Source organism: Streptococcus merionis DSM 19192 (genome assembly GCF_000380085.1).
Taxonomy (GTDB): Bacteria; Bacillota; Bacilli; order Lactobacillales; family Streptococcaceae; genus Streptococcus; species Streptococcus merionis.
This window is the reverse complement of record NZ_KB904538.1, coordinates 115,343-346,028: the sequence shown is the minus strand read 5'-3', so window position 1 is coordinate 346,028 and position 230,686 is coordinate 115,343. Positions and strand designations below refer to the sequence as shown.

The window sequence follows — 230,686 nt, the reverse complement described above, 5'->3', positions numbered from 1 at the left end:
GTCATGTAGATTTTCCATACAAACAATATATTTATTGGTTTCATATGCCGCTCTTTTTTATTCTTAGCGGTATTACTATCAGTTTAAGTAGAGAGCGAGAAGTATTTTACACCAAAAAAGTTCGATCTCTAATATTTCCATTTGTAGTAATGGGTACAATTTTAATTGTTATTTTTTCATATTTTCAACAAATTAATTTTCTCAAAGAGATTACGAAGTTTTTGTTATTTGGGGGAGTGAGAAGTTCTGGATATGTAGGTGCATTTTGGTTTTTACCCTCACTCTTCGTGACTCAAGCAATTTTTTATGAAGGTTACAATTTAAAAAAAATGAGTTATAAAGGCATACTTGCATTGTTGGTTATTTCATGTGGTTTATTAGGAAATTCGAATCTTCCTATGAATTTATCACTTTTTCCAATATTTATGATTTATCTTATTTTTGGGAAGTTCATATTACCGAAGATTATTAAAGAGCATTTTAGTTATAAAACAATCTATATTTTTGCTTTTTCAGGTATTTTATTAGGAAAATATAGTGACTTTCAATTGGATTTAAAATATGGGCTAATCAGTAATTATTTTCTAGCTATTTTTATTCCTATTACTCTAACTAGTTTGTTTGTTGTCTTATTCTACAGGTCAAGATTGAATTTTTCAAAAAAAATACTATCTTATATTGGAGTACGAAGTTTAAAAGTAATGCTTACTCACAATTTCTTTATTTATAACCTTAGTAAGTGTTATGATTTAGTTTGGTGGCAAAATTTTATTTTAAGTGTTATATTGACGATATTAAGTATATTTATTTACGAAAAAGCGATTGAAAATACAGGAAAGAATATTACAGAATGAAAATCTCTATTAATTTAAAGATACTTTTATTAATGATAGGCTTACTAGCCTATTTTCCGCCATATTATTTAGAATATAGACCCTATGGCGCGATTTTAGACGATATTTTTTTGATTATCCGCTTCTTAATATCGATGTTTTATAGTTATAAATATTTTTATATAGAAAAGCATTTTTTGGATCTGTTTATTTTTCTTTTTTTAGTTAGTCAAGCTATTTCTAGTATTGCCACAGAAACAACAACTATCGGATTTATTGGCAGTCAGTTTTTACTTTTTGGATTTTATCTTTTTTTGAAATTTAATTTATTAAAAAATTCAGAGTCCTTCTTAAAGTCTGCTTTTAATCTTTTTATTATATATATTCTTTTCCAAGTAGCAAGCCAACATTTTTATATTCAAGGTTTTGATTTGCAAAATGCTTATGGAGATGCTAGGGCGTATTTCTTAGGACGAAAGAATGCCACGACACCGTATTTAATCTATTTACTTACAACTTATTATTTACTTAATAAGCAAATGACAAAGATTATTTCCATTAAAGAACTTACTTTTCTTACTTTTACATTGTTATTGACTTTGTTTACGAGTTCAAGTACGGCATTAATGTGTTTTATAACTTTTATTTTGATTCGCTTCTTTGGTAGTTCTGAAAGAATTAGTAATAGTTATACTAAAATAGTTGCAACTATCTACCTTATCCTTAGTTCAGCTATACTGTCTTCTGAAAGTTCATTGGTAAGTAAGATTATGGGGATTTTGTTTGGAAAGTCTTCTTTTTCCGGGAGAACAGAAATTTGGAGCTTAGCCATTAGATATTTTAAAGAAAATCTATGGTTTGGCTATGGTTTGAATATTTCCTTTATACCTTGGACAAATGGAGCGATTGTTTATTCTGCACATAATACATTGCTTGATATTTTGGCGAGGTATGGTGTTATTACGGGAGTTATTTTTCTGATAATTTTACTTAGCCAGGTTCTCTTTAAGACAAGTCTTAAATATCGAACCCTATTAGCGCTGTTGATTCCTTTTCTGCTCTATCTACTGATGGAAAATGCTTCGACAGTTATGTTTATATTGGTTATTACAACTACTTATTATCTTAATTTAAAAATGGGAGAGACGGATGCTAAAATATCTTGATAAGTTCTACTATAAATTTTTTAATATCTATCAAAATTTTTATATTAAAAAATTCAAGAAAAAAGGTTATATAATTAGTGATCAAAAAATACCATCTGAAAAAGTAGTTGTATCATTTACAACTATTCCAAGCCGAATTGATATTTTACCTTTAATGTTAGAAAGTATTTTTGAGCAAACGGTAAAAGTCAACAAAGTATTAATGTATGTATATGCAGAAGAATTTTCTCATCTTAATCTTGAAGAAATTTTACAAAAGGAGCTTTTAAGAGGACTGGAAATTGTGTACTTGAGTGAAAATCTTCGCTCACACAAAAAGTATTATTACGCTCTAAATACTTACCGCGATGAACTTGTTATCACGATTGATGATGATATTCTATATAGATCCGATATGATTGAAAAACTTCTTATATCATATCGTAAGCATCCTATGGAAATTTCTGCTTTACGATGTCATAAGATTAGATTAAAAACAGATGGAGAACTTCATGGTTATGAAGATTGGTACTATGAAATGTACAATGATTTAGAACCTTCACATCTCAATTTTTTTACAGGTTGTGGAGGAGTTCTTTATCCAACATCTTTTAGACCTGAAGAACTTTTTGATAAGGACAAAATTAAAAAGCTGAGTTTTCTTGCTGATGATGTATGGCTTAACCTCATAGCCTTTAAGAATCAAGTAAAGATTGTGAAAGCTAATAGAGGAAAAGGGACGCCCCTAACGCTAGATAATAATTTAGAAAATAGTTTAGCATATCAGAATGTAATTGAAGGGAATAATAATGATGATTGCATAAAGAATATGGTTGAATACTATCATTTAGATTTTAAAGGTGTGAAATAATGGATATAAAAAAATCTTTTCGTGATGGTATTCTCTTTACAGCTATTGGTAAATATTCCAATGTCATTATTCAGTTGGTAATCACTACTATATTAAGTCGCCTCATTAGTCCAACTGAGTATGGTATTGTTGCGGTTGTAAACGTATTTTTAGTTTTTTTTCAAATATTAGCTGATTCAGGTATTGGACCGGCAATCATTCAAAATAAGGAATTAACAAGTCGGGATATAAACAATATCTTTTCACTGACTGTTTTTACGGGTGCAATCCTAGGAATTGCTTTTGTAATTTTAGGTCAGCCAATCAGTCTTCTTTATGATAATGTTATTTACACAAAATTATGCCTTTTACTGGGGATTTGTGTTTTCTTTTATACGATTACAATAGTGCCACAGTCTGTTCTCAATAAATCTTTAAAATTCAAGCAAGTAAGTTTACTGACGCTTTGTGCTAATGTTTTGAGTGGTATTCTAGCGATAATATTCGCCTTCTCAGGTTTTGGTGTCTATACTCTTGTACTTTCAAATATCATTAAAGCATTTGTTATTTTCGTACTTCTGTATTCCCAGGTCTCCTTAAAATTCTATTTTCGGTTAGATAAGAGCTCCTTACTTAAAATCTTTGATTTCGCAAAATTTCAATTTTTCAGTAATTTTCTTAATTATTTTGCTCGTAATCTTGATAATTTATTAATTGGATCAGTATTTAGTTCTGCTGCTTTGGGATATTATGATAAATCTTATCAACTATCTCTGTATCCTAATCAAATTTTATCACAAGTTATCACACCAGCCATACACCCAATTATGTCTAATTTTTCTGATGATAGAAAAAAAATGTCAGATGTTTTTTTTAAAATTTCAAGTGTTATGATTATGGTTGGGATTCCAATATCAACATTTCTGATTTTTAATGCCAGAGATATTATATTGATAATGTTTGGTGATAATTGGATTCCTAGTGTTGATTCTTTTAAGATACTTTCAGCCTCAATTTGGTTACAAATGGCTAATAGTTTTTTGAGTAGTTTTTATCAAGCTACTAATAATGCGAAAACGTTATTTAAAGTCGGAGTGGTGACTTCTACTTTAAATGTCGTTGCTATTTTAGTTGGTGTTTTCTTTGGTAGCATTGAAACAGTTGCACTAGCATTACTAGTTTCTTTTACTTTTGTTCTGGTAATAACTATTTATTTTTTGCAAAAGTTAATTAATTTTAGTATTTTTAACTATTTGAAAATAATTTTAGTCAATAGCATCTGCATTTTACCATTTGTTGTTTTCAATGTTTTCTTTATAAATCTAGAATTGAAAGCTTTTTATAACTTTGCAGTTGAAGCAATATTGCTTGTTGGTACGTGGGGAATTATGATGTTAATTACTGGCAACTATAAACAATTATTATTTTTAATAAAAAATAAGAGATAGTTTGGAGCCAAGAAGACGGATAGATATTTAAAAGTTGAGTACCTACTACATGAAGTATTAATTAGGCGAGTTTCACTTATAAGAGAGATAATACAGTCAATCTACAGGAGTAAATATGAAGATTCTTTTAGTAAATATATTTTATAATGAAGAAGGTGGTGCTCAAAAGAGCACGACTTTATTAGCTGAGCAACTGGTAAAAGAAGGACATGAAGTATCAGTATACAGTATTGATACTGATAAACCTGTTAATGAGAAAAAAAATGGAGTACAGATATTTAGAAGAAATACTACTACGTTTGATTTAAACTATATTTTTAAAACTCGAAAAAACAGATTCAAGCATTTATTTTATAAGTTCTTTGAAGTCTTTAATAAGTCAGCTGAGCGCAATTTTGAAGAGATACTTGACGTTGTCCAGCCTGATGTCATTCATTTTAATTGTCTATCAGGAATGTCGTTGGGTATTATTGAAATTGCGAAAAGTCGAGGTATTAAAACAGTACTAACTCTAAGAGACTATTGGCTAGAGACTCCTTGGGGAACGAAAAATAATTTTATTGTCAATGGAATGAACAGACGTTTGGAGCCAAAGGTAAAAAGAGCGCTGTCTTTCGTTGATATTGTAACAGCACCATCTGCTTTTACTTTGAATCACTTTATTGAGAAAGAATATTTCAATTCTTCGCATCAGATTTGCGAAGTAGTTGAAAATGCGGTGACTTTTTCTCAGAAAAACCTAAAAAAAATTATCGATGAGAAACGTAGCATTGTACACAATATGGATACCCGATTCCTATTTGTTGGATCGATCTTGAGGCAAAAAGGAATTTTCAAAATGGTAGAGGCATTTAAAGAGTTATCAGCCTATCCCAATATCACTCTTGATATTGTTGGGAAAGGAGCAGATTTGCAGGAACTTAAAGCGGAGATTGAGTCTGATTCTAGAATTAAATATTTAGGTTTTAAATCTAATCCAGATTTGAACAATATCTATCGTTCTGCTGATGTTTTAGTTGTTCCATCAGATTGGGATGAACCTTTTGGTAGGGTAGCTATTGAGGGTAATTCAAATGGACTTCCAGTAATTGGATCGAATCGCGGTGGGATTCCTGAAATTGTCCATACAACAAAAGGAGGAGAAGTTTTTGATATCTCAAGCATTTCAACTTTTGTTGAGGTAATGAAAAAATTTATCGAAATGCCCAATTATAATATCTATTTTGATTCAATACTTGAAACAATTGATACCTATCAAATTGAAAAGCAGAGTGAAAAATTTGTGAAGCTATATCAAAAATAGTTTGTCAAAAGGAGTTTACTATGAAAATCGCAGTAGCGGGGACTGGCTATGTCGGTCTATCTTTGGCAACTTTGTTGTCGCAGAGTCACGAAGTGGTGGCAGTTGATATTATTCCTGAGAAAGTTGATATGATTAATCGTCGTGTGTCACCTATTCAGGATGGTAAAATCGAAGAATATTTTGCAACTAAGGAATTGAGGCTTGTTGCAACTTTAGATGCAGATTATGCTTATAAGAGTGCAGATTTCGTTATTATAGCCGCACCGACTAATTATGATAGCAAAAAGAATTTCTTTGATACATCTGCTGTTGAAGCGGTTATTGAAAAAGTCATATCAATCAATGATAGTGCTATTATAGTTATTAAATCAACCATTCCAGTTGGTTATACCGAACATGTTCGTCAAAAATATAATACGAATCGTATTATTTTCAGTCCAGAGTTTTTACGTGAGTCTAAAGCCTTGGAGGATAATTTACATCCGTCACGTATTATTGTGGGTACTGATTTTGCAGATGATGCTTTGACGAAAAAAGCAGAGCAATTTGCAACGTTGCTCAAAGAGAAGTCTTTAGATGAAGATACTCCTGTTTTGGTAATGGGATTTACAGAAGCTGAAGCAGTTAAGCTTTTTGCCAACACTTATCTTGCCCTTCGTGTGTCTTATTTTAATGAGTTGGATACCTATGCTGAGTCTAAAGGACTTGATACTCAGCAGATTATTGAAGGTGTCGGTTTAGATCCACGGATAGGTTCACACTATAATAACCCTTCATTTGGGTATGGTGGTTACTGCTTGCCGAAGGATACTAAGCAACTCTTAGCCAACTATGATGATGTACCGCAGAATATGATGTCTGCTATTGTTGATAGTAACCGAACTCGTAAGGACTTTATTGCGGATCGTGTTCTCAGCATTGCAAACTTTGATGAGGAAAATGCCCAGGATACAACAATCGGTATTTACCGCTTGACAATGAAAAGTAATTCAGATAATTTCCGCCAAAGCTCAATTCAAGGTGTAATGAAGCGTATCAAAGCGAAGGGTGTTAAGGTTATCGTTTTTGAGCCTACCCTACCTGATGGTGAACTTTTCTTTGGAAGCGAAGTGATTAATAATATGGAATTATTTAAAAATCAAAGTCATGCTATTATCGCCAATCGCTATGATGCAGTATTAGATGATGTCATTGACAAAGTTTATACTCGTGATATTTTTGGTCGAGATTAAGAAGAGTAAAAAAATTTTTCAGTACCTCTCTAAATCGTGGATTGTGGGGTTAACTAATATAATAACCTTCTGCAACAAATCATATTACAACTTTTTTGAAAAGAATAATTTTACTCAGCACTTTTTGCTGAGTTTTTTCGAATAGAGAGGTGGAGGAGAGTTATGAAAGCATATGATATCTTTAAGTGGAAGCAGGCAGGGCTGACTAATCTGCAAATCAATCGAATTTTGGACTATGAACAGAAAGCGGGTAAAAAGCTGTCAGATCGCGATATAGTCATCGTTTCAGAGGTGAAAAATCCTGCGGTTATTCTGGAGCATTATCGCAATCTCGATGAGGCTCAGTGTAAGGAGAGGTTTGACTGTTTTCCTGCCTTGTCTATCTTGGATGAGGATTATCCTTTAGCTTTGAGAGAAATCTATAATCCGCCAACTTTGCTTTTCTACCAAGGGAATTTGGAGTTGTTACACCAGCCTAAGTTAGCTATCGTTGGGAGTCGTAATGCTAGTAAGACTGGGGCGGGTGCAGTTCAGAAAATCGTCAAAGAGTTGGATAATCATTTTGTCATCGTCAGTGGCTTGGCGCGTGGAATCGATACTGCAGCCCACATGGCTGTGCTTAAAAATGGTGGGCAGACTATTGCGGTTATTGGTACGGGATTGGATGTCTTTTATCCCAAGGAAAATCGGGAACTGCAGGGCTATATGAGCCGAAATCAGCTGGTCTTGACAGAGTATGAACCGAGTCAACAGCCACTCAAGTTCCATTTTCCAGAGCGCAATCGCATTATCGCGGGATTGGCTAGTGGTGTGGTTGTCGTTGAGGCCAAGATGCGTTCAGGTAGTCTCATTACCTGTGAGCGAGCTATAGAAGAAGGACGCGATGTCTTTGCAGTCCCAGGCAGCATCTTAGATGGTCAGTCCGATGGCTGCCATCATCTCATTCGTGAGGGAGCCAAATGTACCAATTCGGGTCAGGATATTTTATCCGAGTATGCTTAATGAGTAGGAAAAGGTTCGTAGAAGCTTTTTTTCTACTCTGATTCGTGTTATAATGAAGGCCATTTGAAAAACGGAGTGTGTTATGACTTGTCAAAAAATGGTGTCAAAGGAGGAGCCTCGTTCGCTGAGAGATGCGAATTGTAATTTGGTTTCGGATCGGGTACTCTCTTCCAATATGGCAACGTTTGTGGTGACAACGAGTTTTAAGATTGATGTTGGAAAGATACAAGAGGCCAAAAATCTTGCCCAAAGATTTGGTGTTCCCTATCTGGAACGCAAGAAATACAGTGTGCGGTATTTGATTGGTGAGACGGCCGGTGCTTTAGTTGTCTACAAAGATAAATTGATTTATGTCAGTCGAGATGAGGAAGAGCTATCCTTTCATCCTGATACGGCTATGTTGCGGATTAAAAATGGTCATGATCCCCTCATTGATTTGCTCGGCTCAGAGCCTTTGAAAATTTTAGACGCTACTATGGGACTTGCTAGCGACAGCATTTTGATGGCCTACCATGGCCATCAGCTGACAGGGGTTGAGGCTAATCCCTTGATACATCTCATTGTCAGTCAGGGGTTGCAGATCTTTGAGACTTCCAATAAGCGATTGGAAAAAGCCATGCGGGGAATTGAGGCGCAGTGTGCGGATCATTTTTCCTTGCTAAAAAGCCTGCCAGACGGGGAATTTGATATAGTGTATTTTGACCCTATGTTTAGTCAGGCGCTGACCAGTTCCCCGTCTTTTCAAGGTTTGCGAGAGCTTGCATGTCAAGCACGGTTAGATGAGCAAGTCCTAGCAGAAGCTAGGCGTGTTGCTAGACAGAAAATTATTCTCAAAGCGCATTTCAGAGATCCTATTTTTGAAAAACTAGGTTTTGCTCGCCAAATTCGACCCAACTCCAAATTTCACTATGGTGTCATTGATTTATGATTGGAAAAGATAGCTGTGATGGCTCTATTATTACCTGAAAAAGCAAGTAAACCTATAATAAATTTTAATACTCAAAAGCGACAGTTAACATTTTAAAGAAGTTAGTTGTCGCTTTTCGATATGTTTATACGCATTTTTATAATGCTTGAGGTCTTCTAATGCTCAATAAAAATCAAACAGCAAACTAGGAAGCTAGCCGAAGGCTACGGCGAGGCGACGCTGACGACGTTTGAATTTGATTTTTGAAGAGTATAACTTAAAAATGCATTGAACGAAGAGATTTCAGATGAATTTTTCTAAAAAGCAGCACCTTATCTGGTATACTTTTCTCAAGCGGATGTTTTATTTTTCAATAAATCCTCTGATTTGCTAAGTGCTAAAATAGATAGCAGTTGTTTTCTCAGCCTGTGTTTATGGCCAGAACAGATCGTCTAGGGTTTTATCAAGTGCTTGGCAGATGGCTATGCAGAGGTTGATAGTGGGGTTGTAGTCCCCTTTTTCAATGGCAGAAATGGTCTGGCGTGAGACACCAACTAAGTCTGCTAAGGCTTGTTGGGATAGATCTTTCCCTGCTCGCGCAGCCTTAAGTCTCAAATTTTTCATACATCAGTCTCCAAAATATTGCCCCGTTTACAGTAGGCCAAACTTCCAAGATATTAGTCTAGTAAAGGATTCGGTCTTCGTGAGTATCGGACAAGCTGGGTGAGGCTGGGTAAAAAGTCCAATCTCACCTCTTATAGTTTGCATAAACATCTCAGCGCAGTGGTTGGGAATAAGACTTGTTGGCTATGCCAACTTAGTCTTACCCCTGCAAAGATCATCAGGTGCTTTAGCGCCAATGAACCACTGCTGATTAGGCTCTAATACGTTGATAAATCAACTTTTAGAACCCTAATCAGCGGTTCGCTGTTTCCAATCGTTTGCTTACTAACTGAACACGGCCTAAAGAGATGTCACAGTATACTGTCTTATTACCTTGTCGTCGTAGACGTCTGGTTTTTCTTCGATTTCATCTGTGAAAAACCTAGTCGTCCTGACGGGGGTGCGTCAACGAAATCAAAGATTTCTGACTTACCGCCATTTTTCTACGCTTTTCNTAANGGCCTTTGTATCTTGTAGTGCGCAACTCTTGGACAGCTATCGCATAGGTGGAACATCTGGGAGTGGGACAAAAATTGGTAAGCCAAAGGCTTCAATTTTGATGTCCCACCCCCGCAAGGCTGATTAGGCTTGTTAAAACCTACGAAGGAGGTGAATGAGAAGCCAATCAGCTACTGCGATTAGAGTTTACTGTTGGAAAGGGCAAGCCGAGGGTTCTTTTCGGTTTGAACCAGTGTTGCCATCGTAACTGCGCGGGGGTGGGAAAACGACCTCTTTTTTTTGATTGCTTGAGTTCTTTCCCACTCCCATAAAAATATCAATCTAGTTCGATATAAGCTAAAGTTTATCATGAAATTTCTTTAGACTGATTTTAGTACAAGCAATCAGTCATCGTTTTTCTTGATGAGATTCCAAAGTAGTCGTCCAATGGTTGAGACGGCCATGCTTGCAAAAGTTATAAAGGTAAGGGTGTTGTATAGATATTCTGGCGTCAGCCATTGCTTTAGAGGGACTGTTCTCAGATTTAACCAGTGTAGCCAAGACAAAAAGAGAAACGAAATAAGGGTAAGATACTGTAGCGCTTTTCCCGGTTTAAAGTAAGCTTCTTGCCAAATACTATAGTTGATATAGACAATAGACCCTAAATAAGTGATAAGAAGCATTCCTGTACCAAGGCTTAGGTATGCTGTTAACGCTTTTTCAAAAAAGAAAATGGTCCCGCAGCCCGCTAACATACTGATAGAGGAGAGTCGGAATGCTTTAAGACGAAAAAGCATTTGGCGTTCATCAAAATTATCCTTGCCCAGAAAGGTTTCACTGACAAAAAGCAGAGTTGCTATTAGGAGAAACACTCCTAAAAGTTGCCATATCATTAGCGGATCTCCTTTTTATCAAGATAAATACGATAAGCATAAGCGAGAGAGACTGACAAACATAAGCCTGCCATTAGAAATCCCTGACCAATACCGCTTGCACTAAAGAAATTAGCGAGGGGAGCTGGCTCCAAACTCATATGGTAAATATTGAGAGCGAGCATCATGAAACCAGTCATTCCTAAAATGAAGAAGAGAATATGGTAGGTTTTTCTGGAAACATTAATTGCAAAAAGTCCTCCTTTAAGGATATTGTGGCAGATCTGGACAGTGATAGGAATGAACATAAAGCTCGTTGCCACAAATTGACCTGAAATCTCAAAGAAATCTAAGCGAAATAAGAGAATGTAGACAAAGGCCAAGAAATAGGTTATCACAAAACCTAGGGTGTTACCCTGGAGGTTGATCGTTTTTTGGCGCTCGTCATACTTGGGATTGATCATGTCCTTTTTGACAAAAAAGATAAAGAGAAGAGTGAGTAAGGCTCCCACAGCTAGGAGTGATAGAAGAGTGATTGAAGCATTGTCCATAAGATTTACCTCATTTTCTAGTTGTTTTCGCTTTCATTATAACTTTAAAATGGCGTTTTGTCAATTATATTTTACAAATTGCTATAAAATTTGAAAAATACAGGATACATTTAAATAACCATTTGAAAACGGTTTATGGTACAATAAAGGTATTGAAAAATTTTACGAGACTTGAGGGTCTTCCTCTTGAGATAGAAAGGAAAGGAAAAGAAATGAAAAAGAAGAAACTTCTTCTTAGTGCATTGTTAGCAGCAGCACTTCTGAATACTGTGCCTGTGGCGCCTATTGACACGAATGTTTGGGCTGCTGAGGTTGAAAACGCAGAAGTCACTCAGACATCTCTCTCTGAAATCAGAGCTTCTGGCGTTCAGGGAAATGTTTACACGGTAACGGGCAAGATTGTCAGTGCGGTCAACGGCTGGGGAGGCCAGGGATTTTATATTCGGGATGATTCTGGCGCTGGCTTATATGTTTATCCCAAAAAAGACTTGGGCTATGCGACAGGAGCAGTGATTCAGCTGACTGGTACTCTGGGTGCATTCAATAATGAACTTCAGTTAGTTGATGTGACAGAGCACAAGTTGTCAGATCAAGTTATAGAGTCTGTTGTTACTGCTAGCGATATTCCTAGCTTAGCGAATGCTCAACAATCTACTCTAGTGACTCTCAATCAGGTGACAGTGGGAGAAATTTCGACTGATAAAAACAGTAACACCCTCTTCTCCGTTACAGATGGTGCTGGACATAGTGTAGCTGTGCGATTTGATAGCCGGACTGGTTTTCAGCATTCGGACGTGACTGCTAAAATCAGTCAGGGAGATGTCATCAATCTGACAGCAATTCTTTCTATCTATCGCGATACAATTCAACTTAAACCCTTTGACCTCAACCAGATTGAAGTTGTTAAGAAGGCTGAACTAGATGCTAAGGCAGAGACTGGATCTGATGTCACTATCGCCCAGATTCAGGGCAAATCCCATGAATCTCCTTTAGTGAAGCAGACTGTAACGGTTAAAAATGTCGTGGTCACTTATGTAGACACCAATAGCCGTTTCTTCGTACAAGATTTAAATCCAGATGATGATCCAGCGACTTCAGATGGACTTAATGTCTACATGTCTAAGCATAATGTAAAAGCAGGAGATGTGCTGACCCTTTCAGGTGTTGTTGAGGAATATCTGAGCAGTGGTTATGATGAAAAGGCGACAACTGATTTGACAGTGACGCAATTAAAAGCTAGCTCTATCGAAAAGACAGGAACTTCTCCTGTGCCAGCTCCAGTTGTTTTAGGTCAGGATCGGGTTGCTCCTCAAAACATTATCGATAGTGATGGCATGTCAGCCTTTAACCCAGAACAGGATGCTCTTGATTTTTGGGAATCGCTTGAGGGGATATTGGTGGCTGTAGATGATGCCAAAGTTTTGGGGCCATCAAAATACAAGGAAATCTACGTTCTACCAGGAAATACGACAGCTTTGTTAAACAAGGTTGGCGGGATTACCCTACGACCAGATGGCAATAACACTGAAATCATTCCTCTATTACTGAAGAAAGATTTTGAAGCTAAAGCTGGTGACTACTTCTCAGGACGTCTTGCTGGTCCTGTTTGGTACAGCTACACGAACTATAAGGTTTTAGTGGACAATGCTACCTTGCCAACCTTTAATGATGGTGGCTTACTTCCAGAGAAGACTGCTATTGTTAAAAATGACCAAAAACTCAGCATCGCTTCTTACAATATCGAGAATTTTTCAGCCGATAAGAAAAGCACCTCAGATGAGAAAGTGTCTCGCATTGCTAATTCCTTTGTCAATGATTTGAACAATCCAGATATTATCGGTCTCATTGAGGTTCAGGATAACAATGGTGCAACAGATGATGGAACAACGGATGCGAGTCTTAGTGCGAAGCGCTTGACAGATGCTATCAAGGCTCTTGGAGGTCCTGATTACACTTACGTTGACATTGCCCCTGAAAATAATGTTGATGGTGGCGCACCGGGAGGGAACATTCGTGTCGGCTTCCTTTATAATCCTAAGCGGGTTCAATTGTCAGAAAAGCCTGTTGGCGGTGTAAATGATGCGGTGTCTTGGACAGCTAATGGCCTTAGCCATAGTGTTGGCCGCATTGATCCAACCAATCCTGCTTGGGCCAGTGTTCGTAAATCCTTGGCGGCGGAATTTGTTTTCCAAGGGGAGAAAGTCGTCGTTGTTGCCAATCACTTAAATTCCAAGCGTGGAGATTTTGGACTTTATGGACGAGTACAACCTCCAACACTTGGCTCGGAGCCTAGACGTCATACCCTAGCTACTCTTTTAAATCAGTTTGCTCAGGATGGGCTAGCACAAAACGACAAGACGAATATTGTCATGCTCGGAGATTTCAACGATTTTGAGTTTACACAGACTATTCGCTTGCTTGAAGGCGATCTCCTGTCCAATCTTGTGAGCAGACACGATGAAAGCGACCGCTTTACTTATTTCTACCAAGGAAATAACCAGTCGCTTGATAATATTTTACTAAGCAATCACCTCTTAGCGAATGCTGAATTTGATATTGTCCATGTCAATTCACCATTTATGGAGGCACATGGCAGAGCTTCTGACCATGATCCGCTCTTGGTACAGCTAGCACTTTCTAAATCTAGTTTATCTGATTCAGATAGCAATACTAAAGTCCCTGATCATTCGCAGTCTAATCCTAACCCGAGCCAAACTGAGAAAGAGGAAAAGGGAACGCAAACACCAGGAACTTCTTCTGAAGGAAAGTCAACTGATACAGGGGAAGGTCATTCACAAACCTCTCAGAACTCATTAGAAGATGACCAAAATGAAGTCAAAGTAGCTGGTAAGCGCCGGATTTTACCACGAGCTGGTGAGCAGTTGTCTTACGGATTAATCGGTCTTGGTGTGATTATTTTGCTGGCTCTAGCAGTCATCCTATTCAAGCGCAATAAGAAAAAATAAGCAATGTCAAGTTTTTTTCTTGACAGCTGAAAATAATCTGCTATACTAGATAGAGTGAGATGGTAGCTCTGCTATTGTCCTAAATATAAATTAACAAAAGAAAAGAGAAAATTTCAAAATGGCAGTAAAAATCCGTTTGACTCGTATGGGTTCTAAAAAGAAACCTTTCTATCGTATTAATGTTGCAGATTCACGTGCACCGCGTGATGGTCGTTTCATCGAAACAGTTGGAACTTACAACCCGTTGGTAGCTGAAAACCAAGTAACTCTTAAAGAGGAGCGTGTGCTTGATTGGCTGGCTAAAGGTGCGCAACCATCTGACACTGTACGTAACATCCTTTCTAAAGCTGGTGTGATGGAGAAATTCCACAACGCTAAGTACGCTAAAAAATAAGAAAAGTAGTGTAAGCCTATGGACATGATTGAAAATCTGATTATTGCGATTGTGAAACCTTTGATTTCACAACCCGACAGCCTCACTTTGAAAATTGAGGACACACCGGAGTTTTTGGAATACCATCTGGATCTCGATCAGAGTGATATTGGTCGCGTGATTGGTCGCAAAGGTCGCACGATCTCTGCAATCAGAACGATTGTTTATTCTGTCCCAACAGATGGCAAAAAAGTTCGTCTCGTCATTGATGAGAAATAAGTAGAGCAGCGGGAGACCGTTGCTTTTTTGGGTTCATTGTCAAGCGTAGTTTAGCTTCTAAAGAGTTCGAGATTGACGCAGTAGTTGTTTGGAATCTGAAATCAAAGCTTGCGGAAGTGAGACAATAAAGTCGATTTCATTGAAATCACGACTTCTTATATGTAATCTTCAACGATGATAAGCTTTTGGAGATGGGTGATGGTATCAGAGCAGTCTGTCTCACTCCCTTTTTTGCCATTTGAGAAAGTGGTTTGAAAATGATAAAATAAGAATTATGAAAGTAGAAAGTAATCCTAGGGTGACTATCTGTGAGTCCTCAGATGTTGAACTAGAGCAATTGATGCAGCTTTATGATGAGGCTTGCCCTTATTTTCAGGAAGTTGAAGGTCGCAATCCTCTAAAACCAATAACGGGTATTGACGAAACTTTACCTTGGATTTCAAGAGATGCGTGCCACTGTTGGTCGATTTATGCTGCCGATAGCTTGGTTGGTTATGCTTGGACATTGGATGAGTCTGCTAACTCCTTTTACCTTCTGCATTTTTATATCAGCGAAACCTACCAGAGGCGGGGAATTGCGCGCCAAGCTATCCTTGCACTTGATGATTATTATTTGCAAAGAGGGTACCAGACTTCAGAACTGCTGGTTTCTGCCCTAAATGGTAAGGGCTTGAAATTTTGGATTGCAGTTGGCTATACCCAGATTAGTCTTGTTGAGTCCGCAGATGAAGGATTGACTACAAAATCTGTTGAAATTGGTCTACGAAAAAACTTACGCAAATGGAGAAAAAATGAATTATTTTAACGTTGGAAAGATTGTTAACACGCAAGGTTTGCAGGGAGAACTGCGTGTCATGGCTGTAACGGACTTTGTAGAAGAGCGTTTTAAAAAAGGGAGTGTTTTGTGTCTTTTTGATGACAAGGATCAGCTGGTCAAGGAAGTGACCGTTGCGAGTCATCGCAAACAGAAGAACTTTGATATTATCAAGTTTAAGGACCATTACCACATTAACGACATAGAGAAATACAAGGGTTTCAGTCTCAAGGTAGCTGAGGAAAATTTGTCAGACCTTGATGATGGTGAGTTCTATTACCATGAGATTATTGGTCTTGATGTTTATGAAAAGGACCAGCTAATCGGGCAAATCACTGAAATCCTCCAGCCTGGTGCGAATGATGTTTGGGTCGTAAAACGTCAAAGCAAAGGAGACTTGCTCCTGCCGTACATTCCTTCGGTTGTCCTTGGCGTTGATATTTCCAATAATCGAGTAGATGTTGAGGTCATGGAAGGGCTAGATGATGAAGATTGATATTTTGAGTCTTTTTCCAGAAATGTTTGCCCCTCTAGAGCACTCCATTGTTGGCAAGGCTAAGGAAAAAGGACTGCTTGAAATCAACTACCATAATTTTCGAGAGTATGCGGAGAAGGCTCGCCATGTCGATGACGAGCCTTACGGTGGTGGTCAGGGAATGCTCTTGCGAGCCCAACCTATTTTTGATGCTTATGAAGCTTTGGAAAAAAAGGGCCAGCCGCGAGTGATTCTGCTAGATCCTGCAGGTAAGGTCTTTAATCAGGCCTATGCGGAAGATTTGGCGCAGTCTGACCATCTCGTCTTTATCTGCGGCCACTATGAGGGCTACGATGAGCGGATTAAGACTTTGGTGACTGATGAAATTTCTCTAGGAGACTTTGTCCTAACAGGTGGTGAGCTGGCTGCCATGACCATTGTGGATGCGACAGTTCGTCTGATTCCTGAGGTGATTGGCAAGGAAGCTAGCCATCAAGATGACAGTTTTTCATCAGGTCTTTTAGAGTACCCTCAGTACACGAGGCCCTATGATTTTAGGGGGATGACAGTGCCTGAGGTTCTTATGTCAGGTCACCATGAAAATATTCGCTTATGGCGTATGGAGCAGAGTTTACGCAAAACCTTAGAAAGACGTCCAGACTTGCTGGACTCCTATGACTTTACTCCCGAAGAAGTTAAACTTCTCGAAAGCATCAAATCAGATAAAGCGATTGAGTAAGTCTTAGAAGTGTAGAAACAAGACAATGAGCGAGCTAGCTATGAGATTTCATTCTCACCAAAAAGTGATGTTTCCTTGAAAAACCTGACTAAAAAACCTTTTGACAAACAAACTGACAAGATGAGAACAAGTTCATTCAGTGTCACCGTATGGAGATGGAATGGCAAAATCGAATGTCTCTGAAATGACTGATGTTGTCAAGCTCGCTGAAAAATGAATGAATTAAGCAGTGTATGAACAAAAAAGCAACCGATAAGTTCAGTTAGAAGAGTCTGCGGCTGATTAGCTTATACCTAAATACTGTTGGCATATTTAAGACCAATGAAGACACTCTTTATCAACGAAAATGCTGTCGCTTTCCTTTGGATCTAAAAGGAAGTTAGTTGTTTATTTTTAAGGTTCGAAATTTTGCTAGAATTCCTTTTTCAGCAGCTCATCTTGCCAATCTTTTTTCTTATCCTAGAAAGTCTATTTCGTGATATAATGGGTAAGGATTGTAGGCTTATAACGAAGAGGGAGTTTTGCCCATAGGTCATGAAAGTAGAGAAATAGAAATGATTAAGACCAAATACGATTGGAAATTGTCTCCAGCTGTTGTGGAGACCTCTTTTTTGAAACTGGCCAAAAAGCAGGGATTGGATGAATTATCTGCCCAGCTTTTGTATGCTCGCGGTATCAAGGATGAGGAGCAATTGCAGGCCTTTTTGAATCCGTCCTTAGACGATTTGCACGACCCTTATTTGCTCCACGACATGGACAAAGCGGTTGCTCGTATTCGTCAGGCGATTGAAAACGGCGAATTTATCTTGATCTATGGTGATTATGATGCGGACGGCATGACCAGTGCCAGTATTGTCAAGGAAACCTTGGACGAGATGGGCGCCGAGGCTCAGGTTTATCTGCCCAACCGTTTTACTGACGGATATGGGCCAAACCTTAGTGTTTACAAGTATTTTATCGAGCAGCAGGGAGTTAGCCTGATCCTTACGGTGGATAATGGCATAGCTGGTCACGAAGCGATCGCTTATGCACAAAGTCAGGGTGTTGATGTTATTGTGACGGATCACCATAGTTTGCCTGCAGAGCTACCAGAAGCTTTTGCTCTAGTGCATCCTGAGCATCCTCAGGCAGATTATCCTTTCAAGCACTTGGCAGGGTGTGGAGTAGCTTTTAAACTGGCTACGGCTTTATTAGAAGATGTCAATACGGAGCTTTTAGACTTAGTTGCTATTGGAACCATTGCAGACATGGTTAGCCTGACTGGTGAGAATCGTGTCTTGGTCAAGTATGGTCTTGAAGTGCTTAAACATACTCAGCGATTGGGATTGCAGGAATTAGCCCAGCTGGCTGGAATTGATTTGGCTAGTTTGACCGAGGAGACGGTTGGTTTTCAAATTGCTCCTCGGCTCAATGCCTTAGGGCGCTTGGACGATCCCAATCCAGCTGTTGAGCTGTTGACAGGCTTTGATGAGGGAGAAGCGCAAGTCATTGCCCAGCTGGTCGAAGATAAAAATAGCGAGCGCAAAGCTGTGGTTCAGCAGATATACGATGAGGCGCGAGCCATGGTAGATCTTGACAAGCCCGTCCAGATTCTAGCTAAGGAAGGCTGGAACCCAGGTATTCTGGGAATTGTGGCAGGGCGGCTTTTGGAAGAGCTTAGTCAACCAGTCATTGTCCTTAATATTACTGATGGTCTTGCTAAGGGGTCTGCTAGGTCGATTGAGACTGTCAATATTTTTGACGCGCTCAGTCCACATCCAGATCTCTTTGTGGCTTTTGGTGGCCATGCAGGTGCGGCAGGTATGACCCTTGAGGTAGATAAGCTGGGGCCACTTTCTGACACCTTGGTAGCCTTTGTTCAAAATCAGGCGATTGATATGAGCAAAAGACCAAGTTTGACACTGGATGAGGAGTTGGATACGAGCAAATTGACCCTAGAAACTGTCAAGGCTTTGGACAAACTGGCACCTTTTGGTATGGATCATAAGCACCCCGTCTTTTATCTGAAGGACTTCAATGTGGTTTCTGCTCGGACGATGGGGCAGGACAATAGCCACCTCAAGTTTCGTATCAATCAATCTGGTATCGAGCTGGATGTCTTAGCTTTTGGGTATGGTGCTCAAGTGAATGAGATTCAACAGCTAAAGGCTTTAGAGCTGGCTGTGACCTTGTCGATCAACCAATGGAATGGCAATACGAGTCTCCAGCTGATGCTGGTTGATGTTCGTGTTGATGGTGTGCAGCTCTTTGATATTCGTGCCAAAAATGCACCACTTCCAGCTGGTGTGCCTGTCTTGACAGAAGACATTCAATCCAATGTGGTTTTGGTTGACGAAATTTCTGACAATCCGGAGGAACTATCGGTCTTATTGGCAGGGAAAAATCTATCTGCTATTTACTTTAAAAACATCATCAAAAGGCCTTATTATCTGACAGGTTATGGCACGCGCTCTCAGTATGCCAAACTCTATAAGGCTCTCTACCAGTTCAAGAAATTTGACGTCCGCTTCAAGCTCAAGGAATTGTCAAATTACCTCAAGATTGAACAAATTTTGCTGATTAAGATGATTCAGATTTTTGAAGAACTTGGTTTTGTGACCATCACAGATGGAGTGATGACGGTGGTGGAAAAAGCAGAGAAGCGTGAGATTGCATCCAGCCAGATTTACCAAAACCTAGTCAAAACGGTTAAGTATCAGGAATTGATGGCTTTAGGCACTGTTCAGGAAATCTATGATTATCATGTTCAGGAGGCGACAAACGATGCACTGTCAGTCTGAGATTTTAGAAACCACGGAGACATTCGTCAAAGACATGTTTGAAAAGGAGCCTAGCGGTCACGACTGGTGGCATCTTGTGCGTGTGAGGGATATGGCTGTAAGGCTTGCGGAAGCTGAAGGAGGAGATGTCTTCATTTGCCAAATGGCTGCGCTTTTGCATGATGTCGCAGATGATAAGCTCGGTGATGGTGCAGAGGCAGGTTTAGCCAAAGTCCAGACCTTTCTGGATAGTCAAGCCATTGCTACAGATCTTCAGCAGAAAATCCTGACCATCATATCTGATATGTCTTACAAAGCTGGACAGAATGATCATAAAACCTTATCCTTAGAAGGACAAATCGTCCAAGACGCCGACCGTCTGGATGCGCTTGGTGCGATCGGAATCGCTCGAACCATGGTCTATTCAGGTCATACTGGTAGACTGATTCATGATCCTAACCTAGTGCCCAGAGAGCAGATGACGCTTGACGCCTATCGTTCTAATGACGGCACGGCTATTATGCACTTTTATGAAAAGCTGCTTAAGCTCAAAGATTTGATGAACACAGAGACTGCTAAAGTCATAGCTGAGGGTCGTCACGCCTTTCTTGAAACCTATCTTGAACAATTTTACGCCGAATGGCGGGCTAGTCGCTAAATCTCAAAATCTCCCATTTTCTAACGTGGAAAATAGGAGGAAAAGGGAAAATATGCTATAATAGTGTGTAAAAACCTTTTTATAGAATTGACCTTGGACTAAAAGCAGAGGAAAACGAGGTGTGGCTATCTGGTCTTGGGAGTGGGAAAGAACTCGAACAAGCAAAAAAGAGTTCGTTTTCCCACCCCCGCACAGTTGATTAGGTCGGATTTGGAGTGTAAAACACGAACAAATCTACCAATCAACCACTGCGCTGAGATGTTTACGCAAACTATGAGAGGTGTGATTGGACTTGAGCCCAGCGCCTTGTGTAAAAACCGTTTTAGTGACGCTTCGTCAGACTTCTTGTTGTTTTGACGGCCGTTTACGAACTCAGAGATTTCGGACTTACCGTCTATGTTTCAGTTGCTTTTAATGTCCTTGTATCTTAGAAAGTAAAGTCGGGCTAACTGCCTAGATTAAATGAAAAAGTAGTTTCAACCTTTGAGGCTTTTCATTTTTCTATGGATTGATAATGGCCCACCTAACTTATGAAAGTGAGAAAAAATGAACTTAAAAGACTATATCGCTCGTATTGACAACTACCCTGAAGAGGGCGTTATTTTTCGTGACATCAGCCCCTTAATGGCAGATGGCAATGCATATAGCTATGCGATTCGTGAGATTGTCCAATACGCGACAGATAAGAAAATTGATATGATTGTAGGACCCGAAGCGCGTGGGTTTATCGTGGGATGTCCAGTTGCTTTTGAGCTTGGCATTGGTTTTGCACCGGTTCGTAAGCCGGGTAAACTGCCACGTGAAGTGATTTCAGCGACTTATGAAAAAGAGTACGGCACAGATACCCTGACGATGCATGCAGATGCAATCAAGCCAGGCCAGCGCGTCTTGATCGTGGATGATCTCTTAGCAACGGGCGGAACAGTTAAGGCAACGATTGAGATGATTGAAAAACTTGGTGGAATTGTGGCTGGTTGTGCTTTTCTGATTGAGCTTGATGCTCTTAAGGGGAGAGAAGCCATTGGCGACTATGATTACAAGGTTTTGATGCACTATTAAACGAAACTGAAAAAGGGTAAAGCGATGTCAGAAGAAGTAAAATCTGTCAAGGCACCCAAGGTCATGTCCGACCTGCGCCAAGATATTGTTAAAATGCCTAAGGCTATTTGGGATTGTTCAGGGATTATGATCTATGGGCGTTTGATTCGAGCGGTGATTTTTACGACTGATGTGGCGATTATCGCGAATACAAACGCCGATGCCGTTCTGGCTGTCTATCCTTTTACACCTAGCCCAGCTATTGCAAAGAGCATCATGAGTGTGGCCACTATCCCCGTATTTGCAGGGGTTGGTGGAGGCCTAACGACAGGGTATCGCTCAGCCAATATGAGCCTTTTTTCGGAATCAGAAGGGGCTATGGCAGTTGTGACGAATGGCCCAACTAATGTCGAGACGATTGAACAGATGAATGCCATGATTGATGTGCCGATTATATATACAGTCGTTTCTGAGCATTCAGATATTGCTTCGCGTCTGGAAGCTGGAGTTGATATTCTGAACGTTTCTGGTGGTTCTCGTACGGTTGATATGGTTAAGCAGATTCGCAAGGCATTTCCTGATGTGCCGATCATGGCCACTGGAGGACCAACGGAGGAGACGATTCGGGCGGTGATTGCTGCTGGTGCTAATGCTGTGACCTATACGCCACCGAGCAATGGTGAGCTGTTCAAGCATAAGATGGAAAAATACCGTCATCAAGAAGACAATACTCAGTAAGAACAGTGTTCACAGCTCAATACTCTGATTTAAGACAGCCACCCACCGTTTGTCATACAGCCTGCCGTTCTTCGGAAAAAGAATGTTCCCATTTTGGTATTGGATAAAAAGTATTACTTGTAAATAAGAGACTCCCGTATAGGCTAAAGTTATAAGCTCTTCTAAAAAATACCTGTTTGAATTGACGGTTCATTTACCGTATACTAAAACTAGTGATTTAAGAGGAGAGAAGTGTTATGCCAATTAAGATTGATCAAGGGTTACCAGCTGTTGAAGTGCTTAAATCGGAGAATATCTTCGTCATGGATGATCAGCGTGCAAGTCATCAGGATATTCGTCCTTTGGATGTCTTGATTGTCAATCTGATGCCGACCAAGATTGTGACAGAAACCCAACTTTTGCGACTTCTGGCCAATACCCCCTTACAGCTGAATGTTGAATTCCTACAGATGGTGAGCCATAAATCTAAGAATACGGGCGCAGAGCACTTATCAACTTTTTACAAAACTTTTGAACAGGTCAAAAGCCATTACTACGATGGGCTGATTATCACAGGAGCTCCTGTTGAAAACCTACCTTTCGAAGAGGTCAACTACTGGGAGGAGCTAGGCCAGATTATCGAGTGGTCCAAAACTCACGTGCACTCGACCCTGCATATTTGCTGGGGCGCTCAGGCTGGGCTCTATGCCCGCTATGGCGTTGATAAGTTGCGTTTGGACACAAAACTGTCTGGGATTTTTAAACAGCGCGTTGTCGTACCGACTTGTCCGCTTTTGCGTGGCTTTGACGACGAGTTTTTAGCACCGCATTCCCGCCATACGACAATTGCATCTGAAGCGATTGCTCACATGGATCATTTGCAGGTCTTAGCAGAGGGTGATGAGGTAGGCTTGTCCATACTGGCAACTAAGGACCTGCGTGAGGTGTACAGTTTTGGTCATCTTGAGTATGATCGTGACACCTTAGCTAAGGAATACCAGCGTGATGTGGCCGCAGGCCTTAATCCGCAAGTGCCTGTTCATTATTTTGAAAATGACAACCCTGAACTGAAACCGCGTCTACGTTGGAATTTAGCGGCTGCTTTGTTCTTTAGCAACTGGATCAACTATGCGGTTTATCAGGAAACGCCCTTTGACTGGCAACTGGTTCAGTCTGATCCCCTGTCTTTTTCAGGTTTATAAAGAGGTTTTATGAGTTATTTACAGCAATTTAAGTCTGGCAATGTGGTTTTACCTGCTGCTCTGCTTTTTCATTTGAAGGAAGTCTTTTCATCAATGGATGATTTTTTAGTCTGGCAGTTTTTCTTTTACCAAAACACATCACAGCTAGAAGAGCTAGCTCCCAGCACTATTGCTGAGGCTATTGGAAAAACAGTCGCTGAGGTCAATCAGTCTATCTCAAGCTTACAAGAAGCTGGACTTTTAGAGTTTAAGACGATCGAGCTCGCTGGTGAGATTGAAATGATTTTTGATGCCCTGCCAGCCTTGGCTAAGTTAGATGATATTTTGACCCCTAAAAAAGACCAGCAACCACAACCCAAAACAAATGATTTTAAGGCAGTAGTTGGTGATTTTGAGCGTGAACTCGGCCGTCTTCTCAGTCCATTTGAAATTGAGGATCTGGAGAAAACCTTGCAAGAAGGCGTTTCTGTGGAGCTTATGCGAGCCGCCCTCAAAGAAGCCGTTTTTAACGGCAAGTCAAACTGGAAGTACATTCAGGCTATTTTACGTAACTGGCGACGCGAAGGGATTACCACCGTCGGCCAAGTCGAAGCCAAGCAGGCTGAGCGCGAGGCCGGTTTACAACCGCAACCAGCGGCTAATTTGGCTGACTTTAGAGCAGCCCTTGATGTATTCAAGGATTAAGTGTTAAGGAGCGAGATGGAAGAATTATCACGCCGTTTAAAAACAGTTGCTAGCTTTGTTCCTCAGGGAGCAAGGCTTTTAGATGTGGGGAGCGATCATGCCTATTTGCCTCTCTATCTCATGGCCAAAGGGCAGATCAGTTTTGCCATTGCAGGTGAAGTGGTTGCGGGGCCTTATCAGTCTGCGCTTGCCCATGTCAGTAGCTCTGCCTTTGCCAAAAGCATAGAAGTCCGTCTAGCAGATGGCCTGTCAGCGATGACCCCAGCAGATGAGATAGATACGATCGTTATTGCAGGTATGGGAGGGCGTCTGATTTCTCGTATTTTGGGTAATGGCTGCGCCGGACTAGAGCAAGTGCAGCGCCTTATTTTACAGCCCAATAACAGCGAGGACGAAGTCCGCAGCTGGCTTCAGCAAAATGGCTATGTTCTGATTGCAGAAGCTATTTTAGAAGAATCTGGCAAGTTCTACGAAATTTTAGTAGCAGAAGCAGGCCAGCATGGATTATCAGACAAGGAATTGCGCTTTGGTCCATTTCTAAGTCAGGAAAAATCGGATGTATTTCAAGCCCGCTGGCTCAAAGAAAAAGCAAAATTAGAACAGGCGCTGAGTCAAATTCCTGACTCCAAAATAAAGGAACGTCAGGTTTTAGAAGAACGTATTTTAGCTATCAAGGAGGTTTTAGATGAAAGCGAGTGAAGTTATTGCCCGTTACGAAGCTTTTTGCCCGCAAGAACTTAGCTTGCCAGGGGATATTTCTGGTCTACAAATCGGAACCTTGGACAAGGATATCCAGACGGTCATGGTGGCGCTTGATGTTCGCGAGGCTACGGTGGCTGAGGCTATTGCCAAACATGTTGATCTCATTATCGTCAAACATGCACCTATCTTTAAGCCGCTAAAGAATCTGGTGACTGACACAGCACAAACCAAGATTTATCTGGACTTAATCAAGCACGATATTGCAGTCTATGTCAGCCATACCAATATTGACATAGTGGACGGTGGGCTTAATGATTGGTTCTGTGACTTGCTGGACATAAGGGAGACGACTTATCTGTCTGAGGTTCATGAAGGCCAGGGCATTGGTCGGGTTGGCAACATCAGCCCTCAACCCTTATCGGACTTTGTAGCTAAGGTCAAGGCAAGCTTTAACCTTGCTGGCCTGCGTCTGATTTCTTACGACCAAGACCACAGTCACCTTATTTCTCGAGTAGCGATTTGTGGAGGATCTGGTGATGATTTCTATGCTGATGCGATCAAGGCAGGAGCTGACCTTTATATCACAGGAGATATCTATTACCATACCGCTCAGGAAATGCTGACGCAAGGGCTCCTAGCTCTAGACCCTGGTCATCACATTGAGGTACTTTTCGTATCAAAAATAGCAGAGCTCCTCAGAAAGTGGCAGATAGAAGAAGGTTGGGTGCTACAAGTGTTGGAAAGCCAAGCCAATACCAACCCGTTTCAATTTGTTTACTGATTGTGGCTTCAGACCATCATAAAAAACCTTCCAGAGTTAAAGCAGGATTCTGGAAGGTTTTAATATACCCCGTTATCGGGCGCTTGCACTACTTCGAATGACATACGTTAAAAGTTGTATGCTAGAGAGGCGCATATGGTGGTGTGAGAAGGACCAGAGATTAGTCTCTAAAATTGCTTTTAAGTCACAATCTTTGCTTTGAAGATTTTAGGGAGATTGGTGGCAAACTAGCGATTGCTTGCGCAAGAGTTGGTATTAGCAAATACACATAGATATAGACATACTGACTCTTAGTTTCCCAGAAGAGATGAAAAAGAAATCCACCGATAAGAAAAATGTAAGGATACAGAGCAAAAGATGGAAACTTTTCACATTTTACTAGTCCCTTATACAGTAGATAAAGACTAGACAGTAGATAAATAATCATGAGATAAATGAAGAGAAAAATGTTAATGAGTCGGTAGGCTAACCCTTGCTGATAAATTGATTTTAGCAGATGCGTTCGAACTTCTTGATTTCGATTTTTTTGAGGGCCGGACCAGATTGATTGGAAAGTAGGTTCCGCCCAAGTTCCTGTGACTTTTTCAGTAAAAAATTCGAGCGCATAAGTTGGGTCATTCCGGAAAGTTTTCAAACGCACCTTTAAATCAGAGATGGCTTGTTTTTTAGCTTTATCTTGGTTGTTTTGATTGTCATCGAGAAGCTTGGTGTTGTAAGCATCCCAATGACCTCGGGTCGGTGAGACATCGCGTAATCCCATGGTAACATAGGCAATCATGGGGGTTCCTTTGGGGATTGCTTGCCCAGAAGCAAGTTGATAATAGGTGTGCAAGCCGGTTTTTCCCATAAAAAGGCTAAGGCAGATGAGCCCTATTGTGCCGAGACGCTTAATCTTATGGTCTTGCCAAAAAAGTAAGAGATAAATAGCAATGAGGGCCAAGACAAAGATGATATAATTGGTCCTAATCAAATAGCCAATTGTCAGAGCAGGTAAGGCGACAGTCAATTGTGATTTCTTGTGAGTGTTCTCATATTTTAGCAAAAAATAGAGACCCATAAGCATACAGAGTAAACCAGGATGGCTACCATAGACAAAAAGTATGAAGAAAAAGAGTGGTAAAAATAGAAAAGAAAGAAAAAGAGTTAGCTTATTGATGAGCGTATTATGAAACAGAAGTGCTGTGATTTTCCATTGAAAATAATTTATACCTATTGTTATCAGTAAATAGAGAATAAAGAAAACTTCTGTCCGACCAAGCCCTACCCAGCTGATGACACGGTCAAAGGTTACTAGTCCTAGCTGGTGTGGGTTTTTATATAGATAACTGCCAACTACTGTCAAGCTGCTATAGTCACCTAAGTTCATAGCCTTAGCAGCAGTTAGGACGTGCTTAGCATCTGAACGAATGACCGAGCTGACATTGAAAATGAGATAGAAACCTGCTACTACATAAAGAATCGTCCACATGATAAAAATGTGTTTCTCACTGAGCCGAGGCAAAAAAAGGCGTAGCAGGTACAAAAAGATAATAAAAAGCAGTAGCCCAATCCAAACAACTGATGTAATAGGAAAATAAAGCGTGTTTTCAACCAAATTCATCTTCATGAGAGCGCGAACATTGACAACTATCCAGGAAAAGCCCAAGAGGATAAACAAGGTTAATCCAAAAACAAGATGATAGGATAGGCTATAAAATCCATCAAATATTTTCTTAAGCATATTCATATTATAGCATAAAAGGCTACAGTGAGTGGTTGAAAAACTGGAACAGATATTCTGAACGATTACGAGTATAAAACGGCTCTATATTGATGTGGTGTACACTGATTCTGACCTTAGAATTTGTTATAAAAGAAGCTCAGGTTTCCATCTTAAAGGAGAGTGACGCATCTAAGTCTCTTCCATTAAAGAGGTAAAAAGGGGCTCTATAATCCCTACCAGAGATTATAGAGCCTTTTTAGCTCTTAGCTAGCTCATTAAGCAGAGTAACTCCAAAATGGGGAATAGCGCTGATACGTACGGCATACCCCGTCGTTTCCGAACCAATTTATCAACGTCCTAGGACTTTTTTGATTAAGGAAATCACTTTAAATTTTAGAGGAGATGGGTAATAGCGGAAGGTACCCATTTTTCGAGTAATGTAGCCGTTAAAGTTTTGCTTAAAACGAAGAACGCTATCAGAACCGTCAAAAAGTCCTGTGATACCAAGGAAATTATAGGTAGGGATTTGATGCTTGAGCGTTTCTTTCATAGCTTCTAATTGTAAAATAGCTGGCGCGTAAAAGCGATTAAATTCGGGGTAAGAACCTGAGAACAAATAAGCCGTCTCGTGACGATCATAGATAAAGAGTGCCCCTGCTAGAATGACCTCATCATCTCCAAAACGATCCACAAAGGATTGCGCTTCTTCAATACGTGTATCAAATGTTGCGACTTGGCTAGACAGTTCCTTGGCCAGATTTTTTTGTTTGGCAGATCCTGTTGCTAAGATAGCTTCCTCAGTAGTCTTTAATCTTGCGAGGAGTTGTTCGCGATCACTTTTTAGATGCGTTAAGTAGTCGGTGAAATGAAGCGTTGCTACGCGAAACTCAGCCTTGTCACCAAAGCTATCATAAAAATCTTGATAGTAGTCGAGGGATTTATCTTCGTAATCACGACGCTCTGAAGTAGCAGCAGTAATATCTTTAAAGAGTGGGAGTTCGTGACGCTCTAATGTTCGAGTTTTAATGCCAAAGCTGAGAGCTTTCTTAACCAGAGGGCGTCCTTTTTTACTAAAGGATGCCAAGAGGCTATCTTCTGTCAGTCCCGATAAGTCTTTGACGTAGTGCCAGTCAGGTTCGCCACCAGGATAACCTGTCGTCAAACCATCATGGATATAGCCCAAGTTGGTTAAATCGGTAATAAAGTGTTCTTGTTCAGTTCCTGTGGCTTGACCATTGCTGTCAAAGGTTTGATAAGTCTCGTAAGGTTTGACCAAGAGTTGCAAGGCGCCTGCTTTTTTAGCATAAGTTTGTAAGGCTTGGTAGAACTCTTTGAGATACTGTGTATCAAGGCTAAGTGGACCAGAATTGATTTCCATGTGCAATCCACCAGTCATTGGCATGGTATAGACCAGACCAGCAACTTGCAATTGACCGTCTTTTTCCAGACCCAGAAAAGTTGTTTCAAAGCCGCGTTTGGGCAGAAGTTTTGCCATTTCAGGACTTTGCATGAAAGAGCCAGATGGGCAATGTTGGGCAAAGGCTCCAAAGGTTTTTGCGTCGATTTCTTTTAAAGGCATTAGTGTTTATTCCTTAATCGTTTACGGGTTTCAAAGGCGAATTGCGAGAGCTTATAGAGCAGACGGTTGACAGGAATGTCAAATTCACCGATGTATTCTTCAAAAGTTGGGGCAAAGTTGGCCTTAAATTTGGTGAGACCATCATCAAGACTTCCTTCTACCCCGCCCATATTGGCCCAGATGATGCTGTCTTGGTAGGCATCATCAAAGACTTGAGGGTAGAGAGAATACTGCGGGTAGAACTTCTTGAAGTCATCGTTCATGCCTGCATAGAGCATTTCCATGACATTGCCAAAACGCACAGAGAGAATCCCTGCAATCACGAGCTCTTCATCATATTTTTGGACAAAGTCGCTAAACTCGCTGATATATTTTTCAACTGAAGCTTTTTGCTGATTGAGCTTGGTCAAGCGTTTCTTTTGATGGTCAGCGGTCTCAAGTAAATCCTTTTCAATTTGAGCTAGTTGCTCTTGATATTCAGCCAAACGCTTGGGAAGATTGACTTTAGCGAGATGGAGGTAAGCATCATCTCCATAGATGGTCATCATTTTCCTGAAATAATCCTCATTGCGAAGGGCAACACCCTTGCGCCCTTCCGTCAGCTCAACGACTTTGGCAAATTCTGTCACATCTGTGAGATCGCCACGTGTCGTGATAACTCCACGATTGATGGCATCTTTCATAAGACGCTTAGTGTGTTTGGGGAAGGTTTCGGCTAGATTTGGAGCTGTGTAGACATTCGCTTGAAAGCGTGGCTGAATGGTTTCTGCAATATCGGACGTTCGGCCGGCCCAGTTAGCTCCAGCCTTTTCAAGGTTTTTGACATAGGATAAAACGTGTTCATTTTCAGGTGCAGACTCCGCATCTGAGAGGGCATACTGGCGGAGTAACAAAGCTGGGTCAAACTTGATAAAGAGCGTCCGCTTTGTTTTACCATAGGCTTTGAGCGACTTAATGACAAAGGAAACCAAGTCTTGATCTCCGTAGTCCATAACAGGCCCACGCGGAATGTAGAGCATCGTAAAACCGAGCGGTAAGGGTTTAATCAGGATACTCGCTGATGCTACAAGTTGGCCATTCTTGTAAAACCCGATGCGCTCGTTTCCCCAGTTGTCCTTAATTTTAGCCCAATTGGAGGATTGGAGCAGATTGGCTTGATTAGACGCCTTGACAAAAGTGTCGTGCTCCTCAGCTGAGATACCGATCTTGTAAGTGTACATTACTCTAAAACCCACTCTCTAAGGGCGTGCGCGACGCCGCTGTCATTGTTTGATTTGGTGATGTATTTGGCAATTTTCTTGAGTTCTGGGTTGCCATTTTCCATGACAACTGGAGTGCCAGCGATTTCAAGCATGGCACGGTCATTTTCTTCATCGCCGATAGCCATTGTTTGGTCCATGCTCAAGCCCAGTGTTTCTGCTAAGTGCTTGATGGCCTCGCCCTTACTAACAGTTTTGTTGAGAATTTCCAGATAAAAAGGTGTAGACTTCACAACATTGTATTTCTCGTAAAATTCAGCGGGCAATTGCGCAATCGCCGCATCTAAAATGTCTGGTTCGTCAATGAACATCATCTTAACGATGTCTTTGTCAGCCATTTCTTCAGGTGTTCGGTAGAAAATCGGCATACTGACCAAGGTTGCTTCGTGGACGGTGTATTTGCCGATATTACGGTTTGCCGTGTAAATACCATCTTTGGTAATGGCGTGCATGTGAACACCAAGCTTACGGCTGAGGAGTTCAATGTCCATATAGTCATCATAAGACATGGTTTCAGAAATGATATCAACACCAGTAGCGGTATCTTGCACAAGTCCGCCGTTAAAAGTAATGACATAATTGTCAGGCTCATCCAGCTTTAGCTCGCTGAGGAGTTGCTTAACTCCAGCAATAGGGCGGCCAGTGGCAATGACAACCTTAACCCCTTGAGCTTTAGCAGCTTGCACCGCATTAAAAACTTCAGGTGTAATCTGGCGTTGATCAGTAATGAGAGTGCCGTCAATATCGACAGCAACAAGTTTAATAGACATAAAATTTCCTTTTTTAATGAGGATTGACCTGCTCTAGTAAGACAGGTCATCAAGAATGTTTGAAAAAGCTTCGTGATCTTCTGCAAAAATGGACTCTTCGATCATTTCCCTTGGGAAATAGAAGCGCTGATCACCGTGAATCGTACCAGATAGGGTACTAACCAAAGGTGAGCGTTGAGATAATTCCACTAGTCGGCCATCTTTTTGGTACAGTTCGATTTGGGTACGTGGCTGCTCCGCTTCTGGATGGTAAATATCGTAGGGAAGATCGAAATTACGGTGAATAGCTGTGTAGTATTCAGGGTCAAAACCAATTTGAGCAACTAGAAGACGTAGGTCGTCAAGCCTATCGGTATCTTCTTCTCGAAACGTCACAGATTTAAAGACCTTGCGGTTAACAAAGCGACTAGCCAAGTCAGCTAAGATCTCGTCTGAGGACTGCATCCAAGCTTGAAAGTAGGTATTCATGACCCCATCATCAATCGCTAGATAGTCAAAAAGATCAAAGTTTTGCTTAAAAAATGGAATCAAAAGTGGCGACGTTTGTTGAAAAAAGACAGGCTCGACAGGATAAAGGACACGAGCTCGCTTGAGCAAGTTTTGCAAAAGGACTTCCATAGCTCGTGTTGCAGGGTGGAAATAGACCTGCATGTACATTTGGTAGCGACTGACGATATAGTCTTCAACAGCATGCATACCTTGAATATCAAAGACGATGCCATCTTCAGTTGGACGAATGACACGCAGAATTCGTGTCAAATCAAACTCGCCATAGCTAACCCCGGAAAAATAGGAGTCCCGCAGGAGATAATCCATCCGATCCACATCAATCTGGCTTGAAATCAGCTGCTCAATCTTTTTATTAGGATGATTATGGCTGATGATAGAAGCGATTTGATAAGGGAAGTCAGGTGCTACTGTCTGTAAAATCTGGCAAATTTCCGTCTCAGGGTCTGTGATGACTAGCTGAGACATAAGCTCATGATCTGTATCAAAGAGGCGCTCAAAACTATGAGAATAAGCCCCGTGACCGATATCATGCAAAAGAGCCGCTACTTTGGTCAGAAGGCTTTCTTCCTTAGACCAAAGACCGGGGTATTTCTTCTCAAATTTTGCTGTGACCTGACGAGCAATTTCATAAGCCCCGAGACTATGAGAAAATCGGCTATGCTCTCCACCATGGAAAGTAAAACCAGAAGTTCCTAACTGTTTGATTCGGCGGAGGCGCTGAAATTCCTTGCTGTTAATCAAAGCATAAATGACTGGGTGATCCACATTGACATAGTTATGTACAGGATCTCGAAAAACTTTTTCATTCATGGTTTCATTATAGCAAAATGGTCTTTTTTTCGCCATTAAAAGGCCAGTTGAGCGAGGAGAGACTGTGAGTGATTTTTTAAAAGAAATTTAGCAAAACTTTTGTTATAATGTAGTCATGAGAATCTATTTACCGATGTACCAATTTATTTTGTTGGCCCTATCAACAGCTTTTGCGACTTATTTTTTCAACGAGTCAATCATGGCAGGACAGTATTTCTTTGTTGTTATTTGGGGGAGCATTCTGCTCCGCAATCTGCGTAGTAGTTACCAACTAAGCAAATTTATTCGTATGGTTGAAAAGCAAGTTGATAAGATTACGAAGAAAAAAGACTGAGTCTCCTCGTGTGAGAATCTCAGTCTTTTTGTCATGTCCAGCTAGTCAAGCTGATTTCACCGCTATTGAGCCACGTCACTGCTCCGTCTGTTAGTTCAACTAATAATCGACCTTCGCGGTCAATAGCTTTGGCAAATCCAGTGTATTCTTGGCCATTTTGCTTAAAACTAACCATGCGCCCTAGGACTAGAGAGTGCGTGCGGTAAAGGGCAATCAAGTCTTCTTCAGGCGTTTCCAGATAGACTTTCCAGATTTCAGCGATCAGTTGGTTTCGCGTGATAGAAGGTTTTTCATCAAAAAGACTACCAGCCTTGTCCTGCAAATCGTGCGGAAAATCTTCAATGTGAAAATTGAGACCAATACCAATAATCACGTCAGTTATGAGCCCGCTTTCGACAGAAGAGATTGCTTCGGTCAAGATGCCCGCTATTTTTTTTGACCCTAGATAGATATCATTGACCCATTTAATTTGAGCTTTTTTTTCGGTTAACGTTTGAATTGCTTGCACGATAGATGCAGCTACCAAGATAGTATAGGGTGGCATTTGGTCAAAGGGAACCATGGGCTTGAGGTGAAGGGACATATAGATGCCGCCTTGCTTAGGTGCAAAAAATGCCCGTCCGAATCTCCCTCTGGCACCGTCTTGAAATGGGGCAAGGTAGAGGCAATCTCCAACATTCCCAGCTTCTAGACCTTGTCTCGCGTCTTGCTGGGTTGACTGACTTTTTGCTTGGTAGGAAATTTTAAAGGGTAATTGTTCTGCCAACCAAATTGGATCCAGTAAATCGCCTTTTTGCAGCAGGTAGCCGCGGTTTTGCACAGAATCAATGACCAGTCCCTGCTTTTCTAAGTGTTGAATAGCTTTCCAAATACTGGTGCGAGAGAGCTGTAACTGCTTTGCCAGATATTCCCCGCTGACATAATCAGTTGCTTTCTCTAAAATAGAATAGACCTTTTGATAGGTTTTTAAAGAAGTCATCGTTATTACCTTTGCTTTCTGACTTTCATTGTATCACAAAAAATATTCTTTTACAGGAAAAGGAAAAAAGATGTCTCTACCACTAAAGCAACTGTTTGAAAACCTTTTTTTAAGAGTCTTTAGGAAAATTTTCGATAAGTGTTTTTAAATCTTCAATTTTCTTAATAGCTCCGTCCTCAAGCAAAAACACCTCATCACAGACCTTACAAATCTCAGACAAATTATGAGAGGTGAAGATAATTATCTTGTCTAAACTATGGTCTTTTAAAAGCTTATAGGCTTTAGAGCGCTTATTCTCATCAAGTCCATCTATCAGTTCATCCAGAATAACAATATCACTTTTAATAGATAAAATGTAGAGAAATGCAAAATATTCTTTCATGCCTAATGAATACTTTGCTAATTTTTTATTGAAAAAATCAGCTCCTCCCATTCTTTCCAAATTATACTGGAAGGATTTGTATTCTTCAGTGGACAATAACCTTAAATAGTCATTTGCCGTAAGATGTTTGTCAAATATTTCAATGCTAGGGATAAAAGCCACTTTGCCTAATGCTAATTTACCATTTTTTACTTTAATTTCTTTATTTAGAATGCTAAAAAAAGTGCTTTTTCCAACCCCGTTACGTCCTATAATCCCATAGAAACCTGGTTTGTTGATTTCAAAATCTAGCTGATTAAAGATTGATGCAGATAATTGTTTTACTTGTAATATCATGATCCCTCTACCCCTTTCTATAGAAAAAATTTTGATACAAATAACTTGAAATAAGGAAAAGTACAAAACTCAAAGATAGGAGATAAAGTATAGCAATTGTAAATGAATTATTCGGAAGAATATCAATATCATTTACTAATTGACCATACCCCAAATATTCAAATGGCAAGAATTTTTTAATAGGCTGAAACCATTCTTCTTGAGAAAAGGTTGCAAAGCCTGTTAAGAATACAACAATAAGTCCAATGACAACTAAGCTTTTTTTAAAAATTAGAGACAGGAATTGGCCTAGGCTCGATAGAAAGAGCAATGCTATAAAATAGAGGATGAGGCTTTTTAAAGCTATGCTACCAACTGTCTCTAGCGTACCATCAGGTAACAAGTAGGGGTATTTCCATGCTCCAAAATTTGTTCTAAACCCTTGAAAGAGGTAGAGGAGTGAAAATAGACCAGCAGTTAATAAAAAACATACCATAGCTGGGACAAGTAGTTTTAAAAAAAGATATCTCAATTTTCGGCCCCCAATTAAAGGGTAAAATCTTATTTGAGAGGATTCGATTTCACTACTAACAGAATCAGATATTAGAACTGTTAACAACACTAAAATAGTAGTAGAGGCTAGCCACCCCATCATGGACTTACTTGCAACAAAAGATGCAGATTTTGAATTGTTTATTGAAGCACTATGCTCTGCACCAATTGACTCGATTTTTTCATAGTAATCTATTTTGGCCTTAATGCTTTTATATTCAGATGAATTTTGATCAGAAATTGATTTCAACTTTAAATAGTTTAGGTTATTTTCTAATTGAGCGAATCTTTCGTAGTCTTTTTTCTCCAAAGATAAAAGCTGCTCTTCCAAAATTTTTTGCTCTATTTTAGCTTGTTCTAGAGCTATGGTATCTTTTTCATTATTTTGGTCAACTGAAACTTTTTGCTCTAAGGTACTAACCATCTGTGTTGATTGTTGTAGATTTTGTCTGGCGATATCTAACTCAATATTTGAAAATGACCTTGCAAAGAGTATTTCATTTAATATGAATAACCCTAAAAAAATAACGATTAGAATTCCTAAGCAAATTTTATTTTTAGGATTTTTTAAAAACCGTTTTAATTCAAATTTAAAAAAAACCATTAAACAATCTCCTTAATTTAACAAGTGCGGGAGTGGGACGGACAGCCATGATGGTTTCGCCTTCATCCCCAAATCATGTAATCGGTGAAGATTACGTATAATACAGTTTGGTTTTTAGACTTGGAGCAATTTTTTATATGTAAGAAAGATTTTTTAAAGTTTACCATTTTCTGACTATTTTGTCAATTGTTTTTATGGAAATTTCCTTAGCCTCCGTTATTTTTGTTATTCTAACATTCTGAAAATAACTCATTTTCTCTTTCATACTTTTATCAATTGCTTTATTTTTCACAGTCTTTATGCTAAAATGGTACTATCAATAAATAAAGAAGAGGTAAGTGAAATGTCACGTAAACCCATTATTGCTGGAAACTGGAAAATGAACAAAACCGCTAAAGAAGCACGTGAGTTTATCGGTGCTGTTGCGAACGCTATTCCATCAAATGACCTTGTAGATACAGTTATCGGCTCACCAGCTATCTTCCTTGAAGGTATGAAAAAAGGTGTGAAAGATACTGATTTGAAAGTGGCTGCGCAAAACTGTTATTTCGAAGATTTTGGTGCTTTTACTGGGGAAAATAGCCCTGCAACTATTGCAGCTCTCGGTGTTGATTATGTGATTATCGGCCATTCTGAGCGTCGTGACTACTTTGGCGAAACCGATGAAGATATCAACAAAAAAGCCCATGCCATCTTCAAAAATGGTATGACGCCAATTATCTGTTGCGGCGAATCTCTTGAAACTTACGAAGCTGGTAAGGCGGAAGAGTTTGTCGGTGCGCAAGTGTCAGCAGCTCTTAAAGGGTTGAGCGCTGAGCAAGTGGCGTCATCAGTTCTTGCCTACGAGCCAATCTGGGCAATCGGTACTGGTAAGTCAGCAACTCAAGATGATGCACAAAAAATGTGTAAAGCTGTTCGTGATGTGGTTGCTGCTGACTTCGGTCAAGACGTGGCAGACAAGGTTCGTGTGCAATACGGTGGTTCTGTAAAACCTGACAACATCGCTGACTATATGGCATGTCCAGATGTTGATGGTGCCCTTGTCGGTGGTGCGTCGCTGGAAGTTGATAGCTTCTTGGCATTGCTTGATTTCGTTAACTAAATTTAGAAAAATCGCTACTCAGTTGGGTAGTGATTTTCTAATAGTTTTAACTAAAAGGATTTGAAATGCTTGTTTTTCATGCTGTTGCAAAAGAAGTCAAGCAAGTATAGGACATCTGATGAATACAGATTCTTGGATTGTTTTACTGGAGATTTATCATCTTAACATCATATTCACAGAAGTTGGGCTTTGCCTAATTTTGAGCAGAGACGGGGGAAAAAGTCCTCAGTCTTATTTTTTATAGTTGAAATAGTTTGACGTAGGAATTGTCTGGTTTCTAAAATGCTGTTTAATCACCATTCTACAAGCCTAGTCAATCTTGCGGGAGTAAGATGGAGAAGTCGATTTCAATGGAATCACGACTTCTATCTCATTCCTCACTATTCAAAAATAGTATAGTGGTTTGCAAAAATAGCATTGTACAATGGTTGAAGAAAGGATTATACTGACATTAAATAAATCAAGGAGGAAGTGCTTATGATGACTATTCAAGAAACATCACAAGCGATCAAAGAAGCTATTTTGGCTAATGATATGACGGCTGTTGATTATTTGGTTGCGGATAATGCTCGTTTTGTTCACATGGGGATTACCTTTGACAAGGCTAGTGAATTTGAGGTCTTTAACACCAAGAAGTTCATCTACAAATCTATTGAAGTGGCTAAGGAGTCGGTGGAAGACTATGGCAATACAGCCATTATCTACCGTAAACTTAAACTGACTGCAGTGGTCAATGGCAATGAGGTGACTAATCCCTTTGTTGTTTCAGAAGTCTTCACGCGTCAATCGGGTGATTCTTGGCAAATGGTGGCTTCCACTTACACACGGATTGCTGCTGATTTTGATGATTATCAACTTTTATAAACGATAGAAAGTAGGCTTTTATGGAGTACACGAAACTTGGAAATACAGGATTAGAAGTGTCAAAGCTCTGTCTAGGTTGCATGAGCTTTGGCGATGATACAGTTGGCTTTCAATCAGGCTGGCTCCTGAATGAAGAAGATAGCCGTGTGATTATCAAGAAAGCTCTAGATTTGGGCATTAACTTTTTTGACACGGCTAACACTTATGCAGCTGGGACGAGTGAGGAGTATCTGGGGCGTGCCCTGCGTGATTTTGCTAAGTGTGAAGATGTGGTGATTGCGACCAAGTGTTTCTTCAGCGATTTGCCACATGGCAAGCAAAAGCCTAACAATCACGGTCTTTCGCGCAAAGCCATTTTTCATCAGGTGGAGCGCAGCCTCAAGCGTTTAGGTACTGATTATATCGATATTCTCTACATTCATCGGTGGGATTATGATACACCGATTGAGGAGACTATGTCTGCTCTGCACGAACTTGTTGTCTCAGGAAAGGTTCGCTACCTTGGTGCATCAGCTATGTACACATGGCAATTTCAAAAAGCCCAGTATGTGGCTGAGAAAAATGGCTGGACTAAGTTTTCGGTCATGCAAAATCACTACAATCTCCTCTATCGTGAGGAAGAGCGGGAGATGATTCCTTTCTGTCAGGAGACTGGTGTCGGCTTAGCGCCGTACAGCCCATTGGCAGCAGGGCGCGTGGTCCGCGATTGGTCCGCAGACACTGCTCGCAGCAAGACAGATGCAACTGCCAAAGCTAAGTACGATTCGACCGAAGAGCAAGATCGTGTGATTGTCGAGCGTGTGGCAGAAATCGCTGAGAAATATGGAGTGACTCGTGCGCAAGTAGCCATAGCTTGGCTTTGGAAGAAAGGCGTTCATTCTCCAATTCTAGGTGTGACCAAGGAAAAATACCTAGATGATTACATGGGCGCTTTCAAGGTTAATTTGACTGATGAAGACATTGCCTACCTTGATGAAAAATATCTACCTCACAAGGTTATGGGCGCTTTACCAATCAAAAAATAATTGAACACGCCCTAAAATTCTAGAGACAACTCAAAGACTTCCTCAAGCCTTTGGAGTTGTTGTCTGTCTTCTCATTTTTCAACGGATATCTAAACGGGCTTTGCATCTTAGAACTGAACACGGGCTAAAATGCTAAATTTAGTCATATCTGACTAAGACCGTAGCCGTCTGGATTTTCTTCGATTTCATCTGTGAAAATCCTAGTCGTCTTGGTCGGGGTGCGTCGACGCCATCAAAGATGGCTGACTTACCGCCATTTTCCAACGCATTTCTAAACGCCCTTTGTATCTTAGAACTGAACACGGCCTAAAATCCTCGATAAAATTCAAAAACTTCCTCAAGTCCAGAGACTTGTCGTCTGTTTTCTCATTTTTCATCGGATTTTTCAACGGCCTCAAATCTTAAAATAAGGAGAAACAAAAATGGAATATGTCACTTTAAATAATGGTGTGAAAATGCCAGCAGTCGGCTTTGGTGTCTTTCAAATCCCAGATCCAGTAGTCTGCCAAGAAGTAGTGGAAACAGCCATCAAGACAGGCTATCGCCTGATTGATACAGCAGAAGCTTACGGTAATGAAGAAGCGGTGGGTCGAGCCATCAAGGCAGCAAGTGTGCCTCGCGAGGAACTCTTTATCACGACTAAGGTTTTCATTCAACATATGAGCTATGAAGGCGCGAAGACAGCTTTTGCAGCTTCCCTTGCCAAGCTTGACTTAGACTACATTGACCTTTATCTACTACATCAACCAGTGGGTGATACCTTTGGGGCTTGGCGTGCTTTAGAAGAACTCTACAAGGAAGGAAAAATCAAGGCTATCGGTGTCTCCAACTTCAAATCTGACCATCTGGCCAACCTTTCCCTCTTTAACGAGATTATTCCAGCGGTCAACCAGATTGAAGTTCATGTCTTTAACCAAAAAGAGGACGAGCAAGCCTATATGGTTGAAAAAGGCATTCAAATTGAGAGCTGGGGTGCTTTTGCGGAAGGGCAATTTGACGTCTTCAACAATCCTGTTCTCAAGGAGATTGCAGCCAAGTATGACAAAACTACTGCTCAGGTTATGCTGCGCTGGCAGTTGCAACGCGGCATCGTTTCACTTTCCAAATCTGCCAATTCAGACCGTGTCCGCCAAAACTTTGACATCTTTGATTTTGCTTTGACAGAAGCTGACATGTCTAAGATAGCAGAGCTCAATACCGACACAACTGTCTTTGCAGACCATAGTCAGGCTAAGACTGTAGAGCTTCTTGCTAGCTTTGTCGGTAAGACATTTTAAAAATGATAGACTAGGGATTTCTCCGGTTTTCCCTTGTCTTTTATATAAGAGCATAAATACATAAGGTATGTAATAAAAATAACAGAAAGAAGGTTACACATGGAAGACAAGATGTTTGAACAAGAAGTGAAAAATGATATTTTTGGTTTTGGAAACTTGAACACGACCTACGCTGAGTATTTTTCTGGCGATAGTTTTTTGAAGTCTCTTGTTCAGCCTGAGGGTTCTGTTGATGTGGCAGTAGCTAACGTTAGTTTTGCACCGGGGACAAAAAATAATTGGCATGTTCATACAGATGGATTTCAGATTATCCTTGCTACCAGCGGCAAAGGCTGGGCTCAGATAGATGGGCAACCTAAGCAGACTCTCAATCCCGGTGATGTAGTCGTTTTTCCAGCTGGTGTCAAGCATTGGCATGGCGCGACAGATGATACATGGTTTAGCCATTTGGCCATTACAAAAGGAGCAACAAAGTGGTTAGCTCCTGTTAAAGATACAGAGATTTAAGGAGATTCAAATGTCAAAAAAACAAACAGCAGGACGTGATCGTCTAGGAGAATTAGCACCAACTTTTGCAGCTTTTAATGATGATGTTCTTTTTGGGCAAGTGTGGTCACGAGAAGAAGAATTATCACCAAGAGACCGTAGCTTGATTACTATTTCAGCTTTGATGTCTGCTGGAAACTTTGAGCAATTGCCAGCACATCTCAAACTGGGGCAAGAAAATGGCTTGACCCAAGCAGAAATCGTTGAAGTTATCACTCATTTGGCCTTTTATTGCGGTTGGCCTAAAGCCTGGTCAGCCTTTGGTCTTGTTCAAGAGATTTTTGGCAAGAAGGAGTAGCGTTTCAAAATGATGAACAAAGAACGTTTAACAGCTTTTACAGACGCTGTTCTAGCTATTATCATGACCATACTGGTTCTTGAATTGGAGCGTCCTCAGGTCATTTCTTGGTCTGCTCTATGGGATTTACGGATGAACTTTTTTGCTTACACCATTTCTTTTTTCTGGTTGGGCACTATGTGGGTCAATCTCCATAATACTTGGGACGAGGTAGAGACTATTAACCGTAAGATTGTTTGGATTTCTCTGCTGTTACTCTTTTTCTCATCCTTTTTTCCTTATGTGACGAGTCTGGTTTCCATGACTTTTCACAGCAGTGTGGCGCAGAGCTTTTATGGTATAGTTGTCCTCTTGGTCACTGCAACCAATCTCTGGCTCTATCATGAGGTGGCACAATTGCACGACGGTGCTGTGTCTGCCGATTTAGCAAGAGCTCATAATCGCTGGATTCGCTGGGATATTGTACTCAAACTGGCAGGATTAGTTCTGACTTTGACCATTTGGCCAGAAGCTATGATGTGGGCTGTCTTATTAACGGCTCTCATCCTTGTTTTACCCAACTCGATTTAAAAGATAAGGAGATTTTTATGACAAAAACAATCACATTAAACGATGGCAATATTATTCCTGCTGTCGGATTTGGTGTCTTTCAAATTCCAGCGGACGGATCGACCTATGAAGCCGTCAGTCAAGCTCTTAAGGCTGGTTACCGCCATATTGATACAGCAGCAGCTTATTTCAATGAAGCAGAAGTCGGCAAGGCAGTGCGAGATAGTGGCATAGCTCGTGAAGAGATTTTTGTGACGAGTAAATTATGGTTGCAAGATTATGGCTATGACAATGCCAAGAAAGGTATCCAAAGCTCTTTAGAGAAATTAGGTCTAGATTATATTGATTTATACCTACTTCATCAGCCCTATGGTGATGTCGTCGGAGCTTGGCAGGCTTTAGAAGAAGCTAAGGAAGCTGGGCTTTTAAAATCCATCGGTGTGAGCAATATGACACCAAAACTTTACCAAGCATTCGTTTCACAATTCAAATCTAAACCTGCTGTCAATCAGGTCGAATGCAATCCGTATTTCCAACAAAAGGAACTGCGTCAGGTCATGTCAGCTGATGGTGTGAAAATCGAGTGCTGGGCACCGCTTGGACAAGGCAATTCAGACTTGCTTTCTGAACCAGTCATTGTCCAGCTTGCTGAAAAATATGGTAAAAATCCTGGACAGATTATTCTTGCCTTTGAAGTAGCAGAAGGCTTTATTACCTTACCCAAATCCGTTACCCCAAGTCGTATCGTCAGCAACTTAGATATCTTCGATATTGCCTTTACGCCAGAGGAGTTAGACCAGCTCCGCGCGCTTGATAAGGGTATCGGCAATCACAATCCAGAAGCCCCAGGCATTGGTGAGCATCTGCTAGCTAACTATAAGATTCATGACTGATTGACGGTTATTTTCTGTTATCATGACTAAAAACGATGGTAAAAATCAACTAAGAAATATTGGCTTTTAATCATATTTTCTTGTAAAATAAGGAAAGTACAAAGATTAAGCAAAGTGAATGGAGGAACTTTATGAAAACAGCTATTTTTGAAAAAGCAGGTCTCATGACTGTGGAAGATGTTGAAAAACCAAAATTGCAAGACGCTGATGATGTCATCATTAAGATTGTTCGTTCCTGTGTTTGCGGGTCTGATCTCTGGTCTTATTCGCATGGTGATGACAAGGAGGCGCATTCTGGAAATAGTGGTCACGAGGCACTCGGCATTATTGAAGAGGTCGGATCTGCTATCACCACCTTTAAACCAGGCGATTTTGTCATTGTGCCTTTTACTCATGGCTGTGGTCATTGCGATGCCTGTCGAGCTGGTTTTGACGGGACTTGCGATAATCATCCGGGAATGAGTAACTGGTCGCATGGCTTCCAAGCTCAGTATATCCGTTTTCACCATGCTAACTGGGCTCTTGTTAAGGTGCCGGGTCAGCCATCTGACTACTCCGAAGGCATGCTCAAGTCTCTTTTGACACTAGCTGATGTCATGCCGACAGGTTATCATGCAGCACGTGTAGCTGATGTCAAACCTGGTGATAAGGTCGTTGTTATCGGTGATGGTGCTGTTGGACAATGCGCGGTTATCGCTGCTAAAATGCGTGGCGCTTCACAGATTGTGCTCATGAGTCGACACAAAGATCGTCAGGATATGGCCTTAGAATCTGGCGCAACAGCAGTTGTTGCTGAGCGTGGTGAGGAGGGCATTGCCAAAGTTCGCGAAATCCTTGGCGGTGGTGCAGATGCAGCCCTAGAATGTGTTGGAACTGAAGCCGCTATGGATCAAGCCTTAGGTGTTCTCCACAATGGCGGACGGGTTGGCTTTGTCGGTGTTCCTCACTACAACAACCGCCCTCTGGGATCTACTTTTGCTCAAAATATCATCGTCGGTGGTGGCTCAGCATCAGTGACAACCTACAACAAGCAAATTTTACTTAAAGCGGTTCTTGACGGGGATATTAATCCTGGTAAAGTCTTTACCCAAACCTACCATCTGGACGATGTCAATCAAGCCTATCAAGATATGGCTGATCGCAAGACCATTAAGGCTATGCTTTTGGTGGATTAATACTTCTAGAAATCAAAAGTTACGTTGTTAACTTGTCCTGAAGCCCTGCGATGGTTTTGCTAGTCGCTGTTAAGCAGTCTTTTAGGAAATGGAAAACAACTTAAATCAATCAGAAAACGATGAGAAAAGCTAGCTCATCGTTTTTTTGCTTTTATAACATTGATTGAATCAAGAGCGATCCAACTTTATTTCAGAAAGGTATGCTAGATGATGCCTGTATTTAGAGATAAGTTTGTCCTAATCTTGTTTCAATCTACTCTAAAATTAGTTCTAGTAATCTCTGATTCTCTTTCAAGACATTAAGATAAAAAGTCACAGTTGCTTGAGAATCCGTAATCGGAATATGAATGCGATTTTCAGGTAATTTTCCGTAGAGCTGAGTGATATTGGTCGTAAAATGTGGGAGGTTAGAAGCCTGAACTAGGCTGTCAAATGTTTCACTATCAGACTGACGGATAAAAGTGGTCTGTCTGAGGGAGTCAACTAAACGGTCCCAAATGCCCAAATCCGCTCTCAAAAGCATAGTCAAATGATTGAGTTCGCGCAGAGCAATACTTTTTCTGTCAGCCAATGGATGATTCGTTGGAATGGAGAGATGGAGCTGCTCTTTGAAAAAAATCTGACTGATGACATCACTTTTTTCGATAACTTGGTCTGTCACGATAATCTGATAGGTCTTATCCAGCAAGCCTTTCACCAAGCTGTCTTGTTCACGAATCTCTGTCTCAAATTCTTGAGGCAATTTTTTCTGCTCCCAAATATCTCTCAATTCATAGATGGGACCTGGTGCGCAGACTCCGATATACAGCTTGGTTCGATGATTTTCAAAATTTTGGAGCTGTGCTTGATAGGCTTGAATGTGTTCAAGAAGCATTTGTCCTTGCTTGACAGCCAACTGCCCTGTCTCAGTCAGGCTCAACTTGTTCTTTTTGCGGTGAAAGAGAGTGACGCCCAAATCCGCTTCTAAGCGCTGCATGTTGCGGGTCAGTGCGGGTTGGGAAAGTAATAATTTTTCAGCAGTGCGTGAGAGTGTTCCGTATTCTGCAAAGGCGATGAGCTGTCGGAGGTGTTCTAAATCCATGGTTAGAAGTCCTTTCAGTATTCACTATTAGTATAGCATAGTCTTGGCCAAACAAGCTGAAAGCTCTGCCATTTTTTAAAAAAAGAACCGCTAAAAATCCAAGACCTGTCTTAGAATCTGAAATAATCCTCAAAAAATGATAAAATGGGTCTAAATAATTCTTAAGAAGGAAGGCCTATGAAATTTTTAGAGCTTAACAAGAAGCGTCATGCTTATAAAATCTTTAATGACAAGCCGGTGGATGTTAAGGATGTTCGAACGGCGATTGAGGTTGCGACCTTAGCACCGAGTGCCAACAACATTCAGTCCTGGAAATTTGTCATTGTCAAAGAGCGCAAGGATCAGCTTGTTCCCTTGGCTTTTGGTGGGAATGCGGGTCAAGTGGCTAATGCCCAGCTGGTGGTTGCGCTTTTTTCAGACACAGCCTTGGAAAGGCGCTCGCGCAAGATTGCCCGTATTGGCGTCAAGGACTTGTCCGAGGAATTTTTAGAATACTTCATCAAGGTTTTGCCAACGCGTTTTTCGGCCTTTGATGAGAAGACTAAGGGAGAGTACTTGGCTATCAATGCAGGTTTTGTGGCTATGAACTTTGTGCTGGCTTTAACTGACCAGAAAATCGCTAGTAACATCTTGCTAGGATTTGACAAGTCTAAGCTGAATGAGGTTTTGGACATTGATACGCGTTTTCGTCCAGAACTCTTGTTCACGATTGGCTATAGTGATGACCAGCCAGAACCAAGCTATCGTTTGCCAGTAGATGAGATTATTGAGATAAGGTAAGGAGAAAAGATGACAATTGATTTTAAAGCAGAAGTAGAGAAACGTCGTGAAGCCATGATGGCGGATTTGTTCACGCTTTTGAAGATTAATTCAGAGCGTGATGACAACAAAGCTGATGCCCAGCATCCCTTTGGGCCTGGTCCTGTTAAAGCTTTGGAGAAATTCCTAGAAATCGCGGAGCGCGATGGTTACGAGACGAAAAATGTAGACAACTATGCTGGTCATTTCACCTTTGGTGAGGGTGAGGAAGAGCTAGGCATTTTTGCTCACTTGGATGTGGTGCCAGCTGGATCTGGCTGGGATACGGATCCTTACAGCCCTGTTATCAAGGACGGTAAGCTCTATGCGCGCGGCTCATCTGATGACAAGGGGCCAACCGTTGCCTGTTACTATGGTCTCAAGATTATCAAGGATTTAGGTTTGCCAGTGTCGAAAAAGGTCCGTTTCGTTGTCGGTACGGATGAAGAATCAGGCTGGGCAGATATGGATTATTACTTTGAGCATGTTGGTCTGCCTGAGCCAGATTTTGGTTTCTCACCAGATGCAGAATTTCCGATTATCAATGGAGAGAAGGGAAATATTACGGCCTATCTCCATTTTGCAGGACAAAATGAAGGCGATGTCGTTTTGCATAGCTTTAAAGGGGGCTTGCGCGAAAACATGGTACCTGAATCAGCGACAGCTGTGATTTCAGGTGCTGTGACTAGTGATGACTTACAAGGCAAGCTGGACGCTTTTGTGGCAGAACAGCCGGTGACTTCTGCTCAGGTAGAGCGTTTGACAAATGGTCAGCTTCAAGTGACCATTGTTGGTAAATCTGCTCACGGTGCTCACCCTGAAGCAGGGATCAATGGCGCAACTTACCTAGCAGCATTTCTTTCCGATTTTGCTTTTGCAGGTCCAGCAGCAGACTACCTGAAACTGGCTGGTCAGCTTCTTTTGGAAGACCATTATGCTGAGAAAATAGGTGTGGCCTATACAGACGAGCGTATGGGGCAATTGACCATGAACGCAGGCGTCTTTAAGTACGATGTGACTGCTGATGACAACACCATTGCCCTCAACTTCCGTTACCCGCAAGGAACAAGTCCTGAAATCATTCAGGCTCAGCTAGAGAAGCTTGATGGTGTCGCTAGCGTAACCCTATCAAGTACGGGGCATACTCCGCATTATGTGCCGATGGAAGATCCATTGGTGTCAACCCTTCTAGATGTTTATGAACGACACACCGGTCTTAGGGGCTATGAGCAAATCATTGGCGGGGGAACTTTTGGCCGTCTCCTCAAACGCGGCGTTGCTTACGGTGCAATGTTCCCAGGTTACACAGATACCATGCACCAGGCCAATGAATTTGTGGAAGTGGAAGACCTCTACCGAGCAGCTGCGATTTATGCAGAGGCTATTTACGAATTGATTAAGTAAGCTATAAAGAGTGAGTGGTTTTATAAAAAAGGAGAGCAAAAAGAGAGTGGGACAGATAGCTTCGCCCACACCCCAAAAGCATGTAATCTTTGAAGGATACAAATAAAAATCTGTAATTTCGTAGAAATGCGATTTTGTCGTCTCACTCTCTTTATTTTTCAGGGATATTTTTAAGAATATACTTACTAACAAGATAACCTATTGTGCAAAAGATAAGGCCAAAGGCTATAAAAGAAAGAAGTGCCATTAGATATCCCCAAGCGCTTGTTGTGTCATACCAGCCGCTATAAATCAAACTAGGATAAACGGTCAGTAGCATACAAATAGTGTGAACCACAATTTTCTTTTTAACTGACCAAACATCATAGTCATAAATGGCGCTAGCTCCAGCAACTGAACTTGATATGACAGTTACAGCAAGCATTTGGTGATATTGTTTGGTATCACCGCTTTGATAGGTAAAGTAAGTTCCCACTCCCATAATGAGGAGAACGATACCACTACGCAGCAAACCTGCTAAAACAACCTTTTTTCTTAAATCTTTCATTTTAATTCACTCCTTAATGAATTTATCACTAATAGTATAGTTCACAAATTGGGTTTTATCTAGTTACTTTAGTCATTAAAGGTTAAGAGACATTCGTTTTGTTAGATAGGGAAAGCTATCAGTATACCTATCTCAGTATAGGAAAGGTTTCGCATGACACCACAAGAACAAATCAAGCAGGCTATCATGGCAGATCCTGCCAATCGCTTTTTCACAGAAGCAGGAATTGCTCCTCTTTTTGCAGCACCTGAAACGGCGAGGATTGTCATTATCGGGCAAGCGCCGGGCTTGAAAACTCAGGAGGCGGGGCTTTATTTTAAGGATAAATCGGGCGATCGTCTGCGCGATTGGCTGGGTGTTGATGAGGAAACTTTTTATCGATCAGGCTTGTTTGGTGTGCTAGCTATGGATTTTTACTTTCCAGGTTCAGGAAAATCTGGTGACTTGCCACCGCGTCCGGATTTTGCACCCAAATGGCATCCTCAGCTGTTAGCGCTTATGCCAAATGTGGACCTGATTTGCCTTGTTGGGAGCTATGCTCAGCAGTATTACCTGAATCAGAAAAAGACTGTCACCTTAACAGAGACAGTTAAAAACTACCAATCCTACTTGCCTAAGTATTTTCCACTGGTTCACCCGTCTCCTAGAAACCAGCTTTGGATGGCTAAGAATCCTTGGTTTACCGATGAGGTTTTACCTGACCTAAAACAGCGTGTTCGGACCATTTTACAAAGGAAATAAATGCTTGATGCACGGCATTAAAATACTAAAAAGAGTCTGGGACATCATGATGCTCTGTCTCAGACTCTATGTGTTAAAAGGCTTTAATATGAGTTGTGAACAATTAAGAATTAATGCTCTCTTAAATAAGCTTTTACTTCGCCGATGGTGGCAGCAACCTTAGGATCATCAAACGACTGCACTATGTCACGACCAGTCCAATCCTGTCTTTTAGACACTGTATAATTATCGTCAATTGAGGTTAGAAAACCTCCTGATGGATCAGCGATAATTTTTTTATCATCACTAAACGGTTGAAAGTAAGCATTAACTTCTTCTTCGCTAGCGTTTCTCCATTTTTCATACATAATTCGGATAGTTTGATTTTCGGGGAGAGAATCACCTACAGTTGTACTAGTAGAGCTTTGGACTTTTGATTGAAAGAAGATCAAACCTAAAAGAGTGACGCCGATAAGAGAGGCGGCCGATATCAGTAGATTTTTTTTCATGTTAGCCCTCCGTTTTATTTTACATTATTTTGCAGTAGAGTTAAACGGGATTAGAAACAATATTTTATAAGTGTAGAATAAGTGTAAAGCCTCTTAACTTCATATTAATTATAGCATATATTTTTATTTATTTAAATAACTAAAAATGTAAATCTGCAAAAAACACATAAAAAACACGAAAAAGATATATATAAAACACATAAAAAATTAAAAATTTCTTTAAAATTTGGTTTCACACTAATCTTCAATTTCAAGACATGGGAGAAGCTATCATGACTGTCTGTCTCACTCTCGTTTTTAACATTTTTACATCATTCCTCTTGCGCAACGGTCTATCTTAGGGTATAATAGGGCAATAGTAATCGAAAAGAGGAGTCTCTCATGGTAGCATGTTTTAATGTTGCACTTGTGGTCATTATGGATTAAGGACTGGTACTATTTTGTATCTAGTCCTGTTCGTGATGACCACAGAATGGGAGCTACTAACCACCTGTTCTGTATGGAGCGGGTGGTTTTGTTTTACTATACTATAAACATGTCATAAAGGAGATTATATGACCAAAACACTCACTAAAAAAGATTATTTCACCATTGGGTCAATGCTTTTTGGCATCCTGTTTGGGGCAGGAAATCTGATTTTTCCAGTTCATATGGGTCAAGAAGCAGGAGCTAATGTCTGGCAAGCAGTTCTGGGGTTTCTGGTATCTGCTATTGGGTTGCCGTTTTTAGCTATTGTCGGCATGGCTTTTACGCGTAGCAGGAGTGTCTACGAACTCGCTTCTCGTGTTGGTCATCGATTCGGTGTCTTCTTTACCGTCTTGCTATATTTGGTGATCGGTCCTTTCTTTGCAATTCCTCGTCTGGCTAGTACATCCTTCCAGATTGGTCTCGTTCCCTTTGTTGGCGAGGGAAATGCAGTTGCTCTGGCAGTATACTCCGTATTTTTCTTTGCTTTGGCTTGGATAATGTCGCGTAGAGCAACCAAACTCTTAGATTATGTTGGAAAGTACCTTAATCCTGCCTTTTTAGTTGTGCTGGGAATTTTGTTAATCATGGTTGTTGTGAATCCCATGGGAGCTAGTTCGCAAGCTATGGTGCAGGAAGCCTACCAGTCAAATGCCTTTGCGACGGGTATTTTAGAAGGCTATAATACGCTTGATGTGTTAGCGGCTCTTGCTTTTGCTATCTTGGTTATTTCTGCTCTTAAGAACCTTGGCGTGAAAGAGCCGAGCCAAATTGCGACTGACATGGTGAAGTCAGGTGTTATCAGCATGGTCTTGATGGGCTTGATTTATGGTCTTCTTGCCTATGCTGGTGCGACAAGCCTTGGTCAATTTGCGCTTTCTGAGAATGGTGGCATTGCCCTAGCGCAAATTGCGGGACATTATCTTGGAACAGCAGGCTCTATTCTTTTAGCCTTGATTGTTTTTCTTGGTTGCTTGAAGACCGCTGTTGGGCTCTTGACAGCTTTTTCTGAGACTTTTGCGGAGATGTTCCCGTCAGTATCTTATAGTACTTTCCTTGCTCTGACGACGATTTTTCCGATGATTTTTGCCAATGTCGGTTTGACGAACATCATTGCCTACTCGATTCCAGTGCTGATGTTTATTTACCCTCTGGCCATCGCCTTAGTGCTTTTAGCGCTTTTGGAAAAATGGGTCAAAGGCAACGCAGCGGTTTATCGCTGGACGGTTTATCTGACCTTGTTACCAGCTATTGTAGACGGTTTGGCGAGTTCGCCTTGGAGTACCAATCCAGTAGTGTCGTCCATCGTTTCTTTAGCGCACAGCATCTTGCCATTCTCAGCGATTGGTATGGGATGGATCGTGCCTACCCTTGTGGGGCTTGTGATTGGCTTTTTGTGGCCGGTCAGTGTAGCCCCCTTACCAAATAAGAAGTCTTAAAAATACCACTAACATTTCTGTCTTTAATGTGATGGAGACATGACGATATCAGCAGTTCAATTGTTTAGAAATATGCAGATAACCAGTAGCCCATCAAAGCAACAAAAATCTAAGCAACTTGCTTGCGAACATATAGCCTTAGTCCTGCTGTCCTATGATAGCAGGATTTTTACTCAAGCATTCCTGAAAATTTCAGAAACCTTGTTTTGATGGTCTATTTTTGCTATAATATAGCCTAGAAAATGAAAGTGAGAATACAAAAATGGAAACTTTACCAAACTGCCCGCAATGCCAGTCGCCTTATACTTATGAAGATGGCCTGATGCTTGTCTGCCCAGAGTGTGCCCACGAGTGGAATCCAGCTGATAAAGCTGAAGTGGAAGCAGGTCTAGTTGTGAAAGACAGTAACGGTGCGCTATTGCAGGACGGTGACACTGTTACAGTTATTAAGGATCTTAAAGTTAAGGGAGCACCTAAAGACATCAAACAAGGCACTCGTGTCAAAAATATTCGTCTAGTTGAAGGCGATCACAATATTGACTGTAAAATTGACGGCTTTGGCGCTATGAAGCTCAAGTCAGAGTTTGTTAAAAAGGTGTAAAATGAAGGATCAAAACATTCTTTACTATCGTCTGCAACTTGTATTGCTGTCTTTGATTGGTATAGTCTTAGAAGTGGTCAAGTACGGTGGCTACATGTTCATGTACTATACTATTTTGTCAAACGCGATGGTCTTTTTGTTTATGACTTATCAAGTACGCCTCATGATGACGCAACCTAAGTCAGTTTGGTCTGCACCAAAAGTGTTGCGACTTAAGGCCGCTGTGACCATGGCTATCATGATTACCATGGTGGTTTATCATTTTATGTTGGCTCCGATTGCAGATGATTTTTGGCGGGTAGAGAACATTATTTGTCATTATTTAGTACCAGCCTTGATGTTTCTGGACACCTTGATTTTTGATCAACAGGGACAGTATAAAATTTTCGATCCGATCCTTTGGGCGCTGACACCGTTAGTTTACTGCATTTTTGCCCTCTTTAATGGCTTGGTAACGAAGATTCCTATTCCAGATGCTAAAGATAGTCCCTTTCCTTACTTTTTCATTAATGTAACGAAATATGGCTGGGGCTATGTGCTACGTTGGGTAGTTGTTATCTGTGTGGCCTACATTATCGGAGGCTATCTTTTATACGGCCTTAAGAGTATTCGCCGAAAAGTAAGACCTTAAAATATCATAACAGTCAAACCGATTTGTCAAAAAACGATCGGTTTTTGACTATCTGCTAGATTTTTTTCTTGTAATTATAAAGAAGTCTGGTATAATGGAGTTCATAAAATTCCTTTAAGGCTGTCCAGAGAGGCAGTTAAGGAGACGGATAAACTTAGGGATGGCTGTTGTGTCATGCCTGAATTTTGAGCATCTCCTTGAAGGGGATGCTCTTTCTTTTGAGCAAAAAGGATAAAGGAGATTGTCGTGAAAACAAAAGAAATCGTGGATGGTATGACTATGAAACGTGCCATCACTCGGATCACTTATGAAATTATCGAGCGCAATAAGAGCTTGGATAATATCGTTCTAGCTGGGATTCAGACGCGGGGCTTACCACTCGCCAAACGGATTCAGGAGCGTCTTTTGCAATTAGAAGGTGTTGAAGTACCTGTTGGCTCTCTTGATACCAAGCCGTTTCGAGATGACATCAAGGTTGAAGAAGACAAGACAGAGATGACAGCTGATGTCACAGATCGAGACGTCATCTTGGTAGATGATGTGCTCTATACTGGGCGAACAATCCGCGCAGCTATCGATAACTTGGTCAGCCTAGGACGGCCTGCTCGCGTTAGTCTAGCGGTACTCGTTGACCGTGGGCACCGCGAACTGCCAATCCGTGCGGACTATGTCGGAAAAAATATTCCGACCAGCCGTGTGGAGGAGATTGTTGTCAAAGTTGAAGAAGTTGATGGTGAAGATGCTGTTTACTTGCTAACGGTGGATTAGTAGTCGTTATTGGCAAAGATACATTTTAAAAGTTTCGTCTTGCCACTTTTCAGGCTGTTAGCAGAGAGTGAACTCGCTATTTTGCTCAGTGAAAACAGCTTAACGTAGCAGCTTGGAGAAGTGGTAATGATACTAAAATCATATCAATCCTGCAATTTGCAATCTTAAAACCCTAGTCGAAAGTGTACGTTTTTTACAGTCGTTGTTAGCCTTTGATGGGGAACCTCTACCTCATCAAAAACTGTTTGGATAATCAAAAAATATTGCCTTTCTCAAGTATCTTGCTTGTGAACACAAATTCTTACCTTAAACTTGGTCGGATAGCGTCTGCATGCTGGGATTTCTAGCTCATCATGAAAAAATTATGGTAGTTTTCCGAACAAGTCTATTAACTCACTCACATAAACGAAAAGGAGTTCTCATGTCAATTTTAAATGGTCAAGTTTCCCTACAAAATCTGGTTAGTATGGAATGGCTAACAAATGAAGAAGTGCTGGGATTGATTACCAGAGGTTCGGATTTTAAGAATAATCGCGCAACGTTTACACCGCAACGTCAATATTTTGCGGCAAACCTTTTCTTTGAATCTTCAACACGGACACATAAATCCTTTGAAGTAGCTGAGATGAAGTTAGGGCTTGATTTGGTAGATTTTGATGCCAAGACCAGCTCAGTGAATAAGGGAGAGACGCTTTATGATACAGTGTTAACCATGTCAGCGCTGGGGACAGATGTCTGTGTGATTCGCCACCCTGATGTGGATTACTATAAGGAATTGGTTGAGAGCGATAGTATCCGCTGTGCCATTGTTAATGGTGGTGACGGATCTGGTCAACATCCGAGCCAGTCGCTTCTTGATTTGATGACGATTTATGAAGAGTTTGGTTATTTTGAAGGGCTGAAAATAGCCATTTGTGGCGACTTGACCCACTCTCGTGTTGCCAAATCAAATATGGAAATCCTGAAACGTTTGGGGGCAACCCTTTATTTTACAGGTCCAGCTGAATGGTACTCCTCAGAGTTTGATGTTTATGGTCGTCATGTAGCAATTGATGACGTCATCACAGAACTTGATGTGGTCATGCTTTTGCGTGTGCAACACGAGCGTCACGATGGAGAAACGAGTTTTTCTAAAGAAGCCTATAATAGTCAATTCGGTTTGACACAGGCGCGTTATGATTTATTGAAAGATAATGCCATTGTCATGCACCCTGCACCGGTCAATCGGGATGTAGAGATTGACGATCACTTGGTTGAAGCACCAAAATCACGGATTGTTGCGCAGATGACAAATGGTGTGTTTGTGCGGATGGCTATCATTGAAGCTGTGCTACAAGGTCGGGCTTAGTTTAGCGATAAAGGGAGCGATAATGGCAAGAAGACGTTTAATCTTAGAAGATGGTACGGTGTTTGAAGGGGAAGCTTTCGGTGCGAACTGTGATGCAACCGGTGAATTGGTCTTTAGTACGGGGATGACGGGCTATCAAGAATCGATTACAGACCAGTCTTACAATGGGCAGATTTTAACCTTTACTTATCCGATGATTGGAAATTACGGTATCAACCGTGATGATTATGAGTCGATTCAGCCGACCTGCCGTGGAGTTGTTGTGTATGAATGGGCGCGTAAAGGCAGTAATTGGCGTCATCAGATGACCTTAGATCAGTTTTTAAAGGCCAAAAACATTCCGGGAATTGCTGGGATTGACACCCGTGCCTTAACTCGAATTATCCGAAAACACGGGACGATGAAGGCGACCTTGTCAAATATTGGAGATAATTTGGAACATCAATTGGATCAATTGCGAGCGACAGTTTTGCCGACCGATAATATCGCTCAGGTTTCAACAAAGACAGCCTATCCTGCACCAGGTGTCGGGCGCAATGTGGTTCTTGTTGATTTCGGCTTGAAGCATTCTATTTTGCGGGAATTGGCCAAGCGTGAGTGCAATGTAACGGTTGTGCCGCATGACACAACTGCGGAAACGATTTTGGCTCTTGATCCAGATGGTGTCATGTTGTCAAATGGTCCTGGCAATCCAGACGATGTGCCATGGGCGCTTGACATGATTCGAGGCATTCAAGGTAAAATTCCACTATTTGGAATCTGTATGGGCCATCAGCTTTTTAGCAAGGCCAATGGGGCTTCAACTTACAAAATGACCTTCGGTCACCGTGGCTTTAACCATGCGGTTCGCGAGATCGCAACAGGACGTGTTGATTTTACCAGTCAAAACCATGGGTTTGCGGTGTCACGTGAACACTTGCCAGACAGTCTTATCATCACTCATGAAGAGATTAACGACAGGTCTGTCGAAGGTGTTCGTCACCGCGATTTTCCAGCTTTTTCGGTCCAATTTCATCCGGATGCTGCACCTGGTCCACATGACGCTAGCTATCTCTTTGATGATTTTATGGAGCTGATGGATCATTTTAAGGGAGCAGAGCAGAAAGCGTAATCTCAAAGAAGTTAACTTTGTAACGTTCGCCCTGTTGGGCCGACTGTACCTATAATGTTATAGCTATTAAAAGGATTCTGGATTGTGCAAGGAGAGTAAGACCTAGTAAACCTTGCTTTCTTATGCTCAATCTCTTGAGACCAGTTTAGCTATGAATTTTTGCTACTGTTTAAAAAAAGTCAATTCCCGTCCCAACGCCTGATAAAGCGAGTTTAAAGCTATCCTGTGAGGTAGCAAATGAAGAAAGGAAAACAAAGGTTTCAGTCTTGTGTTCTAAAATGAACGGACTGCGGCATGTGGCAAAAAACTGATGTAAACGTTTTTGTCACCATTTTCATCACCTAGAGGTTGATTATGAGTTCTGCTTGTTTAGGCAATTGTGAACTATCACAACCGCGCGGGGTGAAGTGACAAAGTTGGTTTAGTTTATGTTTTAGTCTGCCTATGTCCGCTGAATATCTTTATATCTCAATTATGCCAAAACGTACTGATATTAAAAAAATTATGGTAATTGGCTCAGGGCCAATTGTGATTGGTCAAGCAGCCGAATTTGACTACGCTGGGACTCAGGCCTGCTTAGCTCTTAAAGAAGAAGGCTATCAGGTTGTTCTGGTCAATTCAAACCCTGCCACTATCATGACTGATAAGGAGATTGCTGATAGGGTCTACATCGAGCCAATTACTCTGGAATTTGTAAGCCGTATCCTGCGTAAAGAGCGTCCTGATGCACTCTTACCAACTCTCGGTGGTCAAACTGGTCTTAATATGGCGATGCTTTTGTCAAAAGCAGGTGTCCTAGATGAACTTGGTGTGGAACTTTTGGGGACAAAGCTTTCTGCCATTGATCAGGCCGAGGATCGTGACCTTTTCAAGCAACTCATGGAAGAGCTGGATCAGCCGATTCCAGAGTCTGAGATTGTCAACACCGTTGAAGAAGCAGTTGATTTTGCAGCTCGTATTGGCTACCCTGTCATTGTCCGTCCTGCCTTTACCCTTGGTGGTACTGGTGGCGGTATGTGCGCCAATGAAGAAGACTTGCGTGAGATTGCGGAAAACGGTTTGAAATTATCTCCAGTAACCCAGTGCTTGATTGAGCGCTCTATCGCTGGCTTTAAGGAAATTGAGTACGAGGTCATGCGCGATTCTGCTGATAATGCTCTTGTTGTCTGCAATATGGAAAACTTTGACCCTGTTGGCATTCACACAGGTGATTCGATCGTCTTTGCGCCGACCCAAACCTTGTCTGATATTGAAAATCAACTGTTGCGCGATGCTAGTCTCAAGATTATTCGTGCTCTGAAGATTGAGGGTGGTTGTAATGTTCAGTTGGCCCTTGATCCGCACAGCTTCAAATACTATGTCATCGAGGTTAATCCCCGCGTGTCACGCTCCTCTGCCTTAGCTTCTAAAGCAACTGGTTACCCCATTGCTAAGTTGGCTGCTAAGATTGCAGTTGGCTTGACTCTGGATGAGATGATTAATCCCGTGACAGGCTCGACCTATGCCATGTTTGAGCCTGCCTTAGACTATGTTGTGGCCAAGATTCCTCGTTTCCCATTTGACAAGTTTGAACATGGGGAACGCCGTCTCGGAACTCAGATGAAAGCGACTGGCGAAGTGATGGCCATCGGTCGTAACATTGAGGAAAGTCTCCTCAAGGCCTGTCGTTCTCTTGAAATCGGTGTTTCTCACAATGAAATGCCTGAGTTGGCGTCTGTTTCAGATGAGCTTTTGGTTGAAAAACTGCTCAAGGCTCAGGATGACCGTCTTTTTTACCTATCAGAGGCTATACGCCGTGGCTACGCGGTTGAGGAGCTGGCAGAGCTGACCAAAATAGATGCTTTCTTCTTAGACAAGTTGTTCCATATTTTTGAAATCGAACAAGCTCTCAGCCGAGCGCCGCAAGACTTGACTGTTCTGAAATTAGCCAAGCAAAACGGTTTTGCCGATCGTAAAATTGCTGATCTTTGGAATAGCAGTCCAGCTGAAGTTCGTCAATTGCGTCTAGAGAATCACATTTTGCCAGTCTACAAAATGGTTGACACCTGTGCAGCCGAGTTTGCCTCTGAGACGCCTTATTTCTACTCAACCTACGCTTTTGAAAATGAATCCATTCGCTCTGAAAAACCATCTGTTCTCGTATTGGGATCAGGTCCGATTCGGATTGGGCAAGGAGTGGAGTTTGACTATGCGACTGTTCATTCTGTTAAGGCTATTCAAGCAGCAGGTTATGAAGCCATTATCATGAATTCAAATCCAGAGACGGTATCAACAGACTTCTCAATTTCTGATAAACTTTACTTCGAGCCATTAACATTTGAAGATGTCATGAATGTCATTGACCTCGAACAGCCTCTTGGGGTTGTGCTGCAGTTTGGTGGGCAAACGGCGATTAATCTGGCTGGACCGTTGGCAGAAGCAGGTGTCAAGATCCTCGGTACTCAGGTAAGGGACTTGGATCGTGCAGAAGATCGTGATTTGTTTGAAAAAGCCTTGAAAGATTTGAGCATTCCACAGCCACCAGGACAAACTGCAACTAATGAGGAAGAAGCGGTTGAAGCAGCCCGCAAGATTGGTTTTCCTGTCCTCGTGCGGCCGTCCTATGTGCTCGGCGGCCGAGCTATGGAAATCGTTGAGAACGAAGCAGATCTTCGGACTTATATGCGGACAGCGGTCAAGGCCAGTCCTGACCATCCAGTCCTCGTTGATTCTTATATCGTTGGGCAGGAATGTGAGGTGGATGCCATCTCAGATGGGACCCATGTCCTTATTCCTGGCATTATGGAACACATCGAGCGAGCAGGGGTTCACTCAGGAGACTCCATGGCAGTTTACCCACCGCAAACACTATCTAAGCAGGTTCAAGATACCATTGTAGACTATACTAAACGTTTAGCTGTCGGTCTTAATTGTGTTGGCATGATGAACATTCAGTTTGTCATCAAAGACGAGCAAGTCTTTGTCATTGAAGTCAATCCACGTGCTAGTCGCACGGTACCATTTTTGTCCAAGGTGACGGGGATTCCGATGGCTCAAGTAGCTACTCAGTTGATTTTAGGGAAAACCTTAGCTGCTCTTGGTTATTCAGATGGTCTTTACCCAGAGAGCCAACAGGTGCATGTCAAAGCACCAGTCTTCTCTTTCACTAAATTGGCCAAGGTCGATAGTCTCTTAGGACCTGAGATGAAATCGACCGGTGAGGTTATGGGTTCTGATGCTACGCTTGAAAAAGCCCTTTACAAGGCCTTTGAAGCGAGCTATCTGCACCTGCCAACCTTCGGCAACGTCATTTTTACCATTGCAGATGACAGTAAAAATGAGATTGTCGAGATGGCGCGCCGTTTCCAAAATATCGGCTACGGTATCTTAGCAACCGCAGGAACAGCTCAATTCTTGACAAGTCAAGGCGTTCTCGCTCGAAGCGTCGCTAAAATTGGCGAAAATGATGAAGATATTCTCAGTCTTATTCGTCAGGGCAAGGTTCAAGCCATCATCAACACGGTTGGTACCAAGCGTACTGCAGGTCAACACGGTGCGATGATTCGCCAAGCAGCTGTCGAAAGCGGTGTTCCTCTCTTCACCGCCCTGGATACAGCTAACGCTATGCTTAAAGTTTTGGAAAGCAGAAGCTTCCTGACACAACCGATTTAATTAAGAAAATGACTCCTCAGTTCAGAGACCAACTGAGGAGTTTTAAGCATTTTATGAATTTGCAGAGGATTAGCAAATCAGAGAGAACTGGTTAGGTCTACGAACTTTCTCGCTCTACAAGTTTTGATGAGAAAATAAGGTTTTTCTGAACGACATGTTTATCCTTACTTTTGATGTCCTCAATAGTCATCATAGCAGCCTGTCTTCCGATGTCAACAGCTGGTATTTCCATGGCAGTCATTGTGGTTTGTAGGACGGAGCCAATTTCTTGGCCAGTGAGGCTGATTAATTTTATACTGTCTGGCACGGCAATAGCTTCTTCTTTTAATACTCTAAGGGCTCCAATACCTTGAGCATCAACCGCTGCAATAATAGCATCAAGGTTAGGATTTTTGTTTAAGAGCTCTTTAGTGCAATGATAGCCATATTCTAGAGTGTTTACCGCACCATTTGATTCAGCAAGGGTTTCAGTTAATCCTAGCTCTTTTATTGCCTTTTTATACCCTTCGTACCGTTCTTGATAAGGAGGAATTTTCATGCTTCCATTTATTAGTCCAATGTTGTGACATCCTTTTTTAGCAAAATATTGAGTTGCTTCATAAGCACTTTTTTTATAGTCAACAGAGACGCAGCTAATGTCTGAATTTTGACGTCTCATGATTTGAGTAATTGCTATTCCACTAACTTGAATGTCCTTCAATAATTTTTTATTATGTCCTGTCCCGGCTATGATGATACCATCTACAAAACCATTACGAAGCCTATTTAAGCATTCTTTTTCGATTGAGGGATCATCATTGGTATTGCAGATGAGGGTGGCATAACCTGCTTTAGTAGCTGCTTCTTCAATGCCTTGTGTAATCTCAGCAAATACTGTCAAATGAAGGTGAGGGACAACGACACCTATTGTATTTCGTTTCCCTTCTCTGAGTCCTTTAGCAAGGACATTTGGTTGATAACTTAATTCTTTTACCGCTGCCATAATTCGTGCTTTGGTATCTGGATGGACATAGGCTGAATTATTGAGCGCTCTTGAAACGGTGCTGACATCAACACAAGCTAGTTTAGCAACGTCTTTTAATGTTGTCATCAGAACATCTCCTTGCAATCGTTTGTATATTTTTATTATAAAACAATTAACTTTTGAAATCAATTTTTTCGCAATAATTTGCTTGAAAATGGCTTTTTGAAGCTATTTATGCAATTTGTTGCAGAAACTTCACAGAATGTTGACAACGCTTTCTTTGAGTGTTAGAATGCACTTGTAAGCAAACGTTTGTTCGAAATTATAAATCAAAGGAGTCAAGCAATGACTAAACAAGTGAACTTTAAGACAATCTTTCCTGCTGTTTCAGTACCACTAAATGATGATTATACCATTAATGAGCCTGATTTTAGAGCGTATCTTCGCTGGATTAAAACATTTTACGGAAAAGGTATGGATGGCTTAGTGTGTAATGGACACACTGGTGAAATAACAGGGTTAAGCCGTGAAGAGCGTCGACGGGTTGTGGAAATTTGTGCAGAGGAATGCGGAGATGTGATGACAATCGTTTCAGGAATCAACTGTGAAAACACTGTTGAGAGTATTGAAATGGCGAAAGAGGCTAAGGAAGCAGGAGCTGATGCCATTCTTTTAATGCCTCCTCACATGTGGTTACGTTTTGGAATGCACAAGGATGCACCATTTGAATATGTGAAAGATGTGGCAGATGGTGCTGATATTGACATTATTATCCACCTTTACCCTGCAATCAGTAAAGCCTTTTATCCTGTTGAAACACTCATCAAAATGTGTAAGGAAATTGAACATGTTAAGTCAATCAAAATGGGAACACGTGTCACATCCATTTATGAGCATGATGTGCGTTTGCTTCGCGAAGAATGTCCAGATATTTCCTTGATCACCTGTCATGACGAAACACTTTGTGTTAGCTGGTTCCCAGGTATGGATGGCGCACTTATCGGTTTTGCGGGTTGTGTACCAGAAATTATTTGCCCAGCTCGTGAAGTTTTTGCTAATCCAGATAAACATACTTTAGCAGAAGCACAAGCTTGGTCAGATCGTATTTATCACATTTCACAGGCCATTTATGGCGGCGGACAACCTTCTGGTGAAGCGCATGCACGATTGAAAGAGGCATTGGTTCAGCGTGGCATTTTCAAATCAGGATTGATGAGAAAACCAGTTTTACCGCTTAATCAGGAAGAGAAGGATTGGATTGCTTTAGGATTAGAGCGCAGTGATTTACCTGAGGTTGACATGACTCAATTTGCTGACTAATTATGTGAAGGGAGTCAGTTGTTATGACGAACTTATCTCATCAAAAAGAGGCCCGGTCTAATTTAGAAAGAATTGAAAAATTGGGTTTCAAACAGATTCTTAAGCGGATAGGGCCAGGCCTCATTCTGACAGGTGTTGTTATTGGTCCTGGGAACATTACGACATCTGCTATGATTGGTGCTAACTACGGCTATTCTATGTTATGGCTAATGCTCCCGATTATTTTTATGAGAGTGACATTCATGTTGACGTCTTATCGTATTGCGATGTTGTCTGGAATGCCTATCTTACACGCCATTAGACACTATTATGGAAAAACTGTTTCAGCTTTTGTGGGCATTGCGCTGTTTCTTTCATGTCTCTTCTTTACCTTAGGAAATGTATCTGGAACTGGTGCGGGGATGCATTTGATTTTCGGGATTGATTGGAAATTAGGAGCTCTCATTATGCTGGTCATATTGATGTATTGCTATTTTTCAAAAGGGGTTTACTCTAAAATTGAAAAAGCTATACTTATATGTATCTTAGGAATGATACTTTCTTTTTATGCAACTTTAGTCGCCTCGGGTGGTCCAGAGTGGAGTGAATTTGGCAAAGGCTTACTCAATTGGAAACTTCCTGAGGGAAGTTTGACAACAGCGTTGGCCTATATTAGCACTAATGCGGCGGTGACAGCTGGTATTTACGGAACCTATCTTGGCGTTGAGAAAAAATGGAAGAAAGAAGACTTGTTCAACGGCGCTATGCTTTGGGATGCCATTGCTCATGTTGTTTCTGTGATCCTTATTTCTGGTGCTATCATTTTGGTCGGAGCTATTGTTTTACATCCACAAAATATTACCATTCAAAATCCAAGTCAATTGGCGGATTTACTGGTTCCATTTTTAGGATCAGCAGCTAGAATCGTTATGGGAATAGCACTTTTAGGGGCGGGTTTCTCTTCCTTATTGGGGAATACACAACGTGGGATGGTTTTGTTGGGGGCTGGCTTTGACAAAGAGGTATCCTTGGAGTCAAAGTTTATTAGATGGGGATGTGTTGCTTGCTTAGTATTTGCGTGTCTCATCTGTTTTAGCTACAATGGCTCGCCAACTCAACTTATCTTCTTAGCCAATGTTGCAACTGCCATAGCAACGCCTGTAGCGGGACTATTTATTGTATTGATTCTTTGGAAAAAAGAAATCCACGCTGGTTACAAAGTCCCGCTTGTCCTGCAGTTATCAATGACAATAAGTTATCTCTTTGTCCTTGTCATGACAGCATCAGCACTACAAGTCTACATCCCTAAGTTGGTAGAATCGCTTTCGCATTAATGCGGTCGCATTGCTAAGCCTGAGAAGTTTCTTCTCGGGTTTTAGCTTTTTAGGATCAATTGGAAATATAGACACGACATCATGATTGAGTCCTAGGGTTATTGGCAAGGAAGGCAGCTTTTCGTCAATGCTCCAGTATATACGTCCTTATGATTGTCAGAAGAGGTAGTGCCTGGTGTTCTCATGAAACCATCTGCCTTTGGTGGTTAAAGCAGGGTCTGCGTAAAACTTTGAAACAATGCCCAGATTTACGGGAAACTTATGACTTATCTGCCAAAAAAGCTAAGTTTTTGGAGAAAGTCAAAGCTGAGCCTACTCATTTAGATAACGACTTAAATTGGGTGGGGAATCTGCTTTTCTATCCTTAATTTTTTGGAAAAACAGTAAAAAAACAATTCTTTAGAACCTTGGATTTTTGAAAAATGATATACTATTATTAAAAAGCATACGGTTTCAAAAAAGTAAAGGACGATGAGATGGTGACAGTGATACTAACTTTTTGGGTTGGATTTGCTGGTGGATGGCTAGCCAAAAAGATAAAATTTCCCGCACCTTATATGGTTGGAAGTATGATAGCTGTTGGTCTAGTTTCAGCACTAACAAGCCAAATGGAGATGTATCGTCCCATAAAGATTGTTGCGCAAATCATCAGCGGTGTTTATATTGGCCAACAGGTGACCAAAAAAGATCTGCTAAACTTACCAAAATTAGGATCAACGATCATGGCCCTGATGGCTTTGTTTACTCTAAATATGCTCATCACTGGGGGTCTTTTTATCTATGTATTTAAAATGGATCCCGTAACGGCCTTTTTAAGCTGTCTACCTGGTGGCATCATGGATGTGTCCCTCCTGAGTATCGATATGGGAGCGCAAGCAGATGTGGTAGCAACCTTGCAGACAGCTCGTCTGGTCGGGATTCTCTTGATTTTGCCAAATTGGGTTGGCTTTATTTTACGTCATTTTTCACCTAGAACTGTCAATAAAACTGCTGAAAAGGTTCAAGTTGAAGTCACGCCAGTTAAACTAAGTCAGAATGATCGCCTTTGCAACGATATGTCCATTCTTGCTGTAGCTACGGTGGCCGGCCTGATCGGAATGTGGAGTGGGCTACCAGTGGGAGCTCTCATCTTCTCCCTGTTGGCTTCTGCAATCCTAAAAATGCGTCAAAATACCATTCAATTACAGCCTAAAATACGTTATTTGGCGCAGATTTTGGCTGGATCAATCATCGGAACGAATTTTACCTGTGATAGCCTGTCACAGATGGTTCGTCTCATTGTTCCCGTCCTTATTTTGCTTGTAAGCTATCTGGTGATTAATGCCTTTTTCGGGTATGTCATATATAGGCGAGGCGTACTTGATTTGCAGTCAGCCCTCTTTGCATCTTCACCTGCCGGTGCGACAGATATTTCTTTGATTGCGGGCGAATTGGGTGGCGATATGGCCAAGATTGCAGGTATTCAAATCAGTCGCACACTATACACAGTGATTGTCATGCCACTGTTGATCAAGCTGATTTTAGCTATCTGGTTTTAAAGGAGCTGTCTGACTTGCAAAGGTCAGAGGGCTTTTTTTGATGTTGCTGATGCTGCTATGGTATAATAAAACTATGGAAAATAAGACGAACAAATTATTATTGATTGACGGATCATCGGTGGCTTTCAGGGCTTTCTTTGCGCTCTACAACCAGATTGACCGCTTTAAGAGTCCGACAGGACTTCACACCAATGCTATCTATGGTTTTCATCTCATGTTGGACCACATCATTAAGCGGATTCAGCCAACTCATATTTTGGTGGCTTTTGATGCTGGCAAAACGACTTTCCGAACAGCCATGTATGCTGATTACAAGGGTGGTCGCGCCAAGACGCCTGATGAATTCCGTGAGCAGTTTCCCTTTATTCGCCAGATGCTGGAAGTGCTCAGTATTCAGCATTACGAGCTGGACCAGTACGAGGCGGATGATATTATTGGGACTTTGGCCAAAAAAGCAGAGCTGACAGATCAGGACTTTGAGATTACTATTGTTTCTGGTGATAAAGACTTGATTCAGCTGACAGATAGCCACACCACGGTTGAGATTTCTAAGAAAGGCGTAGCTGAGTTTGAATCCTTTACGCCCGTCTACCTGATGGAGAAAATGGGCATCACACCGAACCAGTTTATCGACCTCAAGGCCTTGATGGGAGATAGTTCGGATAATATTCCTGGTGTGACTAAAATTGGTGAAAAAACAGGCCTCAAGCTCCTCCATGAATACGGTAGTCTTGAGGGCGTTTACGCTAATATCGATGGTATGAAAAAGTCTAAGATGAAGGAAAATCTGATCAATGACAAAGAGGTGGCTTTCCTGTCTAAGACGCTCGTGACCATTGATACAGACTCGCCACTGACCATCGGACTTGAGGACATTACCTATGCTGGTCCAAAGGATTATCCTGCTTTGTCACGTTTTTACGATGAAATGGGCTTTAAGCAATTCAAGGCTCAGCTGGAAGTATCAGCTGATACTGAGGAGACGATTCAGCCAGAAATCAGTTATCAGGAAGTTGCTGAAGCTGCTAAGCTGACCGAGGACATGCTCCATGAAAATCAATTTTTCTACGTTGAAGTCCTCAATGAAAATTATCACACTGAACCCATCATCGGTCTGGCTTGGGGTGATGCGGATAAGATTTACGCTTCGACTGGGTCGGATTTGCTTGCCTCTGAAGTGTTAAAGGATTTCCTAGAGAAGACAGCTCTTAAGACTTATGATTTTAAACGAACCAAGGTTTTGCTCAGCCATTACGGCATTGATCTGCCAGCGCCAGCCTTTGATAGTCGACTGGCCAAGTATCTGCTGTCAACCATTGAGGATAATACGGTGGCAACTATCGCTTCGCTTTATGGTCAGCGCCAGCTGGCGTCAGATGAGACTGTCTACGGTAAGGGGGTCAAGCGTGCAGTACCTGAAAAGGATGTGCTGCTCAGCCATTTAGCCCAAAAAGTTGCCGTCCTCATTGAGACAGAAAATGTCATGCGAGAACGCCTAGTCGAGCACCAGCAACTGGATTTATTGCTTGAGATGGAGCAGCCCTTAGCTAATGTCTTGGCTAAGATGGAGATCGCAGGGATCAAGGTGAATCGGGAGACCTTGACTGCCATGCAGGCAGAAAATGAAGTTGTCCTTGAAAAGCTGACGCAGGAGATCTATGAGCTGGCTGGTGAGGAGTTCAACATCAACTCTCCCAAGCAATTGGGAGTCATCCTCTTTGAAAAACTGGGTCTACCAGTTGAGATGACTAAAAAAACCAAGACGGGCTACTCGACAGCAGTCGATGTGCTGGAGCGCTTAGCGCCCCTATCGCCCATCGTGGCTAAGATTTTGGACTACCGCCAGATTGCTAAGCTCCAGTCGACTTACGTGATTGGCCTACAAGATTTTATCACAGCTGAGGGCAAGATTCACACTCGCTATGTGCAGGACTTAACCCAGACGGGGCGGTTATCCAGCACGGATCCTAACTTGCAAAATATCCCTATTCGACTTGAGCAGGGGCGCCTCATTCGTAAGGCCTTTGTGCCATCTTGGGAAAATAGTGTTCTCATGAGTTCGGACTATTCTCAGATTGAATTACGCGTTCTGGCTCATATTTCTAAAGATCCTCATCTTATTCAGGCCTTTCAAGATAGCTTTGACATTCATACGTCAACAGCCATGCGTGTCTTTGGCATCGCAAAAGCAGAAGACGTTACGGCTAATGATCGTCGTAACGCTAAGGCTGTTAACTTTGGAATTGTTTATGGCATCTCAGACTTTGGCCTGTCTCATAATCTGGGAATTCCTCGCAAGCTAGCTAAGGAATACATTGATACTTACTTTGAGCGCTATCCTGGCATTAAAGCTTATATGGAAACAATCGTCCGCGAGGCCAAGGATAAGGGGTATGTGGAAACGCTGTTCAACCGTCGCCGCGAGTTGCCAGATATCAATTCCCGTAACTTCAATATTCGCCAGTTTGCTGAGCGCACAGCCATTAATTCTCCTATCCAAGGTTCGGCAGCTGACATTCTCAAGGTTGCTATGATTCGGCTGGATCAGGCCTTGCTTGCTGGCGGCTATCAGGCGCGTATGTTACTCCAAGTGCATGATGAGATCGTCTTGGAAGTCCCAGAAGGCGAAGTAGAGGCAGTTGGGGCTCTGGTCAAGCAGACCATGGAAGAAGCTATTGAGCTTTTGGTACCATTAGTGGCAGATGAAAGTACCGGCGAAACTTGGTATGAGGCGAAGTGAGTTAAGCGCGTCTGTTATGCAAACTTTTACACAAGGCCTTAGCAGACAATTTCAGAATTTGTGCCGCTGAACAACCTACCTGGATTAAGGGGATTACTAGAGTAGCAAGAAAGAACCCTTTAGACAAGCCTTGTTGCTGTGAATCCAGACACTCAACAGTCAATTATTTTTAAGGAGATCTTATGACCTATCATTTTGAAAATCCTAGTCAGGAGACGCTTTTTGACTATTTACGTCAAGCCAAGACCATTGCAGTAGTTGGCTTATCATCTCGCACCGAGACAGTTGCCTATCAAGTCAGTCACATCATGCAGGAGGCAGGCTACAAGATTATTCCTGTTAATCCTAAGCTGGCTGGTGAGACGATTTTAGGTGAGACTGTCTATGCTAGTCTGCTAGACATCACAGAACCGATCGATATTGTCAATGTGTTTCGTCGCAGTGAATTTTTACCAGAAGTGGCCAGGGACTTTGTCAAGACAGAAGCTAAGGTTTTTTGGGCACAATTAGGTCTGGAAAATGAAGATGCTGAGCAAATTCTGCGAGAAGCTGGTCGTGAGCATATTGTCATGAATCGCTGTATCAAAGTGGAATATCAAGCCATGAAAGCCCTATCCTAAAAGTGTACCCTCTCTGGAGATTTTCTCCAGGGAGTTTTCTTAATTTAACTATACCAATTTTGAAGTTGACAAAATAAATTTCCTTGTATATACTAGATAATGTGATTTGTTTCAACAAATTAGACTATACCAATTTATAGAATTAAGGAAGAATAACATGTGTGGAATTGTTGGTGTTGTAGGCAATCGTAATGCAACAGATATCTTGATGCAGGGACTTGAAAAGTTGGAGTATCGTGGTTATGACTCAGCTGGCGTCTACGTTGCTAACGGTGATAAGTTCAGTTTAGTCAAGTCCGTTGGTCGTATTGCAGATCTTCGTAGTAAACTTGGCATTGATGTAGCTGGGACAGCTGGGATTGGTCATACGCGTTGGGCAACTCATGGCAAACCTGCTGAAGTTAACGCTCACCCCCATCAGTCTGCAACCAAGCGCTTTACCCTAGTTCACAATGGTGTGATTGAAAATTTTGCGGAAATCAAGGAAGAGTACCTTGCTGATCATAGCTTGCTTGGTCAAACAGATACAGAAATTGCGGTGCATCTCATTGGTAAATTGGTGGACGAAGAAGGCCTTTCTGTCCTTGAAGCTTTCCGCAAAGCTCTCTTGATCATTGAAGGATCTTATGCCTTTGCTCTTATGGACGCTCAGGACAGCGAGACGATCTATGTCGCTAAAAATAAATCACCGCTCCTCATCGGGCTCGGTGATGGTTACAATATGGTCTGCTCAGATGCTATGGCCATGATTCGTGAAACGAACGAATACATGGAAATCCATGATAAGGAACTGGTTATTGTGACAAAAGACAGCGTATCTGTGCAGGACTATGTGGGTAATACTATTGAGCGAGACTCTTATATCGCTGAACTGGATTTGTCTGACATCGGTAAAGGAACTTACCCGTACTATATGCTCAAGGAAATTGACGAGCAGCCAACAGTGATGCGTAAGCTGATTTCGGCATACTCAGAAGATAGTCAAGTCATTGTTGAGCCAGATATCGTCAAGGCTGTTCAGGAAGCAGATCGTCTCTATATCATCGCAGCTGGAACGTCATATCATGCAGGTTTTGCAGCTAAGAACATGCTTGAGGCTTTGACCAATACCCCTGTTGAACTTGGGATTGCCTCAGAGTGGGGCTACAGTCAGCCTCTTCTCAGTCAAAAGCCGCTCTTTATCTTTATCAGCCAATCTGGAGAAACCGCAGATAGCCGCCAAGTACTGGTTCGTGCTAATCAGATGGGGATTCCAAGCCTTACCATAACTAATGTTCCCGGCTCCACCCTATCACGCGAGGCAACACACACCATGCTCTTGCACGCTGGACCTGAGATTGCCGTAGCGTCAACCAAGGCCTACACAGCCCAAATTGCAACTCTAGCTTTCTTGGCAAAAGCAGTAGGAGATGCAGATGGTAATGAAAAGGCCAAAGATTTTGATCTCTTGCACGAACTCTCCATCGTGGCTCAGTCCATTGAAGCCAGCCTTGCGGAGAAAGATGTCATCGCTAAAAAAGTGGAAGGACTTCTGGCGTCAACGCGCACAGCTTTCTATATTGGTCGCGGAAATGACTACTATGTGGCTATGGAAGCTAGCCTTAAGCTTAAGGAAATTTCCTATATTCAGTGCGAAGGCTTCGCAGCTGGCGAGCTTAAGCACGGGACGATTTCCCTTATCGAAGATGGTGTGCCAGTCATTGCACTCATTTCTTCAGATCAAGCTATTGCTGCCCATACTCGTGGGAATATCCAAGAAGTCGCTGCCCGTGGAGCAAATGTCTTAGTCATTGTAGAAGAAGGGCTGGCGCGTGAGACAGACGACATCAAGGTCGTCCCTGTTCACCCATACTTGTCAGCTATCTCAATGGTTGTGCCGACTCAACTCGTGGCCTACTATGCGACTTTACAGCGCGGCCTTGATGTGGATAAACCGCGTAACCTTGCTAAGTCAGTGACCGTAGAATAGTAGGATAACCGTTAAACAGCCCGTTGAACAAGGGCTGTTTTCTTATGGCTTCAAGCCAGTTTTTCTCAAAGAGAAACGTAAGAAAAACCACCAGCTATGCTGGTGGCTGACAAAGCCTCTCGCGTCCATTTTTATCGTGTTGGTTTGTAGGTGAGACTTTCACCATGCTCAGCCAGAAAGGCAGTCAAATCTGAATCTGGAATCTGGCGGAGGTAGAGATTGCTTCGAATGGTTTCATCTTCTTCACGACAGGTTGACAGAACAATGTATTTATCATCTGGGTTGATAATGATATTTTGAGCTTTGGTTCGAGCATCTTTACTGACAGTGGATAATTGCTCTGCGAAAACTTCTTTGCTCTCAAAGGATGTCCGATAAAATCCCGTTGTCTCAGGAACAATAATGAAAAATGCAGCTTCGTAGTAGTATTTACGTTCGGGGGTTTCGATGACTACATAGCGGTGCTGGTCAAAGTAGGTTTGATCTTCATAGAAGTTGACGTCGTTAAACATGCGGTGATCAGGGACGGTGTTTCCCCTAGCATGGCCAAAGAGCCAAGTCAAACTATCATCAAAATTTTTAGAATTTTCATAGTCCATAAAGACGGTGCCCAGATATGGTGAATACTGACCATCAATTGTATACTGAAGAAAATGGCTGTTATCTGTCCCTTGTACAACAGGCTCATCTAGCATGGTTCCAGGGGCATAAACATAGGCAATAGTACTGGCATTTAGGGCCATCAAGGGCTCAAAACGTGATTTGAGATAAGCTTTTTCTTCCTCTGAAACAATATAGTCCTTAGGCTTTTCTGAAGAAGATGGTATCGTTGAAGAGCTGGACGTTGTTGTTAAAGAAGTTGAGGGTGCAGTAGCTTGCTTAGTTTGCAAGTAATGTGTGGTCAATAAACCCGCTCCTGCGATAGCCATTAGAGCTATGAACAGAGCCAACCACGACTTTTTCTTTTTGAGATGTCTTTTAGACTGTTTCATAAAATCTCCTCAGTTTTATTTCTTTAAGTATTATAGCAGAAATTAAGAAGGAAGGGGTACTTTGAGAAAGAAATTGGGTTCAGGTTCTTGACGAGCAATCGCAGTCATTTAGAGAGGGGAACCTTTTCTGTCTAAGCTGGAAGATCCCCTCTCCTAATAATAAGAGGGCTGAACTCGACTTTAATACTGGTATTCTTGAACAATAAAAATGAGGAATAGCAGGTGTTAATCTAGCCCTCTTTCTCTATCTGCCAAATAATTTTGACCAGAAAGTCTTTTGTGACGCTTTTGGACTTGGAGAGGGCTTCTGAATAATGTTTGGAAATTGTTCTTTAATATCTAGCTTTTCCTGATTAATCGCGTGATTCGTGTGGAGCACGAGACCTAGTGGTGAGGAATTGTCTACCTCGTCAATAATGCTTGAAGCAATTCCTGATTCTTGAGCCAGTTTTAGATAGAAAAGCTGGAGACTGTCGTCCAACTTCCCTGAAATCTTAAGTGTAAGGGAAGTTTCCTTGGCTTGAAAGTCAGAAAGTAGGTGTGAAAAATGATTCTTGATGGGATCGGAGCTGACATCTGTGAGTTTCACTGTCAGAAGGACACGTTCTTTATAGGTTCCTAGATAATAGCGCTGTTCATCAGGTTTTAAGCGATTTTCTCCGCTAGCCTTTTTTAAAATAGTTTGATTAATATCTGTCATAATGGTATTATACCACGAGATTATGAAAGCCCGTTACTGCAAAAAAATGAAAAACATGTTTTCAATCATTTTTTCAAAAATTGTGCTTTTTCTTGAAGTTATCTTTTTTTTGCGGTATAATGAAAGGGTAAAAATTTAAACTCATAAGGAGAGTACAACATGTCAATTATTACTGACGTTTACGCTCGCGAAGTCCTTGACTCACGCGGTAACCCAACACTTGAAGTAGAAGTCTACACTGAATCAGGTGCATTCGGTCGCGGTATGGTTCCTTCAGGTGCCTCTACTGGTGAACACGAAGCTGTTGAACTTCGTGATGGTGACAAGTCTCGCTACCTTGGTCTTGGTACAACTAAAGCTGTTGATAATGTAAACAATATCATCGCAGAAGCGATTATCGGTTTTGACGTTCGTGACCAACAAGGTATTGACCGTGCAATGATCGAACTTGACGGTACTCCTAACAAAGGTAAATTGGGTGCTAACGCTATTCTTGCAGTATCAATCGCTGCTGCGCGTGCGGCTGCTGACTATCTTGAAGTGCCACTTTACACTTACCTTGGCGGCTTCAACACTAAAGTATTGCCAACTCCGATGATGAACATCGTTAACGGTGGCTCTCACTCAGATGCGCCAATCGCTTTCCAAGAATTCATGATTATGCCAGTTGGTGCGCCTACTTTCAAAGAAGCGCTTCGTTGGGGGGCTGAAATCTTCCACACATTGAAGAAAATCTTGAAGTCTCGTGGTTTGGTTACAGCTGTTGGTGACGAAGGTGGTTTCGCTCCTAAGTTCGAAGGAACTGAAGACGGTGTTGAAACAATCCTTGAAGCTATCGAAGCAGCTGGTTATGTACCAGGTAAGGATGTCTTTATCGCCTTTGACTGTGCAGCTTCTGAATTCTACGACAAAGAGCGTGGCGTTTACGACTATACTAAATTTGAAGGTGAAGGCGCTGCTGTTCGTACTTCTGAGCAACAAATTGACTTCCTTGAAGAATTGGTTAACAAATACCCAATTATCTCTATCGAAGATGGTATGGACGAAAACGACTGGGACGGTTGGAAAGCTCTTACAGCTCGTCTTGGTGACAAGGTTCAATTGGTTGGTGATGATTTCTTCGTAACTAACACTGAGTATCTTTCACGTGGTATCCAAGAAGGCGCTGCTAACTCAATCCTTATCAAAGTAAACCAAATCGGTACTTTGACTGAGACTTTCGATGCTATCGAAATGGCTAAAGAAGCTGGTTACACTGCTGTTGTCTCTCATCGTTCAGGTGAAACAGAAGATTCTACAATTGCTGACATCGCAGTTGCAACTAACGCTGGCCAAATCAAGACAGGTTCATTGTCTCGTACAGACCGTATCGCTAAGTACAACCAATTGCTTCGCATCGAAGACCAATTGGACACTGTCGCCGAATATCGCGGTTTGAAATCATTCTATAACCTTAAAAAATAATCTCTTTATGAGATTAGGGGCGGAAAGCCTTGCTAAATCAGCACTCTAGGGCCTTGTCCTAGGGTGTTTTTTGGATTATGGGAATTTGAATATATAGCTTATTTGCTATGCATTACTATAACCTATGAATGAGCAAAACGTCCGTAGAGGCGATTTTAGGTGCTATTAGATAGATTGACATTTATCGTATTGATGTCGTGAGAGCCATAGCTATTTTATATGAGTTAATCAATTCGGTATTGAAGGAGGAGAAGATGCTTAAGTGGATCTTTTTTGACATTGGGTCAACCCTAGTTGATGAGAAAAAAAGTTATTGGGCTTTTGCAGAGAGGTGCTCTAGCTGTCTGAAAACAGTTGGAGTGACTATTACAGCTCAAAATTTTTTCGATAAGATGTCTGAGATTTCAGCAAGAGGCGGTGAACCTGTTAAAGAAGCTTGGGAGGAATGGGCACCAGCAACCCTGTCTAGGCCCCTTTGGTCTCACCTGCTAGATGAATCTTACCCAGAAACTCTAGAAACATTAGCTTATTTATCAAAAAGCTACCATCTTGGTATTATTGCCAATCAAGGGAAAGGGCTGGAAGAGCGGTTAGGGCAACTCGGAATAAGGCCTTATTTTGAAATCATAGTGAGCTCTAGTGATTTTGGGGTCAAAAAACCTGATCTTGCCATTTTTCAGTTGACCCTTGAACAAGCAGATTGTCACCCAGAAGAGTCTCTCTACATCGGAGATAGGGTTGATAACGATATTGTTCCTGCTAAGACGATTGGAATGCGTACTATTCGGATATTGCAGGGATTGGGAGCTTTAAATCCAGAAAGTTCACAATACCCTAGTGATATAGTTATGACCAATTTGTCAGAACTTAAAAATATATTATAGGAAGAAGTTATGAATATTATCCCATATAGCCCAGAATATGAGAAATCATGGGTTTATACCAAAGCTTTGAGCCACTTATTTTCACCTTTTTTTGATGATATGCCGCGTGAAAAGGAGCAGATGAATACTGATATCTACCAAGATCAGATTGATCTAATTGCTGTAGAGTGTGACCAAGTTGTGGGGCTATTGACAATCAATATTTTCCATAAGACCATCAGCCAATCTTATCGATATTATCCTGCTGACAAAGTAGCCTATTTTGAGAATCTCGCTGTTCACCCTGACTATCAAAATCAAGGGATTGCCTCTCAACTCTTTGAAGAAGCTGAACGTCAGCTTAAAGCTAAAGAAGTGGATGCGTTAGCTATTTTCACTAGAGATGGAGCTTCGGCTAATCATCTATACCAAAAATGGGGAGGGCAGCTGATCGCACAGGATTATTTGGTTGTTGGAAACTTGAAAACAGAAGAACCTTTTACTTTTGAAGTTCTAAGTGATGAAGGGCGCTTGCGGTTTTCTCGAAACGGACAGGAAATTCCTTACTACCAGCGGGAAGGTATTTATGTAGTTTCTAAAGAAGAAGACATAGACCTCTTTGATATTGAAGCGGTCTATCATGAAAAGACCTATATCAAGACATACGAAAACTCTGAGGTCGAATGAAACCTCAGAGCTATCTTTTTATTTTCCAAAAATTCCTTTGACTTTGTCAAGAACACCGTCAAGCCCCTCTGAGTTTGCTAAGAGTTGTTTTGCTTGCTCGAAGTATTCGCCTAAGTTGTCTTTGTTTTCTTCTAAGAGTTTTTTAGCTTGTTCGAAATCCCCTTTAGTGATGATGTCTTTGAGTTGTTCAAAAAGTTCTTTAGCGTCCATGAAGTTGCTCCTTTTTAATATATTGATACAAATTAGTATAAATTAATTGTTTTTAAATGTCACGCAAACCGCTTCGGGAACGACAAAATCGTGGGAAATTTCGGTGAGTTCTCCTGTTTGTTCGTTACGAGAGAAAATCGTTGCGTTGTCAGAGTCTTGGTGAACAGCGATTAGATGTTTATTGTCTGGTGTCAGATTGAAATCACGTGGGTTTTTACCGTTGGTTGGCGCGTATTGCACCCACTCAAGCGTCGCATCACCCAGAATCTTGTAAACCACAATCGAATCGTGTCCACGGTTTGAACCGTAAAGGAAGTTGCCATCGTTTGAAATACGAATAGCAGCTGTACCATTAAAGGCAGTATGATCAGCAGGTAAGGTCGAAATGGTCTGCAGGTGTTCAAATCGACCGACACCATCGTAAATGAGGACTTCTATGGTTGAATTCAGTTCGCACATGAGGTAGGCGATTTTTTGTGTAGGATGAAAGACAAGGTGACGTGCCCCGGCACCAGGATTAGCCTTGTATGTTGCCAATCTGGTCAATTTGCCCTGATCAGAAACATCGTAGGTCACGACTTCATCGGTTCCTAAATCGCAGGTGACTAAATAGTTATCGGGTGTCAAATCAGCATAGTGCACATGAGGTGAGGCCTGATTTTCGTGTGGACCGTTTCCTTCATGATGAGCGACATCAGCCAGCATTAAACTGCCGTCTTCTTGGCGTTTATAAACCAAGACTTGCCCTTTGTGGTAATTAGCACCGTAAACTAGGCCACGTGCTTCATCAACAGCAACATAGCATAGAGGCGCGCCTTCTTCAACCACGTGATTGAGAGGTGTGAAATCGGCATCAAAAGCAGCCACACCGCCCTTGTCGTCTTCGGCACCAACGGTATACAGTTGACCATTTTCTGCAAAGGCTAGGTAGGTTGGGCTTGGTTCTTTAGCGACAAGTTCCAGTTGGCTCAATTGTCCAGTCTCTGTGTCAAAGTCTGCGCGGTAAACACCTTCAGAGACACGACGGGTATAGGTTCCAAAATAAACGTTTTCTGTCATGATAACACCTCTTTTTAATTTCCCTGTGTTCATAAAGCAAGATACTTTGATTCAGAAGACCGTTTTTCGATCACCAAGGCAATTTAAAAAAACTAGCGATGAGGAGCAAAAAAGTAGCAGTGATTAAAAGTGTTGAGCTGTGAATACAGGTTCTTAAAGTCATTATAACATAAACGAAAAAGCTTCCTGAATTTGAAACTGTATTTCCGAAAAAAGATTCTGAAATATAGAGCTGAGGAGGGCAATTTTTTAAGAAAATGGTAAAATAAATAAAAGAGAAAGTGAGGTTTATCGATGGAGGAAGAAATAAAATACAAACGTTCCTGGTTTTACCGGTGGTTTATCAACAATCAGACAGTAACTGTTTTATTGGTGACATTGCTCATCTTAATCAATATTTTTATGCTTAATAAGATTGCTTTCTTGTTTAAGCCTGTTTTAGACTTTTTAAATGTCATCATGCTGCCGCTACTCCTGTCAGGCTTACTATACTATTTAATGAAGCCTAGTGTTGATTGGTTAGAGAAGCAGAAGCTGCCTCGAATTTGGGCTATCAGTATTGTTTTTGTGTTGGTTTCACTGTTGCTTGTTTGGGGGTTAGCTGTTTTTATCCCGAATGTGCAAGAGCAAGTCGTGCGTTTTGCGGATAATGTACCGACTTATGTCAATCAGATAGACCGAGTTGTTACAGACTTACTAAAGGATGATAACTTTGCTCAGTTTGCTCCTCAAATCAATGATATTTTAGATCAGGTCACTGGGCAAATTACAGATATTGCACGGTCATTTTCATCAAGCGCGGTCAATTGGGTGAGTAATGTTGTTTCAGCGACCTCACAGATTGTCGTAGCTATTATTATCATGCCCTTTATTCTTTTTTACATGTTGCGTGACGGGCATCGGTTAAATCCAACCATTACCAGTGTTTTACCGACCAAGTGGCGTTATCCAACTAGCAGTGTTTTGCATGATGTGAATAATCAAATTTCAAATTATGTGCGTGGTCAGGTGACTGTTGCCACTATTGTAGCGATCATCTTCTGGATTCTTTATGCTGTTATTGGTTTGGATTATGCTGCTACACTGGCTGTTGCAGCTGGCATTCTCAATCTTATTCCTTATCTAGGAAGTTTTATTGCGATTGTTATTGCTCTCTTGGTCGCATTGGTGGATGGGCCAGCGATGTTCTTAAAGGTTCTCGTCGTTTTTGTCATCGAGCAGACGATTGAAGGCCGATTCGTTTCTCCATTGATTATTGGGTCAAGCCTTAAAATCCACCCGATTACTATCATGTTCATTCTCTTGACAGCAGGACGAATGTTCGGCGTTTGGGGAGTATTGTTGGGGATACCAATTTATGCTTCTGCGAAGGTTATTTTTGAAGCTATTTTTAAATGGTACAAGTCCTATAGTGGTCTTTATGAATAAGAAAGTCGTGAATGATGTTATCAAACAGTGAGTTAGTGTTAGAAGCGCTTGAGGCGCAGGATTTGGAAATGGCAGAGCAGCGGTTCAGGTTAGCCCTGTCTGAAGACGACGAGGAGAGCTTGCTGGATCTTGCGACCTATATGGAGGGTATCGGTTTTCTGCCTCAGGCTCAAGAAATTTATGAGAAACTCTTATTGCACTATCCTGAGGTCGCGCTCAATCTGGCTAATATTGCCATGGAAGATGGTGATGTAGAGCAGGCTTTTGCCTACCTTGATCAGATTGATGAGACTAGCCCTTCTTATCTGCAAGCTTTAGTCACAAAGGCAGACTTTTACCAGTTGGAGGGTTTGGCTGATGTTGCTAAGGAAAAATTATTAGAAGCTAGCCAGTTGACTGATGATGAATTAGTTCGCTTTGGCCTCGCTGAAATCGAGCTCGAACTGGAAAATTACCAATCAGCTATTCGCTACTATGCCAGTCTGGATAATCGCGCGATTTATGAGCAGACAGGAGTGTCGACCTACCAGCGTATCGGCTATGCTTATGCCAATCTGGGGAAATTTGAAGCGGCGATTGAATTTTTAGAGAAGGCTGTGGAGTTGGAGTATGACGATCAGACCCTCTATGAGCTGGCTACGCTGCTCTATGAAAGCGAGAATTATCAGCGGGCTAATCTTTACTTCAAGCAATTAGAAGCGCTGAATCCCGATTTTAATGGTTATCATTATCCTTACGCGCAGTCCTTACACGCTGAACATCAGCTGGAAGAAGCGCTTCGTCTCCTTCAAGATTACCTATCTAAAGATGAGACTGCTGTGCCAATATTGCTCTTGGCTTCGCAGTATGCTTATGAATTTAAGAACAGTGAACTGGCAGAAAGCTATCTGATTAAAGCTAGGGAATGGGCTGACGATTTAGAAGAAATTGATTTGCGCTTATCAAGTATGTACTTGGAGCAGGAGCGCTTTGAAGATGTCTTAGATTTGGTGCGTGAGGATATGGACCATGTCTTGACACGCTGGAACATTGCCAAGGCTTATCGCGCTTTAGAAAGAGAAGAAGCAGACCTGGCTTATCGTGATTTAGTGGCTGATTTGCAGGACAATCCTGAATTTCTTAAAGAATATATCTTTGTCTTGAGGGAAGCTGGTGACTTTGTAGAGGCAAAACAGCAGTTACAGCGCTATCTGACTCTTGTTCCAGATGATTTGGACATGGCTGCGCTGGCTATGGATTAAGGGGCCATTGACACAGTTCAAGTCTTCAACGTATTTTAAATGCTCTTTATATCTTGGAATTGAACGCGCCCACAAAGCTAAATTTGGTCTCATCCGATTAGAGCTGTAGATGTGTTTCGAATTCATTTGTGAAAATCCTGGTTTTCTAGTCGGGATGCGTTAAGGAAATCAAAGATTTTTGGCTTACCGCAAGTCCAGAGACTTATCGTCTGTTTTTTCATTTTTATCAGATTTTTAACAGTCTTATATCTTATTATGAAATCAGAATCGTTTGCTGAAGCATTTTCAAAAGAAAGTGAGAAAAACTCTTTTCAAAACGGTCAACGTTTATCATGATCCCAACTTCTTTAGGTATAAGGCGTGATAAATATTTGACCTTTGCTGACTATTAGAGTATAATGATGTTATCACTTAGAAAACAGCATGTAGCTGTTATGATAAAGGAGACATTATGATACCAGTAGTTATTGAACAAACTAGCCGTGGCGAACGTTCTTATGATATTTACTCCCGCCTGCTCAAAGATCGCATTATTATGCTGACAGGTCCAGTTGAAGACAATATGGCAAACTCTATTATTGCCCAATTGCTTTTCCTTGATGCTCAGGATAATACGAAAGATATCTACCTTTACATCAACTCACCAGGTGGCTCTGTATCAGCTGGCCTTGCTATCGTCGATACTATGAATTTCATCAAATCTGACGTGCAAACCATTGTTATGGGGGTAGCTGCTTCTATGGGAACAATCATCGCATCATCAGGCGCCAAGGGCAAGCGTTTCATGTTACCAAACGCTGAATACCTCATTCATCAGCCAATGGGCGGAACAGCAGCAGGAACACAGCAGACGGATATGGCTATTGTAGCGGAACGCCTACTAAAAACCCGTAACCGCTTGGAGAAGATTTTGTCTGAGAACTCTGGCAAGTCTGTTAAGCAAATCCATAAAGATGCTGAGCGCGATTTCTGGATGGATGCTAAAGAAACGTTGGCATACGGCTTTATTGATGCCATCATGGAAACCTCAGATCTTAAGTAAGGAAGTAGAAAGGAGGCTGGAACAGACAGCCATGATGGCTTCGCCCACACCTCCAAAACATGTAATCATTGATTACGTACTAAAAAGTCCTCAGTTCCCGACTAATTAAGAAAGAGATCCCTCACTTTGCTGTTTTCTGCCTGAGTCTGAAAACGCTAAAGCGAATGGGAACTCTTTTTTAGTTGCTCTTGCTCTCTTTTTTTTGTTATAATAAAAAATAATTAAAAGGTGTATATGGCTTTCGCCGTTAAAGTGAACTAGAGAAGAAAGTTAAAACGTGATTTCTGGTTGAGTCGGATTACTCTGACCGCAATATCTCGATAATCGGACAAACGATTGACAAAGCAGTCAGTAGTTGTTTGCGGTGACGCTGTGAAATCATCAATTTTCAACAGCCATACGCCTGATAAGTAGGAGTTTTAGATGTTTCAAAAGAATGAGAGACTGAGTATTGTTGTCTACCTCAATTATTATCGTGATGTTCGAAAAGTAAAGCACTTGGGTGATGTCGTCTATGTCTCTAGACGCGGTCGTTATGCTGTGATTTACGTTGATCAGGAACAGGTTGAAGACTTAGTAGAGCGCCTGTCTGCTGAAAAATACGTGAAGCGCGTTGTGCCATCTTATATTAAGGATTTGGATCAAAACTTTGTTGGGAATCTCTGGCGCGATCAAGAAAAATCAGTTGTTGAGCAATTCTAGGCAAAAAAATTAGGATAAAAACGTTTACAAAGAATCTTTTTATTGACAATTTTCAGACAATTGTGTATATTGGATATACTTAAAAAAAGATATAGGAGTACACAATGAAATCAAGAAAATTTGCAATGACTTTGTTAACATTTGCTAGTGCTGCCTTTTTGGCAGCCTGCGGTGAAGTAGGTGGAACAAACACAGGTGGCGGTTCTGCTAGCAGTTCATCACAAGCATCGGGTAACGCTATCGGAGAAACGATCAAAATCGGTTATAACTTTGAGTTGAGCGGTGCGGTCGCTTCTTATGGCAATACTGAGAAAAATGGTGCAGACCTTGCTGTTGAGGAAATCAATGCGGCAGGAGGCGTTGACGGTAAGAAATTAGAAGTCATTTCTAAAGATAATAAGTCTGAGACAGCAGAAGCTGCCACTGTAGCCACTAGCTTGGTTACTGAAGGGGCAAATGTTATCGTTGGACCAGCAACTTCAGGAGCATCGGCTGCAGCGACGGCCAATGTGACTCGTGGAGCAGTTCCGATGATCACGCCATCAGGTACTCAGGATAATCTCGTTTTCGCTGCTGATGGTAAAACTGTTAATGATTATTTCTTCCGTGCAACCTTTGTTGATAGTTACCAAGGCCAGCTTCTATCAACTTATGCTACTGATACTTTGAAAGCTAAAAAAGTTGTTCTCTACTATGACAATTCAAGTGATTACGCTAAAGGAATTGCAGACGCTTTTAAAGAATCTTATTCTGGTGAGATTGTTGAAACCCTGACCTTTGCTTCTGGCGACAAAGATTACCAAGCAGCTTTGACTAAGATTAAAGGCCTTGATTTTGATGCGATTATCATGCCTGGTTACTATGAAGAGACAGGGGCGATTGTGAAGCAGGCGCGTGATTTGGGCATTACAGCTCCAATTGCTGGTCCTGACGGCTTTGATAGCCCAGTCTTTCTCGAAAAAGCAGGAGCTGCAGCGACAGATGTTCATTACTTGTCAGCCTTTTCTACAGAAGGTTCTGAAAAAGCCAAGAAATTCTATGATGCCTATGTGGCTAAATACGGTGAGGAGCCGTCTATGTTCTCTGCACTGGCTTATGATTCTGTCTATATGGCCGCAGAAGCTGCTAAGGGGGCATCAACGTCTGTTGACATCAAGGATAATTTGGCAAAATTAAGCGATTTTGAAGGTGTAACTGGTACTATGTCTGTGGATAAGAACCATAACGTTGTCAAATCAGCTTATGTCATCAGCTTTTCAGATGGTAAAGTCTCTGGTGTTGAAGTTCTTGAGGCTAAATAGGAATAGTATCGGTCTCGTTTCATTTATAGTTTGACCAGTTTGATGCAGTAGTTGTCTAGTTTGTAAAATGTTGATAAATCACCATTCTACAAACCTAGTCAGTAGTGGTTCATTGGTGCTAAAGCACCTAATGACCTGTGCAGCGGTAAATTGAGTTGGCATGGGCAACAAGCCTTACTACCAACCTTGCGGGAGTGAGACAACGAAGTCGATTTCAATGAAATCACGATATCTGTCTCACTCCCATCTTTGTGTTATTTTATTTCAAATAGATGATTAGAAAGTGCGGTGTCACAATGATCCAACAGCTTGTGAATGGGCTTATCTTAGGAAGCGTTTACGCTCTTTTAGCCCTCGGTTATACCATGGTTTACGGTATTATCAAGCTTATTAACTTCGCTCATGGCGATATTTACATGATGGGGGCCTTTATGGGCTATTTCCTTATCAATACTTTTCAGATGAACTTCTTTTTAGCTTTAATTTTGGCGATGGCAGGTTCAGCGGTTCTTGGGGTCACAATTGAATTTTTGGCCTATCGTCCTTTACGGCAATCGACTCGAATTGCAGCCTTGATTACAGCGATTGGGGTGTCTTTTTTCCTAGAATACACGATGGTTTATTTCTTTGGTGCTAATACTCGTGCATTCCCTCAAGCCATTAGCACAGTAACTTATGATTTGGGACCAATCTCTGTAACGAATGTCCAGCTAATCATTCTGGGAATCTCCTTGGTATTGATGGTCGCTCTCCAGTTTATTGTCAAGAAAACCAAGATGGGGAAAGCTATGCGGGCGGTGTCTGTTGATAGCGATGCGGCTCAGTTGATGGGAATTAATGTTAACCAAACTATCAGCTTTACGTTTGTACTTGGTTCAGCGCTGGCGGGGGCTGCTGGTGTGCTTATTGGACTTTACTATAACTCTGTAGAGCCTCTCATGGGAATGACGCCAGGACTCAAAGCTTTTGTGGCTGCTGTTCTAGGTGGTATCGGAATTATACCAGGTGCCGCTCTTGGTGGGGTTGTTATCGGGATTTTGGAGACTATGGCCATTGCGGTTGGTCTATCAGATTTTCGTGACGGCGTTGTTTACGCGGTGCTTATTTTGATTCTTTTGGTGCGTCCAGCGGGAATTTTAGGCAAAAATGTGAAGGAGAAGGTCTAGCATGAAACAGAACTTAAAAACAAATCTGGCTTGGCTTGGTCTTGTGATTGCCATTTATGCCGTTTTAACCCTCTTGATTAATACGGGAACGCTGAATTTTTACTACGTCCAAGTCTTGCAACAGATTGGAATTAATATTATTCTCGCCGTTGGTCTGAACCTCATTGTGGGCTTCTCTGGCCAGTTTTCTCTTGGACATGCTGGATTTATGGCTATTGGTGCCTATACGACAGCTATTCTTGGCAAACAAATGCCAACCTATGGTGGCTTTGTTTTGACCATTGTAGTTGGGATGGTGATTGCTGGTGCGGTTGCCACCCTGGTAGGAATTCCTACTCTTCGTCTAAAGGGAGACTATTTGGCTATTGCAACTCTTGGTGTTGCTGAGATCATTCGCATCTTAATTATCAATGGTGGTAGTTTGACGAATGGTGCTGCAGGTATCATGGGAATTCCACCATTTACAACTTGGCAGTGGGTGTTTGGCCTTGCTGTCCTTGTGATTGTCCTTGTTATGAATTTCTTGCGCAGTCCGATGGGACGTGCAACCATTGCGGTTCGTGAAGATGAGATTGCAGCGGAGTCTATGGGAGTCAACACGACCAAGGTCAAAGTAACTGCTTTTGTGATTGGTGCTATGACAGCAGCTATCGCGGGTAGCCTGCAGGCTGGCTATATTGGTACCGTTGTGCCAAAGGATTTTGCTTTCATGACCTCTGTCAATGTCCTGATTATCATTGTTTTGGGTGGCCTTGGTTCAATGACAGGCTCTATCATTGCTGCGGTGCTTTTGGGAGTGATCAATGTTCTCTTGCAAAGCGTTTCAGACATTCGCATGATTATCTACGCACTTGCCCTAGTGCTTCTGATGATCTTCCGTCCAGGTGGTCTTTTGGGCAGTAAAGAATTGACCTTATCAACGCTATTTCAAAAAAAGGGGGACAAGTAGATGGCTTTACTTGAAGTTAAAAATTTAACCAAGCACTTCGGTGGCCTGACGGCAGTCGGTGATGTCACGCTTGAACTCCAAGCTGGAGAGTTAGTTGGGTTGATTGGTCCAAATGGTGCTGGTAAGACGACACTTTTCAACCTTTTGACGGGCGTTTATGAGCCAAGTGAAGGCAGTGTGACTCTAGATGGTAAGTTGCTTAATGGCAAAGCTCCTTATAAGATTGCTGCAGCTGGACTAGGTAGAACGTTTCAAAACATTCGTCTCTTTAAGAATATGACTGTTCTTGAAAATGTTCTGGTTGGTATGGGAAATCAGCGTTCGCCGCATCTACTCGCATCTTTCTTACGCCTGCCTAAATTTTACCAGTCAGAGAGCGCGCTGAATGAAAAAGCTATGGAGCTTTTGGCTATTTTTGGCCTTGATAAGGAGGCTGAAACCTTGGCAAAGAACTTACCTTACGGTCAACAGCGCCGCTTAGAAATCGTACGCGCACTGGCTACAGAGCCTAAAATCCTCTTTTTAGATGAGCCAGCAGCAGGTATGAATCCTCAAGAAACAGCTGAATTGACAGCTCTGATTCGTCAGCTCAAGGATCAGTTTGATTTGACGATTATGCTGATTGAACACGATATGAGCTTGGTCATGGAAGTGACGGAGCGGATTTATGTGCTGGAGTATGGCAGATTGATTGCCCATGGTACTCCTGAAGAAATTAGGAGCAATAAACGGGTTATCGAAGCGTATCTTGGAGGTGAAGCCTAATGTCTATGTTAAAAGTTGATCATCTTTCAGTGCATTATGGTGTTATCCAAGCTGTTAAAGATGTGTCGTTTGAAGTTAACGAGGGTGAAGTTGTCTCCCTCATCGGAGCCAATGGTGCTGGTAAGACCTCCATTCTCAGAACCATTTCTGGTTTGGTTCGGCCCTCTGCTGGAGCAATTTCTTTCCTAGGAAATGAGATTCAAAAAGTGCCAGCTCAGAAAATTGTTGCCTCCGGCCTGTCTCAAGTTCCAGAAGGCCGCCATGTCTTTTCTGGTTTGAGCGTTATAGAAAATTTGGAGATGGGCGCTTTTCTTAAGAAAGACCGTGAAGAAAATCAGGCTAATCTTAAGAAAGTGTTTGACCGTTTTCCGCGTTTGGAAGAACGTAAGAATCAAGATGCCGCAACCTTATCGGGTGGTGAGCAACAGATGCTTGCTATGGGGCGTGCTCTTATGTCCACTCCAAAACTCTTGCTCCTTGATGAACCTTCTATGGGGCTCGCCCCCATTTTCATACAGGAAATTTTTGACATCATTCAAGATATTCAAAAGCAAGGCACAACGGTTCTCCTTATTGAGCAAAATGCTAATATGGCCCTTTCTATCTCTAACCGTGGCTATGTACTGGAGACGGGTTCTATTGTTTTATCAGGAACTGGTCACGAACTTTTAACTTCAGATGAAGTTCGTAAGGCTTATCTGGGTGGCTAAAAGCGAGGGAAGTAGGATCAACTTCGAACAGCAAAAAGGGTCTTGTTTTCAGATTCGGATTGGGCTCAAGTCTTTTACTAATTAGCCTTGAGCCAGCCCACCTGCTGGAAATAAAGGTGTCACACGGTCTGTAAAAAGACTTTGAAGCATCGCATTTCTCTGAGATGAGCGCATGATGTCTACTCTTTCTTTATTTTCTAAGGGAAATTTGCTATACTAAGATAAAGGAGGAGCTGCCATGAAAGAGATAGAGAAGCAAAAATTTTGGTTGTATTTTATGAGGGACACTTTGCTTTACATAACGCTTTCATTAGCGGTGAATGCCCTGATCAGCTTTTTCATCCGTGAAACTTCTGTCTTGGAGTTGCGCGGCTTGGGCCCTGGCTTTGGAGCTCTTGTTGGTGGTTACATGATACGGATGATAGAGCGTTATGGAGCTGTTAAGGGGTGTTTGACATCGTTTGTGATGTTTTTTGTGTCAATCACGCTCGGTGTGTTTCTGGAACCATTCCAACTTCCATGGGCTTACTTCCCACTTGTCTTTCTGTTAGCAATCCTAGCAACTTTTGTTTTTCACTGTTATTTCATAAGAGGTTCTTTCCGCTTTTCCAAGTCGGATTTGGGATTGAAAAAGGGGCAGCATCAGAGGGACTAGAATCTGTGTTGGCAACTTTGGTATTCGTATACGCATCTCAACACTTAATAAGCTCAGTATTTCTTAAAAAATGTCATGATTATGAAAAAGAATCTTCTGAAGTAAGAATAGAACAAGTTTATTTTGACAAATAAGGTCAAATGTTACTTCGTTTTTGAGAAACTATTGTTATGAATACAGGTCTGACTTGCGTGATTAGAAATACTGGACAAGGCATCTTTTTCCTGTGAAAAGGATGTTTTTTTAGGGAAATTTTGGTATGATAGAGTCATTGTATGCAAGGAGAGAATTGTGAATCAAAAGAAGAGGACTTTACAAGAATTACGGCGTGAGCGTGCAAGGCGACGAGATAAACGTGTCTTGATAGCCTTGTCAAGCTTATTAGCCTTGCTTTTGGCTGCCTACCTAGTTAGTCACTCTCCAGAATTACGCCTTCCTAGACTTTCCTTTAGTCTGCCAAAATGGTCTTCTAACCTTTTTCAATCAACAAAAGGGGCAGAGCAGTCGCAGAAGAAAACTATTCAAGGGAAATTTGCTAAAGGGCAGCAGGTCATTATCACTCCAGAAGGAATTGAGAGTAACGATACCCTAAGCCCATATCGCAATCGCTTGGCACGGATTGAAAGCTTTTCGTCTCAAAAATCAGGTGAGAAAGAAAGCATCGCCTACACTCTAAACTTTGGTCATGGTGATATTGTCGATGGGATTTCTGAAGAAGTTCTGTCAGAGATGGCAACAAGCTTTGCCTTGAATCAGGAAGTGGAGTTGCTGGATCGAACGGGTGCAGCAAGGGTAGAGACAATTTTTAAAGAGGGTGATCACGAAATATACTCAGTCAAACTGGAAGATGGGAGTGTTGTAGACCAGCTAAGTTTCCAGCAGTTGGCCTATGTGTATGACCTTCCACTCAAAGCTGCAAATCTGCCTCAGGACAATAACCGTCTCATTCAGGAAGCAATGGATTTATCTAGCCATTACAGCTTTGTGGTCATTCGTTTTCCTAAAGGTCGCTATCGAATTGGTTCACAGATACCTGAATCCGAATATATCCTGCTGCGCTCCAATGTTGAGTTACGCGGTCAGGAGACAGAGTTAGTGGTTGAAGGAGCAGCGCGCTGGTTTGGTTTAGCAACGGGGCCAACAGGTTATGATGGCGTGTCTCATTTCCTCATGAATGGGCTTCATTTTACAGCTAGCGATCTTGTTAATGGGAATCAATTTATCATTATGACTAATCATGGTTATGGTTGGCAGATTGAAAATAACCGCTTTACCATGGTTCATAAAATGTCCAGTCATATTTTTGATTTGGGTGGTTTGCAGGAATCAACCTTTACTAATAATACCTTTGAGGGGTATGCCCCAAATTTGACCAACGAAACGGAAATAGGGGAACGCGATCTGCACAACTTCTATTCGGAAGCCATTCAGCTTGATTCTTCGAGTAATCAGACGGGCTGGGACGGTGGTATGATGCGGGCGATTGATCCTAATTATGATTGGACCTCTAGTATTCCTATTATGACGAATCATATTACGATCAGCCATAATCAATTTCTGCCGTATTACAATGCAGAAGGCAAGGTAGTAGCTTATGGTGCGACAGTGGGGCAACATTCTTCTAAGGTTGGAATGGTCAGTATCTATGGCAATACTTTTAAGGAGACACTGGCAACGCGCTTTAAAGATAAGAGTCCAGAGAATTGGTTTTTAGAGCCGATTCATCTTCAGTCGGAAATGCTTGTTGATATTAGAGACAATACCTATCAGTAACAGTTAAGCTCAAGCGTGATGCGAGTTTAGAGGAGTAACAAATGAAGGGGCTTTCAATCTGCTATTTTTCGCTGTAGTGGCAGGTTTATCAATGGCTTAGTATGAGTTTTTAGAGGTGCCCTAAGTACAAGAAAAAGGTCAAAGGGAGGAGTTAAATGGACTATCAAGAAAAACTTCAAGCGATAAGGGATTTTATTCCCTACCAAGGTGATAAATACATCAGCCCAGGAAAAGCAGGTGTGCTAGCTTCACAGATGGAAGCTGTGAAAACTCAGGCTCAACAAGCTAGAATGGCTTTTACAGACTTGGCTAAATCCTTTGAAAAACAGGTTTTTGATTTTCAGCTCCAACGCACTAGTCAATGGATGAATCAAGCACAGATTTTGCGCCCGCATTTTTGGGTTTACCTAATTGAAAAATCTCAGTCTGTGCAGTCGCCAGCTCTAGCTTTGCGATTATTAAACGATGTCTCAGGCTTAGGAATTTCTCTTGAGGTCAGCCTGATTGAACGACAAAAGAATGAGACCACCTTATATCAGCAAAATCAGGTTTTAACGGTTGCAACCCATTCAGAACTTTATTACTTTGCCCAGATTGAGGGAACAAGCCGGCGATTTCCAATGACTGAAGCTAATCGCTTAGAGTTGACGCAGGGAATAGAAGCAGGTCAGGTTCGCAAGGTGCAGGTCAAATTTGATATCCCTGATTTGACCGTCTTTCCAGATGAATCGAGCCTTTTGGCGGAGCTCAAGCGTGGGTGGCTCTTACTGCAGCCTTATTATCAGGCTACGAAGATTCCTCTATGAATTGGTGTGATAAATGCATGAAAATGTCATTTTCAGAAATAATAGTTTCAAGTTGTAGTGTGACTGTTTCAAGAAAATTGTGGGCATCTATTGATGAGATAAGATTCAATATTGCTTTCAAAAAGCTATGAAATTGTTTTAAAAAATTGCATCTATCAAAAACTGGGACAGCTGTCATTTTTCACATGTTTGTTGTGGAAATTGATATGAAAACTAGCAAAACGCTTCCAATCGTGCTATAATAGACCTAGATAGTACGAAGGAGGCGTTTTTATGGCTGTCAAAGATTTTATGACGAAAAAGGTGATTTACGTTAGTCCTGATACGACGGTTTCAGCAGCAGCGGATTTGATGAGGGAGCATCACATTCACCGTCTGCCAGTGATTGAAAGTGACAAGTTAGTTGGTCTCGTCACAGAAGGCACGATTGCAGAAGCCAGTCCATCAAAGGCAACCAGCCTGTCCATCTATGAAATGAACTACCTGCTGAATAAGACAAAAGTTGGGCAAATCATGATTAAGCAGGTGATTACAGTATCCAAGTTAGCTAGTTTGGAAGATGCGGTTGATCTCATGCTTCGCCATAGTATTGGTGTTCTTCCTGTCGTGGATAATGATGTCATCAGTGGAATTATCACAGATAAAGATGTTTTCAAGGCTTTCCTAGCAGTTTCTGGCTATGGAGAAGATGGTGTACGTGTCCGCTTGATTACAGACGATACTGTTGGTGTTCTAGAAAAGATTGTTCATTTAATTTCAGAGGAGAATCTCAATATTTCTAACACTGTCAATATCCCAAGACAAGATGGCAAGGTCATCATTGAAGTCCAAATTGATGGCGAGTTCGACATAGACCAGCTTAAGCAGAAATTTGTTCAAAACGGTTTTAATGTTGATGGCATTACGCGAACATCGTCGAAAAATTAAAAATCAGGGACCTTTTCTTTTAGTCTAAGAAAAGGTCCCTGATTTTTTGTCAATGTTTATGATAAATGCGTTGATGATTTTCAATTTTAGTCAGGACAAAGGGGCTATTATCCTCAGGAAGTTCTGGACTATTACCCATTTCGTCAATAGGGATAGTTTCAAAGAACAGTTCTTCATACTGCTCCATTGAGAGACGTTGGCGCTTGCTCATCTGCTCGAATCGATCTGTCATGAGCTGGTCACGGTAACCAGAAACAAGACGAGCTGAGAAGAGTTCACAAACTGCGCCTGAACCATAGCTGTAAAGAAGAATGTCGTCACCAGCTTTTAACGCTTTGCTTTGCTCCAAGAGTGAAAGAAGCGAAAGAAATAGTGATCCAGTATAGATATTTCCAACTTGTTGGTTGTACCGAATAGCTTCGAAGAAGCGTTCTTCATGCTTGGGTGATGGCTGGAGAGCACGCAGGCCTTTGAGTCCTTGCTTTGCAAAAGGGATATGCAGACAAACGGCTGCAAAATCGTCCAGCTCTTTACCTGACTGTAGGCGGTAGTGTTCAAAAGTTGTCTGGAGACAATCGGTATACTGCTCTGTTGAAAATCGACCATCAACTTTAGGATAGGGGCTGTAATTAGGCCGCCAGAAATCCATGACATCACGTGTCTGGTAAACATTGTCCCAATTGAGCTCAAGGATACGAGGGTTGGCAGAGACTAGCATGGCGACTGCACCAGCGCCCTGAGTTGGCTCTCCGCCTGAGTTCAGTCCGTATTTTGCAATGTCGCTAGCGATGACCAAGACTTTAGCCTCAGGACGGTTAGCGATATGGTTACGGGCGAATTCTAAGCCAGCAGCAGCAGAGTAGCAGGCTTCTTTTAGCTCGATAGCACGAGCAAAAGGCTGAATGCCCAGAAGGCCATGAATATAGACAGCTGTGGCTTTTGACTGATCGATACCAGTCTCGGTGCCTACGATCACCATATCAATAGTTGCTTTGTCTTCTTCGGTTAGTATTTGAGCTGCGGCCTGAGCACCCAATGTCACGATGTCCTGTGTCACAGGGGTGATGGCCATGGCTTCTTGCATCAAACCGATTGTGTATTTATTGGGATCAATCCCGCGTGCTGCAGCTAGATCTTTCAAGTCCAGTACGTAATTTGGTAGGGCAAGACCAATCTTATCAATACCAATTTTTGTCATTATCTTATAACCTCTTCTTTTAGGGAAGCGAAACCGCTAGGCTAATACCTTGACCGCCTCCAATGCAGAGACTAGCCATACCGAGAGCTCCCTTTCTTTTTTGGAGCTCGTGGATAAGCGTTACAAGGATGCGCGCACCACTAGCTCCGATTGGATGTCCTAGGGCAATAGCTCCGCCGTTGACGTTGATTTTCTCAGGGGAGATGCCTAATTCCTGCTGGACAGCTAGAGCCTGAGCAGCAAAAGCCTCATTTAGTTCAAATAGGTCAATATCCTTTATATCCTTGTTTAATTTGTCAAGGAGTTTTCGGGTGGCAGGAACAGGGCCAAGTCCCATAAAGTTGGGATCCACTCCAGCAGTTGCCCAACCTTTGATATAAGCCAAGGGTCTGAGACCAAGTTCTTCAACCTTTTTCTGACTAGCCAAAATGATAATAGCTGCGCCATCATTGATACCGGAACTATTACCAGCAGTTACAAGGCCATCTGTTTTGAAAGCTGGGCGCAATTGGCCTAACTTGTCAAGACTTGTTTGGCGAGGATGTTCGTCTTGATTAAATATGATCTGCTCACGACCTTTGCGTACGTTTAGTGGTACAATTTCATCTTCGAACCGATTGGTTTCAAGGGCATGGAGAGCCTTTTCTTGACTTGCAAAGGCCAATTGGTCCAACTGCTCTCGCGTCAATTGGAATTTTTCTGCAATATTTTCGGCGGTGATTCCCATATGGATGCCTTCAAAGGCGTCTGTCAGTCCATCTGTCAGGATACTATCCTCGAGACTTTGATGCCCTAATTTTGCTCCAAAGCGCGTTTTTTTATCAAGATAAGGCGCTTGACTCATCAGTTCGATCCCGCCTGCAACGACCAAATCGTTGTCTCCTATCAGGATAGACTGGGCTGCTAATTGCACACTCTTTAGGCCGGAACCGCAGACTTTATTAACGACGAACGCAGATGTTGCTTGGCTTAAACCTGCTTTAATCGCAACCTGTCGTGCAACATTTTGCCCGTGTCCAGCTGAGAGCACATTGCCCAAAATAACTTCGTCAACAGCATCAAGTGGAATGCTGGCTTGCTTCAAGGCTTGTGTCAACACTTGAGCTCCAAGGTCAGCTATTTCAATCTGCTGGAGAGCACCTCCGAAACTTCCAATAGCTGAACGTTTTGCTGCTACGATAGCAACTTTTTTCATCATGTGATAAGACCTTTCATTGAGGACTTGTATTTAAAGTCAAAGCATCCGTCTTAAACTCTCTTTTCGCTAGTCATCCTTAGCTTTTTTAGAGCGCAGCAAAGCTAACTTGGCGATCGAAAATATCAGTTTAACGTCGAGCATTTTGCTTGCAGATACAAGTTCTGAGAAAATATTTCTAATAGTTCACGATTTCAGATTCTCTAGCTGCTACATTATACCATTTTTCTGACAAATGGTTAAGCGAAAGCGATGGATTATAAAAAATCAGACCAAGGCCCTAGATTTGAAAACTTTTTTGAAAAATAATAGCTTTTTCTTGGCTTTTTTTGTAAAATAGAAGAGTAAAACATAGTTTTCACAAAAGTAAAAAGGAGAACCCTTAAACATGGTAAAATTAGTTTTTGCTCGCCATGGCGAGTCTGAGTGGAACAAAGCTAACCTTTTCACAGGTTGGGCAGATGTTGACTTGTCTGAAAAAGGAACGCAACAAGCCATCGATGCTGGTAAATTGATCAAAGAAGCTGGTATCGAATTTGACCAAGCCTACACTTCAGTTTTGAAACGTGCGATTAAAACAACAAACCTTGCTCTTGAAGCAGCAGACCAATTGTGGGTTCCAGTTGAAAAATCTTGGCGTTTGAATGAGCGTCACTACGGTGGTTTGACTGGTAAAAACAAGGCAGAAGCAGCTGAACAATTTGGTGATGAGCAAGTACATATTTGGCGTCGTTCTTATGATGTATTGCCTCCAGCGATGGCCAAGGACGATGAGTATTCAGCACACACTGACCGTCGTTACGCGTTGCTTGATGACTCTATTGTTCCAGATGCTGAAAACTTGAAAGTAACGCTTGAGCGTGCTCTTCCATTCTGGGAAGATAAGATTGCTCCAGCGCTGAAATCAGGTCAAAATGTCTTTGTAGGAGCACACGGTAACTCAATCCGCGCTCTTGTGAAACACATCAAGGGCTTGTCAGATGATGAAATCATGGGTGTGGAAATTCCAAACTTCCCACCACTTGTATTTGAATTTGACGAAAAATTAAACGTAGTAGCTGAATACTACCTCGGTAATAAATAAGAGTTAAAACAAGAATCGACTGATAGCAGATCAGCCGATTTTTGTTTATGCTTCTTTATTTACCCAAGCAGAGATAGATCCGCCATTGACTGGGAAGGTGCCCCAGCCTTCGTCATCTATCGTAACTTCCAAGTCGTGATTACCAGTGTAGTCAATGAAGGTTTTTCCAGCATTGCATTTTCCCATATTCATCCGTTTTTCATTAACATCGCTGTTACTGATGACGACTGCAAGGCCGTTAGGATATTCATCGGTACCAAGACGGGTCCATCCGATACAGTTGGCATCATCAAAGTAATCGTTTTGCTCTCCGTAAGCATGATTCTGACGCACATAAAGCAGCTTGTCAATGATATCTTGAAAACTTGGCTGTCCAAACTCTCCTTCAATCCCATAATAATCGCCGTAAAAGACACAGGGCAAACCTTGCTCACGAAGCAAGATGGCGCCGTAAGCAATCGGTTTAAACCAGTCTTCAACAGTTGACTCTAATGCTTGGCCGCGTTGGGTATCATGGTTTTCGACAAAAGTTACCGCAGAAGTCGGGATATGTTCGGCTAAGGTTCCTTGGAAAAGATTGCGAAGGTCGTAGTAGCCACCAGCTAAGCTCGCTTGGTAAAAGTTCATATGGAGTGCGACGTCGACCAAATCAAAAGCAAACTCCGTATCTTTCAGGTACTCATCTTTTGCATCGAAATCGCTCTTCCAGTATTCGCCAAAGACGTAAAATTCGTCACCATAGGCTTTCTGGGCATGCTGGATTAACTCCTTCATCACATTAAGGTCGATATGCTTGATGGCATCTAGTCTAAAACCTGATATGCCTGTCGTAGTGACAAGCCATTCCATCCATTCTTTGGTGTGTTTTCTAACCTCTGGATGGCTGTAGTCAATATCTGTGAACATGAGGTAATCGTAATTGCCGTTTTCGTTATCCACAGTATCATTGTCAGCCCAGCCCTTATTATCCCCGAGGATCATGTAAACACCAGTTTCTTGATGACGGGCATCGTAGTCCGTCCCTGAAAAGTGATACCAGTGCCATTTGAAATCACTGTAAGTATTGCCACGGCCTGGAAAGTTAAAATTGGTCCAGCCTTCAATTTCAAAGGGTTCAGAAATAGGTGTTTGGCGATCAGTCGGATCCATTCGGAGAACCGTGAAGGTTTCTAAAGCATCTCCATTGGCCTTGTGGTTGAGTACAATATCTGCTATTGGGGCAATACCAGCGTCTTTTAGAGCCTTGATAGCTGCCAGATACTCATCCTTGGTGCCATACTTGGTTGGTACAGTGCCCTTTTGGTCAAATTCCCCAAGATCGAAAAGGTCGTAGACACCGTAGCCAACATCATCCTTTCCAGTTGCTTTGAAAGCTGGAGGCATCCAAATCTTGGTAATACCAATTTCTGAGAGATGCTTGCTATCGTCTGCTAGACGTTTCCAGTGCTGGTGGTCGCTCGGTAAGTACCACTCGAAGTATTGCATGATTGTTTGATTTTTCATTGAAGTCCCCCTCGCTATGATTTCCTCTTCATTAGATTTGTTCGGAAACTCGTTAAAAAGCTATTTTTCTTTAATAGATTATCGTTCTCAGTTTTCAAATTGCTGCTGCAACCAGCTCCCTCAGGCGATAGAAAAGCCTGAACTCTGAAATCTTTTTTCGTTTCCGAACAAGTCTATTATAGCATTTTAGCAAGAATCAACGAAAAGTTAAGTCTTTTGCGACAAGACAAACCTTAAAAAACGTGGGGAAAATATAGTTATGATTGTATTTACTGTTTCAACAAAACAAAAAATTGGAGAAGATTTCTTCATGTATTTGGTTTGGAAATGCGCGCCTGTATTCCTTTGATTCAGAGGTCGTTTTTTACAGTTTTTGAAGGCATACGGATGGTATTTTGAAAAGGCTAGCGATGAGGAGAGGAAATCGAACCGTGAACAAAATTGTTGAGTGATGAATGCAGATTTCTAATTTTTGGTGTCTAACTCATTGTCATCTTTATGCCCATTTTTTGGAAAAATTATGATAGAATAGGGGTTAGATTGTTAGGAAAGAGAGTGTTCGTGTTTGTCGTTTAAAAACTGGCTAAAGAGCAGGAAAGAGTCTTTTGAAAAGCCTCGCGAGAAAGGTTATCAAGAGGTAACAACAAGGCGTTTGTACATTATTTTTGCGGGTGTTGTTATCCTCTTTCTAGGGCTGATTGGTCGTCTGGGTCAGATGCAGTTGCTCAACAAGGATTTTTACCAGCAAAAATTGGCGACCGCTAGTCAAAAAACAGTGACTAGTGGTGGTGTACGTGGAGAGATCTATGATGCTAAAGGGACTCCCTTAGTAAAAAATACAAGATTTAAGGCCCTCTTTTTTACGCGTTCCAATCGCATGACCAGTGATGAGATGCGTCAGCTAGCTCAAGATATCCATCAGCAGGTCAAGCCAAAAGCGGTCACAGTTAGTGAGCGGGATAAAAAAGATTATTATCTAGCAAACTCTGAAACTTATCGCCAAGTGGTCAATGCTTTGCCAGATAGTAAACGGTTTGATAGGGTGGGAAATTTCTTGCCTGAGGCAACTATCTATGCCAATGCGATTGCCAGTCTTAAATCAGCAGACTTAACGTTCTCTGCAGAGGAAGAAGAAGTGATTGAGTTTTATTCTCAACTAAATGCAGCAGCTTATTTTGAAACGGTTCAATTGGATACAGAACCTTTGACTGCTGACCAAGCTGATCAATTTTCCAAGGATGATCGCTTGAAAGCGATAGGATTAGCAGTAGATGACGCTTGGAGGCGAGATGTTTTGCCCACATCATTGGCCAGTCTTATCGGTCGTGTGTCTACTCAAGAAGCGGGTTTGCCAGAAGAAGAGGCGCAGGATTATCTTGACAAAGGCTACTCGCTCAATGATCGTGTGGGAACATCTTATCTGGAAAAGCAGTATGAGAGTGTTCTTCAAGGCCAGCGTGAGGTCAAAAAAGTTCATTTGGATAAAAATGGTAACGTAGAATCTGAAGAAATTGTGACGGAAAGCCAAAAAGGTCAAAACTTGAAATTAACCATTGACTTGGCATTTCAAGATGGCGTTAACCAGATCTTGCAGAATTATTTTAAGGAAGAATTAGCGAAAGGCACAACAACCTACTCAGAAGGCATTTATGCTGTAGCTCTCAATCCTAATACTGGGGCTATTTTAGCCATGTCTGGCTTCAATCATGAAAATGGAAGCGACAACCTTCAAGAAAATGCTCTCGGAGCTGTTAACAATGTGTTTGTGCCAGGATCCATCGTCAAGGCTGCGACCTTAACTGCTGGATGGGAAACTGGTGCTATTGCTGGAAATCAGATTCTGACGGACCAGCCGATTGTCTTTGCACAGTCTGCTCCCATCACGTCGTGGTTTACACGATTTGGCAACCTCAATATCAATGCTGTTCAGGCTTTGCAATACTCGTCCAACACCTACATGGTTCAAGTTGCGCTCAAGATGATGGGACAGGATTATCACCCTAATATGCTGGTTCAAACAGGCCAATTAGAGACTGCTATGACTAGTCTTAGAAACAGTTTTGCCCAGTATGGGCTCGGTGTGGCTACGGGGATTGATTTACCAGTAGAGTCTCTTGGCTTCACTCCCAAAGACTATACTTTGGGACATTATTTGACCAATAGTTTTGGACAGTTTGACAATTACACGCCGATGCAGATGGCTCAGTATGCCGCTACGATTGCTAATGGGGGTCAGCGTATTGCTCCGCATTTGGTTGATGGCATCTATGCTAATGATGCTCAAGGAAATTTAGGTGATCTTGTTGAATCTAAGCAGACGCAGGTGCTGAATCAAGTTGGAATCTCGCCTGACAACATGGCCCTTTTACAGAATGGTTTTTACCAAGTTGTTAATAACCCATCTGGTTATTCGACAGGAAGATCAATCGCTCAAGGAGCAGCAGTGGCAATCTCTGCAAAGACAGGGACAGCAGAAACCTTTGTCACTGATAGCCAAGGTCAGCAAAGAGAGGCTATCAATACGAATGTTGTTGCCTACGCACCGAGTCAGAATCCTCAAATTGCTGTAGCAGTTGTTCTGCCTCATGTTACAGATTTGGATTCTAAAACCAGTCATTTTATTACCCGAGATATTATCAATCTCTATCATCAATTGCACCCTATGAATTAAAGGAAATCTATGTTATACCCTACCCCGATTGCCAAATTAATCGACTCTTACTCTAAACTACCAGGAATCGGTATTAAGACAGCGACGCGTTTAGCCTTTTACACCATTGGTATGTCTGATGAGGATGTCAATACCTTTGCGAAAAATCTTTTGTCTGCCAAGCGTGAGTTGACCTACTGCAGTAAATGTGGTAATCTGACGGATGAAGATCCATGTGCTATTTGCGAGGACGAGACTAGAGATCGCTCGACTATCCTAGTTGTTGAAGACAGTCGTGATGTCTCGGCTATGGAGAATATCCAGGAATACCGCGGCCTTTACCATGTTTTGCAGGGGTTGATTTCGCCAATGAACGGGATTGGACCTGATGACATCAATCTAAAAAGTCTGATTAGTCGTCTTATGGACTCAGAAGTCACTGAGGTTATTGTCGCGACAAATGCTACTGCAGATGGTGAAGCGACTGCTATGTATATCTCGCGAGTGCTTAAACCTGCTGGTATCAAAGTGACGCGTCTAGCACGTGGCCTTGCAGTTGGAGCGGATATTGAATATGCGGATGAATTGACCCTTTTAAGAGCGATTCAAAATCGAACTGAATTATAAGGTGTAGCTGTTCAGGCTATTCTCCGAAGCGAGCTCAATAAAGAGTTACAGCCCAGTTCTCGCATTTCAGTCTGGTTTTCTCACTATTACCATCCGTTTTTTTGAGTTAGCTTCATTCTAGTTTCACTATTTTTAATCACAAAAAGATCATTTCGCAGTTATTTGGAAATGGGAATGAAAAAGGATAAGCGAGGAACTCTTTTAGCTTGATGAGGTTTTTAACCACTGCTAAAAGTTAGCTCGATATTCAAAAGGAACGTATCTCACTTGCGAAGCACAGCTTCTAATGTCGTTGCTATTTATAAATGACACATGACTATAACTAATGAGAAAAGGATAACAATATGTCTAAAGAAATCTTAATTTTGCTTTATGGCGGTCGCTCAGCGGAGCGTGAAGTCTCTGTCTTATCAGCTGAAAGCGTCATGCATGCAGTGGATTACGATCGCTTTGTGGTCAAGACTTACTTTATCACACAGTCAGGTGACTTTATCCAGACCCAGGTCTTTAAAAGCAGACCTGCAGACGACGAGCGTCTCATGACGAACAGTACGATCGATTGGGAAGCTAAAATACCAGCGTCAGCTATTTACGAAGAGGGCGCCGTGGTCTTTCCTCTACTACACGGCCCCATGGGTGAGGACGGCTCTATGCAAGGTTTCCTAGAGGTTTTGAAACTTCCTTATGTGGGAACAAATGTCTTGGCATCGAGTTTGGCCATGGACAAGATTGCGACCAAGCAGGTTTTGGCCTCCTACGGTATTCCACAAGTGGCTTATGTCGCCATCTCAGCCAGTCATGACCGTCAGGCTAAAATGGCTGAGATCAATGGCCAGCTGACCTACCCAGTCTTTGTGAAGCCATCGAATATGGGATCAAGCGTTGGCATTTCCAAGGTGGATACACCAGACGAGCTGGAAGCAGCTCTTGATGTGGCTTTCCGGTATGATAGTCGAGTACTCGTTGAGCAAGGCGTTGTGGCGCGTGAAATCGAGATCGGACTTTTGGGAAATCATGAGATTAAGACAACAGAACCAGGAGAAGTCGTTAAGGATGTAGCCTTTTACGACTATGATGCTAAGTACATTGATAACCGAATTACTATGGCTATTCCAGCCGAGATTTCAGAGGAAGTTGCTCTGAAAATGCGTGGCTATGCCAAAGTTGCTTTCGCAGCTATTGGCGGCACAGGTTTGTCACGGTGCGATTTCTTCTATACAGAAGATGGCGACGTCTTTCTCAATGAGCTCAATACAATGCCAGGCTTTACTCAATGGTCTATGTATCCTTTACTTTGGGATAATATGGGTGTGGCCTATCCTGACTTGATTGCGGAGTTAGTTCGTCTAGCCAAGCAAGCTTTCCTTGAACGAGAAAGTCATTTGTAAACAAGATTATCGGATTTTTAAACGGGCTTGTATCTTGGAATTGAATTTGGGCTAAAATGCTCGGTAAAATGCGTGACTTCCCTTGAGTCTTTAGACTCATCGGTCACTCCCTTGTTTTCCATCGCATTTCTACACGCCCTTTGTATCTTAAAACTGAACACGCCCTAAAAAGCTAAATGGCATTTGGTATGGTTAGGGCCGTAGCCGTCTGGATTTCCTTCGATTTCATCTGTGGAAATCCTAGTCGTCTTGGCCGGGGTGCGTCAACGTCATCGAAGATGACTGACTTACCGCCATTTTCCACGCTTTTCTTAACGGGCTTTGTATCTTAATATAAGGAGATGGTAATGGAATATGCTGTTTTGATAGTCGTCTTATTGGGGATTGGTGCTCTGTCAATTCCGGCTCTGAAAAATGCTGAGCGTAAGAGAACGCAGGCAAAACTCAGTTTTTTGACAACTAGGCTATCTTCAAATGCTAAGCAGCTGGCTATGACGACAGCTACTAAGTTTCCAACAGATTATCAGCGCTTGCAACAGCAAGTAGCAACAGATATGACAGAGTTATCCAAGTTATTAAAGGCGAAAGAAGGAGCTATCTCCTTTGATTTAAGTCAATCTGCTTGGGATTTAATCGAAGAGTCATCAGCACTTTTACCGACACAGGGAGTGATCAAGCGTCCACAAAGGACACTCAATCAGGACGAGAAACTTCTATTAACTTCAGGTCATCTTAAAAAAGCCGTGCCAGAACTTTGGCCGACTTTAGAAAATATTCAACAAGATGATGCGGAAATCCGTCAAAAAATCCAAGAAAAGAATTTGCCAAATCAACAGGAGTTGTTAGCTGTCCATGAAGCTAATATGGCTAGATATCAGGACATTTTGGATGGCTATTTGAAAATCAAGGCAGAACCTAAAGCCTACTATCAAGCCGAGGAGCGTTTGTTGAAAAGCCAGCGAGCGCTTGCCAAGTTTGATGAAGATCTGGATGAAACCTTGCGGCAGATCAATGAAGATGATATGATGAACTTTGAGATTAGTCTTCGCATGATGAATCAAGAGTGATTACTTATTTTTTTCTTTCAATAGACTTGTTCGGAAATCGAAAATGTTTTAAAAAACAGACTTCTCCATCGTTTAAGCGAGATGACTGTCATAACAATTTAAAAATCTAGAACAATAATTATGAAAAGAGAACAACTTTTCAATGAGTTTCTGAACAAGCCTAATAATGCAAAAGCTAGGAATCGGGTGTCCTAGCTTTTAACTTTTATTTTGTTTTTGTTTTGAAAAAGTGAGCTGACTCTTTGCTCGAAAAATCACTGATCTTGTACAAAATACCCAACTCCTATTAGTGAACTGATAAGAAGTATCCCGATAACTACCATACCTGGCTGGATAAGAGCCAGTGGTAGCAGGGTCAAGACCAATAAAGTAATGAATCCAGAGATGCTCAGCCATCTCTTGTCATGAAGCAACTGTCTGTGCATGCAGAACTCCTTTCCCAAAAGGGTTAATAGATTGAGATAACTTATTTACAGCTCTATTGTAACGCTAAAAGAAAGCCTTTTCAAGAAAAAAGAGGTAAATTCACAAAGTCTTTATATTGCGAAAATTAGAGCTTTTCTGCTATTATTAGACATAGAGTGACTAAGGGAAAAGACAGACTGTTTTAGCAAATTAAAGATAGGCTGCAATGCTTTTTCCTATGGCAAAAGAATTCTATTTGTTTCGATTTCTAAGTGTTTTGATGGTTGAAAAAATATCCCTTTAACTCAGGGATTTTGCTTATGAATACAGATTCTAAGGAGATTAACATGATAACGATAGAAGAATTAGTGTCTGGGCAAGTGGATGGGCTGACATCCGCTTCTCAAAGTTGGAACGATGCCACTTTAGCTATTGTTCGTGAGGCGCCTGAGGGAGTAACAGCTTATGACATTATATTAGCAAGTTTTGACGAAAATTAAAGGAATGTTAAAGGACTGTAACAGCTGTTAGAAATCAACCTTTTAGATAAAAATTTGGTATAATGGTTAAATAGAATCATAGATTGAGGAAATTCGGATGAAAAAAATCTTAGTCGTTGACGATGAAAAACCAATTTCAGATATTATAAAATTTAACATGACTCGCGAGGGTTATGAAGTCGTGACGGCCTTTGATGGTCGCGAAGCTTTGGCGCAGTTTGAAGCTGAAAAGCCTGATATTCTTATTTTAGATTTGATGCTGCCAGAGTTGGATGGCCTTGAGGTGGCTCGCACGATTCGAAAGACGAGCAATGTGCCTATCATTGTGCTATCTGCTAAAGACAGTGAGTTTGATAAGGTCATCGGTCTTGAAATCGGCGCAGATGACTATGTTACCAAACCATTTTCAAATAGGGAGTTACAAGCACGTGTGAAAGCGTTGTTGCGCCGTAGCGAACTCTCTGAGCAGGTGCCAGAAGCAGATAGCAAGCAGATCTCTGAAATCATAGTGGGAGAATTGCAAATCTTGCCAGATGCCTTTTTGGTCCGTAAAAATGGGAGAGATTTAGAATTAACGCACCGTGAGTTTGAATTGGTGCATCACTTAGCGACTCACATGGGACAAGTTATGACTAGAGAACATTTGCTTGAGACCGTTTGGGGGTATGATTATTTTGGTGATGTCCGCACAGTTGATGTGACGGTTCGTCGTCTCCGCGAGAAAATTGAAGATGTACCAAGCCGCCCTGAGTATATCCTAACACGACGTGGCGTTGGTTATTACATAAGAACGAATGATTGAAAAACTGAAACTTTTTATTTTTTCTCAGGGCTTTGTCTTTACCATCATCGTGATTGGATTTGTTGCTATCATTGTGTTTCTACTGCTAGAAAACTATAAAGATAACAAGCAAATCAAACTCTTGAATAAAAAGGTTCAAGAACTTATTCACGGGGATTATTCTGAAGTTTTAGATGTCCTAGGTAGTCCTGAAATCACAGATATGACCAATAACCTCAACGATTTGTCTGAGGTTATTCGTCTTACGCAGGATTCGTTAGAACAGGAGAAAAATCGCCTATCGTCTATCCTGACTTATATGAGTGATGGGGTTGTCGCGACAGATCGGCTGGGACGTATCATTTTGATTAATGAAGCTGCCAAGCGCCAACTAGATTTACTGGATCAAACGTCAACTGGAGATATTATGCTGATGGACGTTCTTGATTTTCCAGAAGAATATGGCTTTAACGATTTGCTCAAGAAGACACCAGAACTCCTTATTGATCACATGAGTCAAAGTGGGGAATTTTTAACCTTGAGAGCCAGTCTGGCGCCGATTAGGCGTGAGTCAGGCTTTACAGCAGGGCTTGTTGTTGTTCTGAGGGACATGACAGAGCAAATCAAGGAAGAACGAGAGCGCCGGCTTTTCGTTTCAAACGTTAGTCATGAGCTGCGAACACCTTTGACATCGGTGAAGTCTTATCTGGAAGCTTTGCACGACGGTGCCTTGAATGATGCTGTAGCACCGAGCTTTGTCAAGGTCTCACTCGATGAAACTAACCGCATGATGCGGATGGTGACGGATTTGCTGAAGTTATCGCGTTTTGACAATAAAAACATCCAGCTAGAACTGGAATTGGTTAATTTTACAGCTTTTATCACCTTTATACTCAACCGCTTTGACCAGATGAAGCAGCAAGAGGATAAGAAGAATTATACTATTATCAGAGATTATCCGCTAAAACCAATTTGGATTGAGATTGATACGGATAAGATTTCTCAGGTGATTGACAATATTGTGAACAACGCGATAAAATACTCACCAGATGGCGGTAACATTACCATCGGTATGAAAACAACAGAGACACAGTTGATTATTTCGGTTGCAGACAAGGGACTTGGGATTCCTAAGGCAGACTTGCCTAAGATTTTTGACCGTTTTTACCGGGTGGACAAGGCACGCAGTCGCGCTCAAGGAGGAACAGGGCTTGGGCTTGCGATTTCAAAGGAAATTATTAAAGCACATCAAGGTTTTATCTGGGCTAAGAGTGACTATGGTAAGGGGTCAACCTTCACTATGGTGCTACCGTATGACAAGTCTATTTCAGGGGATTGGGAAGATACGGAAGTTTTAGATAAATTAGAAATGACGGAAACAATTAATGGAAGGATTTAAGTATAGTATTTTAGCTTCTGGCTCGACAGGCAATGCGTTCTACCTAGAATCAGATCAGAAAAAAATCCTTGTGGATGCGGGTTTGACTGGCAAAAAAGTAGAGCAGCTGCTCAATGAGATTGGTCGGAGTGCAGCAGATTTGGATGCTATCTTTATCACACATGAGCATAGTGACCATGTCAAAGGCGTTGGGATTTTGGCTCGGAAACATGGACTGGATCTTTACGCCAACGAGCAGACTTGGAAGATTATTGATGAGAAGAATCTCATTGGCGCGGTGCCTAATGAACAAAAGCATATCTTTCAGAGAGATAGCATGCGTGTTTTCGGGGATCTTGATATTGCCTCTTTTGCAGTTAGCCATGATGCAGTGGCACCTCAATTCTACCGTTTTATGAAAGACGGTAAGAGCTTTGTTATGTTGACCGATACGGGTTACGTTAGCGATCGTATGGTCGGCATGATTGAGAATGCGGATGGTTATCTGATTGAGGCCAATCATGACATCGAAATTTTGCGGGCGGGAAGTTACCCGTGGAAGACCAAGCAACGGATTCTTTCGGATGTTGGTCACTTGTGCAATGAGGATGGCGCAGAAGCCATGATTCGTAGTTTGGGAAATAAGACGAAGAAAATTTACCTCGGTCATTTATCTAAGGAAAACAATATTAAAGAATTGGCTCACATGACTGTCTTTAATCAACTGGCTCAGGCAGATATGCGTGTCGGTACGGATTTCCATCTCTATGACACATCACCAGATACTGCCACAGCGTTGACAGACATATAATAAATGATAGAAAATAGCTTAGCACTTTGCACGCTATTGAAAACCTAAGCGAGAGTGGACGAGGCTGGGCTCAAGGCCAACCTCACCTCTCATCGTTTGCGTAAACATCTCAGCGCAGTGGTTGGGAGTAAAATAATCCAGTGGATTATTTTAGCCCGAACCTAGAAATAAAAGAGTGAGGATAGTCGATTTCATTGAAATCACGACTTCTGTCTCACTCCCTGACTTACCGCCATTTTTCTACGCTTTTCTTAACGGCCTCATATCTTAAATAACTGAACACGGGCTAAAATGCTCGGTAAAATGCGTGAGTTCCCTTGAGTCTTCGGACTCATCGGTCACTCCCTTATTTTCCATCGCATTTTTGAACGCCCTTTGTATCTTAATAAAAGGATTATAATGATGAAAACCTTAACTGACTTAAATAAAAAGCTCCAAGTTGAATTTGGAATTGGTTTTGATGACTTGTCTCTGCTTGAGACAGCCTTCACCCACACTTCCTATGCCAATGAGCATCGCCTCTTAAAAATTTCACACAATGAACGCTTGGAATTTTTAGGAGACGCTGTTCTGCAGCTGATTATCTCCCAGTACCTTTATCAAAAATATCCCGACAAGCCTGAGGGTGACATGTCTAAACTCCGTTCGACTTTCGTACGGGAGGAGAGCTTGGCGGGCTTTTCGCGTGCCTGTGGCTTCGCTCCGTATCTCAAACTTGGTAAGGGCGAGGAGAAATCAGGTGGACGAGATCGCGACACGATTCTGGGAGATGCCTTTGAAGCATTTTTGGGCGCTTTACTTTTAGACAAGGGCATTGAGAGTGTTGAAGCATTCCTCTATAAGGTCATGATTCCACATTTGGAGCAGGGGACCTTTGCTAAGGTTGAGGATTATAAGACTAAGCTTCAGGAGATTCTTCAGGTCAATGGTGAGATAGACATTGATTATGTGGTAGTAGATGAGACAGGACCGGCCCATGACAAGGTCTTCCAAGTTGAAGTTCGTGTTAATGGACGTGTGGTCGGACATGGTCAGGGACGATCTAAGAAAATAGCGGAACAACAGGCTGCGCAGCATGCTGTGGAGCAGGGGAATTAAGCATGTACTTAAAAGAAATTCAAATGCAGGGCTTCAAGTCCTTTGCAGACAAGACCAAGGTGGTCTTTGATCAGGGTGTGACAGCGGTAGTCGGGCCTAATGGCTCAGGCAAGTCCAATATTACAGAAAGCTTGCGGTGGGCTTTGGGAGAATCTTCAGCTAAAAGCCTTCGCGGTGGTAAAATGCCCGATGTCATCTTTGCAGGGACAGAAAATCGCAAACCCTTAAACTTTGCCTCAGTCACTGTTGTCTTGGATAACAAGGATCATTTTATCAAGGATCAAGCTTCTGAAATAAAGGTAGAACGCCAGATCTACCGTAACGGTGATAGTGAATACCTGATTAATGGCAAAAAGGTTCGGCTGCGTGATGTTCATGACCTCTTTATGGATACGGGTCTAGGACGCGATTCTTTCTCTATTATCTCCCAAGGACGGGTTGAGGCTATTTTTAACTCGAAACCAGAAGAACGTCGTGCCATCTTTGAAGAAGCAGCCGGTGTCCTCAAGTATAAAACGCGTAAGAAAGAAACTCAAAGTAAGCTTAATCAAACTCAGGACAATCTGGATCGTTTAGAAGATATTATTTATGAGCTGGATGGGCAAGTCGCTCCGCTGGCTAGACAAGCCGAGACGGCTAAGCAATTTTTAACTTTAGATGAGGAGCGCCAGAAGCTCTATCTCAATGTTTTGGTCGCTCAAATCAAGGCCGGAAAAGGTCAATTGACCCAGCAAGAAGAAGCCTTGATGGCTGTTCAAGCAGACCTTCAGGCTTATTATGGTCAGCGAGATCAGATGGAAGCTGAAAACCAAGCCCTCAAACAGAAACGTCATCAGTTGCAGACCAAGGGGGAAACGCTACAGGCAGACATGGTTCAACTGACAGGCTTGATTGCTGACTTGGAAGGTAAGATTGCCCTTTACGATTTGGAAGCCAACCAAAATGCTGCTAGTAAGGCAGAGGCTCAGGAACGTTTGGCAGGTTTGAAAGAACGCCAAGAAGCTGTGCAGTCAGAATGGGTCGAAAAGAGTGAACTTGTTACTGCGACAGCTCAGCAACTAGCTGAACTAGAAAACCAAATTGTTCGATTGACCGAGGAAATTCAGAATTTTGCAGAGGATCCTGATACGGTCATCGAGGCACTCAGGGAAAAATTTGTCCTTCTGATGCAGGAGGAAGCGGACAAGTCCAATCAGTTGACAGCTTTGGATAAGCAAGCAGATTACCTCCGTCAGGCCTCTGAAAGCCAGTCAGCAGAGTTGGTCAAGCTCCAGACAGATTTAGAAGCGGCTCGTCAGGAATTATCAACTCAGCAGGCTCAGGCGGATCAAGCCAAGACGCAAGTTCAAGATTTGCTGGCTAGCTACCAAGCTGAAACGCAGAAACAAGCAACACTCCGTCAAGCTTATCAGCAGGCTCAGGCGACGATGTTTGATCTTATGGATCAGGTCAAATCCAAGCAAGCGCGTGAGCAGAGCCTCCAGCATATCCTCAAAAGTCATAGTCATTTTTACGCTGGGGTTCGTAGTGTTTTGCAAGAAGCTGAACGCCTCGGCGGTATTGTGGGTGCGGTTAGTGAGCACCTAACCTTTGATACTAAATATCAGACTGCGCTTGAGATTGCGCTTAGTGGGGCTGCCCAAAACATCATCGTGGCAGATGAGTCAGCGGCTACTCGTGCCATTGCTTTTCTCAAGAAAAACCGTCAGGGGCGTGCGACCTTCTTACCCTTGACCACCATAAAACCTCGTCATTTGGCTGATCATCACATGACTAGTATCAGTCAGCAGCCCGGCTTTTTAGGTTTGGCTGTTGATCTTGTTCAATATGACCCCTCTCATGCTAATATCTTCCAAAATTTACTAGGGCTCACAGCTATTTTTGAAACTCTGGAGCAGGCTAATCAAGCTGCGCGTTCTAGTCGTTTTCAGGTGCGTATTGTGACCCTAGATGGTTCTGAGATTCGCCCTGGCGGTGCCTACGCAGGTGGTGCTAACCGCCAAAACAACAGTAGCTTTATTAAACCTGAGTTAGATCAACTACAAGTTGCTATTGCTGATTTGCAAGGTCATCTGAAAGACTTGGAAAATCAAGTAGCTGAGCATCAAACGAATCTTCAAGCTCAGGAGGAAGTGCTGACTGAGTTGAAATCTCAAGGTGAAACCGCTCGTTTGGCTGAACAAAAGGCAGTCCTTGCCTTGGAAGCTAAGATCACGCAAGTATCGGATTTAGAAACTCAGCTAGCCTTGCAAGCTCAGGAAACTGGTCTTGAAGGTCTGGCTGACTTGGATAAGGAGCGTCTATCGCTCAAGCAAATCTTGGCAGAAATTGCTGAGAGCAAGGAAGCCATTACCCAGCAAATTGATCAGGTAAAAGGTGATAAGGATGCGGTGGAAGCTCGCTTGAACGAGCTCAACACGTCTCTCTCTCAAAAGCGTGTAGAAGAAAGTCAAGTTCAGGGAGAGGCTCGCTTTGCTCAGACCGAGCAAAACCGTCTTAAGCAAGAATTAGGCCGTCTATCAGATGAGATTTCTGCCTTGGAAAGTGTCATTGCTAGTAAGACCAGTCAGTTAACTTCTGAGGATAAGGAGCGCTTCAGCAACCAGTTGGCAGAGAGTCAAAAGCGTAGGGAAATTCTGCAACAAGAGCAAATTCGTCATCGCTTTGAACTGGAAGATATTGATGGTCAGTCTGAAGATTTGGCGACTCGTATGGCAGAAGCCAGAAGTAAGAATGAGGATATGATCCGCCGTCAGACCAAGCTAGAAACAGACATTGAGCATCTGTCAGACCATCTGAAAGGCCTCTTAGGAAATCTGACAGAGCAATTTCAACTCAGTTTTGAGGCAGCAGAAAGTCAGGCCGAAACTTTGGAAAATCTTGTTGAGGCCGAGCAAGCTCTCAAGCAGTTGGAAGGCAAGATTCGTCGATTAGGTCCTATCAATTTGGAGGCTATTGCTCAGTTTGAAGAAGTGAGTGAGCGTTTGACTTTCCTCAATGGCCAGAGAGACGATCTTCTTTCGGCTAAAAATCTCTTGCTGGAGACCATTCAGGAGATGGATCAGGAGGTCAAGGAGCGCTTCCAAGAAACCTTTGAGGCGATTCGCGTTTCCTTCCAACAAACCTTCCAACAGATGTTTGGCGGTGGTTCTGCGGATCTAATTTTGACGGCATCGGACTTGCTTTCTGCAGGGATTGAGATTTCCGTGCAACCTCCTGGTAAGAAGATTCAGTCCCTCAACCTCATGTCTGGTGGTGAGAAAGCCCTATCGGCTCTCGCTCTGCTATTTGCCATTATCCGTGTTAAGACCATTCCTTTCGTCATTCTGGACGAGGTGGAAGCAGCGCTTGATGAGGCCAATGTCAAGCGATTTGGAGACTATCTCAACCGCTTTGATAAGTCTAGCCAGTTTATCGTCGTGACCCACCGAAAAGGAACCATGGCTGCGGCTGATGCTATGTATGGGGTAACCATGCAAGAATCTGGTGTGTCTAAAATCGTCTCAGTCAAGCTAAAGGATTTGGAGCAGGAATAAGAATCTCATAAGTGATGTGTTTTGAATTTTTTGGGGGGCTTGACCAAGTTCAGCCCCCGCAAAAAACGCAAATAGTAGCAGAAAAAGCCATCTTGCAGGACAGCAATTGAGCTGTGAAAACAGGTTCTGACATTCTCCGTAAAAACGTCCAGTCTTGGGCGTTTTTTTGTCTTTCGTGGTATAATAAAAGTAATATTTCCTTGTTGAGAGTGTGGTGTTGATATGATAAAACTAATCGCAACAGAAATCAGAATAAGGTAATTGATACAATAGAATACAAAGAAAGCCTTGGAATTAGTTGTTTCCAAGGCTTTTTAACTGTCTGTAGATACGGACTCAAGGTCAAGAGGGAAGCCACATTTTCGTTGAGACACCTTTGATTTGTAAATAGTTAAAAGGTAGAGAATAGTTTCATTTATTATTTGTTTACCAGTTTATCAAAATGGTTAGTATAGTGTAATTTTAACTTGTCTTCTCTTAAAATATCAAGTACTTGTATGGCCTGTTTCATTTTTTCAATTCCACTAGTTGATTGGCGACGCTTAAATTCAAAGTAACCAGTTGCATAGAGAAAAACTGTCTGTTCATAAAAGTTTAATTCATTATCTAACAACGCTTTTATCTCATCAATTAAATAGGAGCAATTAGTAAATTCTTTCATATCTATGCTAAGGATTAAACAATTGATAGCAAGCTGAGTGACAATTCGTTTATTAGTTTTATTTAATGAAGAGTAGATGTAATTATTTAACATTTCCTTTGTCAATAGGAAGTAGGAATTGTAGTTAATTGTTCGTACACAGTTACCTAATAAAATGATCTCATAGTAACCCCATTTTTCAACTTTGAAGAGATAATCTGTCAATTGAAGTAATTCTTCATCTGATGGAAAAATAGTTGAATCCATTGTATATAGAATTGATTTTACCATTGTTTTTTCAAAAGAATTTAAAGTGAAATTTGAGGGGGCAGAAAGTAGTGATTTTATATTATTGATATTTTGTAACGAATACTGTTTACGAATGTACTGTACCAAGTTAGTAAATGACTCAGTTTGGGTATAGTCTCGATCATGTAGAATTAGAAACTCATCCAAAGTAATGTGCAACTTGTCTAGAATATTGATAAGCCTAATACATGATATTTCTGATTCTCCACGTTCAAATCGTGATATTTGAGATTTAGAAAGGTACTCATCTGCAACAGAGCAGAGACTGACCTGCTTTCCTTTGCGGACTTTTCTAAGTATGATGCCAAGTTTTGATTTCATGATTTTTCCCATTTTCCCAACAAATAAAAGAATTAATTTTATTTATTGTACAATAAATAAAAACTAAAAGGAAGTCTGAGCATGAAGAAAATTTATAGTATTAATCAAATATGTAATGTTAGAAAGTTGAAATACTGTTTAATTTTTCGTATCTTATCAGTTTTACCATTTAGTGAATTAGATGAGTCTGATAAGAAGTTAATTACTGATTTTGTTGAACAAATTGATAGCTGGGATTGGAAAAGTATCGAAAATATTTGGGAGAATATATTAAGTTGGGTTTTAGGTGAATTAGTATGAAAGGATTATTGAATAATAAAAAAGTTATTATATTTGATTTCGATGGATTACTAGTGAATACTGAGAAAATTTACTTACAGGGCTGGGTAATAGCATTCAAAACATACTCTGTAAAAGTATCTGAAGAGTTGTTACGTAGCTTTTCGGGTAAGTCTATTGAGGAAGTTGATAGCATACTACAAAGTCAGGGAATTAGCTTTAAATTATTAAAACAAGTGAGAAAATATAGGGAAAGGTATATTCAGGATATGATCGAATCCTCTACCATAACCCTTCTCCCAGGAGTAAAAGAGTTTTTAGAATATACTTTTCCGAAATATAAGTTAGCTATATGTTCATCATCACCGCGAAATCGAATTGAAGCAATACTTAATTATTTAGATATTATTCATTATTTTGATAAGATAGTTGCTTATGAAGATACAATAGAGCATAAACCGAGTTCAGAGCCTTATAAAAAAATAATTGAATATTATGGTATACAGCAATCTAATATTATTGCTTTTGAAGACTCTTATGCAGGAATTAGTTCGGCTAAAGTGAATCATATTGAAACTCACTGCATTAGTGAATTTCTATTCTCAGATTATCTGAAGATAGGTACTATAAAATTTTTTCACAAGAATTTTTATGAAGTGATGCGAGCATTGTAGGGGAAAATTATGTTAATACAAGACTTAAAAGTAAACCATCATTTTTGGTCATGGATACTTTTGATTATATTCAGATATGGACAATTTATTGATAGATTGCCGTTATTTTCAATAATAAAATTTCTATTATTAATTCCATATTTTTTAGGAGATTTAATAGTTATAGAAGGATTATTACACTGCCATTTTCCCCGAACTATAAAAATTGAACCAGGTATTTCTTTATTTCATCCTTACGGAATTATGATTAATAGAAATACTATTATTGGTTCCGGTGTAATTATTAGAAATGATGTAACAATAGGGGTAAAACATCAAGGTGAACCAACATTTGCAATAATTGAGTCAGGTGTAGATATTGGGGCTGGTGCAAAAATATTAGGGAGTGTAAGAATTGGCCATTCTTGTAAAATTGGTGCTAATGCAGTTGTATTAAAAAGTTTTGAAGAGGGAAGTGTAATAGCGGGTGTTCCAGCACAAAAAATTAGAAGCTATAGTTAAGAAAGGAAAAAATTATAATGAAGATTTTTTTAAACAAGTACTCAACTAGAATTTTTAGATTAGACTATATTTATGATGAAGATTTTATTATTTTAGCACCAAAAGAACGGGAAAATAAATATGAAAAATCAATTAAAGAAGGTTTAAAAAAAGCAAAAGTATTATTTTTAGAAGATTATACTTTACCAAATTTAGTATCAAGAATTAGAATTCTAAGTAAGAAATTTCCGATTGAGAGTGTTATTACATTGAGTGAGGAGTATATTGATTGGGCGGGTTTTTTAAATGACCATTTTGTAGAAAAAAATACAAAATCGGTTTCAAATTTAATGTTTAAAGATAAATTTTATATGCGATCATTTTTAATGGATATTGTTGCTCAACCATATTTTAGATTGTTAGAATCAGAAAATGATATAAAAATGTTCTGGGAAAATAGTTGTACTAATACGGCAATTATAAAGCCAAGAAGAGGTGCAGCATGTATAGGTGTTAGAAAAATTGACAAAGAAACTGTGTTAGATGATAGTTATTTTGGAGATCATTTTATGATTGAAGAATTTGTGGAATTAAAAAGCATGATTACCTGCGATGGATATGCAATTGGAAATTCAATAAAACGATTTTTTGTTCATGATAATGTTAAACTGCTTTTGGAATCCTTGAACTCTACTAATGGATATTATTTGTTAAGAACAAGCAGATTTTACTCAGACACTGATCTTATTAGGTTGATTTTTTTGGAGTGTGAAAAAATAATTAAAGAATTTTCTGTAAGCGGTGAGCTGACTCCTTTTCACTTTGAGTGGTTTGTTGATCCTTATAAAGGACAAGTGGTACTTTGTGAAGTTGGAAAACGATTTGGTGGAGGAGATATTCCAGACCTAATTAATGATGTTTACGATGTCAATATTTTAAAAGAGTACTGGCAAATAATGTCTTCTTCAAATAGTATTGAAAATATTGACTATGGTAAAACTGTTAAGATACCTGAAAAAATTGCTGCAACTTTTGCTTTATATAAACAAACTGGATACGTCCAAATACTTCCAGATGCAAATGAATTGCCGTGGGCAGAAAGTGTATACTTTACAATCAATATTGGAGACTATGTTAAAGCATCGGAAAATATTGTAGAAAATTCATTACTCGTTCGATTTATTTGTAATAATGAAAAGGAATTTCAAGAGAAAACCGAACAACTAGAAATGTTTTCAGAAAAGATTGTATACTCTAGAACTCAGGTTAAATAACTAAAAAATGAATTATGACTATAGAAAGAAATTTGAGGTTGTAGCGTATTATTTTTTGTTTGCTGAATTAGAAATTATCGTCTTCTATATTTTTACATGGATTTATCAAACAAATTTCTGAGAGATTATGGTTTGAGAACGTAGATAAAAATGATGCAAGGCTTTAAATAACATTGTGGTAATAGAATCTTATTCCGTTTTATAAAGTTCTCTTAACGTGTAAGAATGTTTTGAAAAATATTGGAGGATCTTTTGAAAAGATACAAAATACAAAATATATATTTTCTTATTTCAAGCAGAGCAATATCTAGGATTGGGGATATTATGTTTGACTTCGCTAATAATACATTTCTTGCAGGGCTTAATCCAACCTCCCTGTCGCTGGTTGCGGTATATCAGTCATTAGAAAGCATAATAGGCGTTCTATTCAATTTATTCGGTGGAGTCATTGCAGATAGTTTCAAGCGGAAAAAAATTATTATTGCCACAAATATCTTATGTGGCTTTGTGTGTATAATTCTTTCATTTATTTCTCAAGAACACTGGTTAGTCTATGCAATTGTAATAACGAATGTTATCTTGGCATTTATGAGTGATTTTTCAGGGCCATCCTATAAGGCTTTTACTAAGGAAATCGTAAAGAAAGATTATATTACTAGGCTAAATTCCTCTTTGGAAACAACCAGTACGATTATTAAAGTAACAATCCCAATGGTAGCAATTTTCTTATATAATATACTTGGGATACATGGTGTGTTATTATTGGATGGATTATCATTTTTAATTGCTGCCTCACTGATTTTCTTTGTTGTACCTGTTAATGAAGAAGTGATATCAAAGAAAAAGGTGACTATAAAAGGAATACTTATTGATTTAAAGATGGGCTTCAAGTATGTATATAGTCATAAATCAATTTTTATCATCATTATTCTTTCAGCAGTTGTTAACTTTTTTCTAGCTGCATATAATTTATTGTTACCATATAGTAATCAAATGTTTGGAAATATTTCAAGTGGACTTTATGGAATATTTTTAACAGCAGAGGCAATTGGTGGCTTTATTGGTGCGGTATTGAGTGGTTTTGTGAATAAAGAGTTATCAAGTAAGCGATTAATGATGTTTTTAACTTTGTCTGGACTGATGTTAATGTTAGCTACCCCACTCTATACTATATTCCATAATTTAATTATTTTATCTTTCTCACCAGCATTATTTAGTTTATTTCTTTCTATTTTTAATATTCAATTTTTCTCAATCGTACAGCGAGATGTGGATAATGAGTTTCTTGGAAGAGTATTTGGGATAATATTTACTATAGCTATTCTTTTCATGCCAATTGGAACAGGAATTTTTTCAATAATATTGGATCCTCGAAACGTCTTTAATTTCTTAATTATTGGAGTATCTATTACTTTGTTATCGTTGATATTTGGTACACTATTTAAAAAGTATAATGTGCATTAATAATTTAAATTTCTTTCTAATGTAGATATACTTTAGAAAATTTGATTATGAAATTTGAAAAAAATCAAGCAAAAAAAGATAAAGCACTCTGTCTCCTATGTGGTTTGTGCCTAATAGGTGCAGAGTGTTTTACGTCCAGTCTTGGGCGTTTTTTCGTCTTTCGTGGTATAATAAAAGTAATATTTCCTTGTTGAGAGAGTGGAGTTGGTATGATAAAACTAATTGCAACAGATATGGATGGGACATTTTTGGATCATAACGGTGCTTATGATAAGGTGCGGCTTCGACGTATCTTGGACCATCTTGCTGGTAAGAATATTCGTTTTGCGGTAGCTAGCGGTCGGTCTTATCTGACTTTAGAGCGCTTGTTTGCAGATTTTAAGAAGGACATCATCTTCATTGCAGAAAATGGTGGTTTGGTTGTTGAAAATGACCAGGTTCATTTTGAGGCGGCCATGTCTTCCGACTTGTATTTGACGATTTTGGAGCGTCTGAATGACAGCCCGTTTCCTGCTAAGGAGGTCCTCTTGTCTGGACGAAAAGCGGGTTATGTGCTGGAAACAGCTGATCCTGACTATGTGACTTTTATCAAACGCTATTATGAAAATGTCGTTGAAGTGCCTGATTTTACTAGCATTGATGATGATATTTTCAAAATCACAGCCAATCTTTCTGAGGATCATGTTCTAGAAGGTGCTGCTTGGCTGACTCAGCATATTCCTGGTGTAACAGCTGTGACCACTGGTTTTGTTTCCATTGATATCATTCGTGAGGATATTGATAAGGAAGTGGGGCTGGCTAGACTTTGTGAGGATTTGCAAATTCTGCCAGAGGATGTGCTAGCTTTTGGAGATAATCTCAACGATTATCGGATGTTGCAATTTGCAGGCACAGCTATTGCCACGGAAAATGCGCGTGAGGAAATCAAGGCGATTGCTGATTGTGTGATTGGCTCTTGCGAAACAGGAGCTGTTCAGACTTATATTGAGGAGAATGTATGACAGAGATAAAATTATTAGCTTTGGATTTGGACGGAACCCTGCTTAATTCTGACAAGCAGATTTCCCTTGAAAATCAGAAGGCGCTCAGAGCTGCGCGTGATAGAGGAGTTAAGGTCGTCCTGACAACGGGGCGCCCTCTGGCAGCCATCGGTGATTTTTTAGCAGAATTAGACCTCATTCACGAGGATGAGTTTGCCATTACTTTTAATGGCGGCTTGATTCAGCGTAATACCGGGGAAATCTTGGATAAGGTGACTTTTGGTTACGAGGAGGTTAAAGCCATTCGTCAGTTGACCGATCAATTAGGGCTGTCTCTGGATCTTTTGGATGACGGTGATGTTTACGCCTTGCATTCAGCTGTGCCAACGCTTTATCCGACTTGTAATGCGAGTTTGAATCACATACCGACACATTTTGAGGATTTAACATTGGATCAGACCTTTAATAAAGCGGTGACCTGTTGTGAGGCGGATTTGATTGATCGTCAGTTGCCCAATATTCCTCAGGAATTTCACGATCGTTTTGAGATTTTCAAATCGAGAAACATTATTTTAGAATGGAGCCCTAAAGGCGTTCACAAGGCTAATGGCCTAGCCAGTTTGACGCAGATTTTAGGTTTGAAAAAAGAAGCAGTCATGGCGTGTGGTGACGAAGCTAATGACCTCAGTATGGTCAAGTGGGCAGGCTATGGTGTTGCCATGGGCAATGCGACCGAGGAGCTTAAAGCTGTGGCCGACATTATTGCACCGATGTCCAATGATGAAAACGCAGTGGCTTGGGCTGTTCAGACGTATATTTTGAAAGAGGATTAAGATGGGATTATTTGATCGCTTATTTGGAAAAAAGAAACAAGAAGAGATACTAGAGGAAAAACTGTTAGAGGAGGAAAGCACATCTGCACCTGAGATGTCAGATTGGGAGGGGATTTCTGATGTGGCTGAGGAAAGCTTTGCTGAAGAAGTGGCACAGACTTCGAACGAGACTACTTTAGAAGAAAACTTTGAAGACGAATCTTTTTCAGACCAAGCAGAATCAGCAGAAGCCTTTTTTGAGAGAGAGGTTGTCGAAAACGATCAGCAGATTCCTTTTTCGCAAGATGAAAAAGAGATTATTGCTGAGCAAGTACCATCAGCAGAAGTTGCAACTATTGAATCAGCTCAACAAGAGATTCTCTCAGAAGAGCATGCTGGCGAAAGCGAAAATTCACTTGGTGATGCGGAAAACAAGCAACCGACAGCTGAAACGGTAGCTCATGTGCCATCAAGTCTTGAGCGAGCCATGGAAATCTTGCGCGATAAGGAAAAGCGAGCAGCAGCCGTTGAAGAAGCTGAAGCTCGTAATGCCGAAAATGAGCGTCTGCTACAAGAAAGAGCAGAGGAAGAAGCCCGTCTTGCTGAGCATGCTCGGCAAGAAGAAACAACGGAGTCAACTCAAGAAAAATACGACCGTAGTCTCAAAAAAACCCGAACAGGGTTCGGTGCTAAACTCAATGCCTTCTTCGCCAATTTCCGTACGGTTGATGAGGAATTCTTTGAAGATTTGGAAGAACTACTCATCACCAGCGATGTAGGCGTACAGGTAGCAACGACCTTGACTGAGGAATTACGCCAAGAAGCTAAGCTTGAAAACGCTAAGAAGCCAGAAGATCTGCGCCGAGTGATTATTGAAAAACTAGTGGATATTTACGAGCAAGATGGCAACTTTGATACGGAGAAAATTAATTTCCAAGATGGCCTAACGGTTATGCTCTTTGTCGGGGTTAATGGGGTTGGTAAAACGACTTCTATTGGGAAATTGGCTCATCAATACAAAGCTCAAGGTAAAAAAGTCATGCTGGTTGCCGCAGATACTTTTCGTGCTGGCGCTGTAGCGCAATTGGTTGAATGGGCCCGCCGTGTTGAGGTTGATGTGGTCACAGGTCCTGAAAAATCAGACCCTGCTAGCGTGGTTTTTGATGGGATGGAGCGTGCCGTTGCAGAAGGTGTTGATGTTCTTATGATCGATACCGCAGGTCGTTTGCAAAACAAGGATAACCTCATGGCAGAGTTGGAGAAAATTGGCCGCATTATCAAGCGTGTCCTTCCTGAGGCACCGCATGAAACCTTGCTGGCTCTGGATGCCTCTACTGGTCAGAACGCTCTCGTTCAGGCCAAGGAATTTTCAAAAATCACACCGCTGACAGGCTTAGTTTTGACCAAGATTGACGGGACAGCCCGCGGTGGGGTCGTTTTGGCTATTCGCCAAGAATTAGATATTCCTGTGAAGCTGATTGGTTTTGGTGAAAAGATAGATGATATTGGCCAGTTTAACTCAGAGGACTTTATGCGCGGTCTTTTAGAAGGTCTGGTTTAGGGGGATAGAGGACTATGCACGTAGAACACTATAAGGATAATATCCACGCTCCTTGGGGGCAGATTTTCTACACGATTTTGTTTGCTCACCTCATGGGCATCAAGGATAAGCGTGTGCTGGATTTTGGGTCAGGCTTTGGTCTGACAGCAGATTTTCTATCGGCTAATAACGACGTCCTCGCCATTGAGCCCAATGTTGATATGGTTGCAGGGCGTTTTGGGAAGGATAACTATCGCCAGTTGACAGGTAGTTTAGAGTTGCTCAGCCAATTTCCCAATGACTACTTTGATGTTATCATTTGTCACAATGTTTTGGAGTACGTGTCATCTGATTCCAGAGCTATTTACCTAAGAGAATTAGGCCGTGTTTTGAAAAGAGGAGGGCAACTGTCCCTTGTGAAACACAATGCCGCTGGCAAGGCTATGCAAAAAGCTATCTTTGAAAACGAGAGCATTCAAGCTTTACGCTTGATTTCAGGGGATATTTCATACGAGTCAACGGCCTTGGGGCATGGACAAATCTACGATTTGGAAGCTCTCTTGCCTGATACAGGCCTTACGATTTCAGACTACCGAGGTATCCGAACTTTTTATGGCCTTCAGGATAATAAATTTAAAAGAGAGAGCGACTGGATTCGCCGCATGACAAAACTAGAACTTGCAGTCGCCAGACAATCTCCTTACAGGGATATTGCCTATTTCCATCACTACACTTTGGTAAAATAAAAAGGGAGTGGGAAAGAACTCAAGCAATCAAAAAAGAGTTCGTTTCCCCCCCGCAAGGTTGGGAGTAAGACTTGTTGGCCGTGCCAACTTAGTCTTACCCCTGCACAGGTCATTAGGTGCTTTAGCACCAATGAAGCACTGCTGACTAGGATTGTAAAATGAGCCTAGGACAGACTGCCAAAGTCTAACTGGACGACTGTTGGAACCCATTCCCATCACAGTTACAGTGGTAGCGCTGCTAAAAAATCTGACATAACATCAAAAAACGAACAAAGACTGGATATCTGTTTCTGATAATCAATCTTTGGTCGTTTTTCTATGTGTAAATGACATAAGCTCATTGTGGCTAGTCAAGCAATCCATGCTCACGGTACCATTCATCTGGATGCCAGTGCCATTGGGTGTCAAATTTAGCTAACATATCAAAGGAAGCCTGTGGCCCCATGCTGCCAGCAGGATAGGTGTGGAGTGGAACTTCACCATTTTGCCAGAGTTGGACAATGCGATCAATCAAGGACCAACTTGCACTAACTTCTCGCCAGTGACTGAAATTGGTCGAATCGCCATTTAAGGCATCAAACATCAGTTTTTCGTAGGCTTCAGGTGAGTTAGCAGACGCCTGAGCACTGTGGCGGAACTTAAGGTCAACAGGTGTGACAGTAAAATCGGTCCCGACCTGTTTACCATTGATATGCAGTGAGAAGCCCTCGGTCGGTTGGATATAGATGGTCAAAACATTTTGATCAAAATCTTGACCAAAGATATTCTTAGTTGGCTTAAAGATAATATTGACACGTGTGCCTTTTTCCGTCATGCGCTTCCCAGTTCGGAAGAAGAAAGGCACATCTTTGAAGCGTTCTGTGTCGACAAAGAAGGTTCCGGCTGCAAAGGTTTCAGTTTGTGAGTTTTCAGCCACATTTGGCTCGTCAAGGTAGCCGACATAATCCTTGCGGTTGATACGACCAGCGCTGTACTGACCACGGACAAAATTTTGCTTGAGTTCATCATCTGACTGATGACGCAGGCTTTCAAAGACCTTGATTTTTTCCTTACGAATAGCATGTTCGTTAAAATCTTCTGGTTTGTCCATGGCGAGAATAGAGAGAAGTTGCAGAGCATGGTTTTGAACCATGTCCTTTAGGGCACCAGAAGTATCATAATACCCAGCCCTCTCTTCAACACCGATGCTCTCGGCAAATGTAATCTGGACATTATCGATATATTGGTTACTCCACATTTGCTCGAAAATAGGATTGGCAAAGCGAACAGCAAAGATATTTTGTACCATTTCCTTGCCCAAGTAATGGTCAATACGGTAAATCTGATCCTCGTCAAAGGCCTCTGCCAAGTCTTGATTGAGCTGTTCAGCCGTTGCTAAATCCGTACCGAACGGTTTTTCGATAATCAGACGTTCAAACCCTTGACCATCAATAATCTGCTCAGACTTGAGGTGTTTGGCAATAATACCAAAGAATTTGGGAGCCATAGAAAGAAAGAAAATCTTATTATTTTCTGTGTAATATTTGGCAGCAAGTTCGTCTTGAAGTTTTTTCAGTGCCTGATAATGCTCCGTGTCATTGACATCGTGGCTCTGATAGTAGAAGTGGCTGGCAAATTCAGCGGCCTGACGTGGATTGTCAGGTAAATCACCGAGGGAGTCAATCACAACTTCTTCAAAATACTCCTTGGTCCAAGGACGGCGCGCTGTACCGATAACGGCAAAGTTTTCTGCCAAATGACCAGACTTGTAGAGCCTGAAAAGGGCAGGATAGAGTTTGCGTTTAGCCAGATCACCGCTGGCTCCAAAAAAGGTAAAAAGAACTTTTGCTGGCATAATTCATTTCCATTCTACTGCGTCTTGTTAGTAAATCTAAAAATACAGGAGGTTGGAACTACTTTTGCCCCAGCCTCATTTTTATCACTCTTTATTGTATCACAAATTGTCAGAATTTAGTAATTTGAAAAAAGCTTCATTAGTCTAGACTTTATTAAAGGGTTTTAAAATCCTCAGAAAAATAAAATCACAATCAGTCTCTAATACTCTTCGAAAAAGTGATTGTTATCCTAATCTCTACCACTCTAAATAAAACCTTATTTTCCAAACTTAAAGAAAGCTTACTTTAAGATTCGTGAAAGAAAAAATTAAGAAACTTTCAAGAAAAGAAATGTAAACTGCGGAAGTAGGAACAAGTCCAAATGATTGAGAAAGAATTCTTCGCTTAAAATTAACCACGTTTTTCAGGCTGCTGTGAATTTCTTTTTTTACTCATCAAAAATAAGGCTTGGTGTTTTTCCCGCTCCTCAGAATTTTGAAGAAAGAGGTAAGTTTATGGCAAAAGATTTTTTCAAACGTAAGGAAAAGAAATATGTGTTAACGCAGCAACAATTTGAGGACTTTAAGTCCCTTTTGGAAGAGAAGATGGCGCGTGATCCTTACTTTGTTACCCAAAATAATACCATTTATTTTGATAATGACAACGACGAGATGATCGTCAACTCCATCCATGGAACGGATTACAAGTGTAAGGTGCGTGCCCGCCACTACGCTGGAACTGCTCAAACGTTTCTGGAAATTAAATCAAAAATTTATGGAACAGTCTTCAAGCGTCGGATTATCTTAAGTATTGACCAATACAGGCATTTTCTCGATACAGGAGAATTGCCAGACAGTCAAATTGCTCGCGAACTTGCTTACATTTTTGAAAGCAAGGCCCTTTATCCTAAGATTTTTATCATTTACAATCGGACTTCCTACAAGTCAAAAGATGACCTGTCGGATCTGCGGATTACCTTTGATGAGAGGCTACGGTCTTCTACGTCAAATCTGGACATCACTCTAGATGAGGAAATGACTCCCTTTTTTGAAGACCCTCGTATCATCATGGAAATCAAGACCAAGGAGGGTATGCCACCTTGGCTGGTTAATTATATTTCTAGTCAGCAGATTTACCCTCAATCCTTTTCTAAGTATGGTAAAATCTTTACCAAAGCTCGAAAGGCTATCTTAGAATTCGTTTAATTTTATTTAAGAAAGGAACTCATGTTATGTTTAATTCTATCCTTACTGGTGGGCTGACCGCCCAAGCGCTTGCCGTCACATCACTTGCTTCAATTGTCTTTGGGCTTGTCATTGCGTGGGTTCACAGTAAGACTAGCTCTTACTCCAAAAACTTTGCGACCACTCTAGTTACTTTGCCAGTTTTGGTTCAATTTGTTATCATGATGACTTCTGGTAGCTTGGGGACTGGTGTTGCTATCATGGGAACTTTTAGTTTGGTTCGTTTTCGGTCTATGCCAGGGACATCGCGTGAGCTGGTCAGTGTTTTTGCAGCTATGGCTGTGGGATTAGTCACTGGGACAGGCTATGTCGGCTTTGCAGCAGTAGCAACCGTTATTATCTCCCTTTTGCTTTTGGGTCTGCATGTCACTAACCTTTTTGATCCTAGTGAAACAACCCAATATTTGACCATTTCCATGCCTGAGGATGTGGAGCACGAGCAAGTTCTTCGCCCAGTCTTTGAAGAATATAGCGTCAAAGCAACTTTAGATAATATCCGTCTGAAAAATATGGGATCCATTTTTGAACTCAGCTATGATCTGGAATTGCCTAAAAATATGGATCGCAAAGCCTTTATCAATGACCTTCGTATTCGCAATCGCAATCTTTCCATCATCTTAGGAAAGAATCCACTTAAAGGTGGTTTGTAAAGGAGAAAATTTTATGAAACAGATTTACAGAAGTCAGAACAGCAGTTTTCGTTGCAAGATTTTCAATAGTATTGTAGCTAAACTGGATACAAAAGAGTGATAGAAAGCAGGAATTGTATGACATTTTCAAAAACACTAAAAAAACTAAGTTACAGCCTAGTATGCGGGTTAACCTTGCTAGTGACAGCAGCTTGTGCGACTCAAACAACAAGCAGTAGCAGCTCTACGGCTACTTCAAACACTACAAGTACATCAACCAAAGATACCAATTCTTCGATAGCAAATTCTGCTGACATCGACTGGTCCAGTTTGCCGACGACGGAAGTTTCCTTGTCAGATAACGGTTTGACCATCACTGAGGCGGGAACTTATGTCCTCTCTGGAAAGACGACAGGTGGTGTCAGGGTAAAGGCGACAGGCAATGTTAGGATTATTTTAGCTGGTGCAACGATTTCTAGCGCGGATAACGCCGCACTTTATGTGGAGTCTGCGGAAAACACCGTTATTGAACTGCAAGATGGCACGACAAATACGGTGTCGGACGCGACCGTTCATAGAGACACCACAATAGAGGGAGCGATTTACTCAAAAGATGACCTCTTCATTACAGGAAACGGTAGCTTGAGCGTTGATGGGAATTATCAAGATGGTATTGTGTCCAATGATAATCTGACGATCGAGGGTGGAAATATCAAACTAACAGCAACAGATGATGGGATTCGAGGGAAAGATGCCATGATTGTCACTGGTGGTACAATCTCTATTTTAGCAGGTGGCGATGGACTTAAGGCAACCAATAGTGAAGACACAGCTAAGGGTTACACACATATTACTGGAGGGACTATTACAGTTGAGGCTGGCGATGATGCGATCAAAGCTGAATCGAGCCTAACCATTGACGGTGGTGAAATTAAGGTGACTAGTAGTGTTGAGGCACTGGAAGGAGCCAATGTGACTATTAATGGCGGAACAATTGATGTCTATGCTTCGGATGACGCTATCAACGCTTCTAGCTCGGTTAGCTCAAATATCTTTATCAAGATCACCGGTGGTCATTTAAAGATTGAAGTGGGTCAAGGTGATACAGATGCAATTGATTCCAACGGAGATCTCTTCATCTCAGGTGGTACGGTAGATATTACAGCCCAGTCTGCCTTTGACTACGATGGTGTAGCAGAATTTACTGGAGGAACTCTCATTGTCAATGGTCAGACCCAGACACAAATCACTGCAACTGGCCCTGGTGGTATGGGTGGTGGACCAGCAGGTGGCGGAGGAAGACCTAGCTGGTAAAATGAGTTTGAAACGGAAGTTGGGTTAAAAGTACCCAGCTTCTTTAAATTTTATCGATTTATAAGCAAAGCGTTAATGGCTGGTAAATCGGAATTGTCGTAATATAGCGTATTTAGGAGCTGTACAATTAGAAGTGAGCAAGAGCCTTGACTAAAAGAGGCTGAGCAAGAAGTCCAATCTCACCACTCATCGTTTGCGTAGACATCTCAGCGCAGTGGTTGGGAGTAAGACTTGTTGGCTATGCCAACTTAGTCTTACCCCTGCACAGTTCATTAGGCGCTTTAGCGCCAATGAACTACTGCTGATTGGCAGATTTGTTCGTGTTTTACACTCCAAATCCGGCCTAATCAACTGTGCGGGGGTGGGAAAACGAACTCTTTTTTTGATTATTCGAGTTCTTTCCCACTCCCTTTGTAGTTTTCTTTTTTAAATTTCAAGGTGGCAGACTTTGGCTGTCTGAGGAGATACTGTTGAAGCATCGTATTTTCTGAGATGAGAAATTTTGGTGAGGTGCAACCGAGTCTGTTTGTTTAGCCTTGATAAGCAGTAAGAGTTTTTCAATCTGTGGTATAATAAAAACAAAGAATAGATGAGGATGAGAGTGTCGAGATGAAGTTAACTTTACATGAAATAGGCCGTATCGTTTCAGCTAAAAATGATTATAGTCAATATGAGGATACGTGCATTTCAGCTATTGAATTTGATAGTCGTAAGATTAAAACAGGGGACCTTTTTTTGCCCCTTAAGGGTGCGCGCGATGGTCATGATTTTATTGAGATTGCCTTTGAAAACGGAGCTATTGCAACTTTTTCAGAACGACCAATAGAGAAACCTCATCTTTTAGTTGAGGATTGCTTAGCGGCCTTTCAGGCTTTAGCACAGTATTACATTGAGAAGACAGGGGTAGATGTGATTGCGGTCACTGGATCAAATGGGAAGACAACGACCAAAGACATGCTTCATGATATTCTGACAACGACCTATCAGACTTACAAGACCCAAGGCAATTACAATAATGAAATTGGACTGCCCTACACTGTTCTTCACATGCCTGATGAGACGGAGAAGTTGGTCTTAGAGATGGGGCAAGATCATCTAGGGGATATCAAACTGCTCTCTGAAATCGCCAAGCCAGCTATGGCTATTGTGACCCTAGTTGGCGAAGCCCATTTAGAGTTTTTCGGCAATCGTGAAAAAATTGCTGAGGGCAAGCTTCAAATTGCTGAGGGGATGCCAGATAACGGCCTGCTCTTGGTGCCTAATGATCCCATCATTGAGCCTTATTTGCCTACCAAGCAAGAAATTCTGACTTTCGGTGAAAATGGTGATCTCTTCTTGACTGATTTGGTGGAAGAAAAGCAGAGCTTAACCTTTAGAACTAACTTTTTAGAAAGTGACGTTAGACTGCCCGTTCCCGGCAAGTATAACGCGATAAATGCTATGGTCGCGAGTTATGTAGCCATGCGAAGTGGTGTAAAGGAAGCAGATATTCTGGCTGCGCTAGCTAAACTCAATTTGACTCGTAACCGCACCGAGTGGAAGACTGCGCAAAATGGCGCTGAAATCCTTTCAGATGTTTACAATGCCAACCCAACAGCCATGCGACTGATTTTGGAAACTTTTTCAGCTATTGCTAAGAATCCTAGCGGACGGAAAATCGTTGTTCTGGCAGATATGAAAGAATTGGGCCCGACCTCGGCGCAGCTCCATGCGCAAATGAAAGAGAGCATCAGTGAAAAGATTGATTTGATTTATCTCTATGGTCCAGAAATGAAGGCATTAGCGATAGCTATGGCAGGCGATACGCGTGTGCGATACTATGCTGACTATTCAGAATTCGAAGCGCTCAAACAACAGTTGCTAGACGAAGTCCAGCCAGCTGATCAGGTCTTGCTCAAGGGGTCAAATTCCATGAATCTGGGTCAACTTGTGGCTGCGCTGACAGAAGAATAATCAATTTGTTTTCAATAGATTTTCTACGAAGCTTAACTATTATGAAACGAGTAGATTCTTATCTGCAGTTTGCAGATAGAATGAGGTACAGCATGTCAAACGCATAAAGAAAATTAATCAGCGAAAAACGATAGTATGCCCTGTTTCGAGCGACAATTAGCACCAAATGGCTGGAAAACGAGAAGTTTTCTTTCAAAATTACCGTTTTTTGGTTTTTTATGACCAGTTTTGTGATTTCAGTAGAATCAGGAAAAGTTTTCTTCATACGCCTAGTGTGTTAGGGACAGTTTTCCAACTGACAGCCTTTTCAGCTTGTGGTATAATGAAAATAACTATGTTTAAAGGAGAAGCTTTTATGAAAGGCATTATTTTAGCAGGCGGTTCTGGAACGCGCCTGTACCCGCTCACTCGCGCTGCATCCAAACAACTCATGCCCATCTATGACAAACCTATGATTTATTATCCCTTGTCTACTCTGATGTTGGCAGGTATTAAAGATATTTTGATTATCTCAACTCCGCAAGATTTACCTCGTTTTGAGGAGATGCTTGGCGATGGATCTGAGTTTGGGATTACGCTTTCTTATGCAGAGCAACCAAGTCCAGATGGCTTGGCGCAAGCCTTTATCATTGGAGAAGCCTTCATCGGTGATGACAGCGTTTGTTTGATTTTGGGCGATAATATCTACCATGGTCCAGGCCTGAGTAAAATGTTGCAACGCGCAGCCAGCAAGGAAAAAGGTGCGACGGTCTTTGGTTATCATGTGAAAGATCCAGAACGCTTCGGGGTGGTGGAATTTGATCAAGACATGAATGCCATCTCAATCGAAGAAAAGCCAGAAGTGCCCAAGTCTAACTATGCAGTGACGGGTCTTTATTTCTACGACAATGATGTGGTTGAGATTGCCAAAAACATCAAACCGAGTGCTCGCGGTGAGCTGGAAATCACAGATGTTAACAAGGCCTACTTAGACCGTGGAGATCTAGCGGTTGAAATCATGGAGCGGGGCTTTGCTTGGCTCGATACAGGAACGCATGAAAGTCTCCTTGAAGCTGCCCAGTATATCGAAACCGTCCAACGCATGCAAAACATGCAGGTTGCTAACCTTGAGGAAATTGCCTATCGCATGGGGTATATCAGCAAGGAGCAAGTCCATGAATTAGCGCAACCACTCAAGAAAAATGAATACGGGCAGTACTTGCTTCGTTTGATTGGAGAAGCTTAATGACGGAACAATTTTTTGATAAAGACTTATCTTGTCGTGCGATAAAGGAAATCCCAGGTCTCTTAGAATTTGATATCCCAGTCCGTGGTGACAATCGTGGTTGGTTCAAGGAAAATTTCCAAAAGGAAAAAATGGTGCCGATCGGTTTTCCAGAGAGCTTCTTTGCTGAGGGCAAGTTGCAAAATAATGTCTCTTTCAATCACAAGCATTCTTTGCGTGGCCTACATGCTGAGCCTTGGGATAAGTATGTTTCTATTTTAGACGAAGGAAAGGTACTTGGTACTTGGGTTGATCTTCGTGAGGGAGACACCTTTGGAAATAGTTACCAAACGATTATTGATGCCTCTAAAGGAATCTATGTTCCTCGTGGTGTTGCCAATGGTTTCCAAGTTTTGACGGATCAAGCTGTATACAGTTACCTTGTCAATGACTACTGGGCCTTGGAACTCAAACCCAAATACGCTTTTGTTAATTATGCTGATCCAGCCCTTGATATTGAATGGGAAAATCTGGAAGAAGCCCAAGTTTCAGAAGCAGATAAAAACCATCCATTGCTAAAAGATGTCAAGCCTTTGCGGAAAGAAGATTTATAAGATGTATCAACTGTTCCTAGAAATTGCTAGAGAGCTAAATGAAATTGGGATAACTCCCCTGTTGATGGGGTCGGTTGGGTTAGAAAGAGTAACCAATCGCTCATGGGAGGCACGGGATTTGGACATCCATGTTCCGAGTGACCCTCGTGGTTGGGAAGCGCCTGACGAAGGGCGTATTTACCAATTTTCAGAAATTAACGCTCTTATGGAGAAGTTAGGCTTCCAGCTGGTTGATCGCCATGAACATGAGTTTCAAAAGAGTGGTCTTTCGGTGGAATTTGGTGGGATAAATTCCCTGCCATCTTTTGCAGGGATTCCCTTAGAGGAACTTGAAGAGCATGCGGATCAAGAGGTTCGGTATTTCTTGCCTACTGCCGAACAGTATCTAAAAATCTATCGTTCTTCTTCCAAAGACAGCTACCGAGCAGATAAAAATAACCAGAAAGACTTCGCCAAAATTGCTTATCTTGAAAACATCTTAAACACCTAAATGAACGAAATACCGATAATGCCTATCGTAGTGAGAGTTTGGGGCTTATTATTCTCTTGTTCAGCACGCGGTAGCTTATTAAGGAGTGAAGCCGTTCTTCATAGATGGAAACTATGACTTAGTAAGTAGGGTCATCCACCTTAAAATAGTCTATCAAACCTTTTTGATGCTCAATGGGAGTGGGAAAGAACTCGAGCAATCAAAAAAGAGTTCGTTTTCCCACCCCGTCAGGACGACTAGGTTTTTCACAGATGAAATCGAAGAAAAACCAGACGTCTACGACGACAAGGTAATAAGACAGTATCCCGTGACATCAAGCTTTTTAGGGCGTGTTCGGTTTTAAGATACAAAGGCCGTTTAAAAATGCGATGGAAAATAAGGGAGTGACTGATGAGTCTGAAGACTCAAGGAAACTCACGCATTTTACCGAGCATTTTAGGCCGTGTTCAGTTAGTAAGCAAATGATTGGAGACAGCGAACCACTGATTAGGGATCTAAAATTGATTATCCATGTATTAGAGCCCACTCAGCAGTGGTTCATTGGCGCTAAAGCACCTAATGATCTTTGCAGGGGTAAGAAGACTAAGTTGGTATAGCTAACAAGTCTTACTTCCAACCACTGCGCTGAGATGTTTACGCAAACGATGAGAGGTGAGGTTGGCCTTGAGCCCAGCCTCTGTGTAAAAATCCTATCAGAAAACACTCATTCCTTGAGGCTATTATCAAAAAAGAAAATATTTAAAGGAAACAAAATGACAAACTTTAAACACATCATTGTCACTGGTGGTGCCGGATTCATCGGCTCAAACTTCGTGCACTATGTTTACAATAACCATCCGGACGTTCATGTGACCGTTTTGGACAAGCTGACCTATGCTGGTAACCGAGCTAACTTGGAAGAAATCCTTGGCGACCGTGTGGAATTAGTGGTTGGTGACATCGCTGATGCAGACTTGGTGGATCAGTTGGCTGCTAAGGCTGATGCCATCGTTCACTATGCAGCTGAAAGTCACAACGACAACTCTCTCAATGATCCAAGTCCTTTCATTTACACCAACTTTATCGGGACGTACACCCTCTTAGAAGCAGCTCGTAAGTATGATATTCGATTCCATCATGTATCTACAGATGAAGTTTACGGAGACCTTCCTCTTCGTGAAGATTTGCCGGGGCATGGTGAAGGTCCAGGTGAGAAATTTACAGCTGAAACTAACTACAACCCATCTTCCCCTTATTCTTCAACCAAGGCCGCTTCTGACTTGATTGTCAAAGCTTGGGTACGTTCTTTTGGTGTCAAAGCGACTATTTCCAATTGTTCAAACAACTACGGTCCTTACCAACATATTGAGAAATTCATACCACGCCAAATCACCAACATCTTGTCTGGTATCAAGCCAAAACTCTACGGAGAAGGCAAGAATGTCCGTGACTGGATCCACACCAACGACCACTCAACTGGTGTCTGGGCGATTTTAACCAAGGGACAAATCGGAGAAACCTACTTGATTGGTGCTGATGGTGAAAAAAGCAACAAAGAAGTTCTTGAGCTCATCCTTGAGAAAATGGGTCAGCCAAAAGGTGCTTATGACCACGTGACAGATCGTGCAGGTCATGATTTGCGCTATGCGATTGATTCGACAAAACTTCGTGAAGAACTCGGTTGGGAACCACAATTCACCAACTTCTCAGAAGGTCTAGAAGACACCATCAAGTGGTATACAGACAATCAAGACTGGTGGAGAGCCGAAAAAGAAGCAGTTGAAGCTAATTATGCTAAGACTCAGGAAGTTCTAAAATAAGATGGAAAGGACAGTTTTTTGACTGTTCTTTTTATTTTGTAAATCGGAGTATGTTCAGACATTGTAAAAAATGTGAAAAATTTTTCAAATTTTACAGAAAAGAAAGATAATATGTTAACTTTATGTTATACTAGCAGTATAAGAAACTTAGGAGGATGTTTTTATGACTAAAACGAAAAAGGGAACTGTCAGTACCTTTATCAACAATGTATTGGGAGGAACAGCAATCGCTATTGTTGTGGCGCTGATTCCAAATGCTATTCTGGCAACATTCTTAAAACCCTTGTTGCCAAATGTGTTTGCAGCTGAATTTCTTCACATTGTTCAAGTGTTCCAATTCTTTACGCCGATTATGGCGGGGATTTTGATTGCGCAAAAATTTGAGCTTAATCCGATGCAACAGCTCGCAGTTGGTGGTGCAGCATATATTGGTTCAGGTGCATGGGCATTTACAGAAATCACGCAAGAAGGTGTAGCGACTGGTATCTTCCAACTCAAGGGAATTGGAGATCTTATCAACATGATGATTACAGCCGCTTTGGCTGTATTAGCTGTTCAACTGTTTGGGGATAAATTTGGTTCACTCAATATTATCTGTTTACCAATCATTATCGGCACCGGTGTAGGTTATATCGGCTGGAAAATCTTGCCTTACGTGTCTTATGTAACGACTTTGATTGGTCAAGGGATTAACAGCTTTACTGTTTTACAGCCTGTTCTGATGAGTATCTTGATTGCTATTTCATTTGCTATTTTGATTGTTAGTCCTATCTCAACAGTGGCTATCGGTTTAGCCATCGGCTTAAATGGCTTGTCAGCTGGTGCAGCGTCTATGGGTGTAGCAGCTACGACAGCAGTACTTGTCTGGGGAACTCTGAAGAAAAACAAGGCTGGAGTTCCGCTCGCAATCGCCTTGGGAGCCATGAAGATGATGATGCCAAACTTCTTGAAGCACCCACAAATCGCTGTGCCAATGATGATCAATGCGGCAGTCAGCGCTCTTACTGTACCAATGTTCAACCTTATCGGTACACCAGCGACATCTGGTTTTGGTTTGGTTGGATTGGTTGGACCTATCGCCTCTCTAGCCGGTGGTTGTGGGGTTGTCATGATGCTTGTTGCATGGATTGTTGTGCCTTTTGCAACAGGTTATCTAGCGCATCGTCTCTGCCGCGATGTCTTTAAACTTTATACAGATGACACATTCATTTTTGAAGGTTAAAATTTTATTTCATGCTTAGTGAAAGGAGCATATGATGAAAATTTATATTGCAGGCGCAGGTGCCATGGGATGCCGTTTTGGTGTTCAATTATCCGAGGCCGGAAATGATGTGACCCTCTTAGACAATTGGGAGGCTCATATTGACGCCATCAAAAAAGATGGACTGAAAGTGGTAGGGGACGAAGAAAAAACGGTTCACCTTCCCATTATGAAGCCGACAGAGGCTGAAGGCGAGGGAGACTTGATCATTCTTTTTACCAAAGCCATGCAGCTGAGACAAATGTTGCAAGATATTAAGCCAATCGTTGGCTCAAAAACACGCGTGTTCTGTCTTTTAAATGGCTTGGGTCACGAGGATGTGATGAAAGAGTATATTCCTGCGACCAATATCCTCATGGGGGTAACTGTTTGGACTGCAAGCCTCAAGGAACCAGGGGTGGTCTTGATGCAAGGAAAAGGTGCGATTAACCTACAAGCCATTGATGCTAGTCAAGAAGCTTCTGGTCGTGAAGTAACAGATATCTTAAACGGTGCGGGTCTCAATGCGACCTATGACATGGATGTGATTCCATCTATCTGGCGTAAGGCTTGTGTCAACGGTACGATGAACTCAGGCTGCGCCCTTCTCGATTGTACGATTGGTGAACTTTTTGCCAGTGAATCAGGCTTGAAAGTTGTCCGTGAGATTATTCATGAATTTGTCAGCGTAGGGCTTGCAGAGGGCGTAACCTTGGATGAAGATGACATTACCAACTATGTTATGGAGATTTCTGTTAAGGCGGCTCCTCATTATCCTTCTATGCATCAGGATTTGGTGAAAAATCATCGTCTCACTGAAATTGACTACCTCAATGGAGCAGTCAGTGAAAAAGCAAAACGTCTTGGAATTTCAACTCCATACTGTCAAATGATGACTCAACTCATTCACACCAAAGAAGACATCTTCGGTATCAAATAATCTCGAAACTCTCCAAATGCTTTGGAGAGTTTTTGTGTTATAATATTCGAGTAAGAAAGTTGAATAAAGGAGTCCATCATGATTTTAATTACAGGTGCCAATGGCCAATTAGGAACAGAATTGCGCCATCTTTTGGATGAGCGTGGTATAGCTTATGTCGCAGCCGATGTGGCTGAAATGGATATTACTGACGCAGAGAAGGTAACTGCCTTTTTTGCAGAGGTCAAGCCGACCGTCGTTTACCACTGTGCTGCCTATACTGCGGTTGACGCTGCTGAAGACGAAGGCAAAGAGCTTAATGAAAAGATCAACGTTTTAGGAACAGAGAATGTCGCTAAAGCTGCTGCAGTCCACAATGCAATTTTGGTCTATATTTCGACAGACTATGTTTTTGAAGGGCAAAAGCCAGCTGGTTTGGAGCTTGAGGTTGATGAGCCTGCCAACCCACAAACGGAATATGGCCGTGCCAAGCGTTTGGGTGAAGAAGCAGTTGAGCGCTTGACAAATAAATTTTATACTGTACGTACAGCATGGGTCTTTGGGAATTATGGTAAAAATTTTGTTTTCACCATGCAAAATTTGGCTGAAACCAGAGACACCTTAGGCGTTGTGAATGACCAATTTGGACGGCCAACTTGGACACGGACTTTGGCAGAATTTATGGTTTATTTGGTAGATACTAAGCAGGACTATGGCTACTACCATTTATCCAATGACTCTGAAAAAGGGATTACCTGGTATGATTTTGCCAAGGAAATTCTCAAGGATAAGAATGTTACGGTCAATCCAGTGACGTCAGATCAATTTCCAGCTAAGGCAAAACGCCCGCTGAACTCAACGATGAGCTTGGCTAAAGCTAAGGCCACGGGCTTTGTTATCCCAACTTGGCAAGAAGCGCTGGCAGCCTTTTATCAACAAGAAGTTAAAAAATAATAGATTTATTTGTTCGTTTTTGCTCTGCAACTCTTATTTATCGTTATTGAGTGGTCTAGCCTCTTTTAGGGAATTTTTGCCAAAAAGGATATGATGTTTTCGTCAAGCTGTAAAAAGGAATGTGCTATAATAGTCTCAAGGAGCTATTATGTACGAAACGAAAACACTTGAAGAGAAAATGCGTCTGTTTATTGTGATTTTCTTCCCGATTTTGATTTACCAATTGGCCAGCTATTCAGCATCCTTTATTGACACTATGATGACAGGACGCTATAGTACAGTGGATTTGGCTGGGGTATCCATGGCAACTAGTCTGTGGAATCCGTTCTTTACTTTTCTGACAGGTATCGTGTCAGCCTTAGTGCCTATAGTTGGGCAGCATTTAGGCCGAAAGGAGAGGGCTAAAATTCCACGAGACTTTCACCAGTTTACCTATATGAGCATTGTGTTAACCGTGTTTTTCTGGCTTTTAGTCCAGTTTGGTGGAGATGCTGCGCTGGGGCTTCTAGGACTGGAAGATGAGGTCTTTCAAGTAGCAAGTAGCTACCTGTCTTGGCTATCTCTTGGGATTTTTCCGCTCTTTTTATTCAGTGTCTGCCGTAGTTTCTTTGACGCTCTAGGCCTGACGCGTTTATCCATGTTTCTCATGTTGCTTTTGCTGCCCTTTAACTCCTTTTTTAACTATCTCTTGATTTTTGGGAAATGGGGTTTTCCGCAGATGGGCGGAGCGGGTGCAGGGCTGGGGACAGCCCTAGCTTACTGGTTGGTGCTCATCATTGTCCTAGCTGTCATGGTTGTTCATCCGAAAATTAAGATATTTAAACTCTGGAAATTTTCACCGCTCAATTGGCGAGAGATGGGAGCGGGCTTTCGACTAGGTTTGCCGATTGGTGGTGCTATTTTTGTGGAAGTAGCTATCTTTGCAGTGGTTGGTCTTTTAATGGCCAAATACTCGACAGCTATGATCGCGTCGCACCAAGCAGCTATGAACTTTTCGAGTCTTATGTATGCTTTTCCTGTCTCAATAGCAACAGCTCTGCCGATCACCGTTTCTTATGAAATCGGTGCTGAGCGCTTGGAGGATGCTAAGGCCTACGCTAAGATTGGTCGGCGATTAGCCTTTGGATTTGCCGTGATGACGTTGGTCTTTCTTTTCATTTTTCGTGAAAAGGTGGCTAGTCTTTACGGGACAGATCCAGCCTTTATCCAGACGACTAGTGTCTTTTTGACTTACAGTTTATGTTTTCAGATGGCCGACGCCTATACGGCACCGATTCAAGGGATCCTCAGGGGCTACAAGGACACACGGCGTCCCTTTATGATTGGTGTGATGGCCTATTGGGGGATTTCTCTGCCAAGCGCTTTTCTGATTGAACATGTGACTAACCTAGGACCATACAGCTACTGGATCGGCTTGATTTTAGGGATTGCTAGCAGTGGTTTACTGCTTTCTTTCAGACTTAAAAAGGTCGAAGCAGACCTTGCCTATCATCAGGCTTCAGCTCACTTTGTCTCTTAGAACCAGTGTTTATCATTAAGAATCTTTGATTTTGAAGCTAGACTAACTGTATTTTGAAAAAAGCTAACAATAAGCAACTTTGAATGAACATGTTGAGCAGGTTCTTAATTTTTCAATCAACCAATTAATAAGGAGGAATTTACATGCCACAAACGATTTTAGTCACGGGTGCTTCAGCTGGATTTGGCCAAGCTATCTGTCAGAGCTTGGTTGAGAAAGGCTATCGTGTTATTGGTGTTGCCCGCCGTTTTGAAAAGTTACAGAGCTTAAAGGGTGTCTTGGGTGAGCAATTTTTCCCTCTTCAGATGGACGTGTCAAAGTCTGAGCAGGTGGATCAAGCTTTAGCTAGTTTGCCAGTCGAGTGGCAGCAGATTGATGCCTTGGTCAATAACGCAGGACTCGCCCTAGGGCTCGATCCTGCCTATCAGGCAGATTTTGCAGATTGGCAAACGATGATTGAAACTAATATTATTGGTTTGACTTATCTGACCCGCATAGTCTTGCCAGACATGGTCAAGCGCAATCAGGGACATGTCGTTAATATTGGCTCAACTGCTGGTACTATTCCCTATCCAGGCGGGAATGTCTATGGTGCTACCAAGGCTTATGTCAAACAGTTCAGTCAAAATCTCCGTGCGGATCTTGCAGGAACTCGCTTGCGCGTAACCAATATCGAACCAGGTCTGTGCGGGGGAACAGAGTTTTCTAATGTCCGCTTTAAAGGCGATGATGAGCGAGCGGCTAAGCTATATGACGGAGCAGGTAGCATTCAGCCAGAAGATATTGCAAGCACAGTTTTGTGGGCCTTAGAACAACCAGCCCATGTCAATATCAGCCGCATCGAAATTGTCCCAGTCTCCCAAACCTTCGGTCCGCAGCCGATTGATCGAACCTTGTGGGAGGAGTAGGAGTTAAGAATCTGAGCAATCAGGTTCTTTTATAGTCAGTTGAATCAAGAACGGTATAACTGTGGTTCAGAAAGATATGCTAGATGACAACCTGATTTTGAGATAACTTTGTTCTAATCTTGTTTCAATCAACTATATTTCAGTGGTCTAAGTGTTGACCACTATTTTTTTACAGGATTTTGAACGTTTTTGATAGAAAATGATTGACTTTGAACGAATTTGTGCTACAATAGTATCTGTAATCGATTTCAGGAGGTGGTTTTATTCTTAAGTCAGAACGTAAACAGTTGATTTTGGAGAAAATTGCTGCCGATCAGATTGTGACACTGGAGGCTTTGGTATCATTGCTTGAAACGTCAGAATCCACTGTTCGTAGGGACTTGGATGAGTTGGAGCAAGAGCGCAAGCTGAGGCGTGTTCATGGTGGAGCAGAAGCCCTACCACCGATTGGAGCAGAACCTAGCAATCAAGAGAAATCTGTCAAAAACATTCATGAAAAAAGATTGCTAGCAGATAAAGCACTGACAGTTATCAGTGAGGGTGATGTGATTTTCATCGATGCAGGGACGACAACAGCTCTATTGGTTCAAGCGCTTGCACAGCAGGCTATCATGCAAGCAAAAAGCTTGACAGTGGTGACGAATTCTATTCATCATGCAGCGACGTTAGTGGAGCAGGGTATCAAGACTATCATTGTCGGTGGCTTGGTCAAGGAAAACACGGATGCTAGTGTTGGCAGCTTTGCCTTGAAGCAAATTCAGAGTCTCAATTTTGATAAGGCTTTTGTGGGAATGAATGGCGTTGACAAGGAGCATTTGACAACACCAGATCCAGAGGAAGCTCTTATCAAGCAGGCCATTATTGCTAATGCTAAGGAGACCTATGTCTTAGCAGACGAGTCCAAGCTAGGACAGTTTGCTTTTGTTAAAGTCGCCACTTTAGATCAGGTGACCTTGCTGACCAATCGTTCTAGCAAGGCTATTCTCCAAGAAATCAAAAAGAAAACGAGGGTAATAGAAGTATGATTTATACCGTCACGCTCAATCCGTCGATTGACTTCATCGTTCGTCTCGCTCATGTCGAGTACGGTGCGGTTAATCGGATGACCAGCGATGATAAATACGCTGGCGGAAAAGGGATCAATGTCAGTCGTATCTTGCAGCGATTAGAGATTGCTAATACAGCGACAGGTTATATCGGTGGTTTCACGGGCGATTTTATTGAAAATGCGCTCAAAGCTGAGAGGATCAATACAGCTTTTGTCCGAGTTGATGAGGATACTCGGATTAACGTCAAGATTAAGGCTGATGAAGAAACAGAAATCAATGGAACAGGGCCGTTTATCTCAAGGGAAAAATTAGCAGAGTTGGAGGCTATTTTGAGCCATCTGACTGCTGACGATGTTGTGGTCTTTGCAGGATCTGCACCAGCTAATCTGGGCAATGGTGTCTACAAGCAGATGATTGCTAAGACTCGCGCAACAGGAGCGCAGGTGATTTGTGACTTTGAAGGGCAGACGCTGATTGACTCTCTTGAGTTCTCACCACTCTTGGTCAAACCAAATAACCATGAGCTAGGAGCTATCTTTGGTGTAGAATTAACCGATCTTGGTGAGATTGAATCTTACGCTAAGCAGGTCTTGGACAGAGGTGCTCAGCATGTCATCATCTCTATGGCGGGTGACGGAGCTCTTTTAGTCACTTCTGACGGGGCGTACTTTGCTAAGCCAATCAAGGGTGAAATCAAGAATTCTGTCGGAGCAGGTGATTCTATGGTGGCTGGCTTTACGGGTAAACTGGTCGAGACTGGTGATGCTCTGGAAGCTTTCAAATGGGGTGTTGCCTGTGGGACAGCGACAACTTTCTCAGACGATTTAGCGTCTGCAGCATTTATCAAAGAAATATATCAAAAAGTTGAGGTAGAAAAACGATGAACATCCAAGATGTATTACGTCAAGACGTCATGTTGCTGGATTTACAAGCAACTGAAAAAGAAGCAGTGATCGATGAGATGATTGCTAAGTTAGTAGAAGTAGGCGTCGTAACTGACTTTGATGCTTTCAAGGCTGGTATTATGGCGCGTGAGGCGCAAACGTCAACTGGTCTTGGTGATGGGATTGCCATGCCCCATAGCAAGAACGCTGCGGTTAAGGAAGCGACAGTCCTTTTTGCCAAATCAGCGACTGGTGTAGACTATGCTAGTTTAGACGGTCAGCCAACGGATCTTTTCTTTATGATTGCTGCACCGGAAGGGGCTAACGATACCCATTTAGCAGCCTTGGCTCAATTGTCTCAGTACCTGATGAAAGATGGATTTGCAGCCAAGTTGCGTGCTGCTCAGTCAGCAGCAGAAGTGACAGCCCTCTTTGCTCCTGAAGCCGAAGAAGTTGTATCAGAAACTGCTCTACCAACTGATTCTGACGATTTCATCGTTGCTGTAACCGCATGTACGACTGGTATTGCCCATACTTTCATGGCGGAAGAAGCTCTTAAGAAGCAAGCTGCTGAAATGGGTGTAGCTATCAAGGTTGAGACAAACGGTGCCTCAGGTGTCGGTAATGCCCTCACCGCAGCTGACATTGCCAAAGCGAAGGCAGTTATCGTTGCAGCTGATAAAGCTGTTGAGATGGATCGCTTTGACGGTAAACCTTTAGTCAATCGTCCAGTGGCAGATGGCATTCGCAAGACAGAAGAATTGATTACTTTAGCCCTCTCTGGCGATGCCCCAATTTATAAAGCAGTAGCTGGTAGCAAGAAGGTTGAAACCGAAGAGAAAAAATCGCTCGGTGGGCAATTCTACAAACACCTGATGAGCGGTGTGTCTCAAATGTTACCCTTTGTTATCGGTGGTGGAATCATGATTGCGATTGCTTTCTTGCTCGATAACCTTCTAGGTGTACCAGAAGCTAACCTTGGAAACCTTGGTTCCTACAATCAGATTGCAGCCATGTTCAATAGCATCGGTGGAGCAGCTTTTGGATTTATGTTGCCAGTTCTTGCGGGATACATTGCCTACTCTATCGCTGAAAAACCAGGTTTGGTATCAGGTTTTGTAGCAGGTGCGATTGCATCAAGCGGTTTGGCCTTTGGAAAAATTCCTTATGCAGGCGCAACAGCAGAAATACCAGCAGCTGTACCGTCGGGCTTCCTCGGCGCTCTTGTTGGTGGATTTTTGGCTGGTTATGTGGTTCTAGCTATCAAGAAATACGTGAAAGTCCCCCGGTCACTTGAGGGCACTAAGTCAATCCTTATCTTACCACTTTTGGGTGTCTTGGCGACTGGCTTCCTCATGTTCTTGGTAAATATTCCAATGGCAGCTATCAACACAGCGCTTAACAACTTCTTGACCAGTCTTTCTGGTAGCTCTGCCGTTCTTCTAGGCCTCTTGGTTGGCGGAATGATGGCTGTGGATATGGGTGGGCCTGTTAATAAAGCAGCCTATGTCTTTGGTACAGGGACTCTTGCAGCAACTGTCGCTTCAGGCGGTTCAGTTGTTATGGCAGCTGTTATGGCTGGTGGTATGGTACCACCGTTAGCAGTCTTTGTCGCAACTCTTCTCTTTAAAGACAAGTTTACGAAAGAAGAACGCGATTCTGGTTTGACTAATATCATCATGGGGCTGTCTTTCATCACTGAAGGTGCTATTCCATTTGGCGCAGCTGACCCAGCCCGTGCGATTCCAAGTTTCATTGTAGGGTCTGCCCTTGCAGGTGGTTTGGTTGGCCTTTCAGGTATCAAACTCATGGCTCCTCACGGTGGTATCTTTGTCATCGCTCTAACTAGCAATCCGGTGCTTTACATCCTCTATGTTTTGATCGGTGCCCTTGTTTCTGGTTTCCTCTTTGGTTACTTGCGCAAGGCTAAGTAATCTCAAATAGATGCGTAACCTCGCTTTTCACAGTGAGGTTTTTCTGCATTTGAGAGGAACAATTGTCTGAAAATATGGTATAATGAAAAGAGTGTAAAGACAAAGAGGTAGACTATGCAAATCAATCGTAAACAAGAAATTGTCAATCAGTATCATTTTGATGCTCGCAATGAAGAATGGGAAAAGAAGAATGGTGTTCCTAAGACAAAGGTGGAAGTTAATTTTCACTTAGTCAAGCAGGATTACGAAGCAGGGGCAACCCATCTGATGGCTGTTGTACGCTTTATGGTGGTCTTTAAGGACTTTGTGGTTTCAGGTGGCATTTCTCAGGAAAATGAAATCGTTGGCCGTCTGGTGGAGCAACCAAGTGAGTTTAGTCAAGAAGAAATCCAAGAAATCTCAGCACCTGTTTTGGATATGTTGCGTCGCTTGACCTACGAAGTCACTGAGATTGCTTTTGATGCACCTGGTATTAAGTTAGAATTTTAGGAAGTGTTATGAAATTAGCTATTGTAACGGACAACTCAGCCTTTTTATCTGAAAAAGTCCTACATGATGCAGATGTCTATGTGTTGACGATTCCAGTGACCATTGACGGTACCTCCTATGTAGAGGGGGAAAATCTGACTGTCTCTGAGTTTTATGAAAAGATGGCACAATCTCAGGAACTGCCCAAGACCAGCCAACCAAGCGTGGCCGAGCTGGATCAGCTCTTGCAGGAGTTTCCTAAAGATGGCTACACCCACGTTTTAGGGCTTTTTCTCTCCAGCGGGATTTCAGGGTTTTGGCAAAATATTCAGTATTTGCCGGAAGAGTATCCAAACCTTACGATCGCTTTTCCAGATACTAAGATTACATCTGCTCCTTTGGGAATGATGGTCGAGCAAGTTCTCAATCAGAGTAAAGCAGGTCAATCATTTGACGAGATTATGGCTAACTTGAGACCACTTATCGAAAAAACGCATGCCTTTATCATGGTGGATGATCTTGACCATCTGGTTAAGGGTGGGCGTTTGTCAAATGGATCAGCTCTGCTTGGAAATCTCTTGAAAATTAAACCGATTTTGTACTTTAACGACGGCTTCATTGAGGTTTACGAAAAGGTTCGTACGGAGAAAAAGGCTATTAAGCGCTTGATTGAGATTTTAGAAGAGCAGACTGCTGATGGCGATTATCAGGTGGCGATTATCCATGCCAATTGTCCTGATAAGGCTGAGGACTTTAAAAATCTTTTGGTGGCGAGTGGCCTTAGCAGCAATTTAGCTATTGTGCCTTTCGGAGCTGTTATCGGGACGCACTTGGGCGAAGGAGCCATTGCTTTTGGGATTTCACCAAAAATTTCTTAAAATCTCTGTTCATGCTCAAAATGCTAAGAACCTGTGTCGCAGCTTAGCATTTTCATTCAAGGCTAGCTTCTCATTCCTTATCGTTAGTTTTTTGAGTTGGAGTTAAGTTTAGACTTATTGATTAGTAAAAAAGAGCTATTTGTAGTGGTGTTGGATTGATCTATCCATTTACTGCTGAAGAAAGTATTGATGACATGGGGTGCACTTCGTTTTGGTTGCTAGGCTTTGTTGCTCATCAAGAGACTATCTTCGGTGCGCAGGGAGAGGGATTGACAGCACTACGATGGCATGTTCTGGAGTGAATCTAGGAAGAAAAGAAATAGTTGAGCGCCAAGAATTGGTTTATGGATTGGAACAGTTATGATGAGATTAACAACTCTGCCTTCTGAGTTTCAGGAGGCTTTGCCCATTTTAGAAAAAATAAAAAAAGCCGGTTTTGAAGCTTATTTTGTTGGTGGATCGGTTCGTGATGCCATTCTGGGTCGGCCGATTCATGATGTTGACATTGCGACTTCCAGTTATCCAGAGGAAACCAAGACGATTTTCCCAAAGACCATTGATGTAGGAATTGAACACGGAACGGTCTTGGTTTTGACCGGTGGTCGTGAGTATGAAATCACGACTTTTCGGACGGAAGATGTCTATGTCGATTTTCGCAGACCATCCGCGGTGCATTTTGTTCGGTCGCTAGAAGAAGATTTGAAGCGACGAGATTTCACCGTCAATGCCTTTGCACTTGATGAGGAGGCCAATGTCATCGATCTTTTTGATGGCTTGACTGACCTTGAAGAAAAGCGTTTGCGAGCTGTTGGACAGGCTTCGGAGCGCTTCAATGAAGATGCTCTGCGCATCATGCGAGGCTTTCGCTTTGTGGCTAGCTTGGGTTTTGACATTGAAGAGCAGACCTTTGCGGCTATGGCTGACTATGCCCATCTGCTGGAAGAAATCTCTGTTGAACGCTCCTTTATTGAGTTTGATAAGCTCTTGATGGCTTTTTTTTGGCAAAAGGGATTGGAGCTTTTGGTTGATAGCGGAGCGCAACATTATTTACCCGGTTTAAAAGATAAAGCTCTGGCTATTCAGTCTTTCTGCCAGAGTTTGGCTTCAGATTTTCAGTTTGGTTCTTCCGAGCAAGCTTGGGCGGGGTTATTATACGCTCTTAGCATTACAGATATCAAAGGTTTTCTAAAGGCTTGGAAGACATCTAGTCAGTTCCAAAAAGATGTTGACAAATTAGTCCAGATTCTCAGGATTCGTGAGCAGCGAGAATTAACCAAGCGGGATTGCTATCGTTTTGGGGCTGATTTTCTCAAGGCAGTTGAAGAATTACGAGCAGGTCAGGGGCTTTCGGTTGATTTTAACCATATAGACCAGTTAGATCAGACGTTGACCATTCATAGCAAGCAGGAGATGGCTGTCACAGGACGGACACTGATGGTGGAGCTTGGTCTTAAAGCAGGCCCGCATTTGGGAGATTTACTACATACGATTGAGATGGCTATCGTTGATGGTCAGCTGGACAATAATCAGGAAGCCATCTTTGAGTTTATTGCAGAAAGAGTAGTTGATGAGTGATTTTATCGCAGAAAAATTGACCAAATCGGTCGGTGACAAGACGGTTTTTCAGGACATTTCCTTTATCATTCACAAGGAAGACCGCATTGGAATTATTGGGGTCAATGGGACAGGAAAAACGACCCTTTTAGATGTCATTTCAGGGAGCTTGGGTTTTGATGGCGATGTCAACCCTTTTTCCAAGAAAAATGACTATAGCATTGCCTATTTGACGCAGAATCCAGTTTTTGATGATTCCAAGACTATTTTAGATACAGTGCTGTCGGATGACTTGTCAGAAATGCGTTTGATCAAGAGCTATGAGCAATTGTTGGCTAACTATGACGAGAGTCAGCAGGACAAGCTCAATCATCTCATGGCACAAATGGACGCCAGCAATGCTTGGGAAATTGAAAGTCAGGTCAAAACAGTGCTGAACAAGCTCGGCCTGACTGAACTCCATCGTCTGGTCGGTGATTTGTCAGGCGGTCTGCGCCGTCGAGTGCAGTTAGCCCAAGTTTTGCTGGGACGAGAAGATTTACTTCTTCTGGATGAGCCGACCAACCATCTGGACATTGCAACTATTGAGTGGTTGACCAATTACCTCAAGACAGAGAAGCGAACGGTGCTTTTCATCACCCACGACCGCTATTTTTTGGATAATCTTGCGACACGGATTTTTGAGTTGGATCGAGCACGCTTGATTGAATATCAGGGTAATTATCAGGATTATGTCCGACTCAAGGCAGAGCAGGACGAGCGAGATATGGCCCTGCGTCACAAGCAGGGGCAACTCTACAAGCAAGAGTTGGAGTGGATGCGTCGGCAACCGCAGGCGCGGGCGACCAAGCAGCAGGCTAGGATCAATCGTTTTCACGATTTGAAAGAGCAAGTCTCTAATAAGACAGACCAAGCGACATTGGAGATGAATTTTCAGACCAGTCGTATCGGTAAAAAGGTCGTCAAGTTTGAAGGAGTTGACTTTGCTTATCCAAATTTGCCGATTTTGAAAGATTTTAATCTACTGATTCAAAATAAGGATCGCATCGGGATTGTCGGTGAAAATGGCCGTGGCAAGTCAACCTTGCTCAATCTGATCGCAGGAGAGCTCAAACCTGATGCTGGTCTGGTTGAAATTGGTGAGACAGTTAGAATCGGTTACTTTTCCCAGCAAATTAAGGGGCTTGACACCAGTAAGCGTGTCATCAATTTCCTTCAGGAAGTGGCAGAAGAAGCTCAGACCAACGCTGGTCAGGTCTCTATTGCTGAGCTTTTGGAGCAATTTCTCTTTCCGCGTAACACGCATGGAACTCTGATTGAGAAGCTTTCAGGCGGTGAACAAAAGCGACTTTTCCTCCTAAAGATCCTTCTGCAGCAACCCAATGTCCTTCTTTTGGACGAGCCGACTAACGACTTGGACATTGCCACTTTGACAGTGCTAGAGCAGTTTTTGGCGCAGTTTGCAGGCCCAGTCATCACAGTCAGTCACGACCGCTATTTCTTAGATAAGGTTGCCAGTAAAATTCTAGCTTTTGAGCCGCATGGTGTAGAGACGTTTTACGGGAACTACACGGATTATTTGGATGAAAAGAAATTCCTAGCGGAAGAAAGCCTGAAAGCAGAGCAGTCTGCGACTAAGGAAAAGGTAGGAAAGGATAAAACAACCGTTGTCAAACGGATGTCTTATACGGAAAAGCAAGAGTGGGAAAAAATCGAGACGGATATTGAAAATCTTGAAAATCAGATTAGCGAGATCGAAGCGGCCATGCAGGAAAATGCTAGCAATTATAGTCGTCTGGCAGAGCTGCAAAGGGAGTTGGATGTGGCAAACGAGACCTTACTTGAAAAGTACGACCGCTATGAATACCTGAGTGAGTTGCAATAAGATGATGAAAAATATATTAGTGATAACGCTAACGATTTATCTCTTGTTCACGCTTGGAGAAGCCGTCTGGCGTTGGCGTAAAGGAAAGTTTAATCTTTTGCTTGTACTAGTGAGTGCAGGGAGCAGCTTGCTTCTTTTAGCTGTAACTTGGTCATACGCTCAAGCCTACGCAGACTGGCAGATTTCTCTTTTTGCCCTTGAGTTCATGGTGCTTGGCAGTTTACCGCAGATTTATGAATATCGTCAGAAGTATTCCTTATCTGCTCGGCGGCATTTTATTCAATTTGGTTGGCATATCCTCCTTATTTTTCTTCTTTATTTTTTAGGGCAAAATTTTTAAAAATTCCTTAGAAAAATCATGCAAGCCCTTGCATAAAGTGGTATAATGAAATGGAAAACGAATATAGATAATAGGTCAAAGGAGTGTAAGATGACTCAGAAAATTATCGGGATTGATTTAGGTGGCACATCTGTTAAGTTTGCCATTTTGACAAAAGATGGTGATGTGCAGGACAAATGGTCCATTGCAACCAATATTTTGGACGAGGGCAGTCATATTGTACCAGACATTATCGCATCGCTTAAGGATCGTCTGAACGATCTGGGGCTGACTAAAGATGACATTCTTGGCATCGGGATGGGTTCTCCGGGAGCCATTAATCGTGACAAGGGTACTGTAGTCGGCGCTTACAACCTTAACTGGAAGACTGTTCAGCCTGTTAAGGAGCAGATTGAGTCTGCCCTTGGCATTCCCTTCTTTATCGACAATGATGCTAATGTAGCAGCGCTTGGTGAGAAGTGGAAAGGTGCTGGCGAGAACGATCCTGATGTTGTCTTTGTGACGTTGGGAACAGGTGTCGGTGGTGGCGTTGTTGCCGGCGGCAACCTTATCCACGGTGCTGGTGGTGCTGGTGGTGAAATCGGTCACATGGTCGTTGACTTTGACGCCCCAATCATGTGTACCTGCGGTAAGCTAGGGTGCTTGGAAACAGTGACATCTGCGACTGGTATTGTCAATCTTGGCCGTCGTTACGCCCAGACCTACGCTGGTGATTCAGAGCTTAAACGCTTGATTGATAGTGGGGAAGATGTGACCGCCAAAGTGATTTTTGACCTAGCTAAGAAAGGCGACGTTTTAGGCAAGATCGTCTATGAAAACTTTTCCCGTTATCTGGGTATTGCCTGCGCCAATATTGCTTGCCTCTTAAATCCGTCTGCCATCGTCATTGGCGGCGGGGTGTCTGCTGCAGGTGATTTCTTACTTGACGGGTTAGATGAAGTCTTCAAGGCCAATGTCTTCCCACAAATCATTGGCTCAACTAAGATTAAGTTGGCTCAACTTGGTAACGACGCAGGCATTATCGGTGCAGCGTCACTGGTATTATAGTTAACTGTTGAGCAGACTTCGGTCTGCTTTTTAGAAAGGAAGACTTACTATGTCAGAGTCAGAAATGGAAGTCCTGAAACATTTGCAAAAAATACTAGCCCTGACCAATACAGGACTAGCTTACGCTAAAGATCCCTTTGACCAAGAACGTTACAGCTTGATTCGTCAAGAAGCTGCTAATCTTATTGGGCAAATTTCTGACTTGTTGTCTTCTGAGATGACCGAATTGCTTCGCCCTACCAATTCCTATGAGACACCCTTGGTTGATGTCCGAGCGTTTATCCTTAAGGAGGGCAAAATCTGTCTCATCCAAGATGAACTAGCTGAAGGCCATTGGGCGCTGCCAGGTGGTTTTGCAGAAGTTGGCTTAACACCTAAGGAAAATACTGCCAAGGAAGTTCTAGAAGAAACTGGCTTCACAGTCAAAATTGGTAAACTTTTAGCTATCTTTGATACCAATCAAGATCCCAACCAGATCCAAGCTAAGCAATATTACAAACTCGTTTTTGCTTGCGAAATAGAAAGTGGTCATTTTGAACCCAATACTGAAGTCAGTGACCTACACTTTTTTGACTTGCATCACCTGCCAAAGCTATCAACAAAACGCATCACTGAAAATCAAATCAGAGAGTGTTGGCGTCTAGTGCAATCTTCTGATTAGCTCAGTTTGTCTATAAAAGATTGCTCCTCAAAGAAGAACAGAATATGATTTTTAAGCTCTTACAAGATTTGAGTAGCCAGACGCAAAACACTCTATGAGAGGCTGAGGCGAGCGTCTGTTCCTATAATAGTTAAAACCACTCGTTATCTGAGAACGAGTGGTTTTAACTTGACTGTACCGTAAGGGTATGGTTTATACTATAGGAGTGAGAAAGAAGTGAGGAGCTCTATAGTGTTAAAAATTTCTGAATTTGCTAGGCTGGCTAAGACAACAAGACGAACCTTGATTTTTTATGATGAAAAAGGACTGTTTTCACCGGCTAAAATAGCTGAAAATGGCTACCGTTTTTATGAACCCGACCAGCTTTATCAGTTTGAGATGATTTCAGGTCTACGCCAATTAGGACTTTCGCTTGAGGAGATCAAGTCCATTTTGGATTCAAATGGAGATCAGCTGGCGGAGTACTTGACTCAGTATCAGGAAAAAATTCAAGAAAATATCAGGCAGTTGCAACTTTTGGATCGTTTACTTGACATGCATAAACAACAGACATTTCCCTATAAGGATATGGTGGAAAATGAGGTGCAGATCTTGTCTAGTGTTGAGCAGGCATTTTGGTGTACTGACTTGGAGGTGGACTGTACACCGGAAGATGTTGCACGGCTTTATGCAGCTTTTCTATCAGATTTGGGTGATATAAACAGCAAGTTACCTGGTCAACTTGGTTTTTTGACAGAATTAGCACTTGATAATGGACAAGAGTATATGACTGCGGCTTTTCGCTTTATCAAGGAAGTTTCGATGACTAGAAGTCGCCATACGATACCAATCATTACCAAATCAGCAGGACGTTACCTTTCTATCAAAGTTCAGACAAGTTTAGAGGGAATTCTAAATGGTTTAACGCAGCTGCGGGAGTATGCCGACAAACACCAGCTAGAGCTAGAAGATTTTCTCTGGCAAATAAACACCGATCAGCAGCTTATCAAAAACGGCTCTTCTGCCGAGCAAGTCTTGCAATATCGCATTTTACAGGAGGGGAAATGACATCTTTATTTGACACGATTTCAGATTATAATCAACCCTTAGCGGCGCGTGTCCGTCCGAGAAATTTAGATGATTATTTTGGACAAGAGCAGTTGATTGGTAGGGGAAAAGTCCTGCGCAAGATGCTGGAACAAGGACAGCTATCATCTATGATTTTTTGGGGACCGCCAGGTGTTGGCAAAACAACATTGGCTAATATCATTGCGAATCAAACCCAAGCTAAGTTTATCACTTTTTCTGCGGTGACTTCTGGGATTAAGGAAATTCGCAATATTATGCATGAAGCTGAAGAAAACCGCCAGTACGGAGAGCGGACACTTGTTTTTATTGACGAAATTCATCGTTTTAACAAGGCTCAGCAGGACGCTTTCTTGCCCTTTGTCGAGAAAGGTTCGATTGTTTTAATTGGTGCAACGACTGAAAATCCTTCCTTTGAGGTCAATGGAGCTTTGCTCTCACGATGCAAGGTGTTTGTCCTCAAGCAGTTATCCGTAAGCGAAATGGTCAGTATGCTCAGTCATGTGCTCAAAGATGAACGCGCTTTTCCAAACAAAGAAATAATTATCAGTCAAGACAATTTAAAAAGAATTGCTCATTATGCTGATGGAGATGCCCGTACAGCGCTCAATGTGCTGGAAATGGCGGTTTTAAATAGTGAAGAAGTAGATCGCAAAGTTGTAGTGGCTGATGACATGATGGAAGAGTTGCTAGAGAAGAAAATGCTCTTTTATGATAAGACGGGCGAAGAACACTACAATATCATCTCAGCTTTACATAAATCAATGCGCAATAGCGATCCAGATGCGGCCATTTATTGGATGACTAGAATGTTAGATGGCGGTGAGGATCCGCTTTATATCGCACGGCGCTTAATTCGTTTTGCATCAGAAGACATTGGTTTAGCCGATACACGCGCCTTGTCATTAACGGTTGAGACCTTTCAAGCCTGCCAATTTTTAGGATTACCAGAGTGCGATGTGCATTTGACACAAGCGGTTATTTATCTGTCCCTAGCTCCAAAATCGAATGCCGTTTATAAAGCGAGACTCCGTGCTGCTAAAGACGTCAAGGAAACAATGAATGAACCGATTCCGCTTCATCTCCGCAATGCTACAACAAAATTGATGAAGGAAGTAGGTTATGGCAAGGGGTATCAGTTGGCACATTTTTATGAGGATAAGTTGACGGACATGCAAACCATGCCAGATAATTTGGTAGGACACAGCTATTATCAGCCGACTGAGGAGGGAAATGAGCGACGGTTTAAGGAGCGCTTGAATTACATTAAAGAGTGGAAAGAAAAGCATCATACACTTTCAGATGATTACAAAACTCAAAAGAAGTAGAGGTATCGATATGACAAAGACAATCGTTATCATTGCACATTCAAAGATAGAAGGGTTCAATGAGTACTAATCAAAGACCCTTCAAGGGGCAGAGTTTAGTGGCTAAACTGGGGAATTACACGGTTGTGGATATTGAAACAACAGGCATGGATGGAAAACAAGCCAAGATCATTGAAATTTCAGCGATACGTGTGCGAGACAGTCAAATCGTAGCTGACTTTTCCATGCTTATCAATCCCCATCAGAGGTTAACCCCTTTTATCAAAAATCTGACAGGCATTACAGACCAGATGCTGGCTAGTGCACCAGAACTTCCTCAAGTTTTGTTGGACTTTTATGCTTTTCTAGGTGATGATGTCATCATTGGACACAATGTGCATTTTGATGTGAACGCTCTCTATGACAATTTGCTAGAGGTGCATGGTCTTCAATTAACCAATGATATGGTGGATACTCTTCGTTTGTCCAGACGATTTCTGGACTTACCTCATCACAGGTTAGATGACTTAACGGCCTGCTTTAACCTTATTGGCCGTCATAAACATCGAGCACTCAACGATTGTCGATTGACACATGCAGTCTATCAAAAACTATGTCAATTTTTGTGAAACCTCTTGACTGTAACGTAAGAGGATAGTGTATACTTAGGTTAATTTTAAAGAAAAAGGAGTAAGATATGTCGAAATTAAACGCAACCTTTCCAAATGTAGAGGAGTGGCTAGGGATTCCTTACGCCAAAGCAGAGCGATTTCAAAAGCCAACTCTTTTGAATTTTGATCCTAGCAAGAAATATGATAAAAAGGGGTTTGCGCCGCTACAAGCAGGAGATACTAGTTGGTTGGAAGCGGATACTGGCTTTAGTGAAGATTGCTTAAATTTGAATGTCTGGGCACCGGTTGATCGTGGGGATGAGCTGTTGCCTGTCGTTATTTATATTTATGGTGGCGGTTGGGTACTTGGTTCAAATGGCCAAACCACTTCAAATGCTGCTGGTTTAGCGGCGACTGGTAGAGTTATAGGTGTATCAATCAATTACCGCTTAGGTCCCTTTGGTTGGCTGTCCTTGGCACAGTTTGGTGGTAAGTTAAAAGACGCTACTAATCTAGGACTGCAAGATATGATTACTGCTCTAAAATGGGTGAAAGAAAATATCGCAACATTTGGTGGGGATCCTAATAATGTCACTCTAACTGGGCATAGTGCAGGCGCTTATTCCTGTCTGCATCTATTAGCAGCACCTGAAGCAGATGGGCTTTTCCATCACATCGCAGCTTTCTCAGGTATGCCAGCGCGCTTGGTTCCAGCTTGGGCTTCGGAAGAAAGAGCACTAGAAGTGCTTAAAGCCTTTGATTGCGTGGATAATCCTGAAAAACTCTTAGAAGTAGATGCTTATGAATTGGCTGAGGCGATGTCTGCTACTCAGGCTAAAGATCCAGGTGTTCAGCATGGTATAGACAATATTGTTATTGCTGTAACAGACGATAGACACTTAGAAAGTGGTGTGATTGCTGAACACGTCATGGATCTTTTGAAATCAGGTCAGAAAAAAGACATTGATATACTGTTTAGTAGCACATCAGAAGAGAATTTTTACTGGGTACTATATCGCACAGAAGATTATGACCCCATTACCATTAATAATCTAGTTGAAGAATATGCACATGCTAATCGCATGACACTTACGAAAGCAAGAGAAATTATTGATACATTCGATATTAATAATAGAAAGCCGGTTGAAGTCAGGGGATATCTCTTGACAGACTTTTCTTTCACACTTCCACAAACACGTGGTGCGATTGCGCATGCTAATGCGGGTGGAAAGGCCTACTTGATGGCAATTGGTCCTGTAGAAGGAGCAGAATACGCTGTACATGGCACGGAAATGTACGGTATTGTTGGTCAAACCAGTCCAAATGCTAGTGAGGAACAAAAGATACGAGATACGCAGGTTCGAGATGCTATTCTTGATCTGGCAGAAGGAAAAGACCTGCCTTGGCCAACAGTGACAAAAGAAAAACTATACGTAAATGGTGTTGGAAACCTTCCTTATGATGCCACAGAACATGCAAAGTTGGTCTTAGAAACTTTTGATGGCGTGGAGCGTCCGTAGTCTTATGTCAATCTGAAATAGAAATGGTGGGAACTATGAAAGCTATAAAATTAGATAACCCCTGTCGAGTCGAAGAGTTGCGACCAATCGAAGTTCCAGTCCCTCAAATAAAGCAGGGTTATGCGCTAGTGAAAGTGAAAGCTTTTGGTGTGAACGAGTCAGAAGTGACCAGCCGAAAAGGTGAATCAGATAGTGACTTCTCATTTCCGCGCATTTTAGGGATTGAGGGGGTCGGAGTTATCGAAGAGGTTGCTCAAGATAGTCAATTAGCAGTTGGTCAGCAAGTTGCAACCATGATGGGAGGATTAGGTCGTTCTACAGACGGCTCCTATGCTGAATATATGCTGGTCAAGGAAGAGCATTTGATTCCTTTTGAGAGTAGCTTAGACTGGGGAATTTTAGGAGCTATTCCTGAAATGTTGCAGACAGCGTATGGCTCACTGACACAGGGCCTTCAATTAGGAAAAGGAGAAAGTCTTTTGGTTCGTGGTGGCTCATCAACCGTTGGTCTGATGGCTATCGCTTTGGGAAAAGACCTAGGAGCGACTGTTTTTGCAACTAGCCGACAAGAAAATAAATTAGAAACCCTAACGCATTTTGGCTGTGATTCCCCTCTTTTAGACGATGAGAATTTAGAACAAGAACTGTTAAAAATCGCACCTCAAGGTGTTGATAAGGTCTTGGAATTAGTCGGTATGACAACGCTCTTCCAAGATATGGCCTTTTTGAAAAAAGGTGGGTATTTGTGCTTTACCGGCGCACTTAGTGGTCGTTGGATAGCAGAGCAGTTTTCGCCATTTTCCATTCCAAAGGGTAAATATCTGACAAGCTATGCAGGAGATATCCACGATTTATCAGCTCAAGTTCTCAATACCATGTTAGCGGCTGTTGCAAAAGGTGACATCAAAATTCCGATTGCTCAGATTTACCATGGGTTAGAGAGCGTAGCACAAGCACATAAAAATCTTGAATCAGGACAATTCATTGGCAAGCATGTGGTGATTATCTGATCCTTTATAGAAAAAGAAAAATCGAGTAACTAGAACACTAAAGAGTACCGATAGATAAACTTTTGAAAACCAAAAATGAATGACTTCCTTTAAATTCAAAGAGGAAGTCATTCGTTTTTTGCTAACAATTATTCATAGCTGCTGCTAAATTCACTGGTTTTTAGTATTTTAATTTGTCAGTCAGAGCGGTAACAGGAGACTAAGTATTCTACACATTCTTCATAGTGTTTACTATTAATAATTTTTTCGAAATTTTGAGGTTCAATAAGAATATTGGTCAGTGGCTCAAATATCTGATGGAAAGTCGTACGGTTACTAGACGAAAAGCAAAGCATGATAACGAGTTGTATTTTTTTAGAACTCCAAACAATTCCCTTACGATTAATGAGGAAAAAGATCCCTGTTTTCTTGGCTTCCATAGTCATAGTATGTGGAATCGCAAATCGATCAAAAGCAGTTGAAGAAAGCTTTTCGCGCTCAATAATTTTCTGTTCAAAATCAGACTGAGTATAACCTCTATCATAAAGTATTTTGCACATATGAGAAATGGCTTTTTCTTTATCAGATATTTCGGTTGTAATTTCAAATAAATCAGCAGAAAATAAGTCTCTCAAATTAGTTTCAAATTCTTTTCGTTTACGCTGAAAAATAAGGTTATCCAGTTTTTTAGATAATTTTTCTTTATCTCTATGATGGAAGAATGGAGTAATTAGGAGGATAGGGATAGATATTTCCTTGTTGACAGGAACGGTCGCAATGATTAGATCACTACTGTCATCATTGAGAATTTGTTCTTCATCGTTAACGATATTTTTAATAAAGAGTCGATTGCCAAAATGTTCGGATAGCTGGGTAGCTAGAGTCCGAGCGCTTTGATAGTAATCAGGTGAGTATAAAATGACAGTTGTTGTTTCTACCAGTTCTTGTTGACTCTCAATCAAGCTCCCAAGATGAAAAGCAATATAGGCTATTTCATCATCATTTATAGATAAACCTGCCTGATTCTTTATGATAGAAGCAATAGTCACCGAAATATCATATATCAGAGGACTTTGGAGTTTGATGTTGTCAACCAGTGGATTTTTATTGAGATAGTTATTTCTAGCGCGGGTTAGCAAATTTTTGATGTGGATAGAAAAACGAAGGATAAACTCACTATTATCATTGAGTTGAATGAGATATAGTGTATCTAATTGTTGTAAAATAATGTCAACTAAGCCCCTTGCTTCATCACCGATGTATTTTTCAATATCTTGACTATTTGAATTTCGGTAATCAACTCTTGTCGTACGAGAAAGAAGTAAGATGGCCAATTCAGCCTGATCGGCATCGGAAAGCAAAATACCAAATCGTGATTCTATTTTTTCTGAAAGGGATTGACAGATATGAGAGACAGTCTCTGGTAACTGAAACGTTTGATGATGGAGTAGACTGATATTATGGTTCATAATGCGATTAATCATAATACTTAGGTGCATGATGAAATTAATGAGAGAATAATCATTAATAAAATAATGGTATTTCTCCAAGATTTCTAATGTAACGGTTTTAAGAAAAGCAATATCAATGTCAGGAAACAGGCTTTGAATGGTGCTATAATTCATAAAGTGAATATGTGATTGATTATAAAGCAGATTACTGATAAGTTTACGCTTATCTTTTTCACTACCACCTACTGTTAACTGATTATTTTTTAGGATGAGTGAGAGATTAAATTTGGTTAATTGTTTTCTAATTTTGCGTAAGTCAGTTTGAAGGGTAGAATAACTGACGAATAAATCATCTGCTAAGTCAAAAGCATCAACTGGCCTCTCCGCACTTAAAATTTTGATGAGAATATGACTGTGACGTTCTTCCACAGTCTGATTACTCGTTTGTTCTTGAAAAATGTAGCGTGGAAGACAGTTCGCTATAGAGTAACCAGAATGAGAAGAAATAACAGTATTTGGAAATTCTTCGTTAATTTCCTTGACATAATTTTTTACAGTTCGAACAGAAACTGATAAATAATGTGCGAGCGCACTTGCTGTTAGCGTAGTATGTTCAGATAACAGTTGAAGCAATTGTTCTTGTTTTTTGTTCATCATCTCTCCTTTCTACTATTCCCTATCTATTGATACCTACTATTATAGGAAATGTTGTTGATTTTTTCTATTAATCAATTGCACTCTGAAGGTGCAAAAGTTTAGTAGATATTAAAAGAGAAAAAGGAGATAATAAACGCAACAAACGAAAAAGGAGAAATACTATGTCTACTACAAATGTATTACTGGTTTGTGGATCAGGAGCCAGCTCAGGTTTCATGGCAGCCAATATGCGTAAAGCAGCGAAAGAGCAAGGACTTGATATGGATATAAAAGCTCGTAGCGAATCTGAAATTGAGAATTATATAGATGAAATTGATGCCTTGATGGTTGGTCCTCATTTAGCTTACATTATTGATGAAGTAGAAGATTACACCGCGGGAACAGATGTTAAGGTTATCTTGATGAAAGGGGAATACTATGCAACTTTAGATGGTTCACAAGCAATCGCGCATTTACAAGAGGAGCTGGAAAGATAGGAGTAAAAATGGATACATTAATTAATTGGTTACAAACAAGTTTTGCACCAAAAATAAATAAAATCAATCACAATACATGGGTTGTTACGATTAAAGACTCTATTATGCAGGTTTTACCGTTTATCTTATTGGGGTCTTTATTTTGTGTAGGAGCAGTAGTTGAAAACTATGTTAAACTGCCATTTTCATTTTGGACACCATTTGGATGGACGATGGGAATGATTTCAGTATTGGTTGCTTTTTTGATCCCTTTTAACTTTTGTGAAAAGAAACGGATGAGAAAAAATCGTCTCATTGCTGGAGCGACAGGACTAATTTTATTTTTTATTACTATTACTCCAGAATTAGTTGCAGAAGAAACGGTTGGCTTTGGTTCGAGTGCCTTTGGTGCAGGAGGAATGTTCTGCGCAATGTTTACAGGTATCATTGTCAGTATAGTTTTTAATTTATTTGGTAAATTTACGTTCTTCAAGGAAGATAGTGCCATTCCAGATTTTGTTCGACAGTGGTTTGATGCCTTGCTTCCAATTGGATTGATTGTTTTTACAGGTTTTATTGTTATACAAGTATTAAATGTTAATATTTACGCGATTATTTCAGGTATCTTCATGCCGCTGGCAGGTATCCTAAATACTTGGTATGGATTTATTTTGATGAGTGCGATTTATTGTTTCATTTATTCAATGGGAATTTCAACATGGGTATTAACACCAGTTTCGCAACCCGTAAAATTAACATCTATCGCGACTAACTTGTCTTTAGTTGCAGCTGGAACAGCTACGGTTGCAAATTTGAACATGTATACTGAAACTCTAATGTTTGGCACATACATGTGGATTGGTGGTGTAGGATGTACATTGCCATTAGTAATAATGTTAGCCACTTCTAAATCGAAAAAGTTAAAGGCACTAGGACGTGCTTGTTTGGGACCTGCAATTTTTAATATCAATGAACCTGTTGTTTTTGGCTGTATCGCATTTAACCCTATTATGATGATTCCAATGTGGATTTCAGGAGTTGTAATTCCAGCTTTGACATGGGTTTTCTGTAAAGTAATTCCACTTGCTCCTATTCCAGAAATTCAATTTGAAATGTGGTATTGCCCATATCCAATCTCTACTTGGATTTCAACACAAGGCTCTTTACAAGGAGTGTTGTTTGCTATCGTTACTGTTGTTGTATCTAGTCTTATTTGGTATCCGTTTTTTAAAACATATGAAAAACAAAGTATCGAAGAAGAAGTACTGGCAGGATAAGGTGAAAGGGTGTTTAAAGTAATGAACGAGGAAGTGGTTCAAAACTCGATGCAGATCATTCTTCATGCTGGTGATGCACGTGTTGAATGTCAAAAAGCATTAAAGTGTTTAGCAAATTTTGAGCTAGAAGAAGCAAAGTCACATTTAAAAGTTGCTAATAAAAAGATTGTGGAAGCTCATAAGGTACAGACAGATGCTATTTCTACTGAAACAAATGGTGAAAAACGAGAATATTCAGTTTTATTTGCTCATGCACAGGATACCCTGATGACCATTTATTCAGAAATAAATATTGCTAAGCAATTAGTAAGGTTAACAGAGGTTATAGATATGCGATTTAAAACATTGGAAGAAAAGATAGGAGACGAAAATGACTAGAGTTCCAAATGGATTTCCAAAAGATTTTTTATGGGGTGGAGCAGTTGCTGCTAATCAGATAGAAGGTGCCTATGATATAGATGGTAAAGGATTGTGCGTAGCTGATATTAACGAATTTCGAGATGATATAGCGATTGATAAAAAGTATAATGTCGAATTAGATTCAAGCTATGTGCGCGAAGCAATGGCTGCTGGACACGGTGACGGTCACATCTTTCCAAAACGTTGGGGAATTGATTTTTACCATACTTATAAAGAAGATCTTGCCTTACTTGCTGAGTTAGGATTAAAAACTTTCCGAACAAGTATAAATTGGGCACGTATTTTTCCAAATGGTGATGACAAGGAACCAAATGAGGCAGGATTAAGATTTTATGATGATCTCGTTGATGAGATTATTAAACTCGGCATGGAACCAATGATTACCATCTCACATTATGAAATTCCTCTTAATCTTACTTTAAAATATAAGGGCTGGTATTCACGAGAAGTCATAGGTTTCTTTGAGCGCTATTGTCAAGTTCTTTTTGACCGCTATTCTGACCGTGTTAAGTTATGGATAATTGTAAATCAGATAAATTTAATCGGACACGAATCATTCAATCACTTAGGTGTTGCAGAAGATGTTGTGGATGATTTGCAAAGTGCTAAATATCAAGCTGTACACAATGAAATGGTTTCATGTGCGCGGGCAACGCGTTATGCACATGAAAACTATCCAAATCTTCAAATTGGTATGATGCTTTGCGGGGGGCCTTCCTATGCTGCAACTGCAAAACCAGAAGACCAACTGGCAACTCTACGCCATAATCAGATGGAGTATTTTTTCTCGGATGTCCTTTTAAGAGGTTACTACCCAGGATATGCCTTCCGCTTCTTTGATGAAAGAGGAATCCAGATTGAGTTTGGACCAAATGATGAAAAAGATTTACAAAATACATGTGATTTCTTTTCATTCTCCTATTACTATACACGTATGGTTACAAAAGAAAGTTTTGAAAATGGTAATGAAGCCATACGAAACATGGAGTTACCAGCTAACCCTTGGGGCTGGACAATAGACCCAATTGGCTTTAGAATACTTCTCAATGAATTTTGGGATCGTTATCAAAAACCGATCTATGTTACTGAAAATGGGGTTGGCTACTATGATGAGTTGGTTAATGGTCAAGTTCATGACGACTACCGTGTAGATTATTACCGAGACCATATTGCTCAGATGAAAGAGGCTATCAAAGATGGAGTAGATGTCCGTGGATATTATGCTTGGGGACCAATTGATATTGTATCTTGCTCATCAAGTGAAATGTCCAAGCGATATGGGTTTATTTATGTTGATTTGGATGATTATGGTAACGGTAGTGGTAGACGTCTGAAAAAGGATAGTTTTGCTTGGTATCAAAAGGTTATAAAGACTAATGGAGAAGACCTCTCTTGAAATTATTGACTAATCTGGAGGCTACTGAAAAAGTAAAAATCGTTAAAATCTAACAAAGAAAAAGCGAATGATAACAACAAAGGTTGCATATCATTCGTCTTTTTTAGCTAATTTTTAAACAATACCGTTCACATTATTTTTAGCAGATAGATTTTTTCAGTGGAGTGGGCTTCCTAATCCAATAAGATTTTTTCGTCTTTAGAATGTTTCAAATGTGGTATAATAACATCATGCAGACTAAACCGACTTCAGCCTACATTCATATCCCTTTTTGCACACAGATTTGTTTTTACTGTGATTTTTCAAAGGTTTTTATCAAAAATCAGCCAGTGGATCAGTATCTGAAAAGCTTAATAGAGGAAGTGAAAGCAGCTGACATGCCAGCGCTCAGAACGCTTTACATCGGTGGTGGAACGCCAACAGCTATTTCTGCTAAGCAATTAGAGTATTTACTGACAAATCTGAATAACTATATTGACCTTAGTCGAGTAGAAGAGTTTACCATTGAGGCTAATCCAGGAGATTTGGACAAAGATAAGATTGAGGTGCTCAAGCGTTCTAAGGTCAATCGTGTGTCGCTCGGTGTTCAGACTTTTGACGATCGTATGCTCAAGCAAATCGGACGCAGTCATAATCAAGAACAGATCTACGACAGTATCCATCGTCTCAAAGCCGCAGGATTTCACAACATCTCTATTGACCTGATTTACGCTCTGCCTAATCAGACTATGGATCAGGTCAAGGACAATGTCAAAAAAGCCTTGAAGCTAGATATTCCTCATCTCAGTCTTTACAGCTTGATCTTGGAAAACCATACGGTTTTTATGAACCGTCAGCGTCGAGGGCACCTACATCTGCCAAATGAAGATTTAGAGTCGGATATGTTCGAATATATTCTCAATGAACTTGAGGCAAATGGTTTTGAGCATTATGAGATTTCGAATTTCACTAAGCCAGGCTTTGAAAGTCGGCATAACCTCATGTACTGGGATAATAGTGAGTATTATGGTTGCGGTGCTGGTGCTTCTGGTTATATTGACGGTGTGCGTTACCGCAACCGTGGGCCGATTCAGCATTATTTAAAAGCCATTGCTGAGGACAAGCATGCGCGTTTAGGGCAGGAGGTTTTGACCAAGCAGGAGATGATGGAAGAAGAGCTCTTCCTAGGCTTGCGCAAAAAATCAGGGGTTTCTGTTGCCAAGTTTGAAGCTAAATTTAACACGAGCTTTGAAAAACTTTACGGTAGCGTTGTTGACGACCTCATCGCTGAAGGCTTGCTCAAATCTGACCGCCAGCAGATTCAGATGACTAAGAAAGGTCTCTTTTTAGGAGATACAGTCGCGGAACGTTTTATATTGGAGGACTAAGATGGGACATACTTATCAGGAAGATTACACCATTTCTTTTGAACTTTCAGATACCAATGGCAATCTCAAGCTTCCACCCTTTTTATCGGTTTTGTTGGAGGTTTCGGGTCATCATTCAGCTCAGTTAGGTCGCAGCGATGTTTACGTTTTGGAAAATTACGGTTATGTCTGGATTGTGACAGATTATGAATTTGATATTGTCAGATTGCCTAAATTTTCAGAAAAAGTGGTTATCCGTACGGAGGCCATTTCCTACAATAAATTGATTTGCCATCGTCGTTTTGAAGTGTTAGATGATAAGGAAGACTTGCTGATTCGAGTAGAGTCTTACTTTGCGCTCATGGATTTGGAAAATCGTAAGATTGTAGTCGTGCCAGATGATTTGCTGGAGCCTTATCAGTCGGAGAAAGTCAAAAAAATCGCGCGTGGTGCGAAGTATCCCAGCTTAGAAGAGCCTGAACGTTCTAGCTACCACGTGCGCTATCTCGATATTGATATGAACGGTCATGTCAACAACAGTAAATATCTGGACTGGATGTATGATGTCTTGGGCTATGCGTTTTTGAAGCAACATGTGCCAAGTCACATCCATCTCAAATATAGCCGTGAGGTGTCACCAGGTGGAGACATTTCGTCGGAATTTGTACGAGACGGCTTGGTTAGTCATCACCAGATTTGTTCAGACGGCCAGATCAACGCCCAAGCAATTATCACATGGAGAAAACAATGAGTTATAAAGGTTATTTGATTGATTTAGATGGGACGATTTACCGCGGGAAATCTCGTATTCCTGCTGGAGAGAAGTTTGTTCATGATTTACAAAAAAGAGGCATTCCCTATCTGTTTGTGACCAATAACACCACCAAAACGCCTGAAATGGTACAAGCTAATTTAGCAAGCAATTTTAATATTGAAACACCTCTGGAAACCATTTATACAGCTAGCCTAGCTACAGTTGACTACATGAATGACATGGGGTTAGAAAAAACAGCCTATGTCATTGGCGAAGTTGGGCTAAAAGAAGCAGTCGCTCAGGCTGGCTATGTAGAGGATGCGGAAAATCCAGCTTATGTCGTGGTTGGTCTGGATAGTCATTTGACCTATGAGCAGCTGTCTATCGCTTGTTTGGCTATTCAAAAGGGGGCACATTTTATCGGAACCAATCCTGACTTGCGGATTCCAACCGAGTTGGGTGAGCTACCAGGTGCTGGTGCTATCAATAGCCTCTTGGCAGCAGCGACTGGTGTTGAACCAGTTTATATTGGTAAACCGATGGCTATCATCATGGAAAAAGCCCTGATACAGCTCCGTTTATCAAAATCAGAAACCATCATGGTTGGTGATAATTATTTGACAGATATTAGAGCAGGGATTGATAATGGCATCGATACCTTGCTGGTCTTGACAGGTTTTACCAAGGCAGATGAGGTGGTAAATTTGCCGATTGCCCCGACTTACGTCCTAGATAGCCTTGCGGAGTGGTCTTTTGATGGTGAACACTAAAATGTCTGTGAAAACGAGAGCCTGCTTTGCCATCACCTTGCTTTGTTTTTTAGCACTTGCTATCGTTTTGACCATTGCTATTGCTTGGTTAATCTATCCCTTGGAAATCAGATGGCTAAACCTTGATTCAGTAGTGAAGATGGCACCAGATACGATTTGGCACAATTTTAATATCTTGCTGAATTACCTGACAAATCCTTTTCATTGGACCTTGAATATGCCAGATTTTCAATCTTCAGCGGATGGGCTTCATCATTTTGAAGCGGTGAAAAAGCTCTTTCATCTAGCTCAAGGAGTTTTTTTGGTGACCTTACCAATAGCCTGGGTATTTCTTAAAACTATTCTTCAGACAAGAACGAAGTCCCTGTTAAGTAGAGGATTTGCCTCAATGGCTCTAACACCAGTTATCGTTGCTGGATTTGCCGGAATTATCGGATTTTCACAGTTTTTTGTTCTGTTTCATCAGATACTCTTTCCTGGTGATTCAACTTGGCTCTTTCATCCAGCGCGGGATCCGATTATCATGATTTTACCAGAGCGCTACTTTCTGCATTGCTTCATCCTCTTTTTCATCATTTATGAAACTCTAGCAATCGGCGGCTATATTTGGACACGAAAAAATCAGCTTATTTAAGGCGGTTGCTAAAAAACGATAGATCAATTTCTGAATTCTAAAAAGAAAAGCGAACGGATAACCTCCTTTAAAAATTTAAAGGGAATCATCGTTTGCTTTTTTTGAATAGCATTTTTCAGCCTGTTCTTTAAGCGTTGCTTTTTCGTTGAGACTGAGCCATCAGGGGTGTCTACCTCACTCTTTCTATCGAGCGGATAAAATTATAAAAAATTGATAGACTTTATCCGCACTGGAACCATTTTTATGATAAAATAGAAATAGTGGAGGGAATATATGATTAAAGTATTCGGCAAGTTGCGTTACCACTGGCAACCAGAACTATCATGGTCGATTATTTATTGGTCGTTGGCTCTAACGCCGTTTTTTCTCTACCTTATTCTACTCTATGAGAGAGCAAAAATTGACCTGCCCTATTTCGTTTTGTTAGGGGCTTGTGTCATTCTCATTTTTTTAGGGCTACAAAGGTATTTTATTATTGAGCCTGATGGAAAATTAAAGATTATTTCAGCAAATCCATGGAAAACATGTACAATCCCTATTTCAAGTATTGAAAAAATTGAGGTCACTTATAGCTCTATTACAATTTTTTCAGAAAAATACCCTCAGGGGCGTGATTTTCACATGCGAAAGTGGCCAAAAAAATATTTTGTCAATGCTATTGCACTAGAATCTACTTTCCGTGGAGAGGTAGAATTAACGGACCATTTGATTAAGTTAGATTACTTTGAAACTTACTATAGTGACAAGGTTAGAAATTAGTCCAGTAAAAGAGCTTTGGTTGGGCATTCTTTGACAGCCTGTAAAATATTAGGGTCATCTGAAAATGTTTTTTGAAGATTTTCACTTGAGTCAAACTTGATAATGCCGTCATCGTCGTAGTCAAAAACAGGAGAATAGGTCTGGCATAAGCCGCATGCAATGCAACGTTCAGGAATAATAGAGACTTTCATAAGTCTATTTTAATACGATATTTAAGAGAATTCAAGGAGAAGAGATGGCAAGTAAGAAACCTTGGGAAGGAAAACTATTTGATAATAAGGGAAAAAGAAAAAACAGAGGAAAACAGGAGGATCGCGCAGCCCTGTTTTTCACTTGGTTGATGGTTGCTTTTGTGGTGATTGTTACTCTGGTTGTAGGTTTTTCCATCTATCTTTCTATCGGCGGTAGTAAAACAGGAGCTGCTACAGATGTTTTTTTTAATCCTGGTGTTGATGCTGTATCAGGTGAAGCCCCTGCTCAGGAGCCTGTTGCTGAGGAAGAAACTACGGAGGCAGAGACTAATGAGTCTTCTCTGATCTGGTCAGGGAACACAACTGCTGTTCAAGCTGGAGAAGGAGCTGGGGCTATTGCCGCTCGATCAGGAATTACGATTGAACGACTTTACGAGCTTAATCCAGAATTCCTCCAAACAGGAGCTTGGTATGCTAATCCGGGTGATATTGTAAAGGTGGACTAAAATTAAAGTATGATAAAACAAATTAAAATTGCCATTGACGGTCCTGCTTCAAGTGGAAAATCGACCGTAGCCAAGATCATTGCCAAAGAATTGGGCTACACTTACCTTGATACAGGGGCTATGTATCGCTGTGCGACCCTAATGGCTCTTGACAATGGCTGGCAGGAATCGGACTTAGATTTGATTTTAGCAGGATTGGATCGGTATCCTATTCGGTTTGAACGCGCTAATGATGACACGCAACTGGTCTTTTTAGATGATGTTGATGTAACACATCGTATCCGTGAAAATGACGTGACCAATAACGTGTCATGGATATCAGCTTTTCCAGAAGTTCGTGCGAAATTAGTTGAGCAGCAGCAGACCATTGCTAGTCAAGGCGGTATCATTATGGACGGCCGTGATATTGGTACAGTTGTTTTACCTGATGCTGAGTTGAAAATTTTCTTGATTGCCTCAGTTGACGAGCGTGCTGAACGCCGTTACAAGGAAAATGTGGCTAAAGGAATTCCAACTGACCTAGAAACCTTAAAAGCAGAGATTGCAGCGCGTGATTACAAGGATAGCAACCGCAAGGCTTCTCCTCTTAAAAAAGCAGAAGATGCGATCGAATTCGATACAACTGGCATCTCCATCTCAGAAGTCGTCAAATTTATTTTAGAAAAAGTAGCTGAAATCCTTGACAAGGAAGTTGAAAGCTGATAGACTATTAAGCAATGAGAAAAGCAGAAGTGAGAACTTCTCGCCTTGCGACTAACGTTGTCTGGCTCTACATGCTAAGTTTCCTTTGGAAATTATTGACTGTAGGACGGGCTTGTGTTAGCAAGTTCGTTTTTGATTTTCTCAAAATAAAAAAGAGGTGACAACCATAGCAAAGCAAGACTTATTCATCAATGATGAAATCCGTGTCCGTGAAGTTCGTCTCATCGGCCTTGAGGGTGAGCAGTTAGGTATTAAACCACGTAGCGAAGCACAGGCCATCGCTGATGAAGCTAACGTTGATTTGGTGCTGATTCAGCCCCAAGCTACACCGCCTGTTGCGAAGATTATGGACTATGGCAAGTTCAAATTTGAGTATCAGAAAAAGCAAAAAGAGCAACGCAAAAAACAAAGCGTTGTCACAGTTAAGGAAGTTCGTCTCAGTCCAACTATTGATAAGGGAGACTTTGATACAAAACTTCGTAACGCTGTAAAATTCCTTGAAAAAGGCAATAAAGTGAAGGTATCTATTCGCTTCAAGGGTCGAATGATCACTCACAAGGAAGTTGGAGTCAAGGTATTAGCGGAATTTGCTGAAGCGACACAAGATGTAGCTATTATTGAGCAAAGACCAAAAATGGATGGACGTCAAATGTTCATGCAACTAGCTCCAGCTGAGAAAAAATAAACGTCAATTGACAGAAAAAGGAGATAACCATGCCAAAACAAAAAACTCACCGCGCATCTGCAAAACGTTTTAAACGTACAGGTTCAGGCGGTCTTAAACGCTTCCGTGCTTATACATCTCACCGTTTCCACGGCAAGACTAAAAAACAACGTCGTCACCTTCGCAAAGCTTCTATGGTACATTCTGGTGACTTCGCACGTATCAAAGCAATGTTGACTGGTTTGAAATAAACCCAGCGTGCTTGACTAAATTAAGAATTATTCGGAGGAATTATAAATGGCTCGTGTAAAAGGTGGCGTTGTATCACGCAAACGTCGTAAACGTATTTTAAAACTCGCTAAAGGTTACTATGGCGCTAAACATATCTTGTTCCGTACTGCTAAAGAACAAGTCATGAACTCTTACTACTATGCGTACCGTGATCGCCGTCAAAAGAAACGCGATTTCCGCAAATTGTGGATCACTCGTATCAACGCGGCAGCTCGTATGAACGGTTTGTCATACTCTAAATTGATGAACGGTCTTAAATTGGCTGGTATCGAAGTAAACCGTAAGATGTTAGCTGACTTGGCTGTTAATGATGCAGCAGCATTCACTGCACTTGCAGATGCAGCTAAAGAAAAATTGGCTAAGTAAATACTATTGAGCTGGGAGACATTCCAGCTTTTTCTGTACTATTTCGGAGGAAAAATGATCGGCCTTGTATATGCTCTCATCATCATCTTAGCTAATAGTATCGGTGCGGTGTCGGGCATGGGTGGTGGCGTGCTGATTAAGCCGATATTTGACTTGCTTGGTTACCATTCTGTGGCCAGTATCAGCTTTTATTCTGCGGTCGCTGTCTTTACCATGTCTATCGTTTCGACCTATCGTCAGGTGAAAAATGGGATTGTGATTAGTTGGCCTAAGGTTTTCTGGATTGCGCTAGGCTCTCTATTGGGTGGCTACGCTGGAAATGCTGTTTTTGGTTACTTGCTAGCTGTTTTTGGTGCCAATGTAACACAATTGGTTCAAATCATCTTGACTGTGCTAACTTTAATATTTGCTTTAATCTACTCACTCTTTCAACTTAAACAATTCCAGTTAAAGCAGTGGTATTGGTTTGTAGTATGTGGCACAGTTCTTGGCTTTTTGGCGAGCCTTCTGGGAATTGGTGGAGGTCCAATCAATGTCTCTCTTTTGATGCTCATGTTTTCTCTACCAATCAAAGAAGCTACTGTCTATTCTATTTGTACGATTTTCTTTTCACAATTATCCAAATTAGCGACAATCGCAATAACTGGAGGGCTCGTCCACTACGATCTAACGGTACTGATTTATGTGATTCCAGCGGCCATTATTGGAGGTTTTCTTGGAGCTCAACTGAGTAAGCTGCTGCCAGCCCAGAAGATAACACAAATTTTTAGGGCGGTCATTGTACTTGTTATTCTACTCAATCTTTATAATGGATTCGGACTACTTTAAAGAATAATTAATCTCGCTCATTTTCGGAAGCCAAAAATATCCCCTGTAACGTTTTAATCTACAGGGGATATTTATGTCATGTTGTTGTTTAAAGTGTTGATTTTTTCAGCGGTTGCACAATGCTAAGCCTTCATAAACGCCTTGATTTCAGCTTCTGTCATGCTTGAATCGCATTTGACAGAGACTTGACCGTCGGTGATTTGGACAAAGCCAGGGACTGTTGGAATGCCGTACTGGCTTCTGAAATCTGCCAGTTGCGCTAATTGGTCTGCTTGCTCAGAGTTTACAAAGTAAACGGTCGCTCCAGTTTCAGACACAACATTTCTTAATTTTGCTGCAAACTTACGACAGTAGGGGCAGGTACTACGCCCGATAAAATAGGTAGCCGTTTGGCCGTCAGAAATGGTCTTCTTAGCATGATCAATAGTGACTGGATGGAGTTCTCGAATATCTTGTTCAAATGTCGCCATAATAAACCTCTTTTCTTTGTTTTTTAATTATAGTATGCCATAAATTAGGATAAAAATCCAGAAATTGACTATCTAATGTTCGAACTGAGTGGTCAGGTGGTGGAGCAACAGATTCGCTACCTTCTTTTTTCTTTTATCCGTGAACCAAAAAATAAAGAGGGCTGGGAATTTTTTCCTAGCCTCCTTATTCCTTATAATGAAAATTATTTTTAGTTGCGAGACGCTGAAGCAAATTCTTCTTTAGCAAAAGCTTCATCAATAATGTCTTTTAATTGCTTAGCAGAAGCCTGCATTTTTTGCAACTCAGCATCGTTTAATGGAATGTTAACTGGACGAACAATACCGTGTGCCCCTACGATAGCTGGCTGACCTATAAAGACGTCTTCAACATCTTGATACTGACCAGATTGGAAGACCGACAGCGGTAGAACAGCATTTTCATCATCTAAGATAGCCTTAGTAATGCGAGCAAGTGCCACGGCGATACCGTAGTAGGTCGCTCCTTTTTTGTTGATAATAGAGTAAGCCGCATCACGAACGGAGATGAAGAGGTCTACTAAACCTTGCGCATCAACATCGCGATTGTCTTGCAACCATTGTTCCAATTTGACGCCGGCAACGTTAGCGTGTGACCAAACTGCAAACTCAGAGTCACCGTGCTCACCCATGATGTAGGCATGGACAGAGCGAGCATCGATTCCGATTTTTTCAGCCAAGGCTTGGCGGAAGCGTGCTGAGTCAAGCGAAGTTCCTGAACCGATAACACGCTCTTTAGGGAATCCAGAGAATTTCCAAGTTGAGTAGGTGAGGACATCAACAGGGTTCGCAGCAACAAGGAAGATACCGTTAAAGCCAGATGCTACAATAGATTCGACGATAGTTTTATTGATACGGAGATTTTTTTCGACAAGGTCAAGACGAGTTTCACCAGGTTTTTGTGGCGCACCAGCTGTCAAGACAACCAAGTCAGCATCGTGAGCATCAGAGTAGTCTGCTGCGTAGATTTTCTTTGGTGATGTGAAGGCTAAAGCGTGGCTCAGGTCTTCTGCGTCTCCTTGTGTCTTATCTTTAGCAATATCAACGATACCGAGTTCTTGAGCAATGTTTTGAGTTACCAAAGCAAAAGCGTATGAAGAACCAACGGCGCCGTCACCGACAAGGATAACTTTTTTATGCTGTTTAACAGTTGTCATGTTTAAAACATCTCCTTATTTTTGATAGGGAAGCCCCTTATGCTTACTATTCTAGCATTTTTCAAGCGTATTGTCATCTTTTGAAAGCGAATGAAAACGTTTAAACAACAATGAAGAGAGCTGAATTTTCAGCAAAATTATGGTATAATAAAGGCAATTGTGAACTAGAAACGAGGCATTTTTTAATGCAGGATAAAAATTTAGTTGATGTAAATCTGACCAGCGAAATGAAGACCAGCTTTATTGACTACGCCATGTCCGTTATTGTGGCTCGTGCTCTTCCTGATGTGCGTGATGGTCTTAAACCGGTTCATCGCCGAATTCTTTATGGAATGAATGAATTGGGAGTGACCCCAGATAAACCACATAAGAAGTCAGCTCGTATTACGGGTGATGTTATGGGGAAATACCATCCTCACGGGGATAGCTCGATTTACGAGGCTATGGTCCGTATGGCTCAGTGGTGGAGTTACCGCCACATGTTAGTGGATGGTCATGGCAACTTTGGTTCCATGGACGGAGACGGAGCCGCTGCCCAGCGTTATACCGAAGCACGCATGAGTAAAATCGCTTTGGAGATGCTTCGTGACATCAACAAAAATACTGTTGATTTCCAAGATAACTACGACGCCAGTGAGCGCGAGCCTCTCGTCTTGCCTGCCCGTTTTCCAAACCTTTTGGTTAATGGAGCGACAGGGATTGCTGTCGGTATGGCGACGAACATCCCGCCTCATAATTTAGGAGAGACTATTGACGCTGTCAAGCTTCTTATGGACAATCCTGAAGCGACGACTCGTGATATTATGGAAGTCCTGCCTGGTCCAGACTTTCCGACAGGTGCTCTGGTTATGGGGAAATCAGGCATTCACCGTGCTTATGAGACAGGCAAGGGCTCAATCGTCTTACGTGCTCGTACTGAGATTGAAGAGCTAAAAAATGGCCGTGAGCGCATTATTGTCACAGAATTCCCTTACATGGTCAACAAAACCAAGGTCCACGAGCACATCGTTCGTTTGGCGCAAGAAAAGCGCATTGAAGGCATTACAGCTGTTCGTGATGAGTCTAACCGTGAAGGGGTGCGCTTTGTTGTTGAAGTTCGCCGTGATGCGTCTGCCAATGTTATCTTGAACAATCTCTTCAAGATGACCAGTTTGCAGACTAACTTTGGTTTTAATATGCTGGCCATCGAAAACGGTGTGCCTAAGATTCTCTCTATTCGCCAAATTCTGCATGCTTACATAGAGCACCAGAAGGAAGTTGTGGAGCGTCGAACCCGTTTTGATAAGGAAAAAGCTGAAGCACGTGCTCATATCTTAGAAGGCTTACTGATAGCACTTGATCATATTGACGAGGTTATCCGTGTCATTCGTCATTCGGAAACGGATGCGGAAGCACAAGCTGAGTTGATGAGTCGCTTTGAGCTGTCAGAACGTCAGAGTCAAGCTATCCTTGACATGCGTCTGCGTCGTTTGACTGGTTTGGAACGCGATAAGATCCAGTCAGAGTATGATGAACTGCTTGCTCTCATTGCTGATTTGACTGATATTTTGGCTAAGCCAGAGCGTATTGTCGCTATTATCAAGGAAGAGTTAGATGAGACCAAGCGCAAGTACAGTGACAAACGTCGCACCGAACTTATGGTTGGCGAAGTCCTCTCGCTTGAAGACGAAGACTTGATTGAAGAGACTGATGTGTTGATCACCCTGTCAAATCGTGGTTATATCAAGCGCTTGGCGCAAGATGAGTTTACCGCTCAAAAACGTGGTGGTCGAGGCGTTCAAGGGACAGGAGTCAAAGATGATGACTTTGTCCGTGAAATGGTTTCAACCAGCACGCATGATCATCTTTTCTTCTTTACCAATAAAGGACGAGTCTACCGTCTCAAAGGATATGAAATTCCAGAGTATGGGCGTACTGCTAAGGGACTTCCTGTGGTTAACCTCTTGAAACTGGACGAAGGCGAGAGTATTCAGACCATGATTAACGTTAAGGAAGACGAAGTAGAAGGAGCCTATCTCTTCTTCACAACGCGTCAAGGTGTGGTCAAACGTACTGACGTTTCAGAATTTGGACATATCCGTCAAAATGGTCTCAAGGCCCTTAATCTCAAAGATGAAGACGAGTTGATTAATGTCTTCTTGACGAATGATGACAGTGATGTTATTATTGGAACCAAGTATGGTTATTCCGTCCGCTTTAAGGCCTCAAGTGTCCGTAATATGGGCCGAACAGCAACTGGGGTGCGCGGGGTCAATCTTCGTGATGGTGACCGAGTTGTAGGGGCAACCACTATCACAGACCAGCAAGAAGTCCTTATCTTAACGGACAAGGGCTACGGTAAGCGAACCTCAGCATCTGAGTACCCTACAAAAGGTCGTGGTGGTAAAGGGATTAAGACAGCAAATATTACTGAGAAAAACGGTGGTATGGCGGGTCTTTTGACTATTGATGGACACGAGGATATCATGGTTATCACAGACACAGGTGTCATCATTCGTACCAATGTGAGCAATATCTCTCAAACCGGTCGTGCGACTCAGGGGGTGAAAGTCATGAGACTAGATGCTGATGCGAAGATTATGACTTTTGCTTTGGTTGATGTAGCAGAAGATACTGACACTGATGACCAGCAGAGTGAAGAATAAAGAGGGTTAATACTTGGCTAATTCAAGATTACGTAAAAAGAAGAAAAAAACGCTTAAGAGTAAGTTCATAAATGTATTCACGATTCTTTTATTGATCATTTCTCTCTTGTTAATTTTTAATACACCTATCCGTAATTCTATTATTGCTTGGAGAACCAATCAATATCAGGTGGAAAAAGTAACGGCTGAAGAAATTGAGAATAACAAGCAAGCTAAGACCAGTTTTGCTTTTGATGAAGTCGAATCTCTTTCGACAGAATCAGTACTGGCTAATCAATGGGCAGCTCAGCAATTACCCGTTATAGGGGGGATCGCTATTCCTGACCTTGGCTTGAACTTGCCAATTTTTAAGGGATTGGATAATACAGTTCTGCACTATGGTGCGGGTACCATGAAAGAAAACCAAGTCATGGGTCAGGGAAATTACGCTCTAGCCAGTCACCATGTTTTTGGGATTACTGGCGGAAGTAGCATGCTCTTTTCGCCTCTTGAAAAGAGTAAACCAGGAATGAAAATCTATATCACTGACAAGACCACGGTCCATACCTATGTTTTGACAACGGTAGAGACCGTAACACCTGATCGTGTTGATGTGATTGACGATGTTCCAGGAGTGACTGAAATTACCTTGGTGACCTGTGAGGATGCAGGAGCTGAATTTAGAACGATTGTCAAAGGCACTTTAGAATCATCGGTTTCTTATGCAGAAGCAGATGAATCTATTCGTAAAGCCTTTACAACGTCTTATAATCAGATTCAATTGTAATAGATATGAAAAGGGGTCTGGGACAAAAGCAATCCCAGACTCGTTTATTTTTCTAATTTCCTTGCAAGACGCAGTGGTTGGGAGTAAGATTTGTTGGCCATGCCAACTTAGTCTTACGCCTGCACAGGTCATTAGGCGCTTTAGCGCCAATGAGCCACTGCTGATTAGGCTCTAATACATTGATAATCAACTTTTAGAACCCTAATCAGCGGTTCGCTGTCTCCAATCGTTTGCTTACTAACGGAACACGGCCTAAAATGCGTGAGTTTCCTTGAGTCTTCAGACTCATCAGTCACTCCCTTATTTTCCATCGCATTTTTAAACGGCCTTTGTATCTTAAAGCTGAACACGGCCTAAAAAGCTAGATGTCACGGGATACTGTCTTATTACCTTGTCGTCGTAGACGTCTGGTTTTTCTTCGATTTCATCTGTGAAAAACCTAGTCAACCTTGCGGGGGTGGGAAAACGAACTCACTTTTGATTGCTCGAGTTCTTTCCACTCCCTTTTTCATTTTAATGTGATACTAATTATCGGTGAAAATATCCAACATAAGGAGTATCAGCACTATAGTCAATTGAATTAAGAACAGTACAGCTGTGGTTTAGAAAAGCAGGCAAGGTGATGCTCTGATTTTGAGACAACTCTGTCCTAATCGTGTTTCAATCAACTATACTTTTGATTTTTTGGCTAATTGGCAGACTTAGTGTATTATTCCTGATTCAAGCAGGCTAATTCTTAGCCTTGTAATATTTTTGTAACAAAAGAGTTGCTTTTGCTTCTTCATTTTTTATAATGGTTAAGAGAATGAATTGAAATGAAAAAATATGACATTAACGTTATTTTAACGATTTTTTCCCTCTTAGCCTTAACAACTCTAGCTGTGATTGGACTTAAGGATGGGATGGGAAATACAGTACCCAAGTCTGAGGTCCGAGATACAAAAGAGGAAAGTCCGGCAAAAGAGGAGCCAGCTCTGAGTGATACGGTCTTTTTAAAGTCTCCAGAAGCAAAGCAGGCTGCAATGGAAGCAGAGCAAGACCAAATGGTGGCTTACGACCTTTATTTTGATTATGCCAATATGACGCTACCGCAAGTGGTTCAAGCGTATCTGGATGAAATCGGAATGCCTTATACTAGTGTGGCCTTCAGCTATAAAAACACAGTGACTGGTGAAGTCATTTCCATGAATGAAACTCAACTAATGACCGCTGGCTCGACCTACAAACTACCACTCAACATGCTGATTGTCGATGGGGTTGAGACAGGTGAGTTCTCCATGGATCAGGCTTATGATATTGCAGATTTGGAGTTTGAGAATGAGTCTGAGTATCTGGCTTATCGTTCCCAGTTTGGTGATGACATGACGATCTCAGAGATGCAGGAGTATTCTCTTGTATATTCTGAAAATACGCCCGCCTATGGTATGGTCAAAATGCTGGGTGGTTTTGAGCAGACTTACAGCATGTTTGAGCGTTACGGTAAATCACGCTCTGATGTGGCCACCATTGATTTCAAGAGTGGCAATAAGACGACCAGTGATTACTATATTCAGGTTCTTGATTATCTTTGGCACCATCAAGAAAAGTATAAGGATGTCCTTTATTTTATCGGGGAATCTTTCCCTGGCCAGTATTTTAAGACTTACCTACCTTATTTGACAATTTATCAAAAACCGGGCTATTATGCCGAAGCCTTGAATGTTGATGCGATTGTCTATGAAGAAACACCCTATCTGATTGCTCTTTATACCGCAGGGCTAGGTGGAGCCGATGCTCAAACGACTGAAATAAATGGTCTTGGTTATGTGCAATTAACAGAGCTCACTTATGTGATCAACCAATGGCATCGGGTAAATCAAAATCCTTGAAAACGTTATTTGAGGATTGACTATCGATGTAGAAATGTGAACGGATATTATTTAAAAAATACGAATGATATGCAATCCTTGTGTTTCAGAGGATTGTTGTCATTCGTTTTTTGTTAGGACTTTGACGATTTTTATTTTTCGGTGTCATCAAGCTAAGAGTTCTTATTTTTTACGAATAAAAGAAGAGGAGGAACATTATGTACAGTATTTCATTTGAACCAGAATCACTTTTGCCACGTGAGCGTCTTTTAGAAGAGGGAGCCGAAAAATTAAGTAATCAAGAACTGTTAGCCATTTTGCTTCGAACAGGGACAAAAGGCAATTCGGTGTTTTCATTAGCCAATCGTCTGCTCAGTAGCTTAGAGAGCCTTAGTGAATTAAAGCAATTAACCGTACAAGAATTGCAGACTTTATCTGGCGTTGGCAAGGTAAAGGCGATTGAAATCAAAGCTATGATAGAACTAGGAAAGCGCATCAATCAGTCAGAATACCGTAACATGGAACAAATTTTAAGCAGCGAAAAACTGGCTAAGCGACTTATGCAGGACTTGGCCGACAAAAAGCAAGAGCACCTGATCGCCATCTATCTTGATACTCAAAACCAGATCATTAAGCAGGAAACGATATTTATTGGGACAGTGATGAAGTCAATTGCAGAGCCACGGGAGATTTTGCACTATGCGATCAAGTATATGGCAACTTCTGTGATTATCGTTCATAATCATCCTTCTGGCAAGCCACGTCCAAGTCGAAATGACGATCAGTTCACAGAAGCAATCAAAAAAGCCAGCGATTTGCTGGGCTTGGTTTTACTAGATCATCTTATCATAGGTGGTAATCAATATTATTCTTACAGAGAAGAAACAGATTTACTTTAGAGTTGATTGACGATGTAATCAAATAATTTTAAATCTTCTTCTCGGTGGTCAATCATAAACTCAGGGTGCCACTGAACTCCTAAATAAGGGTAGCCATCGTTTGTTTTGACCGCTTCAATAATATTATCTTCAGCAGAAGAGCCGATGACTTCTAAGTTAGAAGCGAGCTTCTTGATGGCTTGACGGTGGAAGGAATTGATAGATGGGTGCTCGCTGAAGATGTCAGAGAGAGGAGTTCCCGGAATGAGGTTGACTTTGTGCGTAGGATGCATAGCAGAAAGATCTTGCCAGTGCGATTGAATCTCTTGATGCAGGGTTCCGCCCATAGCAACGTTAAAGAGTTGGGTTCCTCGGCAGATAGAAAAAATGGGTTTATTCCGTTTAAGCATCTCACGAATGAGAGCTAGTTCAAACTCATCTCGGTCACGGCTGTAATCATCACTGCTAATCGTTTTTTCCTCCCCGTAGTATTCTGGGAGAACATTTTGCCCACCAGTCAAAATCAACTTATCCATCATCTCAGCATATTGGACTGCAAGTTCTGGGGCACCAATTGGAAGAACCAGCGGAAGACCGCCAGCTTTTTGAACGCCGTCAACATAGCCTTTGGCACAATACACTTGAAAAAAATTGCGGTCTTCTGGATTGTATTCGATATTACTTGAAATGCCAATAATCGGATGCGTCATAGAATCTCCCTTAATCTTTTTGTCTCATGAAATAGAGAAGAGTTTGTAGCTCGCTTGTCAGGTCAACATATTGCACGACAACGTCTTTGGGGACGGTCAAGTTCACTGGTGAAAAGGATAAGATTCCCTTAATACCTGCTTCAACCAGCTGATCTGTGACTTCTTGAGCTTTTACGCTGGGGACAGAGAGGATAGCTGTTTGTGCTTTGACTTCAGCTATTTTTTCTTTTAATTGAGAGATAGATACAATAGGTATGCCATCTGCAGAGCTTGTTCCAACGAGTTTGTGCTCATCCACATCAAAGGCTGTCACGATTTTCATTTTGTTGCGTTCGTGAAAACGATAGTTAAGAAGGGCAAGCCCCATATTGCCGACACCGACCAAAACCACATTGGTGATTGAATTGTCATTGAGAATATCTGCAAAGAAGTTCATTAACTTTTTGACATCGTAGCCAAAACCGCGTCGACCGAGTTCTCCAAAGTAAGAGAAGTCACGGCGGACAGTAGCAGAGTCAATGCCAATAGCATCTGCAATTTGTTTAGAAGATGCTTTTTCGATGTTTTCGCGGTTAAAACGTTTGAAAATACGGTAGTAAAGTGAGAGACGTTTAGCTGTGGCGCGCGGAATAGATTGCCCTTTTTCATTCTTCATCATTTGTTTAACACCCTTCTTTTTCGATAGTCCTATTTTAAAAGAAGTTTGTGAAAAATGCAATTTAAAGAGCTTAGAAATAAGATGAGGAGAGGGAAAGGCGAATAAGCCAACAAAAAACCGGCTCTATAATTTCTGTAGTGGGTAACTCCCCAATCAGAGATTATGGAGCCTCTTTGTGTATGAAAAAAGTCCCATAAGACTTATAATGAAAAGCGACCAAACCATCATTAGAAAGAATCATATGGAACTCCTTAATAATACCACAGATCTCATCGGATTGGAAGACCCAAATCTCAAAATCACTTTTGTCTTAAAGCACAACACACACATCGAGATTAAGGCTAAGCTGGACTACAAGCCTGGTTTGTGTCCACGTTGTCAGGGACAGATGGCCAAGTATGACTTCCAAAAAGCCTCTAAAATTCCACTGTTGGATATCCAAGGTATGCCTACGCTGCTCAGACTCAAGAAACGTCGCTTTCGCTGTAGAGACTGTGGGAAAATGGCGGTCTCTGAAACACCTCTTGTGGACAAAAACTGCCAAATTTCTCTTCCTGTCAGACAAAAGATTGCCCAACGTCTCATTGAGAACACCGCCATGAAAGACATCGCAAGAGACCTTTCTGTCTCAACCTCAACCGTTATTCGAAAGCTCAAGGAGTTCACTTTCAAGCCTGATTTTTCTTCCCTGCCTGAGGTACTATCTTGGGATGAATTTAGCTTCAAGAAGGGTAGAATGAGCTTCGTAGCTCAGGATTATCACACGAGACAGCTTATCACAATTCTGGACGGTAGAACTCAGGCAATCATCCGAAACTACTTCCTCCGATACCCTAGAAAGGTTCGGGCTAGCGTAAAATGGATTACTATGGACATGTTTGCGCCTTACTCTGACCTAGCCAGAAAACTATTTCCTAATGCTCAGATCGTTCTGGACCGCTTCCACATCGTGCAGCACTTCAGCCGTGCCATGAACAGAACCCGCATTCAAATCATGAATGAGATGGACCGTAAGCAGCTACCTTACAAGGCCATCAAGCGTTACTGGAAACTGATTCAACAGGATAGCCGTAAGCTCAACCACAAGCGGTTTTACAGACCAACCTTTCGTGCTCACTTGACCAATCAGGAAATCATTGAGAAACTCCTGAGTTACTCCGATGAACTGAAGGAGTACTACAACCTTTACCAGCTCTTGCTTTTTCACTTCCAGGAGAAACGCTCTGACCTCTTCTTTGACCTCATTAACGAGACCCTTGAGGCCGTCAATCCCATATTCCAGTCAGTTTTCAAGACATTTATAAAAGTGAAAACTAAGATAATCAATGCCTTTGAACAGCCTTATTCCAACGCCAAACTGGAAGCCACCAACGACCTTATCAAGGTTATCAAGCGAAATGCCTTTGGTTTTAGGAACTTTGAGCACTTCAAAACACGCATTTGTATCGCCCTGAACATCAAAATAGAGAGAACCAATCTGATTCTCTCTAGAAGCTAACTTTATAGCTGCTTTTCTTCAACCCACTACAATTGACAAGGAGCCAAAAAACCTCTAGGAAGTAGCCTGTGCAGCGCCTAGAGGTTAAAGGATACTCTTCAAAAATCAAATTTAAACATCGTCAGTTTCGCCTTGAGGCTGGGCTAAAAGTCCAATCTCACCTCTCATCGTTTGCGTAAACATCTCAGCGCAGCGGTTGTTGGCTATGCCAACTTAGTCTTACCCCTGCACAGGTCATTAGGCGCTTTAGCGCCAATGAACTACTGCTGATTGGCGGATTTGTTCGTGTTTGACACTCCAAATCTGGCCTAATCAACTGTTGTGCGGGGGTGGGAAAACGAACTCTTTTTGATTGCTCGCTCGAATTCTTTCTCACTCCTCTTCGGCCAGTTTCCTAGTTTGTTTTTTGATTTTTATGGAGTACGAGTTAAAGATAAGCACTTAAGTCTCGGGTCTGCATGTCACGATAAAGATCACCAATCTGACCAGAATAGTGAATGTCTTGCTCGTTAATAGTGACTTTGTTGACTTTAAGATAATCTGGAACGGTTAAGCAGCCAGCAAAAGCTCGGAAAAAATCTTCTAAAGAGTCATAGTTCAGGACACGCTCTTGCTTGTAACTATCGATATAAGTGATTTCTACCATAAAAAGACCTCATTTCTCAATTTTGTTAAAGATGTCGCGCTCCACAAGACTATCCATGAGGAAGAAGAATTTTTGTTGGATAACAGAATTCGCATCTGGCTTAAAAATGTCAACTAAGCGTAAGCCAGACTTATCAGTGATATTAAGTTTAAAGCCGGTCAGATCTTTATTGATAACGATTTTTAAAAGGAAGCCTTCGCCAGAGTTAGGAATTTCTTCCAAAAGACGTGTCAATTCGTAGTTTCCTAACTTATTTTGAAGGAAAGTATTGTCAACAAGGGTATATTTTTTGATTTTGGGATCGATTTCGTAACTAAAAGGGCAATTTTTTAAATCTATTTTGCTTGTAAAAGCCATGGTTATTCTCCTAAAAGTGTGATTAAGGTGGTTGCGAGTGTATCAATATCGTCTATCGTGTTGTACTTAGAAAAGCTGATGCGGACACTTTCTTTGAGTAGCGAAGATTGTGTACCGTACAAGGCTTCTAAAACATGGCTTGGCTCGATATTGCCAGCAGTACAAGCAGAACCGCTTGAGATGGAAATGCCAGTCAAATCCAAACGCATGAGTAGTTGCTCATTGAGCTGGCCTGGAAAAGCAATATTAAGAACATAAGGAAGGTTATCCTGTTCTTGATTAATGAACAGATCCACAGAAGCTAACTTTTCAAGTAGTCTTTGCCGCAGGTGCTGAACATGGTTTAAGTTGCTTTCCCAGTAGGCTAGGCTTTCTTCAAGGGCAGTGGCCATGGCCGCGATACTAGCCAGATTCTCAGTACTGGCCCGACGTTTGTCTTCTTGATTGCCACCTAGCAGAAGTCGGTGGAGACGATTGGTATTGGTGTAAAGAAAGCCAACGCCTTTGGGACCGTGAAACTTGTGGCCAGAGGCACTGAGCAAATCAATTCCAAGTTCCTCAGGATGAATAGGGAATTTTCCTACGGTCTGCACGGCATCAACATGGAAAACAGCCTGATGTTGCGAAAGAGCCTGTCCAATGTCAGCAATCGGTAACAGATAGCCAGTTTCATTATTGGCATACATCGCTGAGACTAGAATAGTATCTGGCCGTAGGGCGTCTCTAAACTGCTGCGCTGTATAACGGCTGGAAACAGGTTTTAAATAAGTTACTTCAAAACCGTGTTCTCTCTCTAACATTTCTAGCGGATGAAGCACAGAGTGGTGCTCAATAGCGGTTGTCACGATGTGCTTACCCTTGTCTTGGTTTGCAAGAGCGTAGCCTATCAGGGCGAGATTATTGGCTTCTGTACCACCGGATGTCAAAATAATCCGATTGGGTGATGTTAAAAGGGCTGTAGCAACAGTCTGGCGTGCTTGTCTCAAGACTTGACTGGCCTTGCGCCCATGACTATGGAGACTAGAGGGATTTCCATAAGTAGTCTGTGAAACAGACAGGAGTGTTTGGAGGGCTGCATCGGACATTGGTGTCGTCGCAGCATTATCGAGATAAATCATTCAGATTCCTTAGTGTTGGCCTTTTTAGCTTTCTGGTAGGCAAAAAGTGGGCTTACTGGTTTGCGTTCGTGAATACGGATTAAAGCATCCGCAATCAACTCACTTGCTGAGAGGTACTTAATGTTGATAGGAGTCTCTTCTTTAGTAGCTACCGAGTCTGTAACAACGATTTCTTTGATTGGAGAAGCGTTGAGTTTTTCGGCAGCTTCATTGGCAAAGAGGCCATGGCTAGCAAAGGCATAGATGTCAGTAGCCCCTTCTTTTTGAAGAGTTTTGGATGCTTCGCTGAAGGTAACGCCTGTGTTGAGAATATCGTCAATGAGTAGAGCTGTTTTGCCCTCAACTTCACCGATAATATAACCTTTCTGACGACCGGCATCATCTTCTTCGTGGTCGATAATAGCGATTGGAGAGTCGAGATACTCTGCTAAAGAACGTGCGCGTTTAATACCAGAGTTTTTAGGACTAACGACCACGACATCAGAACCCTTGAGACCAAGGCTGACGCAGTACTCTGCAAAAAGGGGAATCGTATAGAGGTTATCAACTGGAATGTCAAAGAAACCTTGAATCTGAGCCGCGTGCAAGTCAAGGGTCAGGACACGGTTAACACCAGCCTTTACCAGCATGTTGGCAACTAACTTAGCTGTAATTGGCTCACGGGAACGTGCCACGCGATCTTGGCGTGCGTAACCAAAATAAGGCATAACAATGTTAATGGAGTTAGCTGAAGCACGCCGACAAGCGTCAATCATAATCAAGAGCTCCATCAAGTGGTTGTTAACAGGAAAGCTGGTGGATTGGATAATATAAACATCAATCCCACGAACAGTTTCCTCGATGTTAATCTGAATTTCACCATCAGAAAACTGGCGCGATGACATTTTTCCAAGAGGAATTCCAGTCTCTTCTGAGATTTTCTCGGCTAGTCCTCGGTTTGAATTGAGAGCAAACAGCTTGATTTGCTTGTCATGATAGCTCTTTGACATTAGAATTAGACTCCTTTAGACTTGGTTACTATCATTTTATCAAAAAAAGCCGAAAAATTCAGCTTTCAATCCTGTTTTTAGAAGTCTTTGATACAGGGGAGTGTTTTTCGTAATCATGATAGCTTTTGGAGAGCTGAGCGCAGGCTCATTGCTACTAGTTTGGAGAAGTAAGACTGGGATAAAAAGCAATTTGACGCAATGGCGATTTTGTCTTTCTCTCTGAGTCTAAGAATAGGGAGGGATGTTAGAGCTGATTCCTAACAATAAAGAATGGAAAATTAGCCTTGAATGAACATATGAATCTTGATGCTAAGAAAGCATCAAGGAAGTTCGTTTTTTAGGGTTGATACGAAGCGTGCGACCTTTGATTTGGCATATTTAAAGCGGATATTTTCCTGTGCTAAAAAGTGATCAAAATCCTTTTGCCCTTGTTTTGAATCAGTCACCTCAAGCTCTAATTCGTAGTCAACGATTCCTGAGTAATGGTTTTCATCAAGAGCCATCAGCCCAATCGGGAGACGCGCCTCTCTTCGATGCGTTGTTAAATCGCCGACTTTTTGAATATTATCCAGACGAAATCCATCTTGTTGAAGCAATTGGGTAACTTTATTTTCCTCCAGTCGGTTAGTGGCAATCATACGCTTAGCGTCTTCTAAAGTCAGGTCTAAATTGTGTTCAATATTACCCACTGTCTGAGGGATTTTGAGGGTTAATTCAGCTCGGTTTGAAAGGGTTCGGATGCGAAGCGAGAGCTTAGCCTTTCGGAGAGCAAAATCTGCTGTATCAAAATAATGATTGGTTTGACTAACCACAGGGATATCGGAAAATTTAGCAGTTAGTTGGTCAAATTCCTCTCTGCTGAGTAGGGTCTTATATTCGATTTCAATTTGTTGCATGGCCTTTTCCCCTTTTTATGGTATAATATCTAGAGGATATTTTATCTCAAAATGTGGAAAATAACAAGGCAGGAGACTAGCATGAACTGGGAAGAATTTTTAGATCCTTATATTCAGGCAGTTGGTGAATTAAAGATTAAACTGCGGGGTATTCGCAAGCAGTATCGCAAGCAAAATCGCCATTCTCCTATCGAATTTGTCACAGGTCGAGTGAAATCAGTCGAGAGCATTCAGGAGAAGATGGCTCTTCGTGGTATTAAACTTGAAAATATCGCTCAAGAAGTGCAAGACATTGCTGGAGTGCGTGTCATGGTTCAGTTTGTTGATGATGTGGCTGAGGTTTTGGAATTGATTCACCAGCGCAAGGACATGCGTGTGGTTCACGAGCGAGATTATATTAACTACAAAAAAGCGAGTGGCTACCGCAGTTACCATGTGATCGTGGAGTACCCTGTGGAGACTATTGATGGCACCCAAAATATCTTGGCGGAGATTCAAATCAGAACCTTGGCTATGAACTTCTGGGCAACGATTGAGCATTCTTTGAATTACAAGTATAAGGGAGAATTTCCAGATGAAATTAAGCAACGCTTAGAAATCACTGCTCGGATTTCAAATCAGTTGGATGAGGAGATGGGCAAGATTAGAGATGACATTCAAGAAGCCCAGTTGCTTTTTGATCCAGTTCATCGAAAGTTGAGCGATGGCGTAGGAAATAGTGACGATACAGATGAAGATTATAAATAAAAAGCGGATTGCCCTTATGGCAAGCCGAAATCCTAAGAGCGAAGCGGTCTATAGCCAGCTTTTTAATGCCCTGCGTGATGCGGGCTTTATCCTTAGCAGTAAACAACCTGACATTGTCATCTCCATCGGGGGAGATGGCATGCTTTTGTCTGCTTTTCACAAGTACGAGCACCTGCTAGATACGGTGCGATTTGTCGGCGTTCACACGGGACATTTGGGGTTTTATACTGATTATCGTGATTTTGAGATTGATAAGCTAGTTGAAAATCTCAAGATGGACAGGGGAGCGAAAATTTCTTACCCTGTCCTTCGAATCGTTTTGCAGCTTAAAAATGGTGACAAATTCACCTATCGTGCGCTCAATGAAGCTACAGTTAAACGCCTGTCTAAAACCATGGTGGCAGACGTTATGATTAATCAAGTGCATTTTGAGCAGTTCAGGGGAGATGGTTTGTCAGTGTCTACGCCGACGGGTTCCACTGCCTATAATAAATCTCTGGGTGGAGCGGTTTTACATCCGACGATTGAAGCCTTGCAGTTGGCCGAAATTGCCAGTCTAAACAACCGTGTCTACCGAACATTGGGGTCATCTGTCGTTGTTCCTAAAAAGGATAAGATTGCAATTATTCCTATGCACAATGACCGTTACAGTTTATCTGTGGACAACAAAACCTATGTTTACGACAGTATTGAAGCTGTAGGGTTTTATCTGGATAATACGAAGATTAATTTTGTAGCGACTCCGAGCCATACCAGCTTTTGGGAGCGGGTTAAGGATGCCTTTATCGGGGACGTAGACGTATGAGGTTTGAATTTATCGCAGACGACCATGTCAAGGTCAAAACCTTTCTCAAAAAGCACGATGTGTCAAAGGCGCTTTTAGCCAAGATCAAATTTTCTGGGGGAAATATTTTGGTCAACGACCAGCCCCAGAATGCTATTTACCTTCTAGATATTGGGGATAAAGTCACCATTGATATTCCAGCTGAGCCAGCGTTTGAAAACCTGCAGGCGGTCTCAAGACCACTGCAGATTCTTTATGAAGACCAACATTTCCTAGTCATCGAAAAGCCAGCAGGTGTTGCTTCAATTCCAAGCGTCTTGCATTCTAATACCATGGCAAACTTTGTCAAGGCCTATTATGTGGAGAACAATTACGAAAACCAGCAGGTGCATATCGTAACCAGATTAGATAAGGATACGAGCGGTCTCATGCTTTTTGCCAAACACGGTTACGCGCATGCGAGATTGGACAAGCAACTGCAACAAAAGACGATTAAGAAAAAATATTTTGCCTTGGTTAAGGGAGAGTCTCTCTTACCCGATCAGGGGGATATTATCGCGCCTATTGCTCGGCCAGATGATTCTATTATTACGCGCCATGTCCACAAGTCAGGCAAGTATGCGCACACCTCATATGAGACAGTGGCTAGCTATGGAGACGGTATTCATCTAGTCGATATTCACCTCTTGACAGGTAGAACGCACCAGATTCGGGTGCATTTTAGCCATATTGGATTTCCGCTTTTAGGGGACGACTTGTACGGTGGCAGTCTTGGTGATGGCATTGATCGTCAGGCGCTTCATTGTCATCGATTAGAATTTTTCCATCCATTTAAGGAAGAAATGATTGTCCTAGAAAGTGAGTTACCACAAGATTTTCAGGCTGTGGTAACACATTTGGAGAAAAAAAGAGTATAATAAAGTATCAGTAATTTTTAAAAGGAGTTTCTCATGCAAATTTTTAATAACATGAAGTCACGTTTGATCAATCAAGATGTGAAAATTGTTTTTCCTGAAGGGGAAGAACCACGCATTCTCCAAGCTGTTAAAAACTTGGTCAAGGAAAAATTGGTTGTTCCAGTTATCCTTGGAAATGAAAACAAGATCTCAGCTTATCTTGAAATCGAAGGTGTGACCTCAGGTTTTGAAATCATTGACCCAACAACTTATAATATTGACGAAATGGTAGCGGCCTTGGTAGCTCGTCGTCAAGGTAAGGTTGATGAAGCGCAGGCGCGTGAGTTACTGAAAGATGTGAACTATTTTGGTGTGATGTTGGTCTATATGGGCTACGCTAAGGGAATGGTTTCTGGTGCGATTCACTCAACCGCAGATACTGTGCGCCCAGCCCTTCAAATCATCAAAACTAAACCAGGCGTTTCTCGGACATCTGGTGCTTTCTTGATGGTGCGTGAGTCAGATCATACCCGTTATATGTTTGGGGATTGTGCCATTAACATTCATCCAGATGCTCAAACTCTGGCAGAAATCGCTGTTGAAACAGCCAACACTGCAAATCTTTTTGGCATTGACCCACGTGTGGCTATGCTGAGCTTCTCGACTAAAGGGAGTGGGGCTAGTCCAGACGTTGACCGTGTTGCAGAAGCGACTAACATCGCTAAAACCTTGCGTCCTGACTTAGCTTTGGACGGTGAGTTGCAGTTTGATTCTGCTATTGATATGGCTGTAGCTGATATTAAGGCACCAAACAGCCCAGTTGCTGGTAAAGCGACTGTCTTTATCTTCCCAGAAATTCAATCTGGTAACATTGGATACAAGATTGCGGAACGTTTAGGTGGCTTCTCAGCTGTTGGACCGATCCTTCAAGGTCTTAACAGCCCAGTAAATGACCTGTCTCGCGGCTGTAACGCAGATGATGTGTATAAATTGACCATTATCACAGCAACCCAAGCATTGGATACTGTCAACTAATGAAAGCATTGTTGGTCTATTTCAAGGATTATGTCAAGGAAGCTTTTTTAGGTCCCTTGTTCAAACTCCTCGAAGCTTTGTTCGAGCTTTTAGTTCCCTTGTTGATCGCAAGAATTGTAGACCAGATTATCCCTAGCAAGAACCAAGGCGACTTGGTTTTTGTTATAGTCTGGCTCTTTATTCTAGCTTGTTTGGGTGTTTTAGTGGCGATTACGGCCCAATATTTCTCGGCTAAGGCAGCGGTTCGCTACACACAAGGTTTGACAGATGATCTTTTTGCCAAAGTCATGCGTCTGCCGCAAGACGAACGGGATCGTCTGGGGCATTCGTCGCTTGTTACTCGTCTTTCTTCAGATACCTTTCAAATTCAAACAGGTATCAATATGTTTTTGCGCCTCTTTTTACGGGCACCGATTATTATTGTTGGGGTCATTGTCATGGCCTATGTGCTGAACCCACAAGTCAGTTTGATTTTCGTCATTATGGTAGGGATCTTATTTGCGCTAGTCTTTGGAGTTGCTAGAATCACTGCACCAGCTTATCAGGGCTTACGTCAGCAATTGGATCGAATCGTCGCCCTAACTCAGGAGCAGTTATCGGGCATGCGCGTTGTCAGAGCGTTTTCCCAAACAGAGCGTGAAGCGTCAGCTTTTGCTGCGGAAAACAAAAGGTATCAGAAAAAACAAATCACCGTTGGCCACTGGGCTGCCTTTCTGACACCTTTGACCTATCTGGTCGTTAATCTCAGCCTTCTTGTTCTTTTGTGGCGTGGAAATCAGCTCGTCTCAATGAGCCTGCTCAGTCAAGGATCGCTCATCGCTTTGGTCAATTACCTTTTGCAAATCTTGACGGAGCTACTAAAAGTGGCTATGTTAACGACTAATCTCAACCAATCGTTTATCTCAGCTCAGCGCGTTCTAGCTGTTTTTGAAGCACCGGAAGAAGACATTTTGGCATCATTGCCACAAGTGACAGCTGCTGCTAATAAGGCTATTTTGCTAGACCATGCTACCTTTCAATACCCAAGCGCTAGCGAGCCAGCCCTTTCAGATGTGACGCTTTCTCTGGAAAGCGGACAAATTTTGGGTGTGATTGGTGGAACTGGCTCTGGGAAATCCACTCTAGTTCAGCTCTTATCTGGATTACGTCAAATTTCTGCTGGAAGGATAGCGCTCTTTTGTGAGGGGCGAAGTCCAGAAAATCTAACTACTTGGCGAGAATGGACGGCCGTTGTGCCCCAAAAGGCTCAACTTTTCAGAGGGACTGTGCGCGAGAATTTATTATTAGGCATGACTAGAGAGGTCTCGGATGACGAACTTTGGCTTGCGTTAGAACATGCTCAAGCAGCAGATTTTGTCCATGCTAAGGAAGGGGGGCTGAATGCGGCAGTTGATAGTTTTGGGCGTAACTTCTCAGGTGGTCAACGGCAACGCTTAACCATGGCTAGAGCGCTTCTTAAACAATCTCCGTTTCTGATTTTAGATGATGCAACCTCAGCCCTGGATTATTTGACAGAGGCCAAGTTGTTTAAGACTATTACTGAGGAATATCAGGATGTTACTTTAGTATTAGTGTCGCAACGGACACGCAGTTTGGCTATTGCAGACAAGATTTTGGTGCTTGATAAGGGAAGACAGGTCGGACTGGGCAGACATGACGAACTTTTAGACAACTGTCCGATTTATCGAGATATTCATCTTTCTCAGAATCAGGAGGAGGTTAGCGATGAAAACTAAAACCCCCTCTTCTAGTCTTGCAAGGTTAAGTCAGCGTTTTCGAGGCCAAGGTGCTTTGCTGATGTTGGCGTTGATAGGCACAGTCGTTCAAGTTTCCTTAACCGTCTATCTTCCAGTCCTGATTGGCCAAGCAATCGATACTGTTGTTAGGCCAAATAGCAATCAACTCTTAAGCTCAATCCTTGTGCGCATGGTTTTGGTCATTGGACTCAATACAGCTATCCAATGGCTTAATCCTATCCTTTTTAACCGTCTTATCTATCAAGTAGTGGCCAAGCTGCGAGAAGACGTCCTCTTTAAACTGCACCATTTACCCCTTTCTTATATCGATAGACAGTCAATTGGTGACTTGGTCAGTCGCGTCACAACTGATAGTGAGCAATTGACAAACGGCCTTCTGATGATTTTTAATCAATTTTTCTTAGGTATTTTAACGATTCTTTTAACCATCTTTAGTATGGGACGTCTGGATATGCTGATGTTGCTGTTGGTGATTGGATTGACGCCTTTGTCCTTGTTGATCGCTCGCTTTATTTCCCAAAAAAGCTATCGCCTCTATCAGGAGCAAACGAGAGCACGTGGTCAGCAGACAGAGCTGTTAGAAGAAGTGATTGGCCAGCAGGCCTTGGTGCAGCAGTTTAATGCCCAAGCTCAGAAGATTGACATTTTCCGAAATAGGAATGCTCAGTACAGCGATGCGACTCAAGATGCTATTTTTTACTCATCGACCATTTTCCCAACGACTCGCTTTGTCAATGCCTTGATTTACGCTCTTTTAGCAGGTGTTGGAGCGCTTCGTATCATGAAAGGACAGTTTACTGTTGGCCAGCTAACAACGTTTTTGAACTATGCGACACAGTACACCAAGCCATTTAACGATATTTCGTCCGTTTTTGCTGAATTGCAGAGCGCTTTAGCTTGCGCGGAGCGGTTATTTGCTGTCTTAGATGAGCAGGCTTTATCAGAAGATCACTCCCAGATACTCGACAGCCATGCTGTTCAGGGAGCGATTGACTTTGAAAATGTTCAATTTGGCTATGTTCCAAATCGCATCTTGATTAAGAACCTCAACTTGTCCATTCCAGCAGGAAGCAAAGTGGGTATTGTAGGACCGACAGGTGCTGGAAAATCGACCATGATTAATTTGCTCATGCGATTTTACGAGGTCAATCAGGGACAAATCTTGCTCGATGGTATTCCGATAACGCAATATAGCCGTGAAGATTTCCGCCAGCAAATCGGGATGGTTCTTCAAGAAACGTGGCTGAAGGCAGCAACCATTCATGATAACATTGCCTATGGCCTTCCAAATGCGTCAAGAAAAGCAGTGATTGAAGCTGCCAAAGCTGCTAATGCGGACTTCTTTATTCGTCAATTGCCACAAGGCTACGACACTTATCTAGAAGACGCAGGAGCTAGCCTCTCTCAAGGGCAGGCGCAGCTTCTATCAATAGCACGAGTTTTTCTAAAACAGCCTAAAATTCTGATTTTAGATGAGGCGACCTCCTCAATTGACACACGGACAGAGATGTTGATTCAAAAAGCCTTTCAGAAATTAATGACAGGTAGAACTAGCTTTGTTATTGCCCACCGCTTATCGACGATTGAAGATGCAGATATGATCTTGGTCATGGTGGATGGCGATATTGTAGAATCTGGAAATCATGCCCAATTGATGGCACTTAAAGGTGTTTATCATCAAATGCAAACAGCGCAGGAAACACTGGCCTGATTAAAATACAATGAAAGGAAAGCATGCTAACCATGAAATCTATTTCTATGAGAGATTTTCAAGAGCAGTTTGACAATCTTGAAACCACCATTATTGATGTGCGTGGCGCAGATCTCTATGCTCAGGGACACTTACCGGGAGCTGTTAATATTCCCTTGGATGAATTGGACAAGCGCCTTGAAGAGCTTAGTCGTGAAAACGCCTATCATATCATTTGCCAACGAGGGATAAAATCAGTCCAAGCCACAGCATTTCTTAGCTCAAAGGGATTTGACGTCACAAACATTGACGGCGGTACCATTAAGTGGAATGGCAAGCTTGAGCAGTCTCATAATTTGTCATAGTCGCAAAATAGAAACGAATGATATCCTCTTTTGATTTAAGACGATCCATTCGTTTTTTCTATTTCCGATGAAACTCAGAGTAGACATCCAACTGGGAAGAGTCGCTAAAAATCAGTTCTTTCAAGGTTTTCTTCACAAAATCCTACTGTTGTTTTGCTGGAAAGACCTTAAATTTAGTTGAGTGATCAAAAAAACAGATAAAAAGTAGATGGATAGTACGATTTTGTTACACGTGTTTGGTAAGATAAAGAAGTGGGGATTCCCGAAGAGGTAACGAAGGAGTTTATGATGATTATTGCTATTGTTCTACTTGTTTTTGGTTTGCGCTTATTTTTCTTAAAGCGGTCCATTCGGAATGAAAAAAGGATATTGCAAAATGGCGGACGAGAATACGGTGCGCAGAATACGAAGTATATTACTATTTTGCACATTCTATTTTATTTGGGGTGTTTTAGTGAAGCTCTTGTTCATCAGACATCAATGGATTTCTTGAGTATGTTTGGTTTAGCGCTCTTAGTGGCTTCTATGGTCGCACTATGTACGGTCATCCACCTGCTGGGAGATATTTGGACAGTCAAGCTCATGATTTTAAAAGATCACAAGTTTGTGGACCATTGGCTATTTCGGACGATCAAGCACCCGAATTATTATCTGAATGTCATTCCAGAGCTGCTTGGCCTAGCCTTGCTTTGTCATGCTAAATGGACCTTTTTAGCACTTTGTCCTTTCTATCTCGTAGTGTTGTACCGCCGTATCAAAGAAGAAGAACGCCTGATCAGAGACATTATTATTCCAAATGGGATAAAATCTTAGGAGAACATTTGAGAAATCAGACCTATCAATTCATCATTGTCTTCCGATTTTGATAAAACTATTGTTAGAGGCTGGCAACAATTCAAAATTGATCTGACTTAACAAAAGAAAACGCATGAAATCCTTATTAATACTGGTTTCATGCGTTTTTTGCTGTTTGGCAAGATCAAGGGATCTGTAGTCACAAGTTGATTCAGAAGATTGTTTTTTTATAATTGAAGCAGGTGTTTTAGGAGTAGAGCAAAATCAATTTGACGAAGTCTTACTCTCTTTTCTGTCTGAATGAGTAGGGAAACGTAGTCTAGAATGACAGTTTGGAACGATGAACTATGGCTTTTAACGCCATGTTATTGAGCTAAAGTAATGTTATTTTAAGGTCTTTTTCATCTTTACAAACTCATAAACACCACCGTTGGTTTTTTGTTGGTAGTTCTCTCCAAAGATGAACCCTTGGTTTTGGTAGAGAGTTTGAGCACGTTTGTTAAAACAGGCAACGCTAAGTGTGATGGTTTGACATTCGTAATGCTCACGGATATAGGTTTCAATCGCGCAGTAGAAACTCTCACCCAGCCCTTGACCGGTATAATTGGGATTCATGCCTAGACCAAGTTCGATGGTATGTCCTTGTGGAAAGAAGCCGCAAAATCCTAGAAAGGCTCCGTTACGCAGAACTTGAAAATAGTGCCCCTCACGTTTTGAGGGATTGAGCAGTTCCTCATAATCCTCTGGGTCATTGGTTAGATTGTAAAAATCGTAAGGAGGCTCGTAAAGCCAGTCGTTGGCGATTTCTTCGGCCTCTGTTTGTCCTAGAGGAAGAATGTAAAAAGACGGTTCTCTTAGTAATTTTTGAAAGGATTTTTCCAAATTTTTCAGACGCCGTTGCTGAACATCTGGCTTGTCGGTTTGAAAGACATAGTCGGCGTAACCCTGCTGGTAGGCAGGAATCATCTGGCTATATAAATCTCTGGTTTCAGGTGTAAAATAGTCTTTGAGAAATTGTATGGACATGGACTCTCCTTAACTTAGTTTATAGGGCACCGTTTTTAGACTGACTGAGTGAGCGGCACCGATGAGCTTGGAAACGGGGCAGCGGGCATGAGCTTCTTGGACTAGGGCATTGGCTGCGTCTAGCGACATATTGTCGATAGCAGCCTGCCCCCTTAACAGCGAAATAATAGCCTGGTATTTCCGGCTCTTTGTGAAGGTCAACTGTGACATCAATGTAGGACAAATGATTCAAGCCCTTCTCTTTCAAAATGGTATCAAGTGTCGCTTTGAAACAAGTGGACCAAGCAAGAGCAATCATCTCTTCGGGATTAAAGCCTGACTGGTTGTTGAGGGGATGGCTGGTGGTGACCTGCTTGCCATTAGAGAGCTGGACGGTGCCGTCAATCCCTTGAGTATTATGAGCTGTTACAGAATAGAGCATATTTCTTTCCTTAAAATGTTGTGTTCACCTTATTTTATCAGAAAGGGCAGTGTTAGTGAAACTTAAAGCTGTCAAATGTGCTATAATATGAACAAACAGTGATTGAAAAGGAGTTTTTATGACAACCATTAGCACAGATAAAGCACCAAGCGCAATCGGCCCTTATGTCCAAGGAAAAGTGGTGGGAAATCTCTTGTTTATGAGCGGTCAAGTGCCGCTTTGTCCTGAGACAGGGGAAGTTGTAGGTGAAACTATTGAGGAGCAGACGGAACAAGTCTTGAAGAATATTGCTGCGATTTTGGAAGCTGCTGGAACAGATTTTGATCATGTGGTCAAAACAACTTGCTTCCTTAAAGATATGAATGATTTTGCCACTTTCAATGATGTCTATGCAACAGCCTTTAAAGTTGATTTTCCTGCTCGTTCAGCCGTTGAGGTGGCGCGTTTGCCACGCGATGTTAAGGTTGAGATTGAAGTCATTGCTGAGATTGTCTAAATTGGGGTAAAGTTGATGACTAAACATATTGTGCTTATTCACGGAACTTGGTGTCACGGTAAGGTCTGGGGTGATTTTGCGACCAAGTTGGCTGCTATGGGTTTAACGGTACACGCGCCAAGCCTGCGTTACCACGACTTGCCTTATGAGGAAGTGGCAGCCAAGGTCGGAGAGGTTAGCTTGACGGACTATGCAGATGACTTGGTAGCTTTAGTTGAAAGTTTACCTGAGAAACCCTTACTTTTGGGGCATTCACTGGGCTGTCTCTTGGCGCAGATGGTGGCAGAGCGGACAGAAGTTAAAGGGATGATTCTTATGGGACCAGCTCCAACGGCAGATATCTTTGCTCTTTATCCGAGCATGATTCGCAGTTTTATCCGGCATTTTTTGCGCTGGGGTTTCTGGCAAAAGCCGATGCCACCTTATAAAGAGGAATTTTTCAAATACTGTATGAACGTTCAAGACTCGGCGCTTAAGGAGGAGATTTTCAAAGACCTAGTTCCTGAGTCGGGCAAGGTTTACACCCAGCTAGCCTTTCCTTTTGCAGACAAAAGCAGAGCAGGCTATGTCGATTTTTCTAAAATCGCAGGTCCCGTCTTGGTGATCACAGGGAGCGAGGACAAGATGACAGTGTCACCTATCGCTAGAAAAACAGCTAAAAATTACCCAGGTTCGCTACTTGTCTCCATCACAGGTGCGGATCACATGTATGAATCAGGGAAATTTCAAAATCAGACTTTAGCTGTTATTAGGGATTGGCTTTACCAGAAAGAATTTATTTAAGTTTCTACATTCACCAGTAAAATGCTTGCATTGTGAGATATAGTTTTCAAACATCATGACCGTCTTTTGAGAGAAACGACTGATGGAGCGAAAAATAGGCATTAAGAGAGTAGTCTTTTGCTGTGAAATGAGATTTTAAAGAATAGTTTAAGAAAGAGAGGACTAAAAGATGGCAGATAAACCGTTACAGCTCGTGGTCATCACAGGGATGAGTGGTGCGGGGAAAACCGTAGCCATACAGTCTTTTGAGGATATGGGCTATTTTACCATTGATAATATGCCGCCAACGCTTCTACCTAAGTTCATTGAGCTGCTTAAAGCCAGTCAGGACAATGATAAGGTAGCTGTTGTGGTTGATATGCGCAGTCGCTCCTTTTTTGCGGACGGTGACTCCATCATTGACCAACTAGATAGCGATCAATCTGTTGATGTTAAGGTCCTTTTTCTAGATGCGACAGATAATGAATTGGTGGCCCGTTACAAGGAAACACGTCGTAGCCATCCCATGGCGACAGATGGTCGTGTTTTAGATGGCATTATTAAGGAGAGAGAGCTTCTAGCTCCTCTCAAGAGCACCAGTCAGCATGTGATTGACACCACAGAGCTCACTCCGCGTAAGCTTCGACAGGCTATCATTGATTCCTTTTCAGATGAGAGGGTGCAGGCTGCCTTTCGGATTGAGGTGGTCAGCTTTGGCTTTAAGTATGGTTTACCATTAGATGCCGATCTTGTTTTTGATGTGCGTTTTTTACCAAATCCTCACTATGTGCCAGAATTGCGACCGCAGACAGGCCTTGATCAACCCGTTTACGATTATGTCATGGGGCATGGCGCATCTGAAGAATTTTACGCGCATTTGTCAGGACTAATCAAACCAATCTTGCCAGGCTACCAAAAGGAAGGCAAGTCTGTTTTGACCATTGCTATTGGCTGTACTGGTGGTCAGCATCGTTCTGTTGCTTTTGCCAAACGTTTAGCAGAGGATTTGACACGTGATTGGTCGGTGAATTTAAGCCATCGTGATAAAGATCGACGGAAAGAGACGGTGAACCGTTCATGAGAAAACCAAGAATAGTGGTTATTGGTGGAGGAACAGGCATTCCCGTCATTCTCAATAGCCTACGTAAGTATCCGGTCAATATCACAGCGATTGTAACGGTCGCAGATGATGGAGGATCGTCTGGCAAGCTACGTGAAACCATGAAGATGGCACCTCCAGGTGATCTGCGCAATGTCTTGGTTGCCATGTCAGATATGCCCAAGATCTATGAGGAGATTTTTCAATATCGCTTCCACGAGGACGATGGGGCTTGGGCCGGACATCCGCTAGGAAATCTTATCATTGCAGGTATTTCTGAGATGAAAGGTTCTCTCTACAATGCCATGCAGCTATTGACCAAATTTTTCCATGTGACTGGCAAAATTTATCCTTCAAGCGACAACGCTCTTACCCTGCACGCTGTCTTTCAAGATGGGACTGAAGTTGTGGGTGAAAGCCAATTGGCCAAGCACGAAGGCTTGATTGACCGCGTTTATGTGACAAACACCTATAATGATGAAGCGCCAACAGCTAGTCGCAAGGTTGTATCAGCTATCATGGAGGCAGATATGATTGTCCTTGGACCGGGCTCGCTTTTCACATCGATTTTGCCCAACCTTGTCATTCCAGAAATTGCTCAAGCCTTGCTTGAAACCTCAGCAGAAGTCGTCTATGTCTGCAACATCATGACCCAGCGCGGCGAGACCGAGCATTTTACGGATGCCGATCATGTCGCTGTCTTGAATCGTCATCTGGGCGAGCCTTTTATTGATACTGTTTTGGTCAATATTGATGAGGTCCCTCAGGATTATATGGATCTCCACAAATTTGATGAGTATTTGGTGCAGGTGTCGCATGATTTTCGAGGTTTACAGGCCCAGACTCCACGCGTGATTTCTTCGCATTTTGTCGAACTAAAAAATGGCGGAGCGTTCCACGATGGGGATTTGGTCGTGGCTGAACTGATGAATATCATACGGGTGAAGCCATGAGTTTTACGGTCAATGTTAAAGAAGAGCTGATTGCTTTATCTACCCACGACAAGGCGGAGTTATCTGCTATGATTAAGCTATCTGGGAATTTAGGCATAGGCCATCAGGGATTGACCCTATCCCTGTCCACAGAAAATGCCAAGGTAGCTCGCCATGTATATGAGCTGGTATTGACCAACTATGCTGTTAAAGCTGATATCCGCTATCACCAGAAGACTAATCTCAAGAAAAATCGTGTTTATCAGGTTTTTTTAGAGAGAGATGTCGAAGTGATTCTGAATGACCTTCATCTGGCGGATAGCTTTTTTGGTCTGGAAACAGGAATCAATCCTGAGATTCTCTCTCAGGAAGAAGCGAGTCGGGCTTACCTCCGAGGAGCATTTCTAGCCAGCGGAACGGTTAAAGATCCTGAGAAAGGCAAGTATCAGCTGGAAATTGCCTCTATTTACAGCGATCATGCTCAGGACTTAGCCCAGCTTATGCAGGGCTTCTTGCTAGATGCTAAGGTTATTGAGCGTAAAAAGGGGACCATTACCTATCTGCAACGGGCCGAGGATATTATGGATTTTTTTATCGTGATTGGAGCTATGGGGGCGCGTGATGGTTTTGAAGAGGTCAAAATGCTTCGCGAAACACGAAACGACCTTAATCGTGCCAATAATGTCGAGATGGCCAATATTGCCAGAACTGTATCTGCTAGCGTTCGCACGATCAATAATCTGGTCAAGCTAGACGGTGTCATTGGACTGGATAACTTGCCTGCTGATCTGCAAGAGGTCGCAGTTCTGCGTTTGGCGCACCCAGACTATTCTATCCAGCAACTGGCAGATAGTCTCACAACGCCCATCACCAAAAGCGGTGTCAATCATCGTCTGCGTAAACTAAATAAGATGGCCGATGACTTATAATTTGACTGGATGAAGCTGGGAAAAGTATAGTCGATCGAATCAAGAACGCTACAACTGTGGTTCTCAGAAAAACATACTAGGTAATACTCTGATTTTGAGATCGCTTTTGTTTCAATCAACTATAAAAGTTAACAAACCAAAAACGAATGATGACAACTCTCTAAAACACAGAGATTGCCGATCATTCGTCTTTTTATAGCTAATTCTCGTTTTAAAACAATATTCGAAAAACCCCAAAATATTTCAGAAAGTCAGACTTCTTTATCACCTAAGTGAGTTGTAACCATTTGAAAATTGAGAACGACAAAGGAATGGCTTCTCAATGAGTTTCCGAACCAGTCTATTATTTTTGGAAGGTTGACTTTTCCAGTGTTCATTTGAGTTCAGCTTTTTTGAAAAAGTTATCCTAGACTTGAAGCTCTTAGAGTGAGCTTGGTTGCGAGAGTAATCTGCTGAATAGGTGGGGTGACATCATGAGTGAGTTGGCTGTGCAACAAGTGAAATGCGGTAGCGCCCATCTCCTTAGTAAAAACAGTTACACTGGACAGTGTTGGGTAAACATAGCTAGTCACAGTCGTGTCATTAAACGAAATGAGGCTAACGCGTTCAGGTACAGCGATTTGCGCTTCTTGCAGAGCCTTGAGAGCACCGATAGCTAAGCTATCATTGGCAATAAAGAAAGCCTGCGGTAAGTTGTCTTCAAATTGATTGATGAGCTGGGTCATCATCTGATAGCCACTGTCTGCTGAAAATTCGCCTACTTTGAGCCACTTAGGATTGAAAGCTTGCCGTTTTTCCAAGTATTGCTGGAAAATGATCAAACGCTGATCAGCAATCGTTTCTTTGTTATCGCTCGTTTTTTCTTGACCTGTCAGCATGCCAATCTGCCATTGCTCATTTTGCCAGAAGTGATCAAGAGCAGCTGTTACTCCAAAGGTAAAATCAGTGGTCACACATGAAAAACCATGTGGTAGAGTGTTGCTATCCACAAAGACGAGAGGTTTTCCAAAACTAGCTAGCTCAGCGATCTGATCACGGCTGAATTTACCAATGGCAATCAGTCCGTCAGCTTGCTCAGCAGGTGTCAGCTCTTCCTGATTAAAAATCCTGATAATCTCATAGCCTTTTTCTTGCGCTTCTTTTTCAAGACCTGTCCGAATGGAGTAGTAGTAAAGATCATCGAGTTCTTCATGCTGGCTATACCATTGTACGACAGCGATTTTGGGCTGATTTTGCCTAAAGCTATTTTTCTGAATGTGTTTAGTATAATTGAGCTCGTCTGCAGTGTCAAAAATCTTTTTACGAGTTTCATCGCTGACAGAGAGTTTTGGATCGTAATTGAGTACCCGAGATACCGTAGCGCTTGATACACCAGCTTTTTTAGCAATGTCCTTGATTGTAGCCATATGTCCCTCTAGTTCCTATAAGTATTTGTTTCATTATACCATTAAATGGCTTATTAGGTAAATAAAACATAAAATTTAGTAAAACAATTGATTTATTTACTAAATGTGTTATACTAAGACTAGAAAAAACGGTTTCAAAGGAGAAAACTCATGAACACAGCAGAATTACAACAAGCTTTTTTAGATATTTTTAATCAAGAAGCAGATGCAACCTTCTTTTCACCTGGTCGAATTAATCTGATCGGAGAACACACTGATTATAATGGTGGTTATGTTTTCCCATGTGCGATTACCTTGGGAACATTCGGTGCCGCTCGTAAGCGTGACGACCAACTTTTGCGTTTTTACTCAGCTAACTTTGAAGACAAGGGTATCATCGAGGCGAATTTGGATGAATTAGTCAACGATCCTGCTCATGACTGGGCTAATTATCCTAAAGGAGTTCTTAAGTTTTTGAAGGAAGCGGGTTATACGATTGACACTGGGATGGATCTTTATGTTTATGGTAATATTCCTAATGGATCTGGTCTATCGTCTTCAGCGTCACTGGAATTGTTAACGGGGATTGTTGCTGAAGAGCTTTATGGACTTATCCTAGAACGCCTTGATTTGGTCAAAATTGGCAAGCAGACTGAAAATGACTTTATCGGGGTCAATTCAGGCATTATGGATCAGTTTGCGGTCGGTATGGGAGCAGAAAATCAAGCGATATTGCTAGATACTAATACACTTGACTACGAATTAGCTCCGCTTGATTTAGGTGACAATGTGGTCGTTATCATGAATACCAAGAAACGCCGGGAATTAGTTGATTCTAAGTACAATGAGCGCAGGGCAGAATGTGAAGAGGCTGTGCGAGAATTGCAGGTAGGAGGGGTGGCGATCGAAACCCTCGGAGAACTGGACAGCCAATCCTTTGATCAATATACCTACTTGATTAAGGATGCTAACCGCATCAAGCGTGCTCGCCATGCCGTTTTGGAAAATGGGCGTACCATGCAGGCTTACGAAGCCCTTCAGGCTGAAAACATTCCAGAGTTTGGTCGCCTTATGAACGCTTCCCATGTCTCTTTGGAGCATGATTACGAAGTCACAGGCCTAGAGTTGGATACGCTTGTTCATACAGCTTGGGAACAAGATGGTGTTGTCGGTGCTCGTATGACAGGTGCTGGTTTTGGTGGCTGCGCTATCGCTATCGTCAATAAGGACAAGGTTGAGGACTTCATCACCAATGTCGGCCAACATTATCGTGACGTAGTTGGTTATGATGCTGAATTCTATGTAGCCGAAATCGCAGATGGTGCCAAGGTCTTATCCCGCAAGGATTAAGGAAGGGGAGTAAATGGTAAACTTAGTCCAACAATTTGTCCAAAAAGTGATTGAAGAAGGTGCTTATGAAGAACAGGATTATCATTATCTGGTCAATCGCGTCTTCGCGCTAGTTGGTGAGACACAAGCAACTGCCAAGCTAGATTTGACGCAAATCATTGATATGAAAGATGAGCTAGTATCTCTAGCGATTGCTAATGGAAAAATTTCAGATTTAGCAGATGATCAGGATATTTTAGGAGCTCAGCTCATGGATTTGATGACGCCTCCTCCTAGTCAGGTCAATCAGGTCTTCTGGAAGACCTATAAGGATTCTCCTGAACGGGCTATTGCTGATTTTTACCAACTCAGCAAGGCGAATGATTATATCAAGACAAGGGCTATCGCTCAAAACATCGGCTTTGAAACTGTAACGGACTACGGTAATCTAGAAATTACCATCAACCTGTCCAAGCCAGAAAAAGACCCCAAGGCGATTGCGGCTGCAAAGGCGATGCCTGCTTCCAGTTATCCAAAATGTATGCTTTGTCCTGAAAACGAAGGTTATCTAGGGCGTATTGGTTATCCTGCCAGAACAAATCATCGTATCATTCAATTCGACTTGCAGGGTACAACTTGGGGCTTTCAGTACTCGCCCTATGCTTATTTTAATGAGCACTGTATCTTTCTACATGGTCAGCATGTTCCCATGAGCATCACACCTGAGACCTTCGGGCGTTTGTTGGACATCGTTGAGCAATTTCCAGGTTATTTTGCTGGGTCAAATGCTGATTTACCGATTGTTGGTGGTTCTATCCTAACACATGACCATTACCAAGGTGGTCGCCATACTTTTGCCATGGAAAAGGCACCGATTGAGACAGCTTTGAGATTTGAGGGATTTGAGACTGTTGAAGCTGGGATTGTTAAGTGGCCCATGTCTGTCATTCGCTTGCGTTCTAAAAACAAGCATAATCTGATTCAACTTGCTGAGAAAATCTTGACCACATGGCGGAGTTATTCAGATTTAGACTTGCAAATTAAGGCGGAAACAGATGGGACACCGCACCATACCATCACACCGATTGCTCGCAGGGTAGAAGGGATCTTTGAGCTGGATTTAGTCCTTCGTGATAACCAAACTTCTGACGAATTTCCAGATGGCATTTACCATCCGCACCCAGATGTGCAGCACATTAAAAAGGAAAATATTGGCCTGATTGAGGTTATGGGACTAGCGATTTTGCCACCGCGTCTCAAGACAGAAATGGAAGTGGTAGCAGACTATCTGCTCGGAAAGAGTGATAAGGTTGCTGCTTATCACCAAGATTGGGCTGATCAAATCAAAGCTAACTATCAGGAATTGACAGAAGCTAATATTACCGATATTATCAATCTAGAGATCGGTCTCGTCTTTAGTCGTGTTTTGGAAGATGCGGGTGTCTATAAACGAACAGAAGAAGGACAGGCAGGCTTTATTCGGTTTGCTGAGGCAGTAGGGCTAGTCTAGGAAAACAAAGGAAGCTATATATCTAAGCCTGCTGCATACAGTATGGTGAGAAATGATTCATGACGAATCATAAAAGATTCTAGTTTATGACTGGTAAAACTGTATAAAGTTCCCTAAACAGACAATCTGACTTCATTAATTGAGGTCAGATTAGTTTTTATTAAAATTATCAGATAATTTTAATAAAAAACTTGAGATACAGATTAATCTTTGCTATAATAGACCTGTTCGGAAAGACGAGTTGATGATTCTCATGAGTAAGTCCTCGTTTAGAGAGACACATTTTAGTAAAGGGGTTGATGGTTTATAAAAATTAATAATCTGATATGGCTAGGCTTGATCGGCTTGATTTTGATATCCCTTTCGATTGGTGCAAGTGATTTTTCTTGGAGCGCCTTTTTTCAGGGAGATGAGTCAGCGCAGTTAGTTTTTATGGCGTCACGCTTTCCAAGGACTATCAGTATTCTATTAGCAGGTTCAAGTATGGCTGTGGCTGGCTTGCTCATGCAGACCATGACCCAGAATCATTTTGCAGCACCGTCCACGGTTGGGACGGTAGAAGCTGCCCAACTTGGCCTCCTGCTCAGTCTCTTTCTATTTCCCAATCCCAGCTTATTTCAAAAAATGATCAGTGCTTTTGTGACATCAATGATCTTCACAGTGCTTTTTTTGAGAGTCTTTAGGAGTTTGAAGGTGACTGAGAACTGGTACTTGCCTTTGATAGGAATTGTTTACAGTGGTATTATTGGTTCATTGGCTCAAATCCTAGCTTATCGCTTCAATCTTGTTCAATCACTATCGTCGTGGTTACAAGGGTCTTTTGCCATGATACAGACACATCAGTATGAGTGGCTCCTTCTCAACCTGCTTATTTTGCTGGTAGCTTGGAGATTGTCATCAAGTTTTACTCTGCTGTCTCTAGGGCGTGATACCAGTCAAACCTTGGGGCTTGATTACCAAGCTATTGAAAAGCTAGCACTCATCCTGATTTCACTGACGACCAGTGTCACTGTTATTACTGTAGGTGCTCTCCCATTTATTGGGGTCATTGTTCCAAATGTGGTGCGTCTGTACTCTGGAGATCACTTATCGCGAAACATCGGGAAAGTTGCTACAGTTGGAGCTGTATTGGTTTTAGCTTGCGATATGATAGCCCGTCTGGTTATCAGGCCTTACGAAGTTTCGGTGAGTTTAATTCTTGGTATTTTGGGTAGCGCTAGTTTTATCTACTTGCTATGGAAAGGGCGTGTGCATGCGTAAACGAAAAACGTCCATTCAACAGATAATACTTGGGCTCAGTTTTCTATCCATAGTAGCAATAATTCTCTATTTTTGGCCGATTGGTCGTCCACTGACTGCCTATGCCCTAAAAGCACGCTCTCAGAAATTATTAGCCTATCTTTTAGTTGCTATTGGTACTAGCTTGTCATCGATTAGTTTTCAAACTCTATCGGGCAGTCGCTTTTTAACACCGAACATACTGGGACTTGAGAATCTTTACGTTTTAATTCAGACGATATTCTACTGGTTTTCTTGGAAATTAGTTGGAGACCTAGCTTTTGATCCTGTCGTAGAATGTTTAGTCTTGATAGGAATCCAAGCCTTATTTTTCATGGTCTTACAGCCGATGATTCAGATCTTGCTCAAGCAGGGCTTAATGTTGATTTTGCTGATTTGTATGGCTTTGGGGACTTTGTTTCGAAGTCTTTCGACCTTTATTCAGGTGAGCATGGACCCGAATGAGTATGACCAGCTGCAGGCTAGGCTCTTTCCAAGTTTTCAACGCATGAATCTGGAAATTCTAGGATTGCTTTTGATGTTTAGTGTCGGGCTGGTTATCTTTTATTGGCGTAAAACTGCCATTTTAGATGTTTTGCATCTAGGGCGAGATACCGCGACGGTTCTTGGTGTTCAGGTTGAGCGTGAAAAAAGGCATATTCTTTGGCTAATCGTGCTTACCGTATCGGCTATTACGGCTCTCATTGGACCTTTAGCCTATCTGGGATTTCTTGTCTCCAACTTGACCTATGAGCTGACCAAGACTTATCGTCATCGGGAATTATTTACAGTGGGGAGTTTGATGGGCTTGCTTATCCTAGTTAGTGGGTAATTTATCATTGAGCGCCTGCTAGGTTATAATCTCAATATCAGCATGATCATTGAGCTGATTGGTGGCAGTCTCTTTTTCTACCTCATCTATCGGGAGCGTAAAAAGGCATGAAACTTGAACACATTCATAAAAAATACGCGGATAACTTTAATCTGCAGGGTATTGATCTTGAGATTGAACGAGGGGCTTTTACAGCTTTTATTGGGCCAAACGGTGCAGGAAAGTCAACTCTGATCAGCATTATGAGTCGCCTGTTGCCAAAGGATGAGGGGTGTCTCTACATCAAAGGTCAGGAAATTGAGGCATGGGACAATCGCGAGCTTGCCAAGGAACTTTCCTTGCTCAAGCAAACCCAGCAATATCAGGTCAAGTTGACTGTGGCTGAGTTAGTCGCCTTTGGCCGCTTTCCCTATAGTGGCAATCGCTTGACGCCAGATGATCAGGTCAAAATTGATGAAGCCATTGCTTACATGGAGCTGGAGAGTTTCCGAGAGCGCTACATTGACACCTTGTCAGGTGGCCAGCTTCAGCGTGTCTACATTGCGATGGTGCTAGTGCAGGACACCGATCTTATTCTTTTAGATGAGCCGCTTAATAATTTGGATATCAAGCAGAGCATTGCCATGATGAAAATCTTGCGTAATCTTGTAGATGAGTTGGGCAAGACAGTTATCATTGTCATTCATGACATCAATATTGCCAGCCAGTTTGTTGACAATATGGTCGCCTTTAAAGAGGGCAAAGTCTTTCATAGTGGGAAAGTGAAAGATGTGATGACCAAGGAGATCCTGGATGCGCTCTATGACATGTCAGTCACGCTTATTGATGTGGCTGGAAATCCTATTTGTATTTATCATTAGTCATTAAATTTTTAAAAAGGAGTTTTTTATGAAAACAGTTCTTAAACGCTCAGGCCTAGCTTTGCTTGCCTTTGTTGCCACCTTTTTGTTGATTGCCTGCTCAAGTCAATCCTCTAATACATCAAGCGATAGCTCTTCTTCAACGTCAAAGGCTTCGCAAGCAGCAGAAGTGTCTATCAAAGGTGTGACAGTACCTGTCAATCCTAAAAAAGTGGTGACGTTTGACCTCGGTGTAGCTGATACCATTCGTGCCCTTGGATTTGAAGATAGCATTGTTGGGTTACCAACTAAAAATTTGCCGGACTATCTTTCTGGACTTTCAGATCGCAAAAGCGTTGGGAGTATGAAGGAGCCTGATTTGGAGGCTATTGATGCGCTGCAACCCGACTTGATTATTGCATCAGGGCGTACAGCAGATTACATCGAGCAATTCCAGAAAATCGCGCCTACCATCCTTTTTGAGACAGACCATGCGGATTATTGGAATTCTGTGAAATCAAATATTACGACGCTAGCAAGCATTTACGGAGAAGATGCAGTTGTAGATGCGAAGAAGCAATTAGCAACCCTTGACAGCCAAATTGCTGATATTGCAGCTGCCAATAAAAAATCAGATAAAAAAGCGCTTGCTATGATTCTTAATGAAGGGAATATGGCCATCAATGGTCCAAAATCACGCTTTGCTTTCCTATACAGCACACTTGGTTTCCATCCGACAGACGCTAAGATAGAAGAGTCACGTCACGGACAAGACATCAGTTTTGAAGGGGTTCGTGAAATCAATCCTGACCTGATCTTTGTCCTTAATCGTACACTGGCTATCGGTGGCGATACTTCACGTGACAAGTCCCTTTTAGAAAATGAATTGGTAAAAGGCACAAACGCTGGTCAAAACAACGGTATTGTGAATTTGACCTCTGATCTCTGGTACCTCAGCGGTGGTGGTCTTGAATCGACACAATTGATGATTGATGATGTTAAAGACTATGCGAAATAAGTGTGAGAAAATCAGGAAAATAGCAGGTTTAGGAGTTGTCATTTTGGTATAAGTATGGTATGATAGTATTCGTGTGTAATGGACGCACAAAAATACAGTTTATCCGCTGGGTTTAAAAGCACCTATGATTGACAAAGATAGGAGAAAAAAATGAATCCATTAATCCAAAGCTTGACTGAAGGTCAACTTCGTACTGATATCCCTGAGTTCCGTCCTGGTGACACTGTTCGCGTTCATGCGAAAGTTGTCGAAGGTTCACGTGAACGTATTCAGGTCTTTGAAGGTGTGGTTATTTCCCGCAAAGGCCAAGGAATTTCAGAAATGTACACTGTTCGCAAAATCTCAAGTGGTATCGGTGTTGAGCGTACTTTCCCAATCCACACACCACGTGTAGATAAGATTGAAGTTGTTCGTTACGGTAAAGTACGTCGTGCGAAGCTTTACTACTTGCGTGCATTGCAAGGTAAAGCAGCGCGTATCAAAGAAATCCGTCGTTAATCATGATGTGAAGGCGTTAAAAAACTCCAGTAAAAATAGGAAAAGCGACGAAGGAGCCGTGCTCCTAGGAGATTTTATCTTTTTTACTAGAGTTTTAGCCTGAACTCAAATCTTCGGATAAAGAAGACTCGGAAGAGTCTCTTTTTTGTTCTTGAAATCATAAATTCAAAGCGAACTATCTTTTTTGCCAGACCTTTAGCTCGAACTCAGTTAAGATAGGATAAGAACCTACTCGAGATTCTGATTTCGAGGTAGGTTTTCTTTCTTACCAAACTTTTAGCCTGAACTCAAATCTTCGGACGGGAGTAGGAAGGAACTCTATCAATCAAAAAAGAGTTCGTTCTCCCACCCGAAAATGTCTGTAGAAAATAGTACAACATACTTAAAGACTATTAAAAAACTGCACAAAATCAACGTTTGCTAACGAAGACTTCGTGCAGTTTTGTTTTAATGTTTTAGAGTTTTTACTTGATTCGTCTGACTATTCGAGGTTCAATTTATTTTTGATGAGGTAATGACTACCAAAATAGCTAGAAATCATAAGAATAAAGTCAAAAGCTGTGTTCAGTAGATCATAGATGAGTCTACCCTGCTTATCGTAAGCGTAGTAGTCTGTGTAGGCTGGCAGGAGTACTTCATGCAGAACTGTGACCAAGACCATCAATCCAAAGAAAGCTAGAAAAGAAGTGATGATGCGATGATTTTCAAAGCTGTGCCCGATAGCAATAGAGAGAAAAATGAGGGTAATATAGGATGCGATTTGAACCGTTGTTGTCATAAACTGGAAGAGATGAAAAAGGGGATCGCTGAGCCATGTTTGAAAAATTTCAGCTAGGCCATGGAAGATGGCCGCAAGATTTTCAGTAGTTATAACCATCCCCATGACTGCGACACTGACAATCAAGGCCAGAAGAGATAGTCCTACCCAAACTAAGCTTACCAGTAGCTTGCTTACCAATAATTGGTGAACAGAAACGGGGAGTGTCATGGTGAGATAGCCTTGTTTGCCGTATATATTGTCCTTAAAGCGTTTAATGATCAGCGATAAGGTCGAAATTGCTATTGCTGAGACAACGATAGCAAAACTCATGAGGACTAGTAGCAGTAAAATCCCTGAAAAGCCTGATGAAAAGTTTTCTCGGAAAGTTAGTCCTAAGTGATAGCTCATGCCATAGCTTGAGTTTGCTACAGAATAGTGTTCACGAAGGAAAGCACCTAAGCTAATAGCAAGAAATAAGCACATTAAGTACAGGGTGAGGTACCATTTGCTGACGGATTTGAGTTCGTGTTTGACTAATTTGAAAAACATAGGAATACCTCTTACTGAATATTAAGTTTATGCTTAATGAGGTAATGAGTGGAGAAGTACATGAGCAGACTCAATACAAGATCGAAACCAGCAGTGAACCAGTAGTAATGCGAACTGATACCGGTATTATTAAGGACAATCATAATGACAACCATTAAGAACATGTCAAGGACAAAGAACGCTACAAAAGAAAGAAGTATCCGATGGCTTTCGGCCAGATGTCCCAGAGCAATAGCCAAATAGAGCATAATGATATTGTTGATAGTGCCAATCGTAGCGCTCACGCAGTAAGCAACAATGTTCAAACCTCCAAGTTGTCCCCAAATTTGCTTCATAACGTCAATAAATGTCTGATCTGTCAACAGTTGTCTAAAGCCTTCTCGGAGTTCAGCGTATCCAATGGTGATTAGAATAATCGTGAAGATAGCAAGGATCACAGTGAGAAAGGATAGCACGTACCAAATCACAGCTGCAACTAATTTGCTTAATAGTATCTGATGAGTTGTGGCGGGCAAGGTCATGGTCAAGTATCCTTGGCGTCCATAGATATTGTTTTTAAAACGGCGAATGATGAGAACCAGTGTTGATAGAGCAAGTGCGGCAATGATGGCACCGAACCCTAAAAAAATAATCATTGTCAACATCATTGGCCAGAGAGAATTGCTTTCATCAATATTAGCTTGATTCATGTGTTTTAACCAAAAGCCAAGAATGACCGCAAAGGACATGGTCATGGCATAAAGGCTTAGATACCATTTGCCGACAGATTTAAATTCCTGTTTTAGAAGTTTTCCAAACATCTTTGTCTCCCTTCTAACTAAGCTCTAAAATCGTCACGGAAAAGCTCGTCAATAGACTCACCGTGCTCAACGCGAAGATCATCGACATTGCCCTGACGCACAACATGCCCACGATTGATAAAGATAACCTGATCTAAAATGCTTTCAATGTCAGAAATCAAATGAGTTGAGATCAAAACCGAAGCATCAGGTGAGTAGTTATTAATAATCGTTCTCAGGATATAGTCTCTAGCCGCGGGGTCAACGCCACCGATAGGCTCATCTAGGATATAAAGCTTAGCTTGTCGGCTCATCACAAGAATTAATTGGACCTTTTCCTTATTCCCTTTTGATAATTTTTTGAGCTGAATATCCAAATTAATATTGAGATCCTTGAGCAAATTCATTGCAGTTTCGGTATCAAAATCATCGTAAAATGTTTTGAAGAAATCAAGAGCATCAACCACCTTCATGTTATCATCTAAATAAGTAGTATCTGGTAGGTAGGAAACGATTTTCTTGGTTTCTGGTGATGGATGCATGCCCTTGATGAGAATTTCTCCTTCATTGGGTTGCAAAAGGCCATTAAGCAACTTGATGAGGGTTGTTTTTCCTGAGCCATTTGGGCCTAAAAGACCGATAATACTACCTGGCATGAGTGTTAGGCTGACATTGTCTAAGGCGAGATTGTTGCTGTAACGTTTAGTGACGTTTTTAATCTCAACGAGTGGCTGAGTCATTCGAATTTCCTCCTAAAAAAATCTCTAATTCTGGAACAATTTCGTCATTTTTGAAACCAAGGTTCTGCATATTAGTGACAAAGTTTTGCAATTCTTGATGGGCTAGGGTGTGCCGCGTGACAGTGATAAGCTCTTGATTATCTGTCACAAAGCGACCAGATGTCCTCTTTGAGTAGACAAATCCCTGGTTTTCCAAATCAGACAAGGCCCGCTGAATGGTATTGGGGTTTACTCCAGCAATTTCGGCTAAATCACGAACGGATGGGAGACGTTCACCGATTTTAAGCTGGCCAGTCACGATCTGTAGCTTGATGATATTACATATCTGAAGATAGATGGGCTGATTGTTATCAAATTTCCAAGACATGGCAATTCCTTTCTGTTTATTTGTTCTAATTTTATAATACAATTTAAAATCAAATTATGCAAGCATTTATACATAAAAAATGGAAAAAACTTTAGGAAGCAGGCAGAATTTTTGATATAATAGTTAGGATTACAGTTAAAGGAAGACGCATGAATTTAGAAGAACTCAAACACCGTCAGGAAAAAATTCGAAATTTCTCCATTATTGCCCACATTGACCATGGAAAGTCAACCTTGGCAGACCGCATTTTGGAAAAGACAGAGACCGTTTCAAGCCGTGAAATGCAGGCCCAGCTCTTGGACTCTATGGATTTGGAGCGCGAGCGTGGGATTACCATTAAGCTAAATGCCATTGAATTGAATTATAAGGCGAAAGACGGAGAAACCTATATTTTCCACTTGATCGACACGCCTGGACACGTCGATTTTACCTATGAGGTATCGCGCTCGCTTGCTGCCTGCGAGGGAGCGATTTTGGTCGTAGATGCTGCGCAGGGAATCGAAGCCCAGACCCTTGCCAATGTCTATCTTGCCCTCGATAATGACCTAGAAATCTTACCTATTATCAATAAGATTGACCTACCTGCGGCAGATCCAGAGCGGGTGCGCCAAGAAATCGAAGATGTGATTGGGCTTGACGCGAGCGAGGCCGTGCCAACTTCTGCCAAAGCTGGCATTGGAATTGAAGAAATTCTAGAGCAAATCGTTGAGAAGGTGCCTGCTCCAGCAGGAGATGTGACCGCACCGCTCAAAGCTCTGATTTTTGATTCCGTTTATGATGCTTACCGCGGTGTGATTTTGCAAGTGCGTGTCATGGACGGTGTGGTTAAGTCTGGCGACACTATTCAGATGATGAGCAATGGCAAGACCTTTGATGTGACAGAAGTCGGGATTTTCACTCCAAAAGCTGTCGGTCGTGATTATCTTGCGACAGGTGATGTTGGCTACATTGCGGCGTCCATTAAGACCGTTGCAGATACCCGTGTCGGTGATACTGTAACCTTGGCTGAGAATCCAGCAGATGCTCCGCTTGAGGGCTACAAGCAGATGAACCCAATGGTCTTTGCAGGGATTTATCCGATTGATTCCAACAAGTACAATGACCTGCGTGAAGCGCTTGAGAAATTGCAGCTTAACGACGCTAGCTTGCAATTCGAGCCAGAAACTTCTCAGGCACTTGGCTTTGGTTTCCGTTGTGGATTTTTAGGTTTGCTTCATATGGATGTCATCCAGGAGCGGATTGAACGGGAGTTTAATATTGACTTGATCATGACAGCGCCGTCGGTAGTCTACCATGTCAATATGACAGATGGTGAGATGATTGAAGTGTCCAACCCATCTGAATTTCCAGATCCAACCAAAATCGATAATATCGAAGAGCCCTATGTCAAGGCCCAAATCATGGTACCGCAGGAATACGTCGGAGCTGTCATGGAATTGGCCCAGCGCAAACGTGGCGATTTTGTGACCATGGATTATATCGATGACAATCGTGTCAATGTCATTTATCAAATTCCGCTAGCTGAAATTGTTTTTGATTTCTTTGACAAATTGAAATCCTCCACCCGTGGTTATGCAAGTTTTGACTATGAAATTTCAGAATACCGTCCGTCGAAATTGGTGAAAATGGATATTCTCTTGAATGGCGACAAGGTTGATGCTCTCAGTTTTATCGTCCACAAAGAATTTGCCTATGAACGTGGAAAATTGATAGTGGACAAGCTCAAGAAAATCATTCCACGTCAGCAATTTGAAGTGCCAATCCAAGCGGCAATCGGCCAAAAAATCGTGGCGCGCTCTGACATCAAGGCTCTCCGTAAAAACGTCTTGGCTAAATGTTATGGGGGAGATGTTTCTCGGAAGCGCAAACTCCTCGAAAAACAAAAAGCTGGTAAAAAACGTATGAAAGCCATCGGAAGTGTCGAAGTTCCTCAAGAGGCCTTTCTCAGCGTGCTAAGTATGGACGAGGACTAGGTTTGATTAGCGAAACGTTATGTCGGTCATAATTTGATTGAACATCAACACCGATTGCCCATCACCAGCAAAGATCATTTTGCCAAACAGACAAGCCAGCTATCCGTTTTCCTACGGTTCGGTCAGTTTGGAGTTGGTGGTCATGCTTGCAGAGCGGCTTGCTAGGAAGAATAGATGATAAAATAGAGTAGGCTCAGCTAGTCATGATGGCTGTCTGCTCTATTTTTACATGCTTTTTTGATGAACAAACGAGTAAAGGAGTTAGAAAATCAACTAGAGTGACACTTTTTGCAAATCAAAAGCATCGCTCATCAATTCGCTTTTGACTTTACAACTCTGTTTGAACTGTCGAAAATGAGGGTACAGCTTGTAGGCTATAGTCGTTCGAGTTCCTTTCGAGGGTTACGGATTTTCCAATTTGTATTAAGAAATTTTCAAGGGATTCTTTTAACGGTTAGCGCTACCAAAATGATAAGAAACTTGATATAATGAAAGAAAGATGTTATTTAGGAAGAAGGTTAGTCAAAAACATGAGTCAGTTAAAAGAATTGGTTGGAAGAGAAGCCGCCAAGTATGTCACGGATGGTATGACAGTCGGATTGGGAACGGGTTCGACAGCCTATTATTTTGTGGCTGAAATTGGGCGCCGTATCAAAGAAGAAGGCTTGCAAATCACGGCGGTGACAACCTCAAGCGTGACAAGTAAGCAGGCCATTAGTCTTGGTATTCCGCTCAAAAATATTGATGATGTGACCAGCGTTGATCTAACGGTTGACGGGGCTGACGAAGTTGATCCAGCCTTCAATGGGATCAAGGGTGGTGGTGGTGCGCTTCTCATGGAGAAGGTTGTGGCAACTTACACCAAACAGTATATCTGGATTGTTGACGAGAGCAAGATGGTTGCTCATCTAGGAGCTTTTAAACTTCCTGTTGAGGTCGTTCAGTACGGTGCAGAAAGCCTTTTCCGTCATTTTGAAGCCAAAGGTTACTCTCCGTCTTTTCGTGAAAAGGATGGCCAGCGTTTTACGACGGACATGCAGAATTTCATCATTGATTTAGATTTGAAAAAGATTGATGATCCAGATCGTCTAGCGCAAGAGTTAGATACCACAGTTGGTGTGGTTGAACATGGTTTATTTAACCATATGGTTGACAAAGTCATCGTTGGCGGTGCTAACGGTGTCACCGTTTTAGATAAAAAATAGATTGGAGTTATCATGCCAAAGTTTGATCGTATTCACCTCGTTGTTTTAGATTCAGTCGGTATTGGTGCTGCACCCGATGCCAATAATTTTGTCAATGCTGGCGTGCCAGATGGTGCGTCAGATACGCTAGGTCATATTTCCAAGACAGTTGGTCTTAATGTGCCCAATATGGCTAAAATTGGTCTGGGAAATATTCCTCGTCCACAAGCCCTCAAAACGGTACCTGCTGCGAGCAACCCAACAGGTTATGTGACCAAGCTAGAAGAGGTTTCTCTTGGGAAAGATACCATGACTGGCCACTGGGAAATCATGGGATTGAACATTACAGAACCATTTGATACTTTCTGGAATGGCTTCCCTGAAGAAATTCTGACGAAGATTGAAGAATTTTCAGGTCGCAAGGTCATTCGCGAAGCCAACAAGCCGTACTCAGGTACAGCTGTTATTGATGATTTTGGACCACGCCAAATGGAAACGGGCGAGTTGATTATCTACACATCAGCTGACCCAGTCTTGCAAATTGCAGCGCACGAAGACATTATTCCACTGGATGAACTTTATCGTATCTGTGAATACGCACGTTCGATTACCTTGGAACGACCAGCTTTGCTCGGTCGGATTATTGCTCGTCCTTACGTGGGTACACCAGGCAACTTCACTCGAACAGCCAACCGTCATGACTATGCTGTATCACCATTCCAAGATACCGTCATGAACAAACTAGATCAAGCGGGCATTGATGTCTACTCAGTCGGAAAAATCAGTGACATCTTTAACGGTTCTGGCGTTAATCATGATATGGGCCACAATAAATCAAACAGCCACGGTATGGATACCTTGATTAAAACCATGGGCTTGCCTGAATTTGAAAAAGGGTTCTCATTCACTAACTTGGTGGACTTCGACGCTCTCTACGGTCACCGCCGAAATGCCCATGGTTATCGCGATTGCCTACATGAATTTGATAGCCAATTGCCAGAAATTATTGCTGCCATGCGTGAGAATGATTTACTCTTGATTACTGCCGACCACGGAAATGACCCAACCTATGCAGGTACCGACCATACGCGTGAATATATCCCTCTTCTAGCTTACAGCCCAGCCTTCAAGGGTCACGGTGTCCTTCCAGTTGGACACTTCGCAGACATCTCAGCAACCGTTGCTGAAAACTTCGGTGTTGATACAGCTATGATTGGCGAAAGCTTCTTGGATCAGTTGGTGTGAGGGGTAACTGATATTATTAAGAAATAATAGACTTGTTTGGAAACGAAAAAAGGTTTCAGAGGCCAGGCTTTTCTATTGCCTGAGGGAGCTGGTTGCAGCAGCAATTTGAAAACTGAGAACGATAATCTATTAAAGGAAAATAGCTTTTCAATGAGTTTCCGAACAAGTCTAAATATTAGATTTACCAAAATGAGGGGAGGTTGATAAAATGTCAAAAGCAATAGAAAAAGTAGAGCGATTGATTGACCAAATCAACAAATTGCATCTAGCTTATTCAAAAGATTACTTTGAAACTGGAAAAGTTGAGAAAGTCAACCTCTCTCATACCCTTTCAAAAGTTCCAACCGAGCATATCCTGTCTTATCGTTTAAATTTGCATGAGTCCATCAATGATTATCTCTATCGGGCAGATGTCAAGGATATTCACTTTTACTATCGTGTGAAAACAGCGGAATCAATCTTGGATAAAATTGATCGTTATCAAAAACGAGACACCAAGTACCCTGTCAATAATATCTTAAATGATATTTTTGGTGCTCGTATGATTTTAAGTTCTGACCAAGTGGTAGAAGTGATGAACGCTTTAGACGAATGGAAAGAGAAGTTTGGCTTAAAAAACTGGTACTTGCGGGATGTTGACGGTTATGTCGGTGTTCATATCTACTTCAAAAATGCCAGCAATTTCTACTATCCTTGGGAGTTGCAAATTTGGGATGAAAAAGATGCCGAGGCCAATATTAAAAGCCACCAAAATTTTAAACGCTCTTTTGTAAAATAAAAAGATTAAAGAAGGTACATTTTTTATGACACTACTAGAAAAAATTTATGAAACACGTGATTTCTTGCAAGATAAGGGGATTGCAGCTCCTGAATTTGGCTTGATTTTAGGGTCAGGTTTGGGAGAGTTAGCTGAAGAAGTCGAAAATGCCATTGTCTTGGACTATGCGGATATTCCAAACTGGGGACAATCAACAGTTGTTGGCCATGCTGGAAAACTCATCTATGGAGACCTATCTGGCCGCAAGGTATTGGCGCTTCAAGGGCGTTTCCATTTTTATGAAGGTAATCCGATGGAAGTCGTGACTTTTCCAGTGCGTGTTATGAAAGCTTTGGGATGTCACAGTGTGGTGGTTACCAATGCCGCAGGTGGTATCGGTTTTGGACCGGGGACACTGATGCTGATCAATGACCACATTAACATGACTGGAGCAAATCCATTGATTGGTGAAAACTTAGACGAATTTGGCCCACGTTTCCCAGATATGTCAAAAGCCTATACGCCAGAATATCGTCAGGTCGCCTATCAAGTCGCTGATAAACTTGGTATTACATTGAGTGAAGGTGTCTATCTTGGCTGTTCAGGTCCAACTTATGAAACACCAGCTGAAATCCGTGCCTTTAAAACCTTAGGTGCTGATGCTGTTGGGATGTCAACCGTGCCAGAAGTCATCGTTGCAGCTCACTCAGGCATGAAAGTGTTGGGGATCTCAGCTATCACTAACCATGCGGCGGGCTTCCAAGAAGAACTCAATCACGAGGAAGTCGTAGAAGTAACAACCCGTATTAAAGAGGACTTCAAGGGCTTGATAAAGGCGATTTTAGCGGAGTTGTAAAGCGAATGAATAAAGAACAGATTAGTTATCTTATTATTGCTTTGATGATGTTTCTGGTTGGTATTACATATTTACTAAGTGCCGATAAAACCCTTGGTATTGTTTTCGTATGTTCAGGAACAACCTTTTTGGCACTCTCTAGCATGGATAAGAAAAAATAAGAAAGGAACGAGCGTTGATTTTTCTCAACGCTCAAAAATAAGCAAATGAGTATTCATATTTCAGCAAAACAAGGCGAAATCGCCGATAAAATTTTACTTCCAGGAGATCCTTTGCGTGCGAAATTTATCGCAGAAAATTTCCTAGAAGACGCAGTCTGCTTCAACGAAGTTCGTAATATGTTCGGCTACACTGGAACCTATAAGGGACACCGCGTTTCCGTTATGGGAACAGGAATGGGGATGCCATCTATCTCTATCTATGCCCGTGAACTTATTGTAGACTATGGCGTGAAAAAGCTGATCCGTGTCGGAACAGCGGGTTCGATTGACCCAGATGTGCATGTTCGTGAATTGGTCTTAGCACAAGCTGCTGCAACAAACTCTAACATCATTCGCAATGATTTCCCAGAGTTCGATTTCCCGCAAATCGCAGATTTTGATTTGTTGGACAAGGCTTATCACATCGCCAAAGATTTGGGTATGACAACTCATGTCGGCTCTGTATTATCATCAGATGTCTTCTATTCAAATATGCCAGAGCGCAATATGAAGTTAGGCACACTCGGTGTCAAAGCCATTGAGATGGAAGCAGCTGCTTTGTACTATCTGGCAGCCCAACACAAGGTGCAGGCGCTGGGAATTATGACCATTTCTGATAGTTTGGTCAATCCAGAAGAAGATACCACCGCTGAAGAACGTCAAAATACGTTCACTGACATGATGAAGGTGGGACTAGAAACCCTAATTTCTTAATGAATACTATCGAAAAAAACACTTTAGTGCTTTTGCTAGAGCTCTATGAGTATGATACGGCCTATCAGTTTGTGAGAAAAATCGCTAATGTCTCGCCTGAGCTTGTCGTTCTCCTTGAGATGTTGCGCGAACGTCGCGAATTGCATATTGAGCCAGCATTTAAACTTGATATGGTCATGAATCAGAACAGGGAAGATGAGCAGATTGCTAATTACCTGTTGGATTTGGAGACCAAGCTCAAAAAAGCTCAAATCATTGATTTTGTCAGAGCTGTTTCACCGCTTATTTACCGTTTATTCCTGCGCCTTGTGACTGCCAAAATCCCTCATATCACAGACTATATCCATGACACTAAGGATGAGCGTTATGATATTTGGTTGCGAGATGAGTTGATGGGTTCTGATTTGAAAGTGTTACGGCATTTCAAGCCAGAGCGCAATGTCACTTCTAATAGTCTTGCTAATCTCATTTTGGAGCTGGATTATCCTGATACGATTAAGCAGCAGGTCATTCACTTGCGTAAGCTTGAGCGCTCAGTGCGTAATCCATTAGCTCACCTGATTAAGCCCTTTGACGAACAGGAATTAAAGCGGACAACTCACTTCTCATCACAGAAATTCATGGAAATCTTAATTGATTTATCTCGTAGGACTGGAGTTCACTACGATAACGCTTTTTACTTTGATACCGTTAATGCTCAGATTATCCAGCAATTTAGCCTAAAGCAAGTCAAATGATGATGTAAAATCATTTGAAAATTTAGGGAGTGGGAAAGAACTCGATCAATCAAAAAGAGTTCGTTTTCCCACCCCCGCACAGTTGATTAGGCCGGATTTGGAGTGTAAAACACGAACAAATCTGCCAATCAGCAGTGGTTCATTGGCGCTAAGGCGCCTAATGACCTGTGCAGGGGTAAGACTAAGTTGGCATAGCCAACAAGTCTTGCTCCCAACCACTGCGCTGAAATGTTTACGCAAACTATGTGAGGTTGGACTTTTTGCCCAGCCTCTTTTGTGGTATAATGAAGCTCTATGAGGAGGACTATTTTGAAAAAAATTCGAGAAGATTTAGATATGACTTTTTGGGATGTCCTAATTTCTGTAGGCTATATCACAGCAGGAGCAGCACTCTATGCGATTGCTGTCAATAGCTTTGTCGTCCCAAACGATTTTGGTAGTGGCGGTGTGACAGGGATTTCCATCTTGCTGTACTATGTGTTTAAGATTGAAATCGGAACGATGAACTTCATCATCAATAGCATTTTATTGCTGCTAGGCTGGCGTTTTTTGGAGAAAAAGACGCTCATTTTTACAGCTTATGCTATGACCATGCTCAGCATTTTTATCAACCATTTGAGATTACCTGCTTTTCACTCAGATAATAGCTTGCTGACAGCGATTGCAGCAGGGTGTTTGATTGGTGTGGCTCTGGGGTTGATGCTTCGGGGAAATGGTAGCTCTGCGGGAACGGACATCATTGCCATGATGATGCGGAAGTATTTGGGAATCAGTTTTTCTGCGGGTGTCATGATCTGCGACTTCGTCATTCTTTCGGCCTCGGTTTATATTATCGGTCTTGAAAAATTGATTGTCACCATGATTTTGACCTTTGTTTTGGGGCGTATGCTTGCGTACATGACAGAAGGGCTTAATCCGCGTAAGTCGGTGATGATTATCTCCAATCAGCACGAAAAAATTGCCCAGGAAATCGCAACAACAATCGATCGCGGTATTACGGTCTTTCATGCCCATGGCTACTATTCTCAATTGGAGAAGCAGGTGCTTTATGTGGTTGTGAATAATCACCAAATTATCCATCTTCAAAAGCTTATCAATGATATTGATCCCATCGCTTTTGTGACGGTGTCAGATGTTCACCAAGTTCTTGGACAAGGTTTCTCGCTTTATAGTTACGCGGACAAAAAACGAAAAATCAAGAAACTCACTAATTCATAAGTTAGAGAGGCTGGGCGCAAAGGTGCTCAGTCTTGTTTTTTTATAGATTGACCAGTTTGATGTAGCAGCTATCAGCTTTGTAAAACGCTAATAACTAACCATTTTACAACCTTAACAGTTCCAGAACTCATTATTGCTAGCATTAACACTTTTTTTCAGCTTTTTAGGTCATTTACTGCCATCTATATTTCAATTTTCTACTTTTTTTCATTTTTTTGAAAGAAATAGTAGAAATATAAGCTTGTCTTATTATAAGTTTTATATCCATTTTGCGGCATATATATACACATTTGATTATATATGTTATAATTATAAGTAAATTCTTTTTTAATGTGAGTTTCTTAACACTTAAAGTGTGATTTTTGTCTAATATTTTCAGGCAGAAAGCGCTATCATTGTTTTGAAAAATCATTCATTAACTTTTAAGGAGGTAGTAATATGACTGAAAAAGTGAAAAAAGGCTTTAAAATGCCTTCCTCTTTTACAGTTCTCTATTTAATCATCATTTTAATGGCTATTTTGACCTGGATTGTTCCAGCTGGTCAATATAAAGTTGATGATGCTGGAAACTTACTTGCTGGGACATACCAGCAAGTAGAGGCAAACAAGCAAGGCTTGTATGAAGTTTTTATGGCGCCTATTCGAGGAATGATTGGCACCAAGGGTGCGAACCCAACTCCTGGAGCAATTGAAGTGTCCTTCTTCATTTTGATGGTTGGCGGTTTCCTAGGTGTTGTTACTGAGACAGGAGCCTTGGATGCAGGTCTCGGGGCTGTTATCAATCGTTTTAAAGGCAAAGAAAAAATGTTAATCCCGTTCCTTATGTTCTTATTCTGCTTGGGTGGATCAACCTACGGTATGGCTGAGGAAACGATGGCTTTTTATCCTTTGATCATTCCGGTTATGGTAGCTGTAGGTTTTGATACCATCACAGCAGTTTCCATTGTTTTGATCGGCTCTCAGGTTGGGTGCTTGGCTTCTACTGTGAATCCATTTGCAACTGGTGTTGCCTCTGACGCTGCGGGGATTAGTATTGGTGATGGAATTATCTGGCGTTTCCTTTTCTTCATTGTTATGTATGCCATTTCAACCTTCTATGTTTATAGCTACGCTAGCAAGGTCGAAAAATCTCCTGAAAAATCTTACGTTTTTGCGACACGTGAAGCTGATATTGAACACTTCAGATTGAAAAATGAAGGTGAATTGACACTGAGCAAGTCTCAAAAGTCAGTTATTTGGCTGTTTGCCTTGACCTTTATCATCATGGTTCTCAGTTTGATTCCTTGGACAGATCTCAATAAAAACTTTACCCTGTTTGAAAATCTGAATAATTTCTTGACTGGCCTACCTATTCTTGGAACTATTTTTGGACATATGGAACCACTTGGTACTTGGTATTTCCAAGAAATTACCATGCTCTTTGTGATGATGGCTATTCTCATTGGGATTATGACTCGAATGGAAGAATCTCGCTTTATCAAGGTCTTTATCAATGGTGTAGCGGACTTGATGAGCGTTGCCTTGATTTGTGCGGTAGCTCGTGGTATTCAGGTCATCATGAATGATGGTATGATTACAGCAACTATCCTTAACTGGGGTGAAAAAGGATTAGCTGGTCTTTCGTCTCAACTCTTTATCGCTTTAACCTATATTTTCTATCTGCCAATGTCCTTCCTGATTCCTTCAACATCTGGTCTCGCTGGAGCAACCATGGGAATTATGGGACCTATGGGTGAATTTGCAGGTGTTCCAGCCCACTTGGTTGTTACAGCCTTCCAGTCAGCTTCTGGCTTGCTCAATCTTATTACACCGACCTCTGGTGTTGTGATGGGGGCTTTGGCGATTGGACGCATTGAGTTGGGAACTTGGTGGAAATACATGGCAAAATTGATTGTTGTGATTTTCCTTACTTCTTTAGCTCTCTTAGTCTTTGCTTCTTTGTTCAGCTAATTAACTAATTAACCAGAAAGGTGTGTACGATGTCAATTGTTAAATTAAGTCATAGAGAGGCTTGTATCAAAGCCATTCAAGAGATTGTTGCTTATCCATCTGTGCTCAATGAAGGTGAAAATGGCACACCTTTTGGTCAAGCGATTCAGGATGTTTTAGAAGCGACGTTAGAACGGTGTCAATCTTTAGGTTTTTCAACCTATCTTGATCCAGAAGGTTACTACGGTTACGCTGAGATTGGTGAGGGGCAAGAATCCTTGGCAATTCTGTGCCATTTGGACGTTGTGCCAGAGGGAGATCTTTCACTTTGGGAAACACCTCCTTTTGAAGCAGTTGTTAGAGATGGCGCGATTTATGGTCGGGGGACACAGGACGATAAAGGTCCAAGTATGGCAGCGCTTTATGCTGTCAAGGCTCTGATGGATGCCGGTTACCACTTTAACAAGCGGATTCGCTTTATTTTTGGAACAGATGAGGAAACTTTGTGGCGCTGTCTTGCTCGTTATGGTGAGTTAGAAGAGGTTGCTACGATGGGATTTGCACCAGATAGTAGTTTTCCATTGACTTTTGCAGAAAAAGGCCTATTGCAAGCTAACCTTGAAGGCTCAGGTCATGATGGTCTAAGTCTTGAAGTTGGTAAAGCCTATAATGTTGTCCCTGCTCGTGCGGATTATAAAGGTCCTTGGTTGAACCAAGTGAAAGAAAAATTGGATGCACTTGGCTATCACTATGAAGTAGACGGAGAGTGTCTCACGGTTTTAGGTTTGGCCAAGCATGCCAAAGATGCAGCTCTAGGTGTCAATGCTTTAGTAAGACTTAGCGAAGCCTTGCAAGAGTTTGTAGATGTGCCTGCACTCAACTTTATTGTCAATGAAATTGGACATGATGCCACAGCTAAAGACTTGATTGGTGACATTTCTGATGAAGCGAGTGGGGATTTAGCTTTTAATATTGCTGGCTTAACACTGACACCAGAGAAAAGCCAAGTCCGCTTGGATATTCGTATTCCAGTTTTGGCAGATAAGGGACTTTTGGTCGAAAAGCTCAGTCATGCTGCGCAAAAGTACGGCCTGACCTATCAAGAACATGATTACCTAGCGCCACTTTATGTGCCTTTGGATAGTGAATTGGTCAGCACACTGATGACCGTTTACCGTGAAAAAACAGGCGATATGAGTGAACCGATGTCCTCAGGTGGCGCCACTTTTGCTCGAACCATGCCAAATTGTGTGGCATTTGGTGCGGTATTGCCAGAAAGCCCTTCAACAGAACACATGGAAAATGAGCACATGTTATTGTCGAATATCTATGAAGCTATGGAAATCTATGCTGAAGCTGTTTACCGCTTGGCAGTCAAATAAGGCTTACATTCTAAAAAGGAAGTGAGATAAGCAAACACGATGGCTGTCTATCTCACTTCTTTTTGTAATCCTCGTTGTAAGCGCTTGGGCAAATCTATTGAAAAATAAAGTGGTAAATAGTATAATGAAAATGTCACAAGAGGAGCGATTTGCTGAGATTGGCTTAATGCCTAAACTCTTATCACCTGATCAAGTTAGAACTTGCGTAGGGATGTGGCAGAAGATTGAAGTTCACCTTCTGAAAACCTTCTGCAGTTTTGATTGTGGCAGTTGTTGGCGAAACACAGCTCACAATCACTGTGTTTCACTAGTCTATGCTAGGCTAGAGAGGTTTTACAGGAGGTTTTTTTGATGAAAAGAACACGTATTCAGATGTTGACGGAGATTGCTATCTTTGCCACATTAGCTATGATTTTGGATGTCTTCACGGAGCCGATGCAGATTGGACCTTGGATTTCTTTTTCGTTTAAGATGGTTCCTATTTTTGTTGTTGCCTACCGTTGGGGAGTAGGTTCTGGGATGGCTGCTGGCTTTCTCTGGGGCATCTTGCAGGTTGTTACTGGTGAAGCGGCTGGAGGTATTCTCAGTCTTTTCCAAGGTTTTTTAGAATATTTTGTAGCCTTTACGCTGATTGGCCTAGCTGGTATAGTCAAACCCCTCATTGATAGCAATCGTCAGCAAAAAAAGACAAGTCAAATACTTGCTTATAGTTTGCTTGGTGTAGTGATTGGTACCACAGCTCGCTACATAATCCACTTTATTGCAGGTTTCGTTTTCTGGGGACAATATGCACCAAAAGGGCAAAACGCGGTCTTTTATTCTTTCTCAGTCAACGGTCTCTCGTGGTTAGGAGAGACACTAGCCTGTATCTTAGTGGTTTGGCTAGCGCAGCCCTTGATGAATTTCTTCCTAACAGATAAGCGTCATTGACAGAATGTTTTAACTTATAAACAGCGTCATCGTTTGTCCTAACAATAATACTAAATGTAAAAGAAAGGGAGCAAAACAAAATCGATAAGCATAAAGCTTTAGATTTTGTTTCGCTCCTGTTTTAGATCGTATCATTTTTATCAAATTGGACTTCTTCCAGCAGGTAGTCAATGAAGCGTTCTCCCATCTTAGAGAGATTGGCTTTCTGGTGCTTGATATAGACGAGTTCGATAGTATCATTTACTTCAAGAGGGATTGAGACGATATTATCACCGTTGAGATTGCTATTGAGAATCCCTGTGGCAATCGTGTAGCCATCAAGACCAATTAAGAGGTTGAAAAGCGTTGCACGATCAGACACGACAATGGATTTCGTGTGATGTTCAGTCGAGAGGATTTCTTCTGAAAAGTAGAAAGAATTGTGTGTGCCTTGATCATAACTAAGATACGGAAACTCCTCCAAATCCTCCATAGAAACCTTATCTTGCTTAGCAAGAGGATTGGTTTTGCTGACAAAAATGTGCGGTTTTGTCGTAAAAAGAGTGGTGTAGGTCAGGTGATTATCGTCAAACATTTTAGTCAAAACATCACGGTTGTAGGAGTTGAGAAAGAGTACCCCTACCTCGCTACGGAAATTTTTGACATCGTCAATGATTTCCCAAGTTCGAGTTTCACGCAAGAAAAGCTCATATTGAGTCATGTCACTTTGCTTGAGCAGGCTAACAAAGGCATTGACCACAAAGGCATAGTGTTGGGAACTGACGCTAAAAAGCTCGCGCTGGCCACTAGGACTCTTGTAGCGCTCAAGAAGAAGATCCGTCTGCTCGATAACCTGACGCGCGTAGGAGAGAAATTCCATCCCATCCTTGGTTAAGGTGATTCCCTTGGGATTACGGTGAAAAATCTCAATTCCCATCTCGTTTTCTAAATCTTTCACAGCATTTGACAAGCTGGGTTGAGTGATAAAGAGTTGTTTAGAGGCTTCATTCATCGAGCCTGTCTCGACGATCTTGATGATGTATTGTAGTTGCTGTATTCTCATAGGATTATTGTATCACATTTCCTAGGAGAGAGCGTGTTATAGGCTCAGACTATAGCAAATTTGTGTAGAGCTAGAAATAGTATGGGATAATGTTGATGGGTTCTTATCATTAGACTTGTTCGGAAATCGAAAAGCTTTCAAATGCCAGACTTATCTATGGTCTAAGAGAGTTGATTGTAGCGGTAATTTGAAAACTTAGAATGGTGATTTATGAAAGAGAATAATTTTCCAAATCAGCTTCTTCCAAGCAAGTCTAATTGTTTCACCATTCGTTGGTCTGAACTGGCTGAGTTTCACTTGACAAATGACTCTATCAATGCTAAAGTGTAGTTAGTACCTTTAACAAAGTCCAGAGAGGCTTTCAAGGATCGGAAAAATAAGTAGTAGCTAATTTCTCAGGTTTTGAAATTGGTTACTCGGGTAATCTCTGCCTTTTTCTGTACCCTGCCTCTGTGGTGGGGTTATTTTTATAACTTGTTGCCAGCTAGAAAGGAACCGTCATGCGTGAACTGCGTCCCATTATTGCCTTAGATTTTCCAGATTTTGAATCTGTCAAAGACTTTCTCAACCTTTTTCCAGCCCAGGAAAAGCTCTTTGTCAAGATTGGAATGGAATTGTATTACAGTGTTGGTCCTGAAATCGTGCGTTACATCAAGTCTTTAGGGCATTCTATTTTTCTTGATTTGAAACTCCACGATATTCCAAATACGGTCGAGTCTGCCATGCGGGTCTTGTCGAAACTTGAAGTGGATATGACCAATGTCCATGCAGCTGGGGGTGTGGAGATGATGAAAGCTGCTCGTCGGGGTCTTGGAAACAAGGCTAAATTGATTGCCGTGACCCAGTTAACATCAACGACAGAAGAGGCCATGCAGATGGACCAAAATATCCGATCTAGTCTGGTCGAGTCGGTCGTTCACTACGCCGCTCGAACTGCTGAAGCAGGTCTCGATGGCGTGGTTTGTTCTGCTCAAGAAGTTCGAGCGATTAAGGCAGCCACTTCAGACGATTTTATTTGCTTGACACCAGGCATTCGACCTAAAGGGGCTAATCTTGGCGATCAGCAACGTGTTGTAACACCAGAGACTGCTCAGGAAATTGGGAGCAACTACATTGTCGTGGGACGTCCTATCACACAGGCGGAAGACCCCGTTCAAATCTATAGACAAATCAAGACCGAATGGAATTTAGACCTCACAAATAAAAGGAGCTAGCTTTTCGATTATTGAGACGAGGCTAAGGCAGACAATGATGAGTATCAGAAAAAGCAGCCTCGAATATGTAACTACAGCTTCTTAGATGAAAAGGTGAAAATAGCGATGACAGCGAGAAAACAATACAGAGCGGTTATTGATAGACCGATCGGTTATCAAGACAGTTATGGAAACATCTATCCTATCAATTATGGCTATATTCCAAATCTACTTGGTGGAGATGGTGAGTGGCAGGACGTCTATGTTGTTTCAGAAAAAGTCTCGACACCTCTAGAGGAATTTGAGGGAGAATTAGCAGCTATTATTTACCGAGCTGATGACGTAGAGACTAAATGGGTTTTAACAACCGCTGGTGAAACAGTTATTTATGACCAAATAAAACAAGCAACCCATTTTTTAGAACAATATTTTACAGCCACCATTGAATTATTATAGAAAAGAGGAATGTTATGACTTTAGCATCACAAATTGCAGCAGATTTGCTTGATATTCAAGCGGTTTATTTGAAACCAAATACTCCATTTACCTGGGCATCAGGCATCAAGTCGCCTATCTATACGGATAACCGTGTGACGCTTGCCTATCCAGATGTTCGAACCCGCATTGAAGATGGGTTTGTGGCAACTATTCAAAAAAAATTCCCTGAGGTAGAAGTGATTGCAGGTACTGCAACAGCGGGCATTCCTCATGGAGCGATCGTCGCAGACAAGATGCGTTTACCTTTTGCTTACATTCGTAGCAAACCCAAAGCGCATGGTGCTGGTAATCAAGTGGAAGGACGTATCACAGCTGGTCAAAAAATGGTGATTGTAGAGGATTTGATTTCTACTGGCGGATCCGTTTTAGATGCTGTTGCAGCTGCTAAACGTGAGGGAGCAGTTGTCCTTGGTGTAGTTGCCATTTTCACCTATGAACTTCCAAAGGCTGACAAGAATTTCACAGAAGCAGGCGTTCAGCTAGAGACACTATCAAGCTACACTCAATTGATCACCACTGCAAAAGAAAGAGGTGTTATCACCGAGCAAGACCTAGGCTTGCTGGAACGCTTCAAAGAAGACCAAGAAAACTGGCAGAATTAAAGTGCCTTTTACGCCTTTTGAAGAGAGCTTTAGGAGAGACTAAGTTGACATCTTTTCTCTCGCTTTTTTTGCTATGTGTCAGTTAATCACAAGTCAGCCGTCTGCATAATGAACGCGCAGATCGTTTTATAGAAAAGAAAGGAGTTCGCCCAGATGAATCAAGACATCATGCAAGCATTCGAGTTGATGGATGCTGGATATGCTCAAGACGCCTTAGATGTGTTAGACAGCTTGAACGGTGAGCTGACACCAGATCATCCAGACTATTCTTTTTTTCAAAATACCAGAGGATATTGCTACTGTGAGTTGAAACAATTTGAGAAAGCACGGCAAATTTATCACGATTTGGTTGCAGTAGCTCAGAGGATGCAGGATATGGATAAGCTTCATGTGGCTTATCATCAATTGGGCATGACTGAACGCTTAGCAGGCTGCTATGATAAGGCTATAGCTGCTATTAAGGAAGAACACTCCATCATTGCGCAGAATTTTCCCGAAGACGCTCTGCGCTTAGCGGTCAATCTCTATGAGGAAGGTTACTTGCTTTATTTAATGAGAAATGCTGAGGTTGCCGAGAAAGTCATGGCACAATCTTTAGCCTACAGTCTGAAAACGGATGATCTGGTTGCTCAGGCGTGTGCCTATCGGGGAATGGGTGAAATAACTGGCGATAGGGCTTATCTGGACAAGGCCATGAAGGCCTTTAAGGAAGCAGGAGATAACCGAGGTATATCTGAAATTGAAGGAATGCTAGCAGAAAGAGAGATTTGATACAGGGAGCAGATTTCAATTTCTGAAAAAATGTTCATAGACGCAACATCATCTTTTCAGTAAGAATTTCTAGCAGAGCTATTCTAAAATTGGTTTTCTTAGAGAGCCTTGAATTATTCAGCTTGTTTTTAGGGCTTTTTAGCGAAAAAAATAAGATCATCAACGATCAAATCTATTTATTTGCTGTTTTCAAAGTAGTTTCAAACAATACTTTTTGTTTACAGTTATCATGAAAGTATCCCCATCTATCCCTTAAAACCTGTCAAATTGCCGATTTTTTGTTACACTATAAGGGTTACTAAAAAGAAAGTTATCCTTTTATGTTATGCAAAAACTAATGAGTGCCGTCTTTTCTATTTTAGGCGGCTTAATGCTAGGAATCAGTGGCTTGTGGCTCATCTCAAGCGTCATTTGGTTTTGGACAATCTTTGAAAAGTACCAATCGGTCTTGGGCTTATTCATTGCCCTTCTGCTAACCTTTAGCGGACTGTTTTTATGTTATAAATTTCCAAAACGCTGCCAAGTTTGGTATCGTTGGTTCATGAGACACAAGATAATACTTGTCACCGCGGCCTTGGTTGTCCAAGTCCTCTTATTGCTATCTGCTGATATGATGATTCGGTCAGACGCTGCTGTTGTGTTTAATGGCGCTATTAGACAGCTTCCTGAGTTAGCTATTTCTAGCTATCTTTCACGAAATCCCAATAATCTCATGCTCTTTCTGTATGAGCGATTTTTCTACAAGATTTTTGCTGGCGCTACCGTTTGGATTTTACAAATCCTAAATATAGGTTACACGCATTTAGCTGGTTACTTCCTTTATAAAGTTGGTCAGCGTTACTTTAGTCAGGCGGTTGCAGATCGTACTTTTATATTTTACTATTTACTTATTCTCCTGACGCCAAAATTCATGGCCATGTACACGGATGTCATGGTTTTACCTATTCTGGCGATTCAGATTTATGTGCTCTTAGATCTACTTAATCGCAAATCTCAGAAGCATGAGAAGTGGAAATACGTATTATTAGGGTTACTGACTGGACTTGGCTTAGCTTTTAGGCCGACTGTCGCTATCATTGTTATTGCCTTTTTTACTGTTTATTGGATGAGTCACAGCTGGAAAAAAACAGTGACTTGCCTAAGTCTCTTCATCTTAGGATTTGGTGCAAGTTATGGTAGCTTAAATTTTTACAAAACTCGTCAAGAAGAAGTGGTAATTATGACTGAGGATGGGTTATCTAAGAATATGCTGACCTTTATTAATTTAGGGTTAACATACAGCGGGACGGATCAAGTAGACATGAAAAAGGGCTTGTTACAATATATTCCTAAATCGGAGCGAAACAAGTATAATAATGGGCTTTTCAAAAATGAGTATCAAATCGCTGAAATCAAACGTAGGTTGCAGGACTATAACGTCCTAACATTTACGGAACATGTCCTCTATAAGCAGTATAAAACCACCGGCCAAGGCAATCTTAACTGGATTTATAAATCAAAAGACGGTGAGAAATCTACCTATATGAGCCCCTTGTCGAATAAGAATAAGGACTCCCAATTAGCACAATGGATACGTGATTATCTCATCTATACCGATCAGCCCAAATACCAGTTTTATGATTATACTATCCAGTTCGTTTGGGTTCTGCTAAGTCTAGGTCTCTTTCTCTTTTTCTGTAGAAACACCCAGACAGACAGTGAAAGGCTGCTGAGTTTGTCTCTCTTTGGAGGGTTGCTATTCCTACAAATCTTCGAGGGAGGAAAATCTCGCTATCTAATCCAGTTCTTGCCACAAATCCTTTTTATAGCAGCGATAGGCTGGAGCAACTGGACATGCACAGTCAAAAGATTACACCACAAGTAATGCTTGAGTTTTCTAGTAATAAGTAGCGAAAATAATTATTTTTACTATGAGTGCTAATTCTAAAAAGACAATTGAAAAATTATGAGGTGTCTATGTTAATTTCTGTTATTGTTCCTTGTTATAATGAGGAAGAGTCTATTCCGCTCTTTTTCCAAGAAATGGAAAAGGTAAAAGGCCAGTTTGCTGGTCGTCATCAGTTTGAGTATATTTTTGTCAATGATGGCTCAAACGACCGAACGCTTGACGTTTTACGTGAGCTCAGTGCTAGTCATCCTACCGTTCAGTATTTCTCTTTTTCTCGTAATTTTGGTAAGGAAGCGGCTCTCTATGCTGGGCTTCGTGAAGCGCAAGGTGACTGGGTGACCGTCATGGACGTTGATCTCCAAGATCCGCCAGAGCTTTTACTTGAAATGGCGCAGCTCCTAGAAAACAATGCTGACCTTGATTGTGTTGGCTGCCGTCGGGTTAGTCGTGATGGTGAACCGCCGATTCGGTCTTTTTTTGCCAAGCAATTTTACAGTCTTATTAACAAGATTTCTGATGTTGAGATGGTGGATGGAGCGCGTGATTTCCGTCTGATGCGTCGTCCCATGGTAACTGCCATTCTAGATGTGACCGAGTATAATCGCTTTTCTAAAGGGATATTTGCTTGGGTTGGCTTCAAGACAGAGTATTTGACCTATAAAAACGTTGAGCGTGTTGCTGGGGAGACCAGCTGGAGTTTCTGGAGCCTTTTCAAATACTCGATTGAAGGGATTGTCAATTTTTCAGAGGTACCACTTAGTATAGCAACTTTTGCAGGGATTCTCTTTTGTCTGCTTGCTTTTGCAGGCGGAGCTTTCATCATCTTCAAGACGCTTGTCTTTGGTGACCCTGTTGCTGGTTGGCCATCAATGACGGTTATTATGCTTTTCCTCGGTGGTCTACAGCTCTTGTCTCTAGGGATTATTGGTAAATACCTGGGCAAGGTCTTTATGGAGACTAAAAAACGCCCTGTTTACATTATTAAAGAGCGTAGCCAACCTCGTAAATAAACAAGTAAAAAACACAGCTAACTTTCCTAAAAACTTAGGAAGTTAGCTGTGTTTTTGTCTTTAAGGAGTTATCTCTTGTAGCAACATCTCAGGTGTTGTCGTTGGGAACACGCGGACACGGTTGAGACTTAGAAGTCCATCACTGAGCGAAGCCAGCCCATTATTGGTAGTGACTCCAAGCTTATAGCCAAGCTCCTCAGCTATAGCAAGTGTATCTGGAGTGTAACGACCAGAGGGATAGGCAACGGCAATGGTTTTTTGTTGCAAGTGAGTATCTAGATATGTTTTGGACTCAGAGAGTTCAGAGAGTTGGGTATCAATTGTTGCATCAGCAAGGCTGGGGTGATTAACCGTATGACCTTGGAAAGTCATGCCCCCAGCCTGCATTTCCAAGATTTGAGGAAGCGTTAGACTGCCTGCAGCTTCGTTTTGGACAAGGCCGGTGATAACATTGTTGGTCGCGGTCATCTGATACTTGGTCAGAATGGGATAAGCGTGGCTGTAAAAATCCCAAATACTGTCGTCAAAGGTCAACCAGACAACCTTTTTGTTGTCAGGAAGGACGTTCTCGGTAAGCACTTTGTAAGCTTCCTCAGGTGTCAGGGTGTAATAACCAGCCTCAGATAGGGCCTGCATTTGAGCGTTAAATACCTCAGGAGAGATGATATTATTAGCGCTGGCAGCTTCCTCAGGAGCCATGTCATGGATAGCGTGGTACATCAAGATAGGAAGCTTTACTGGTGTGTCTTGCTTAACCCAGTTAACCTTCTCCGTTTTTGTTGATTCACTTGAAGAAGAGCTAGAATCGCTTTGGCTTGTGATTGTTTCAGTCGGCTGCTTGACCGAATGCTGTGAAGGCTGAGACCAGAAATAGGTGAACAGCAATAGCGCACCCAGTCCCAAAATAGCCAGCAGAGCACTCAAACGTTTTTGTTGATTCTTTTTTTGTTTTCGAATATCTTGTCTTGTTTTCATGAGTCTATTATACCAAAAAACAGCTTTCTTTTAATCCAAAAACTGTTTTAAGCTTTCTAATTCAGAAGGAGTTAGTGGTCGATACTGTCCCAGCTGCAAATTCTCATCTAGCTTAAACGGACCAAACGTTAGACGCTTTAGAGAGGTTACTTTGGCTCCAACAGCCAGAAACATTTTCTTAACCTGATGAAATTTGCCTTCGGAGATCGTGATCTTAACTAGACTATAGCCGATGCGAGTCTCTAGGATTTGCAACTGAGCAGGTCGACACCTTGTACCATCATGAAATCGAATTCCTTGATCAAAGCGGACAACAGCTCGCCAGTCAAGGCTTGCATTGACCTCTGCTAGATAGGTTTTTTCAACATGTTGATCAGGGTGAAGCATGCGTAGACCTAAAGGCCCATTATTAGTCAAAAGGAGCAGGCCTTCGGTGTTAGCGTCCAATATGGTAGATTCCTTCTCGTTGGTCTTCTGGTTTAAGCAAGTCAAGGACAGTTGGGTTTGTGTCATCTGAAACAGCAGTCACATAGCCTTTGGGCTTATTTAGCATGAAATAAACTTGGCTATTATCATGAATCTGTTTCCCATTCATCAAAATCTTTTGGAGAGATGGATCCACATTTTGTCCGAGATACTTGGCCGGTTGACCATCAATTGTGACCTGATTAGTTTGAAATACCTGTTTTATTTTTTTCTTGGAGGCTAGGCCGTTTTTCCATAGCAATTTATCTAAACGCATTTGGTATCTTTCTAGATTTTGCCAGTCAATGGATTTTGAGAAGTAAAGGCAAGGAATATGGAGAAGTGAGACTGGGGAAAAGCCTCTCAATCTTGTATTTTGTAGTTGAACACGAGCTAACATAATCGGCAGTAGATGTCTGATTTTTCATCCAGCTACTTCAAGCCTAATCAGTCAGAGATCAAAAATACTAATCCTGCTTAGTCAGAGTTGACCTTAGTGTTCACTAGTCTAGGGATAATTCTTTTTCGATGCCAATCAAGGTATGTTTCAGCAATTCCTTATTTAAAGTATATTTTCTGCTATTAGGGTCTATCAGTATGATTTTGTTATCAAGAAGGTTCTTTAATTGGTAACTGACAGCAGCAGAAGAAATTCCGAATTTATTGGCTATAATTTTGTTAGAAGATACTCCTTCAATAATAAACTTTAGAATCCCAAATCTGGTTGGATCGGCTAAGATTTTTAAAATCTTTTCTCGACTTTCTTGGTTATAATTGTTGGTGGATTTGACAAATCTTAAATAGTCATAAGCAAACAGCCCCAAACCTAAACTTCCTGAGCTTGTCATCTTTGTGAACATGATTTTCTGAAAGGAAGCTAGTAGCAGATGGTTATTTTCGGAAGCTTCGTAATCCTCTTTTGTAATGTAATCTCTATAGACCACTGAATAGAGGTTGTCAGACTTTTCTGCTAAACGCCTTTTTTCCTGTGCGATTTTAGATTGAAAATGGTGTTCTAAGGACGTCACTAAGCTAGAATACTGTTGCCAAGAGTTTTCAATCACCTCTAAAAATTCGTCTTTGATTTCGGTATATTTATAAAATAATTCCGTCAATTTCCACTTATTTTTTTCCTCTAGCGAAACTTCCAATAAGTCTTGAGTAGAAAATGGGGTCTTTTTCTCAAGGATGTGGGTAGAAATGACCTGAAAGAAATCCTCTTTTGAAACATTGGTAAGATAAGACCTCAACGCTTCAAAGTCAGGGATATGCTGTAGGATTAGGATGTAGGATAATACATTGTACTCCTCATTGACAAAATAGTCGATAAGGTGACACTGTTCTTGTAAAATTAATTGATACTCCTTAATTGCTTTAAGATAGCTTGTATCAATTGCTTTCAATAAGTCTTTATACTCTTTGTATTCTTCAAGATTTTTCCCTGCATAAATCAAGGATAGACAAAAATCGATAACTTTATCTTCTGGATTCATTTAAACTCCTGATAGTAATGACATCATCAAGATGCGGCCTAAGGGTGTCACTCATATGATGGGTAATCATGATAACTGTTTTAGCAGATTGGATAGCAAGCCCTTCAAGTATTTGTGCAGATTGTGTATCCAAATTAGCAGTTGCTTCGTCTAAGATTAAAATCTCTTTTTTACGAGCTATCGCGCGTGCAAAAGCCAACCTTTGCCGCTGACCACCAGATAAGTTTTTGCCATTATCATGGATAACTAATTCGGGTGAAAAGGATTCTAAGCCAACAGCGTTTAACAACTGCTGAACGTCATCATCTGACATCTGACCAAGCAAGTCAATATTATTCTTGATACTATCGTTAAATAAAAAAGTTTCCTGATTCATGTAACTGATAATGTTAAACAAATGCTGACTCGGGTTCTTTTTCTTGTTGTTGACAAGAACTTCTCCAGAATATTTTTCAATTTCTCCAATTAACACTTTAACTAAGCTGGACTTCCCTGATCCACTTTCTCCCATTATAGCATATTTCTGATGAGGGAGAAATGTCATATCAGGAAAGGACAGTTGGTTTTTAAATGGAATCTTAATGTTTTTCAACGATAGTGAATAGGGATGAGTGTACTCAGATTGATTGCTCTCGTCAATCTGTATGGTTGAAGGTTCTTGTAGAGTAACAGAATCCTTAGCAAAAGCAAGTTTCTCATCAAATAATGCAAGGCCTGATTTATAAAATTCGCCTTCGGATAGAAATTGAATCACAGAACTTCCAAAACTTGGAATGAGTGACAGAACGGCGAGGAGTGCACCAGCTTCTACTTGATTTCTGATGACCAGATATGAAACGTAGGCCACAGCAACCACTGATACAAAGCCATTTACAAAAGTAAGGCAGGAGCTCATTGTAGCAGTGAAAGTCTGTGTTTTCAGCTGGTAGTCCGTGTATTTTTTTGTAGCAGCTGATGATTTGTGAAAGAATACTGAAAATGCCATGTTTTCAAAAAACGTTATATAACCCTGTAAAAGCTCCCTTACCTTACTGGTATAGCTTGCTTTTTCAGTTTGCAATCCAGAAATATAATGCCTTAGTTTTTGTTGAAAAAATTTAGGAACAAAAGACATGAAAGTAAATGCTACAATGGCCACTAGACCTAGCGAATAATGGATTTTTATCAAGGCTACGAAGCTACCAATAGCTGTTGTAGCCATTTTTATGCGAGAAAGGTATTTATCAAGGGTTAATTCAATCACTTTTGGAATATCATTGATATACATTGATAAATGTTCACCGTGATCTTTTTGATGGTATTGCTCAAAATTCATCTTTGCAAAATGGATGTCCGTTTGTTGAGCTAAGATGGATTGTAAAGAGGTTTCTGCTTTTGCTATAGACCTGAGATTCCAAAAAAGAGCGATTGAATGTAGCAAATAAATCACGAAAACACTAAAGAATCTTTTTAAAAGTTCATTTTGATTTTGAGCAATCAAAAGTGACATGGAGTACGATAACAAGACACTCAACAAGGAAAATGTTATAGTTGAGAAAATGGCCATAGGAATATGTTTATATTGATAAAGTTTCATGGGAGACCTGCTTTCAAAAAATAGAAGTGGGAGAAAATAGAATAAGGGTCGGGTAGCAATTATCCACTGGACTGTTGAAACAAACCCCGTACAAGAGACTATGTTGACTTAGCCAGTAAGTGATAGTGCCAAACGGTTCTATCAAATATGAAGCAGAATTTTTACTCCTGCTTTGAAAGTGGGGTAGCAGTTCATAACAATGACATTTTCTTGTTTAGTAGCCATAAAAATTCTCCTTTAAAAATTTATGAAAAATTGAAATAGAATAAATAAAGGTAAGCGACAAAAATTAAATATATGCTTACATTATAATTTTATATTTAACTTTTGTCAAGAGTTTTTACAAAAATTTTTAAATACCTATCTTTAAAATCAGATTTCTAAAGCATCGAAGTTATCGTATTTAAGCTGTCTAAAAGGCTGTTTCCAATTTACTACCAGCTAGATGATAAGTTAAGTCTCGGTTTAACTTTAGATCTAGTTTAAACGACTGTAACAGAATTAAAAGGCAGCACCACTACAAGTTTTCTGAAAAATCTGATATAATGGGTTAAAATGTTTCTTAAGGAGTTTCTATGTCAGTAAAAATTGCCCTGCTTGGATTTGGTACGGTGGCTAGCGGTGTTCCTTTTCTGTTAAAAGAAAGTAGTGAAAAAATTCAGCAAGCGGCTAAATCAGAGATTGAAATTGTAAAAGTTCTCGTCAGAGATGAAGACGAGAAGAAAGCTTTGTTGGCAAAAGGGCACCATCACGCTTTTGTTACAGATATTGACGACATCATCAACGATTCCGAGATTGCTATTGTGGTAGAATTGATGGGCCGTATCGAACCTGCCAAGACATTTATCACGCGCGCACTTGAGTCTGGTAAGCATGTTGTCACTGCCAATAAAGACTTGCTGGCTGTCTATGGCTCAGAATTGTTTGAGATTGCTAACAAAAACAATGTTGCTCTCTATTATGAAGCGGCTGTGGCTGGCGGCATTCCTATTTTGCGTACTTTGGCCAATTCCTTTACATCAGATAAAATCACACGTATCTTGGGGGTATTGAACGGAACCTCGAATTTTATGATGACCAAAATGGTCGAAGAAGGTTGGTCTTATGAGGCAGCTCTTGCTAAGGCTCAGGAATTAGGCTATGCAGAGTCTGATCCGACTAATGATGTTGACGGTGTTGACGCAGCTTATAAAGCTGTTATTCTCAGCCAATTTGCGTTTGGCATGACCATTGATTTTGAGGATGTAATCCATAAGGGGATTCGTGACATTACACCTGCTGATGTCTCCTTGGCCCAAGATTTGGGTTATGTGATTAAGCTAGTGGCTTCGATTGAGGAGACGTCATCTGGCTTGGCCGCAGAAGTTTCGCCAACTTTCTTGCCAAAAGACCACCCATTAGCTGTTGTTACCGGTGTGATGAATGCCGTTTTTGTAGAGTCGATCGGTGTCGGTGAGTCAATGTTTTACGGCCCAGGGGCTGGTCAAAAACCAACAGCAGCATCTGTTGTGGCAGACATTATCCGAATTACCCGCCGTCTCCATGATAAAACTGTTGGAAAATCTTTCAATGAATACAGCCGTCCTGCCCAATTAGCTAAAGCTGAAGACATCAAGAGTGCTTATTATTTCTCTATTCAAACACCTGATCAACCGGATCAAATCTTGCGCTTGATGGAGATTTTTGAGGCAGAAAAGATTTTCCTTAAGCAAGTTTTGCAGCGTCAATCTGGTAAAGATGCAGTACGTGTCGTCATTGTGACTCGCACCCTCAACAAAACACAGCTGAAAAATGTTACTGAACAATTAGAAGCTGTCAATGATTTTAAAGTCAATAATATTCTGCGTGTTTTAGGAGAATAAGATGCAAATTAGAGTTCCAGCAACTTCAGCTAATATTGGTCCAGGGTTTGATTCTATGGGCGTTGCTCTTAACAAATACTTAACGATTGAGATTTTGGAGCAAGCTTCAGATAATGAGTGGTTCATTGAGCATGATTTGCCCTTTGTGCCTGATGATGAGCACAACTTGCTGATAAAAACAGCTCTTAAGATTAAGCCAGATCTGCAACCGCATCGCCTTAAGATGACCAGCGATATTCCGTTGGCACGAGGTCTCGGCTCATCAAGTTCTGTGATTGTAGCAGGAATTGAGTTGGCCAACCAACTCGGTGAACTCAATCTGACCAATGATGAGAAGCTGCAGATTGCAACAGGTATTGAAGGTCATCCTGACAACGTTGCGCCAGCTATTTACGGAAATTTAGTGATTGCTAGTTATGTCAATAAAAAAGTGACTGCCATTGTTTCTGAATTTCCAGATTGCGCCTTTTTAGCCTTTATCCCAGACTATGAACTACGCACATCTGACAGCCGCAACGTCTTGCCTAACCAAATGTCTCATAAAAAGGCAGTAGCAGCCTCGTCAATTGCCAATGTGGCAGTAGCAGCATTGTTAAATGGAGATCTCACCACAGCTGGTCGAGTCATCGAGTCAGATATGTTTCACGAGCAGTTTCGACAAAAGTTGGTGCGTGAATTCTACAGTATCAAGCAAATTGGTCATGAGCACGGTGCTTATGCTACCTACCTATCTGGAGCTGGACCTACGGTGATGGTCTTGGCACCTCATGAGAAGGTTGAAACGCTGCAAAGAGCTATCAGTGAGCTTAGTTTTGAAGGAGAGTTAACTTGTTTGACTGTTGATAAAGAAGGGGTTCTTGTGTCAAATTAGGCTTTTACAGCGTCTCAATTGCTAAACAATGCCTCCATTTGCTCTAAAGTTTTTAAACATTGTTGAGGCGTAAGCTGGTCAATTTTAAACTAG

Annotated in this window: 219 protein-coding genes, 3 pseudogenes, 1 riboswitch and 1 other annotated feature (1 of these 224 only partly in view); of the genes and pseudogenes, 174 read left to right on the top strand and 48 right to left on the bottom strand. The window is 41.6% G+C overall.

Translation table 11 applies throughout. The features are described from left to right. The 8 genes from A3I5_RS0101660 to A3I5_RS0101625 form a co-directional block, all read left to right on the top strand. Nucleotides 1–854 carry the 3' portion of an acyltransferase family protein gene (locus tag A3I5_RS0101660; protein WP_018372882.1) on the top strand. Its footprint begins 67 nt before the window's first position, so only the last 854 of its 921 coding nucleotides appear in the window; its start codon lies beyond the left edge, outside the window; it ends in the stop codon at nucleotides 852–854. Next, the gene (locus tag A3I5_RS11460) at nucleotides 851–1,999 is read left to right on the top strand and encodes an O-antigen ligase family protein (protein ID WP_018372881.1); all 1,149 of its coding nucleotides are present in this window, start codon (nucleotides 851–853) and stop codon (nucleotides 1,997–1,999) included. Before A3I5_RS0101660 ends, A3I5_RS11460 begins: the two co-directional genes overlap by 4 nt. Beyond that, complete coding sequence (locus A3I5_RS0101650; RefSeq protein WP_018372880.1) at nucleotides 1,983–2,849, top strand: glycosyltransferase; 867 nt, start codon at nucleotides 1,983–1,985, stop codon at nucleotides 2,847–2,849. Before A3I5_RS11460 ends, A3I5_RS0101650 begins: the two co-directional genes overlap by 17 nt. Then, on the top strand, nucleotides 2,849–4,276 hold the full coding sequence (locus A3I5_RS0101645) for a lipopolysaccharide biosynthesis protein (RefSeq protein WP_018372879.1): 1,428 nt from the start codon (nucleotides 2,849–2,851) through the stop codon (nucleotides 4,274–4,276). Before A3I5_RS0101650 ends, A3I5_RS0101645 begins: the two co-directional genes overlap by 1 nt. A gap of 115 nt (nucleotides 4,277–4,391) precedes the next feature. Continuing rightward, nucleotides 4,392–5,579 (top strand): glycosyltransferase family 4 protein, encoded by a 1,188-nt coding sequence (locus tag A3I5_RS0101640; RefSeq protein ID WP_018372878.1) that lies wholly within the window; start codon nucleotides 4,392–4,394, stop codon nucleotides 5,577–5,579. A gap of 20 nt (nucleotides 5,580–5,599) precedes the next feature. Beyond that, nucleotides 5,600–6,811 carry a nucleotide sugar dehydrogenase gene (locus A3I5_RS0101635; protein WP_018372877.1) on the top strand — a complete coding sequence of 404 codons (1,212 nt, stop codon included), beginning with the start codon at nucleotides 5,600–5,602 and terminating at the stop codon, nucleotides 6,809–6,811. 162 nt (nucleotides 6,812–6,973) lie between these two features. Then, on the top strand, nucleotides 6,974–7,813 hold the full coding sequence (dprA, locus tag A3I5_RS0101630; protein WP_018372876.1) for a DNA-processing protein DprA: 840 nt from the start codon (nucleotides 6,974–6,976) through the stop codon (nucleotides 7,811–7,813). A gap of 82 nt (nucleotides 7,814–7,895) precedes the next feature. Further along, a complete protein-coding gene (locus tag A3I5_RS0101625; RefSeq protein WP_018372875.1) occupies nucleotides 7,896–8,741 on the top strand; it encodes a class I SAM-dependent methyltransferase in 846 nt (281 codons plus the stop codon). A 411-nt stretch (nucleotides 8,742–9,152) separates the two neighbouring features. Here A3I5_RS0101625 and A3I5_RS0101620 read toward each other — a convergent pair whose 3' ends face one another. From A3I5_RS0101620 to A3I5_RS0101610, 3 genes are all read right to left on the bottom strand, one after another. Then, nucleotides 9,153–9,344 (bottom strand): helix-turn-helix transcriptional regulator, encoded by a 192-nt coding sequence (locus A3I5_RS0101620; RefSeq protein ID WP_018372874.1) that lies wholly within the window; start codon nucleotides 9,342–9,344, stop codon nucleotides 9,153–9,155. Between the two features lie 881 nt (nucleotides 9,345–10,225). Next, the gene (locus tag A3I5_RS0101615) at nucleotides 10,226–10,714 is read right to left on the bottom strand and encodes a hypothetical protein (protein ID WP_018372873.1); all 489 of its coding nucleotides are present in this window, start codon (nucleotides 10,712–10,714) and stop codon (nucleotides 10,226–10,228) included. Continuing rightward, nucleotides 10,714–11,244, bottom strand: a complete 531-nt coding sequence (locus A3I5_RS0101610) for a hypothetical protein (protein WP_018372872.1) — start codon at nucleotides 11,242–11,244, stop codon at nucleotides 10,714–10,716. Before A3I5_RS0101610 ends, A3I5_RS0101615 begins: the two co-directional genes overlap by 1 nt. A 212-nt stretch (nucleotides 11,245–11,456) precedes the next feature. Between A3I5_RS0101610 and A3I5_RS0101605 the strand changes: the two genes are divergently transcribed. From A3I5_RS0101605 to A3I5_RS0101540, 14 genes are all read left to right on the top strand, one after another. After that, nucleotides 11,457–14,210 (top strand): endonuclease/exonuclease/phosphatase family protein, encoded by a 2,754-nt coding sequence (locus A3I5_RS0101605; protein ID WP_018372871.1) that lies wholly within the window; start codon nucleotides 11,457–11,459, stop codon nucleotides 14,208–14,210. A gap of 118 nt (nucleotides 14,211–14,328) precedes the next feature. Beyond that, a complete protein-coding gene (gene rpsP, locus A3I5_RS0101600) occupies nucleotides 14,329–14,604 on the top strand; it encodes a 30S ribosomal protein S16 (RefSeq protein ID WP_018372870.1) in 276 nt (91 codons plus the stop codon). Between the two features lie 18 nt (nucleotides 14,605–14,622). Then, nucleotides 14,623–14,862, top strand: a complete 240-nt coding sequence (locus A3I5_RS0101595) for a KH domain-containing protein (RefSeq protein WP_018372869.1) — start codon at nucleotides 14,623–14,625, stop codon at nucleotides 14,860–14,862. A gap of 274 nt (nucleotides 14,863–15,136) precedes the next feature. Then, entirely contained in the window at nucleotides 15,137–15,667 is a 531-nt protein-coding gene (locus A3I5_RS0101590) for a GNAT family N-acetyltransferase (protein WP_018372868.1), read from the top strand. Further along, complete coding sequence (gene rimM, locus A3I5_RS0101585; RefSeq protein WP_018372867.1) at nucleotides 15,654–16,172, top strand: ribosome maturation factor RimM; 519 nt, start codon at nucleotides 15,654–15,656, stop codon at nucleotides 16,170–16,172. The genes A3I5_RS0101590 and rimM overlap by 14 nt, the downstream gene beginning before the upstream one ends. Next, nucleotides 16,162–16,890, top strand: coding sequence for a tRNA (guanosine(37)-N1)-methyltransferase TrmD (gene trmD / locus A3I5_RS0101580; RefSeq protein WP_026216865.1), 729 nt, complete (start codon nucleotides 16,162–16,164; stop codon nucleotides 16,888–16,890). Before rimM ends, trmD begins: the two co-directional genes overlap by 11 nt. A gap of 554 nt (nucleotides 16,891–17,444) precedes the next feature. Next, nucleotides 17,445–19,670 (top strand): single-stranded-DNA-specific exonuclease RecJ, encoded by a 2,226-nt coding sequence (gene recJ / locus A3I5_RS0101575; protein ID WP_018372865.1) that lies wholly within the window; start codon nucleotides 17,445–17,447, stop codon nucleotides 19,668–19,670. Continuing rightward, a complete protein-coding gene (locus A3I5_RS0101570; protein ID WP_018372864.1) occupies nucleotides 19,654–20,307 on the top strand; it encodes an HD domain-containing protein in 654 nt (217 codons plus the stop codon). The genes recJ and A3I5_RS0101570 overlap by 17 nt, the downstream gene beginning before the upstream one ends. A 546-nt stretch (nucleotides 20,308–20,853) precedes the next feature. Continuing rightward, complete coding sequence (locus A3I5_RS0101565; RefSeq protein WP_018372863.1) at nucleotides 20,854–21,366, top strand: adenine phosphoribosyltransferase; 513 nt, start codon at nucleotides 20,854–20,856, stop codon at nucleotides 21,364–21,366. Nucleotides 21,367–21,390: 24 nt separating this feature from the next. Further along, nucleotides 21,391–22,083 carry a beta/alpha barrel domain-containing protein gene (locus A3I5_RS0101560; RefSeq protein WP_018372862.1) on the top strand — a complete coding sequence of 231 codons (693 nt, stop codon included), beginning with the start codon at nucleotides 21,391–21,393 and terminating at the stop codon, nucleotides 22,081–22,083. A gap of 236 nt (nucleotides 22,084–22,319) precedes the next feature. Then, nucleotides 22,320–23,264, top strand: a complete 945-nt coding sequence (metA, locus tag A3I5_RS0101555; RefSeq protein ID WP_018372861.1) for a homoserine O-acetyltransferase MetA — start codon at nucleotides 22,320–22,322, stop codon at nucleotides 23,262–23,264. A 9-nt stretch (nucleotides 23,265–23,273) separates the two neighbouring features. Next, nucleotides 23,274–23,948, top strand: coding sequence for a DnaD domain-containing protein (locus A3I5_RS0101550; RefSeq protein ID WP_018372860.1), 675 nt, complete (start codon nucleotides 23,274–23,276; stop codon nucleotides 23,946–23,948). A gap of 15 nt (nucleotides 23,949–23,963) precedes the next feature. Then, nucleotides 23,964–24,647, top strand: a complete 684-nt coding sequence (locus A3I5_RS0101545; RefSeq protein ID WP_018372859.1) for a tRNA (adenine(22)-N(1))-methyltransferase — start codon at nucleotides 23,964–23,966, stop codon at nucleotides 24,645–24,647. Next, nucleotides 24,634–25,431 carry a Nif3-like dinuclear metal center hexameric protein gene (locus A3I5_RS0101540; RefSeq protein WP_018372858.1) on the top strand — a complete coding sequence of 266 codons (798 nt, stop codon included), beginning with the start codon at nucleotides 24,634–24,636 and terminating at the stop codon, nucleotides 25,429–25,431. Before A3I5_RS0101545 ends, A3I5_RS0101540 begins: the two co-directional genes overlap by 14 nt. A gap of 184 nt (nucleotides 25,432–25,615) precedes the next feature. On the opposite strand, the gene A3I5_RS11455 is transcribed toward A3I5_RS0101540, so the two are convergent. From A3I5_RS11455 to A3I5_RS0101515, 5 genes are all read right to left on the bottom strand, one after another. Continuing rightward, nucleotides 25,616–27,151, bottom strand: a complete 1,536-nt coding sequence (locus tag A3I5_RS11455; RefSeq protein ID WP_018372857.1) for a hypothetical protein — start codon at nucleotides 27,149–27,151, stop codon at nucleotides 25,616–25,618. A 331-nt stretch (nucleotides 27,152–27,482) separates the two neighbouring features. Continuing rightward, nucleotides 27,483–28,712: an aminoacyltransferase gene (locus A3I5_RS0101530; RefSeq protein WP_018372856.1), complete on the bottom strand. Its 1,230-nt coding sequence runs from the start codon at nucleotides 28,710–28,712 to the stop codon at nucleotides 27,483–27,485. Next, nucleotides 28,712–29,932: an aminoacyltransferase gene (locus A3I5_RS0101525; RefSeq protein WP_018372855.1), complete on the bottom strand. Its 1,221-nt coding sequence runs from the start codon at nucleotides 29,930–29,932 to the stop codon at nucleotides 28,712–28,714. Before A3I5_RS0101525 ends, A3I5_RS0101530 begins: the two co-directional genes overlap by 1 nt. Beyond that, the gene (yidA, locus tag A3I5_RS0101520) at nucleotides 29,932–30,741 is read right to left on the bottom strand and encodes a sugar-phosphatase (protein WP_018372854.1); all 810 of its coding nucleotides are present in this window, start codon (nucleotides 30,739–30,741) and stop codon (nucleotides 29,932–29,934) included. Before yidA ends, A3I5_RS0101525 begins: the two co-directional genes overlap by 1 nt. Before the next feature lie 33 nt (nucleotides 30,742–30,774). Then, nucleotides 30,775–32,061, bottom strand: a complete 1,287-nt coding sequence (locus A3I5_RS0101515; protein WP_018372853.1) for an HD domain-containing protein — start codon at nucleotides 32,059–32,061, stop codon at nucleotides 30,775–30,777. A gap of 115 nt (nucleotides 32,062–32,176) precedes the next feature. Here A3I5_RS0101515 and A3I5_RS0101510 point away from each other — a divergent pair, with 115 nt between their 5' ends. Next, on the top strand, nucleotides 32,177–32,395 hold the full coding sequence (locus tag A3I5_RS0101510) for a DUF3272 family protein (protein ID WP_018372852.1): 219 nt from the start codon (nucleotides 32,177–32,179) through the stop codon (nucleotides 32,393–32,395). A gap of 31 nt (nucleotides 32,396–32,426) precedes the next feature. Here A3I5_RS0101510 and birA read toward each other — a convergent pair whose 3' ends face one another. From birA to A3I5_RS0101495, 3 genes are all read right to left on the bottom strand, one after another. Continuing rightward, nucleotides 32,427–33,374, bottom strand: coding sequence for a bifunctional biotin--[acetyl-CoA-carboxylase] ligase/biotin operon repressor BirA (gene birA / locus A3I5_RS0101505; RefSeq protein WP_018372851.1), 948 nt, complete (start codon nucleotides 33,372–33,374; stop codon nucleotides 32,427–32,429). Between the two features lie 109 nt (nucleotides 33,375–33,483). Next, nucleotides 33,484–34,092 carry an ATP-binding cassette domain-containing protein gene (locus A3I5_RS0101500; RefSeq protein ID WP_018372850.1) on the bottom strand — a complete coding sequence of 203 codons (609 nt, stop codon included), beginning with the start codon at nucleotides 34,090–34,092 and terminating at the stop codon, nucleotides 33,484–33,486. A 7-nt stretch (nucleotides 34,093–34,099) separates the two neighbouring features. After that, complete coding sequence (locus A3I5_RS0101495; RefSeq protein ID WP_018372849.1) at nucleotides 34,100–35,227, bottom strand: ABC transporter permease; 1,128 nt, start codon at nucleotides 35,225–35,227, stop codon at nucleotides 34,100–34,102. A 343-nt stretch (nucleotides 35,228–35,570) separates the two neighbouring features. Between A3I5_RS0101495 and tpiA the strand changes: the two genes are divergently transcribed. The 9 genes from tpiA (at nucleotide 35,571) to A3I5_RS0101450 (ending at nucleotide 42,956) form a co-directional block, all read left to right on the top strand. Continuing rightward, nucleotides 35,571–36,329 (top strand): triose-phosphate isomerase, encoded by a 759-nt coding sequence (gene tpiA, locus A3I5_RS0101490; RefSeq protein WP_018372848.1) that lies wholly within the window; start codon nucleotides 35,571–35,573, stop codon nucleotides 36,327–36,329. 477 nt (nucleotides 36,330–36,806) lie between these two features. Next, a complete protein-coding gene (locus A3I5_RS11450; protein ID WP_018372847.1) occupies nucleotides 36,807–37,193 on the top strand; it encodes a nuclear transport factor 2 family protein in 387 nt (128 codons plus the stop codon). Nucleotides 37,194–37,213: 20 nt separating this feature from the next. Then, nucleotides 37,214–38,218, top strand: a complete 1,005-nt coding sequence (locus tag A3I5_RS0101480; protein WP_018372846.1) for an aldo/keto reductase — start codon at nucleotides 37,214–37,216, stop codon at nucleotides 38,216–38,218. 422 nt (nucleotides 38,219–38,640) lie between these two features. Then, nucleotides 38,641–39,495: an aldo/keto reductase gene (locus A3I5_RS0101475; protein WP_018372845.1), complete on the top strand. Its 855-nt coding sequence runs from the start codon at nucleotides 38,641–38,643 to the stop codon at nucleotides 39,493–39,495. A 99-nt stretch (nucleotides 39,496–39,594) separates the two neighbouring features. Next, nucleotides 39,595–40,002, top strand: a complete 408-nt coding sequence (locus A3I5_RS0101470) for a cupin domain-containing protein (RefSeq protein WP_018372844.1) — start codon at nucleotides 39,595–39,597, stop codon at nucleotides 40,000–40,002. Nucleotides 40,003–40,012: 10 nt separating this feature from the next. Beyond that, nucleotides 40,013–40,339: a carboxymuconolactone decarboxylase family protein gene (locus A3I5_RS0101465; RefSeq protein ID WP_018372843.1), complete on the top strand. Its 327-nt coding sequence runs from the start codon at nucleotides 40,013–40,015 to the stop codon at nucleotides 40,337–40,339. A 12-nt stretch (nucleotides 40,340–40,351) separates the two neighbouring features. After that, the gene (locus tag A3I5_RS0101460) at nucleotides 40,352–40,909 is read left to right on the top strand and encodes a TMEM175 family protein (RefSeq protein ID WP_026216863.1); all 558 of its coding nucleotides are present in this window, start codon (nucleotides 40,352–40,354) and stop codon (nucleotides 40,907–40,909) included. A 17-nt stretch (nucleotides 40,910–40,926) separates the two neighbouring features. Further along, a complete protein-coding gene (locus A3I5_RS0101455) occupies nucleotides 40,927–41,781 on the top strand; it encodes an aldo/keto reductase (RefSeq protein WP_018372841.1) in 855 nt (284 codons plus the stop codon). 131 nt (nucleotides 41,782–41,912) lie between these two features. Then, a complete protein-coding gene (locus A3I5_RS0101450) occupies nucleotides 41,913–42,956 on the top strand; it encodes a zinc-binding dehydrogenase (RefSeq protein WP_018372840.1) in 1,044 nt (347 codons plus the stop codon). Nucleotides 42,957–43,209: 253 nt separating this feature from the next. On the opposite strand, the gene A3I5_RS0101445 is transcribed toward A3I5_RS0101450, so the two are convergent. Beyond that, nucleotides 43,210–44,037: a LysR family transcriptional regulator gene (locus A3I5_RS0101445; protein WP_018372839.1), complete on the bottom strand. Its 828-nt coding sequence runs from the start codon at nucleotides 44,035–44,037 to the stop codon at nucleotides 43,210–43,212. Nucleotides 44,038–44,214: 177 nt separating this feature from the next. Here A3I5_RS0101445 and A3I5_RS0101440 point away from each other — a divergent pair, with 177 nt between their 5' ends. Continuing rightward, nucleotides 44,215–44,817, top strand: coding sequence for a nitroreductase family protein (locus tag A3I5_RS0101440; RefSeq protein ID WP_018372838.1), 603 nt, complete (start codon nucleotides 44,215–44,217; stop codon nucleotides 44,815–44,817). 9 nt (nucleotides 44,818–44,826) lie between these two features. Continuing rightward, the gene (gene pepV, locus A3I5_RS0101435) at nucleotides 44,827–46,239 is read left to right on the top strand and encodes a dipeptidase PepV (RefSeq protein WP_018372837.1); all 1,413 of its coding nucleotides are present in this window, start codon (nucleotides 44,827–44,829) and stop codon (nucleotides 46,237–46,239) included. A 151-nt stretch (nucleotides 46,240–46,390) separates the two neighbouring features. On the opposite strand, the gene A3I5_RS11445 is transcribed toward pepV, so the two are convergent. After that, a complete protein-coding gene (locus tag A3I5_RS11445; RefSeq protein WP_018372836.1) occupies nucleotides 46,391–46,786 on the bottom strand; it encodes a DUF3021 family protein in 396 nt (131 codons plus the stop codon). A 153-nt stretch (nucleotides 46,787–46,939) separates the two neighbouring features. Here A3I5_RS11445 and A3I5_RS0101425 point away from each other — a divergent pair, with 153 nt between their 5' ends. Continuing rightward, a complete protein-coding gene (locus A3I5_RS0101425) occupies nucleotides 46,940–47,527 on the top strand; it encodes a uracil-DNA glycosylase family protein (RefSeq protein WP_018372835.1) in 588 nt (195 codons plus the stop codon). A gap of 110 nt (nucleotides 47,528–47,637) precedes the next feature. On the opposite strand, the gene A3I5_RS11440 is transcribed toward A3I5_RS0101425, so the two are convergent. Next, nucleotides 47,638–48,015, bottom strand: coding sequence for a hypothetical protein (locus A3I5_RS11440; RefSeq protein WP_018372834.1), 378 nt, complete (start codon nucleotides 48,013–48,015; stop codon nucleotides 47,638–47,640). A gap of 554 nt (nucleotides 48,016–48,569) precedes the next feature. Between A3I5_RS11440 and brnQ the strand changes: the two genes are divergently transcribed. From brnQ to carB, 7 genes are all read left to right on the top strand, one after another. After that, a complete protein-coding gene (gene brnQ, locus A3I5_RS0101415) occupies nucleotides 48,570–49,919 on the top strand; it encodes a branched-chain amino acid transport system II carrier protein (protein WP_018372833.1) in 1,350 nt (449 codons plus the stop codon). 262 nt (nucleotides 49,920–50,181) lie between these two features. Further along, nucleotides 50,182–50,520 (top strand): zinc ribbon domain-containing protein YjdM, encoded by a 339-nt coding sequence (locus tag A3I5_RS0101410; protein WP_018372832.1) that lies wholly within the window; start codon nucleotides 50,182–50,184, stop codon nucleotides 50,518–50,520. A gap of 1 nt (nucleotide 50,521) precedes the next feature. Next, a complete protein-coding gene (locus tag A3I5_RS0101405; protein WP_018372831.1) occupies nucleotides 50,522–51,151 on the top strand; it encodes a Pr6Pr family membrane protein in 630 nt (209 codons plus the stop codon). A gap of 246 nt (nucleotides 51,152–51,397) precedes the next feature. Continuing rightward, nucleotides 51,398–51,919, top strand: a complete 522-nt coding sequence (gene pyrR, locus A3I5_RS0101400) for a bifunctional pyr operon transcriptional regulator/uracil phosphoribosyltransferase PyrR (RefSeq protein ID WP_018372830.1) — start codon at nucleotides 51,398–51,400, stop codon at nucleotides 51,917–51,919. Nucleotides 51,920–52,340: 421 nt separating this feature from the next. Beyond that, nucleotides 52,341–53,267, top strand: coding sequence for an aspartate carbamoyltransferase catalytic subunit (locus tag A3I5_RS0101395; RefSeq protein WP_018372829.1), 927 nt, complete (start codon nucleotides 52,341–52,343; stop codon nucleotides 53,265–53,267). A gap of 22 nt (nucleotides 53,268–53,289) precedes the next feature. Continuing rightward, nucleotides 53,290–54,378 (top strand): carbamoyl phosphate synthase small subunit, encoded by a 1,089-nt coding sequence (locus A3I5_RS0101390; protein WP_018372828.1) that lies wholly within the window; start codon nucleotides 53,290–53,292, stop codon nucleotides 54,376–54,378. 474 nt (nucleotides 54,379–54,852) lie between these two features. Further along, complete coding sequence (gene carB / locus A3I5_RS0101385) at nucleotides 54,853–58,029, top strand: carbamoyl-phosphate synthase large subunit (protein WP_026216862.1); 3,177 nt, start codon at nucleotides 54,853–54,855, stop codon at nucleotides 58,027–58,029. A gap of 97 nt (nucleotides 58,030–58,126) precedes the next feature. Here carB and A3I5_RS0101380 read toward each other — a convergent pair whose 3' ends face one another. After that, on the bottom strand, nucleotides 58,127–59,119 hold the full coding sequence (locus A3I5_RS0101380; RefSeq protein ID WP_018372826.1) for a LacI family DNA-binding transcriptional regulator: 993 nt from the start codon (nucleotides 59,117–59,119) through the stop codon (nucleotides 58,127–58,129). A 219-nt stretch (nucleotides 59,120–59,338) separates the two neighbouring features. Here A3I5_RS0101380 and A3I5_RS0101375 point away from each other — a divergent pair, with 219 nt between their 5' ends. From A3I5_RS0101375 to glmS, 6 genes are all read left to right on the top strand, one after another. After that, on the top strand, nucleotides 59,339–60,313 hold the full coding sequence (locus A3I5_RS0101375) for a dihydrodipicolinate synthase family protein (protein WP_018372825.1): 975 nt from the start codon (nucleotides 59,339–59,341) through the stop codon (nucleotides 60,311–60,313). 23 nt (nucleotides 60,314–60,336) lie between these two features. After that, on the top strand, nucleotides 60,337–61,626 hold the full coding sequence (locus A3I5_RS0101370; RefSeq protein ID WP_018372824.1) for an Nramp family divalent metal transporter: 1,290 nt from the start codon (nucleotides 60,337–60,339) through the stop codon (nucleotides 61,624–61,626). Nucleotides 61,627–62,102: 476 nt separating this feature from the next. Next, complete coding sequence (locus A3I5_RS0101365; RefSeq protein ID WP_018372822.1) at nucleotides 62,103–63,164, top strand: AbrB family transcriptional regulator; 1,062 nt, start codon at nucleotides 62,103–62,105, stop codon at nucleotides 63,162–63,164. Between the two features lie 73 nt (nucleotides 63,165–63,237). Then, the gene (gene polA, locus A3I5_RS0101360) at nucleotides 63,238–65,904 is read left to right on the top strand and encodes a DNA polymerase I (protein WP_040834446.1); all 2,667 of its coding nucleotides are present in this window, start codon (nucleotides 63,238–63,240) and stop codon (nucleotides 65,902–65,904) included. A gap of 182 nt (nucleotides 65,905–66,086) precedes the next feature. Next, entirely contained in the window at nucleotides 66,087–66,524 is a 438-nt protein-coding gene (locus A3I5_RS0101355) for a CoA-binding protein (protein ID WP_018372820.1), read from the top strand. 157 nt (nucleotides 66,525–66,681) lie between these two features. Then, nucleotides 66,682–68,493 carry a glutamine--fructose-6-phosphate transaminase (isomerizing) gene (gene glmS / locus A3I5_RS0101350; RefSeq protein WP_018372819.1) on the top strand — a complete coding sequence of 604 codons (1,812 nt, stop codon included), beginning with the start codon at nucleotides 66,682–66,684 and terminating at the stop codon, nucleotides 68,491–68,493. A gap of 131 nt (nucleotides 68,494–68,624) precedes the next feature. On the opposite strand, the gene srtB is transcribed toward glmS, so the two are convergent. Beyond that, complete coding sequence (gene srtB, locus A3I5_RS0101345) at nucleotides 68,625–69,485, bottom strand: class B sortase, LPKTxAVK-specific (RefSeq protein WP_018372818.1); 861 nt, start codon at nucleotides 69,483–69,485, stop codon at nucleotides 68,625–68,627. Between the two features lie 244 nt (nucleotides 69,486–69,729). Continuing rightward, nucleotides 69,730–70,185 carry a YueI family protein gene (locus A3I5_RS0101340; protein ID WP_018372817.1) on the bottom strand — a complete coding sequence of 152 codons (456 nt, stop codon included), beginning with the start codon at nucleotides 70,183–70,185 and terminating at the stop codon, nucleotides 69,730–69,732. A 159-nt stretch (nucleotides 70,186–70,344) separates the two neighbouring features. Between A3I5_RS0101340 and eno the strand changes: the two genes are divergently transcribed. The 3 genes from eno to A3I5_RS0101325 all read left to right on the top strand — a co-directional run bounded on the left by eno (nucleotide 70,345) and on the right by A3I5_RS0101325 (nucleotide 73,199). After that, nucleotides 70,345–71,649: a surface-displayed alpha-enolase gene (eno, locus tag A3I5_RS0101335; protein ID WP_018372816.1), complete on the top strand. Its 1,305-nt coding sequence runs from the start codon at nucleotides 70,345–70,347 to the stop codon at nucleotides 71,647–71,649. Nucleotides 71,650–71,903: 254 nt separating this feature from the next. Beyond that, nucleotides 71,904–72,533 (top strand): HAD family hydrolase, encoded by a 630-nt coding sequence (locus A3I5_RS0101330; RefSeq protein ID WP_018372815.1) that lies wholly within the window; start codon nucleotides 71,904–71,906, stop codon nucleotides 72,531–72,533. Between the two features lie 9 nt (nucleotides 72,534–72,542). Then, on the top strand, nucleotides 72,543–73,199 hold the full coding sequence (locus A3I5_RS0101325) for a GNAT family N-acetyltransferase (protein ID WP_018372814.1): 657 nt from the start codon (nucleotides 72,543–72,545) through the stop codon (nucleotides 73,197–73,199). Between the two features lie 18 nt (nucleotides 73,200–73,217). Here A3I5_RS0101325 and A3I5_RS0101320 read toward each other — a convergent pair whose 3' ends face one another. Next, nucleotides 73,218–73,409, bottom strand: coding sequence for a hypothetical protein (locus A3I5_RS0101320; RefSeq protein WP_018372813.1), 192 nt, complete (start codon nucleotides 73,407–73,409; stop codon nucleotides 73,218–73,220). A 42-nt stretch (nucleotides 73,410–73,451) separates the two neighbouring features. Next, entirely contained in the window at nucleotides 73,452–74,468 is a 1,017-nt protein-coding gene (locus A3I5_RS0101315; RefSeq protein WP_018372812.1) for a lactonase family protein, read from the bottom strand. A gap of 294 nt (nucleotides 74,469–74,762) precedes the next feature. On the opposite strand from A3I5_RS0101315, the gene A3I5_RS0101310 reads away from it, so the two are divergent. The 13 genes from A3I5_RS0101310 to A3I5_RS0101245 all read left to right on the top strand — a co-directional run bounded on the left by A3I5_RS0101310 (nucleotide 74,763) and on the right by A3I5_RS0101245 (nucleotide 87,933). Next, nucleotides 74,763–75,896, top strand: coding sequence for an AI-2E family transporter (locus A3I5_RS0101310; RefSeq protein WP_018372811.1), 1,134 nt, complete (start codon nucleotides 74,763–74,765; stop codon nucleotides 75,894–75,896). Between the two features lie 14 nt (nucleotides 75,897–75,910). After that, on the top strand, nucleotides 75,911–77,137 hold the full coding sequence (locus A3I5_RS0101305; RefSeq protein WP_282705045.1) for a tetratricopeptide repeat protein: 1,227 nt from the start codon (nucleotides 75,911–75,913) through the stop codon (nucleotides 77,135–77,137). A gap of 451 nt (nucleotides 77,138–77,588) precedes the next feature. Continuing rightward, nucleotides 77,589–78,179 (top strand): ATP-dependent Clp protease proteolytic subunit, encoded by a 591-nt coding sequence (locus A3I5_RS0101300; RefSeq protein ID WP_018372809.1) that lies wholly within the window; start codon nucleotides 77,589–77,591, stop codon nucleotides 78,177–78,179. A 423-nt stretch (nucleotides 78,180–78,602) separates the two neighbouring features. Beyond that, nucleotides 78,603–78,881 carry a DUF2129 domain-containing protein gene (locus A3I5_RS0101295; protein ID WP_018372808.1) on the top strand — a complete coding sequence of 93 codons (279 nt, stop codon included), beginning with the start codon at nucleotides 78,603–78,605 and terminating at the stop codon, nucleotides 78,879–78,881. Between the two features lie 104 nt (nucleotides 78,882–78,985). Continuing rightward, nucleotides 78,986–80,182: an ABC transporter substrate-binding protein gene (locus A3I5_RS0101290; RefSeq protein WP_018372807.1), complete on the top strand. Its 1,197-nt coding sequence runs from the start codon at nucleotides 78,986–78,988 to the stop codon at nucleotides 80,180–80,182. 296 nt (nucleotides 80,183–80,478) lie between these two features. Further along, a complete protein-coding gene (locus A3I5_RS0101285) occupies nucleotides 80,479–81,348 on the top strand; it encodes a branched-chain amino acid ABC transporter permease (protein WP_018372806.1) in 870 nt (289 codons plus the stop codon). A 1-nt stretch (nucleotide 81,349) separates the two neighbouring features. Beyond that, a complete protein-coding gene (locus A3I5_RS0101280; RefSeq protein WP_018372805.1) occupies nucleotides 81,350–82,297 on the top strand; it encodes a branched-chain amino acid ABC transporter permease in 948 nt (315 codons plus the stop codon). Next, the gene (locus tag A3I5_RS0101275) at nucleotides 82,298–83,062 is read left to right on the top strand and encodes an ABC transporter ATP-binding protein (protein WP_018372804.1); all 765 of its coding nucleotides are present in this window, start codon (nucleotides 82,298–82,300) and stop codon (nucleotides 83,060–83,062) included. It begins immediately after the preceding gene. After that, entirely contained in the window at nucleotides 83,062–83,772 is a 711-nt protein-coding gene (locus tag A3I5_RS0101270; protein ID WP_018372803.1) for an ABC transporter ATP-binding protein, read from the top strand. The genes A3I5_RS0101275 and A3I5_RS0101270 overlap by 1 nt, the downstream gene beginning before the upstream one ends. A 238-nt stretch (nucleotides 83,773–84,010) precedes the next feature. Further along, complete coding sequence (locus tag A3I5_RS0101260) at nucleotides 84,011–84,427, top strand: hypothetical protein (RefSeq protein ID WP_018372801.1); 417 nt, start codon at nucleotides 84,011–84,013, stop codon at nucleotides 84,425–84,427. A gap of 291 nt (nucleotides 84,428–84,718) precedes the next feature. Next, entirely contained in the window at nucleotides 84,719–86,200 is a 1,482-nt protein-coding gene (locus A3I5_RS12035; protein ID WP_018372800.1) for a hypothetical protein, read from the top strand. Nucleotides 86,201–86,355: 155 nt separating this feature from the next. After that, nucleotides 86,356–87,006 carry a hypothetical protein gene (locus tag A3I5_RS0101250; protein WP_018372799.1) on the top strand — a complete coding sequence of 217 codons (651 nt, stop codon included), beginning with the start codon at nucleotides 86,356–86,358 and terminating at the stop codon, nucleotides 87,004–87,006. Between the two features lie 273 nt (nucleotides 87,007–87,279). Continuing rightward, a complete protein-coding gene (locus tag A3I5_RS0101245; protein WP_018372798.1) occupies nucleotides 87,280–87,933 on the top strand; it encodes a CBS domain-containing protein in 654 nt (217 codons plus the stop codon). Nucleotides 87,934–87,982: 49 nt separating this feature from the next. Here A3I5_RS0101245 and A3I5_RS0101240 read toward each other — a convergent pair whose 3' ends face one another. Together A3I5_RS0101240 and A3I5_RS0101235 are read right to left on the bottom strand one after the other, a co-directional pair. After that, nucleotides 87,983–89,131 (bottom strand): hydroxymethylglutaryl-CoA synthase, encoded by a 1,149-nt coding sequence (locus A3I5_RS0101240; RefSeq protein ID WP_018372797.1) that lies wholly within the window; start codon nucleotides 89,129–89,131, stop codon nucleotides 87,983–87,985. A gap of 19 nt (nucleotides 89,132–89,150) precedes the next feature. Next, nucleotides 89,151–90,326 (bottom strand): acetyl-CoA C-acetyltransferase, encoded by a 1,176-nt coding sequence (locus A3I5_RS0101235; protein WP_026216860.1) that lies wholly within the window; start codon nucleotides 90,324–90,326, stop codon nucleotides 89,151–89,153. A 388-nt stretch (nucleotides 90,327–90,714) separates the two neighbouring features. Between A3I5_RS0101235 and A3I5_RS0101230 the strand changes: the two genes are divergently transcribed. Further along, complete coding sequence (locus A3I5_RS0101230) at nucleotides 90,715–91,410, top strand: phosphoglycerate mutase (protein WP_018372794.1); 696 nt, start codon at nucleotides 90,715–90,717, stop codon at nucleotides 91,408–91,410. A 45-nt stretch (nucleotides 91,411–91,455) separates the two neighbouring features. On the opposite strand, the gene A3I5_RS0101225 is transcribed toward A3I5_RS0101230, so the two are convergent. Next, nucleotides 91,456–92,913 carry an alpha-amylase gene (locus tag A3I5_RS0101225; RefSeq protein WP_018372793.1) on the bottom strand — a complete coding sequence of 486 codons (1,458 nt, stop codon included), beginning with the start codon at nucleotides 92,911–92,913 and terminating at the stop codon, nucleotides 91,456–91,458. Nucleotides 92,914–93,478: 565 nt separating this feature from the next. Between A3I5_RS0101225 and pbp2b the strand changes: the two genes are divergently transcribed. The 4 genes from pbp2b (at nucleotide 93,479) to A3I5_RS12030 (ending at nucleotide 98,645) form a co-directional block, all read left to right on the top strand. Further along, on the top strand, nucleotides 93,479–95,584 hold the full coding sequence (gene pbp2b, locus A3I5_RS0101220; RefSeq protein ID WP_018372792.1) for a penicillin-binding protein PBP2B: 2,106 nt from the start codon (nucleotides 93,479–93,481) through the stop codon (nucleotides 95,582–95,584). Between the two features lie 9 nt (nucleotides 95,585–95,593). Further along, nucleotides 95,594–96,190 (top strand): recombination mediator RecR, encoded by a 597-nt coding sequence (gene recR, locus A3I5_RS0101215; RefSeq protein ID WP_018372791.1) that lies wholly within the window; start codon nucleotides 95,594–95,596, stop codon nucleotides 96,188–96,190. 344 nt (nucleotides 96,191–96,534) lie between these two features. Then, a complete protein-coding gene (locus A3I5_RS0101210; RefSeq protein WP_018372790.1) occupies nucleotides 96,535–97,578 on the top strand; it encodes a D-alanine--D-alanine ligase in 1,044 nt (347 codons plus the stop codon). Nucleotides 97,579–97,925: 347 nt separating this feature from the next. Further along, the gene (locus A3I5_RS12030; RefSeq protein WP_018372789.1) at nucleotides 97,926–98,645 is read left to right on the top strand and encodes a hypothetical protein; all 720 of its coding nucleotides are present in this window, start codon (nucleotides 97,926–97,928) and stop codon (nucleotides 98,643–98,645) included. Between the two features lie 254 nt (nucleotides 98,646–98,899). On the opposite strand, the gene A3I5_RS12530 is transcribed toward A3I5_RS12030, so the two are convergent. Next, nucleotides 98,900–99,070, bottom strand: coding sequence for a hypothetical protein (locus A3I5_RS12530; RefSeq protein WP_018372788.1), 171 nt, complete (start codon nucleotides 99,068–99,070; stop codon nucleotides 98,900–98,902). A gap of 327 nt (nucleotides 99,071–99,397) precedes the next feature. On the opposite strand from A3I5_RS12530, the gene A3I5_RS12525 reads away from it, so the two are divergent. The 6 genes from A3I5_RS12525 (at nucleotide 99,398) to smc (ending at nucleotide 107,154) form a co-directional block, all read left to right on the top strand. Next, nucleotides 99,398–99,550, top strand: coding sequence for a hypothetical protein (locus A3I5_RS12525; protein ID WP_018372787.1), 153 nt, complete (start codon nucleotides 99,398–99,400; stop codon nucleotides 99,548–99,550). A 97-nt stretch (nucleotides 99,551–99,647) separates the two neighbouring features. Then, entirely contained in the window at nucleotides 99,648–100,352 is a 705-nt protein-coding gene (gene yycF, locus A3I5_RS0101190) for a response regulator YycF (protein WP_018372786.1), read from the top strand. After that, nucleotides 100,345–101,730 (top strand): cell wall metabolism sensor histidine kinase VicK, encoded by a 1,386-nt coding sequence (gene vicK, locus A3I5_RS0101185; protein WP_018372785.1) that lies wholly within the window; start codon nucleotides 100,345–100,347, stop codon nucleotides 101,728–101,730. Before yycF ends, vicK begins: the two co-directional genes overlap by 8 nt. Continuing rightward, nucleotides 101,717–102,520, top strand: coding sequence for an MBL fold metallo-hydrolase (locus A3I5_RS0101180; RefSeq protein WP_018372784.1), 804 nt, complete (start codon nucleotides 101,717–101,719; stop codon nucleotides 102,518–102,520). The genes vicK and A3I5_RS0101180 overlap by 14 nt, the downstream gene beginning before the upstream one ends. Before the next feature lie 402 nt (nucleotides 102,521–102,922). Then, nucleotides 102,923–103,618 carry a ribonuclease III gene (gene rnc / locus A3I5_RS0101175; protein WP_018372783.1) on the top strand — a complete coding sequence of 232 codons (696 nt, stop codon included), beginning with the start codon at nucleotides 102,923–102,925 and terminating at the stop codon, nucleotides 103,616–103,618. Nucleotides 103,619–103,620: 2 nt separating this feature from the next. Next, nucleotides 103,621–107,154, top strand: coding sequence for a chromosome segregation protein SMC (gene smc / locus A3I5_RS0101170; RefSeq protein WP_018372782.1), 3,534 nt, complete (start codon nucleotides 103,621–103,623; stop codon nucleotides 107,152–107,154). A 418-nt stretch (nucleotides 107,155–107,572) separates the two neighbouring features. Here smc and A3I5_RS0101160 read toward each other — a convergent pair whose 3' ends face one another. Then, nucleotides 107,573–108,424 carry a helix-turn-helix domain-containing protein gene (locus A3I5_RS0101160; protein WP_018372781.1) on the bottom strand — a complete coding sequence of 284 codons (852 nt, stop codon included), beginning with the start codon at nucleotides 108,422–108,424 and terminating at the stop codon, nucleotides 107,573–107,575. 81 nt (nucleotides 108,425–108,505) lie between these two features. On the opposite strand from A3I5_RS0101160, the gene A3I5_RS0101155 reads away from it, so the two are divergent. From A3I5_RS0101155 to A3I5_RS0101115, 9 genes are all read left to right on the top strand, one after another. Beyond that, a complete protein-coding gene (locus A3I5_RS0101155) occupies nucleotides 108,506–108,724 on the top strand; it encodes a hypothetical protein (RefSeq protein WP_018372780.1) in 219 nt (72 codons plus the stop codon). Beyond that, nucleotides 108,721–109,377 carry an HAD family hydrolase gene (locus A3I5_RS0101150; RefSeq protein ID WP_018372779.1) on the top strand — a complete coding sequence of 219 codons (657 nt, stop codon included), beginning with the start codon at nucleotides 108,721–108,723 and terminating at the stop codon, nucleotides 109,375–109,377. Before A3I5_RS0101155 ends, A3I5_RS0101150 begins: the two co-directional genes overlap by 4 nt. A gap of 9 nt (nucleotides 109,378–109,386) precedes the next feature. Continuing rightward, nucleotides 109,387–109,878 carry an LbetaH domain-containing protein gene (locus A3I5_RS12025; RefSeq protein WP_018372778.1) on the top strand — a complete coding sequence of 164 codons (492 nt, stop codon included), beginning with the start codon at nucleotides 109,387–109,389 and terminating at the stop codon, nucleotides 109,876–109,878. A 17-nt stretch (nucleotides 109,879–109,895) separates the two neighbouring features. Continuing rightward, nucleotides 109,896–111,131 carry an ATP-grasp domain-containing protein gene (locus A3I5_RS0101140; protein WP_018372777.1) on the top strand — a complete coding sequence of 412 codons (1,236 nt, stop codon included), beginning with the start codon at nucleotides 109,896–109,898 and terminating at the stop codon, nucleotides 111,129–111,131. A 252-nt stretch (nucleotides 111,132–111,383) separates the two neighbouring features. After that, entirely contained in the window at nucleotides 111,384–112,595 is a 1,212-nt protein-coding gene (locus tag A3I5_RS0101135; RefSeq protein WP_018372776.1) for an MFS transporter, read from the top strand. A 209-nt stretch (nucleotides 112,596–112,804) separates the two neighbouring features. Beyond that, nucleotides 112,805–113,596: a Cof-type HAD-IIB family hydrolase gene (locus A3I5_RS0101130; protein WP_018372775.1), complete on the top strand. Its 792-nt coding sequence runs from the start codon at nucleotides 112,805–112,807 to the stop codon at nucleotides 113,594–113,596. Then, complete coding sequence (locus A3I5_RS0101125; protein WP_018372774.1) at nucleotides 113,593–114,408, top strand: Cof-type HAD-IIB family hydrolase; 816 nt, start codon at nucleotides 113,593–113,595, stop codon at nucleotides 114,406–114,408. The genes A3I5_RS0101130 and A3I5_RS0101125 overlap by 4 nt, the downstream gene beginning before the upstream one ends. 1 nt (nucleotide 114,409) lies before the next feature. Beyond that, nucleotides 114,410–115,948, top strand: a complete 1,539-nt coding sequence (gene ftsY / locus A3I5_RS0101120; RefSeq protein ID WP_018372773.1) for a signal recognition particle-docking protein FtsY — start codon at nucleotides 114,410–114,412, stop codon at nucleotides 115,946–115,948. A 14-nt stretch (nucleotides 115,949–115,962) separates the two neighbouring features. Continuing rightward, the gene (locus tag A3I5_RS0101115) at nucleotides 115,963–116,673 is read left to right on the top strand and encodes a class I SAM-dependent methyltransferase (RefSeq protein WP_018372772.1); all 711 of its coding nucleotides are present in this window, start codon (nucleotides 115,963–115,965) and stop codon (nucleotides 116,671–116,673) included. A gap of 346 nt (nucleotides 116,674–117,019) precedes the next feature. Here the strand turns inward: A3I5_RS0101115 and zwf are convergent, their stop codons facing one another. Continuing rightward, complete coding sequence (gene zwf, locus A3I5_RS0101110) at nucleotides 117,020–118,507, bottom strand: glucose-6-phosphate dehydrogenase (RefSeq protein ID WP_018372771.1); 1,488 nt, start codon at nucleotides 118,505–118,507, stop codon at nucleotides 117,020–117,022. 495 nt (nucleotides 118,508–119,002) lie between these two features. Between zwf and A3I5_RS11420 the strand changes: the two genes are divergently transcribed. From A3I5_RS11420 to A3I5_RS0100960, 29 genes and pseudogenes are all read left to right on the top strand, one after another. Then, nucleotides 119,003–119,692, top strand: coding sequence for a polyphosphate polymerase domain-containing protein (locus A3I5_RS11420; RefSeq protein WP_018372770.1), 690 nt, complete (start codon nucleotides 119,003–119,005; stop codon nucleotides 119,690–119,692). Between the two features lie 26 nt (nucleotides 119,693–119,718). Next, nucleotides 119,719–120,381, top strand: a complete 663-nt coding sequence (locus A3I5_RS0101100; protein WP_018372769.1) for a DUF4956 domain-containing protein — start codon at nucleotides 119,719–119,721, stop codon at nucleotides 120,379–120,381. A 117-nt stretch (nucleotides 120,382–120,498) separates the two neighbouring features. Continuing rightward, nucleotides 120,499–121,674, top strand: coding sequence for a carbohydrate-binding domain-containing protein (locus A3I5_RS0101090; RefSeq protein ID WP_026216859.1), 1,176 nt, complete (start codon nucleotides 120,499–120,501; stop codon nucleotides 121,672–121,674). 609 nt (nucleotides 121,675–122,283) lie between these two features. Further along, nucleotides 122,284–123,627: a UDP-N-acetylmuramoyl-tripeptide--D-alanyl-D-alanine ligase gene (locus A3I5_RS0101085; RefSeq protein ID WP_018372766.1), complete on the top strand. Its 1,344-nt coding sequence runs from the start codon at nucleotides 122,284–122,286 to the stop codon at nucleotides 123,625–123,627. A 355-nt stretch (nucleotides 123,628–123,982) separates the two neighbouring features. Next, a complete protein-coding gene (rfbA, locus tag A3I5_RS0101080) occupies nucleotides 123,983–124,852 on the top strand; it encodes a glucose-1-phosphate thymidylyltransferase RfbA (RefSeq protein WP_018372765.1) in 870 nt (289 codons plus the stop codon). Then, nucleotides 124,852–125,445 carry a dTDP-4-dehydrorhamnose 3,5-epimerase family protein gene (locus tag A3I5_RS0101075; RefSeq protein WP_018372764.1) on the top strand — a complete coding sequence of 198 codons (594 nt, stop codon included), beginning with the start codon at nucleotides 124,852–124,854 and terminating at the stop codon, nucleotides 125,443–125,445. Before rfbA ends, A3I5_RS0101075 begins: the two co-directional genes overlap by 1 nt. 1 nt (nucleotide 125,446) lies before the next feature. Further along, on the top strand, nucleotides 125,447–125,935 hold the full coding sequence (locus A3I5_RS0101070) for a hypothetical protein (RefSeq protein WP_018372763.1): 489 nt from the start codon (nucleotides 125,447–125,449) through the stop codon (nucleotides 125,933–125,935). 752 nt (nucleotides 125,936–126,687) lie between these two features. Then, a complete protein-coding gene (rfbB, locus tag A3I5_RS0101060; RefSeq protein WP_018372761.1) occupies nucleotides 126,688–127,734 on the top strand; it encodes a dTDP-glucose 4,6-dehydratase in 1,047 nt (348 codons plus the stop codon). A gap of 163 nt (nucleotides 127,735–127,897) precedes the next feature. After that, nucleotides 127,898–128,956, top strand: a complete 1,059-nt coding sequence (locus A3I5_RS0101055) for a PTS sugar transporter subunit IIC (RefSeq protein WP_018372760.1) — start codon at nucleotides 127,898–127,900, stop codon at nucleotides 128,954–128,956. Nucleotides 128,957–128,990: 34 nt separating this feature from the next. Next, on the top strand, nucleotides 128,991–129,914 hold the full coding sequence (locus A3I5_RS0101050; RefSeq protein WP_018372759.1) for a 2-dehydropantoate 2-reductase: 924 nt from the start codon (nucleotides 128,991–128,993) through the stop codon (nucleotides 129,912–129,914). Between the two features lie 78 nt (nucleotides 129,915–129,992). Further along, nucleotides 129,993–130,847 (top strand): dTDP-4-dehydrorhamnose reductase, encoded by an 855-nt coding sequence (rfbD, locus tag A3I5_RS0101045; protein ID WP_018372758.1) that lies wholly within the window; start codon nucleotides 129,993–129,995, stop codon nucleotides 130,845–130,847. A gap of 148 nt (nucleotides 130,848–130,995) precedes the next feature. Then, nucleotides 130,996–132,366, top strand: a complete 1,371-nt coding sequence (locus tag A3I5_RS0101040) for an MATE family efflux transporter (protein ID WP_018372757.1) — start codon at nucleotides 130,996–130,998, stop codon at nucleotides 132,364–132,366. 143 nt (nucleotides 132,367–132,509) lie between these two features. Beyond that, entirely contained in the window at nucleotides 132,510–133,274 is a 765-nt protein-coding gene (locus A3I5_RS0101035) for an SDR family oxidoreductase (protein ID WP_018372756.1), read from the top strand. A 245-nt stretch (nucleotides 133,275–133,519) separates the two neighbouring features. Continuing rightward, nucleotides 133,520–134,299, top strand: a complete 780-nt coding sequence (locus tag A3I5_RS0101030; RefSeq protein WP_083903274.1) for a DeoR/GlpR family DNA-binding transcription regulator — start codon at nucleotides 133,520–133,522, stop codon at nucleotides 134,297–134,299. Continuing rightward, on the top strand, nucleotides 134,296–135,207 hold the full coding sequence (pfkB, locus tag A3I5_RS0101025; RefSeq protein ID WP_018372754.1) for a 1-phosphofructokinase: 912 nt from the start codon (nucleotides 134,296–134,298) through the stop codon (nucleotides 135,205–135,207). Before A3I5_RS0101030 ends, pfkB begins: the two co-directional genes overlap by 4 nt. Further along, on the top strand, nucleotides 135,204–137,141 hold the full coding sequence (locus tag A3I5_RS0101020; protein ID WP_018372753.1) for a PTS fructose transporter subunit IIABC: 1,938 nt from the start codon (nucleotides 135,204–135,206) through the stop codon (nucleotides 137,139–137,141). The genes pfkB and A3I5_RS0101020 overlap by 4 nt, the downstream gene beginning before the upstream one ends. Nucleotides 137,142–137,255: 114 nt before the next feature. Beyond that, nucleotides 137,256–137,630, top strand: coding sequence for a DUF1149 family protein (locus A3I5_RS0101015; RefSeq protein ID WP_018372752.1), 375 nt, complete (start codon nucleotides 137,256–137,258; stop codon nucleotides 137,628–137,630). A gap of 8 nt (nucleotides 137,631–137,638) precedes the next feature. Further along, the gene (locus A3I5_RS0101010; RefSeq protein WP_018372751.1) at nucleotides 137,639–138,487 is read left to right on the top strand and encodes a DegV family protein; all 849 of its coding nucleotides are present in this window, start codon (nucleotides 137,639–137,641) and stop codon (nucleotides 138,485–138,487) included. Nucleotides 138,488–138,702: 215 nt separating this feature from the next. Then, nucleotides 138,703–138,851: pseudogene (locus A3I5_RS12855) on the top strand (4-hydroxy-tetrahydrodipicolinate reductase); the annotation flags it as partial. After that, the gene (locus tag A3I5_RS0101005; protein WP_026216858.1) at nucleotides 138,851–140,062 is read left to right on the top strand and encodes a CCA tRNA nucleotidyltransferase; all 1,212 of its coding nucleotides are present in this window, start codon (nucleotides 138,851–138,853) and stop codon (nucleotides 140,060–140,062) included. The pseudogene A3I5_RS12855 and the gene A3I5_RS0101005, both read left to right, overlap by 1 nt. Beyond that, entirely contained in the window at nucleotides 140,055–141,926 is a 1,872-nt protein-coding gene (locus A3I5_RS0101000; protein WP_018372749.1) for an ABC-F family ATP-binding cassette domain-containing protein, read from the top strand. The genes A3I5_RS0101005 and A3I5_RS0101000 overlap by 8 nt, the downstream gene beginning before the upstream one ends. 1 nt (nucleotide 141,927) lies before the next feature. Beyond that, nucleotides 141,928–142,266: a hypothetical protein gene (locus tag A3I5_RS0100995; protein ID WP_018372748.1), complete on the top strand. Its 339-nt coding sequence runs from the start codon at nucleotides 141,928–141,930 to the stop codon at nucleotides 142,264–142,266. 90 nt (nucleotides 142,267–142,356) lie between these two features. Beyond that, nucleotides 142,357–143,313 carry an ROK family glucokinase gene (locus A3I5_RS0100990; protein ID WP_018372747.1) on the top strand — a complete coding sequence of 319 codons (957 nt, stop codon included), beginning with the start codon at nucleotides 142,357–142,359 and terminating at the stop codon, nucleotides 143,311–143,313. A 49-nt stretch (nucleotides 143,314–143,362) separates the two neighbouring features. Beyond that, nucleotides 143,363–143,974: an NUDIX hydrolase N-terminal domain-containing protein gene (locus tag A3I5_RS0100985; protein ID WP_018372746.1), complete on the top strand. Its 612-nt coding sequence runs from the start codon at nucleotides 143,363–143,365 to the stop codon at nucleotides 143,972–143,974. Nucleotides 143,975–144,205: 231 nt separating this feature from the next. Next, the gene (locus tag A3I5_RS0100980) at nucleotides 144,206–145,021 is read left to right on the top strand and encodes a MerR family transcriptional regulator (protein ID WP_018372745.1); all 816 of its coding nucleotides are present in this window, start codon (nucleotides 144,206–144,208) and stop codon (nucleotides 145,019–145,021) included. Continuing rightward, nucleotides 145,018–146,367: a replication-associated recombination protein A gene (locus A3I5_RS0100975; RefSeq protein WP_018372744.1), complete on the top strand. Its 1,350-nt coding sequence runs from the start codon at nucleotides 145,018–145,020 to the stop codon at nucleotides 146,365–146,367. Before A3I5_RS0100980 ends, A3I5_RS0100975 begins: the two co-directional genes overlap by 4 nt. Before the next feature lie 59 nt (nucleotides 146,368–146,426). Then, nucleotides 146,427–146,975 (top strand): 3'-5' exonuclease, encoded by a 549-nt coding sequence (locus A3I5_RS0100970; RefSeq protein WP_040834406.1) that lies wholly within the window; start codon nucleotides 146,427–146,429, stop codon nucleotides 146,973–146,975. Between the two features lie 68 nt (nucleotides 146,976–147,043). Continuing rightward, nucleotides 147,044–148,477, top strand: coding sequence for a carboxylesterase family protein (locus tag A3I5_RS0100965; protein WP_018372742.1), 1,434 nt, complete (start codon nucleotides 147,044–147,046; stop codon nucleotides 148,475–148,477). Between the two features lie 35 nt (nucleotides 148,478–148,512). Next, entirely contained in the window at nucleotides 148,513–149,487 is a 975-nt protein-coding gene (locus A3I5_RS0100960; RefSeq protein ID WP_018372741.1) for an alcohol dehydrogenase catalytic domain-containing protein, read from the top strand. A 176-nt stretch (nucleotides 149,488–149,663) separates the two neighbouring features. Here A3I5_RS0100960 and A3I5_RS0100955 read toward each other — a convergent pair whose 3' ends face one another. Continuing rightward, nucleotides 149,664–151,571, bottom strand: a complete 1,908-nt coding sequence (locus tag A3I5_RS0100955) for a BglG family transcription antiterminator (RefSeq protein ID WP_018372740.1) — start codon at nucleotides 151,569–151,571, stop codon at nucleotides 149,664–149,666. Nucleotides 151,572–151,735: 164 nt separating this feature from the next. Between A3I5_RS0100955 and A3I5_RS0100950 the strand changes: the two genes are divergently transcribed. The 9 genes from A3I5_RS0100950 to A3I5_RS0100910 all read left to right on the top strand — a co-directional run bounded on the left by A3I5_RS0100950 (nucleotide 151,736) and on the right by A3I5_RS0100910 (nucleotide 159,385). Continuing rightward, entirely contained in the window at nucleotides 151,736–152,050 is a 315-nt protein-coding gene (locus tag A3I5_RS0100950; protein WP_018372739.1) for a PTS sugar transporter subunit IIB, read from the top strand. 8 nt (nucleotides 152,051–152,058) lie between these two features. After that, a complete protein-coding gene (locus A3I5_RS0100945) occupies nucleotides 152,059–153,306 on the top strand; it encodes a PTS sugar transporter subunit IIC (RefSeq protein WP_018372738.1) in 1,248 nt (415 codons plus the stop codon). 9 nt (nucleotides 153,307–153,315) lie between these two features. Next, complete coding sequence (locus tag A3I5_RS0100940) at nucleotides 153,316–153,684, top strand: PTS lactose/cellobiose transporter subunit IIA (RefSeq protein ID WP_231869679.1); 369 nt, start codon at nucleotides 153,316–153,318, stop codon at nucleotides 153,682–153,684. Beyond that, the gene (locus A3I5_RS0100935) at nucleotides 153,677–155,122 is read left to right on the top strand and encodes a glycoside hydrolase family 1 protein (RefSeq protein WP_018372736.1); all 1,446 of its coding nucleotides are present in this window, start codon (nucleotides 153,677–153,679) and stop codon (nucleotides 155,120–155,122) included. The genes A3I5_RS0100940 and A3I5_RS0100935 overlap by 8 nt, the downstream gene beginning before the upstream one ends. Nucleotides 155,123–155,352: 230 nt before the next feature. Then, the gene (hemW, locus tag A3I5_RS0100930; protein WP_026216856.1) at nucleotides 155,353–156,489 is read left to right on the top strand and encodes a radical SAM family heme chaperone HemW; all 1,137 of its coding nucleotides are present in this window, start codon (nucleotides 155,353–155,355) and stop codon (nucleotides 156,487–156,489) included. 1 nt (nucleotide 156,490) lies between these two features. Continuing rightward, nucleotides 156,491–157,219, top strand: a complete 729-nt coding sequence (locus A3I5_RS0100925; protein ID WP_018372734.1) for an acyl-ACP thioesterase domain-containing protein — start codon at nucleotides 156,491–156,493, stop codon at nucleotides 157,217–157,219. Next, on the top strand, nucleotides 157,216–157,992 hold the full coding sequence (locus A3I5_RS0100920; protein WP_018372733.1) for a TIGR01457 family HAD-type hydrolase: 777 nt from the start codon (nucleotides 157,216–157,218) through the stop codon (nucleotides 157,990–157,992). The genes A3I5_RS0100925 and A3I5_RS0100920 overlap by 4 nt, the downstream gene beginning before the upstream one ends. 7 nt (nucleotides 157,993–157,999) lie before the next feature. Further along, entirely contained in the window at nucleotides 158,000–158,626 is a 627-nt protein-coding gene (locus A3I5_RS0100915) for a TIGR01906 family membrane protein (RefSeq protein WP_026216855.1), read from the top strand. Between the two features lie 273 nt (nucleotides 158,627–158,899). Then, nucleotides 158,900–159,385: an EbsA family protein gene (locus A3I5_RS0100910; RefSeq protein ID WP_018372731.1), complete on the top strand. Its 486-nt coding sequence runs from the start codon at nucleotides 158,900–158,902 to the stop codon at nucleotides 159,383–159,385. Here A3I5_RS0100910 and A3I5_RS0100905 read toward each other — a convergent pair. Beyond that, nucleotides 159,382–159,576, bottom strand: coding sequence for a ferredoxin (locus A3I5_RS0100905; protein ID WP_018372730.1), 195 nt, complete (start codon nucleotides 159,574–159,576; stop codon nucleotides 159,382–159,384). The genes A3I5_RS0100910 and A3I5_RS0100905 overlap by 4 nt on opposite strands. Nucleotides 159,577–159,620: 44 nt before the next feature. Here A3I5_RS0100905 and A3I5_RS0100900 point away from each other — a divergent pair, with 44 nt between their 5' ends. The 6 genes from A3I5_RS0100900 (at nucleotide 159,621) to A3I5_RS0100870 (ending at nucleotide 162,933) form a co-directional block, all read left to right on the top strand. After that, a complete protein-coding gene (locus tag A3I5_RS0100900) occupies nucleotides 159,621–160,082 on the top strand; it encodes an SAG1386/EF1546 family surface-associated protein (protein ID WP_018372729.1) in 462 nt (153 codons plus the stop codon). 12 nt (nucleotides 160,083–160,094) lie between these two features. Next, nucleotides 160,095–160,784: a (d)CMP kinase gene (gene cmk, locus A3I5_RS0100895; RefSeq protein ID WP_026216853.1), complete on the top strand. Its 690-nt coding sequence runs from the start codon at nucleotides 160,095–160,097 to the stop codon at nucleotides 160,782–160,784. A gap of 15 nt (nucleotides 160,785–160,799) precedes the next feature. Next, nucleotides 160,800–160,928 (top strand) — a sequence feature (ribosomal protein L20 leader region). 13 nt (nucleotides 160,929–160,941) lie between these two features. Beyond that, nucleotides 160,942–161,469 (top strand): translation initiation factor IF-3, encoded by a 528-nt coding sequence (infC, locus tag A3I5_RS0100885; RefSeq protein WP_018372726.1) that lies wholly within the window; start codon nucleotides 160,942–160,944, stop codon nucleotides 161,467–161,469. Nucleotides 161,470–161,498: 29 nt separating this feature from the next. Then, nucleotides 161,499–161,699, top strand: a complete 201-nt coding sequence (gene rpmI, locus A3I5_RS0100880; RefSeq protein ID WP_018372725.1) for a 50S ribosomal protein L35 — start codon at nucleotides 161,499–161,501, stop codon at nucleotides 161,697–161,699. 46 nt (nucleotides 161,700–161,745) lie between these two features. After that, the gene (gene rplT, locus A3I5_RS0100875) at nucleotides 161,746–162,105 is read left to right on the top strand and encodes a 50S ribosomal protein L20 (protein ID WP_018372724.1); all 360 of its coding nucleotides are present in this window, start codon (nucleotides 161,746–161,748) and stop codon (nucleotides 162,103–162,105) included. A gap of 54 nt (nucleotides 162,106–162,159) precedes the next feature. After that, the gene (locus A3I5_RS0100870) at nucleotides 162,160–162,933 is read left to right on the top strand and encodes a sulfite exporter TauE/SafE family protein (RefSeq protein ID WP_018372723.1); all 774 of its coding nucleotides are present in this window, start codon (nucleotides 162,160–162,162) and stop codon (nucleotides 162,931–162,933) included. 122 nt (nucleotides 162,934–163,055) lie between these two features. Here the strand turns inward: A3I5_RS0100870 and A3I5_RS0100865 are convergent, their stop codons facing one another. Further along, nucleotides 163,056–163,403, bottom strand: coding sequence for a DUF6568 family protein (locus A3I5_RS0100865; protein WP_018372722.1), 348 nt, complete (start codon nucleotides 163,401–163,403; stop codon nucleotides 163,056–163,058). Between the two features lie 75 nt (nucleotides 163,404–163,478). Here A3I5_RS0100865 and A3I5_RS12515 point away from each other — a divergent pair, with 75 nt between their 5' ends. Then, on the top strand, nucleotides 163,479–163,616 hold the full coding sequence (locus A3I5_RS12515; RefSeq protein ID WP_018372721.1) for a hypothetical protein: 138 nt from the start codon (nucleotides 163,479–163,481) through the stop codon (nucleotides 163,614–163,616). Here A3I5_RS12515 and A3I5_RS0100855 read toward each other — a convergent pair. After that, a complete protein-coding gene (locus A3I5_RS0100855) occupies nucleotides 163,613–164,596 on the bottom strand; it encodes an L-lactate dehydrogenase (RefSeq protein WP_018372720.1) in 984 nt (327 codons plus the stop codon). The two genes, A3I5_RS12515 and A3I5_RS0100855, sit on opposite strands and share 4 nt — an antisense overlap. Before the next feature lie 185 nt (nucleotides 164,597–164,781). Here A3I5_RS0100855 and gyrA point away from each other — a divergent pair, with 185 nt between their 5' ends. The 4 genes from gyrA to radC all read left to right on the top strand — a co-directional run bounded on the left by gyrA (nucleotide 164,782) and on the right by radC (nucleotide 170,753). Next, nucleotides 164,782–167,241 carry a DNA gyrase subunit A gene (gene gyrA, locus A3I5_RS0100850; RefSeq protein WP_018372719.1) on the top strand — a complete coding sequence of 820 codons (2,460 nt, stop codon included), beginning with the start codon at nucleotides 164,782–164,784 and terminating at the stop codon, nucleotides 167,239–167,241. 13 nt (nucleotides 167,242–167,254) lie between these two features. After that, nucleotides 167,255–168,007 (top strand): class A sortase, encoded by a 753-nt coding sequence (locus A3I5_RS0100845; RefSeq protein WP_018372718.1) that lies wholly within the window; start codon nucleotides 167,255–167,257, stop codon nucleotides 168,005–168,007. An 815-nt stretch (nucleotides 168,008–168,822) separates the two neighbouring features. After that, complete coding sequence (locus A3I5_RS0100840) at nucleotides 168,823–169,875, top strand: serine hydrolase (protein WP_018372717.1); 1,053 nt, start codon at nucleotides 168,823–168,825, stop codon at nucleotides 169,873–169,875. A 197-nt stretch (nucleotides 169,876–170,072) separates the two neighbouring features. Further along, nucleotides 170,073–170,753: a RadC family protein gene (gene radC / locus A3I5_RS0100835; RefSeq protein ID WP_018372716.1), complete on the top strand. Its 681-nt coding sequence runs from the start codon at nucleotides 170,073–170,075 to the stop codon at nucleotides 170,751–170,753. On the opposite strand, the gene A3I5_RS0100830 is transcribed toward radC, so the two are convergent. Together A3I5_RS0100830 and A3I5_RS0100825 are read right to left on the bottom strand one after the other, a co-directional pair. Then, on the bottom strand, nucleotides 170,750–171,442 hold the full coding sequence (locus A3I5_RS0100830) for a gamma-glutamyl-gamma-aminobutyrate hydrolase family protein (RefSeq protein ID WP_018372715.1): 693 nt from the start codon (nucleotides 171,440–171,442) through the stop codon (nucleotides 170,750–170,752). The two genes, radC and A3I5_RS0100830, sit on opposite strands and share 4 nt — an antisense overlap. A 10-nt stretch (nucleotides 171,443–171,452) precedes the next feature. Further along, nucleotides 171,453–172,097 carry a redox-sensing transcriptional repressor Rex gene (locus tag A3I5_RS0100825; RefSeq protein WP_026216852.1) on the bottom strand — a complete coding sequence of 215 codons (645 nt, stop codon included), beginning with the start codon at nucleotides 172,095–172,097 and terminating at the stop codon, nucleotides 171,453–171,455. A gap of 244 nt (nucleotides 172,098–172,341) precedes the next feature. Between A3I5_RS0100825 and A3I5_RS0100815 the strand changes: the two genes are divergently transcribed. Next, a complete protein-coding gene (locus A3I5_RS0100815) occupies nucleotides 172,342–173,598 on the top strand; it encodes an ISL3 family transposase (RefSeq protein WP_018372713.1) in 1,257 nt (418 codons plus the stop codon). A 427-nt stretch (nucleotides 173,599–174,025) separates the two neighbouring features. On the opposite strand, the gene A3I5_RS0100810 is transcribed toward A3I5_RS0100815, so the two are convergent. From A3I5_RS0100810 to A3I5_RS0100790, 5 genes are all read right to left on the bottom strand, one after another. Further along, nucleotides 174,026–174,244, bottom strand: a complete 219-nt coding sequence (locus A3I5_RS0100810; RefSeq protein WP_018372712.1) for a DUF4649 family protein — start codon at nucleotides 174,242–174,244, stop codon at nucleotides 174,026–174,028. Between the two features lie 9 nt (nucleotides 174,245–174,253). Further along, nucleotides 174,254–174,601: a DUF1831 domain-containing protein gene (locus A3I5_RS0100805; RefSeq protein ID WP_018372711.1), complete on the bottom strand. Its 348-nt coding sequence runs from the start codon at nucleotides 174,599–174,601 to the stop codon at nucleotides 174,254–174,256. A 2-nt stretch (nucleotides 174,602–174,603) separates the two neighbouring features. Further along, nucleotides 174,604–175,719, bottom strand: coding sequence for a cysteine desulfurase family protein (locus A3I5_RS0100800; RefSeq protein WP_018372710.1), 1,116 nt, complete (start codon nucleotides 175,717–175,719; stop codon nucleotides 174,604–174,606). Further along, nucleotides 175,716–176,708, bottom strand: a complete 993-nt coding sequence (locus A3I5_RS0100795) for a ribose-phosphate diphosphokinase (protein ID WP_018372709.1) — start codon at nucleotides 176,706–176,708, stop codon at nucleotides 175,716–175,718. Before A3I5_RS0100795 ends, A3I5_RS0100800 begins: the two co-directional genes overlap by 4 nt. Nucleotides 176,709–177,028: 320 nt before the next feature. Beyond that, nucleotides 177,029–177,604, bottom strand: coding sequence for a CYTH domain-containing protein (locus A3I5_RS0100790; RefSeq protein WP_018372708.1), 576 nt, complete (start codon nucleotides 177,602–177,604; stop codon nucleotides 177,029–177,031). Nucleotides 177,605–177,685: 81 nt separating this feature from the next. Between A3I5_RS0100790 and yjbM the strand changes: the two genes are divergently transcribed. From yjbM to A3I5_RS0100750, 8 genes are all read left to right on the top strand, one after another. Beyond that, nucleotides 177,686–178,351, top strand: coding sequence for a GTP diphosphokinase (gene yjbM, locus A3I5_RS0100785; protein WP_018372707.1), 666 nt, complete (start codon nucleotides 177,686–177,688; stop codon nucleotides 178,349–178,351). Further along, entirely contained in the window at nucleotides 178,335–179,156 is an 822-nt protein-coding gene (locus A3I5_RS0100780) for an NAD kinase (RefSeq protein WP_018372706.1), read from the top strand. Before yjbM ends, A3I5_RS0100780 begins: the two co-directional genes overlap by 17 nt. Continuing rightward, entirely contained in the window at nucleotides 179,153–180,052 is a 900-nt protein-coding gene (locus A3I5_RS0100775; protein WP_018372705.1) for an RluA family pseudouridine synthase, read from the top strand. The genes A3I5_RS0100780 and A3I5_RS0100775 overlap by 4 nt, the downstream gene beginning before the upstream one ends. A 33-nt stretch (nucleotides 180,053–180,085) precedes the next feature. Then, a complete protein-coding gene (gene pta, locus A3I5_RS0100770; protein ID WP_018372704.1) occupies nucleotides 180,086–181,066 on the top strand; it encodes a phosphate acetyltransferase in 981 nt (326 codons plus the stop codon). Then, on the top strand, nucleotides 181,066–182,802 hold the full coding sequence (locus A3I5_RS0100765) for an ABC transporter ATP-binding protein (RefSeq protein ID WP_018372703.1): 1,737 nt from the start codon (nucleotides 181,066–181,068) through the stop codon (nucleotides 182,800–182,802). Before pta ends, A3I5_RS0100765 begins: the two co-directional genes overlap by 1 nt. Next, a complete protein-coding gene (locus A3I5_RS0100760; protein WP_018372702.1) occupies nucleotides 182,792–184,534 on the top strand; it encodes an ABC transporter ATP-binding protein in 1,743 nt (580 codons plus the stop codon). Before A3I5_RS0100765 ends, A3I5_RS0100760 begins: the two co-directional genes overlap by 11 nt. A 47-nt stretch (nucleotides 184,535–184,581) precedes the next feature. Beyond that, entirely contained in the window at nucleotides 184,582–184,878 is a 297-nt protein-coding gene (locus A3I5_RS0100755) for a rhodanese-like domain-containing protein (protein WP_231869678.1), read from the top strand. 288 nt (nucleotides 184,879–185,166) lie between these two features. Then, nucleotides 185,167–185,691 carry an isoprenylcysteine carboxyl methyltransferase family protein gene (locus A3I5_RS0100750; protein ID WP_018372700.1) on the top strand — a complete coding sequence of 175 codons (525 nt, stop codon included), beginning with the start codon at nucleotides 185,167–185,169 and terminating at the stop codon, nucleotides 185,689–185,691. 366 nt (nucleotides 185,692–186,057) lie between these two features. Here A3I5_RS0100750 and A3I5_RS0100745 read toward each other — a convergent pair whose 3' ends face one another. Both A3I5_RS0100745 and A3I5_RS11415 read right to left on the bottom strand, forming a co-directional pair. Beyond that, nucleotides 186,058–186,699, bottom strand: a complete 642-nt coding sequence (locus A3I5_RS0100745) for a GNAT family N-acetyltransferase (protein ID WP_018372699.1) — start codon at nucleotides 186,697–186,699, stop codon at nucleotides 186,058–186,060. Between the two features lie 19 nt (nucleotides 186,700–186,718). Next, entirely contained in the window at nucleotides 186,719–187,120 is a 402-nt protein-coding gene (locus A3I5_RS11415; protein ID WP_231869677.1) for an OsmC family protein, read from the bottom strand. Nucleotides 187,121–187,238: 118 nt separating this feature from the next. Between A3I5_RS11415 and A3I5_RS0100735 the strand changes: the two genes are divergently transcribed. The 5 genes from A3I5_RS0100735 to whiA all read left to right on the top strand — a co-directional run bounded on the left by A3I5_RS0100735 (nucleotide 187,239) and on the right by whiA (nucleotide 191,338). Then, nucleotides 187,239–187,616 carry a RidA family protein gene (locus tag A3I5_RS0100735; RefSeq protein WP_018372698.1) on the top strand — a complete coding sequence of 126 codons (378 nt, stop codon included), beginning with the start codon at nucleotides 187,239–187,241 and terminating at the stop codon, nucleotides 187,614–187,616. A gap of 15 nt (nucleotides 187,617–187,631) precedes the next feature. Beyond that, nucleotides 187,632–188,399, top strand: a complete 768-nt coding sequence (locus A3I5_RS0100730) for an alpha/beta fold hydrolase (protein ID WP_018372697.1) — start codon at nucleotides 187,632–187,634, stop codon at nucleotides 188,397–188,399. Between the two features lie 169 nt (nucleotides 188,400–188,568). Beyond that, nucleotides 188,569–189,459, top strand: a complete 891-nt coding sequence (gene rapZ / locus A3I5_RS0100725; protein WP_018372696.1) for an RNase adapter RapZ — start codon at nucleotides 188,569–188,571, stop codon at nucleotides 189,457–189,459. Then, on the top strand, nucleotides 189,456–190,430 hold the full coding sequence (locus A3I5_RS0100720) for a gluconeogenesis factor YvcK family protein (RefSeq protein ID WP_018372695.1): 975 nt from the start codon (nucleotides 189,456–189,458) through the stop codon (nucleotides 190,428–190,430). The genes rapZ and A3I5_RS0100720 overlap by 4 nt, the downstream gene beginning before the upstream one ends. After that, the gene (whiA, locus tag A3I5_RS0100715; RefSeq protein WP_018372694.1) at nucleotides 190,427–191,338 is read left to right on the top strand and encodes a DNA-binding protein WhiA; all 912 of its coding nucleotides are present in this window, start codon (nucleotides 190,427–190,429) and stop codon (nucleotides 191,336–191,338) included. Before A3I5_RS0100720 ends, whiA begins: the two co-directional genes overlap by 4 nt. A 401-nt stretch (nucleotides 191,339–191,739) precedes the next feature. On the opposite strand, the gene A3I5_RS0100710 is transcribed toward whiA, so the two are convergent. Beyond that, nucleotides 191,740–192,744, bottom strand: coding sequence for a LacI family DNA-binding transcriptional regulator (locus A3I5_RS0100710; RefSeq protein ID WP_018372693.1), 1,005 nt, complete (start codon nucleotides 192,742–192,744; stop codon nucleotides 191,740–191,742). 150 nt (nucleotides 192,745–192,894) lie between these two features. Here A3I5_RS0100710 and A3I5_RS0100705 point away from each other — a divergent pair, with 150 nt between their 5' ends. The 7 genes and pseudogenes from A3I5_RS0100705 (at nucleotide 192,895) to rplS (ending at nucleotide 200,027) form a co-directional block, all read left to right on the top strand. Further along, nucleotides 192,895–194,073, top strand: a complete 1,179-nt coding sequence (locus A3I5_RS0100705; protein WP_018372692.1) for a galactokinase — start codon at nucleotides 192,895–192,897, stop codon at nucleotides 194,071–194,073. Nucleotides 194,074–194,086: 13 nt separating this feature from the next. Next, nucleotides 194,087–195,562 carry a UDP-glucose--hexose-1-phosphate uridylyltransferase gene (gene galT, locus A3I5_RS0100700; RefSeq protein WP_018372691.1) on the top strand — a complete coding sequence of 492 codons (1,476 nt, stop codon included), beginning with the start codon at nucleotides 194,087–194,089 and terminating at the stop codon, nucleotides 195,560–195,562. 306 nt (nucleotides 195,563–195,868) lie between these two features. Next, complete coding sequence (locus tag A3I5_RS0100695) at nucleotides 195,869–196,822, top strand: iron ABC transporter permease (RefSeq protein WP_026216851.1); 954 nt, start codon at nucleotides 195,869–195,871, stop codon at nucleotides 196,820–196,822. Next, nucleotides 196,815–197,783, top strand: a pseudogene (locus tag A3I5_RS11410) (iron chelate uptake ABC transporter family permease subunit). Before A3I5_RS0100695 ends, A3I5_RS11410 begins: the two are co-directional and overlap by 8 nt. Then, nucleotides 197,780–198,532: an iron ABC transporter ATP-binding protein gene (locus A3I5_RS0100685; protein WP_018372688.1), complete on the top strand. Its 753-nt coding sequence runs from the start codon at nucleotides 197,780–197,782 to the stop codon at nucleotides 198,530–198,532. The pseudogene A3I5_RS11410 and the gene A3I5_RS0100685 overlap by 4 nt, the downstream one beginning before the upstream one ends. 28 nt (nucleotides 198,533–198,560) lie before the next feature. After that, entirely contained in the window at nucleotides 198,561–199,529 is a 969-nt protein-coding gene (locus A3I5_RS0100680) for a siderophore ABC transporter substrate-binding protein (RefSeq protein ID WP_018372687.1), read from the top strand. A gap of 150 nt (nucleotides 199,530–199,679) precedes the next feature. After that, entirely contained in the window at nucleotides 199,680–200,027 is a 348-nt protein-coding gene (gene rplS / locus A3I5_RS0100675; RefSeq protein WP_018372686.1) for a 50S ribosomal protein L19, read from the top strand. 481 nt (nucleotides 200,028–200,508) lie between these two features. Here the strand turns inward: rplS and A3I5_RS0100670 are convergent, their stop codons facing one another. Genes A3I5_RS0100670 through A3I5_RS0100655 form a run of 4 tightly spaced genes read right to left on the bottom strand, consistent with a single transcriptional unit; the run spans nucleotide 200,509 to nucleotide 203,222 of the window. Further along, nucleotides 200,509–201,336 carry a hypothetical protein gene (locus A3I5_RS0100670; RefSeq protein WP_018372685.1) on the bottom strand — a complete coding sequence of 276 codons (828 nt, stop codon included), beginning with the start codon at nucleotides 201,334–201,336 and terminating at the stop codon, nucleotides 200,509–200,511. 11 nt (nucleotides 201,337–201,347) lie between these two features. Continuing rightward, complete coding sequence (locus A3I5_RS0100665) at nucleotides 201,348–202,136, bottom strand: hypothetical protein (protein WP_018372684.1); 789 nt, start codon at nucleotides 202,134–202,136, stop codon at nucleotides 201,348–201,350. Nucleotides 202,137–202,153: 17 nt separating this feature from the next. After that, nucleotides 202,154–202,855: an ABC transporter ATP-binding protein gene (locus A3I5_RS0100660; RefSeq protein ID WP_018372683.1), complete on the bottom strand. Its 702-nt coding sequence runs from the start codon at nucleotides 202,853–202,855 to the stop codon at nucleotides 202,154–202,156. Beyond that, nucleotides 202,836–203,222 (bottom strand): GntR family transcriptional regulator, encoded by a 387-nt coding sequence (locus A3I5_RS0100655; RefSeq protein WP_018372682.1) that lies wholly within the window; start codon nucleotides 203,220–203,222, stop codon nucleotides 202,836–202,838. The genes A3I5_RS0100660 and A3I5_RS0100655 overlap by 20 nt, the downstream gene beginning before the upstream one ends. Before the next feature lie 149 nt (nucleotides 203,223–203,371). Here A3I5_RS0100655 and lepA point away from each other — a divergent pair, with 149 nt between their 5' ends. The 12 genes from lepA to thiT all read left to right on the top strand — a co-directional run bounded on the left by lepA (nucleotide 203,372) and on the right by thiT (nucleotide 216,347). Beyond that, a complete protein-coding gene (gene lepA, locus A3I5_RS0100650; protein WP_018372681.1) occupies nucleotides 203,372–205,195 on the top strand; it encodes a translation elongation factor 4 in 1,824 nt (607 codons plus the stop codon). A gap of 530 nt (nucleotides 205,196–205,725) precedes the next feature. Then, on the top strand, nucleotides 205,726–206,400 hold the full coding sequence (rpiA, locus tag A3I5_RS0100645; protein WP_018372680.1) for a ribose-5-phosphate isomerase RpiA: 675 nt from the start codon (nucleotides 205,726–205,728) through the stop codon (nucleotides 206,398–206,400). A 12-nt stretch (nucleotides 206,401–206,412) separates the two neighbouring features. Continuing rightward, entirely contained in the window at nucleotides 206,413–207,624 is a 1,212-nt protein-coding gene (locus A3I5_RS0100640; RefSeq protein WP_018372679.1) for a phosphopentomutase, read from the top strand. Nucleotides 207,625–207,832: 208 nt separating this feature from the next. After that, on the top strand, nucleotides 207,833–208,402 hold the full coding sequence (locus tag A3I5_RS0100635; protein WP_018372678.1) for a nucleotidyltransferase family protein: 570 nt from the start codon (nucleotides 207,833–207,835) through the stop codon (nucleotides 208,400–208,402). Between the two features lie 25 nt (nucleotides 208,403–208,427). After that, complete coding sequence (locus A3I5_RS0100630; protein WP_018372677.1) at nucleotides 208,428–209,237, top strand: purine-nucleoside phosphorylase; 810 nt, start codon at nucleotides 208,428–208,430, stop codon at nucleotides 209,235–209,237. Between the two features lie 5 nt (nucleotides 209,238–209,242). Then, entirely contained in the window at nucleotides 209,243–209,398 is a 156-nt protein-coding gene (locus A3I5_RS12510) for a hypothetical protein (protein ID WP_018372676.1), read from the top strand. A gap of 45 nt (nucleotides 209,399–209,443) precedes the next feature. Further along, nucleotides 209,444–210,151, top strand: coding sequence for a purine-nucleoside phosphorylase (gene deoD / locus A3I5_RS0100620; protein ID WP_018372675.1), 708 nt, complete (start codon nucleotides 209,444–209,446; stop codon nucleotides 210,149–210,151). After that, a complete protein-coding gene (locus A3I5_RS0100615) occupies nucleotides 210,151–210,888 on the top strand; it encodes a hypothetical protein (RefSeq protein WP_018372674.1) in 738 nt (245 codons plus the stop codon). Before deoD ends, A3I5_RS0100615 begins: the two co-directional genes overlap by 1 nt. Before the next feature lie 309 nt (nucleotides 210,889–211,197). Then, nucleotides 211,198–212,106, top strand: a complete 909-nt coding sequence (locus A3I5_RS0100610; RefSeq protein ID WP_018372673.1) for a YitT family protein — start codon at nucleotides 211,198–211,200, stop codon at nucleotides 212,104–212,106. Nucleotides 212,107–212,544: 438 nt separating this feature from the next. Then, nucleotides 212,545–214,056, top strand: coding sequence for a YfcC family protein (locus A3I5_RS0100600; protein ID WP_018372671.1), 1,512 nt, complete (start codon nucleotides 212,545–212,547; stop codon nucleotides 214,054–214,056). Nucleotides 214,057–214,085: 29 nt separating this feature from the next. Continuing rightward, nucleotides 214,086–215,417, top strand: coding sequence for a dipeptidase (locus A3I5_RS0100595; protein ID WP_018372670.1), 1,332 nt, complete (start codon nucleotides 214,086–214,088; stop codon nucleotides 215,415–215,417). Nucleotides 215,418–215,545: 128 nt separating this feature from the next. Then, nucleotides 215,546–215,646: riboswitch (TPP riboswitch) on the top strand. 122 nt (nucleotides 215,647–215,768) lie between these two features. Next, the gene (thiT, locus tag A3I5_RS0100590; RefSeq protein WP_018372669.1) at nucleotides 215,769–216,347 is read left to right on the top strand and encodes an energy-coupled thiamine transporter ThiT; all 579 of its coding nucleotides are present in this window, start codon (nucleotides 215,769–215,771) and stop codon (nucleotides 216,345–216,347) included. A 121-nt stretch (nucleotides 216,348–216,468) separates the two neighbouring features. Here thiT and A3I5_RS0100585 read toward each other — a convergent pair whose 3' ends face one another. Next, nucleotides 216,469–217,389, bottom strand: a complete 921-nt coding sequence (locus A3I5_RS0100585; RefSeq protein WP_018372668.1) for a LysR family transcriptional regulator — start codon at nucleotides 217,387–217,389, stop codon at nucleotides 216,469–216,471. A gap of 500 nt (nucleotides 217,390–217,889) precedes the next feature. Here A3I5_RS0100585 and pyrF point away from each other — a divergent pair, with 500 nt between their 5' ends. The 6 genes from pyrF to A3I5_RS0100550 all read left to right on the top strand — a co-directional run bounded on the left by pyrF (nucleotide 217,890) and on the right by A3I5_RS0100550 (nucleotide 223,351). Then, a complete protein-coding gene (gene pyrF / locus A3I5_RS0100575; protein WP_018372666.1) occupies nucleotides 217,890–218,603 on the top strand; it encodes an orotidine-5'-phosphate decarboxylase in 714 nt (237 codons plus the stop codon). Between the two features lie 105 nt (nucleotides 218,604–218,708). After that, a complete protein-coding gene (locus A3I5_RS0100570; protein WP_018372665.1) occupies nucleotides 218,709–219,038 on the top strand; it encodes an inorganic diphosphatase in 330 nt (109 codons plus the stop codon). Between the two features lie 14 nt (nucleotides 219,039–219,052). After that, complete coding sequence (gene pyrE / locus A3I5_RS0100565; protein WP_018372664.1) at nucleotides 219,053–219,682, top strand: orotate phosphoribosyltransferase; 630 nt, start codon at nucleotides 219,053–219,055, stop codon at nucleotides 219,680–219,682. Nucleotides 219,683–219,835: 153 nt separating this feature from the next. Next, nucleotides 219,836–220,453: a tetratricopeptide repeat protein gene (locus A3I5_RS0100560; protein ID WP_018372663.1), complete on the top strand. Its 618-nt coding sequence runs from the start codon at nucleotides 219,836–219,838 to the stop codon at nucleotides 220,451–220,453. 325 nt (nucleotides 220,454–220,778) lie between these two features. Then, nucleotides 220,779–222,317 (top strand): glycosyltransferase family 39 protein, encoded by a 1,539-nt coding sequence (locus A3I5_RS0100555; protein ID WP_018372662.1) that lies wholly within the window; start codon nucleotides 220,779–220,781, stop codon nucleotides 222,315–222,317. Between the two features lie 92 nt (nucleotides 222,318–222,409). Beyond that, entirely contained in the window at nucleotides 222,410–223,351 is a 942-nt protein-coding gene (locus A3I5_RS0100550; protein ID WP_018372661.1) for a glycosyltransferase family 2 protein, read from the top strand. Between the two features lie 60 nt (nucleotides 223,352–223,411). Here the strand turns inward: A3I5_RS0100550 and A3I5_RS0100545 are convergent, their stop codons facing one another. The 4 genes and pseudogenes from A3I5_RS0100545 to A3I5_RS0100530 form a co-directional block, all read right to left on the bottom strand. After that, entirely contained in the window at nucleotides 223,412–224,326 is a 915-nt protein-coding gene (locus tag A3I5_RS0100545) for a polysaccharide deacetylase family protein (protein WP_018372660.1), read from the bottom strand. A 30-nt stretch (nucleotides 224,327–224,356) separates the two neighbouring features. Next, nucleotides 224,357–225,068, bottom strand: a pseudogene (locus tag A3I5_RS11405) (pseudouridine synthase). A 226-nt stretch (nucleotides 225,069–225,294) separates the two neighbouring features. Continuing rightward, entirely contained in the window at nucleotides 225,295–226,284 is a 990-nt protein-coding gene (locus A3I5_RS0100535; protein ID WP_018372657.1) for an ArsR/SmtB family transcription factor, read from the bottom strand. Further along, nucleotides 226,268–227,860, bottom strand: coding sequence for an ATP-binding cassette domain-containing protein (locus A3I5_RS0100530; RefSeq protein ID WP_018372656.1), 1,593 nt, complete (start codon nucleotides 227,858–227,860; stop codon nucleotides 226,268–226,270). Before A3I5_RS0100530 ends, A3I5_RS0100535 begins: the two co-directional genes overlap by 17 nt. Nucleotides 227,861–228,435: 575 nt before the next feature. On the opposite strand from A3I5_RS0100530, the gene A3I5_RS0100520 reads away from it, so the two are divergent. Together A3I5_RS0100520 and thrB are read left to right on the top strand one after the other, a co-directional pair. After that, nucleotides 228,436–229,722, top strand: a complete 1,287-nt coding sequence (locus tag A3I5_RS0100520; protein WP_018372655.1) for a homoserine dehydrogenase — start codon at nucleotides 228,436–228,438, stop codon at nucleotides 229,720–229,722. A gap of 1 nt (nucleotide 229,723) precedes the next feature. After that, the gene (gene thrB, locus A3I5_RS0100515) at nucleotides 229,724–230,593 is read left to right on the top strand and encodes a homoserine kinase (protein ID WP_018372654.1); all 870 of its coding nucleotides are present in this window, start codon (nucleotides 229,724–229,726) and stop codon (nucleotides 230,591–230,593) included. Nucleotides 230,594–230,686: the final 93 nt, after the last annotated feature.

Bases quoted from the DNA above. Each gene is read 5' to 3' on its own strand.
- A3I5_RS0100865 (WP_018372722.1), bottom strand. From the start codon at position 163,403: ATGGCGACATTTGAACAAGATATTCGAGAACTCCATCCAGTCACTATT.
- A3I5_RS0101595 (WP_018372869.1), top strand. From the start codon at position 14,623: ATGGACATGATTGAAAATCTGATTATTGCGATTGTGAAACCTTTGATT.
- A3I5_RS0100795 (WP_018372709.1), bottom strand. From the start codon at position 176,708: ATGTCAAAGAGCTATCATGACAAGCAAATCAAGCTGTTTGCTCTCAAT.
- A3I5_RS0101040 (WP_018372757.1), top strand. From the start codon at position 130,996: ATGTACGAAACGAAAACACTTGAAGAGAAAATGCGTCTGTTTATTGTG.
- A3I5_RS0101340 (WP_018372817.1), bottom strand. From the start codon at position 70,185: ATGACAGATATTAATCAAACTATTTTAAAAAAGGCTAGCGGAGAAAAT.
- A3I5_RS0100830 (WP_018372715.1), bottom strand. From the start codon at position 171,442: ATGACGCATCCGATTATTGGCATTTCAAGTAATATCGAATACAATCCA.
- A3I5_RS11460 (WP_018372881.1), top strand. From the start codon at position 851: ATGAAAATCTCTATTAATTTAAAGATACTTTTATTAATGATAGGCTTA.
- A3I5_RS12515 (WP_018372721.1), top strand. From the start codon at position 163,479: ATGTTCGAACTGAGTGGTCAGGTGGTGGAGCAACAGATTCGCTACCTT.
- A3I5_RS0101405 (WP_018372831.1), top strand. From the start codon at position 50,522: ATGAAGGATCAAAACATTCTTTACTATCGTCTGCAACTTGTATTGCTG.
- A3I5_RS0101180 (WP_018372784.1), top strand. From the start codon at position 101,717: ATGGAAGGATTTAAGTATAGTATTTTAGCTTCTGGCTCGACAGGCAAT.
- A3I5_RS0101650 (WP_018372880.1), top strand. From the start codon at position 1,983: ATGCTAAAATATCTTGATAAGTTCTACTATAAATTTTTTAATATCTAT.
- A3I5_RS0101230 (WP_018372794.1), top strand. From the start codon at position 90,715: ATGGTAAAATTAGTTTTTGCTCGCCATGGCGAGTCTGAGTGGAACAAA.
- A3I5_RS0100910 (WP_018372731.1), top strand. From the start codon at position 158,900: ATGATTAAAGTATTCGGCAAGTTGCGTTACCACTGGCAACCAGAACTA.
- A3I5_RS0101010 (WP_018372751.1), top strand. From the start codon at position 137,639: ATGAAATTAGCTATTGTAACGGACAACTCAGCCTTTTTATCTGAAAAA.
- A3I5_RS0100680 (WP_018372687.1), top strand. From the start codon at position 198,561: ATGAAAACAGTTCTTAAACGCTCAGGCCTAGCTTTGCTTGCCTTTGTT.
- A3I5_RS0100800 (WP_018372710.1), bottom strand. From the start codon at position 175,719: ATGATTTATCTCGATAATGCTGCGACGACACCAATGTCCGATGCAGCC.
- recR (WP_018372791.1), top strand. From the start codon at position 95,594: ATGTTATACCCTACCCCGATTGCCAAATTAATCGACTCTTACTCTAAA.
- A3I5_RS0100985 (WP_018372746.1), top strand. From the start codon at position 143,363: ATGTCAGAGTCAGAAATGGAAGTCCTGAAACATTTGCAAAAAATACTA.
- yjbM (WP_018372707.1), top strand. From the start codon at position 177,686: ATGAACTGGGAAGAATTTTTAGATCCTTATATTCAGGCAGTTGGTGAA.
- A3I5_RS11445 (WP_018372836.1), bottom strand. From the start codon at position 46,786: ATGAAAGATTTAAGAAAAAAGGTTGTTTTAGCAGGTTTGCTGCGTAGT.
- rpmI (WP_018372725.1), top strand. From the start codon at position 161,499: ATGCCAAAACAAAAAACTCACCGCGCATCTGCAAAACGTTTTAAACGT.
- glmS (WP_018372819.1), top strand. From the start codon at position 66,682: ATGTGTGGAATTGTTGGTGTTGTAGGCAATCGTAATGCAACAGATATC.
- A3I5_RS0100945 (WP_018372738.1), top strand. From the start codon at position 152,059: ATGGATACATTAATTAATTGGTTACAAACAAGTTTTGCACCAAAAATA.
- A3I5_RS0100640 (WP_018372679.1), top strand. From the start codon at position 206,413: ATGCCAAAGTTTGATCGTATTCACCTCGTTGTTTTAGATTCAGTCGGT.
- A3I5_RS0101125 (WP_018372774.1), top strand. From the start codon at position 113,593: ATGACAGAGATAAAATTATTAGCTTTGGATTTGGACGGAACCCTGCTT.
- trmD (WP_026216865.1), top strand. From the start codon at position 16,162: ATGAAGATTGATATTTTGAGTCTTTTTCCAGAAATGTTTGCCCCTCTA.
- A3I5_RS0101015 (WP_018372752.1), top strand. From the start codon at position 137,256: ATGCAAATCAATCGTAAACAAGAAATTGTCAATCAGTATCATTTTGAT.
- A3I5_RS0101050 (WP_018372759.1), top strand. From the start codon at position 128,991: ATGAAAATTTATATTGCAGGCGCAGGTGCCATGGGATGCCGTTTTGGT.
- A3I5_RS0101615 (WP_018372873.1), bottom strand. From the start codon at position 10,714: ATGATATGGCAACTTTTAGGAGTGTTTCTCCTAATAGCAACTCTGCTT.
- A3I5_RS0101160 (WP_018372781.1), bottom strand. From the start codon at position 108,424: ATGAAATCAAAACTTGGCATCATACTTAGAAAAGTCCGCAAAGGAAAG.
- A3I5_RS0100600 (WP_018372671.1), top strand. From the start codon at position 212,545: ATGACTGAAAAAGTGAAAAAAGGCTTTAAAATGCCTTCCTCTTTTACA.
- tpiA (WP_018372848.1), top strand. From the start codon at position 35,571: ATGTCACGTAAACCCATTATTGCTGGAAACTGGAAAATGAACAAAACC.
- A3I5_RS0101465 (WP_018372843.1), top strand. From the start codon at position 40,013: ATGTCAAAAAAACAAACAGCAGGACGTGATCGTCTAGGAGAATTAGCA.
- A3I5_RS0101645 (WP_018372879.1), top strand. From the start codon at position 2,849: ATGGATATAAAAAAATCTTTTCGTGATGGTATTCTCTTTACAGCTATT.
- A3I5_RS0100745 (WP_018372699.1), bottom strand. From the start codon at position 186,699: ATGTCCATACAATTTCTCAAAGACTATTTTACACCTGAAACCAGAGAT.
- A3I5_RS0101355 (WP_018372820.1), top strand. From the start codon at position 66,087: ATGACCTATCATTTTGAAAATCCTAGTCAGGAGACGCTTTTTGACTAT.
- A3I5_RS0101440 (WP_018372838.1), top strand. From the start codon at position 44,215: ATGAAATTTTTAGAGCTTAACAAGAAGCGTCATGCTTATAAAATCTTT.
- A3I5_RS0101475 (WP_018372845.1), top strand. From the start codon at position 38,641: ATGGAATATGTCACTTTAAATAATGGTGTGAAAATGCCAGCAGTCGGC.
- A3I5_RS0100870 (WP_018372723.1), top strand. From the start codon at position 162,160: ATGATCGGCCTTGTATATGCTCTCATCATCATCTTAGCTAATAGTATC.
- A3I5_RS0101480 (WP_018372846.1), top strand. From the start codon at position 37,214: ATGGAGTACACGAAACTTGGAAATACAGGATTAGAAGTGTCAAAGCTC.
- rplT (WP_018372724.1), top strand. From the start codon at position 161,746: ATGGCTCGTGTAAAAGGTGGCGTTGTATCACGCAAACGTCGTAAACGT.
- A3I5_RS0100975 (WP_018372744.1), top strand. From the start codon at position 145,018: ATGACATCTTTATTTGACACGATTTCAGATTATAATCAACCCTTAGCG.
- recJ (WP_018372865.1), top strand. From the start codon at position 17,445: ATGATTAAGACCAAATACGATTGGAAATTGTCTCCAGCTGTTGTGGAG.
- A3I5_RS0100755 (WP_231869678.1), top strand. From the start codon at position 184,582: ATGAGAGATTTTCAAGAGCAGTTTGACAATCTTGAAACCACCATTATT.
- A3I5_RS0101210 (WP_018372790.1), top strand. From the start codon at position 96,535: ATGTCTAAAGAAATCTTAATTTTGCTTTATGGCGGTCGCTCAGCGGAG.
- polA (WP_040834446.1), top strand. From the start codon at position 63,238: ATGGAAAATAAGACGAACAAATTATTATTGATTGACGGATCATCGGTG.
- eno (WP_018372816.1), top strand. From the start codon at position 70,345: ATGTCAATTATTACTGACGTTTACGCTCGCGAAGTCCTTGACTCACGC.
- A3I5_RS0101425 (WP_018372835.1), top strand. From the start codon at position 46,940: ATGACACCACAAGAACAAATCAAGCAGGCTATCATGGCAGATCCTGCC.
- A3I5_RS0101365 (WP_018372822.1), top strand. From the start codon at position 62,103: ATGGTGACAGTGATACTAACTTTTTGGGTTGGATTTGCTGGTGGATGG.
- hemW (WP_026216856.1), top strand. From the start codon at position 155,353: ATGCAGACTAAACCGACTTCAGCCTACATTCATATCCCTTTTTGCACA.
- A3I5_RS0100750 (WP_018372700.1), top strand. From the start codon at position 185,167: ATGATTATTGCTATTGTTCTACTTGTTTTTGGTTTGCGCTTATTTTTC.
- A3I5_RS0100685 (WP_018372688.1), top strand. From the start codon at position 197,780: ATGAAACTTGAACACATTCATAAAAAATACGCGGATAACTTTAATCTG.
- A3I5_RS0101100 (WP_018372769.1), top strand. From the start codon at position 119,719: ATGTTTAATTCTATCCTTACTGGTGGGCTGACCGCCCAAGCGCTTGCC.
- A3I5_RS0101020 (WP_018372753.1), top strand. From the start codon at position 135,204: ATGAACATCCAAGATGTATTACGTCAAGACGTCATGTTGCTGGATTTA.
- A3I5_RS11420 (WP_018372770.1), top strand. From the start codon at position 119,003: ATGGCAAAAGATTTTTTCAAACGTAAGGAAAAGAAATATGTGTTAACG.
- deoD (WP_018372675.1), top strand. From the start codon at position 209,444: ATGAGTATTCATATTTCAGCAAAACAAGGCGAAATCGCCGATAAAATT.
- A3I5_RS0100545 (WP_018372660.1), bottom strand. From the start codon at position 224,326: ATGAAAACAAGACAAGATATTCGAAAACAAAAAAAGAATCAACAAAAA.
- A3I5_RS0101370 (WP_018372824.1), top strand. From the start codon at position 60,337: ATGACGAACTTATCTCATCAAAAAGAGGCCCGGTCTAATTTAGAAAGA.
- whiA (WP_018372694.1), top strand. From the start codon at position 190,427: ATGAGTTTTACGGTCAATGTTAAAGAAGAGCTGATTGCTTTATCTACC.
- pta (WP_018372704.1), top strand. From the start codon at position 180,086: ATGCAAATTTTTAATAACATGAAGTCACGTTTGATCAATCAAGATGTG.
- gyrA (WP_018372719.1), top strand. From the start codon at position 164,782: ATGCAGGATAAAAATTTAGTTGATGTAAATCTGACCAGCGAAATGAAG.
- A3I5_RS0100555 (WP_018372662.1), top strand. From the start codon at position 220,779: ATGCAAAAACTAATGAGTGCCGTCTTTTCTATTTTAGGCGGCTTAATG.
- A3I5_RS0101315 (WP_018372812.1), bottom strand. From the start codon at position 74,468: ATGACAGAAAACGTTTATTTTGGAACCTATACCCGTCGTGTCTCTGAA.
- A3I5_RS0101390 (WP_018372828.1), top strand. From the start codon at position 53,290: ATGGCAAGAAGACGTTTAATCTTAGAAGATGGTACGGTGTTTGAAGGG.
- rfbB (WP_018372761.1), top strand. From the start codon at position 126,688: ATGACAAACTTTAAACACATCATTGTCACTGGTGGTGCCGGATTCATC.
- A3I5_RS0100530 (WP_018372656.1), bottom strand. From the start codon at position 227,860: ATGAAACTTTATCAATATAAACATATTCCTATGGCCATTTTCTCAACT.
- A3I5_RS0100735 (WP_018372698.1), top strand. From the start codon at position 187,239: ATGACAACCATTAGCACAGATAAAGCACCAAGCGCAATCGGCCCTTAT.
- pyrF (WP_018372666.1), top strand. From the start codon at position 217,890: ATGCGTGAACTGCGTCCCATTATTGCCTTAGATTTTCCAGATTTTGAA.
- A3I5_RS0100900 (WP_018372729.1), top strand. From the start codon at position 159,621: ATGGCAAGTAAGAAACCTTGGGAAGGAAAACTATTTGATAATAAGGGA.
- A3I5_RS0100720 (WP_018372695.1), top strand. From the start codon at position 189,456: ATGAGAAAACCAAGAATAGTGGTTATTGGTGGAGGAACAGGCATTCCC.
- galT (WP_018372691.1), top strand. From the start codon at position 194,087: ATGGTAAACTTAGTCCAACAATTTGTCCAAAAAGTGATTGAAGAAGGT.
- rfbA (WP_018372765.1), top strand. From the start codon at position 123,983: ATGAAAGGCATTATTTTAGCAGGCGGTTCTGGAACGCGCCTGTACCCG.
- A3I5_RS0100855 (WP_018372720.1), bottom strand. From the start codon at position 164,596: ATGACAACTGTTAAACAGCATAAAAAAGTTATCCTTGTCGGTGACGGC.
- A3I5_RS0100660 (WP_018372683.1), bottom strand. From the start codon at position 202,855: ATGACTCAGCCACTCGTTGAGATTAAAAACGTCACTAAACGTTACAGC.
- A3I5_RS0101495 (WP_018372849.1), bottom strand. From the start codon at position 35,227: ATGGTTTTTTTTAAATTTGAATTAAAACGGTTTTTAAAAAATCCTAAA.
- A3I5_RS0100550 (WP_018372661.1), top strand. From the start codon at position 222,410: ATGTTAATTTCTGTTATTGTTCCTTGTTATAATGAGGAAGAGTCTATT.
- A3I5_RS0101320 (WP_018372813.1), bottom strand. From the start codon at position 73,409: ATGGACGCTAAAGAACTTTTTGAACAACTCAAAGACATCATCACTAAA.
- A3I5_RS0101375 (WP_018372825.1), top strand. From the start codon at position 59,339: ATGACTAAACAAGTGAACTTTAAGACAATCTTTCCTGCTGTTTCAGTA.
- A3I5_RS0100760 (WP_018372702.1), top strand. From the start codon at position 182,792: ATGAAAACTAAAACCCCCTCTTCTAGTCTTGCAAGGTTAAGTCAGCGT.
- A3I5_RS0101590 (WP_018372868.1), top strand. From the start codon at position 15,137: ATGAAAGTAGAAAGTAATCCTAGGGTGACTATCTGTGAGTCCTCAGAT.
- A3I5_RS11415 (WP_231869677.1), bottom strand. From the start codon at position 187,120: ATGCTCTATTCTGTAACAGCTCATAATACTCAAGGGATTGACGGCACC.
- rapZ (WP_018372696.1), top strand. From the start codon at position 188,569: ATGGCAGATAAACCGTTACAGCTCGTGGTCATCACAGGGATGAGTGGT.
- pyrE (WP_018372664.1), top strand. From the start codon at position 219,053: ATGACTTTAGCATCACAAATTGCAGCAGATTTGCTTGATATTCAAGCG.
- A3I5_RS0101005 (WP_026216858.1), top strand. From the start codon at position 138,851: ATGAGATTAACAACTCTGCCTTCTGAGTTTCAGGAGGCTTTGCCCATT.
- A3I5_RS11455 (WP_018372857.1), bottom strand. From the start codon at position 27,151: ATGCTTAAGAAAATATTTGATGGATTTTATAGCCTATCCTATCATCTT.
- A3I5_RS0101605 (WP_018372871.1), top strand. From the start codon at position 11,457: ATGAAAAAGAAGAAACTTCTTCTTAGTGCATTGTTAGCAGCAGCACTT.
- A3I5_RS0100935 (WP_018372736.1), top strand. From the start codon at position 153,677: ATGACTAGAGTTCCAAATGGATTTCCAAAAGATTTTTTATGGGGTGGA.
- A3I5_RS0101155 (WP_018372780.1), top strand. From the start codon at position 108,506: ATGAAGAAAATTTATAGTATTAATCAAATATGTAATGTTAGAAAGTTG.
- smc (WP_018372782.1), top strand. From the start codon at position 103,621: ATGTACTTAAAAGAAATTCAAATGCAGGGCTTCAAGTCCTTTGCAGAC.
- A3I5_RS0101150 (WP_018372779.1), top strand. From the start codon at position 108,721: ATGAAAGGATTATTGAATAATAAAAAAGTTATTATATTTGATTTCGAT.
- A3I5_RS0100810 (WP_018372712.1), bottom strand. From the start codon at position 174,244: ATGGTAGAAATCACTTATATCGATAGTTACAAGCAAGAGCGTGTCCTG.
- vicK (WP_018372785.1), top strand. From the start codon at position 100,345: ATGATTGAAAAACTGAAACTTTTTATTTTTTCTCAGGGCTTTGTCTTT.
- zwf (WP_018372771.1), bottom strand. From the start codon at position 118,507: ATGCCAGCAAAAGTTCTTTTTACCTTTTTTGGAGCCAGCGGTGATCTG.
- A3I5_RS0101075 (WP_018372764.1), top strand. From the start codon at position 124,852: ATGACGGAACAATTTTTTGATAAAGACTTATCTTGTCGTGCGATAAAG.
- A3I5_RS0101305 (WP_282705045.1), top strand. From the start codon at position 75,911: ATGTTATCAAACAGTGAGTTAGTGTTAGAAGCGCTTGAGGCGCAGGAT.
- A3I5_RS0101395 (WP_018372829.1), top strand. From the start codon at position 52,341: ATGTCAATTTTAAATGGTCAAGTTTCCCTACAAAATCTGGTTAGTATG.
- A3I5_RS0101270 (WP_018372803.1), top strand. From the start codon at position 83,062: ATGTCTATGTTAAAAGTTGATCATCTTTCAGTGCATTATGGTGTTATC.
- A3I5_RS0101085 (WP_018372766.1), top strand. From the start codon at position 122,284: ATGAAGTTAACTTTACATGAAATAGGCCGTATCGTTTCAGCTAAAAAT.
- thiT (WP_018372669.1), top strand. From the start codon at position 215,769: ATGAAAAGAACACGTATTCAGATGTTGACGGAGATTGCTATCTTTGCC.
- A3I5_RS0101310 (WP_018372811.1), top strand. From the start codon at position 74,763: ATGGAGGAAGAAATAAAATACAAACGTTCCTGGTTTTACCGGTGGTTT.
- rimM (WP_018372867.1), top strand. From the start codon at position 15,654: ATGAATTATTTTAACGTTGGAAAGATTGTTAACACGCAAGGTTTGCAG.
- A3I5_RS0100595 (WP_018372670.1), top strand. From the start codon at position 214,086: ATGTCAATTGTTAAATTAAGTCATAGAGAGGCTTGTATCAAAGCCATT.
- srtB (WP_018372818.1), bottom strand. From the start codon at position 69,485: ATGAAACAGTCTAAAAGACATCTCAAAAAGAAAAAGTCGTGGTTGGCT.
- A3I5_RS0101540 (WP_018372858.1), top strand. From the start codon at position 24,634: ATGAAAGCGAGTGAAGTTATTGCCCGTTACGAAGCTTTTTGCCCGCAA.
- A3I5_RS0100560 (WP_018372663.1), top strand. From the start codon at position 219,836: ATGAATCAAGACATCATGCAAGCATTCGAGTTGATGGATGCTGGATAT.
- A3I5_RS0100635 (WP_018372678.1), top strand. From the start codon at position 207,833: ATGTCAAAAGCAATAGAAAAAGTAGAGCGATTGATTGACCAAATCAAC.
- A3I5_RS0101115 (WP_018372772.1), top strand. From the start codon at position 115,963: ATGCACGTAGAACACTATAAGGATAATATCCACGCTCCTTGGGGGCAG.
- A3I5_RS0101000 (WP_018372749.1), top strand. From the start codon at position 140,055: ATGAGTGATTTTATCGCAGAAAAATTGACCAAATCGGTCGGTGACAAG.
- A3I5_RS12510 (WP_018372676.1), top strand. From the start codon at position 209,243: ATGAATAAAGAACAGATTAGTTATCTTATTATTGCTTTGATGATGTTT.
- A3I5_RS0100955 (WP_018372740.1), bottom strand. From the start codon at position 151,571: ATGAACAAAAAACAAGAACAATTGCTTCAACTGTTATCTGAACATACT.
- A3I5_RS0101455 (WP_018372841.1), top strand. From the start codon at position 40,927: ATGACAAAAACAATCACATTAAACGATGGCAATATTATTCCTGCTGTC.
- A3I5_RS0101035 (WP_018372756.1), top strand. From the start codon at position 132,510: ATGCCACAAACGATTTTAGTCACGGGTGCTTCAGCTGGATTTGGCCAA.
- A3I5_RS0101330 (WP_018372815.1), top strand. From the start codon at position 71,904: ATGCTTAAGTGGATCTTTTTTGACATTGGGTCAACCCTAGTTGATGAG.
- A3I5_RS0100840 (WP_018372717.1), top strand. From the start codon at position 168,823: ATGAAAAAATATGACATTAACGTTATTTTAACGATTTTTTCCCTCTTA.
- A3I5_RS0101380 (WP_018372826.1), bottom strand. From the start codon at position 59,119: ATGACAACATTAAAAGACGTTGCTAAACTAGCTTGTGTTGATGTCAGC.
- A3I5_RS0100535 (WP_018372657.1), bottom strand. From the start codon at position 226,284: ATGAATCCAGAAGATAAAGTTATCGATTTTTGTCTATCCTTGATTTAT.
- A3I5_RS0101250 (WP_018372799.1), top strand. From the start codon at position 86,356: ATGGACTATCAAGAAAAACTTCAAGCGATAAGGGATTTTATTCCCTAC.
- A3I5_RS0101525 (WP_018372855.1), bottom strand. From the start codon at position 29,932: ATGTACACTTACAAGATCGGTATCTCAGCTGAGGAGCACGACACTTTT.
- A3I5_RS0101285 (WP_018372806.1), top strand. From the start codon at position 80,479: ATGATCCAACAGCTTGTGAATGGGCTTATCTTAGGAAGCGTTTACGCT.
- A3I5_RS0101070 (WP_018372763.1), top strand. From the start codon at position 125,447: ATGTATCAACTGTTCCTAGAAATTGCTAGAGAGCTAAATGAAATTGGG.
- A3I5_RS0101500 (WP_018372850.1), bottom strand. From the start codon at position 34,092: ATGATATTACAAGTAAAACAATTATCTGCATCAATCTTTAATCAGCTA.
- A3I5_RS0101090 (WP_026216859.1), top strand. From the start codon at position 120,499: ATGACATTTTCAAAAACACTAAAAAAACTAAGTTACAGCCTAGTATGC.
- A3I5_RS0101545 (WP_018372859.1), top strand. From the start codon at position 23,964: ATGGAAGAATTATCACGCCGTTTAAAAACAGTTGCTAGCTTTGTTCCT.
- A3I5_RS11440 (WP_018372834.1), bottom strand. From the start codon at position 48,015: ATGAAAAAAAATCTACTGATATCGGCCGCCTCTCTTATCGGCGTCACT.
- A3I5_RS0101515 (WP_018372853.1), bottom strand. From the start codon at position 32,061: ATGAATGAAAAAGTTTTTCGAGATCCTGTACATAACTATGTCAATGTG.
- A3I5_RS0101625 (WP_018372875.1), top strand. From the start codon at position 7,896: ATGACTTGTCAAAAAATGGTGTCAAAGGAGGAGCCTCGTTCGCTGAGA.
- A3I5_RS0101565 (WP_018372863.1), top strand. From the start codon at position 20,854: ATGAACTTAAAAGACTATATCGCTCGTATTGACAACTACCCTGAAGAG.
- pfkB (WP_018372754.1), top strand. From the start codon at position 134,296: ATGATTTATACCGTCACGCTCAATCCGTCGATTGACTTCATCGTTCGT.
- A3I5_RS0100965 (WP_018372742.1), top strand. From the start codon at position 147,044: ATGTCGAAATTAAACGCAACCTTTCCAAATGTAGAGGAGTGGCTAGGG.
- A3I5_RS0101325 (WP_018372814.1), top strand. From the start codon at position 72,543: ATGAATATTATCCCATATAGCCCAGAATATGAGAAATCATGGGTTTAT.
- A3I5_RS0100990 (WP_018372747.1), top strand. From the start codon at position 142,357: ATGACTCAGAAAATTATCGGGATTGATTTAGGTGGCACATCTGTTAAG.
- A3I5_RS0100790 (WP_018372708.1), bottom strand. From the start codon at position 177,604: ATGCAACAAATTGAAATCGAATATAAGACCCTACTCAGCAGAGAGGAA.
- rplS (WP_018372686.1), top strand. From the start codon at position 199,680: ATGAATCCATTAATCCAAAGCTTGACTGAAGGTCAACTTCGTACTGAT.
- A3I5_RS0100815 (WP_018372713.1), top strand. From the start codon at position 172,342: ATGGAACTCCTTAATAATACCACAGATCTCATCGGATTGGAAGACCCA.
- A3I5_RS0101260 (WP_018372801.1), top strand. From the start codon at position 84,011: ATGAAAGAGATAGAGAAGCAAAAATTTTGGTTGTATTTTATGAGGGAC.
- rpsP (WP_018372870.1), top strand. From the start codon at position 14,329: ATGGCAGTAAAAATCCGTTTGACTCGTATGGGTTCTAAAAAGAAACCT.
- A3I5_RS11450 (WP_018372847.1), top strand. From the start codon at position 36,807: ATGATGACTATTCAAGAAACATCACAAGCGATCAAAGAAGCTATTTTG.
- A3I5_RS0101290 (WP_018372807.1), top strand. From the start codon at position 78,986: ATGAAATCAAGAAAATTTGCAATGACTTTGTTAACATTTGCTAGTGCT.
- A3I5_RS0100905 (WP_018372730.1), bottom strand. From the start codon at position 159,576: ATGAAAGTCTCTATTATTCCTGAACGTTGCATTGCATGCGGCTTATGC.
- brnQ (WP_018372833.1), top strand. From the start codon at position 48,570: ATGACCAAAACACTCACTAAAAAAGATTATTTCACCATTGGGTCAATG.
- metA (WP_018372861.1), top strand. From the start codon at position 22,320: ATGCCAATTAAGATTGATCAAGGGTTACCAGCTGTTGAAGTGCTTAAA.
- lepA (WP_018372681.1), top strand. From the start codon at position 203,372: ATGAATTTAGAAGAACTCAAACACCGTCAGGAAAAAATTCGAAATTTC.
- dprA (WP_018372876.1), top strand. From the start codon at position 6,974: ATGAAAGCATATGATATCTTTAAGTGGAAGCAGGCAGGGCTGACTAAT.
- A3I5_RS0101510 (WP_018372852.1), top strand. From the start codon at position 32,177: ATGAGAATCTATTTACCGATGTACCAATTTATTTTGTTGGCCCTATCA.
- A3I5_RS0100925 (WP_018372734.1), top strand. From the start codon at position 156,491: ATGGGACATACTTATCAGGAAGATTACACCATTTCTTTTGAACTTTCA.
- A3I5_RS0101460 (WP_026216863.1), top strand. From the start codon at position 40,352: ATGAACAAAGAACGTTTAACAGCTTTTACAGACGCTGTTCTAGCTATT.
- A3I5_RS0100970 (WP_040834406.1), top strand. From the start codon at position 146,427: ATGAGTACTAATCAAAGACCCTTCAAGGGGCAGAGTTTAGTGGCTAAA.
- A3I5_RS0100780 (WP_018372706.1), top strand. From the start codon at position 178,335: ATGAAGATTATAAATAAAAAGCGGATTGCCCTTATGGCAAGCCGAAAT.
- A3I5_RS0101410 (WP_018372832.1), top strand. From the start codon at position 50,182: ATGGAAACTTTACCAAACTGCCCGCAATGCCAGTCGCCTTATACTTAT.
- A3I5_RS0100665 (WP_018372684.1), bottom strand. From the start codon at position 202,136: ATGTTTGGAAAACTTCTAAAACAGGAATTTAAATCTGTCGGCAAATGG.
- A3I5_RS0101640 (WP_018372878.1), top strand. From the start codon at position 4,392: ATGAAGATTCTTTTAGTAAATATATTTTATAATGAAGAAGGTGGTGCT.
- A3I5_RS0101530 (WP_018372856.1), bottom strand. From the start codon at position 28,712: ATGCCTTTAAAAGAAATCGACGCAAAAACCTTTGGAGCCTTTGCCCAA.
- yidA (WP_018372854.1), bottom strand. From the start codon at position 30,741: ATGTCTATTAAACTTGTTGCTGTCGATATTGACGGCACTCTCATTACT.
- rnc (WP_018372783.1), top strand. From the start codon at position 102,923: ATGAAAACCTTAACTGACTTAAATAAAAAGCTCCAAGTTGAATTTGGA.
- A3I5_RS0101570 (WP_018372864.1), top strand. From the start codon at position 19,654: ATGCACTGTCAGTCTGAGATTTTAGAAACCACGGAGACATTCGTCAAA.
- A3I5_RS0100805 (WP_018372711.1), bottom strand. From the start codon at position 174,601: ATGGCTTTTACAAGCAAAATAGATTTAAAAAATTGCCCTTTTAGTTAC.
- A3I5_RS0101295 (WP_018372808.1), top strand. From the start codon at position 78,603: ATGTTTCAAAAGAATGAGAGACTGAGTATTGTTGTCTACCTCAATTAT.
- A3I5_RS0101225 (WP_018372793.1), bottom strand. From the start codon at position 92,913: ATGAAAAATCAAACAATCATGCAATACTTCGAGTGGTACTTACCGAGC.
- A3I5_RS0101245 (WP_018372798.1), top strand. From the start codon at position 87,280: ATGGCTGTCAAAGATTTTATGACGAAAAAGGTGATTTACGTTAGTCCT.
- A3I5_RS0101550 (WP_018372860.1), top strand. From the start codon at position 23,274: ATGAGTTATTTACAGCAATTTAAGTCTGGCAATGTGGTTTTACCTGCT.
- A3I5_RS0101235 (WP_026216860.1), bottom strand. From the start codon at position 90,326: ATGAAAAAAGTTGCTATCGTAGCAGCAAAACGTTCAGCTATTGGAAGT.
- pepV (WP_018372837.1), top strand. From the start codon at position 44,827: ATGACAATTGATTTTAAAGCAGAAGTAGAGAAACGTCGTGAAGCCATG.
- A3I5_RS0100630 (WP_018372677.1), top strand. From the start codon at position 208,428: ATGACACTACTAGAAAAAATTTATGAAACACGTGATTTCTTGCAAGAT.
- A3I5_RS0100670 (WP_018372685.1), bottom strand. From the start codon at position 201,336: ATGTTTTTCAAATTAGTCAAACACGAACTCAAATCCGTCAGCAAATGG.
- A3I5_RS0101055 (WP_018372760.1), top strand. From the start codon at position 127,898: ATGACTAAAACGAAAAAGGGAACTGTCAGTACCTTTATCAACAATGTA.
- A3I5_RS0100710 (WP_018372693.1), bottom strand. From the start codon at position 192,744: ATGGCTACAATCAAGGACATTGCTAAAAAAGCTGGTGTATCAAGCGCT.
- thrB (WP_018372654.1), top strand. From the start codon at position 229,724: ATGCAAATTAGAGTTCCAGCAACTTCAGCTAATATTGGTCCAGGGTTT.
- rfbD (WP_018372758.1), top strand. From the start codon at position 129,993: ATGATTTTAATTACAGGTGCCAATGGCCAATTAGGAACAGAATTGCGC.
- A3I5_RS0101635 (WP_018372877.1), top strand. From the start codon at position 5,600: ATGAAAATCGCAGTAGCGGGGACTGGCTATGTCGGTCTATCTTTGGCA.
- A3I5_RS12525 (WP_018372787.1), top strand. From the start codon at position 99,398: ATGATAACGATAGAAGAATTAGTGTCTGGGCAAGTGGATGGGCTGACA.
- A3I5_RS0101240 (WP_018372797.1), bottom strand. From the start codon at position 89,131: ATGACAAAAATTGGTATTGATAAGATTGGTCTTGCCCTACCAAATTAC.
- A3I5_RS0101560 (WP_018372862.1), top strand. From the start codon at position 21,391: ATGTCAGAAGAAGTAAAATCTGTCAAGGCACCCAAGGTCATGTCCGAC.
- A3I5_RS0100825 (WP_026216852.1), bottom strand. From the start codon at position 172,097: ATGAAGAATGAAAAAGGGCAATCTATTCCGCGCGCCACAGCTAAACGT.
- yycF (WP_018372786.1), top strand. From the start codon at position 99,648: ATGAAAAAAATCTTAGTCGTTGACGATGAAAAACCAATTTCAGATATT.
- A3I5_RS0100655 (WP_018372682.1), bottom strand. From the start codon at position 203,222: ATGTCTTGGAAATTTGATAACAATCAGCCCATCTATCTTCAGATATGT.
- ftsY (WP_018372773.1), top strand. From the start codon at position 114,410: ATGGGATTATTTGATCGCTTATTTGGAAAAAAGAAACAAGAAGAGATA.
- A3I5_RS0100960 (WP_018372741.1), top strand. From the start codon at position 148,513: ATGAAAGCTATAAAATTAGATAACCCCTGTCGAGTCGAAGAGTTGCGA.
- radC (WP_018372716.1), top strand. From the start codon at position 170,073: ATGTACAGTATTTCATTTGAACCAGAATCACTTTTGCCACGTGAGCGT.
- A3I5_RS0100950 (WP_018372739.1), top strand. From the start codon at position 151,736: ATGTCTACTACAAATGTATTACTGGTTTGTGGATCAGGAGCCAGCTCA.
- A3I5_RS0101450 (WP_018372840.1), top strand. From the start codon at position 41,913: ATGAAAACAGCTATTTTTGAAAAAGCAGGTCTCATGACTGTGGAAGAT.
- A3I5_RS0101470 (WP_018372844.1), top strand. From the start codon at position 39,595: ATGGAAGACAAGATGTTTGAACAAGAAGTGAAAAATGATATTTTTGGT.
- A3I5_RS0100730 (WP_018372697.1), top strand. From the start codon at position 187,632: ATGACTAAACATATTGTGCTTATTCACGGAACTTGGTGTCACGGTAAG.
- carB (WP_026216862.1), top strand. From the start codon at position 54,853: ATGCCAAAACGTACTGATATTAAAAAAATTATGGTAATTGGCTCAGGG.
- A3I5_RS0101300 (WP_018372809.1), top strand. From the start codon at position 77,589: ATGATACCAGTAGTTATTGAACAAACTAGCCGTGGCGAACGTTCTTAT.
- A3I5_RS0100765 (WP_018372703.1), top strand. From the start codon at position 181,066: ATGAAAGCATTGTTGGTCTATTTCAAGGATTATGTCAAGGAAGCTTTT.
- A3I5_RS0100570 (WP_018372665.1), top strand. From the start codon at position 218,709: ATGACAGCGAGAAAACAATACAGAGCGGTTATTGATAGACCGATCGGT.
- birA (WP_018372851.1), bottom strand. From the start codon at position 33,374: ATGACTTCTTTAAAAACCTATCAAAAGGTCTATTCTATTTTAGAGAAA.
- A3I5_RS0101610 (WP_018372872.1), bottom strand. From the start codon at position 11,244: ATGGACAATGCTTCAATCACTCTTCTATCACTCCTAGCTGTGGGAGCC.
- A3I5_RS0100995 (WP_018372748.1), top strand. From the start codon at position 141,928: ATGATGAAAAATATATTAGTGATAACGCTAACGATTTATCTCTTGTTC.
- A3I5_RS0101275 (WP_018372804.1), top strand. From the start codon at position 82,298: ATGGCTTTACTTGAAGTTAAAAATTTAACCAAGCACTTCGGTGGCCTG.
- A3I5_RS0100615 (WP_018372674.1), top strand. From the start codon at position 210,151: ATGAATACTATCGAAAAAAACACTTTAGTGCTTTTGCTAGAGCTCTAT.
- A3I5_RS0101130 (WP_018372775.1), top strand. From the start codon at position 112,805: ATGATAAAACTAATTGCAACAGATATGGATGGGACATTTTTGGATCAT.
- A3I5_RS0101620 (WP_018372874.1), bottom strand. From the start codon at position 9,344: ATGAAAAATTTGAGACTTAAGGCTGCGCGAGCAGGGAAAGATCTATCC.
- A3I5_RS0100520 (WP_018372655.1), top strand. From the start codon at position 228,436: ATGTCAGTAAAAATTGCCCTGCTTGGATTTGGTACGGTGGCTAGCGGT.
- A3I5_RS12025 (WP_018372778.1), top strand. From the start codon at position 109,387: ATGTTAATACAAGACTTAAAAGTAAACCATCATTTTTGGTCATGGATA.
- A3I5_RS0101280 (WP_018372805.1), top strand. From the start codon at position 81,350: ATGAAACAGAACTTAAAAACAAATCTGGCTTGGCTTGGTCTTGTGATT.
- A3I5_RS0101140 (WP_018372777.1), top strand. From the start codon at position 109,896: ATGAAGATTTTTTTAAACAAGTACTCAACTAGAATTTTTAGATTAGAC.
- rpiA (WP_018372680.1), top strand. From the start codon at position 205,726: ATGAGTCAGTTAAAAGAATTGGTTGGAAGAGAAGCCGCCAAGTATGTC.
- A3I5_RS0100920 (WP_018372733.1), top strand. From the start codon at position 157,216: ATGAGTTATAAAGGTTATTTGATTGATTTAGATGGGACGATTTACCGC.
- A3I5_RS0100705 (WP_018372692.1), top strand. From the start codon at position 192,895: ATGAACACAGCAGAATTACAACAAGCTTTTTTAGATATTTTTAATCAA.
- A3I5_RS0100775 (WP_018372705.1), top strand. From the start codon at position 179,153: ATGAGGTTTGAATTTATCGCAGACGACCATGTCAAGGTCAAAACCTTT.
- A3I5_RS12030 (WP_018372789.1), top strand. From the start codon at position 97,926: ATGGAATATGCTGTTTTGATAGTCGTCTTATTGGGGATTGGTGCTCTG.
- A3I5_RS12530 (WP_018372788.1), bottom strand. From the start codon at position 99,070: ATGCACAGACAGTTGCTTCATGACAAGAGATGGCTGAGCATCTCTGGA.
- A3I5_RS0101445 (WP_018372839.1), bottom strand. From the start codon at position 44,037: ATGGATTTAGAACACCTCCGACAGCTCATCGCCTTTGCAGAATACGGA.
- A3I5_RS0100585 (WP_018372668.1), bottom strand. From the start codon at position 217,389: ATGAGAATACAGCAACTACAATACATCATCAAGATCGTCGAGACAGGC.